We start from the raw sequence: 230,686 nt of genomic DNA on the forward strand, positions 1-230,686 counted from the left end.
TCCTGCTGATATAGCCGAAACCGATAGAGTAATAAAAGAATTATTCCCAGAAAATGAATCTTTAATGCGCTGGATGGATATGGCGCAAGAAAGAATTGCTTTTCAAGGCTTGCCTTCAAGAATTTGCTGGTTAGGACAAGGGGAAAGAGAAAAAGCTGGCTTGGCTTTCAATAAATTAGTGAAAGAAGGAAAAGTCAAAGCCCCAATCGTGATTGGAAGAGATCATTTGGATACGGGTTCTGTTGCATCTCCAAATAGAGAGACTGAGGCTATGTTGGATGGTTCTGATGCCGTGGCAGATTGGCCATTATTAAACGCTTTAGTGAACACTGCAGGCGGTGCCAGTTGGGTGTCTTTGCATCATGGTGGTGGAGTTGGCATGGGCTATTCCATTCATGCCGGAATGGTGATTGTGGCTGATGGTACGGAAGATGCAGAAAAGAGATTGAAACGAGTCTTACATAATGACCCAGGAATGGGAGTAATTCGTCATGCTGATGCTGGCTATGATATCGCTCAAGATACTGCCCGAAAGCATAAATTAGATATTAAAGAAAGATTGAAATAAATGATTTTAAATATCCCCCTTGCAGGTGTTTTCACCTGCAAGTATTAAAATTGAAATAAATGTTAATCCGGTCTGACGCATTGCGCGTCTGACCGGTAATTCTCAGAATGTTAATTCCCATCCCTCATTTCCCTTTGCCTCATAGGCATGGCATCAATAATCCTAAATAATTTTTCATTGGAGATAGTAGAGTTGCTTTTCAATTTCACCCCACCATCTTTGCCGATTAATAAGTTTTGAAGGGGCTGTTTTTCTTCAATATTCAACTCTTTTATGATTTGGTGGAAATCTAGCAGGTGATTTTTATTTGAATTCCAGATTTCAACCTTTTGGTTTTTGAGAATAATGACTTTCAAGTCTCGTTCATTATACCCCTCTTTGTTTCGGGTGATTTCAGCAAGCTGTTTATCTAATTGAGTAGATTTTTGATCAGCTGTGTAAATGATCAGCAATCTGTTTTTCCACTGGAAATCATCCAAGCTTGTAATTTGGGCTTGTGCGCAGCTCATATGAAAGATTAAGATTGTTAAAAGTAATATTTGTCTCATAGTATTGGTAACTAATGGAGATAGAGGATGTTTGAATAGCCTGGGTCTAAAGATAAGGTCGCTCCTACGGAGCTTTGGAGAGTGGTATGATTAGAATTACCATAAGGTCGTCCCTCTGGGACTTAATTTCTAATCAAAGATCGAGATTTAAAAATTGACGTGCTGTTCTAATAATATATGGAAACGACTTTAAGATTAAAGGAAATGACTTTTTAATCAGGTTTAGGTGAAATAGAAATCAATATTTATGCACCAAGAATGCTCTACCATAGCACCGTAGGTGTGATCTTATGGTAACTTTGAAGCGAAAATAAAAACCCAAGCTCCGTAGGAGCGACCTTATTCATATCTATTAATCAACAATTATCACCCCAAAGGCACAGCAGTAGTGTCTGTAATCTTCTTCATAACGAAAGAGCTTTGAATATTAGCCAGATTCTCATTGGTGGAGAGTTTATTGACAATAAAATCCTGAAAAGCATTCATATCTTTTACCAAAATCTTTAAATGGTAATCATATTGTCCTGCCAAGTGATAACATTCCGTAACTTCTGGAATCTGCGCTACATGTGCTTCGAACTGAGCCAGCTTATCTTTGGTGTGTTTTTCTAGTCTCAACATGCAGAGTGCCATTAATCCTTTACCGGTTTTATCTGCATCAATCAATGCAACATATTGCCCGATTACGCCCGTTTTCTCCAATCTTTTTACCCTTTCGTAAACAGGAGTAATGGTCAAATCAAGCTGTGCGGCTAACTCTTTATTGGTTATGCGTGCATTCTTTTGCAGGAGCTTTATGATGTGAATATCTGTTGAATCTAAACGAATAGTAGAATTATTTTCCATTTAAATAGATTTAGAGGCACATAAAAAGATTATCTGTCTTTAAAATTCAAAAATATAGTTTTATTTTCTTTAATATATAGTATCTAAGAATTATTTTCTAATTTTATAAAAAATAATAGAAATTATGAGCGAGCATTCTTTTTCACCTGAGAGTCTAATGATGTCTTTTGGCTATAAGCCCGAATTATCTGAAGGAGCTATTAAATGTCCTATTTTTCAGACTTCAACCTTCGCTTTTAAAAAGGCAGAAGATGGTAAAGCATTTTTTGAAGTAGCTTACGGTAAGCGAGAAAAATCTGATGAGGAGGAATTAGGTTTAATATACAGCCGTTTGAATAATCCTAACCTTCAAATCACCGAAGATAGATTATGTCTTTGGGATGGAGCACAAGATGCCGCTATTTTTGAAAGTGGAATGGGAGCTATTAGCAGTATGTTAATGGAATTCTTAAATCCTGGGGATGTTCTTTTACATTCTGTTCCAGTGTATGGTGGAACAGACCATTTTATTAATCATGTATTGCCAAAATGGGGAATTCAATCTGTAGGAGTTAATCCTTATCAGGATAAAGCTGAAGTGATGAAAGAACTTGAAGCTAGCGGAATGAAAGATAAAGTTCGTTTCATTTACTTGGAAACACCAGCCAATCCAACCAATGCTCTGGTAGATATTGGGATGTTCCGTGAGATTGCCAACGAATTACAAAAAGAAGAAGAGCCTATTTATATTGGTGTGGATAATACTTATATGGGACCTATTTGGCAACACCCATTAAAATTAGGAGCTGATTTAGTGATTTATTCTGCTACCAAATATATTGGAGGTCATAGTGATTTAGTAGCGGGTGCCTGTTTAGGATCTGCTGATTTAATTAAAAGAGTGAAAGGCTTTAGAACTTTCATGGGGAATATGGCTGGGCCACACACAGGATGGTTGTTAATGAGAAGTTTGGAAACACTTAAAGTCCGAATGGAGAAACAAGCTGCCAATGCTGAGGAGGTTGCTAATTTCTTAAATACACACCCTAAAGTAGAGAAAGTATATTATTTAGGAAATCTAAAACCTGAAGACGGGCGCCAATATGAAATCTTTAAAAAGCAATGTAGTTCTAATGGGGCTATGCTGGCATTCGACATTGAAGGTGGAGAGAAGGAAGCCTTTAAATTCCTTAATAGCACAAAGCTGATTAAATTAGCTGTAAGTTTAGGTAGCACGGAATCTTTAGCAGAGCATCCTGCGACCATGACGCATTCTGACGTTAATGAGGAGTTAAGAAATAAAATCAATATTACTTCAAGCCTAGTTAGAATTTCAGTAGGGGTGGAAGATGCCAAAGATTTGATTTGGGATATTGAGCAGGCTTTAGAGAAAGTTTGATTTATAAGAATCGAGAGTCTAGAATCTTGGTTCTAGACTCTTGATGTTTTACCTTTCACAATTACTAATGTCCTTTTTGTCAATTGAATATTGTCAACTGTCTATTAATCATAGATAGGAGTTCTATTATCAAAATTTCAGAATATTTTTTCATATAGTTTATTTTTTTAAAATAAACTCATACCTTTGCGCGCTCATTTAGGAGACGGCTAATATATTAGAATAATAAAAGCCAATTTTGAGCGCATGAAGCAATATTTTAAATTATTTGACCTTTCACAAAAAGTAGATTACAAAACTGAAGTCCTTTCGGGGGTGACAGTTGCAATGGCTTTAATTCCTGAGGCTGTTGCATTTGCATTCGTGGCTGGTTTGTCTCCTTTAACAGGTTTATATGCTGCTTTTGTAATGGGCTTGGTAACGGCTATTTTAGGCGGCCGGCCAGGGATGATATCAGGCGCTACTGGTGCAATTGCTGTAGTAATTGTTGCTTTAGCCCAAAAATACGGTATTGAATATGTCTTAGCAGCAGTAATCCTTTCTGGCTTAATTCAAGTAGCAGCTGGATTTTTGAAGTTAGGTAAATTTATGCGGCTTGTCCCACATCCTGTAATTTTTGGATTTGTGAATGGTTTAGCTGTCATTATTTTTACATCACAACTCGCTCAATTTAAAGATGCATCAGGCAATTGGTTAACAGGTGAACCACTATATATTTTATTAGCTTTGGTATTTGGTACAATGCTCATTGTTTGGGGCTTACCTAAAATTACTAAAGTAGTACCTTCATCTCTAGTAGCGATATTAACAGTTTTTGGTGTAGTCGTTTATTTTGGAATTGATACCCGAACAGTGGGTGATGTAGCTTCAATTAAAGGCGGATTTCCTCCGTTTCATATACCTAATATTCCTCTGAAATGGGAGACTTTAATGATTATCCTTCCTTACTCCGCTATTATGGCAGCAGTAGGGTTAATTGAGAGTCTATTGACTTTGAATATTATCGATGAGATTACAGAGACCAGAGGAAGAGGAAATAAAGAAGCAGTAGCTCAAGGAACAGCTAATATCCTTTCTGGCTTATTTTCTGGAATGGGTGGTTGTGCCATGTTGGGTCAGAGTTTAATTAATATTTCCAATGGAGCCAGAGCCAGATTATCAGGCATCGTAGCAGCGATTATGCTGTTGGTGTTTATCATGTTCGGTTCTTCCTATATTGAATTGGTCCCAATGGCAGCATTAACTGGTTTGATGATCATGGTGGCTATTGGAACCTTCGAATGGGCGAGCTTAAAAACACTTAATAAAATGCCAAAATCAGATATTTTGGTAATGGTATTGGTGACTTTGGTGACCATTATCCTTCATAATTTGGCTTTAGCAGTAATAGTGGGGGTGATCATTGCAGCATTAGTATTTGCATGGGATAATGCTAAGAGAATTCGGGCTAGAAAAAGCATTGATGATGAAGGCGTAAAGCATTATGAAATTTATGGGCCATTATTTTTCGGGTCAGTAGCTGCTTTCAATGATAAATTTGATGTGATGAATGATCCTGAGGAGGTTATTATTGATTTTCAAGAAAGTAGGGTAGTGGATATGTCAGCCATTGAGGCATTGAATAAAATTACTGAGCGATATATGAAGGTTGGGAAAAAAGTGCATTTGAAACATTTAAGTCCTGATTGCAGAAGATTGCTTAAAAATGCAGATAAAATTATTGATGTTAATGTAATAGAAGACCCTAGTTATAAATTGGTGGTCGATAAAGTTTAGTTTTTAGTTTTTCATAGTGAGTAGTTTTGGTTTAGGTTAGAAAGCCGGGAGTAGTGACCCGGCTTTTCTTTTTTTTAGAATTATTGATTACTTACTAACCTCTAAAGAAAATAATTACCAAATATTTATGAGCTTTAAGGATGGATGGAATAGTTTGTAATTTAGGTAAAAATGTATTTAAATCACAAGTGCGAAGTATTGCCCGGTTTTCAACAGCCCAAAAAAAAAGTAGAAGCTGCTGACTGCAACTCCTACCTTTATTAATCTAGGGTGGGAACTCTTATTGTGGTTGTACTACCGCATTTGCATCAAGTACCACAGCAGTTTGCGCTAAAGCACGCCCATTTATTGATGCACCAGTTTGGAATGTTATGCCCGTCATTGAAAGGATGATTCCTTCAAAATGTGAAGTTGTTCCTAAAGTTGCTTGACCAGCTACCTGCCAATAAATATTTTTGGCTTGAGCTCCTCCTGTTAAGATTATGTTTGTAGCTGAACTCATGGTTAAGTCTTGTGCGATTTGGAAGATCCAAACATCAGTAGAACTTCCAGATATGGTCACATTTGTTGGGATTGTAACCGTATTTGTCCATTTGTAGACACCTGTAGTCAAGGTTAATCCTCCTATATTTCCAGCACCTAGTTCTAAGAAATCGGTTTCTGACCTTCCGGCAGCATTATTATAAGCCGTAATCATATTTTCTACTGCCGTAGTAAGATTTATTGGAGTTGGGTCAGCCATATCTGAGGCAAATACTTCCCCAGTTACCTGAGCAGAAGTCGCATATCCAGTAAAATCAGTCAATGCTAAACCCGTAATGTAAGATGTAGCAGCAGGACTAAGGCCTAAATCACCTGTTATAGATGATGTCCCACTATTATTGATAGCTGTTTTCGATAGAATTACATAATTTCCTGATGCTCCAAGATCAATTCCTGAAATAGTAGATTCCGATCCGCTGGTAGTGAAAGACCATTCATAATTTTCTTCAATGTTTATGCCCTTTTGGCTTTTTGCAGTGGTAGAAATGGTAGCCGTAAATTCTCTTGCAGCACTAAAAGCTACTGAAGGAGTAAATGTTGCTTCTACTCCCGAATATACTACACTTCCACTTATATCTGTTGTTCCCTGCTCCACCGTGAAAGTCGCACTATTAATTGTGGACGGATCCATTGCTTCGCTAAATGTTATAGTGACATTATGATTACGAGCTACATCAATATCATTGTTTTCAGGCATAGTGGATAATACTGTAGGGATCACATCTTCACTAGGTGTAGGATCATCATCATTATTATCTTTATCCTTGCAACTTACCATTAGCATGAAAAGCATCATTGCTAAAATTGGCATTGTTTTAATTAATTTCATTTTCTTAAATTTAAAAAGTGTGTTATTTATTATTGTATTGGTTATGGATTAAAAAATATAACGAATGGAGAGTGCGCCACCATCACCCCAAAAGCCGGAGTACCCATAAAAGTTGAAAGAAGGCTTCCAGTCAATGTTAAGATTTAAAGGGATTTCTGAAAAATTGTATTCTAAGCCAAAAATTCCATCTAAACCAATAACAGTATAAGATCTATCTTCGCCCCATCTGGTATCATTACCATTATAGAATCCTATGTGTCCACCAAATCCAACGTACCAATTCAATCTGTCGGTATCAAACGCCCTTCCGTGCACTTCATAAAGACCAGTTAGTTCTAAACCTCTCCAACGACTGGAAATAATGCCTTCAACGGCTGCTTTTTGGGAAACGAAATGCTTTAGGGTTAGTCCGTTCGCAAATCCACCTCTGATCCCTATTGCTGTATTATAATCTTGTGCATGGGCATAGCCAAATGCTAAAAATGTTATTAGAATTGTAATACCAATTTTTTTCATCATGTTCATTTATATTTTACCTACTCTTAAGACTTTTCGGAATCGTCCCAACTTTTTATCCCTGTTTCAGTCAGGTTGCACCATTATTATCGTGATACAATATTAGATAGTTAGGCAGAGGAAAGTATTACATAAAAAACCAGGAGATTTACATAAATCACTGATGTAGCAGTTAAGATCTGCTGATGCTGTGTTTTGTCAGGGATTTGTGCTAGGGTGCGTGCTTAATATTGCTAAGATCAGATGTCAATTATACATCTTCTAAGTTTCCTTGACGCTTTTCTTTCAATTTTTTATAAAAGGAGGGGGTAAGACCAGTGATTTTTTTGAATTGATTAGAAAAGTGTGCAACACTACTGTAATGAAGCTTATAAGATATTTCAGAAGTATTCATTTCTTGATAAAGAATTAGCTCTTTTGCTTTTTCGATTTTATGAATGATAATGAACTGCTGTATGGTTATCCCTTTTACTTCAGAAAAGAGATTTGACAAGTAGGTATAATCATAACCAAGCTTTGCACTTAAATACTCAGAATAATTTACCTTAGGTTGGTCTTCTGAAAAATGAATCATTTCAACAATACAGGTCTTAATTTTCTCAACCAAGATGCTTTTTTTATTGTCGAGTAGTTCCAAGCCTGATTTAAGTAGATTTTGCTTAAGCAATACCCGTTGCTCTGTGGAGATATCCTCAAGTAACTCAACAGCCCCTAGTTCAACTACTAAGTGCTTAATTTCAAGTTTTTTAAGTTCTTCTTGCACCATTAACTTGCACCTTAAACTCACCATGTATTTGATATAGAGCTTCTCCTTAGCTATTGGAGACAAAAGTGCTATATGAATAGGGTTGAGCTGCATATTTATAAGTTAGGGTGTGGTTTTTATGCATGATGATTTATGGAAATTACATATACCAAAAGCATATTATGTTGAAAGAGCATCTTTAGTTATATTGGAAATGCTATTTTTTTCATACCGTAATTATCTTAAGATACGAAAATATACTGTTAAAAGCTATGATTTTAATTCTCACTTGTCAACTGGGAGTTAAATCTTGAAAGAATAAGTTATCACTTATAATTTTACTACCTTCATGAAATAAGTTTTTCAGCATAGATCGCAGCATAGATCGATGAATAGCGTTCCTTTTTAAGGAAAATTTCTTTGGCTAGAAAGCGTTTTTCGTTTTTGTAACATAAATATTTTAATATGTGTTTTTCAGCAGGTGCAAGTTTTACAGCAGGGGCGATTTTGACCTCAGTTGGTACGGTGTCTCTAATGAAAACTAAGAAGTCTTCTGAAATTCCATTTGCAAGCATTCCGCTTTTCTTTGGATTACAGCAAATTGCAGAAGGCTTTGTGTGGCTGTCATTGACTAATCCGGACTTTACTTTTATAGAAAGCATCTCTGCTCATGCTTTTATTTTCTTCGCTCAAGTGCTTTGGCCTGTCTGGGTACCTTTGTCAATCTACAAATTCGAAAAGAATATGGGGTTGAAAGCTACTGTAGGCAAATTATTAATCGGTATGGGAATGCTTGTTGCTGTAGTATTAGGATATTTTCTCTTTACGGTAGAAGTTCAAGCAGAGATATTAGGTGACCATATTTCATACAGCCAATCCTACATTCAGCAATTTGGCATAATAGGAGGGGTGTTCTATTTGGGTTCAACTGCTATTCCTCCTTTTATCACTTCTAATAAGAAGATGTGGGTTTTAGGAGCCTCAATACTTCTAGCTTATGTTTTAACAGAAATATTCTACGCCCAATATGTGGTTTCAGTATGGTGTTTTTTCGCTGCAATTTTAAGCGCAATGGTGCTATGGATTATTTTATCAAAAAAGCGCAATTAAGAAATAGTCCACTCATAAAGCAAATTTCAATTGATCGTAGGTTGTTAAACTAACGGTTCTTTTCAGGCTAGCAGGAAGTCCTTATTTCGGGCTTGAGTGGGAATAAGAAAGCAGTAGAATTGCAATAAACATCCAATTGCCACATCAATTAATAAACTTACAAATTGTGGCTGACTTTCCAAGTGCCGCCAAATTTTCCTGACTGATTAACCCTCATTCAGTCATAGCTAGTGTTACAGACTTTATTTATTCTTCTCTAAAAGTTCATTAGCCCAGTCATAATTTTCTATTGATGTCTTCATGAATTCAGGTGATTCCGTATCCACACTCTCGCCATCTGGGCTGATCCAGCGGATCATTCTGTTGTCCCAAAAATAGTATCTAGATTCCTCCATTGTTGTTTTGGTCTGATCGAAACCCGATTCTGTAGGTGGCATGTTATATCGAAATTCCTTGAGGAAAATAAAATAGATCTGTCCGTTCAGGTAATAGAATTCCGCCTCCGTCTTTCCCATGTGTCCATAGTACTTTGCTTCAATTAAACGAACTTCTTTTGAGTCCTTATATGCTATTATTACTCCTCCCTCGGATGAATTTTCAAAATCATCTTGTGTCTGCGTCTTGTAGATAGATTTATTGTCCTGAGTCTCCTGATAAAGTTTCTTAATCTCTGTTATTCCGTCAGTTTGACTGAAAGTAGTTAATGAGGTAAATAAAAATATGATTGTTAATAAAGTGTTTTTCATCGAGGATTGTCTGTAACGGCTCGAATATGCGTATTGCGGGATTTCAAGGCACTTTACTGTCAAACCGCTGTTTTGTTTATTAAATGCTTTAAAGTTCGAATTTACCAAAACTCCCCGCATTACGTATATTTATCGTTCTATGCCGTTTTTATTTCTACTTTTCATTACCCCAATAAGCAATACGATTACATATGCCCATAATATCCAAGCCCCCAGTACTATAGATTGTTCAATTGTCAATTTCGGAAAAACGAGGTGATGAAATTTCAAACAAGCAACATCGCAAAGCATTCCTGGAATTGTCATTAAGGTCGCACTTTCAAGTCGTTTATTTCCTATCAATTGAAATTTATTAAATACCCACATCGATAGCATAAACAAAATTGGAATTGTTCCTAAAAAGAAACCTGTCAAAAGAAGAGAATTTTCTATTATAAAGAAGGAGTGACCCCAAACCCTGAAGATTAAGGTTGCTATTAACCACACGGAAAACCCAAACAGCAAACTAAATTTTTGATAATTCATAATTTTCTATTTTTTATTTGAATACAAAAATCAGAAATCTCTTGAAGGTTTAAATTGACTTAAGTTAAGAAGTCTTTTGACCTAGCCGCTTTCTTATCCTACTCAAACTTTCTGCTTTAATGCCTATGTAACTGGCTAAATGATAGAGAGGGACTCTCTGAAGCAATTCAGGATGGTTTTCAAGCAAATTTCGGTATCGTAGTTCAGGATTAGAAATAATGTAAGAGGATAGAATCTCTTGATAGTTGGCTAATTCTTGTTCCAATGAAAGTCGAGCAAATTTTTCAAGTTTTGGGAATCTCATCAATAATGCTCTTTCAACATCATATGGTATTTCTGCTAAAACACAATCTTCAATACACTCTAAATTATGATTTGAAGGAATCTTTGTTGTAAAACTTCGCATTGAGGATATAAAAACAATTTTCAGTATAAAAAAATGTTGTTTTATCTTCCCCATCAAATAGGTAGTACATCCTCACACATCCTTTTAAGCTAAAATAGGATACCTTAGAAACATCCCCCTCTCTTAATAGAATATCTCCTGATTTGTAATTTCTAATATGAATTTGGGAAGAAATAGCTTGTATTTCCTCTTTGTTAAGTTGAATGAATTTTGATATGTATTCTATTAATTTATTAGTCGGCATTTTCTCTAATGGCATAGCGCCTATATAAACCCGTTTGTTACACTAGGCTATGAAATACTGAAAGTAGTAATTTATGCTTTCTCCACAAACGGATACACTTCATTAATTACAAAAGCTTAGAATAATTAGGCTCTAGAGTTTGCTAAAGCACTATCCTTGGTTGCCAGCTATGAAAAGCAAGCATAAATTACGGGCTATTTAGCAGTCAATTTGCTACAAGGTGGTGAGCAAATGGGTTTTAAGCAATGTTCTGCACTTTTTACTATTCTTCTATTTGCTGTCTGACCCAATCCATCATAGCTGTCTGCTTGAATTTGTACCAGTCGTCTATATAATTTAAGTACTGAATATGATGCTTAAAATTCTGAAATGGTTTTGGCTGAGATAATATGTATAACAGCTTCTCGGATATTGTCATGTCCTTTATTGAATGAGCAAAATTAACCATGATCTGATAGCTTTCCCTACTGTCCATTGGGTCAAATTTCACAAAAGCATCTCTGTCCTTTTTAATTAATGAAATTATATCTTTCCACTGGTCGGGATCAAAGAATGGGGATTCAGGGTCTGTGTGATGTTCTATTTTTCCTGTCTGCTTGTGGAAATAGCAAACTTGTCCCGCATCTAGGAGATCAGCTATTTCGGCTATATGTTTGTCCGATATCTTCATTTGCTCAAGGAAAGTGTAAAGAATGTGCCTTTAACTTTTGTAAAGCATGTCCCTTTAACTTAGCACGTCATTGTCCACAACGTTTTACAATATGAAACGGTTGGGTTTTCGGGCTACGTTCTTGTCCACCGATAAGAATGCTGAAGCGAGAACCAAACGCCCGTAAACCACTGAACCCCAAATGTTTTATATTATGTGTGTGTGCCTAGCATGGCACGAGTTGAAAGATACTCAGATTATCTTGAGGGTGCAAGTCCCTTGTATGCGAGCAGCGAAGCATACTAGCAAGTGGCAAAGCCTGCCCCGTACTTTAGTCGGGGGTCGGATGAAGTGATTCATTGACTGAAGGAAGCCAAACGGTCCGCTAGCTAGCGGATTTTGACGAACAGAAACTACATACGGAGGCTCAATAACCGTGGTTGAGCAAGCACACCATTGCAAAGGCCGTGCTGTTAGTGGTGTTGGGTAGATGTAGCAGAAATAGGGAGAAAGATAAGTGCCTTACCTAGGGAGGTCTCTAGATGTCTGGAACATTGAATAGAAGTCAGCAGAGGTCATAGTAGTTGATAGTAATGAGCAGGGATTGCTAAGACCATACCCCTGATGGTCTCATCCGCCAGCTGGCGGAAAGGACTGAACATTGAATGCTGTTTTAATTCGAATAGGAGTTCGCTATATGTGAATAGCCTATCCTTAAGCAAACAGCTTGTAACAGATTAACGCATATGATAGAACAAGTATTTAAGCGGAAAAACCTGCTCAAAGCGCACCGCCAAGTGGTGCGCAATAAAGGAGCATCAGGAGTGGACGGCATGTCAGTTCAGGAATTAACTTCACACATTGAGGTTAATAGGGACAGGATATTGACCGACATTCTGAACCATCGCTATGTACCACAAGCTATCAGAGGTGTTGAGATTCCCAAAAGCAATGGGAACGTAAGACTGTTGGGAGTTCCCACGGTAATAGACAGATGGTTGCAACAATCCGTTAGCCAAGTGTTGATGAGCAGGTATGAACTTGACTTTGAAGACCACAGCTACGGGTTTAGACCGGAGAAGAATATCCATAAGACAGTGACACAAGCCTTGAAGTCCATCAATGATGGCTATCAGGACATAGTGGACATAGACTTAAAGGGATTTTTCGATGAAGTAGACCACGCTGTACTACTGGAACTCCTGTACCAAAAGGTCAAATGCCGTATTACCTTGACGCTAATCCGCAAATGGCTTAGACCCCCGATATTAATTAAAGGGAAGCTAATTAGGCGCAAGAAAGGAATGCCACAAGGCTCGCCCCTTAGCCCATTATTATCCAATATTAGGTTGGATGTGCTGGACAAGGAATTGGTAAGAAAAGGATACAGATACGTCCGCTATGCAGATGATTTCAGTATTTACACGAAATCAAAAGTAGAAGCCAAGAGGATAGGGAATGAGGTTTGTTTGTTTTTACAAAGCAAGCTGAAACTGCCTATCAACAAGGAAAAAAGCGGGATCAGAAGACCGAGTAACTTTGAGTTGCTGGGTCACGGATTTGTACCCACTTACAAGAAAGAAGAAAAGGGTAAATACCAATTGGTGGCAAAGAAAAGCAGTTGGGGTTCGCTCAAGCGTAAACTCAAAGGAATAACCAAGAAAACCAGACCCTACAAGTTTGAAAAACGGCTCAAGAAACTGGCAGAAGTATGCAGGGGGTGGGTCAATAATTACCGACTCGTCAGCATACAGGTCAAGCTCAAAGCACTCGATGAGTGGCTACGGAACCGACTTCGATATTGTATATGGTCCGCCAGTTGGCGGAGAAAAAGCCAGAGAGGAAACGCAAAAACTTAATTCGATTAGGGGTGGATAAAGTCCATGCATATGCATGGAGCAGGACAAGAAAGGGAGGCTGGGCAATAGCCCAAAGCCCAATCTTGATAACCACTATCACTTTATCAAGACTTAGGAGAAAAGGGTATGAATCAATCCTTTCTTATTACTTAAGGACGCAAGTAGTCATTCAGTGAACCGCTGTATACGAGACCCGTATCCGCTAGCCAGCGGATGAGAGGCGCACCGTGGGCTTATGGCTCACGGCCGTCTACTCGATTGTGCGTTCGTATTTCTTTTCAAAACGTTTTATCAAATGTTTCTCCGTTAAATTTATAAACTCCATCATTCGCCATTCCAAAAAGTAAATTATCGCTATTGTCTTTATAGATAGTCCAAATCATTGATTTAGATAATCCGCTGTCAATGGTATAGTTTGTCAAAGTCTTACCGTCATATTTCCAAGCTCCTGAATCTCTATCACCAAACCAAATGTTCCCTTCTGAATCTTCTTCAATGGCAAAAACGGATTGTAATCCTGTATTTTTAGAAAGTTGTTCCGTTTTAATGTTTTCTTCAAACTCATTCATTGGAATTAGTTTTCCTTGTTCTTTTGAGAAATGAGTTATGAAATCTCCTTCTTTAAGTATTACACCTATTCCATTATTCCCAATCCAAATCCGCCCTTTTGAATCTGTCAAGACACTTCTGATATGTAAAAATTCATTGTCTTCAAGTTTCATATTTTTTTGGTCAAAAAGATTTGTTTTATTCCCATCGTAATTGAATAATGCAGAATAAGTTGCAATCCAAACTGTACCGTTTCTATCTTTTGAGATATCAGTAACACCATAAGATTTATTCGGATTATCATTTTTAGGTTTTGGGAAAATTAGATAATTCATATTTATTCCGTCAAAACGATTTATTCCATCTTCTTCTCCCGCATAAAACCATAAGTTTCCAGTTGTAGTGTTCCAGTCTGATTTTGGAGAATTAAACTCAGTTGCATAACTCGTGAATTTACCTTCATTATAGCTATTCACACCTCTTGCCGTTACAATCCAAATTATTCCGTTTTTATCTTCTTGAATTGAACGGATTTGATTGTCTTGTAAACCTTCATTAGTTGAAAAGTATTTAAATGTTTTCCCATCGTAATTGCATACTCCTTCATTATGACTTCCAAACCAATAATTGCCTTTACTGTCTTGAAAGATTGCACGTATTCCCGAAGTAAATTTTAAAGCGTCAGTTTGTGAGGTATTTACCAATTCTTGCTTAATTACTTCTTTTTCGGTTGATTTCTTTTCAACGCAAGAATAGTTCAATGTCAATATGAGTATTAGGTAAATCAATTCTTTTTTTCTGTTCATTTTGGTTTTTACTATATGACGCACAACGCTAAGTATATGAAGCGTAGCATCCCGCAGGGTGCTATGATTTCATATATAGTGTTATGTGCATTTTTTTCGATTTACTCTGTCCCAATCAAAGCTATTAATCCATCTGAAAGTGTTCCTCGCCAGTTAACGTAATTGTGCCCACCTTTAAATTCACGATAATCTACTTCATAGCCTTTTAATTCGAGAATATCCCGAAACTGTCTGTTCATTCCAAGCATTGATGCACCGGCATCATATAGTCCAATATCCATATAGAACTTGATTGGCAATCGTTTACTCTGTTTGTATAAATTAATTAGTTTTCCATTCTCTTCCGGGTAGATCCAATGGTTTTCATTTTCAGTTCCTTTTATCCAATAAGAACCTGATTGTGAAAGAACATTTCCTATTACATCTGAGTGTCTGAAGGCAATAAAACTAGACGCAAAACCTCCCCGACTTGAACCTGCTAAAACGACCTTGTCAGGATTGGGATGAATATTATATTCCGAACGTACCCAAGAAACAAGCTCTTTCGTAATAAAATCGCCAAATTTCTCGCTTACCAAATCTTTACTGCGTTTACCCATTGACCACACTAAAATGGTAACAGTAGGAGTGATTTTGTTCTCTGCTATAAGATTGTCAATTATAGTTGGTGTAGGTATTCTTGAACTTCGATTGGGTCTTGCTCCATATGATTCTCCATCAAAAACGATTAAAAGATTATGAGGTGTCTTCGAGTCATAATTTACAGGTGTATGGACAGTTATTCTCCGGTCTTCGTCTAAAATTTCGCTTTTGATTAAAGTTTGTAACAATGTTCCTTTAGTTACATTTTCCCGTTCATTAATATACTTCTGTATAGGTGCATTTGGCATTTCAACGGTTCCATCGTAAGCGTGTATGACATCTCTATATTCAATTTCGCCATTTGGACCTGCTTTATCTAAAATAAAATAATTGAAGCCATAATTGAAACGAGCATCTTTAGGAACTCTCTGCGTAACAAAATGTAGTTTTGTGCTTGGTAATTGCTGAAATCTCAATCCTAAAAAATCAGGCCCTCCACTTAACATTACATATTCTGTATTATGATTTGGCATACAAAAGTAAGTGACCAACATATTGTCATTGTCACCTTCAATTGGTTCAATTATATGCCTTTGGTGCTGGTTGGCTAGGAAGTTGTCAATAGCATTATTATCGGTAAGTGAAGTTTCCCACAGATTGTATAGCGTTTCTGTTGGGAGTTCTCTTTTTGTTATACGTTTAGTATTCTCTGGCAAGCTTATGATCTGATCAACTTTTAAAGCGTAATTACCTTTTTTAGCATCTTTATCGAGAGAATGAACTATAAATTTATATATGCCTGATTGATTGGCAGTAATGTCAATCGGTTCATCTCCGTCTTTTCCGTTTGGACTGTCAATTTGCTTTAAAAGTTCCCCATTAGGTTTATACACATCGATTACCAAGTCTATCCCTATCTGAATAACCTTTCCGGTGATTGCCATACCATTGTCTAATTGAACAGCATAAGTATGCTTTTCTTTGGCAGAAATGGTTCTGTTGATTACTTCTTCGACAATTAATTCTTTAACAACTTCTTCATTTTGCGCAAAAACCGTATTGCTAAGATTCAATATCAAAAATGTCAAGATTGACAGAGTACATTTTAAAAAAATCTTCATTAGTTTTATTTCTGTTTTGATTAGTTCGAATTGTCACTAACGCCTGTATAAAACCCGTTTGCTATACTAGGCTATGAAATACTGAAAGTAGTAATTTATGCTTTCTCCACAAACTGATACACTTCTTTAATTGCAAAAGCTTAGAATAATTAAGCACTATACTTGACCAAAGCACTATCTTTGGTTGCCAGCTATGAAAAGCAAGCATAAATTACGGGCTATTTACTGCTCAATCTCTTCAAGGTGGTGAGCAAATGGGTTTTTATATGATGTTACAGCACGTTTTTGTTATAAGAGAGAGTAGAGAGTTATTAAATAGTCTACTGCTGGGATTGTCGTAATAACTAGAACGCTAGCGGATCTCCTATATAAGAAATAAAAATAGAGTAGTACCAAAGCAAATGTTAGATAATAGAAGATCGCATAATTTGGGAAGTTTAGAAAGAACCCCTCTTTCACAAAAAATCCGGCTAGAAATATTATAGTAAAAGACCTAGAATCAGTTTTAATCTTACTTTTTACTAAAAGCCAGATTGTAATTGTTAGAGTTAAAATATAGAGAATTAATCCAGCTGACATTAGGTTTGGCAATTTCGGAATAGTTAGTCCAAATGATATAATTAGAATTCCACCAATATAATTTGAGGATTTTTCATCATTCCTATAAATCAAAAAGATGGTTCCAAGAATAGCTGTAATTTTACTTATGGTGATTATATCCATTTGGTTCTGACGATGTGCTGTAACGCCTGTATAAAACCCGTTTGCTATACTAGGTTATAAAATACTGAAAGTAGTAATTTATGCTTTCTCCGCAAACTGATACACTTCTTTAATTGCAAAAGCTCAGAATAATTAGGTACTATGCTTGCCCAACTTGCAATATCCTTGGTTGCCAGCTATGAAAAGCAAGCATAAATTACGGGCTATTTAGCAGTCAATTTGCTACAAGGTGGTGAGCAAATGGGTTTTATATCATGTTAGCGAGACTATGTAGTTTTCAGCCGTATCTCTTCGAGTTGAAATACTGTACCTTATTCTCTTGTCCATGGTTAATTGCTTGGTAGATGAAAAAAGGAATGGTCAATACTCCGATAAGTCCTGCTATTGCATAAATATATGATGTTTTGAAAAAATATGGCCATAAATAGGCAAATAGTCCAACGGTCCCGCCCAGAAAAATGAGAAGGCCAGCTATTGATAAAAATTTATTTTCTACTGCTTTGATTTCATTCATATTAAATGCTTTCTTCGTCCCGCAGTGTGAACAACTTAAATCAATCTTTTCTCCTCTTTTTCTTGCTAGCTCAAATCTGTCCGCAACATTTGCATGAAAAGATAAGTAAGCTTTACAATTTTCACATCTTGCTTGTAATTTCATTATTGACTGCTGTAATTCTCGCTAACAATTGAATATAGTCACCCCCTGGTGACTATATATCTATTATGTCTGGCAATCTAATGGATTTCTTATTTTTTTAAAAGCATTTACTGCAACATGTGTATAAATCTCTGTCGTATTGCTGTTATTGTGGCCTAATAAGGATTGAATGTAACGTAAATCTGTGCCAGCCTCTAATAAATGTGTCGCAAAGCTATGACGGAGCATATGGGGAGTAACGCGTTTTTTGATTCCTGCTCTTTGAGCCGTCTTCTTTACGATCTTTGAAACACTAGTGCTAGAATATTGCTGACCTTGAGCACCTTCAAATAAAAACACTTTTGGTCTGTAGGATTTAAAATAGGCCCTTAAGTCATCTAATATAGTATTTCCTAGAATTGATATACGATCTTTTTTCCCTTTTGCTTGCCTGATCAAAATCGACATTCTTCCACTGTCAATATCTGTTAGTTTTAAATTCAATAATTCACTCCTTCTTAGTCCTGCCGAATATAGTAAACTTACGATACATTTGTGCTTTAAATTATGACAGTTAGCTATCATTTGTAGTATCTCTTCCTTACTTAATACCTCTGGAAGCCGTTCTTCCTTCTGTGGTCTGGCAAAGTCGTAAAATCGATTCGGCATCTTTTCAACCACTTCATAGTAAAATTTAATGGCATTGATATGCATATTCACACTGCTATCGCTATACTTCTTATCAATTAAATTCTGAATGAATTTTTTGATTTCCTCTTCCCCTAATTCGGTCATTTTTTTCTTGCTGTAATAGTTGATAAAGCGTTCAAAACATGCTATATAACTCTTGACAGTACTACAGGCATATCGTCTTTGATTTAGTTCATTAAGATAATTCTCAGGACATCTTTTAACGTCAGGAGCAAGGGCTCTCTTTTTATAAGCTCGGATAACTAATGTAGGATCATCACTACCTTGCCAGCCCTTTTTGGAAAAATAGCGAAAATCGATCCATGCTACTCCTTTAAACCTTTCCAATAGCATGTAGTAATTTTCTTTGGTATTTTCTATACAAACCATTTGGGACTTTTTATGCCATTTAGGGTTAGGAAGGCTTTTCACCAATGCCTGTAAAACCTTGTCCGGATAAAATTTTATACCAATCATGCGCTTTCCGTCAATCTGTAAATGACGCAAGCTTACCATTTTATCAAGATTTTTCATATTCTTTTTTAATTACAAACACCGATAAAAATTTCGGTACTTGAAAATTTAATCATAGATTTAAACGTTTATTAAACGTTAAAATGTTTAGTTATGAAGGCTTGTCTAAATTGTGGTGAAGAAGTAATTGGCAGGGAAGGAAAGAAATTCTGTACGACTTATTGCAAATCAAATTACCATTACGAGAGGAGCAAACAGAAAGAAGATTCGATTTTTAGAGCTGTGGACAAACAGCTGAAACTCAATAGAAGAATCTTAAAGAATTATAATCGAGCGGGGAAGGCTACGGTAAGGGCAGAAGTGCTAGCCAACCATGGTTTCAATTCAAATTATTTCACCCACTATTGGAAGAGTAAGAAAGGGGATGTTTATCTTTTTTGCTATGAATATGGGTTTATATCATTCGCAGATATGAAAGGTACTAGAAAATATACATTAATTAAATGGCAGAGTCATATGAGTACAACGAACTGAATCCTTTGAAGGGTCAATTCATGCCTTCTCCCTACAAAAGATTCAAACACTCATCATCTCCTAAAACCTAGCCACTAATTTCCCAAACTGCTTACCATCCTTCATCTTTTCAAAAGCATCAATTATTTCATCAAAGGGGCGAATAGAATCAATAATAGGCTCAATTCTGTTTTTCTTCACATAGGTAATCATGGCTTTAAATTCATCATCATTCGCCATAGTGCTGCCTTGCAGTGTGATTTGGTTCCAGAACATGCGGTGCACATCAAGGTTATGTGGTTTGCCTTGTGTAGCGCCATAAAAAACAATTCTTCCAGCAGGCTTCATTAACTTAATAAGGTCATTTATGCCATCACCAGCAGCACTGTCGATTACTAAATCAAATCCACCTGATACTTCTTTCGCCTTTTTTACCCAGTCTGAATCTTTGTAATTAAAAGCATCCTTTGCTCCCAATTCGATGGATTTTGTTCTTTTTGTCTCATCACTTGAGGTCACATAAACGTTGGCTCCTTTTGCCATGGCAAATTGGAGGGCAAATTGCGCAACTCCGCCACCAACGCCTGATATTAATACGTTTTCTCTTTTTTGACATTTTCCGTGATGAAATAATGCTCTGTAAGCGGTCATTCCACCTAAGGGAAGGGCAGCCCCAGCTTCGGAACTTAAATGGGCAGGTTTCTCAGCTATTTTTTCAGCGTCAATGGTCACATATTCACAAAATAATCCATCGGTAGGTGTTCCTAAAATATGATACTTAGGCGATTGAACTTTAGGATTTTCGCCCCAATCTACATTAGGATTGATTAATACTTCTTTATCTTTCCAAACCTTATCCACTTGCGCACCTGTTTCTATAACAGTACCGCAAGCATCTGAACCTAAAATAGTCCCATGTCTGATCCCCGGATATTTTCCTTCTCTGATAAATTGGTCTCTGTGGTTTAGAGCGACAGCATTTATTTTCACCAAAACCTCATTTTCTTTAGGTTTTGGAATTTCTTTATCTATAAATTTTAATTGATTATTGTCTGCTATAATCAGTGCTTTCATATTTGTATTTTTCTTCTATTGGTTTTTTAGAAATCGTTTTTTTCCTTCATTATTCTATGCTATAAGCAGTAAAAAATTGCTATTTTACGTGTTTTTTGAGCCAATCCTTAATATAATCAAAATTCACCTCACCTCTGGAAACTAAAATCACTAATTGATATTTTTGATTTTGATCGGCATAAATATCTAAATTTTTATCCATTATGATAAGTCTAGCAAGGACATATCCAGTCCTTTTATTACCATCTGAAAAAGGGTGGTTTTTAACAATACTTTCAAGGATTGCAGCAGCCTTGTCAATTACCTCTGGGTATAACTCCTTACCGTCAAATGTCTGGTATGGGCGATTTAAAGCTGAGTTTAATAATTCTTTATCTCTAATACCTATTGAGCCACCAAATTTGTCAATTAATATGGCATGAATTTCAATAGCTTCTTTCTCAGAAATCATTTTGCCAATCTTTCTAAAAGCTCTTTATCTTCCTTCAAGATAGTTCTTAGGTTTTTAGATAATGTGATTGATGCAGCTGATTTATCTTGTACTGACTTTAAATAATCAAACACGTCCTGCAGAGCTTCCTCAGGAATTTTTTCTAACATTTCATTGATTGCTGTCTTTACTTCTTCTCTACTCATAAGGTAAATATACGAATTACTGGTAAAACTTGTTAGTAGCTTTGATTCACAGTACCTAGTAATATATCAAAACGGAGCCTCGTCTGAATCCTGTGGATTATCCTTTCCTGTTGCCTTGCTAGGTAAAGTAACGGCACTAGGAGCATCGTCAAATTCAGAAGGAACTCCCGCTTGAGAAGGGAAAGTAGTTCCATACCCTGGCACTCCGCTATCACTGCCTGGTGAGTCAAGATCTGAAAATTTGGTAAATCGACCGATAAATTTCAATGGTACGGTCTCTAATGAACCATTTCTGTGCTTAGCTATGATAACTTCACCCACATTGGAAGTTGGCATTCCGTTTTCATCTTCCGTTATGCCGTAATATTCCGGTCGATACAAGAACATTACCATATCGGCATCTTGCTCGATAGATCCTGATTCCCTCAAATCAGAAAGTTGTGGTCGTTTATCTCCGCCACGGGTTTCTACCGCACGACTTAACTGAGAAAGCGCAATTACTGGTACGTTTAATTCCTTGGCGATATTCTTTAAGGATCGGGAAATAGAAGCGATTTCTTGCTCACGGTTTCCTCCACCACCACCTGATTTGGAAGTATCTCCTGACATCAATTGTAAGTAGTCAATCACAACCAATTGAATATCATGTTGTTGTTTTAATCTTCTACATTTTGCTCTTAATTCCAAAATGGATAGGGCAGGAGTGTCATCTATAAAAATTGGGGCTTCGGTTAATGCAGCTGTTTTGTGCACTAACTGTTGCCATTCATAATCTTTTAAGTCACCTTTTTTAATTTTTTCCGAATCCAGTTCAGCTTCAGATGATATCAATCTGTTTACCAACTGCACAGAAGACATTTCTAAAGAGAAGATAGCAACGGGCTGTTTAAAGTCCACAGCGGCATTTCTTAGGGCTGAAACTATAAAAGCGGTTTTCCCCATACCTGGCCTTGCCGCAATAATCACCATATCTGATTTCTGCCAACCCGAAGTCACGCGGTCAAGTGCGGAGAATCCTGTAGGTACACCCGTTAATCCATCGGTATGATTTCTTCTTTCCTCCAATTCCACAAATGCTTGCTTCATTAAAGAGGACATATCCGCATAATTCTTTTTGATGTTGGAGTTGGTGACATCAAATAATTCCTGCTCGGTTTTGTCCAATAAATCGAAAACATCGGTGGTGTCTTCATAAGCATCTTCCTGAATTTCACGGGAAATTTTAATGAGCTGTCTTTTGATGGCTTGTTCAGCAATGATTCGGGCGTGATATTCAATATTGGCAGCTGAGTTTACTCTTGAAGTAAGGGAAGTGATATAGTAAGCTCCACCAATCAGGTCTAATTTTCCGTTTTTTCTCAGCTGATTAGTAACCGTCATTAAATCAACAGGTTCTGAATTGTTGAAAAGTTGAACGATCGCTTTGTAAATTTCTTCGTGAGCTTCTCTGTAGAAACTTTCGGGTTTTAAGATGTCTATAACATTGGTCAAAGCATCTTTTTCTAACATCAGAGCACCTAATACGACCTCTTCCAATTCAACCGCTTGAGGGGGCATTTTCCCCATATTATCGCTTATATCAAGCTTTTTGTTTTTCTGACCTATTCTTAATGCGGATGATTTCTTTGACTCCATATATTCCCCTGCTTAATTTGTATTTTCAAAAGCTAACAAAGCTAAATTATTATTTTCTTTAAATTGAGTGAAAACCGACCAAGTTTCCGACAACTTATCCACAGCTTATCAACATCTAAAAACTTAAGATAATTTGCCACAGCATAAACTTTATTCTATTTTTGGATAATCTAATATAAACTCAATGGATTTAAATCATATAAAACAAGTACATTTTATAGCGGTTGGGGGGAGCGTGATGCATAATCTAGCTTTAGCCCTTCAAAAAAGAAATATTAAAGTAACAGGTTCGGATGATGAAATTTATGAACCTGCCGCAGGAAAACTGAAAGCTGCCGGATTAAATCCTTCTATTGGATGGAATCCTGATCAGCTCCACAAAGATTTAGATGCGGTCATTTTAGGGATGCACGCTAAGGAAGATAATCCTGAGTTGAAGAAAGCACAGGAATTAGGCTTACGAATTTTCTCCTTCCCAGAATTTATTCGGGAGGTTTCTGCCAATAAGCAGAGAATTGTAATTGGAGGGAGTCATGGAAAAAGCTCAATTACAGCCATGATCATGCATGTATTAAAATCAGCCGGTAAGACATTTGATTATCTAGTTGGCGCTGAAATTGAAGGTTTTGATTTAACTGTTCAAATATCGGATGCAGCTATTATCATTATAGAAGGAGATGAGTATTTGTCCTCAAAATTAGATCCACAGCCTAAATTCTTGAAATATGATCATCATATTGGGGTGATTTCAGGCATCAAATGGGATCATAAAAACGTATTCCCCACTTTTGAAGATTATACTAAGCAATTTGATTTATTTGCAGATAAAACGCCTAAGGCTGGGTCTTTAATTTATTGCGAAGAAGATAATCTAGCCAATATAGTAGGTGCCAAAGAAAGAGAGGATGTTCGTAAAATCCCTTATGCTGCTCATGATGCTGAAATTAAGAATGGTATAACTTATCTGAAAACTAAAGAGCATGGAGAAGTGAAAATCAACGTTTTTGGTAAGCATAACCTTCAAAATATAAAAGCTGCTCAAGAAGTGTGTGATATTTTAGGTGTTCCTGCTGATAAATTCTATGCAGCCATCACTTCTTTTAAGGGAGCCAAGAATAGATTGGAATTATTAGCTGAAAATAATGATGTGAGGGTATATAAAGATTATGCCCACGCACCTTCTAAGTTAAAAGCTACTGTTAATGCTTTGCATCACCAATTCAAACATGGTGAAATTTGTATTGCTTATGAATTACACACTTTCAGCAGTTTGGATCGTGAATTTTTAAAAGAATATAAAGATACATTAAAGCATGCTGATGTAGCATTTGTTTACATTAATCCTGCTAATTTAAAAATTGAAGGGGATAATAAATTAACTGAAGCTGATCTTAAAGAAGCTTTTAATAAAGCAGATTTACAGTTTTTTGATGATGAAAATGAATTAAAAAAGGCATTGGATAACCAAAAAGGAAAGGTCTCCACTTTTGCATTTTTAAGTTCAGGGCATTTTGGAAACTTAAACCTTCAAGAAACCGCTCAAAATTTAGTTAAATAAAATATGTTTTTAAATCTCAAAAATCCATTGGTCATATTTGACCTGGAAACAACCGGAACCAATGTAGTCAACGACAGAATAGTAGAGTATTCTTTCGTGAAAGTGATGCCTGATGGTGATGTCATCAAAAATACCGAAAAAGTAAATCCTGAGAGACCTATTCCATTAGAGAGCAGTTTGATCCATGGTATTTACGATAAAGATGTGAAAGACAAACCTACTTTTAAAGCAATGGCTAAGGAGTTGTCATCTTTTTTACATGGATGTGACCTTGCAGGCTTCAATATTTTAAAATTTGATGTCCCTGTTTTGGTAGAAGAATTCTTAAGGGCGGATGTTGATTTTGATATTTCAAAGCGCAAGTTATTAGATGCTCAAAAGATTTTCCATATGATGGAAAAAAGAACCTTAACCGCTGCATATAAATTCTATTGTGGAAAAGAATTGGTGGATGCTCACTCTGCTGAAGCGGATACATTGGCAACACTTGAGGTGTTGGATGCACAGATCAAAAGGTACGAAGGTGAAAGTTTAATGGATTTAAAGGGTAAGGTACTAGGTACAATTGAAAATAATGTTGAAACCTTACATCAAATCACAAATGACAACATGGTAGATTTAGCAGGGCGATTTGTCTTTAATGATGACGGAATAGAGGTGTTTAATTTTGGTAAACACAAGGGGCAGGCAGTGGAAGATGTCTTGAAAAAAGAATCAGGCTACTACGACTGGATGATGAAAGGCGATTTCCCTATGGATACGAAAAGAAAGCTTACAGAGATAAAACTAAGAGGATTTCAAAGGTAGAAGTATTTTTAACATCATGAGTAGAAGCCCATTTCATTTAATTGATTTGGGCTTTTTTTACAACTTGTTATTTATTTTATTAAAAGTGAAGGCTTGTTATTTCCCTCAAAAGTGCGGACTAATTTGGACAATTGTAAGAAAAATAGCTTAAGAATTGATACATACACTACATTAACTATATTTTAAGAGTTCAGTCCGTTTTCTGCCATTATTTTTACATATTTTTAGGTGATGTAGCATTTTATAAATCACTATTGATTTGAAGGTAAGATATTTAGACCAAATAATTAATATTTTAGACAACCAAGACCTCAATTATGAGCTTTTGGAAAATTTATCTATTACCGATTTTCAAGATTATAGATGTTATTACTTATTGATAGAGAATCGTATTCTATATGTCATTACTGAAGGTGAGGCGGATGGAAAAAAAGCACAGCTATTCTTTAAAAATCTGCAGCAAGCAGCTCTGGTAAAGAAAGGGAAAAAATTGACTTTTATATTGGATGCTACGCAACTAAGTAATGTTCCTTCCTCTGCACGTGAAGAGATTCATTTTTTTGATTTATCATTTAGAAAATATTGGTCTCAAATTCTAATTATTTACCAAGGAGTTGCGAAAGTCATATTAGATATGTACGCCATTCATAAACCTGAGCATGTTATGGGGATTGAAAAAGTAGGAAAGCCAGAAATTGCTGTTGAATATGCTTTAAATGGACAGGAATCTCAGCAATTTTCAGGTGAATATTTAAATTCACTTAGTAAGGATGAGTTAGTCAAGATGGTTAAAAAGTTACAGGAAAAGGAATCTTTATTGACCTCAGACAGCAGTAATTCCTTAGCTGAAATCACCGATATACTGACTGATTTTACTTGGGAGAAGGAAAATACAGATTTGGTGGCCTTTGATAAGACGGATACCTTGAGTCCAGTTTATGGTCTGTTAAATAGCATTATATCTGATTTTAAAGAGTTAGATCAAGCTCACCAAGATTTAAAAATTGAATTCTATGACAAACTTCAATTTCAGGTCGGTGAAATTTTGCATCAAGAAGCTAGTTTAAGAGGTATATTTGATAGTCTCGATTCTATGGTTTGGATGGTGGATTCCCAGTTTAACTTTTTGGCTTTCAATAAGAAATTTCATAGTCATCTCAAGGCTCAATATGGAATAGTTCCGGAAGTAGGAATGAATATTTTGGAACAGGAAGAATTATCTGGTGAATTTGATAAAACCATCCATCGAATAAATATTGCATTAAAAGGCGAGGAAGAAAATTATCGAGATTTCTATAGTGAAGGTGGAAATATTGTTAAGGTAGTGGATTCTAAAATATTCCCCGTAGAGGTGCATAAAAATATTCAAGCAGTAGCTTGTCTCACAAATGATATAACTGAAAGCTTTGAAGCTTCTGAAAGAATAAAAAGCAATGAGCATATCATTGCTTCGGTTAATAAAAACATCTCTGAGGCAATTTATAGAAGTTCACATGATCGCGGATTAATTTTCGTAAATGAGGCTTTTGTGCAAATGTTTGGTTTTAGGTCTAAAGAAGAGCTATATAATCATTCTGAATTAAACAGTATTTATGCCAATCCAGATGACAGGGAGCGATTAGGGAAGTTGTTGATTAAAGAACAGGCTGTAACTAATGTGGAGGTAAAATTCCGTAAGAAAAATGGTGAAACTTTTACGGGTCTTATAAGCAGTATGGTTAGCGAGGATGAGGACGGGATTAAATATTTTGATGGCGCAATTCGAGATGTAAGTGCTATGAAAAGTGCTCAAGAGAAACTCAAAAGGCAAAATCGGGAATTAAAGAAATTGAATACAGAACTAGATAGTTTCGTTTATAGTGCTTCACATGATTTGAAGGCACCACTCAGCTCTGTTAAAGGTCTCATTAATCTAGCAAGAAAAGAAACTGACAAAGAGCAGTTAGATCACTATTTACATCTAGTAGATCAAAGTATCAATAAATTAGATGCTTTTATTAAAGATATAGTTGACTTATCACGTAATGCCAGACAGGAAGTACAAGCTGACTATATCAATTTTGATGAAATAGTACAAGAAACTTTTGATAACTATCAATACTTAGAAAATTTTGATAGAATTGATAAGAGAATTGAGATTGAATCAAAGGTCGAGTTTTATTCTGATAAAAGAAGACTGAAGGTTATTTTCAATAATATCATATCAAATGCTATTCGATATTTCAATCCTTTTGTGGACAATCCTTTTGTGAAAATCAGGATTATAACCGATGCTGAAAAAGCCTTAATACTAATTTCAGATAATGGATTAGGGATAGAAAATGAATATTTGGATAAAATCTTTGATATGTTCTTTAGGGCTTCAAATCTGGGGAAAGGCACTGGTATTGGACTTTACATTGTGAAAGAAACCATACAAAAAGTAAAAGGAGAAATTCAAGTAGATTCGGAAGTTGAGAAGGGTACAACTTTTACTGTGACACTTCCCAACTTAAAGAATTAATCTTTTGAGTTATCAACTTCAATTTCTTTTACCAATTCTTCATACCATTCTTTGCTGTAATTTCTAATTAAAGCATCTTTCAAGAATTTATATAGAGGTACACCCAATTTTTCACCAAAATCGCAAGCAGGATTGCAAATTTCCCACCTGTCATAATTTAAGGCATCATAGTCATCATATTTTGTGATCCGGACAGGATATAAATGACATGATATAGGCTTTAGGAAATCGATTTTTCCATCATTATGCGCTTGTTCAATGCCACATTTCAAAATTCCTTTTTCATCGTAAACCGCATAAGCACATTCTTTTTCGTTTATGGTGGTGGTACTAAAATCTCCTTCCCAATCTTCTATGTACTCTCCCTGCTCTTCTATAGCTTTAATACCTTCTGCTGATAAATAAGGCTTTACTTTTGGGTATATTTCCTTCATTATAGGGAGTTCCTCTTCTGTTAGAGGAGCACCCAAATCGCCTTCCACGCAACAAGCACCTTTGCATTTTTCAATGTTGCAAACAAAATTTTTATCTTTAATGTCATCAGTGATGACTGCATTGCCAACTAATATCATATTGCAAAATTAATTTTAAATGATGGAATTGCCTCATTAGAATTGAAATGATTTCTAATAAAGCCAATTTATGTTAAAAAGTTCCGCAGCTTATTGAGTAGGTAACAAAACATGAAATGTTGTGCCATTTCCAATGGAGCTTTCAACCGACACCTTTCCATTGTTTAATTCAACAAATTCTTTTACTAGCAAAAGACCAATTCCAGCACCATTTGCTGAAGAAGTCCCAATCAGCGTGTCTCTATTTACCTGGAATAATTGGGCTATTTTTTCTGGGGGCATTCCCACCCCTGAATCGCTAATGTTGAGTTCTACTTTATTGTCTTTTTGCTTTTTTGCAGAAATGGTAATTTGTCCTCCCCATGGTGTGAATTTAATGGCATTGGAAATGATATTTCTGAGGACAATTTGAATACTTTCTCTATCAGCATAAATGGTCGATTTTCCCGGTATTGAAATATCCAATATAATGCCTTTCGATTTTAATTGTGAATCGAATAACTTCTTTAAATTTTCAAATTCTTCATTAATATTGATCGAAGATTTTTTGATTTCCAAGCCTTGTAATTGACTTTTTGACCAAGCTAGTAAGTTATCTAAAAGATTGGATGAGCTGTTTAGATCGCTTTCTAGATTATTGGTTAGTTGCTTAAATTCTGTCTCGCTAATACCGCCTTTTTTATATAAACCTAAAATCCCTTTTAAAGAAACAATCGGACCCCGAAGATCATGGGAAATAATAGAAAAGAGTTTATTCTTAACTTTGTTCAGTTCATCAACTTTCTTGACTTCTAAATCTAATTCATTTTTATTGATAAAAGCTGTCATTTTTTGACGATCAAGTAGATAAGAAGCTAAAATTCCCACCATATAGATCACGAAAAGTTGTGAAATCTGTCTTTCTGCTATTGCTGAATAATTAATGTTTTCTATATAGAATATGTAACCTACAAAATTGATTGTATTCACCATTAAAGCATATCTAAAACGCATTCCCATAATGGTGGAGGTAATAAATATTAATACCATTAAAATATTGGATAGGAAAATATCAAAAGCTGGATCATCATTAAAATGATAGTGTAAAAAGAAAATAGAGGAAACAAAAAGGGCAATCAAAATCCCCATGTATTGAGTAAATTTGAAATTGTTCTTTTTAAATAGAAATGTTAACCCACCTAAAGTAATGAGAATGAGGGCCATTCCTCCACGAAAAGCAATGGATATAAAATCTGCTTTGTATCGAATGACATCTACGAAAATAAAGATAATACTTAGAGTCGTACCTAATACAATAACAAAACGTAGAGCATACAAATCATCTTTGAAGCTATTAAGATTAAATTTCTTCTCTGTCTTGGGGTTTTTGAACCACAGAAATAATGGATTGTATTTGTATAATTTGCTCAATGGGTAAATTTTATATCAATGTAATAAAATTATGTTAATTATTGGTAAAAAGAAATTATCCTAATAAGCATCCAAATTCCAACTCTAGACTTTTCGTATTCTCTATAGGATTAGTAGATTTATATCAATTTTCCAACCTATATTTGCAACAGCAAAATTTAATTTATGGATTTTCAAACTATTGCGACCTTAGGGGTCATTTTATTGGCAATAATTCTTTTTGTAACTGAAAAGCTATCCGTTGATTTAATTGCCTTGGTGATAATCTGTTCTTTGGTGATTACTGGGGTAATAAGTCCTATAGAAGGAATTCAAGGGTTTAGCAATACGGCTACTATCACAGTAGCTTTTATGTTTGTAATGAGCGCTGCCCTCTTGAAAACTGGTGCTTTGCAGTTTGTAGCTTATAAACTATCAGATATTTTCAAAAGAAATTTTAAATTAGGCTTGGTATTGATGATGCTGCTCATAGCAGTTATTTCAGCTTTTATTAATAACACGCCTGTTGTAGCAGTTTTTATTCCAGTTGTAGTTCAGATTGCGAAAAGTACGGGAAAGAGTCCGTCACAGCTTTTAATTCCTCTTTCTTTTGCCTCTATATTTGGAGGTACCTGTACTTATATAGGTACATCTACTAATGTACTAGTAAGTGGTATTGCTCAGGATTTCGGGTTTGAAGGGTTTGGTATGTTTCAATTACTACCTTTTGGCTTGATTTTAGTTTCTGTTGGTACACTTTATATGATGTTGATCGGAACTCGGCTCTTACCAAAAAACAGAAAAAATGAGGAGGACTTAGAGGAGAAATTCGGAATGAGAGAATATCTAACAGAAATTGAATTACAAGATAATACGGATTCAATAGGAAAGTCAATCATGCAAAGTGCTCTGGTAAAAGATTTGAAGATTGATATTTTGGAAATCAAGAGGGAGGGGACTCGCTACAATTTGCCCCAAGGTGATTTTATATTGCATGCCGGTGATATTTTGAAAGTTCGATGTAATTTATCGAACATCAAAGAGTTGAAAAGCAGGGCTAAGGTATTAGAAGGCTCTTCATTAAAAATGGCAGGAGATAATTTGAAAGGGACGGGCACATCTCTGGTTGAAATGGTTATCAGTGCTAATTCTGAATTTGATGGGAAAAGTTTGCAAGAAGTTGATTTTAGAAGACGTTACAGGGCTTCCCCTTTAGCTATACGTCATAGAGAGGAAGTTTTGCATGAGGATTTATATGATATAAAGCTTAAAGCTGGTGATGTATTATTGGCGGAAGTAAAATCTCACTATGTTAAGGAATTACGGAAAAAGGAGATGAGTCAAAATGCACCTTTTGCATTACTCTCTTCTGATATGGTTATCGACTTCAATAGAACGCAGTTTTTCATAGTGACCGGCATTCTATTAACTGTTATAGCATTGGCTACTTTTGGAGTATTGGACATTGTGATTTCTGTTATGGCCGGTGTTGTCGCATTGGTTTTGCTTAATATTCTAAATATGCGAGAAGTCTATAAAGCCATTAACTGGAAAATAGTGTTTTTGCTTGCTGGAGTTTTGAGTTTCGGAGTGGCTTTAAGCAACACGGGATTAGATCAAAAAATAGCAGGAGGGCTTTTAAATCAGCTAGGCGCATTTGGGCCTGTGGTGGTGCTGAGTGGTTTGTATTTAGCTACCTCATTTTTAACAGAGTTAATGTCCAATAATGCTACTGCAGCTTTGATGGCACCAATTGCGATAGCTATCAGTACACAGTTAGGCTTAGTACCTACACCCTTTCTGATGGCGGTTACTTTTGCTGCTTCTGCTAGTTTTATGACTCCCATTGGCTATCAAACCAACACTATGGTTTACACAGCTGGAAGCTATAAATTCACCGATTTCACAAGAGTTGGGGTGGGCTTAAATTTATTATTTTGGGTTTTGGCCACGATTTTCTTACCCATGATTTTCCCTTTTCAACCACTTTAAATAGTACCCTGCAACCAACAGTCTAAACCATCAGTGAACATGTGAAATAGAAGTCCGATAGCTATTAAACGACTCCTTTTTGGGAACAGTAGAAAGAAATAAACAAGAATTGCATAGTAAGAATGTAATGGATGAAAACCTATACTACATCTATCAGGATCGAAAATGGGACTAGCGAAAAGATGATCTAAATCAACTAACATTGTGCCTAGCAATACAAAATAGGTATTTTTCCAGGCTTTAGGCCTGTACAGATATGCAATCCCAACAGGGGCTATAAAATGAAGGCTGTAATGAATTAAAAATGGTATCATTTATATGTCTTCAGTTGCTTTTGGAAATGTCAAAATAAAGCGTGTTCCTTTCCCTTCCTCACTTTCAATTTCAATATTTGAATGATTAAATGTTAAGAATTGTTTTACTAATAACATACCTAAACCAGTTCCAATTTCTTTATCGGTTCCTTTTCGGGAGAATGATCGTTCGTTCAAATCACCTTTCAAACTAGATAATGTATACTTATCCATTCCTATGCCATTATCTTCTATGCTCAAAAAGACGGATTTGTCATCTTCTGAGTAGTTGATTTCGATACAGCCACCTTTTGGAGTGTATTTTATAGAATTATTCAACAGATTGTTGATAATAATATGGAGTTGTTCCTGATCTATATAAACAAAACTATTTGATGGATTATGCTGTAATTCAATGGCTTTTTCCTGTGCTATGTATTTTATGGAGTTTAAATTTTCATCTATTATTTTGTCGAGCTGAATTGATTTAGGATTGGTCTTGAAGCCATCCATTTGAGTATTTGCCCATTTTAACAGCCTATTGATTTGATGATTGACATTTCCCACTTCTGTTGTTAACCTGTCCATGAACTTTTCAGTATCAACCTCTGAAATGCTTTTTCTGATATCCAGTAATTGTTTGACTGAATTTATGGGTGATCTTAGGTCGTGAGAAAGTATGGAGAATAGACGATTTTTAGCATTGTTTAGTTGTTTTAAGTCTTCATTTTGCTTTTCAATCTGTATTTTCTTCTCAGCTAACTGTCTGTTTATAGTCCCCAGGTTCTGATTATACTTTTCCTTTTGTCTGATATGTCTTCTGTATAATAAGGCTAAAATGACAAGAAACAATACTAGCGAAGACAGCAAAGCGATAATTAATTGATTGCGATCCTTGTCAGATGATAATAGATCTTTCTGGATTTTTAATTGCTCATTTTCAGCTTTTGCCTGTTTTAATTCTGCCCAATTGATTTCACGGTTCATTTCTTCATTTAAAAGGCTGTCACTATAGGCTTTGTGAAGTTTGTGAAATTCTAGTGCTTTTTTGAATGAATTTGATCCTTCATAAGCTTTACTTAGTTTTTGTGCAGCTTCTGAAGCATCCCATTTTGCCCCGATATTTTCTGCTATTTGAAAGGATTTTAAACCATATTCAATGGCTTTATTATAATTCCCTTTTTTAATTTCTAATTCTGTTAATCCACTTAGATTATAGCTTTTCTCCCATTGATTGGGTTTGCTTTCATAAACTTTCAGTAAATAGTATTCAGCTGAATCCAGTTGATTTTTTTCAATGAATAACATCCCAATGCGGTTCATATCCATTAACGCATAAGTAGCCAGATTATTTCTATCAGAAATTTTATATGATTCCTTATAAGAGTTGAATGCTTCTTGCCATTTACCTAGTTCTTGATAACAAATGCCAATATTGAAAAGGTTTGTGGCAATATTCCTTTGATCACCAATTTTTCTGTTAATTTCGAGTGCCTTTTCAAATTCCTTTAGTGCTTCTTCGTAAAGTTCTCGCCCCAAATAGATCAACCCACTACCGTTCAACGCTCGGGCAATTCCGATTTCATTATGGAGCTCAGTCGATAAGCTATAAAGCTCTTCATAAGTGTTGCGTGATGCTAAGTAATCACTTTGGATATACTGAATAGCAGATTTTAAGAATAGTAATTCAGCCAAAAATACAGTTTTTTTCTTTTTTGATTCTTGGATTTTGTCTTCTATGAGAGATAATGCTGAATCAGGATAATTATAGCGTAGCTTACTTAGCTGATTTATGGTTCTTTCTTCCTCACTTGACAAATCTTGCGCTGCAGCTCGAAAGTTGGTACTAAATGAAAATAGAATAAATAGTAGATAAGTTACTTTCATTAAATGCGACTAATTAAATTATTAATATCACTAATTTACACTATATTTTTTATGCTACTATGGATTAGAAATTTTTTTGATTAAAGACTTATATATAGGGTTCGACTGCAATGTAAAAGGGCTGCCGATAATAATCAGTTTTCTTTTTGCTCTGGTAAGTGCCACATTTAGACGTCTGTAATCACGTAGAAAACCAATATCCTCTTTTAGGTTGGAGCGGACTAAACTAATGATGATCACTTCTTTTTCCCTTCCTTGAAAACCATCAATTGATTTTATTTCGACATGATAATCTTTTAAGTCCGACTTCAAACGGCTTACTTGTTGATCATAAGGTGAAATGATGCCAATATCCTCTGGAAACAGCCTAGAAGAGAGCAAGGCGTCAGTGATTTCTTTTGTTAAAGCAATTTCTGCTTTATTAAACCACGAATGACTATCTGCCAATTGTTCTTCAACTCCTTGCTCACAAGGTACAAATACTACAGCTGGTGATGATTGAACGACCTTTTCAAGGGCAGGATTTACATACGGAAACGGATCAAAACCAGGTAGGTCTGCTAAGCTATGTTTTGCAACAGAGGGATGTGCTTTTAATTTTTTTTGATAAAAGTTTTCATTGGAAAATCGCATAATTTCCTGATGCATTCTGTATTGAATAGTGAGGATATTACTTCTATTTGCTGGTAGTTCCTTTTGAAACCTTTCGAATAAACTGATACTTAAATCGCTTGCTTCACTTGACTTAACAGTAGGAGGTAGCTGTTGATGGTCACCTGCTAATACCCATTTTCTACCTTTTACCAATGGTATTAGAGCCTCCGGTTCTGTGGATTGAGTAGCCTCGTCTATACACACCACATCAAAAATAATGTCTTTTAAAAGCTCACTTCCAGCGGATGAATTAGTAGCGCAAATTACGGGACTTTGTTCTAGAATGCTTTCGATTGCACTGAGCTGTAGAGCTTGAGCTTGTTCATAATTCTTGTTTATTTGTTGTTGGATTTTGATCCACTTGGCCATCTTCCGAAGCTTCGCAGACTGTATTCCACGGTAGGGTTTCTTGCTGCTTGCGAGTTGTATTATTTTGTTATCGCTTAATCCTCTTCTGTTCTGTCCAGAAGCTGGAATGTATTCATTTTGTTCTTTCTTCAGTACTTGTATAGCATTCCAAATTCCATTTGCTTGTTGATAATCTGGATGGTCTTGGAGCTGAACATCCAAACTCAAATTGAGTAGATTTTCATCCATTCGGATCGGATTGCCAATCCTGGTAGAAGGGATTTCTAAATTTTGTAGCTTTTCCAGAATATTATCTACTGCTGTATTGGATGGCGCTGTAACTAGCACCTTTTTACCACCTTCAAATAATGATTTTATGAGGTAAGATAAGGTTGTGGTTTTGCCAGTTCCGGGAGGGCCATGTATTAGAAAAATATCATTTGTCACCAAAGCCTGATTGATTATTTCCTGCTGTTTGGAGTTAAGATTTTGCTGTTGGAAAGAGTGATTTTTAGTATTTTCATTTTCTTCAAATAAGTCAATATTAGATTTTATATATTCTTGCAAGATTGGAAGCCTTTTTAGATCTTCTATTGCATCTAGCATTCTTTGAAAAGTTATATCGTTTGAGTAAAGATCTAACCTTAAGTTACGGCCATAAACTAGGTAGGGTGGAGTCTTATTATAAGCAATAGTGATGCTTCTTTTTGTCTTGCTTACAACTGTAGCTTGCTCTTCTTTTCCACTGGGTTTATCTTTTGATATGATGACCACGTCTCCGTTGGAAATCTCATTGTCTGGAAGCCCAGATCCTCTAACTAATTTCACTAAATATACTCCTCCAATTCCAGTTCCGGAGTCCTTGCCAGAGAGGTTTAAGATCGCCCTACCTTTAGCCTCTCTTTGTGGAGCAGATAGCAACATAATTTCATTGAGGTGAAATTCCATTTCAGATTTTCTTTCTAGTTGGATTAAGCGCTCAAAGAAATTCTTGTATTGATCAATGTTAGTAAACCTGTTCATTTTATATCGGATATTCTTATTAATACAAACTTAAGTAAAAGATGATAGTTTTAAGAACTTATCCTGGTGAGTAGGGGAGATTAATAAAGTACAATTTGGATTTCCCTATGATTTTTCTGGCTCATCGATTTTTCTTTAGTTTTTATCGGTGAAAACGAGTTTTTTTCTTTTTCACATTTATTCCTCAATTGAATTTTATTTATAATCCGTAATTTTTACTGGATCTTTTGTGTTTTTCATAAAATGTGGAGCATTTCGTGTTGTTTTTCATTTGCAGAAGATTATTTGGTAACATTTTCGTTCCTAATGTATTACTTCGTTAAGTTGTTATATATTATTATAAATGAATTAGTAATGAGGTTGTAATAAAGTTATACTTTAGTTAATAATTGGTGTTATTAAGAGAGTCAAAAAGAAACTCAGAAGATTATTTTGTGAAATTGATGACTTGGAGCACGGCTTTGTTTGAGGTTGTTTGTATGATTTATTTCTTTTTGCAACATTTTATGTACAAGGTTGAAATTGTATTTAGCAATGTTTTGTTTTTACTGGATATGTATCAAATGAAGATTGATTATTATCACTTCTTATTAGTAGATCTTGGAAATGCAGTTTGTTGCCTTTAGTAATATTGGAATAATGTAATTTGAGTTTTTGGGTATCAAAGCCTTTTAATTTCTAAGTGTTGATTATTTTTACTATAATCGTTTTATGAAAAAGGTATTATTAGTAGCGGTGGTGTTAATAGTAGTGAGTTTAATGGCTTTCTATTTTTGGGCAAGTTCGAGTGTAGTTGAAAAGGAACATTATGATCAAGTTGTAACTTACAATAGTGAAGCTAAAAGTATTTCGGATACCTTATCAGTTCTGACTTATAATATTGGTTACTTGTCGGGCATGACCAACAACCGTCCAGTCGATAGAGAGGAGTCTTTATATTCTCAGAATTTAGCGAGAGCAATTGATCTTTTGAGTGATTATGATTTTGACTTTATGGGATTACAAGAAGTCGATTTTCAGTCTTCAAGAAGCTTTAATTATAACCAATTGGATAGTTTAGGTGTTCATTTAAATTTCCACCAGGGAGCATATTCTGTAAACTGGGATAAATCCTATGTTCCATTTCCTTATTTTCCAATTCGTAATCATTTTGGTAGAATGTATTCTGGTCAAGCTGTACTTAGTAAAATGCAATTATTGTCAAATGAATTAACTGTATTTGATAAACCAATTAATGCTCCTTTTTATTATAATGCTTTTTATATTGATAGGGTGATGCAAATTAATAAAATACAATTATATTCAGATACATTAATTGTAATGAATGTTCATTTGGAAGCCTTCGATAGGGAGACTAGAGAACTTCAAGCGGAAGAAGTATTGGTCGAATTCAATAAATGGTCAAAAAAGTATCCAGTAATTTTGATGGGTGATTTTAACAGTCGGCCACCCTTTGCCAGTGAAGTGTTGGAAGAAGAAAAAACCATCGAAATATTTTTGGAGGAACCGCTTATAGGTGAAGCCATATCGGAAGAAAGGTACCTTCAAAATGAATCTCAGTTTTTCACTTTTGATACAGCCGATCCTTATGAAAGATTAGATTATGTTTTTTATAATAAAAACAAGATTCGAAAAATTGAGTCTGATGTATTGCGAGAGGCCGAGGACATATCAGATCATCTTCCTGTTTGGATGACATTCACGATAATTGAGTGATTGTTTCTATCCCTTGATTTCCCACAACTATTTCATCTTATGTATCCTCTGATTTTGGTCTTATTCCATTTCTATTGTGGTTCAATTAAATGATCAGCTTTAGCTGTATATTTCATTAGTGACCTTAATTAAAATTTTGAGGAAGTCAGTGCTTATCTTTTCTTAAGCTTTGGTTGAAGGCTATTTTGACTGTGGTCGATTTCCAATTTGTTTTTTAATGTCGATTTCAATTTTTATTCTTAATTTCAGATTTCTATAATCCTATTTAAAACTATGAATCCAAAAATTCAAAAGCATTGGGCTCGCATGGAAGAGGGTAAAGCTTATTATGACGCACTCCTACAAGTATTCAATGATCAGCAATTAAATTTTCATCCTGATGAAGGAGCCTGGTCGATGCTGGATGTCATGCAACATCTTTTTACTTCAGAAAATATTAGTTTACAGTTTATGCAAAACTTCGACTTTAATAGGAAGAATGAAAAAGTAGGGCTTAAGTCTGAAGTCAAAACTATTTTGTTGGTGAATCGATTAAATTCTAAGAAAAAGTATAAGGCACCAAAGGTATTATCTGAAAAGAAAGATAGTTTGAATATAAGTCATGATGCACATGAATTTTCACATCAGTGGGAGAATTTACGAAGTGAAATGTTTAGCTTTTTAGATGAGTTCCCAGAAGATAAAATAGGTCATTTTATATTTGCTCATCCTGCAGTAGGAAAATTGAATATTTTGCAGACACTTCAGTTTTTTGTAGCACATATGAAACATCATCAATATCAAATTGAATCTATCAATCACCACAAAGACTTCCCTAAATAATGATCGTTTTGGTAGTGGATAGCTTATAGTTAATCGAAAATTAATTTTTTCTTTAAAATTCGCTCTCAAAAATTTCTTTGATTACATATATTGCTAAAAATTTAACTTAACCATAAACTATGATACCAGAATTGGAAAATTTGACTGAATCCGAAATTGACTTGCTAAAAAAAATCCCTGCCATGGTCACTATTTTGATTGCAGGTGCAGATGAAGAAATAAGTAAAAGTGAGTTAAAAGAAGCCATTAATCTAACAAAGATTAAACAAAGTAAAGCAAGAAAGGAATTACTTAGTTACTATCAAGATATAGCACCAGATTTCGAAAAAAGTTTAAATGAGCTTTTGAATTCTTACCCAAAAGATGCTGAAGTGAGAAGTAAGCAAGTAATAGAGGAAATCGAGAGGTTGAATGATATTTTGAAGAAAGTGGACAAAAACTGGGCTATTCAGTTCGTTGATTCAATGAAAGATATTGCGAAGAAAGTGGCAGAGGCTGCAGGTGGTGTTTTCGGTTATTTATCTATTGGATATGAAGAATCTAAACTAATTGACTTGAAAATGATAAAGGTGCCTAATTAAGTGGCACTTTTTTACTTTTTCCTAAAGTAGACTCTCGTAAGACTAATGAGGTCTCCATTACATGAGTTTCATGTTTCACAGGCTTATTTTCTCTAGTAAGTTGAATTTCTTTTACAACAAGTTCAACGGCTTTTCTACCCATTTCAAAGTCAGGTTGTGATACTGAGGAAAGGGGAGGGTCTACAATGGAAGACATTTTCCAGTCGCTAAATCCTATTACAGCGATATCGTCTGGAATTCGCAGACCTTTTTCTTTTATTGCCTTTATTGCACCTATTGCAGTTGGGTCAGTCGCACAGAATATAGCATCTGGAATTTCAGGCTCCGCTAGTAGTGCTAATGTTGTTAAATAACCTTCTTCCCTTGAAACCAGATTACATTTTTTAATAAGGTTCGGAACTAGAGGTAAATTATAATGCCTTAAAGCAGATTCGAAGCCTTTGCACCGCTCTCTGGTAGTATGAGGTTCTAAAGATCCCGTGATATGAGCTATTTTTTTCTTTCCTATACTGATCAGATGTTCAGTGGCATAGTAAGCTCCTTTATAGTCGTCACAAATAATTTTTGCTGAATCCATATCAGGATTCACCTTGTCTACCAGTACAACCGGAACATTGTGTTCTTGTAAATTTTTGAGGTGATCAACTTTAAAGGTGTTGTCTGAAAGCGAAATAATTAAGCCATCTATCATACTTTTTTGAAAGGTTTCAACTCCTTTAAGTTCTGACTCATAGGACTCGTTGCTTTGATAGAGCATAACACCATAGCCCAAATTTTCGGCTTCATCAATGATTCCACTTATAACATTGGAAAAAAAATGATGAACAATCTGTGGTATAATGACCCCGATAATGAATGATTGCTGGTTTTTAAAATTTATAGCAAATTGATTTCTTTGGTAATGTAATTTCTCTGCTAATTCGAAGACCCTCCTCTTTGTTTCCTCTCCTATATCTGCTTTGTTGTTCAGTGCTCTCGAAACTGAAGGTATACTAATACCTAGTTCTTCTGCAATATCTTTCAACCTAATATTATGTTTGCTCATAGTAATAGTATTTTATCTAAAAACCTCTGTTTTATTTAGAATTATTATAAATAATAGTTTATCTTGGTTACGTAAACGATTACGTAATATACTAAGTGTACTTTTTACACACAAAGCCTTGCAGAGATATTATGGAATTTTTACATTGATTTTAATTTATTAACAAAAACCAAATAAAATACAAATAGTTATGTGCTTGAAGGAATAAAAACATTTGTAGATTGAGAAAAATCAAAATTTAATTATGGAACTTTTAAACGGCTAAAATTCAAAAATTCATGAGACACTTTTTACTAATTATTGCAAGTGTATGCTGGTTTTCCCTGGGAAGCCTTTATGCACAGGACAGGACAGTGAGTGGAACTGTTACTGATTCAAAAACCGGGGAAGGACTTCCTGGAGTAAATGTATTAGTGGTGGGTACTTCAAACGGTGCAACCACTGATTTTGACGGGAACTATAAATTATCCGTCTCTGGCGATGTGAGATTAAAGTTTTCTTATATTGGCTATAAACCCCAAACAATTGAGGTTGGAAGTAGAAGCGTAATAGATGTTAAGTTGCAAGAAGATGTTGAACAGCTTTCTGAGGTTGTGGTTGTGGGTTATGGTCAGGTTGAAGCAAGAGATGCGACAGGCGCTGTTGAAAGAGTTTCAGCGAAAGACTTCAATGGCGGGGTCATTGCTTCACCTGAGCAACTAATTCAAGGTAAGTCTGCTGGGGTTCAAATCACCTCGGCAAGCGGTGAGCCTGGTGCTGGAGTTAACATTCGAATAAGAGGTACATCATCGGTAAGAAATGGAAATAATCCTTTATTTGTTGTGGACGGAATTCCTTTATCTGGTGGAGATGTAACAGCAGGTGGTTTAGATGTAGGTAGTGGTACATCATCACCTAGAAACCCTTTGAACTTCTTAAATCCGAATGATATTGAAAGCATAGATATTTTGAAAGATGCCTCTGCCACTGCAATTTATGGTGCTAGAGGTGCAAATGGTGTAGTTTTAATTACTACAAAAAGTGGTTCTGGAGCTGAAAATAATATTACTTACGGATCGTCTGTTAGTTTTGCAAATCCTGCAAGTAGATATGATTTGTTGACTGCTGATCAATATTTAGATGCTTTACCAGATTATGGTGCCAGTCCAAGTGAATTAGATTTTGGAGATGCAACTGATTGGCAAGATGAAATTACAAGAACTGCGATTTCTCATAAGCATGATTTATCTTATTCTAATGCTTACGAAACAGGTAACTATAGAGTATCGGCTGGTTATGAAAATCAGCAAGGTGTTATTGAAAAGTCTGCAATGGAGAGAATCAATGCAAGGCTGAATCTTCAGCAAAGATTTTTAAATGATAAACTTACATTTGGTGCTCAAGTAACATTATCAAGAATTAATGATATCGCACCTCCTATCACAAATAATGCTGGTTTCGAAGGAGACTTATTAGGAGCTGCATATATTGCTAACCCTACTTTGCCTGCGGATCCTGAAAATCAAATTGCCGGTTTAAGAAATCCGTTGTCAATGTTAGAGTACAATCTTGATGAGGCTCAAACTGATAGAGCTTTAATTAATCTTTCACTGGATTATGATATTACAAGTGATTTGAATTTTAGAATTAATACGGGATTTGATAATTCTAATTCTGTTAGAAACCAAGCAGTTTCACCTGAATTGAATATTGGTACTTCTTTTCAGCAAGGAAGAGCAGGTATAGCAACAGTTGAAACTAGTAGTAATCTGTTAGAAGCTTTATTAACATTTGATAAGAAATTAGGAGACGGTAATATTAATGTGTTAGCAGGTTATTCTTATCAGGAATTCAACAGAAGCGGAAATACTTTACAAGGTTTCGGTTTTAATACTGTTGATATGTATGAAATGATATCTGATTTAGAATCTGCTGGTAATTCAGTAAGAGGTGCGATTTCTGGTTCTTATCAGCAGTTTGGATATGATCCAGCAAATGAGCAGTTTTTTGTTAACAGATTAGCATCGGGTTCTGAAGATCTATCAGCAAGACCTAGTATACCTGTCAATGCTGTAGCAGAAGATATTTTTGCAAGTGTAGATGAATTGCAGTCTTATTTTGGTAGAATCAATTATAATTTGAAAGATAAGTATTTGTTTACGGCTACATTAAGAGCTGACGGTTCCACAAAATTCGGAGGAAATAATAAATATGGTATTTTTCCCTCAGCTGCATTAGCTTGGAGAATTTCTGATGAGTCATTTATTCCTGAATCAATCTATGATTTGAAATTAAGAGCAGGGTATGGTGTGACAGGAAATCAGGAAATTCCTCATAACCTTCACCAAAGAAGACAAGATTATGGTGATATAGGTTTTAATGATGGTGGTCAAATTATTAGACCTGGTTTATCAACTGTAGCTTTTGATAATGAAAATTTAAGATGGGAAGAAACAGCACAGACTAATATCGGTTTAGATTATGGCTTCCTAAATGGAAGACTAAGTGGTAGTTTAGATTTCTATAATAAAACTACTACTGATTTGTTAATTCAGGTCACTTCTGCTCAACCTGCTCCACAACCATTTACATGGTTTAATTTAGATGCCAATGTGGTGAACAGAGGAGTTGAATTTGCTTTAGATTATGTGATTCTTGATCAGGCAGATTTCGGCTGGAATTTTGGATTTAATGTATCATACAACAATAATATGGTTGAAGATTATGAGGGATCAATTGACACTGGTGAAATCTCAGGACAAGGTTTGACGGGAGCTTTTGCTCAACGTATCACTGGCGGACAGCCATTATTCGCCTACTACTTAAGAGATTTTGAAGGTTATAACGGTGAAGGCATTGCTCAATACAATGATGGTGACTTCCAACAGTTCTTGGGATTCAGCCCAATACCTAAATATAATCTTGGTATTAATACCACAGCTAGATATAAAAACTTTGATCTAAGTGTATACATGAATGGTCAGTATGGTCATTATATATATAATAACACAGCGAATGCATTTTTCACTGCAGGAGCTTTAGGTAATGGTAGAAATGTAACTACAGATGTTTTAACATCTGGAGAATCTCCTATAAACGCACCTGACGTTTCGACAAGATTCTTAGAATCTGGTGACTTTTTACGTTTACAAAACTTGGCGTTAGGTTATAACTTTAATTTAGCAGATAATTTGTTCATCAGCTCTTTGAGAGTATATGCTAATGCTCAGAATTTATTCGTAATCACTGATTACACAGGTTTAGATCCTGAAGTAAATGTTAATAAATCATTAAATGGAGTTCCATCTTTAGGTATTGATTATACATCATTCCCTAGGCCGCGAACTTATACAGTGGGCTTAAACGTTACATTCTAAAATTTAAAGTCATGAAGAATATAAAATTATTATTAATAGGTTTATCAGTAGTGGCATTTAGCTGTACTGATTTAGAGGTAGAGGAATTAGATTCCGTTGTCGTGGATTCACCTACAGGTGAATTCAGTGGAGTTGATCCAACTGCAAACTTGACAAATGCTTATGTGGCTACAGCCAATTCATTAGGTAGTCAAGATAATACGTATGCTTTAATGGAAGTATCTTCTGATGCTCAATTAGTACCTACTCGAGGTACTGACTGGGGAGATAATGGGGTTTGGAGAACATTACATCAGCATACATGGGATGCTACACACCAGTTTGTATTAAATGCATGGAATAATCAAAACTCTAATGTGTTTTCATTGAATCAGATTATAGCTCCTCAATCTGAAGCTAATCCTCAGCAGTTAGCTGAAGCTAAATTTTTGAGAGCTTTAAATGTGATGTTAATATTAGATTTATGGGGTCAAGTTCCATTTAGAGCAGCTGATGATGGTCCCGATGTATTGCCAGAAGTGTTAACTAGACAAGAAGCAGTAGATTTAATAGAAGAAGATTTAAGCAATACTACTATTGAAAATTTACCTGCTATTGGTCCCGGTAATGATGCTGAAATACTGAGAGCGTCTCAGGCATCTGCTCATTTTCTTAGAGCCAAATTCTATTTGAACAAGCATATATTTTTAGGAGCTCCTTCTGGTTCTGCTCCTGAGAATGCAGATATGGATAGAGTGATCGAAGCAGTTGATGCTGTAACCGCTGCAGGTTTTTCTCTTGAGGAAGATTTCTTTGAAATCTTTGATCCAGCTCCAGATAATGAGTCAGTTTTCACCTTAGAAAGAGATGCTGGAGGTAGAATTTGGAATGGTTTACACTACAATCATAATGAATTTCCTGGTAATGCTGGTGGTGGATGGAATGGATTCTGTACTACTGCTGAATTTTATGCCATGTTTGAAGGCCCTGAAAGCAATGATGAGGGTTCTGGTCAAGAGTTACGAAGAGGATACGTTCCTAATGATAGCTTAGGTTTCGGTTTCCTAGTAGGACAGCAATATGATTTTGACGGTAATCCTTTAACTACACGTAATGGTGATCCTTTAGCATTTAGTGCTGAATTACCTGGGCTAGCTGGAAATGGCGAGGCTACTGGTATTAGAATGCTGAAATATCATCCTGAAAACGGAGGTGCATTTCCAAGTCGTCAGATATTATTTAGATATGCTGACGCAGTATTAATGAAAGCTGAAGCTGAATTATGGAAAGGAAATTCTGGTGTTGCTCTTCAAATTGTAAATGATTTGCGAGAATTACGAGATGCTTCTCCTTTAACTAGTCTGGATGCTGAGGAAATGTTAGCTGAAAGAGGGAGAGAGCTTTATATTGAGTTCTGGAGAAGACAAGATCAAGTGAGGTTTGGAACTTTTACGGATACTTGGTCTTATAAAGATAACACTGAAGAGTTTAGAGTGTTATTTCCAATACCAAACTTAGCAATCAGCACAAACCCTAATTTGGAGCAAAATCCAGGTTATTAATTTAATTACTCTTTTAAAAAGAGGATAGTGGATTGTTTTCCATTATCCTTTTTTTATACATTTAAGGTTTTAAAAGCCTAAATTATCATGTCCATTAAAAGATTACTTTTTTACCTAAGCCTTATTTTTTTACCGCTTTTGGCCTGTGAAAGCAATCCTGCAAGTGAAAAGACTAAAAATTCAAGAACCACTACCTTTGAATTGCTTGATTCCACCCAAACGGGTATTACTTTTCGTAATCAAGTAGAAAATAAGGATAGATTCAATATATTTTCTTACCGTAATTTTTACAACGGGGGTGGAGTTGGCGTTATTGATGTCAATAATGACGGGCTTCAAGATATTGTTTTTACTGGTAACCAAGTCAATAATAAGCTATACCTTAATAAAGGTGATTTTCAATTTGAAGACATTTCAGAATCTGCCGGCATAAAAGGCTATGGCGGGTGGAGCACAGGAGTTAGTATTATTGACCTCAACCAGGATGGCTTCAAAGACATTTATATTAGTAATGCTGGTTATCAAGAAGGTAGTGAACCCGTAAATGAACTATTCATCAATAATGGAGATAATACCTTTACTGAAAAGGCAGCCGAATATGGATTAGATGAGCCGGGTTATACTACCCATGCAGCCTTTTTCGATTATGATGGCGATGGGGATTTGGATGTTTATATCCTGAATAACTCATTCATACCTGTAAACACGCTCAATAATAGCAATAAAAGAGATTTATATGCTGAAGATTGGGATGTAAAAGATTTTGTAAAAGGGGGGGGAGACAAATTGCTTCGAAATGATGAAGGAAAGTTTGTCGATGTCAGTAGAGAAGCTGGCATCTACGGTTCTTTAATTGGTTTTGGACTTGGTGTTACGGTTGGCGATATAAATGGAGATCATCTACAAGATATATACGTTTCCAATGACTTCTTTGAGAGAGATTATCTCTACATAAATCAAGGGGATGGAACATTTTCTGAGGACAGTAAAAAATGGATGGGTCATATGAGCTTGGCGTCCATGGGAGCTGATTTGGCTGATCTTAATAATGATGGTTATCCTGAAATTTTTACCACCGAAATGATCCCTGAAACTGATCAACTCATCAAACAGAAGCTACAGTTCGAAGACTATAATACTTATCAACTCAAGCTTAGAAGAGATTTTTATTATCAGTACATGCATAATGCCTTGCAATTGAATACTGGAAATGGAAGCTTCCATGAAATAGCTTGGTACGCTGGTGTGGCACAATCTGACTGGAGCTGGGGTGCTTTGATGTTTGATGCCGATATGGATGGCTATAATGACATATTCGTATGCAATGGAGTTTTTCAGGATGTTACAGATGCTGATTTTATGGATTTCTTTGCTAACGATGTGGTTCAGCGTATGGTGCTGACTGGTAAAAAAGATAAAATGGAAGATGTGCTGGCTAAAATGCCTAGCAATCCTCAGGCTAATAAAATGTTTGTCAACCAAGGAAATTTGCAGTTTAATAGCAAAGAAACGGAATTAGGACTTGGACAGGAAACCTTTTCAAATGGTGCAGCTTATGCTGATTTGAATAATGATGGGAGTCTAGATATTATAGTTAATAACCTCAATCATCCTTCTAGCATTTATAAAAGTAATGCTAAAACGGATAGTACCCATTTTTTAAAAATAGACTTGAAATTTGAAAAGCCAAATCGTGATGCCATTGGTGCGAAAGTGCAGTTATTTGCTGAAGGAAATCAGTTTTACAGACAAATGATGCCGAGCAGAGGTTTTCAATCTTCAGTAGATTACAATCTTCATTTTGGTTTAGGAAATATTACAAAAATTGATTCACTCAAAATCATTTGGCCTAATAAAATGATTAGTGTTGTTCAAAAACCAACAATTGATTCATTATTGACTATCAGTTATAAAAATATATCCAAAGACAATGGGAAATTTGAAACACCATTTCTGCAAGAAACGGATGGTCAATTCTTCAAGCAAGTTGAGAATAAATTTCAAAGACATGAGGAAGATAATCATGTGGATTATTATTATGAAGGATTAATAATGAGAATGCTTTCTAAAGAGGGACCTGCAATTGAAGTGCAAGATTTGAATAATGACGGGTTAGATGATGTTATTATGGGAGGAGCAAAAGGACAAAAAAGCAGGATTTATTATCAGCAATCAAATGGTCAATTTAAGGCAGTGTTATTAAATGACCTAGCAAACGAAGTAACGGCAATTCACATCTTTGACGCAAATGCTGACGGATTATTAGATGTTTATTTTGGTTACGGTGGAAATCACACAGCTATAAATTCGGCTGATTTTAATGATCAATTGTTTATGCAAACTGTGTCTGGCGATTTTGAGCAAAAGCCGAAGGCAATTCCCGAAACAGGTTTTAATACATCAGTTGCGATAAGCTTTGATTATGATGAAGATGGGGATTTGGATTTATTTGTAGGAAGCCGCTCGGTTCCACAAGAATATGGACAGAGCCCTAAGAGCTTTCTACTTGAAAATGATGGAAATGGCAACTTTAAAGACATGACCGTCAGAAGAGCAAAAGAATTGGATGGGTTGGGAATGGTTACTGATGCCAAAATTGCGGACATTGATCAGAATGGTACTCAAGAGTTAATAGTTTCAGGTGAATGGATGGGTATAGAGCTTTTTGAAATTGCGGATAAGCAGTTGAAAATTATGACGGATAATCCGCTTCAAGACTTAAAAGGTTGGTGGAATACATTGGAGGTTTCCGATTTAAATAATGATGGTTTGCCTGATCTGGTTTTAGGTAATAGAGGAGATAATTTTTATTTTAATGCCTCAGATGAAATGCCAGTTAAAATTTGGTTGGAGGATTTTGATGCCAATGGTGACATGGACAAAATTTTGACTAGAACAATAAATGGTCAAGATATGCCTATTCAGCAAAAAGGAGAAATGATAAGCCAGCTCCCAATTTTGAAAAAGCAGAATTTGAAATATAAAGATTATGGCACTAAATCTATTCGCGATCTATTTGGGGCAGAAAGAATTGAACAAGCTTCTCATAAGTCAGCCCACACATTTACAACTGCTGTTATGCTTAATCAGGGAAGCTGGAAGTTTCAAGAAGCAACTTTGCCAGTAGAGGCACAGTTTTCAGCAATTCATGCAATAGAAGTAATCGACATTAATCAGGATGGTATTCTAGATTTGATTTTAGCTGGAAACGAAAGTGATTTTAAACCGCAATATGGAAAACTAGATGCCAACGATGGTTTAGTTCTGTTTGGTGACGGGAAAGGTAGTTTTAAATTAGTAGACGAGCATAAGAGTTTGGGTTTAGAGGGTAATGTACGCTCTATTAACCCTATTAAAATCCAAAATCAAAAGCACCTGATATTCGGAGTCAATAATCAAAAAACCATTTTATTAGAACTCATAAAGTAAGAAATGAATATAAGTTTACCCAAAAAGAAGAGTTTGAATAGAAACATTTTATTTTTAGCACACAGCTTTGCGCTGGTCATATTTTTAAGTTTTTTCAGTGCCTGCTCCGATTCAAAAGAATCTTATTTTGAATTATTGGAAGCGGATAAAACTGGATTACATTTCAAGAATACACTGAAGCAAACGACTGACTTCTCGTTTTTTGATTATATGTATTTTTATAATGGAGGAGGAGTTGCAGCTGCCGATTTCAATAATGATGGATTAGTTGACTTATTCTTCACTTCCAATATGGGTGAAAATAAGCTCTTCTTAAATCAGGGAGATTTCAAATTTAAAGATATCAGTTTAGAAGCTGGTATAAAGGGAGAAGGATATTGGTCAACTGGAGCTTCTGTAGTAGATATCAATCAGGATGGTATGATGGATATTTATGTGAATGTAGTGGGTGACCATAAAGTGTTAAAGGGCTCTAATCAGCTTTTTATTTGCAAGAAAATTGAGGATGGGGTTCCAGTTTTTGAAGATGAAGCTATTGCTTATGACTTGGATCTTGCTGGCTTTGGTACGCACGCTGTCTTTGCAGATTTTGATAGAGATGGTGACCTCGATATGTTCCAGCTTAATCATAGCATTCACCAAAATGGTACCTTTGGAAAAAGAGAAAAATTTAAAGGAGAAAAAAGCAACATCTCAGGAGATCGATACTTTAGAAACGATAACGGTACGTTTGTCAATGCAACCACTGTGAGCGGCATAAATAGTTCTGTGATTGGTTATGGGCTTGGAGTTGTTGCTGGCGATGTAAATAATGACGGTTTTCCTGACATTTACGTAGGAAATGATTTTCATGAAAATGATTACCTCTATATCAATCAAAAAAATGGCACTTTCAAAGAAGTGTTAACAGATCAAATACAGCATACTAGCCGGTTTTCGATGGGTGTGGATATGTCGGATGTTAATAATGATGGTTTTAACGATATTATCTCTTTAGACATGCTGCCATATGACCCTCAGATATTAAAAAGCAGTTTGGGGGAAGATGCCTTTGATGTCTATCGCTTTAAAAAGGATTTTGGTTATAATGATCAGTTTGCTAGAAATAATCTACAGCTCAATAATAAGAACGGCACATTTAGCGAGATTGCACTTTATGCTGATGTATATGCTACAGATTGGTCTTGGGCACCGCTGTTTATGGATTTTGACAATGATGGTCAGAAAGACTTATTCATTTCCAACGGTATCCCTAGAAGGATGAATGATATTGACTATATGAATTTCATGAATTCTAATGAAGATCAAAGAATGAAAACTGAAATGGGAATGGTCGATAAAGAGGACTTAGAAATTGTAGAACGCATGCCTAAAATTAAGTTACCCAATCGTTTCTTTATCAATAATGAAGATCTAACATTTAATGATGTCAGTTCACAAATCAACAATCAAGTAGGCTCTTATTCCAATGGAGCAATTTATGTAGATTTAGATAATGATGGCGACTTGGATATAGTTGTAAATAATCTTGAAGACAAACCTTTTATTTACAAAAACACTAGCATTGAGGAAAATAAGAGTGGGAAATATATGCAGTTAGATTTAATTGGTTCTAAAAATAACCAAAATGCTATTGGAAGCAGGGTTGTGGTCGAGCTAAAAAATGATCAAATATTAAGTTTTGAGTACTTTCCAGTCAAGGGGTTTCAGAGTTCTGCTCTCGACAAATTTCATATTGCGATAGGAGATAGCAGTCAAGTCCAAAATATTAAATTAGTATGGCCTGATGGTAAAACCCAAAACCTGAATGGTCTGGAATTTAATAAAGTGCATAAAATTGAGTATAAAGATGGTTTAGCTTCTTTCGATTATACCTCTCTTCATCCAGATGGTTTTGCTTACAAAGCAGTTGAAATGCAAGATTCTATAGGATTGAAAGTAGTTCATGAGGAAAATCAATTTGTAGAATTTATCAGAGAACCTCTAATGCCTCACATGGTGTCATCGGAAGGACCTGCATTAGCAGTTGGGGATATTAATGGTGATGGGAAGGAAGATTTTTTTATTGGTTCTGCTAAACGTAAAAAAAGCCAAGTTTGGCAGCAAAATGAGGAGGGTAGATTTGAACTAACTGAACAAAAGTTAATTGAGAGCGATGATACTTTTGAGGATGTTAATGCTGTATTTTCTGATATAGACAATGATGGCGATCAGGATTTGATTATAGCGTCAGGTGGAAATGAATACAGAGGAGATTCTGAATATATTACCCAACGAATTTATTTAAATGATGGGAAAGGGAATTTTAATCAAAAATATATTTTTGAAAACAGTCATATGACTTCTTCTTCTGTGGCTGTAGCAGATTTTAATGGCGATGGATTCCATGATGTATTTTTTGGAGGAAGAGCAATTCCCTATGGCTATGGTTTAGCGCTGGGGTCAAAACTGTACCTTAATAATCAAGACGGAACTTTTCGATTGGCAAATGATGATTTCGCACCCTTTTTAAGCGATTTAGGTATGGTGACCGATGCAAGCGTTGTTGATGTTAATTCTGATCAAAGACCGGATATTATTTTGGCACTAGAGTGGGAGCCGATCCAAATTATGATGAATCAAGGGGATGGTTTTTCGCTGAAAGTTGTTGGAAATGAAAGAGGTTGGTGGAAGCATGTGAAATCCGGAGATTTCGATGGCGATGGAGACATGGATTTTATAGCTGGAAATACTGGAGAAAATTCTAGACTTAAACCAACGGAAGAAGAACCTGTTAATTTATATATCAAAGACTTTGATGATAATGGCCAAACTGATCCATTGCTCACCTATTTTTTAGATGGTCGTGAAATTCCCTTTGCTAATCATTCTGAAATTTTGAATCAATTGCCGATGCTTAAAAAGGAATGGAAATATGCTCAGGATTTTTCAAGAGCTAGTTTAAGCGAAATATTTGGAAAGGACAATTTGGAATCAGCCGTTAAGCTATCAGCAAATGATTTTACAAGTTATCTATATCGTAATAAGGGTGATGGAAGTTTCCAAGCTGAAGCCTTGCCAATGGAATTTCAAATCTCAACTTTAAATGCAGTAGAATTCATAGCAGGAAGTAATAGAGATTTGCTCGCAGCGGGAAACTTTTTTGAAAACAATATAGAAATGGGTAAATACGATGCTCAGTACGGAACTGTATTTAATGTTCAGGATTCTTCGGTAGAAATTCGAAATGTCAAAGGATTGAGATTAGATGGTCAAGTAAGAAATATTAAACCAATTTTAGTGAATGGACAGCACTTCATGCTTGTTGTGAGAAATGATGACAGTGTCAAATTAATAGCATTTGAAGCAATAAATAATTAATAAATGAGAAATACTGTATTATATTTTTTAGTTGTTATAGGGTTCTTTTTTTCTTGTACCCCCTCTAATTATGAGCCCACTAAAGTGAAGGCAGATGATTTGCATTCTTTGATGCAAAAAGTGACAGATGTAACGGTGCATGATATTTTTTCACCTCCAGTTGCCAGTAGGGTATACGTTTATCCTTCCATTGCCACCTATGAAATTTTAGCAGATCAAGATTCTTCCTTTCGTACGCTTGCAGGTCAACTTAATGGTTTAGCCCCAATCCCAACTCCTGAGAGTAAAGAAGTTAATTTCAAAATGGCTGCACTATACGCAAATTACCTTACTTCCAAAAAGTTGATTTTTTCTGAGGAGAAGATGGAAGAGTGGCTAGCCGATTGGAAAGCTGAATTGGTCAATAGAGGATTGACAGATGATGAATGGGAAGCGTCAGTGAACTATGCTACTAAAGTCCATCAGCATATCATGACTTGGGCAGATGAAGATAATTACAATGAAACAAGAACTATGTCCAGGCACCCGCTGAGTGACAAACCTCATCATTGGGAGCCTACTCCACCAGCCTACATGGCAGCTATAGAGCCACATTGGAATAAAATTAGGACTTTCGTTTTAGATAGTGCCAATCAATTTATTCCTAAGCCACCTTATGAGTATAGTCTTGAACAAGATAGCCCTTTTTACCAAGAAATGATGGAGGTTTATGAGGTAGTAAAAGGTGTGGATAAGGAAAAAAAGGAAATTGCCTCATTCTGGGACTGTAATCCTTATGTAATGAATATTACAGGACATGTGATGTTTGCTACAAAAAAAATAACCCCAGGAGGGCATTGGATGGGAATCGCTAAAATTGCTTCTGTTTTAGATGAAGCTGATTTAATGAAAAGTAGCTATGCTTATACAAAAACATCTATTGCCTTGGCTGATGGTTTTATTGCATGCTGGGATGAAAAATATCGCTCTAACCTGATTAGACCGGAAACCATAATTAATAGGAAAATTGATGATGACTGGACGCCAACTTTACAAACTCCACCATTTCCTGAATACACCAGTGGACATAGTGTTATCTCTACTGCAGCTGCTAATGCCTTAACCGATGTATATGGTGATAATTTTAGTTTTTTAGATAGTACAGAAGTCAAGTATGGGCTCCCCACCAGAGAATTCAAATCTTTTATGGAAGCTTCTCAGGAAGCCGCTATTAGTAGATTATATGGAGGGATTCATTACAGAAGAGCTATAGAAGAAGGAGTTTGGCAAGGTCAAAAAGTAGGAGAGTGGATAAGGGAAAATTTAGAATTCAGAAATAACAAGGTAATCGCAGAGAACTGAAATGAAAAAGCTATTTTTAAATTGCAGTACCTATTCCTTCATATGCTTATTTTTGCTAGCAACCTCTTGCTATGAAATAACTGAAGATAAAAAGATTCACAGCGAAAATCAACTAGAAGATTTTCAAGAGTTTTATGATTCTGAGTTGTTTAAAGATGTACAGCTATCCGGTGTTTTTGAAGATTCCAAGACATTCGTTGATTGTAAACCAAAGATTGGTTTAATGAAAATCCAAACAAGCTATAGGGCAGAAAAGAATAAAAAGGGGTTTGACCTAGAAGAATTTGTTTTACAGCATTTTGAGCTGCCCGAAAATCCTAAAACAGATTTTGAATCTGATGAAAAAAAAGATATGTACGAACATATCGAAAGCCTATGGCCAGTATTGACTAGACCAAAAGATACGATTCAAAGCACTTCTTTAATTCCCTTGCCATATCCTTATGTGGTGCCTGGTGGTCGTTTTCGGGAGATTTATTACTGGGATTCATATTTTACCATGCTTGGACTCAAAGCTTCGGGTAAAAATGACTTAGCCATTTCTATGATAGATAATTTTGCTTTCCTAATTGATCAACTGGGCTTTATCCCAAATGGAAATAGGGCTTACTATACAGGCAGAAGTCAACCACCTTTTTTTGCATTGATGGTGGATGAAATAACCTCCAATAATCGATCAAAATTTACTTCTTATCTGCCGCAAATGGTTAAGGAATATCAGTTTTGGATGCAGGGTAGTAAAAAATTAACGGAAGCTAATCCTGAAGTAAAAAGGGTCGTTTTATTGGAAGATAATATAGTTTTAAACCGATATTACGATGAATATGCCAAAGCAAGACCTGAATCATTTAAGGAAGATTTTGAGTTGGTAAAAGAGAATAACTTAGCGAAAGAAAAAGCTTATAGGAACCTTAGAGCTGGAGCTGAATCTGGATGGGATTATTCCAGTAGATGGTTTGAAAACCCCCAAGAAATGAAAACTATTCAGACCATTGACATCATTCCTATTGATTTGAATGTGCTCTTATATTTTCTTGAGATCAAAATTGCACAAGCTTATAACTGGAATGAACAATTAGATAGTGCAGACCTATTTTTAGAAAAAGCGGACCTGCGGAAAAATGCAATCAATAGTCTTCTTTGGGATGAAAAGCATCAGCGGTATGCTGATTTCAATTTTAAGAATAATCATCATACCAAGATATTGAGCATGGCAACGGCATATCCCCTTTTTGCAAAAATAGCTCCTAAAGACAAAGCTAGGATGGTTATTAAACAAATGGCTGACAGCCTTTTATTGGATGGTGGTTTTGTAAGTACTACTATTGAAAGTGGTCAACAATGGGATTTCCCTAATGCATGGGCACCATTGCAATGGATTGGAATTAAGGCTTTATTTAATTATGGTGAGCATGATCTGGGTTTGGATGTAATGGATAGATGGTTGAGCTTGAATGAAAAGATTTATGAGCAGACTGGCAAAATGATGGAAAAGTATAATGTTGCAGATACTAGTTTGCAAGCAGGGGGAGGAGAGTATCCATTACAAGATGGCTTTGGATGGACGAATGGTGTGGCGGTTGCAATGAAGAAAATACTTGATGAAAAGGAAGCTATGAAAGTTGACTGATTTTTTTTTACTGAATAGAGAAGTTCAAATTTTTTAAACTTTTGATATTTTAAACTATGAAATAAAGTATAAACTAAACTATTGAAGGATGAATGAAATTGGTTTAAGCCCAATTGATGGGGGAATTATCATTATTTACCTTGTCGGAATCATTTGGTATGGGATCAAGAAGGGTAAACAAAAAACTTCGGAAGATTATTTTTTAGCAGGTAGGAATATGATTTGGCCCATAGTGGGGATTTCACTTTTTGCTGCCAATATTGGAAGCAATACTTTGATTGGGCTCACTTCAGAAGCTTACAACACCAACCTTGCTGTTTATAATTATGAATGGATGGCAGCGGTTGTATTGGTCTTTTTTGCCATCTTTTTTCTTCCATTCTATTTACGTTCCAAGGTTTATACCATGCCAGAGTTTTTGGAAAGAAGGTATGATAGTCGCTCACGTTACTACTTTTCCACTATTACTATCATTGGAAATGTCATAATTGACACGGCCTCAGGTTTATATGCTGGTAATTTAATATTGAAAATCATTTTCCCAGAATTAGATTCAACCATCATTATTTTGATTTTAGCTGGTGCAGCTGCTGCTTATACCATTCCTGGAGGATTATCTTCAGTGGTGCACACAGAGGTAATTCAGGCTTTATTACTGTTTGCAAGCTCTATGGTTTTAACTTATTTCTGTTTTTCTGAGGTAGGTGGTTGGTCAGGTATGATGGCGGGTCTGGAAAGTCTGCAACCTCAAGGTAAAGGTCCTGATGAAATATTAAGTTTAGTCAGACCGTTAGAGAGTGAATACATGCCATGGACGGGTTTGTTATTTGGTGTCCCACTTTTGGGCTTTTATTTTTGGGCCAATAATCAGTTTATGGTACAGCGTGTTCTTAGTGCGAAAGATATAAATCATGGCCGCTGGGGCGCTATTTTTGCAGGATTACTAAAATTACCTGTTCTCTTTTTCATGGTGATTCCTGGTGTCATTGCAATTGTAATATTCTCTGGAATGGACATTAGTGCATTGAACTATCATATGAAAACCGAGGCAGGCGAGGTGCTCTGTACAGATTTAGCAGATTGTCCTAATATGACTTATCCCTTATTGATCTATAGTCTTTTACCGACTGGCTTGTTAGGGATTGTGATTGCAGGTCTTTTGGCAGCAATGTCTTCTAGCATAAGTGCTACCTTAAATTCGTCTTCTACCTTAATCACAATGGATTTTGTAAAAGCCATTAAGCCTGATATGACGAGCAAACAATTGGTTAGAACAGGACAAATTGCAACATTGGTTCTCGTATTATTGGCAGCCGCTTGGGCTCCACAAATCGATCGATTTGGTTCCCTTTTTGATTACTTGCAAATTATACTGGGGTTAATTGCACCACCGATTGTAGCCGTATTCGTAATGGGTTTATTCTGGAAAAGAGCAAATGGGCATGGTGCAATTGCTGGTCTTTCGGGAGGATTTATACTTGCCATATTTATCATTTTGTCAAGTGTATTTGATTGGGTACCAGCTTTAAACGAGATTCATTTTTTACATAAAGCACCGCTCTTAATGTTAGCGGTAATACTTATTCAAATGCTGGTTAGTTTAACGACCGCACCACCAGCAGAAGAAAAGGTAGACGATATGGTTTGGTCAATTAAAATATTCAGAGCCGAAACCAAAGAATTAGAAGGATTACCATGGTTCAAAAATTACCGAATCCTTTCCATTCTATTGTTAGTAGTGACAGCGGTAATTGTAATCTGGTTCTGGTAAGATGAAATTCGTAATTCATAATTGATCATTCGTAATTCAAAAATTCTTAATTAAAATGACTTGGTGGAAAGAAGCGATAGTATATCAAATATATCCTAGAAGTTTTAAAGACAGCAATGGAGACGGGGTAGGAGATTTACCTGGAATTATCAGTAAATTAGACTATATTCAGTCTATTGGGGTAGATGTGATTTGGCTCTGTCCCATTTATCAATCCCCAAATGATGATAATGGCTATGATGTAAGTGATTATCGTCAAATCATGACAGATTTTGGAAATATGTCAGATTTCGATCTCCTTTTAGAGGGCATTCATCAAAGAGGAATGAAATTGATTATGGATATAGTGCCTAATCATACTTCCGATGAGCACAGGTGGTTTAAAGCTTCCTCTGAAAGTGAAGATAATCCGTATCGGGACTATTATATCTGGCGAAAAGGAGAGAAGGATAAGTTACCGAATAATTGGCCTTCCTTCTTCTCAGGTAATGCTTGGGATTATGACGAAAAGACCCAATCGCACTATCTTCATTTATTCTCCAAAAAACAGCCTGATCTGAACTGGGAAAACCCAAAAGTGCGACAAGAAATTTATGATATCATGCATTTTTGGTTTAAAAAAGGCATAGATGGATTTAGAATGGATGTTGTCAGTTTGATTTCCAAACTCCCAGGACTTCCTGATACTGATAGCAATATTTTTACTGAAATCATTTCAAAATATTATGCCAATGGCCCTAAGGTGCATGAATATTTAAGAGAAATGAATCAGGAAGTTCTACAACATTACGATTGTATGACCGTGGGGGAAGGCCCTGGAATCACTTTAGATAACGCACTGGATTATGTGGGAGAGGATAGAAACGAACTCCATATGGTTTTCCATTTTGGTCATATGTACATAGATAATGGGCCAGGTGGAAAGTATGATCCCATTCCGTACAATTTAGTGGATATGAAAAAAGTATTCAATGCATGGGATAAAAAACTGACTGGAAAAGGCTGGGGAAGTATCTTTTTGGGTAATCATGATTTCCCACGTATTGTGTCTCGATTCGGCAATGATGGTCTCTATTGGCAAGAATCAGCAAAACTGCTTTCTACTTTATTACTTAGTATGCGAGGAACGCCCTACATATTTCAAGGAGATGAAATAGGCATGACCAATGTTGCTTATGAGTCCATTGAAGAATATCGGGATATAGAGACTTTAAACAGTTGGAAAGATGCCATGCAAAAAGGTGTTGATTCTGAGAGTTTTATGAGGCTTGTTCATCAGCAAAGTAGAGATAATGCTCGAACTCCATTTCAATGGAATAATGCTAATAATGGAGGCTTCTCGGAAGGACAAGCTTGGTTACGACCCAATGATAATTTTGAGAGAATTAATGTAGAAAAGCAGGAAAATGAAAAGCATTCCGTTTTAAACTACTACCGAAAAATGGTGAAGTACAGAAAAGATAATCCAACTTTAGTTTATGGAGATTATGAATGTTTTCAAATTGAACATCCCGAGCTCTTTTTATTTAAACGGTCGGATGATCAAAGGACTTATTGGGTTTTACTTAATTTCTCAGAACATCATCATGATGTAGAATTTGAAATACCTGAGAATGTATGTTTGGAAATGAACAATTACCCTGAACCTAATGCAAGCAGAAGATTAAGACCTTGGGAGGCAAAAATCATGCAAGAGAGATAGGATTGCTTCAATCTTTTAGCACTACAACGCACCGCTCACCAAATCCCATTTTTTTATTTCAAAAAATCCCTCTAATTTCCGCTAATGGAAAACGATTCAGATTTGGAAAATAATAATCCGCCCGTATTAGGCAAGTGGAAGAATTTCTACTGGTTATTGATTATCGTACTAGTCAGCTTGATAGGTATTTTTTACGCCATAACCCAATATTTTAAATGAGCGCTTTAGATTGGATTGTCCTTTTCGGAACACTGATAATGATTGTAAGCTATGGTGTCTATAAAACCAGAGGCAGTAAAAACATTGAATCCTATTTGAAAGGAGATAACAGCATGAAATGGTGGACTATTGGTCTGTCCATCATGGCTACCCAAGCCAGTGCTATCACATTTTTGTCCACACCAGGTCAGGCTTACGAAAGTGGAATGGGTTTTATACAGTTTTATTTTGGTTTGCCCATAGCTATGATTATCCTGAGTGTCTGGGTTTTACCGATCTATTATAAATTAAAAGTTTATACGGCTTATGAATACTTGGAATCTCGTTTTGATTTAAAAACACGGATTTTGGGAGCATTTCTATTTCTTATTCAAAGAGGATTGGCTGCAGGAATCACTATTTATGCTCCCGCTATAATTCTTTCTTCTATTTTAGGCTGGCCATTGGTTTATACTACAGTTATTATTGGCTCTTTGGTTATTATTTATACGGTGAGTGGAGGTACCAAAGCAGTAAGTCAAACCCAAAAGCATCAGATGATTATCATGATGGGAGGGATGATAATTGCTGGGCTTTTTGTAGTGAAACTGCTTCCAGAGGATATAGGAATAGTGGAGGCAACAAAGTTAGCGGGGCATTTAGGTAAATTAGAATTGATTAATACAGAAGTTGATCTCGAAAACCGCTATACTTTATGGACAGGTCTCTTGGGAGGATTATTTGTGGCTTTATCTTATTTTGGTACCGACCAATCACAAGTAGCTCGATATTTATCTGGAAAGTCCCTAACAGAAAGTCGCTTGGGTTTAATGTTTAATGGACTTCTGAAAATACCCATGCAGTTTATTATCCTGTTTATTGGAGCTTTAGTTTTTGTTTTTTATCAATTTAATCAAGCGCCTGTCTTTTTCAATGAGGCAGCTAAGGATGAAGTTTATTTGAATGATGAACAAAAAGAAAAGTATCAAGCAGTAGAACAGCAATATTCTGATTTGTTTGAAGAAAAGAGGAAGCAAGTTCATTTATTATCCACTGCTGAAGGAGAAGAAGTGGAGGACTTAAAGCAAAAGATTTCAAGCATTCACGATCAAGAGGATCAATTAAGGGATGAAGCAAAAGGGATAATTAAAGCTACAAATGAGGATCTAGAAACCACTGATACTGATTATGTTTTCATCACTTTTGTAATGGAAAACTTGCCTAAAGGAATTATAGGGCTATTGTTAGCGGTGATTTTTTCTGCAGCCATGTCTTCAACTGCTTCAGAATTAAATGCCTTGGCTTCCACTAGTATCATTGACATTTATAAGCGAAATATTTATCAAAAAGGAAGTGAAAAACATTATCTAATAGCATCTAAGCTATTCACTCTTTTCTGGGGGCTGGTAGCCGTATTTTTCGCCACCTTTGCGGGCTTACTAGATAATCTCATTCAAGCTGTAAATATTTTAGGATCAATATTTTATGGTACCATACTTGGTATTTTCTTATCAGGGTTTTTCATCAAATATATAAAAGGAAATGCAGTATTTATTGGAGCTTTAGTCGCCCAGATAGTGGTATTGTATTTTTATTTTTTCAGCGATATGGCTTACCTCTGGTTTAACTTGTTAGGTTGCGGAATTGTGATTTTAACAGGATTACTGTTTCAGTATGTTAAAAACAAAAAGTAAGTAGGACCTAAGTAATAGCAATGTTGTTATAAGCAGAATCATCTTCAAATATTTCTAATTGAAACATGAAATGGGTAGATCATGGTGTAATATGGCTCTAATTATACATAACTAGAAGTCATTAAACTAATCAGAAACCTATTCAATCGAATTTATAATTATTATCAGTTTAACCATCTAATATTTCAATATATTTGGAGGTTTCCCTTGGTAGTTGTATTTTTCTAATCTATATGAAGTTGTACGGTAAAATAGTTTTATGCTTTTTGTTTATATTTTTGAGTGTCAAGTTGATAGCTCAAGATCCTGAATTAGCCAAAATCTATCTGGAGCAAGCAGATCAGGTATATGCAGAAGCAAAGGATGCGATTGAGATCGCAAAAGATATTTATATCCAGGCTGCTGAGGCGGACACCATGAATATTAGGGCAAATTATATGGCTGGTGTGCTATATTTAGAAACCGTAAACAGAGATTATTCCACTAAATATTTTGAACGAGTAAAAAGATTAGATCCTAAATACCGGTTTAATATCGATTATTTGTTAGGGAGAGGGTATCAATATGGTTTAGAATTTGAAAAAGCATTAAAATACTTTTTAGCCTACAAAGACAAACTGAGATCTGACAGGAGTTACAGGGGGCGTGATAAAACCTCAGTTTATGAAGTAAATGATAGAATTGAGGAATGCCAAAATGCAAAGGAGATTATTGGTATGCCTTCTTCATACACTATTGAAAATGTAAGTGAAAATGTTAATTCCACCTGGCCTGATTATGCCCCAGTTTTAAATGAAGATGAAACAGTAATGATATTTACTTCCAGAAGGCAAGAGGGCAATACTAACGAAAATGTTGACAATGACAATTTTTATTTTGAGGACATTTATATCTCGAAAAGACAAGGAGTGACTTGGAGTAAAGCAAAAAATATCGGTCAAAATATAAATACCTTATACCACGATTCTAATTTGTTCTTAAGTAGTGATGGAAAGACATTGTATATTTATTCTGATGAGGGGAATGGTGATATATTTTATAGTACTGAGAATGAGCAGGAAGAATGGACTAAACCAGTTCCATTGGAAGGCAGAATAAATTCACAAGGATTTGCAGAGCAATCAATTTGGGTGTCAGATGATAATGAATTTATGATGTTTGCCTCGAATAGGCCAGGAGGCTATGGCGGCTTTGATATCTATGGATGCTATATAGAGGACGGCCAATGGAAAAGACCCTTTAACATGGGGCCAGAAATTAATACCAGAGCTGATGAAGATGGACCTTATATGGCAAAAGATGGGGTTACACTATATTTCAGTAGTAAAGGACATAAAGGTTTTGGAGGCTTTGATGTTTTTACAACTACCTACAATGGTAAAACTGAAAAATGGAATAAACCTGAGAATTTGGGCTATCCTGTTAATACGGTAGATGATGAGGTGTATTTCCATCCAACAGCAGATGGTGAAAGAGGGTATTTGGCATCTGTTAGAGAAGAAGGTTTAGGTTTTACGGATATTTATATGGTAACGCATGTAGGCAACTTGGAAAAAACTGCAAAAGATAGAATTTCTAAGTTAAAAGAAAGAGATAATGATTTCATAACTGATGAGCAATTAGAGGTTAAAAGATTAATAGACTCAGTTCTCAACATTTCTGCCTATCAGGTTTATTTTGAGGTTAATTCCAGTGAGATAGATGAAAGTCATGATCAAAAGTTAATTGAAATGGCTAATTTCCTGAAATCTCATCAAAATCTTGGTGTGCAAATTTCTGCATTCGCATCGTCAGATGGTAATCCTAAATATAATTATGAGCTTTCCAATAGAAGAGCTCAATCTGTATTGAAGTTTTTTAAAGAAAATGGAATTGAGTCTGACCGCTTAGCAGCAAGAGGGTTTGGTATTTTAAAGGGCAGTGAGGATAAATCTAGAAAGGCGGAGGTGAAAATTTTAGATCTTTCAAGATTTGAAGAATAAAAGCCAGTTATGAGATTATCACAACCGGCTTCAATGATTTTTTACAAAGAGTCAATTAAATCCTGATTTCTTTTTACGTATCCGAAATCTCCTGAACTATTTTGTTTTGCTAACTCAATTGATTTTTCTGCTACTTTTTTAGCTTCCTTCTTATTACCCATTTTAGCTAAAATTTGAGCTTTTAGATGAAGGTTCCAAAACTGAGCACTATTATTTCCTTCAGCCAAATAGGAGTCAATCCATTTCAAGGCTTGATTTAAATCTCTGTCATTAGTATAGTAGTAATTTGCAGCAGTAATCAAGTTTCTTGGATTCACTTTGGTGTGTTGCTCAATTTGCGCCATTACCAAGTCATCATAACTTACTTCGAAAGGAACTTTTAAGCTTACATTTTCCCATCGGAAATGGATGTTAGCTTTTTTATTGTCAGCATTGATATCTGAGATTTGATAAGTTAAGGTTTCTACAGTTTCATCTAATTTTTCAACTTCTTGAATTATAGACAATACTTCTTTAGACTCATCATAATTCCCAACATTTCCACCTAATGAAAGGTCACTGTACAACTTGAATTCCCACTCATTTTCGCCTGGCGTCATGAATATTAAATATTCACCTGGTTCCACTTTAGTGCCTGCTATAACTGCTTCTGTATTGATGTTTAGTACAGTTCCACTATTAGCACCAGCTCTCCATAAAACTCCGTAAGGTTGTAAATAATCATTTCCTTCTCCAAAAATTTGACGACCTTTTACGCTGGGTCTAAAGTAGCTGATTGCAACATCAGTTAATCCTACTGTAGTCTCAACTTTAGCCTTCGGTGAAGGCTGAGGTATTTCAATTTGAGCTTTTAGCTCAAGCGTACCTATTAATAAAATAGATAAACCAAAAAGTAAAATTGATTTTTTCATAATGATTTGTGTTTTAGTTTAATTAAATTGCTATTTAGCCAACTAAAACTACTTTTCTTAATGAAAGTTGCAAAAAAAAGGTTAGAGAGGTCATTATTTTTAAATTCAAATGTTGTAGAACTAGCTCAACGCTTATTAGGTAAGCTAATTTGTACTAATATTAATGGTGTGTATTGCGAAGCGATAATAACAGAAACAGAGGCATATTCTGGTGAGAATGATAAGGCATGTCATGCGCACATGGGTAGGTTTACAAACAGAACAGCAACAATGTATGAAGAGGGAGGAACTGCCTATATTTATTTATGTTATGGAATCCATCATCTTTTTAATGTGGTATCCAACGTCAAAGGTAAAGCAGATGCAGTGTTGATACGTTCCGTTGAGCCTGTAGAGGGTATTGAGAAAATGCTTGAACGAAGAAATTCAAAATCTAATCGACCAAAAATCTATGCAGGACCCGGTAAATTATGTCAGGCATTAGGTATAGATAAATCCTTAAATGGGGTTGATTTAGTGAATAGTAATGTAATTTATTTAGCTGATAGTGATATTGATGCCGCAGAGATTATTAAAACTACTCGAATAGGGATAGATTATGCTGAAGAAGATGCCTTATTGCCCTGGAGGTTTTATTTTTCAGGAAATAAATATGTTAGTAAGTATAAATAATATTTATTTTTTTTAAATTGAACATAAAATAAAGTTTGTTATGGATAAATTTTTGTGCCCTATAGATTTTTCAACCTATTCTTTAAATGCCCTTGAATATGCGGCTAGAATATTGCAGGTTAGAAAGGGAAGCATGACGCTTATCCATATCTTTTCTGAGAAAGAATTTTTACATGCTTTGGATGGCGAAAAATCCGATTTCAATGATTTAAAGGATCATGCCAAAGAAAAGCTTTACAATTTGGCTGATGAGATTGAAAAGGAGTATGGCTTTGAATGTGATGTTGTACTATCAATTGGAGATGTAAACAATTCTATTAGTAAATATGCCAATGAAAATGATTACGATCTAATTGTGATGGGAACACAAGGGAATGGATATAGCAGACGAACAATTATTGGTAGTCGTACTATTAGAACAGTTGAAAACAGCGTTACACCAGTTTTAACTGTTCCATTAGAAGCTGAGTTCAAAGGGTGGAATTCTGTCGTTTACGCATCTGATTATTCAGAAAAGGATAAAATTATCATGCAAAAATTGGTGAGCTTTATTTATAGTTTCCGAAGCAGAATCCGCTTTGTACATGTTAGCCACTCCAAAAACAAAATGAATGAAAAGAGCTATCAGGAGTTTAAGGAAGAGTTATCTAGTTTTTTAGGATACGAAAAAATAAGTTATTATTTAAAGGAGTATAAAAAGGATATCAGTAGTGGTATAGAAGAATTCGTACTTGAGCAAAATGGTGATTTGCTAGTACTCCTGAAAAGAAAAAGAAACTTTTTGGAAAAGCTCATTGGCAATAGTGTGTCTACAGAAGTTTCGTATTTAAGTACCCATCCGTTATTGATTTATCATGAAAAATCATAAACTAAATACAATTGAATTCAGAGCTCATATAGCCATTTAAATTTGGATGTAATAATTGCCAAGTTATTGAAACATTTTTATATTTGGTTTTGAGATTTTAACATTTTCTGCTTAACTTCTTTTTTCATTTATATTTCAGAATTAGGACTGTAACTGTTTGATAAACAATTGCTAAAGATTGGTTTAATGTTTGTTGTTTTATTAGTTAATATATTTAATTGTAGTAGATTAGTACTTTGAAAAGTTAATACAGTTGTTTTTTTGTTTAATCTGATGAAGATAAGAGGTAATATTTTTATAGATTGATAATTGTAATGTTTTATGATTTACAATAACTTGTAAGTGCTTAATTATTAAATAATGAGAGTTATATTATTTGTATTCATATCATTTTTTCTAACACTAGAAGGTGTTTCTCAAGACAAGCCAGTTCTTATAGATTCACTTGAAAGCATTTATGATGATATTTCACCGGTCATAAGTCCAGATGGTATCACTATATATTTTACGAAAAAGAATCATCCTGAAAATAAAGGAGGGGAAAGAGATCTTGGCGATATTTGGTACGCTGAGTCACAAAATGGTGTTTGGAATTCCGCTAAGCGATTGCCAGGGCCTGTAAACAACACCAACTTTAATGCAGTCATTGGCATCACCCCAGATGGAAATATTATGTATGTTGTGGGGAATTATAAAAGCCCCAGAAAGGGAGGAGTGTCTTATTCAAGAAAGATTGGAGAGAACTGGAGCGAACCTCAGCCAATTGATATACCATACTTTAAGAATAAATCAGATCATTTATCCGGCAGCCTGAGCAAGGATGGTAAAATCATGGTTTTAAGTCTGGAAAGTTTTGGCACCAGAGGTAATGAGGATATTTATTATACATTCAGGAAATCCATCGATGAATGGACTGAACTAAGGAATTTAGGAGTAGATATAAACACTGAAGCACAAGAACTAACTCCGTATTTAGCTAAAGACAACAAAACTTTATTTTTCAGTTCAAACGGAAGAGGTGGAAAAGGAAGTAGGGATGTTTTTTATAGTAAAAGACAGGATGCTACATGGACAACTTGGTCAAAAGTTAAAAATTTAGAAAATGTTAATACGGAAGGAGCGGATTGGTATTTTAGGTTAATAGAAGAAACTGATAAGGCTCTTTTAGTGAATACAGTTAACAGTATTGGGTTGGGTAATATCTTAATGACCAAAACTCCAAATGAAGTGGATATAGAGCCTGAAATTGAAAAAAGCATGACCGCTTCATCACAATCTGTTTTGCCGTTTAAAAATAATAGTAACACATCTAAGACTAGAGAAAAAATAAAAGTCAAATTTGAAGTAGTCGATGGTTTTAGCGGAAATACATTAACACCCCAGTTGCTTATTAAAGGAGTAAATGAAATGAGCAAAAGTTCTTATTCCGAAATTGTAATGGGAAAAACATCATCTTATCAGACTAAGCTTTTCAAAGACTCCATCTATACTATTGATATTTCAGTTGAGGGTTATTTAGATGATAAGCAAACCATTAAAACAGACAGTATTGAAGATAATTCAACTGTGAAGCTGGAGCTGTTGAGTTTGAAAGAGGGGACTACTATTCAATTAAAGAGTGTGTTGTTTAAAAGAGGGACATCTGAAATTAAAGATGGTTCTTTTGAAGAACTAGATCGAGTGTATACTATGCTAAAGAAAAATCCAACTGTTGAAATTGAATTAGCTGGCCATACAGACAATACTGGAAGTGCTAAATTAAACATTGAACTATCACAAAAGCGATCAGATAAAATTAAAGAATATTTGGTAGAAAAAGGCATAAATCCCAAACGATTGCAAAGTAAGGGATATGGAGGAGCACGCCCTATAGCTAGTAATAAATCTGAAGCTACACGAAAACTGAACCGCAGAGTAGAATTCACAATTATTAAAATTTAATATTAATTAATGCTTACAGAGGAGCTTAGCTTGAGGGAAAGAAAGGCAGCAAAATTGAAGATGTTGATTTTGAGTCTTGCTAAAGAAATGCTTTTGAAAAAGAATTTTAATGATATTCATGTAATTGATATTTGTAAGGAAGCTAATATTTCTAAAGTAACCTTTTTTCGATATTTCCCCCAGAAGGAAGATTTGTTACTTTATTTTATGCGTGTTTGGTCTTTTGAGATAAGTGTAAGCTTGCTGAAACAAGACCTGAATGGAATAAAAGCCGTAAAATATATTTATGATCGATATGGAGATTTATGTGAAAGATATGATTCCATGATTCTGCATTTAATAAAATATCATGCGGCTTCGTCTAAAGTATTAAAGCCTATAAGCATTAAGAAAGCCGAAAAGTACCTTCTATTTCCTAATTTCGAAGATATTAAACAGATGGAAGTCTTGGCTTTTGATAAATTATTAGAGAAGTATTTGTTGGAAGCCATTTTTCAAACTGAGATAACCAAGAGTTCTAATGTCAATGATATGGTAGGGATGCTACTGACCAATACTTATGGTTCGATTTTAGTAGCGAAAATGAAGCAATTACCTGTAAAAGCCCTGCTCAAGAAAAATATCAATGCAATTCTGGAAACTTTCTGAATATTAAATTTTCCTGACGGTCTACTCACCATTTTTCATTATTTTTACCACAAATAATTTAATATGAAGATTACAGAATTTTTAAAACATAACTATCGCCATTTTAATGCTGCTGCACTTATTGATGCTGCAGATGCTTACAAAAGTCATGTAGAATCTGGCAAAAAGATGTTAGTATCACTAGCTGGTGCGATGTCTACTGCAGAGCTTGGTATTTCCTTTGCTGAAATGATCCGACAAGATAAGGTGCAGATCATAAGTTGTACTGGAGCCAATCTTGAAGAAGATTTAATGAATTTGGTAGCGCATAGTCATTATGAAAGAGTGCCTAACTACAGAGATCTAACACCACAGCAAGAATGGGATTTGTTAGAAAAGGGACTGAATAGAGTAACAGATACTTGTATTCCAGAAGAAGAAGCTTTCAGAAGATTGCAACAGCATATTTTTGAAATCTGGAAAGAAGCTGAAGAAAATGGAGAACGATATTTTCCGCATGAATTCATGTATAAATTAATTAGGTCAGGTGTATTAGAGCAATACTACGAGATTGACCCTAAAAACAGTTGGATGTTGGCTGCTGCAGAGAAGAACTTGCCAATTATAGTTCCAGGCTGGGAGGACAGTACAATGGGGAATATTTTCGCCAGCTATTGCGTAAAAGGAGAGTTAAAACCATCCACCATGAAGTCAGGAATTGAATATATGACTTTCTTAGCTGATTGGTATAAAAATAACGCAGGTACTGAGGGTGTAGGTTTTTTCCAAATAGGAGGGGGTATAGCTGGAGATTTCCCAATCTGTGTGGTTCCAATGCTATATCAAGATTTAGAATATACTGACGTTCCCTTTTGGAGCTATTTCTGTCAAATTTCCGACTCTACTACTAGTTATGGTTCTTATTCAGGGGCAGTACCTAATGAGAAAATTACTTGGGGTAAATTAGATATTGATACTCCTAAATTTATTGTAGAATCAGATGCCACTATTGTTGCACCATTGATTTTTGCGATTGTTTTAGGGCAGTAGTAATTTAAGTAAGCTGGGTAGTATAATCCGGCTTACTTATATACAAATTCATTTCTTTTTCAGTACCAGCACTATTTTGTTAAAATCAGCAGCGGCATTTATGACTTTTTGGAAAGCTTCAAATTCTTCTTTTGGATAATGTATCTTTTCATAAAATTCATCAATTTGAATGATTAATTGATTTTGATTTATTTCATAAGTTGACTTAAATTTAAATATTTCGTTGCCTTCAATGTTTTTCACCACTTCATCTATATTTAAATCTTCTAAGTTTTGAGGTTCGTATTGAGGGGGGAGGTTGATCGTGATTTTTCTATCATATTTCCTATTAAATTCATTTACAACCTTTAATTTTCGATCTTCTTCCTGATAAAGTTCAGATTGTGGGCCAATCAATTCTCCTACTTTCAATAGTAAAGTAGGGCCAGCTTTATCTAAAAATGCTTTAGAAGTAAAAGTACTTGAAATTTCCAGGGGAGTTGTCCAATTTGTATAATCAAACTCAGATTCTTGAAATTCCATTGTTTGAATATCAGCATCAGTTGTCATGAATTTTACCAAATTTTTCAATAATTCTTCTTTTTGTTTTTCTTCAATAATTGGTAATATTGATTTAATAAAAGAAGATTGATATCCCGTGAATTTTCTTTTTAAATTTATCTTGTTACCCGATAGGTCTTCTTGAAAATCAACTACAACTTCCATATCGTCCCTATTTAAATCGGCTGACGGGGCTTCAATATACCGTGTTTCAACCACAGGGATGACATAATCTCTGATCTTAGTTTCCTTAATAAATATTGCATTCGTAGCAGTGTGTTGAGCAGGTACCATGTCAAGCCTCACTGACATATCGTGAGGGGTTAAATATTTGTTGCTCTTGGGTAAATATATTAGATAATCAGATAGGTAATTATAAGTTTCAAAGTCTAAATCTATTTCCATAACTGACCTATCAGGAGTTACCACTAGCTCATACTGCAAATTGAATTCATTAAGTAGAGCTACAGTAAGCCTACTAAGACCTAATTTGTTACTGAATTTATTTTTAATGATAAAATCCAATTTACTTGATTCTGGTCCGGCATTTTCTTCGTAGAAGTAATTTTTCTTTAGATAATCTTCAATATATGCAGCTTTTTCATATTCACTTGATGTAGTTGGCATATTCAACTTCTTAAGTAGCTTACGAACAGCTTTTTCTTCTGATTTCTCTCTTTCTGTAATTGCTGAGTAGGTGTTTTTACCAATTTTTTCCCATGTATATATTTTGGATCCATCACCATATGTATTAAATGCTAGTATGAACTCTACTCTCATTCTTTCTGAATTATAATTTGAAAATGGCTCATTTGTTAATTCAGGAATATTTTTGGCTGTGATATTGTACTTATTGTAATCTTCAGTATTGGTAACCTCAATTTCGGGAAGCCCATTATAGCTCTTTACATCGTAGCGTAGATTAGCAGGACATGATAATGTAAACTGAAATTTATTTGTAGGATTATTAAATTGGGCATATTCCCTTCCAAAGTTTAAAGGCTTCATTTTTCGAGTATGAAAAAATTCTATTTCATCACCCACTTCAGCTCCTTCAATTGCAAATATTTTATATCCTTTCCCTCCATCCTTGTCTTCAACTTCCTTAATTTCATTTTTGTCTAATTCAACTGTTTTTCCATCAGGGCCTAATGTTCTAGCCTTTACATCCATTATTTCAATAGTATTTTCCAAAGGAATGTATATTCTATTATTTGATGAAACTGCTTTATCATTGTTGACTTTAACTATAGAATGCTCGGTACTATATAACACAAGCTTTTGATCTTCATAAACAAATTGGTATTGATGCTTATTTAAGATACTAATTTCGCTATTGCTTTGATTTTTATTTAGTTTTTCTGGATTCCTTTTGTCTTCCCAATTATAAGGTTGGTATTGCTGAGAAAAGCCAACACTTGCAATAGAAAAGATGATTAGTATAAATATGTGTCTCATTCTTTGATTATTATAAGTATAAAGTTGTTAAAAATGGATAGGACATCTTACCGAGCTATTTTTTTAGAATAATAATTTCGCTAAAGGCTTCGCTTAATTTATTGATCGCATTATTCCAGTTTTCAAATTGATCGGGTTGCATTAATAAATAGTCTAAATAGTATTCTGATGATAGTATTACTTCATCGTCTTTTTGTGTATAATTAATACTAAAACCAAATAAGTCTCCTTCAAAAGCATGATCTTGAGGTAAATATGTTACTTTGTAATCCTCTGGTATCGTAAATCTATTTACATTTCTTTGAATAAATTTATATTCATTTTCTATTGACTGCGTTCTATCTTCATCAATTTGATCATTATTAAAAGGCTTTTCAAGATTCAGGTTTAGGTAAATTTCATCACCAACTTCCTGGTAATAGTTCTGTACAGAGAAAGAGTAATCTATTAAAAGTGGAAGGTCTAAATCTTTCAACTGTTTAATATTATAATCTTCTAATTGAAATTTATTGCTGCCTTTGGATAGAAATCTTTTAAGATAGTCTTCTTTATCTTGTTCACTTGTAACATCAAGTTTATAATTATTAAAAACTCTTGCGAAACCAGATAAACTAACTTTTCCACTGCCTTCAAGTACTCCGTTTTTCAAGCTGAAACGTATACTGTCAGTTATTAAACTAACTTGTTTATCGATTTCTGGCACTTTTTTTATTTCATAGTTATCTCCCAATGAGATCAAAACTTCTTTGCCTTGAATCATAGATGATGGAATTTCAAAGGGAGAAAATTGTGCTGTAGCGTCAAGGTAATAGTAGTTATTATCATGAATATATGTTGCGATCATATGATTATCTACCGAAGGCGTAGCAAAATCAGAATAGTTATAAGGTATATCTCTGGTTCCTACCCAAGTGAAGTAGGCCTCAATTCCAGCATGGTGTAGCATATTTACCACTAAACTTGCCATATCTTTACAATCACCATAGCGTTTACTGCATACATAAGCTCCGTTGTGAGGAATAAAGCCTCTCATGCCATCTTCAAAAGCTATATATTTAATGTTTTGCTGTACCCAATAAAAAATTGCTTTAGCTTGTTCTTTTTCATCATCAATATCCTTGATTATGGAGTTCGTTAATTTGTCTATTTCTGCACTATAGTTAGTTTTTAAGCCTTCAATAAAGCCTCTATACCATTTATGAAGATCTTCTGGACCCGATAGGAGGTTTACTGTTTTATTTTTATCATTATCATAACTGTTGATTCTTAAATTTATATGAGGAATAAAGTATTTAACATCAGGGGTGTTATTTTCTATTTTGTATTTACTAATATTTTTTACATTGTATGTGTATTTTATTTTATTTCTACTTTCTTCCTTTGAAATCTTTAAATCATGACCTTCAGTATTTCTGAGATCAAATTCAACGTCAATTTGCTTGTCAACTTCAATAGTATAAGTGGCATTCACGATGGGTAAATAACTTTGAAAATAAAACCCAGGAGCAAAGCGAGGTTCGCTTAAGGTTCTAGTATATTCCAAAATAGTTTTGGATCCCGATTGAATTCCTGGAAATATAAAGTTCAATACCTTGGTGTCATCATAAAATACAGAAGAGTTTTTATCGAATGATTCTTTAAATTCGTCCACCTTAAATGTTTTAGTCCTGTTTTTGTATGGGACTTCCGTGAAAGCCTCAATATCATTTATGGTTTCAAATGAATTGGTATATATCTTATTAGTTGTATATTGATTAGAATAGGCGCCTAGGTGAATTATTTCTTCGTAATTCTTTGCTTTAATAACTGGCTTGCCTTTTTCCATTATAATTTCCAAATCAAGTGCTATCTTATTAAAAACAGCTTGCTCATTGGGATATGATTTCTTCAATTTATTCGTCAGGGAATTTAAATCTTGTCCTTGTGAATTGAAAACATGAAATAAAATCAGAATCAAAAACCCACAAATTTTATGATGGGTGCGTTTAGTATATGGTTCCATCTCTGTAATAGGTCTTGTTAATAATTTCTCCTGTTTCATTGTATTCTATTCGCCAACCATTTCTTTCTCCACCTAAGTATTCAATCTCTTCTTTTATGTTGCCGTTTTGATAATATTCTATGACTTTTCCTTCCACATAGTCATTTTCAAATCTCACTGTACGTTTTATGCTACCATCTTTGTAGTAGTTTTTATCCGTTCCTTTGGCAATGCCATTTTCTATTAATTCTTCACTTTTTAACTGCCCAGAAGGATAAAATCGTAGTTTTTTGCCACTAAAATATCCGTTTTCATAAGTTTGGACAACCGCTAACTGCCCGTTTTGATAATAGGTGATGATTTCACCAGTTCCATCGAAAGAATTTGTTTTATATTCACCTTCTTTGTTAAAACCTGAGAAAGAAATGATACCTGATTTATCGTATTCCTTAATTAAGTACTTCTCTCCATCTACTGTGTAAAATGAACATTTACCAATTTTTTCACCATCTACATAATTGCAGACGGATTGCAATTGACCAGATTCGTAAAAATCTTTAGAATAGCCATTTATTTTGTCATTTTTATATACCCCCTCAGACTCTAATGTCCCGTCCTCATAATACCAATACCATTTACCTTCTTGTAAGCCGTGATTATACATACCCTTTACTTCAATATTTCCGTTTGGATAATAAACCACATATTCCCCATTTAGCTTTCCATTTTTAATAGGGCTATGAATATATTTTTGTCCAGAAGGGTAATAAGATACAATATCTTTGGTGTTTTCTCCACAGCTAATTTCAGTTTCATAATAGGTTTTTCCATCATGATATTTCAAAATATATTCACCATTCCCAAATTCAAATGTATTGGTGTGAAATTTATTCCCTAAAGTGTCATACTGATTTATTTCCAAGAGATATCCATTTTTATATTTAAATCTTTTAGTGATTCTTTCTTTGTTGTCATAGTGATTTTCATATCCATTAGGTTCTCCACTAAGGAAATATATATCATTAGCCAAAGAACCATCTTTATCATAGAACTTCCATAATTGCTGTTGTTGGTCATCTATTATCCATCCTTCATTTTTAATATTTCCATTATCATAATAATTAATGTTATAACCGTTTTCGATTCCATTTTCGAAGTCGCTTTTTCTTGAAATACTTCCGTTTTCATGAAAGACTATAAATTCTCCCTCCAAGAGCCCATTACTATATGTGCCTTCGCTATTTTTTTGCCCGTTCTGATAGTAATTAATAAACTTATCTTCAAGCTCCCCATTTTTATAAGTCCCTTCTTGATATTTTGCTCCAGTTGGGTAATATGCTATATATTCAAAGCTTCCTTTTTTATCGAAAGCTTCATTTATTAATTCTCCTTTTGTATTAAAATTTTTATATCCTACAAACTTATCATCATTATAATATGATTCTTGCATTAAAACACCTTCGGAAGAGTATGTTTTATTTATATAGTCATAATCATTGTTGTTATAGACTTCTTCAGTGTCAAGTTTTCCGCTTTCGTGAAAAAATTTCCAATGCCCTATTTTTTCTCCTTCCTTATATAGACCTTCAAAAGAAAGCTTTCCATTTTCATAATAGCCTTTCCATAAACTATCATATTTGTCATTTTTGTAAGTCCCTACGGTTTTCAATTGGCCGCTCTGGTAATAAGCATGGAATGGACCCTCAGCTAAATTATTTTTATATTTCACACTATTTTGTACTGTACCATCATAGTAGTAGGATACATAGTCCTTTGTTAGCTTGTTATCCAAGTAATTATAGGTTGCAACACTATCGCCTATTTTATTAAAGTAAATACCTTGTCCTTGTTTCTCTCCATTCTTGATGCTCCATGTTTCTTTTAATGCTCCACATGAGTAGTATGTTTCAATTTTACCATGGGGCTCACTGTTTTTATAGAAGACTTTAGAAGAAATTATTCCAGTTTCGTCATAAAAAGTTATTTCCCCTTCTATACTATCCTGGCTATAATTTTCAATTTTTTCAAGAATTCCGTTGTCGTAATAGTACAACCATTCGCCCTGTTTTTGTCCTTTATTATTAAACTCTCCTTCAATTTTTACTTCACCGTTAGGATGGTAAAAAACCCAATCATCTAAATACAAGTCATCTTCATATTTTCCTATAGCAAAAAGCTGATTGCTGTCATAAAACCAAAATGGGTACTCTTCAGATTTACCATCACGTTTAACATGATTTATTTCTCTAAATTCCTTTAGGTAATTATTTGTAAAGTCATAAAATGATGACAATTCCTTTTCGTTTTTCTTTATCCATTTGCTAACATCTTTGTTGTTTGTTGATGATAAAATGAAATGGATAAAAGAATTTTCCATTTCTTCTTTCTGATAAGATGTATAAAGAGGGACATAGAAATTCATCCAAAAGTTATTCGTATTTTCTTTATAAGAAAGGGATTCTAGTATTAGTTCCATTTGCTGAGCTACTGGTGCCCTTAGCACGATGTCCGTTTTAAATTTATCGTCAGTGGCAGCATTGCTATTGATAATGAGCTCTAATTCTGTAAATACAGTTTCGGAACCCCCATCGATTGATCCTTGAAATTCAAGTGAATTTTTAAATAAATCATTCAGAATTACCAAGGCCTGATTGTTTGATGGATTTAAGGCTATTCCCATTGAGTAGCTCAATGCTGCTCTGGTTTTGAATCCTTTTAAAGTCATTAAATTCCCCAAAAGTATATGAATGCTACTATGAAAAGGGTTTATTTTTAAACCTTGCTTAAATACAGTCTCTGCTTCATCATACATTTCAGCCTTCATGTAAATCTTACCCAAATTGAAATAAAGAGATATTTGATAAGGATATTTTTCTAAAGCTGTTTCAATTTCTTTAATTGCTTTTTCTTTCTTACCTAACCCTAGGTAAGCGGTTCCTAATTGATTATAAAACACTAACCTGTAAGGGTTAGTAGAGTTCTTATATTCTTCTCCTATAGTTATAGCCTTTTCAAATTGATCAGTTTTATTATAAGCAAAAATCAGTTCTGATAGCATTTTAACATAGTTTGTATCGCTTTCAGATATTTTTAAATATAACGGTATGGCTTCTTCGTATTTACCCTCATTAGAAAGCGTATTTGCTTCGGTTAATAATTCTTGTGAATTAATCAAAGGGGTGGGGCTGTTTTGGGCTGATAATGCAAAATTTACTAAAAATAGAATGCTAATAAGAAGGTATTTCATAAAACATAATTGTGTTGAACTTACAATAAAAATATATTATGAATTATAAAACAAATAAATCACTTGTTAAATATATTTTTTGAATGAAAAGCTTTTTCCTTGATATGAGAATATAGTTGGAATAGATTTTATTGTCTAGAAAATTGATGATAGTAGGTCATCAGTATTTCAATATAAACTCCTGCAAATTATCCGAACGTTCCAATTCAAGCTTCTTTCGCAGCCTGTAGCGTGCGATTTCTACGCCTCGAACTGAAATGTTCAATAAGTTGGCTATTTCTTTAGTGCTAAGGTTCATTCGTAAATACGCACTTAGTTTCATTTCTTGGGGGCTTAGGTCAGGATAGTCTTTTTGCCATCTTTTGATGAAATCACCATGCACTTGGTCAAAATGAATGGAGAAATGTTCCCAATCTTCATCTGCTGAAATGTTTTTATCAATATTGTGAATTACCCTGCTAATTTCATGTTTTACCTCTTGATTTTTACTCCGTTTGGAAATGTTATTCAAGTTTGTTTTTATACTGTTTATAAAGCTATTTTTATTAATCAAATGCATAGTTGAGGTAGCTAATTCCTTGTTTTTTAGTTTAATTTCCGATTTTAGCTTCTCGTTTTTCAAGTGTTCCAATTTTTGTTCAGAGGTTTTTAATTCACTGTCAATTCTTGTAATTTCTTTTTCTTTCTCTTCCGTTATAATTTCGGTTTTCTTTTTGTATCGTAATTCGAAAATCAGGAAGACTAAGACTGAAGTAACCAATGCAAGAAAAACATAAAGTCCATACGCCCATGGTGTGCGATACCAAGGCGGCAAAATGGTGAATTCGTAAGTAGCCACATTGCTCAATTGCCCATGGATATTTTTCGCTCTAACATGGAACACATAATCTCCCTCAGGTAAATTAGTATATTCCTTTGCAGTTCTAATTGACCAATCACTGTAACCATCTTCATTATTTTCAAGCCAATATTGATACTCGTTTTGAAATTGACCATTCATATATGGAGCACTATATTCAATTCGTACAGAGTTATCTCTAAACGGGATTTTTATATTCTTATTAACCTGCTCAAACGTGACATTTTGTCCATCCATTTGTCTTCCGTAGGTAATGATAGAGTCTTCTTTTGAATTGGATATGCTGATTTTAGTGAATATTACACTGTAATTTATTTCTTGTAATTTTTGGACAGAGTTATCAAAATGGATAAAGCCTTCTTTAGCCGCAAACAATACCTTATTGGCTTCTAAAGTTATAATGTTGTGTAAATCATCATTTAAAACATTTCTTAGTTGATTGAAAACAGCCGTATGTTTTTTATAATTGCCGTTAGTACTTTTTTCTAACACTCCCGTTTCATTAGTACTAACAAAATAGATGTTTCCTAGTGCATCCTCTGCAAAACTGACTATTTGTACGCTTTCAGGGAAATGATCGGATAAGAATGAAGATCTAATAAAGCGGTCTTTCTTTTTATCATATTCATAAATTCCGCTTTCTGTCGAAAAAATAAGTTGGCTATTTAACCTCCAGACATTAATCAGTACTTTAGAAGGTAACCCCTTTGTTTTTCCATAATATTCTGATTGAACAGACTTTAAATCTTCGGATAAGTTGATTTTATAAACACCTTTATAGCCATGAGTCATCCAAATATTACCTTCTTCATCTTCCTCCATCACTCTAGAGGATTCTTCAAAACCATCTAATTTCCATAGAAACACCAGTCCTCTTTCAGTTTTTTCAAAAAGTGACAAACCTTTATAGTTTCCTTGTAGTACATATTTTGGATGCTTTCTTAAATCAAGTAGCGTCCAGGTTCCAGATATGTTGGCAAGTTTTTGAGCTTCTCCATTTTTAATGTCGAAAGTCCCAGAATGATGACCCATTACAATGGAGTTATGCAAGTGTTTGATATTATAAACTTGACCTGTTGTGTTTTCCACTTTTTGAAAGGTGGAGTTTTTATGTTGAATATTTTTGAAATACAATCCATTATTCGTTCCTAGATAAAGTGTGTCTCTTAATAAGAGTGCATCATATCCAGTTCCTGGTAGCCCAGTTTGTTCATTAACATGTTCAAAAGGGGAATTCAAGGCCACTGACGAGATACCATTGTTATGCCCAAGCCATAAATTACCTTGAATATCTTCATATAAGGAGAGGACTGTTCTATTTTCAATACCTCTTCCTTTATTGAGCTGCATTTTAATATTTCCTTTTGTGTCTAAGAGAAATAGCCCTTCATTTTGAGTCCCAATAGCAATTTTCCCACTTTTTAACCTGATCATTTGATTGATATTGGAGTTTTGAAAAGTGGACTGATTTTGCTGGTTCCAAGTGCTAATGGTATTGCCAGTCTTTAAAAACACTCCGCTTTTTAGTGTGCTGATTAACAATTGATTATTACTAATTTCTAGAATCCCGCTAATGGTCATGTTTTTAAAGAAACCACCAAGATCTGCTGGTTTTACTCTTCCATTTTCCATGACGGATAAACCTTTTCCTGCCTGGTTAAGGTAAAGTTGATGATTTACCAAGAAAAAGTTATCAGGATCGGTTTCAGGATCAACTATATTTAACAATTTTCCTGATTTATTGAAAACAAATATGTCATCGAAAGTGCAAAATAGGAGTTGATCATTTTTTTTAAAAACCCTCCATGCTTCATCAAAGTTTCTTTTATCTCCCGGAATACTGTCAGCTAAACTAACAAAGGTCAGTTTGCCTAAATTATTTGGAATATAGTAGCCAAAATCACCTTGAGCTGCGATATAGATTTTGCCATCAGTGTCAACAAATACATCTCTACATTTAGTCCCGCTTTCTAAAGAATACTTATTCCAATTGGTGCCGTCAAATTCCAATAATCCAAAATTATTAGCTACATATAGTAGTCCATTTTGGCTTTGAGTGATTTTCCAATTTTGTATTCCCCCATGATAATCTTGACTAGAATAATATTTGTAAAATGGATAACCAATGAATTGCCCATAACTATAGTTCGCTACTAGAAATAGACCAATAATTATGAATAGTATCTTAAACCTCTCTTTCATTTCCTTGATGTTAATTGGTTACAATTTAGTGAAATATGATAAGATTGTAGTATTTGGGGTGAAAATAGTGTAGAAAAAAACCAGCTATCTGTAGTGGTTAAAAAGATGCTCTATTTTATTTTTAGACTATTTTCCAGTTTGATTTGATGTGGTTTTGAGCAATTGATTTTTAGCTGATGATGTATTTATGATGTATGTCTATAATTTGTATACTTTTATAAATAATGGTCATTTGACTACGTGTTCTAACTAAAACACTTTTTGGAAACAAATTGAAACTAAATTAAACAATTATGAAGCATTATTTACTGATAGCAGTGTTATTACTCACTAGCTATTTTTCCTATGCGCAGGAAAGAACAGTGTCAGGAAAGGTTACTGATGAATCAAATAATAGTATGCCAGGTGTTAACATTATGGTAATGGGTTCATCAGCTGGAACTACAACTGATATCGATGGTAACTTTAAGTTGAGTGTTGATCCTGAAGCAACCCTAAGATTCAGTTTTATTGGATACAGCACTGTTGAGGTGCCAGTGAATGGAAGATCTGTAATTGATGTGCAGATGAGTCCAGATTTGCAGTCTTTAAACGAAGTTGTTGTGGTTGGATATGGAAGCACTTCAAAAAAGGAATTGACTGGAGCAACTGCACAGGTGGATGGTGACAAGATTGAAGAACGTAATGTGCCAAGAGTCGATCAGGCTCTCCAAGGTCAGTTAGCCGGTGTTAATGTATCAACGAATTCAGGTGCTCCTGGTGGTTCTTCTAATATAAATATTAGAGGTATTTCCACCAACGGTAATAGTTCACCGCTTATAGTAGTTGATGGTATTATTTATGAAGCAGACGGACTGAATGCTTTGAATCCAAATGATATTGAATCCATTAATGTTTTGAAAGATGGTACTGCAGGTATCTATGGGGTAAGAGCAGCAAACGGTGTGATTATCATTGAGACTAAGAAAGGGAAGAAAAATGCAAAACCAACTTTAAATCTAAGCGGCTATTATGGTGTTCAGAGAACTGCAAAAAAATTAGATTTATTGAATGCAACTGAATATGCTACACTAAAGAATGAAGCATTTGTTGCAGGCAACCAAACGCCTCCCTTTAATAATACAAACTTAGGAGAGGGTACAGATTGGCAAGATTTAGTCTTTAGAGATGCCCCAATCCAGAATTATAATATTAGTGTTAGTGGTGGTACAGAAAAGACTACATATAATATAGGGGGTTCTTACTTTGGCCAAGAAGGCATAGTTGGCGGCAGTAAAGCCTTTTTCGAAAGATATAATGGTAGGTTGAATTTTACTACTGAGATTCTACCGAAATTGAAACTTACAAATGTTTTACTTTATACTAACGAATATAGTAAGGCCATTCCTCAAGGTGGAATTGGATCAGTTCTTTACAATGCTACAAATGCTTATCCAACGGAACCGCTTAGAACTGACGGGAGATATTCTTACTTAATAAATGTTGCAGATATTATTAATCCTGTGGCGCAAATTGAAAATACTTACAACAATTCCAGAGTTAATAAAATTGTAGGTAAACAAGAATTGACTTATGATATCCTTGATAATTTGTCAGCTAGCGGTAGAGTGGCCTATACCTATTCGTTAGTTGATTATAAGCAATTTAACCCACTCGTTTTTTATGGAAGTGGAAAAAACCAAAACAGTGCGTTAAATGCAGATTTAGATCCACAAACGACTTTAATTGGTGAAGAAGTTGGTGGATTACTTCTTGAAAGAGGTGCGAATGTAACAGAAGCAAGAACTACTTACCTTGATTATCTTTTCGAAGGATTTGTAAATTACGAGAATACTTTTGCAGACCTACATAATGTAAAATCAACAGTTGGTGTGTCATTTAACGAGACTTCTTTTCAATCGTTAAGTGGTACTGCTTTTAATATCCCAAATAATTCACTCGATCTGGCTGATATTTCTACAAATCAAGCAGTTAGTGGTTATTTGAATCAAGTATCTTCAGCTCAGAATGTTGATCGATTGAGTTCAATTTTCTTAAGAGGAGAGTACGATTTCGGCAAGCGATATTTATTTTCTGGTGTGATTAGAAGAGATGGGTCAACTAGGTTCGGTCCAAATAACAGATTTGGATATTTTGGATCACTTTCTGGTGCATGGGTTATATCTGATGAAAGCTTTTATAATGTTGATGCTATTGAATTTGCAAAATTAAGAGTAAGTCATGGTTGGTCAGGAAATGACAGAATTGCTTCTTATGTATACAGAGCAAATTTAGGTGGAGAAGCGCAATATGTGTTTGACAATACCATAGTTAATGGTGTGGCAATCGGAATCGCACCAAATCCAAGTTTGCAATGGGAGTCAACGCAGCAAACCAACATTGGATTAGATTTGTCTCTATTTAATAGTGTAGATATTGGAGCAAACTACTTCCTTAAAAATACAGAGAATTTATTGATTCAAGCGCAAGCTTCAGCAATTTTAGGTACTTATGGTGCCGGAAGTGCTCCCCCCTTTGTAAATGCAGGAACTGTACAAAATCAAGGGATTGAATTTGACTTGAATTATGAGTTCAAACCATTGGATGACTTTAGCATCAATGTTAATTATAACTTCACTTATCTAAGAAATGAAGTTACTCAATTACCAGCAGGTACAGATTTTATTCCTGGAGTTCAATTTGGTGTTGGTGGTAATACAGCAACTAGATTTGAAGAAGGATTTCCAATTGGATATTTTATAGGATTAGAAACAGATGGTGTTTGGCAAACTGCAGAGGAAATTGCGTCAAGTTCAGTTCAGCAGCCAGGTGCTCAGCCAGGAGACTTAAAATATGTCGATCAAAATGGTGACGGTGTAATAAGCTTTGGTGATGATTCAGATAGAACCATGATAGGTTCTCCAAATCCTGATTTTATCATGGGATTGAACATTAATGCAAAATATAAAGGCTTTGATTTAACAGCTAGTGTGACCTCCATAATTGGAAATGAGATTATAAGAAATTATGAGAGACAACAGCCATATGCCAATCAACTGGCTTACAATATAAATAGATGGACAGGTCCAGGTTCTACAAACGAATATCCACGATTGACTACTGGCCAAACCAGAAATAATGAATTTTCGGATTTCTATGTAGAAGATGGTTCATTTGCTAGGGTCAGAAATATTCAAGTTGGCTATAATTTACCTAAGAACCTTTGCGAAAGTTTGAATATGACCAGCATGCGAATCTATATCGGTTCAATTAATCCATTTACATTAACAAAATATATGGGATTTGACCCGGATATTAGTTCTGCTAATCCATTAGCTAGGGGAGTTGACTATGGTCAATATCCGCAAGCAAAATCATTGATGGGTGGTTTTAATATTAAATTTTAAATATAGATATCATGAGAATATATAATAAAGTATTTAGTTTTTTTATACTGCTAGTGGGCAGTATAGTTTTAAATTCTTGCGATGATAAGCTCGATTTAGAGCCTTTGTACTCGCAAGATGCAGATTCTTATTTCAGCACTCCAGCTGACTATGAAAGAGCATTAGTTGGAGCATATGATTTGATGCAAACATCATATTTGAATCTTTGGATTGGTGAAATTGCTTCTGATAATGCAATTGCCGGTGGTGAAAGTGTTAACGATACACAAGGGTTGCATGAGATAGAAGCTATGAATCACAATGCAGTTAATAATGAATTGAGAAGTGTTTTTCAGTTTAATTATGCAGGAATTACCAGAACAAACTATTTGTTTATAAATAAGGATAATATAGATTTTCCTGGAAAAGAGGTTTTATTTGGTGAAGCACATTTCTTAAGAGCTTACTATTACTTTCAATTGGTTAAGTATTTTGGAGATGTCCCATTAATAGTAGATAAGTTTTTAGGTGCTGATGAGGTTACAACTATAGGTAGAACTCCATCGGCAGAAGTTTATGCTCAAATAGAGGCAGATCTTATAGCAGCTTCTGAAGTGTTAGATTGGACTGTTGAAGTGGAAGGCAAGGTAACCAAAGGTGCTGCACTAGCACTATTAGGTAGAGTTTATCTTTATCAAGATAAATTTGAAGAAGCTTCTCAGGTTTTAGAACAAGTGATTAATGAAGGGCCATACAGCCTAATCACAACTACTTCAAGTGAAGAGTATACTGATCTTTTCAGTGTAAATCAGGAAGGTAATTCTGAGTCTGTATTTGAAATTCAATATTCAGGTCAAGAAGGTGGATCATACGGATGTTTGGTTTGTCTTGAAGGTTTTGCAGCTGTTGGTTTCCAAGGCATACGTCAATACGAAGGACCTGTTTACGGTGATGGAAATAGTTATAATCTACCTACACAGGATTTGTATGAAGCCTATGCATTAGGAGACATAAGAAGAAACGGTACTGTTTTAAATTTAGATGAATTTATTAGTGAACAACCTAATGCTGCTGAGATTTCTTATGCAGTAGGAGGCGGAGGCCACACTGGTTTCTACAACAATAAATATATCAAAAGACAAGATGAATTAGGGTTGCCTGACAATGATTTAACAAGTCCAGTTAACTACAGATTGATAAGGCTCCCTGATGTTTACTTGATGGCAGCGGAAGCTTTTAATAGAAAAAATGGTCCAGATGATGCAAAAGCATTAGGTTACCTTAATGATGTTAGAGAAAGAGTAGGAATGCCTGAAGTTAATTTTTCTGGTGAGCAGTTAACTGAAGCTATTTGGGCTGAAAGAAGATTGGAACTTTCAGGTGAAGGTTTTAGGTTTTGGGACTTAGTGAGGACAGGTAGAGCAGCTCAAGAAATTGATGGGTTTACAGCTGGTAAAAATGAGTTATTTCCAATTCCTCAAATTGAGATCGACTTAGCAGGTGGAAACTGGAATCAAAACCCTAATTATTAAAACGAATCTAATTTAACAATTATGAAAAAGTATATTTTCAATTTATTCATACTCTCATTACTTTTTGCTTTTACAGCATGTAATGAGGAGTTTGTGCTAGAAGAAGCACCTGATGCTGGAGAAGCTTCTTTCGATGTGAATCCTTCATCAAAAGGTGAGAATTATGTGATTTTGAGCAATAGCTCGGATGGTTTTATTAAGAAGTGGGATTTTGGCAATGGTGCTAGTGCAGAAGGGGACGAGGTAGAAGCTTATTTTCCTTTCGAAGGTGAATATGAGGTAACGCTTACGGTCTATGCTGCTGGTGGTTCTGTAAGTTCATCCGAAACAGTAGCGATTAGTAATACTGACCCGAATATCTGTAATGTAGAGTTTTTGGAGTTACTAACAGGTGGCTGTGATCAGCCAGAAGGTAAGACTTGGGTAATTGATGCAGAACGTGCTGGTCATTTTGGAGTTGGACCTCCAAACGCAGCTGGGCCAGATTACTATGCTGCAGGAGCCAATGAGAAAGCAGGAGGCGGAATGTACAATGATGAGTACACTTTTATTTTAAATCAGTATCAATATGTTCAAGAAACGAATGGCGATATTTATTTAAATCCTGCTCAAGCAAGTAATTTCCCAGGTGCCTTTGAACCTGAAGTGGGAGATAGAAAAGCTCCATATGATGCACCGGAAAATATTAATTTTGCAATCTCTGAGAACGCTGAGGGTCAGCCGGTCATCAGTTTTAACAATAATGGATTTATAGGTTATAACACTGGGGTAAATACTTATACAATTCTTTCTATTTCAGAAAATGAAATGTTTGTTCGCTTCAATGATGCTGCAACTCCCGATTTATCGTGGTTTCATCGTTTAATTAGAAAAGGATTTGCTCCAATTGAAGCTGGCTTTACAGTTGAAACTACAGAGCTTACGGCTTCCTTTACAAATACAAGTCTGAATGCTGAAACTTATTCATGGGAGTTTGGTGACGGAACTACTAGTAGTGAAGAAAGTCCGATTCATACTTATGCTGAAGAAGGTACTTATAGTGTTACATTAGAGGTCAGCGGTCCTGGTCAATCAGCTTCTGTTACGCAAGAAGTTTCGGTCTCAGCTGCTCCAAAAGTGCTTCCTTTTACTTTTGAGGAAAATAACACGCAATTTGGAACATTTGGTGGTACAGTTTTCAACGTAATTGATAATCCAGATGCGTCAGGAGCTAATACTTCTGCAAGAGTAGGTGAATTTCAAAAAGGTACTGAATTTTCATTTGCAGGATTAGCATTGTTGTTGGATGAGCCAGTTGATTTTTCTGAGAATACTACTTTGTCTATGAAAATATGGTCTCCAGTTGCTACAAATGCAATCTTAAAGTTAGAAGCTGCAGGTGACGCAGGTACTTTCACTGAGCAGAACGTAAGTATCCCAGTTGCTAATGAGTGGGTTGAACTTACTTTTGATTTCACTGGAGCTCAAAGTAATCTTCAAAATTTAGTTATTTTCGCAGATACTGATAATAACAATGGCGGTACATTCTATATAGATGATATAGGCTTTGCTACTGAGTCTGCTGATGAAATCTCTTTAGATCTTCTAACAGGGGAGAATGAAAAGGCATGGGTTCTAAAACCAGCAGCAGGTGCTTTTGGAGTTGGACCAGCGAAGGGCAGCGATGAGTTTTTCCCTAATGGTGCCGATATTTCGGGTGATAGACCATGCTTATTTAATGATGAATTCATTTTCAAAACAGGAGGTCAATATGAATATAATGCCAATGGTGACATTTACGGTGAAGCTTATATGGGAATAGCTGAAGGTTGTACTGATGATACGGCATTGGATGGAACTGATGCCGAGGCATGGGGACCTGGAACACATTCCTTTTCTTTAACTCCTGCTACTGACACTGATCCCGCTTTTATCACAGTTAGGGGTACAGGTGCTTTTATAGCTTTACCAAAAGCTTATAACGGAGGTGAATATGGTGCAGCACCACCAGATATGGACAAGCCAGTTACCTATGAGGTTATCGATTACTTTAAGAATGCCTCTGGTGAAGAACTTAGCTTGGCAATTGATGTTTCTGGCGATGGTAGTGTCTACTGGAACTTTGTTTTAGTCCCAGCGGAATAATATTAGGATAAAGAGTGGGAGATAATACTAACTTCCGCTCTTTATTTTGTAATCTTTACATAAATTTTCTTTAATTATTTCTTTTACGCTTATGCTTTTCAGAGTTCAAGTCCTAATTCTTTCATTATTTTCAATCGCTTGCACTAGTGCAGATTCTGAAATTGTGCCACTGCCGCCAAGTGATTTAAATGTGGAAGTTGTCATTAATGAATCAAATTCCAATACGATAAAGGTTTCAGCATCTGCTGAAAACGCTAACTATTATACTTTTTCATTTGGTGATGGTTCTGATAAATTGCGAGATGATGATGGTGAAGTTACCTATTCATACGCAGAGTCAGGGGACTATACTATAGAAGTTAATGCACATACTACAGCAGAAGTCTTTATTTCAAGCTCTCAGGAGGTAACTATTACAATTCAACAAAACTCTGATATTGATGATGAAGGCTATGTTTCACCTATGGAATACGAAGGCTATAATTTAGTTTGGCAAGATGAATTTGAAGCTGACCAACTTTCCGATGACTATACATTTGAAATCGGTACAGGTAGTAACGGATGGGGAAATAATGAATCGCAGTACTACAGAGAAGAAAATACACGTCTAGAAGAAGGTTATTTAGTCATTCAGGCAAAAAAAGAAAATTTTCAAGGGCAAGAATATACTTCGTCAAGAATTATAACAGAAGGTATAAAAGAATTTAAGTATGGTAGATTCGATATCAGAGCAAGAATGCCATATGGTCAAGGAATATGGCCAGCTATCTGGATGTTAGGTTCCAATTTCAGACAAGTTGGATGGCCACATTGCGGTGAAATTGATATTATGGAAATGATTGGAGGCCAAGGAAGGGAAGCTACCGTGCATGGTACAGTTCATTGGCAAAGTAATGAAGGTTATGCCAATTTTGGTCATAGTAAAAATCTATCTGATGGCACCTTAGCAGATAAATTCCATGTGTTTTCCATAATTTGGGATGAAAATTCCATTCAATGGTTGATTGATAATGAGCCCTATGGTTCAATTGATACTACGCCTGCTCATTTAGATGAATTTAGAGAAGAGTTTTTCTTTATTTTTAATGTAGCCGTAGGAGGTAACTGGCCAGGCTATCCTGATGCCAATACAGAGTTTCCACAAGAAATGTGGATAGATTATGTAAGAGTATTTCAACAACCATAAATAGTATATTCGCCTACAACCATAAAACTATAAATAGACATGCATAATAATCTATTGAAATTAATAGGGGTAGCTGTTGCTGCAGTATTTGTAATTTCTTGTGCTGATCCTGCTAAAAACAATAGCTCGCAAAATGTTATTAATACTAAGGTCGATTCACTTCTTTCTTTAATGACCTTAGAAGAAAAAATTGGACAATTAAACCAATATAGCCTGGGAAGTGAATTTACTGGGCCAGGAAATAAAAAAGGTCAAGATAGTATTCGCTATCAACAATTAATTTCTGGGCAAGTAGGGTCTGTACTCAATTTATTGGGAGCAGAAAATACTCGCAAAATGCAAGAATTAGTAGTCGAAAACTCAAGATTAGGCATACCACTTCTTTTTGCATATGACGTTATTCATGGGTATCAAACCATGTTTCCAGTTCCTCTGGCAGAAAGTGCTTCCTGGAATTTAGACCTAATGCAGAAAACCGCTCAGGCAGCAGCTGCAGAAGCTGCAGCATCTGGTTTACACTGGACCTTTGCTCCAATGATAGACGTTACCGTTGATGCCCGATGGGGTAGGGTAATGGAAGGAGCCGGTGAAGATCCGTTTTTACATGCTGAAATTGCAAAAGCAAGGATTCGTGGTTTTCAAGGTGAAGATTTAGCTCATAACAAAACAATTGCAGCTACTGCAAAACACTTTGCTGGATATGGTTATGCTGAAAGCGGGAAAGATTATAATTCTGTTAATATCAATCAGTATATCCTTCATAATCACATTCTGCCACCTTTTAAAGCAGCTACTGAGGTTAATGTAGCCAGCTTTATGAATTCGTTTAATGATATAAATGCAGTTCCTGCAACCGCTAACCAGTATTTGTTGCAAGATATTCTTCGCAAAAAATGGAATTATGATGGAGTTGTGGTTTCTGACTGGAATTCTATCGGGGAATTAGTTAATCATGGCGTGAGTCCTGATTTGAAAGATGCGGCTAAAAAAGCAATTACTGCTGGTAGTGAAATAGATATGGAAGGGACAGCCTATATTCAACATCTTGCTAAGTTGGTCAACGATGGGGTAATTCAAGAAACTTTAATTGATGATGCTGTTCGAAATGTGTTGGAGTTAAAGTTCAAATTAGGCCTCTTTGACGATCCTTATAAATATTCTGATTTAGAAAGAGAAAATGAAATTGTAGGTAATAAGCAACATCACGCTTTAGCAGAAGAAATTGCTAAAGAATCAATTGTGCTCTTGAAAAACGATAATGAATTGCTACCCTTGGTAGAGACTAAAAATATTGCGGTTATTGGACCATTAGCCAAAGATAAGGATACTCCTTTAGGAAATTGGAGAGCTCAGGCAGTCGAAAACTCTGCTATTTCATTATTTGAGGGTTTAGAAAATACTTTACCGAAAACTACTTCATTAAGATATGCAGAAGGGGTTAAGCTATCCATTGGACCTAATAACTTCTTTCAGGAGCAAGTGATCAATGAAGATGATCGCTCTGGATTTGAAGAAGCAAAGCAATTGGCTAAAAATTCAGATTTGGTGATTATGGCATTGGGTGAAACTGCCTATATGTCTGGAGAGGGTAGAAGCCGCGCAGCTATCACATTACCAGGATTACAAAAAGAATTGCTTAAAGAGATTCATGCAATTAATCCAAATATTGTTTTGGTTTTGATGAATGGTAGACCTTTGGATTTGAGTTGGGAAGATGAAAATATTCCTGCAATAGTGGAAGCTTGGCACTTAGGACAAAGAGCCGGAACGGCCATAGCTGAAACTTTGACTGGAAAAAATAATCCCTCAGGGAAATTAACTATGAGTTTCCCTCGTCAGGTCGGACAAGTTCCTATTTACTATAATCATAAGGTTACTGGCAGACCATCGACTGCTCCTGGTCAAGTGTTTTATGCTCACCATACTGATGTTGACAATTCTCCACTTTACCCTTTCGGATATGGTTTGAGCTATTCTACTTTTGAATATGGAGAAATAGAATTATCCAAAAGCTCTCTGTCAGAAGATGAGAGTATTACTGTTTCAGTAAATGTGAAGAATACGAGTAATCGTGATGGGCGAGAGGTGGTTCAACTTTATATACAAGATTTAGTTGCGGATGAAACCCCTATGGTAAAGTCTTTAAAAGCCTTTCAAAAAGTAATGATTAACGCGGGGGAATCAGTAAAAGTGGAATTTTCAATAAATCCACAAATGCTATCCTATTATAAGTCAAATGGAGATTTATCTCTAGAGAAGGGTGATTTTAGGGTGTTTATTGGTGGTAATTCATCAGTTGAAGAACATAAAGAATTTAAATTAAAATGAAGAAATTATATGTAATAGGGCTTTTGCTGTTGTTCAGCCAATGTAATCAAAAAGAAGATTATTTAATTTGGTCTGATGAATTTGATGGAACCGGTTTACCTGATTCGAAAAACTGGAATATTTCTGAGGGTGATGGTTGCCCCGAATTATGCGGCTTTGGGAATAACGAAAAACAGTTTTATACCAAGAATTTGGAAAACCTCAGGTTAGAAGATGGAAAGTTAGTTATCAATGCATTAAAAGATGCGGAAAATGGGTATACATCAGCTAAACTAACAACAAAAGATATATTGGATTGGAAATATGGCTACGTTGAAGTGAGAGCGAAATTACCTGAAGGAAAGGGCTCATGGCCAGCAATTTGGATGCTTCCTACTTTGAAGGGCAACATGGAGTGGCCAAGAGATGGTGAAATTGATATTATGGAATATGTTGGATATAATCCGGGGACGGTTTATGGTACAATTCATACTGAGAGCTATAATCATATCAAAGGGACAGAGAAGTCTGATTCTGTTAAAATTCCGGATGCGCATGAGAAGTTCCATACCTATGCTATTCATTGGACAGAGCAAAAAATTGAATGGCTGGTAGATGATATTCCTTATCATGCAGTATATAAAAATGGAGATGGAAAAGATGGATGGCCATTTGACAATGAATTTCATTTAATCTTAAACCTGGCAGTTGGTGGTAATTGGGGTGGAAAGTACGGAATTGATGATAAAAGTTTCCCCCAAGAATTTGTAATTGATTATGTGAGGTTATATTCTCAAAAACCAGATTTAGCAAAATAATTTATTAGTCATAATCAAAAATATTAACCACCTATAAAATTTACTGTTAAATGATGTTTTAACATCAATATTTTTTGGTAATATAGCTTTTCACTTAAAAATACTATTGGAAATGTCGAAAAAAGGACTTTTAATCTTGATAGCTGCAGTAGCCGCCTTAGGTGGATTATTGTTTGGTTATGATACTGGCGTAATTAATGGAGCACAATTCTATTTCAGTAAATACTTTGAATTAGATGCTTGGATGAAAGGCTGGGTTGTAGGGAGTGCATTAATTGGGTGTCTGGTAGGTGCTCTTTCCGCAGGCTATATTACAACTAAAGTTGGTAGAAAAGCAGCATTAATCATGTCAGCTCTCCTATTTACAGTTTCGGCCTTAGGCTCAGGTCTCCCGGCATTTATGCAGCAGTCTGTAACGTTGCTTGTGGTTTTTAGGATAATTGGAGGCTTAGGTATTGGTTTAGCCTCAATGGCAGCACCTACTTACATTGCTGAGATTTCACCAAAGGATAAAAGAGGAATCCTAGTTACATTTTACCAGTTAGCTGTTGTTACTGGTTTTTTTGTGGTTTTTTTAGCTACTTATTATATTGGAGAAGGAAATACCCCGCAAGAGAACATTGACACTGGCTGGAGATGGATGTTTTGGTCTGAATTAATACCTTGTTCTATATTCTTAATCCTTACTTTTTTTATTCCAAGAAGTCCAAGATGGTTGGTTTTATCAGGCAAAGAAGAAGAAGCTTTAAAAGTTTTGAATACTCTGCATGAAAAAGAGGAGGCTCAAAAAGAAATTGATGAAATAAAATTTTCGCTTCAAAAAGAACGAAAAACACAATTAAAAGGAGCTTCGGTTTTACAAAAATCTGTTATCCCAATAATTGTAATTGGTTCAATATTGTCCTTGCTACAGCAATTTACAGGTATTAATGCAGTATTATATTATGGAGGCGATATATTTGAAAAGGCTTTAGGTTTTACTCAGGAAGATGTTTTAGCACAACAAATCATGCTTGGTGCCGTCAATTTTGTCTTTACTTTTTTAGCTATGTTCACGGTAGATAAATTGGGTAGAAAGCCTCTAATTTATATCGGAGCTGTTGGAATGATTTTAGGGTTTGCCTTATTAGGAGGTTCATTATATTTAGATGCAGTTGGTTTGGTTTCATTGATTGGTATATTATTATTTATCGGTGCCTTTGCCATGAGTATGGGGCCTGTTACTTGGGTACTACTCTCTGAAATGTTTCCTAATAAAATAAGAAGTGCTGCTATGTCAATTGCAGTTGCTGTACAGTGGGCAGGTAATTTTCTCGTGTCGCAGTCATTTCCAATTATAGTTGAAAGTGATGCAAATGCTAGAGGCACAGGATTTTGGAATGGCTCTTTACCTTATGTGATTTTTATTGCATTTATAATATTCTTAATCTTCTTTACTAAAAAATACATTATTGAAACTAAGGGTAAGAGTTTAGAGCAATTAGAAGGAATTTGGGCAGAGAAGTACGGTGAGATAGAGTCATAATTTTTTTTCATAATTAGTTTGTTTAGACCCGGATTTGATTTTCCGGGTTTTTTTATGGAAAAAATATTTTGAATTAATTGAATATTTAAGGTATTAATAGTCTTAGCCATTTCAAGTTGAAATTGAGCCTATAGATGTGGAAAATAGCAATTATGGCTTTCTATAGATTATCTTGATTTTTTGTACTTTACAAATACTTGATTTTTATTAATATCTTTCACCAACCTTTTTGTGTTTTTCGGTGTCGTTAATGACGAGACGCTAAAAATATAAATATGAGAAGATTTTTTACCACATTTTTCTTGCTAACTGGGGTTGCATGCAGTTTAGTGATAAGTGAGAACTATTTTAAGAATCAGAACCAGCAGTTTTCTGCTAAAAACAATAATACAGAAATAGATAAATCCATTGATTTAACCGAAGCTGATATTTATGATTCTAAACGTAATTCTGTTCGCGTTAGCTTAACTAATTAATATTTACCATTCTATTCGAAATAGATCACTTGCCTTAGTATATTTGTAACTAAATAAAAGGCATGTTTTATTACTTATCAAAATTGATCCTCTGGCTAGGAGGATGGAAGGTATCAGCAAAAATTCCAGAGCATACAAAAAAAGCAGTCATGATAGCTGCTCCACACACTTCTAATTGGGATTTAGTTTGGGCTAGAGCTGCATTCTATATCCTTAAAATTCCTGTGCGCTACACTGTTAAGAAAGAACTCCTAGTAGGTCCTTTAAAATGGATTTTGAATGGTTTCGGTGCCATTGGAATTGATCGAACTCACAAAAAAGGCAAAAAGCAATCTATGACTGAAGCCATGATTCAACTTTTCGATGAAAGAGATGAATTGGTCATTTTAGTTACTCCTGAAGGTACTAGAAGTTATCAACCAGAATGGAAATCAGGCTTTTATCGTATCGCTGAAGGAGCAGGGGTTCCTATTCTTTGTGGGTATTTAGATTATGAAAATAAAATAGCAGGGATTGGTCCAAGTTTTGAAGCCAAAGGCGATATGATGGAAAATATTGAAAAGATAAAAGATTTCTATAGACCTATTAAAGGGAAATTTCCTGCAAACGGTATTCGCTAATCCTTGTTCTCTTTGAAATCTAAGGCAGCTGAATTTAAGCAATATCTAAGACCAGTTGGTTTAGGACCATCTTCGAATACATGTCCTAAATGACCGCCACAACTTGCGCACACTACCTCTGTTCTTACCATGCCTAATGAACGATCTTTTACTTCTAAAACATTTTCATCATGTAGTGGCTTATAAAAACTAGGCCAGCCCGTCCCGCTTTCATATTTAGTTTCAGAGCTGAATAATTCTGTTTTGCATCCATTACAGACAAATACCCCATCTTTTTTGAAGTCATTGTATTTTCCTGTGAAAGCTCGTTCAGTACCAGCTTCTCTTAATACTTTAAACTCCAGCGGACTAAGAATTTCTTTCCATTCAGCTTCTGTTTTTTTTACTTCAAAAGTACGATCTTTAAGACTTTTTTTATTCTCAGAACTGCTATTTTGCTGTGCGCAAGATTGAAAGCTAAATGCTAATATCAATCCTAATACGCCTGTAAATCTCCCTATTTTGTACCCCTTCATATTTGTGATTTTTGATATGTCGTTGCTTGTTATACTGTTTTAAACTAAATAGGTTTTGTACTTTTTCGTATTATGGCTTCGCATATTCAAACTTATTTAACTTCAAAGGTTTTAAATATTCATACAGACCTGAAATTGCTACAGTGCCAGCTTCAGTTAGACTAATTGTACCATCAGCGGAAATAAGTTTGTCATCTAAATATGCATTTAATACTTTTCCTACAATTAGTAAGGTGTCATTTGCTTTAACTAAATGTTCCTCTTCGAATTGTAAACCTATTTTTATTTTTGATTCTTTAACAAATGGTGCTGTGAATTTATTCAAATATTCTTCCTCAAAGCCACAAGCTTTAAATTCAGATACGTTCTTTGCATACTTTGCGGATGTTTGATGTGCCTTTTCTATAAAACGCTCATGAACATGATTTATCGTATAAAATCCAGTTTCCTTAATGTTCTGATAAGTATGCCTTTCAACAGTGGTCGGTCTTAAAATAAATCCTAAATAAGGAGGATTAGCGCCTATATGAACCACGGAGTTGAATATAGCTAAATTCGTATTTCCAGATTTATCTCTAGTTCCAATTAGATTGGCACTTTTAAAACCAGAAATGGTATTGAAGAGATTAGCCTGATATCGGCTTTCCATTTTTTCAATCGATTCAGAATTTATGTGCAGCATATCTATTTTTTTATGGAGTTATAGACCATTTTCTAATCTTTTTGTTTGTCGTATCTGAAAATAAAATTGCATTCCTTTTCTCATATTGCATTTCGGCTGTAAATTGACAATTATGATTTCTTTCCAAAATATTGAAAAGTCTTTTGACCAACAGCTAGTACTTAAAAAGATTAATCTAGAAATCCAGAAGGGAGAATTGATGGTGCTTCTGGGGGCAAGCGGAAGTGGTAAAACGACAATGCTGAGAATGATCAATGCGTTGGAAAAGCCCGATTCGGGCTCAATAGAGATTTCGAATCAGAATATTGGTCTGCATAATATACTTGATTTAAGAAAGCAAATCGGCTACGTCATTCAGAAAGTTGGCTTGTTTCCGCATTATTCAGTATATGACAATGTAGCCACTATACTAAGATTGAAAGCTGAAGATGAAAAATCAATTAAACAAAAAGTTCATCAGTGGTTGGGTAAAATTGGAATGCCTGCTTCCATTTACGGAAATAAATATCCAGCCGAATTAAGTGGGGGAGAAGCACAAAGAATTGGATTGGCTCGTGCCCTTGTGGCAAAACCTAAAATGATTTTGTTAGATGAGCCTTTTAGTGCTTTAGATCCAATATCTAGAGTAATAATCAGGAATAAGTTTCGAAAAATCCAAAGAGAAGAAAAGCTAACAGCTGTGATGGTAACGCATGATGTTTTGGAGGCAGTTAGTATGGCTGATAGGATTTGTTTATTAGCCAATGGTGAAATCCAACAAGTGGGTACACCTCAGGAAATCATTTTTCATCCAAAGAATGATTGGGTAGCTAAATTTATCAAAGGAGATCAGTTTCAAGCCTCTTTAGCTTCGGTTTCACTAAATGAAATTCAAAAATATATTAAAGGTCAATTTTTTCTAGAAGACAATAGCGATAATTCAGTATTGGATTTTCTGCAATATTCAGATAGCAAATTTCATTCAATTGTTTTGGATGCATTCTATAATTGGAAGGAGGACAAAGGATGATGTCATTTCTTGATTTCCTAGTTAAAAATAAGGCGGAGGTCTTCAAACAATTATTGGAGCATATTGAGCTTACTTTGGTTTCGTTATGCATTGCGGTTTTGTTAGGAATTACAATCGGTATTTTAATTGCTATTTATCAAAAATCAACTAAAACGGTTCTCTCCTTCGTCAATACCATACAGACTATCCCTAGTTTAGCGCTTTTAGGCTTTCTCTTGCCTTTCTTTGGTATCGGGGTAGTTCCGGCAATTATTGCGCTTTTCCTTTACGCCTTGCTTCCTATAGTGCGAAACACCTATACGGGGATAATTGAAGTAGATGCTGCTGTAAGAGAATCAGCGATCGCCATGGGAATGAAACGCTCTCAAGTTTTATTTAAAGTAGAGTTACCATTGGCTTTGCCGTATATTATGGCCGGAATTAGAACGGCATCTGTGATAAATGTTGGAGTGGCTACTTTAAGTGCTTTTATAGCAGCAGGTGGTTTAGGTAAATTCATCCTTCAAGGCATTCAGTTAAATAATACCAATATGATTTTAGCTGGAGCTATACCAGCTTCATTATTAGCTTTGTTTTTTGATGCAATTTTAGGAAGGATTCAAAAGAGTAGTTTGAAAATTATTCGCTGGTTTTCTTTTATAGTTTTTGGTGGGATGTTGGTGTATCTGTTGATCTCTGGATTTCAAAAACTCAATTTTTCTTCGGATAAAAGAGAGCTTTTGGGCGGATTTCCATCTGAATTTGTTTTTAGAGAAGATGGCTTGAAAGGTTTATTCAAAGCCTATGATTTTGAAATAGATTATGTGGAAATGGAAATTGGCTTAATGTACCAGGCTTTGGCCAATGAGGAAGTAGATGTCATTAGCGGCTTTTCTACTGATGGCAGAATTAAAGCTTATAATCTAAAAACCTTGAAAGATAATCGTAATTATTTCCCTCCTTATGAAGCGGCACCTGTTGCCAGACAAGCTGTTTTAGATAGATTTCCTGAAATAAGAAATAGTCTGTCTCTACTTGAAAATCAAATCAGCAATGCAGAAATGACTGCAATGAATTATAGAGTAGACGAGGAAAAGAAGCAGCCTGAAGAAGTTGCTCTTGAATTTTTAAATAATAAAGGTTTCTTGGCAAAGAATAAGAAATCTGAAAGTAAGAATGGAACCATTAAAATAGGAAGTAAAGCATTTACTGAAAATTACATTTTAGCGCACATATTTAAAATGGTAATAGAGCAAAATACTCGATTGAATGTGGAATTGAAATTAGGTTTTGGTGGCACAAAACTTTTGATGGATGCCATGAAGAATGATGAAATTGATATCTATCCAGAATATACAGGAACTGCTTTATTATTGCTGTTGGAAACTAATGAGAAGGAGAGAGGAGTTTTGTTTTCAAATCCAGACAAAGTATATAATTTTGTTAACAAAGAATCACAAAAGCAATTCGGTTTTGAATGGTTGCCTGCATTAGGCTTTAATAATACTTTTGCAATTTTGATACGAAAAGAGCAAGCGGAAGAACTTGATTTGGATAGTGTTGAGGATTTAGCAGAGTTTACACAGGAAGAATAAAGGCTAAGTTTGTAGATGATGGTCGGTGTGCCACCGACCATGGATCAGACTGCGAATTATCCCCCGGTCGGTGACACACCGACCGGAAGCAGTTTACTGACATCAATCAGCCTCAATCACCTTCTTTTTAGAAGCTGAAAGTGCTAAAAGTGGCACTTTGGTATGGAATATCAAAGATTTGCTTTCGCTCTTGCTAAATAGGCTTTCAAATAACCCTTTCTTTCTTGGTAAAACCACTAAAAGGTCAATTTTATTCTTTTCTGCAAATTCATCTATACCTTCCTCTACATTTTTATTGACCATAAAATGGTACTGATGCGGAAGTCCTTTCAAATGCAGTTCAAGATTTTTAGCTTCCTCAGATTTTTCCCTGTCCAACATCGGCTCCGTACTCACATGAATCAAATGAATTTCGGAAGCATATGCTTGTCGAATGGCTTTAACAGGGCTAAGTAACTCTGCCATAATACCTTTGTAATCACTTGATAATGCAATGCTCTTAATATCTTCATATTTAGCATCTTCAGGTATGACCAGAACGGGAGCTAGTTCAGCTTTAATAACTCTATGAGCATTTGTTCCTAAAATCACTTCATCAACTCCACTTGCGCCTTTGGTTCCCATAATGATTAAATCAACATCATTTTCTAGGCAATATTCTTCAACCGCATCCTTTACATAATTCTCCGTTTTTATGGTTTCATATTCAAACTCTTTTAGCAGTGGTAATCTGCTTTCAAGTTTATCAAACTCTGAATTGATATACTTTTTAATATCATCTTCACTTTCTCCTACATCATATGCTAAGTTGAAGTCAGCATAGGCTAAGGGCACAGTGTAAGCATTCAAAATTGTAATTTCTGCTTGTGGATTGATCTGTTTTGCAAACTTTAGAGCATATTCCAAAGCGTTCATTGCGCAATCGGAAAAATCAGTCGGAACTAATATGTGCTTAATCATGGCTTCTAATTTTTTAAAGTTCAAAATTCAATAATCAGATTACTTTGCTTCTCTTTTGTAATCTTTATTTTAAAATTAGAAATATCTGAAATGAAATACACTGACTTTGATTACCTCTAATCCTGACATTTGTCAGTGTTTTTAATTAGGACGAGAATAGGGCTCAATAGTTGAGGGTAAATATTTTAAGCAGGAATTTTATTCCCCCTTCTTTCTGTCTTTCGTAACCTCATTTTTCTGGCTAATCTTAACAGTAAGATTGCAAGAAAATAGCTTCCGATAGCAATTGGAATGGTAAGTGCTAAGTTTCCTAAAGCGAATTGCTTGAAAAATAACAGAATTTGTCGAATAGTTTCATTCTGTACTTCCACATCAGGTAAACTATTGGAAATTCTACTTCCAATTCTATAGCTTAACCAATATATGGGGATAATAGTAATAGCATTCCACACCAACATAGAGAGCAAAACCGCCATTTTATTGAGCTGTTTGAAAATTGTCATAAAGCCAACACCAATTGCAGTGCTAAAACCTGGCGTAGGTAAAAGTGCTATTAAAGTACCAAATGAATAACTTAATGCAATGGATACATCAGATTTGTCAGAAGTGAGTACAGCAATCGTGTATCGCTTGAGTTTAAATATGAATTTATCTTTGTAGTAGCGCAGTTTTCTACCCGCCCACCTTTTTAACTTTGTTGTAGCCATCTTTTTGTAAAACTTCTATAATTTTTTCTCGAAAATCTCCTTGAATAAGAATTTCGCCATCTTTCACACTGCCACCAACACCACATTTTGATTTCAACTTTTTGCCTAAGTCTTTTAAATCATTTTCAGTTCCAACAAAACCACTAATTAGACTTACTTTCTTGCCAGCTCTGGCTTTCTTATCTAATTGCACTTTTAAATTTTGCTCCGAAGGCGGCAATGTTTCTTGTTCTTCTTGACTTTCATAATCATATTCAAAATCATCAGAAGTTGAATAAACAATCCCTTCTCTGTGCTTTTTGTTTTTCTTGCTCATGACAGTTTCTTCTATACTATATATACGTTTTCAGTGACTGATGTGCCGGATTTTATTAAGATATTATTAGATTTTGAAATCAAAATTAAGAAAGCTTAAAGTCCTTTCAAATTCAGATGAAATATTTGCTTTAATATGAACAACATCATGGCTAACAGGATGTTTAAATATGACTTCTTTGGCATGTAAGAGCATGCTGTCCATAGCCCATTTTTCCTTGAATAATTTGTTCTGCTTATTGCAACCATGGGGACGATCTGCAATAATCGGATGATGAATATGTGCCAAATGCTTTCTGATTTGATGCATCCTTCCTGTTTCTGGTCTTACTTCAACTAATGAATACCGGGATGTTTCAAATTTACCTAAAGGAACTGGAATTTCGGTCTTTGCTAAGGTTTTATAATGGGTTACAGATTCTTGTAATTGACCGCTTTCCTTCCTCAAGGCGTAATCGATAGTGCCTTCGGAATCTGTGAAACCTCTTACAATTGCTAAATAGGTTTTCTCAATCTGCTGGTCTCTGAAAAGAGCGGTGGTTTTTGAATTATTTTCTTCATCCAAAGCAAAGAGTAAAACCCCAGACGTTTTTCGGTCTATTCTATGTACTGGATAAACTCGCTGGCCCAATTGATCTCTTAGCAATTGCAAAGCGAAGACATCCGTTTCAGTAGCAATCTTAGTTCGATGCACCAACAATCCATGAGGTTTATTGATAGCCACTAAATAGTCGTCTTGGTATATTATTTCTAAGGGGGTGATGCTCACAGGTATTCTATATATCTAAATAGTACTAATTTTCAATCTCTTTTCTTTGTTCTCTGTACCTATAACTCTGTTTTAAGTACTTAATACTTACAACTTAATACTCACCACCCTCTACTCAGTACCCACTACCCATTACCCACTACTCATTACTCATTACTCATTTCTCCCGAATACTTCTTCCACCATCCATTTTCACTTTCATCACCTAATCTGAACCATTTTCCTTGTGGAATACTCAACAATGGAATCTCTTTTTCCACAGCTTGATTTTCAAGATCTAAAATGGGTTCATACCAACTATGCAAAGCTAAATCAAATGTGCCCCAATGAATAGGGAAGATCTTTTTAGCTCTCATTTGTTGAAAGGCTTCAATGGCTTCTATTGGATCCATATGGATGTCATGCCAAGCATCATTATAAGCCCCAATTGGCATTATGGCTAAATCAAATGGACCCAGTTTTTCATCTATTTCTCCAAAACCATCAAATATTCCAGTATCTCCGCCAAAATAAATGTTTTCACCCTCCATTTCTATTACCCAAGAAGCCCAAAAAGTATTGTTTTGACTAAATAATCTTCCGCTAAAGTGACGAGCGGGTGTGGCGGTTATAGATATACCATTTTCAGTATGAGTATCCCACCAGCTAAATTCCTTAATCTTTTCAGTTGGAACTCCCCAATATTCCAAGCTTGCTTTTACACCAGTAGGTACATAAAAGTATTTAGTCTTGGCCGTTATTTTTTTGATCGTTTCATAATCCAAATGATCGTAATGATCATGTGAAATCACAACAGCTTCCAATTCAGGAAGATCTTCAGCCGAAATAGGAGGGGCGCTGAATCTTTCAGGTCCCATGAAAGTAAAGGGGGAAGCACGCTCGCCCAACATGGGGTCAGCCAAAACATATTTGCCGTTTTTGTAAAATAGTACTGCAGCATGTCCTAGCCAATTGACTTGCAGAGTGCTATCGTTTTCCTGTTTATTATTTTCAGTAAATACATAGTCACTAGTAGGATTCGTTTCTACATCTCTTTTAAAATAATTCCGAAGAATACGAGGAACTTGAGTGAACTCTGCACTTTTTGTGGGCACCACATTAACAAACTTTCCTTTATTATAATAAGGAGATGATGCCATTTCCTTGGAGTTGGGAGCTTTACCGACAGACGGAACAAAATATTTTACCATATAATAGCCTAATAAGAAAAAGGCTACTACAATGAGTAAGCCTTTTAATATTTTAATTAAAATTTTCATTATTTCCTTAAACTGAAATATGAATATAAAGTTCCTTCAAAATTAAGCCGTAACCTTACCGTACAATTCTTCGCGCTGAGCCTGAATTCTATCATCGTCCATATATTGGTCGTAAGTTTTCAAACTGTCGATATTGCCATTTGGCGTAAGCTCTAAAATTCTATTAGCAACTGTGTTCGTAAACTCATGATCATGAGAAGTGAAAATCACAGTACCAGGGAAATCTTTCAAGCCATTGTTAAATGCCTGAATAGATTCCAAATCCAAGTGGTTTGTAGGTTCGTCCAACATCAACAAGTTTCCACCTGTCAACATCATTTTGGAAACCATACATCTAACCTTTTCTCCTCCTGATAAAACATTCACTGATTTGAAGGTTTCCTCTCCAGTGAAAAGCATTTTACCTAAGAATCCACGGATGTAAACCTCATCTTTTTCATCTGAATAATTCCTTAACCAATCGATAAGGTTTTCATTACCTTGGAAAAACTCATCATTATGGTTAGGTAAATAGGAGGTAGTGATAGTCTGACCAAATTTGAAACTTCCTGAGTCAGCTTGCATATTGCCGTTTAAGATTTCAAATAGGGCAGTAGTAGCCAAACTATTCTTACTCAAAACGGATATCTTATCGCCTTTATTAACGAATAAATCCAAATCCTTAATCAAGACTTTATCCTCAACTGCTTTGTTGAGTTTCTCAATCTGTAAGATTTGGTCACCCGCTTCTCTATTTTGATTAAAGATAATAGCAGGATATCTACGAGTGGAAGGCTTGATATCTTCTACATTGATTTTATCCAATAATTTTCTTCTACTAGTAGCTTGCTTTGATTTCGATGCATTCGCACTGAATCGGGCAATAAATTCTTGCAATTCTTTCTTTTTCTCTTCTGCTTTTTTGTTGGCAGATGATTTTTGACTTAAAGCCAATTGACTAGACTCATACCAGAATGAATAGTTTCCAGAGAACATATTGATTTGACTGAAATCAATGTCCACAATGTGCGTACAAACAGTATCCAAGAAGTGTCTATCGTGAGAAACTACGATAACGGTATTTTTGAATTCCAAAAGGAAATCCTCTAACCAAGCGATGGTATAAATATCTAAATCGTTGGTAGGCTCATCCAGAATCAATACATCAGGGTTACCGAATAAAGCTTGCGCCAAAAGGACACGAACTCTATAATTACCATCTACATCTTTCAATAATTTATAATGATGTTCTTCTTCAATGCCTAAACCGCTCAAAAGTGCTGCAGCATCAGATTCAGCATTCCAGCCGTCCATCTCTGCAAACTCTTCTTCTAATTCCGATACTTTAATACCGTCTTCTTCAGAAAAATCAGGCTTGCTATACAATTCTTCTTTAGCTTTGATGTTGTTCCACAATTTATCGTGACCCATCATCACGGTGTTCAAAACAGAATGCTCATTAAACTCATTATGGTTCTGCTTTAGCACAGCCATTCTTTTGCCTGCATCAAGGCTTACATTACCTTTGGTAGGGTTTATTTCACCTGAAAGGATTTTCAGGAAAGTGGATTTCCCTGCTCCGTTGGCGCCAATTACGCCATAGCAATTTCCTTGCGTGAATTTGATGTTTACTTCATCAAATAAGACTCTTTTTCCGAATTGGAGGGTTAAATTACTGGTATTAATCATAGCATTTTTTCAATCAGAGCGCAAAGGTACGGATATTCATTGAGAGTGGTGAACTTTAAGGTGGAGATATTTGCTAAAAATACATTATTTTACACTTAAAGGGATTTTGGTGAATTGCAATACAATAATTTCATTAATATTTTATTTTCAAAGATTTGGAAATTCACTTCTAATTCTCATATACCATTCTTCAACTTCAAACTCCCCTCTGACCAAACCCACACCCATCAGCTTTTTTTTATACTAAACACTAATTCAGGGAATTAAAAGTCCCCTTTGGGGATTTAGGGGCTTTTCCTTGTACCAGAATCGAATATTTGGTAAAATGCATGAAATTTCAACTTAGCTTACGCTTTAATTAATGGAGGAAAATCAAGAACAACTTGCAGGACAATGGCACTCATTTTTGCAAGAGTATTTTCAGCAACTTATTCAGCAGAAAAAATCTTTCTTAAAAGCTCATATTGAGTTTGTTAAGGATCAAAAACCTGTGCAAACTGATGAAGTCAATTTTAAGGCAGATGATGAATATAAGCAGGCAGTTTTTGAATTTATTAAAAATACATTTGCAGATCGACCTAAAATTGAAGAGGTAGATTTTGATGAGTTACACGCTAATTTAATAACCGAATTTCAGAATTTACTCTCTTCTGTACCCGATATAATTGTAAAGGAGCAAAAACCAGATCGGTTTAGTATACAAAAAGAAGATAGTTTTGGTTTAAAACTAAGAAAACCTTTTAAGATTTTCTTTTTTGGAGTAAGTAAAATACCTTTTCACTTTATCAACCTGTTTAGAAAGAATAGAAAGCCTTTAAAATATTGGAAGCATCAGATCAAATCTAAAGCTTTATTTGAACGACATTTTTTCAACGGGTTTCAGGATACTTTTAATGAGCTCAATCAAAATATCTTAAAAGAATTCACAGCTTCTTTGGTTAGACTTCGAGATTTTGAAGATTTACCAACGGATAAAAATCATACCAGCTTTGAAGAATCTGAGTTAGGTTATAGCGAAGTTTTTGTAAAAACTATAAAAACAAAAATTAATGATGAATACCTTCGTTTATGTAAAGCTTATGAAGTTGAATATCATTTGGTAGGTACTATTGAATTCAAAGAAAAATTGTTGAAATCTAAGCGACTAGTAAAGGATTATCAACAGTTTAAGAAGCAGTTTGCTAAAAAGCAACATCAATGGCAAAATACAATTCATGCGCTTTTTGAAGACTGGCGTTCTGAGCTTGAGCTTTCTGCTTTACAGTCCTTCTTGCAGAAAAGTGTTGATGATTTGAATAAGAATGTAGGGGAGTGGAATGATAAATTGCAGCATAATTTTATTAGTCCTATAAAATCATTCCTGGCAGAGGCCCAAGCTACATTTGATAATGATAAGAATCAGGAAGAAGATATATCAAAAAAAATTACTCAGGTAAAATATATTACAAATAAGCAATTAGACAAAGGTCTGATTCAGAAGATGCAGGAGAGCCTTTCTAAAAATACAATTCTAAATCAGATGGATAGGCTGGAACATTTGATCGGAGAGCGTATCGAAAAGCTGGGCAATGCTTATGTGGTAACCAAATCAAATCAATTTGATAATCCGCTTGAAGATCAAGAGCTTTCTTCTATTTCTAATTATGAATTGTTGTCGTTTGAGCTTAAACCAAAATTAAATGATGAACTAGAGACTTTAAAAAGTACTATTTTCCAAAAAATGGGAAACTTGCTGATTAAGGTGGGGGATATAGATGAAATTGTCAATTATGTTTTGAGTTCGGCCTCTAACTCATTGGGGTCGGAGGCAAATGAAAATCAAGCGCGCACCATCATAGTCGATGGGTTTGAAAGAGCTGAGAATACAGCTGAAGAGGTTGATATGCAAATGCAGGAAGTGATTGAAAATGCACAGTCTGAGCTCAAAAAAATGAATGATGAACTGATTCAGGAATTACAGAAGCTAAAAGAAAACGAGAATGTTTCTGCTTTAAAAATCCGAATCAGTAAGGCAAAAGCCATTCACAAATCTGAAGCCTTAACCCAACAAGTACTAGATTTTCTCAAGCACTATTTTCAAATCGTTAAAAAGTTCATGCTGGTTTATTATCAAAAGGCATGGGAACTTAAAGAAGAACTCTCAAAACGTTTTCTGTCGGCAACCATTGAAAATGAACCCAATAGAGCAGTTTCTGACTTTTTGAATGAATCCAATCAAGTGATTGAAGGATTGCCTGTCATTTATAAAAGGCTTTATGCCATTGAGCCATTAACCGATATGGTACTTTTTGAAGGCAGGGAAAAAGAAATTGAGAAGCTATCAAAAGCTTATACAGCTTGGACAGATGGCAAATACGCATCGGTTTTAATTACAGCTGAAAAATGGAGTGGAATGACCTCCCTGATTAATTATGCTGTTAAAAACATAAAATTCAATAATGTGCCTTTACGGATCGAATTGAAATTCAATGATCCTAATCCAAAGGTATTGTTTGAAAGTTTCTCAAAATTATTGGAAACAGAATTAGGCGATAAAGAATCTGTTATTGACTATCTAAATACAGGCAAGAAGCGAATTATTATAGTTGAAAATCTTCAAAAGCTGTTTTTAAGGGAGATGCACGGGCAGCGTTCTTTAGTCGAGTTTGTGGACATCATGACGGCTACCCAGAGAAATGTCTTTTGGATTGGCTCCATGTCTGTTTATACATTTGAATACCTGGAGAGGTCATTGAAAATGAGTGCATTTTTTAGTTACCATATCCCACTTGAGCCATTGAGTAATGATGAAATAAGCAAGCTAATTATTAAAAGAAATCGTATTAGTGGTTTTAAAATAAAGTTTGAAGCTTTAGATAAGGATGTTCATGATAAAAAGTTTAAAAAGCTAAATGATAAGGAAAGACAGCAATTTCTGAAAGAGCGCTTTTTCAAGGATTTGAATAATTTCGCCAAAAGTAATATCAGCATGGCATTGATGTTTTGGCTTTTGTCTACCAAAAAAGTAGATGATCAATCCATCATCATCAAGAATTTCAAGAAGCCTGATTTGAGCTTTTTATCATCATTAAAGAGTGATAGAGTGTTTGTTTTGCAGGCTTTAATTATGCACGATGGGTTAAAATTGGAGCAAGTTGCCACTGTTTTATCCTTCAGTGTAACCAAATCAAAATTCTTATTGATAGAGTTATTGGAAGATGGTGTTTTGATTGTAAAAGAATCACAATATCTGGTTAACCCGATTATTTATAGAAATACTGTTCAACTCCTTAAATCAAGAAATTTATTATGATACTCGGGCATATAAAATGGATACTGTTTTTTACGCTAGGACTTTTGTTCACGTTTCAAGTTGATGCACAAGATAGCCTTGTCAATAAAAAGGAGTCTTTAGTAGGGGTGAAATCAACTACCAAATCCCTTCCAAAAAAGCAACAAGAAGACACGCTTAAAAAGGTTCTGCCAATTGCTGACTCTCTTGAGGTTTTAAAAGATAGCTCAAAAGAGAATAATACAACTAAAAAGGATATAGAAGCGGATACTGTGGTTGTTAAGACTGAAAATAGTGGCGCGAGCCAAGGTTTTGAGGATAGCAAAATTAAAGAATTATCAAATCTGATATCCAGTGGGAATATTTTTTATACTGTTGTTTTCCTGCTCTTTGGCTTTGTTTTTATAAAAGTGGTCACTTTTATTTTGAATGCATTAGCCGAGCGAAGCACGAAGTATCGGATTGCTTTTAAAGGTTCTATCCCTATTGTGAAGATTGTGGGCTGGGTAATAGTGGTTATACTAATCATTGTGGTGATTTACCAACCTTCAGTAGCCTCTATGCTTGCCGTATCTGCCTCAATAGGAGTAGCCATTGGGTTTGCCTCACAAGATATTTTAAAGAATATATTCGGGGGAATTGTCATTTTATTGGATAGACCATTTGTTTCCGGTGATAAAATTGAGGTAGATAAATATTATGGAGAAGTTGTGGAAATTGGGTTACGCTCCACACGCATAGTCACACCGGATGATTCTTTGGTTTCGGTACCAAATGCGGTGATGATGAATAGTTCATTGTCTAATTCAAATGCTGGTGAACCGAATTGTCAGGTGGTGGCTGAAATCTATTTGCCACTTACAATAGATACTATCAAAACGAGGGAAATAGCCACCCAAGCGGCAACAGTTTCCAAATACATATATTTAGGAAAACCTATAACAGTACTGTTCCTAAATGAGGTCAATAATACCAATTCTTATTATAAAATGAGAGTGAAAGCATACGTGATGGATATCCGTGATGAATTCCGTTTTAAAAGTGATATGACAGAATTAATAATCACTGAACTGGTTAAAGAGGGAATATTGAAAGGTAAGTTTTGATTAAAATCTAGCAGAGTCTGGAGTAACCTTCACTAGCAAGATCCTAGCAGGAGAGTGTTTTTTCTATCGCTAGCGTCCCGCTAGTGAAGGTTACTCACGCCTCTGGCGTTCTATAAATTACTTTTTTAGCATAGTAGATACGCTAACTCATGGACAAATGTCATGATGCTATTTTTAACAATCTGCTTCTTTATATAGCCTTCTTACTTTTTTCAATACTTAAATCATGAATTTTTTCTGAGATCCTTCTTTAATATCTATGCTATTCTTGCTAGTTAATGGCCCCATCGGGGCCTACATATGGTAACTGAAGACTTTCGATCAATCGAAAGCTCCGTAGGAGCGACCTTATCGGCTACAATCTCTTATTAAAACTCAAATAATTGGCTATGGTTGAATTCTTTTAATGCTCATACACTAATTAGTACATTTTAATTTTTAAAGCTTTTCGCCAATTTATCGAATAATAAGGTCGTTCCTCCGGAACTTTGTAGTGCTTAAGTTGCAACAGTTACCATAAGGTCCTTCCACTGGAACTTAATTCGCTTAATTAATTTCCATTAGCTAGATTCTAGCAGAAGATACATAATCACCAAAAAATCATATTTTTTAAATGATTATCGGCTATATTCGTAATATTATCATGAAAAAATCGCCTTAAAAAGTATTTTATTTAATTAATTTGCACAAAAAACTAATCATGCTTAAAACTCTACCGTTCCTTTTATTTTTATTAGCTACTCAAATAAGCTGGGCACAGCAAGACGTTCCGAAAAGTTTGGGGTCTACAGTAAACTCATCCTATCAGGAAACTAAACCAGTCATATCACCAGATGGAAACACTTTGTTTTTTGCCAGACAGAACTATCCAGAAAATTATGCTGGTTCCAATGACCCTCAGGATATTTATGTATCGGAAAAGCGAAATGGGGCATGGTCTCAGGCTCGAAATATTGGAGAACCCTTGAATGATAAATATCCTAATGGTGTAAGCTCGGTCACGCCAGATGGTAACACAATGCTCATTTTGAATGCTTATAATGAGTATGGCGATGTTCTAGACGGTGCATCTATTTCCCACAGAAAAGGAGGCCGTTGGCAATATCCGCAGATGATTAACATTCAGGAGTTTTACAATTTGAATGATTACATAGACTATTATTTAGCCAATAACGAAAGAACACTATTGCTCGCAATTGAAACAGAAGAAAGCTTTGGTGATCAGGATTTATATGTGAGTTTTAGAATAGACGAAAGAAATTGGTCTAAACCAGTAAACCTGGGTAGGCAAATAAATTCTGCAGCTCCCGAATTTTCCCCTTTTTTAGCAGCAGATAATAAGACATTATTTTTTGCTTCTTATGGACATAATGGCTACGGTGATGCCGATATTTTCTACTCAAAAAGATTGGATGACAGCTGGCAAAATTGGTCGAAGCCTGAGAACTTAGGCACAGACGTGAATACAAAAGAATTTGAAGCTTACTACACCATTGATGCATCAGGGGAAAATGCTTATTTCGTAACCACCAAAGGCAGTATTGCCGGCTCAAAAGATATTTACGAGATGACTTTGCCCTATAAATTCCGACCAGATCCTGTTTTATTGCTGAATGGAGAAGTAGTGGATTTAGCAAGCGGAAATAGGGTAGAGGCGGAAATTGAATTTGTAAACACCAATAATTACGATAAAAATGAAGCGGTCATTTCCAATACTGAAAATGGATTCTCTCATATTTTGGAGAAAGGCGCATTATATCAATACTTGCCCGTGAAAAGAGGCTATGTAGGGATTTTACAATTTCAAGATTTAACCAGGCTAAGCGAATATCTCGAAAAAGAACAAAAGCTTGCCATGCTTCCTATTGCGGTGGGTTCTGAAATCCCTGTACATCATATTACTTTCGTAAATAATGCCGATATTTTCCGTTCAGATGCCTATTATGAACTGGATCGATTTGCTTCTTTACTGCAAAGCAATCCGCAAATGCAAGTAGAGATTATTGGGCATACAGCTCAATTGCCACTGGAAGCGGAAAATGACAGATTATCCTACAACAGAGCCAAAGCCGTAGCGGACTATTTTGAAAAGAAAAATGTGCATCCAGACCGATTAAGAATTAAAGGAGCAGGGCAGAAGCTAGCTTTTTCTTCGAATATGGACGTTGCACTTAAAAATGGTATTGAATTAGAAGATCGGATCACCATCAAAATCATTAGCATGAATTGGGAGAAACCTAAGCCAAAAGATACGGATGAAGATGGAATAATTGACATAGAAGACGATTGTCCTACTTTAGCAGGGGTGGCGGATAATAATGGTTGCCCGGAAATAACGGAAGAAACCAAAGAGGTATTAAAGGAAGCTTTGGAAGGAATTGAGTTTGAGTTAGCTTCTGATGTAATCAGAGCGCAATCTTTGCCTATTTTGGATAAAGTGGTTACGGTAATGCAAGAAAATCCTGATTATAAATTAAAGATTTCAGGACATACGGATAACCAAGGCGATGATGATGCTAATTTATTATTGTCGCATAAAAGGGCACAAGCCACTAAAAAATATTTAATGGATCAAGGTATTGCCATTCTTAGGTTAGATGCCGTGGGCTATGGCGAAATGCAACCTATCGAAAGCAATGATACTGCTGAAGGAAGAGCGAAGAATAGAAGGGTGGAATTTGAGATTGTTTTTGATTAATGCTCCGATGAGAAAGCTGCTACATATCTTGTAGACATACAAGACTAGCTTTTTGTCTCTAGTTAAAGCCACCTATGACAAGATTTTATAGGTGGCTTTAAATTGAAATGAAGTTAAAAATATTAGGTTTCTTTATTCTTAGTTGAAAAAGCTCAAGAGCTGATTCCATAAATCAGGGTGTGCTTTCCAAATATACAGTCCATAGAAGGTCAAAAGCACTACGATCAAAATGCACATCATGAATACATTAAGATAAGTTCTCCAGCTTAAACTACGGTCACCTTTGCTGCTGATGATGAGTTTATCAATGTAAGTGGGGGGAGAATAGTCAGCAGTCAATAGTTTAACTTTATCTCGGCTTTCGCTTTTGATATGCTCCCAATCTTCATTTGTAAGAGCGTATTGATTATTGAAACGATCCCTTTTATCACCTTGATAGGCTAAAATCTCGTCTGGATTGCTATGAGTAGGCAAAACATTCATAATGCCGTAGAAGTACGCATATTCATCCTTAGGAAGGTAAAATTCGGTTAAATGAAAAAGATTACTTTTCTCAAGTGAATTTGGCGGAAAGTCGGGGATAGCTTTTTCTTCAAGGAATTGAAGGAGAGTATCCTTCTTAAATCTTTTGGTTGTAGATTTTAAGTGGATATCCAGATGATGGAAACTGGCCCAGGCTTCACCCGAGCCATCCGTGATGGGTAAAATTCGCGGAGCAGATCGGTATTCATAAATGCTGACAAATTCACTTTTTCTATTTGCTGTTCTGACATTAGTTCCGATATGAAGCTGATGGAAGTCCACCGGGATTTCTTCTAAAAAGCTTTTCTTATGATCTGAGTTGGAAACTTTCGCCACAAGCTCCACAAATCCAGGGCGGGCAGCGGCTATAGTCGATTTATTGGTGACCTTGCGCTGCTGTAGTTTTCGAATTTCTCGAATGATTTCCGACACAATTAACAGCAAGAATGTAACTACAATACTGAACCCCAATGCTACCTCCCAGGGCAAAAAGAAATAGGGCGGAACAATGATGACAAGCAATACAAGACAGCCCACTGGACTAGATGAAGTCTTTTTCATTTTTATAGTAGGAAGATGATGGTATACACAAGTTAGGGGATTTTTTGTAAAACCATGGACATTGGATGCAACACATTCAATTATAAATAAATATGATGCCGTATACTATTATTTGAATGAAAGATCATTCATTCTTTTTGACCCAAAGCGTATAGCCAATTTTTAAGCCCAAAGTTAAATGGGTGACAATGGATTCTCCTTCAAATAAATCAGGCTGTGGAAGCCATTCTACCCAAACTTCAGCGCCCTCTACAGGATTGACCACATCAGTATAGGAGATTGTTCTTTTTGCAAAACCAATACCTCCATAAAAATCAAAATGTAGGCGATCTAATGCAATAAAATTAACGCCTCCTTTAAGATGAGCACCTGTTTTGCGTTTGCTAAAACTTGCGCTTTCATAAGAGATGCCAACATAAGGATCTTCTTGTTGATACCTTCCTGATCCGAAATTGTCTCGCACATTAATATGGAAAAATTCCATAGCGGCATACATAAAATACTCCTTACCTCTATGGAAAAGGTATTTGATTTCAGGCCTCAGTTCGTAATATGCATAATCCTTTCCCCACTTTAAACCATCAATTCTTTTTCTATTGAGTGCATAATTACCATAGCCGAAATCAAAACTATAAGCCCATTTATTCTGAGCAATATATTCCAACCCAACTCTGTGCCGAGGATTATAGGCCAAAAGCGATACTGGCATTACTTTAAAATTTAAGGTATTGTCAATAGTAGGATTCTCTTGCGAAAAGCTATTATTAACCAATAGAATGGATAAAATGATAATAAAAAGGGTCTGCTTCATTTAAGTTGATAGTTTTTGTAAGAGATAGACACTGATTTTGGGTGGAAAGGATGGAAGGGGGATAAATTATTTATGAGAGTTGGTTAATAGCCAAACAAAAAATTATTGCTAAAGGAAAGTCAATTTTATTGTAATTCTAAAGGTTGTTTGATCTTGGAGTATCATAATACTTTACATTTGTATAATTCGAAATGTGGCCAAACTTAAAATTTAAACATTGTTTATAATTATTCTAATGATTTTAGTTGATATATTCACATCAAAAATATTTTATGGCAAAGTTTGTAACAGATGATAACCTCAACAGTGCTATTTCAAATTTAATTGAAGAAGCTAAAGAGACGTTTATTATTATCTCCCCCTTTATAAAGTTGCATGACCGACTACGAAAAAGACTTAATGAAAAATCTAAAGATTACAATTTCATCTTAACTATTGTATTTGGAAAAAATGAAAAGGATTTAAGCAAGAGTTTAAGTATTGAAGATTTAGATTTCTTTAAGTCCTTTCCGAATGTTGAAATTCGGTATGAACCTAAACTTCATGCTAAATATTATGCAAATGAAACTTCTTCAATTTTGAGTTCCATGAACCTTTATGATTACTCTCAAAATAACAATATTGAGTTTGGTATTGTTATGAAATCAGGTAGGTTTTCTGCTGAAGATATTGATTATGATTCTTGGAATTACTTTGACAAAGTGATTGAAAATAGCGAATTGCTTTATGAAAAAATACCTGACACTAAATCAAATACGTTTGGTTTATCCAAAAGCTATAGTGGATCAAGTATTAAAGTTGATTTACTCGATCAGTATTTTAAATCTCCGAAAGAAAATACTAATAAAGTAGGCTATTGTATAAGAACTGGTGAGCAAATACCATTTAACATAAAGCATCCTTTTTCAGAAAAGGCTTTTAAATCATGGTCAAAATATAGTGACCCAAATTATAATGAAAAATATTGTCATTTTTCAGGAGAGAATTCTAATGGTCAAACTTCCTTTTCACGACCTGTATTGCAAAAGTATTGGAAAGAAGCAATATCTGGTTAAAGTGATATATGATATAGTAGATTAGCAATTACATTTTTGTTACATTCAGGTTCATTTTTTACACAAAATATTTTTGTTAATATGTATTTAAAATACACTCTACTTCTCAGGTAATTTTAAAACTTCTATCATTTCTCTAAAATCAGTACCGTTATTTTCATACTCATTTAAGTTGGGTTGGTAGTTTTTAATCAAGTAAATAATCTCTTCATCTCTTATTTCTTCAATATTGAGGTTAATCGAATTCTTTGTCTTGTGGGTTCATATTAATACAGATTTTTAAAACTTCATTAGTTAAATTGTGGTTAGCAATAAAACATAGAAGAATTAAGTGACGATATAAATTAAAATTATAATTAAAATTTCCATCTAAAATATCGTTACTTTGTAGTACAATGAGCCAGTTTGATTACATAAAGGAAATAGCACGCTTTGGTCTGGAAAATGATCAGGAAAGCCTTATGTCTAAATTGAATGAATTAATCGAGCATTCAAAAAAGACCAAAAAGGTTAATTTTGCAATCCAACTGCAGTCTATTCTAAAAGAATCACTTGCCAAGCAAAAGACTAGTGGTTTAACAAAATTTGGCTCAGATGCATATCACCAGCGAATTGAAGATAAAGAACTTAGTGATATAATTCTTGAAAAATTAACTTCTGATTACAGTCTGGATAATCTAGTAGCGGAGGACAAAATTATTGAGCAACTTCATTTTTTTCTTAAAGAACATACTTCAATCAAGCTTTTACAGCAATTTGATTTACCTGTTTCGAATAAAGTCCTGCTTCATGGCCCATCTGGTTGTGGAAAAACATTAGCTTCATATGTGATAGCTGGTGAGCTAAAAAAATTAATGTACGTGGTTAATTTGGGAGCAATAGTTTCGTCCAAGTTAGGAGATACAAGTAAGAATTTAGCAAAATTATTCAGACGAGCAGCCTCTGAAGAATGCATCATTTTTATTGATGAATTTGACTCAATTGGTAAACTAAGAGATTACAATCAGGATCATGGTGAAATGAAAAGAGTAGTAAATACCATTCTGCAGCTTTTTGATTACCTACCCCAAAAAAGCATTGTAATTGCAGCTACTAATCAGAAAGACATGATAGATGAAGCTTTATTAAGAAGGTTTGACCTCAATATTGCTTTCCCTCTTCCCGACACTGATAAGATCAAGGATCTAATAAACTTGACCTTAAAAAGTGGACAATTCCAATTCGACAAACCTAGGTCTGTAAATGCTATCGTTAAAAAAGCCGTTGGCCTATCTTATTATAGTATTCAGAAAACATTAATCACGGCAATTAAGAGAAGTATTTTTGAACAGGATCGCGAAAACAACAAGCCAATTGCTACGCTTATAAATACAAAGCTCTGGAGTGACTTGGTTGATGATGAGAAAATTGCTTTAAATAAATAAAATCAATTACAATTCTAAATCACCCTCTGCCTCAACATCTAAAGTACTAATATTTTCGAGCTCATTGATAGCAACCATCTCATCGTACAATTTATTTCTCTCTTTGCCGTTTTTCAAGGTCTCTTCCACGGTAACCACAATAGAAAAAGGATGCTCAGTATTTTTGTATTGATCGGCTTCAATCAATTGATCATTTATTTGGCAGTGGATTGCCAACTTTAATCGGCAATCTTCATCTTCTAAATTTTTCTTATCTATCAGAAAGCTAATTTTTTGAGTATTGGAAGCAGGAATTGGTTTAGATACATACCTATTATTTTGAGACCAAGACAAAGTAGTTTTTAATTTTGATTCTATCTCATCATTTGTTTTCAAAATATCCTCAGCAGCATGGTTTTTAAAAACTGAAAATGCCATTTGCAAAGGACAGTAGGCTCCTTGGATATCTTTTACAGGATTAAAACTAAAACACAATGTTGCAGTTACTTTCAAAATACCTCTTGTCTTTCCTAAGTCTTCATCAATATAGCCTTCTGGAAAATTTAATGGATAAACTTTTAATTCCTTTTCTTTAATACTATCCTCCAGTATTATGGTGATAGCATTTTCATTTGAATATAAACTCATTTCATCATCAATAAGACCATGACCAGCTGCTTTTGGAATTAACTTTTCATTGCTGGCCTTTATTTGCTTTTTATTTGCACCATTAATGATTAATGCTTTTAAAGTTTGAGCCTTTAATGAGGGATATTCTCTCTGCAACCTAGCTGCCATATTAGCTACAAGCGGAGTAGCAAAACTTGTCCCTAATTGATTGTAAAATCCTTCTGCTGGATTAGCTGACAATAATTCTAATGTAGCGTTTACATCACTTACAATGAAACCTGTAATTTGCTCATAATCTCCTCCTGCCGCAATAACATCAGGACGAAATAAATTCTTATTATCTTTAACAAACTTTTTTGTCCTACTTTTCAAAGCACTTTTCAGGTCAATATGACTGCTTCTACTATACAGTGCTGGCCATTCTCTACCGCTTGAAATTCCCTGGAATGTTCCTCCTCTTAAATTATCTCCAGTCGCCCCCACAATTAGGTTATTCATGCTTTCTGCTGGACTTGACAGGAATGTATTTTCTTCTTCGAAATAGTTGAAATTATAACCTCTATTTTGGTCACTATTAGCAGCAGCATTATTATTTCCTGTGCATATACACAAAAGACAATCATGCTCATGGCTAAATTTATCTAACTCATAAGCATAAGTAGAGTGTGGCTCATTTAATTTCTTAGCTTGTTCAAAACAAGTCACTAAAACAAAAATTTTAATTTCAGGATAGGCTTCTTTTGCCTTGTGCAGAAGGTCTAAAACCCCAAAAATAGATATGAAGCCCTGATTTTCGCTTAAAATTTTAATAGACAGCAAGCGAGCATCAGCTTCAATTTCTCCTCTAAAGTCAACTTCGTAAGGCTTTTTCCCCAAAGCAGCTAAAGCTGCAACAGCAGTACCATGATTAGCACTGTCTTCAAAGGGGCTTTCTGTAGTTAAATTAAAGTTTTTGTCATCAATAATAATTGAATTCAAAGGGGTTGCATTACTAATTCCTGTGTCTAAAATACCAACTACTGGTAAATCACTCTTTGCTGTAACAGTAAAGCCATATTCCCTTTTTGGTATATTAAGTTCACCTGGACCAATTCTGGTTGCCAAAGCAGAAGTGATGCTGTAAATAATATCAAAATTATCTGCTATTTCTGTAGCAGTTTGATCATCTAAATCATAGACCTCTAAGACATTACTATCCTCATTAAAATCATAGCTAATTTCTCTTTCGTTCAGATATTCCAACAGGCTTTCAAATATTTGACCTTCCGTTTCAGTACCTAGCGGAAATTGAAAAAAATCAAGTAACATGATTTTCCCAGCTTCATCAAATCTAGCAATATCCGAGGTAGTCAAAAGCTTAAATTCATCTATGAAAGTAATCCTATTGTCAAACTCAATGGTGGCATCCTGCTTTTCTTCTCTTTCTATAAAGCTTTCAATTTGACTAAAAAAGTATTGAAATTTCTCCTGATCAATGACTGCAAATAGTCCCGTTTTATTAAAATTGGTAAACTTTACATATTCTAAACCATAGTTATCATACCATGCTTTATTATATTTCTTGATTTCAAACTGATCTTGAAAATGGATTTCTATGTATTCTATATAGGCAGGTACTTCAAGTTTATCATTTCTCTGGGCTTCTCTTTCTTTTCTTGCTATTTGGTAGCCTTTCAAAGACCTCTGAAAAGCGTCAGCCATGGGCTGGTAATTTTTTTCTTCCTCTTCATCACTATTGCCACCGCCATAATTAAATTTATGTGTGACAACAGGGTCTGCTTGTTTTTTAATATTAAGGGATAGATGGGGTTTTTTGGTCATGATTGTAAATTTTATAGAATTACTGTATGCTCTCTAATTCAACTAATTGGCGATATACTATTAACCCTAATTCGCTTAATTCAATATCAAACCATTCATTGACGTCATCTCTTGAAATTATTTTTATAAGTTCAAAGTCAATGAAAAAGTCTAATTTCTCACTTTCTCTTGCATTAAACCCCTCTTTTTTTAAAGATTTCCTTGCTATTTCAAGGAAGGTTTTTTCCTTGCCATCTTCAATAATTTTCTGTACTACTTTTTGTGTTTTATTGATTCCAGGATCTTTAGATAACTTTTCTGTTTCTTTATTAGCATCTTTATTTTTACCAATAAAAACTCCTTTGTCGTCATCTGTTTTGCTCTTAGCAAGCTTTTCTTCTAATGCCTCCAATTCATCTTCTACTCTTATCCTTGCTTCCTTTTCTTTTTCAAATCGTATTTGAATAGCCTCTAATCTTTTTTCAAGATTTTCATGTACTGATTTTTTAACAATTGATTTTGAATCTGTTATTTGATATATCCAAGGGCTTAGTCTTTTTTCAAATAAATTAACAATCAATCTTGATAGATTCATTAAGATGTATGTAGTAATCAAAACTGCAAACGTCCACAGTATATTGATTGATAAATCCACCAAGAATTCATGATTTTCGTAGTATGACTCTATGAATTTTATTTTTTCTTTTAGTGAATATTCATCATCAAAATTGAATAAACTGTAAATCAAGTCCCAATTTCTAATAAGCCATACAGCTAAATAAGTCCCCAAGAAGGGATTCGATATTCGCTCTTTGAAATTATCTTTAAACGATATAAATGTATCTTTTATCATTTTAGCTTATTTTATACCCCCTTCCACTATCTTAATCTCCTCTTCCGTCAACCCATACAATTCATAAACCATCTGGTCTATGTCTTGCTCTAAAGAGGTGGTGTCAGCTGTAGGGTTCTGCTCTTTTAAATCAATGATTTTTGATACTACAGTTTCGATATCTACACTAATGATATCAATTATAGGAAAATTCTTAAAATAACGATAACTAGGCTCATAAAAATCACCCCTAAGCTTTGGAAGGATTGATTGAAATAGAAAATAGGAAAGTTTACTATTTAAAATCCCTAAGAAGGTTAAACTAAACTTAGTGATAATAAAACATTTTTGGTTCGTGTAAAAATCTAATTTATCTAATGTGAATTCTGGTCGTTTACAAATGTTGGGATATATGATTTTATATTTTTCAAATTCCTCATAATAATCTACTGCATCTTGAATTTCATACCATTTATACGAACCTGTCTTTCTTCCATGCCACGATCCTTCGTGATTTTTAGGCTTTGGTTCTAATTGATTACGAAACTGTTCTAAATATCTTAAAATAGCAGGGTAATTTTTTATATCAATTCCTCTCCTAGAAAATATTAGATATTTATTTGTTTCTGGTTTTTGATATCGTTTGATATCTCTACCGGCTAAAAATGGCTTAATTATCTCTTCACTTTTAGGATCCTCTGCAATCAGATTATCTCTAATAGCCGCATCAATCACAAAAGCTTCATTTAGTCCAGTTTTTATTCCATAATATACCTGTTCATCTACATATTCTCCAAGTGGTTTGCCTTTTGTTCTGAGTTTTACCATTAATTTTTGAACTTTACTGTCAGAAAGTGTCCAGCCTTGACTTGAAAGTTCCTCAGTTAATACTTCTATTTTATTTTTTTCGGCATATTCAACTAAGTTAGTATCAAACTTTAGAGTGCTGACATTAAGCGCTTCAAAAGCTCTCACTGCATCAGATTTTTTTAGTTCAATAATTAATGGATAGGTAGTCGCTTCTTGAAAAACAGCTAAGTCTCCAAAATCTAGCAATCTTTCAATTTGATATTTTTGTAGAAATCCTCGTAGCTTCTTACCATAGCTTGCACGCATCCATTTATTTGGAATAATAAAGGTAAATGCACCATTTTTTTGTAGTAGCCTTAAAGCTTGTTCAACAAAATAAACATAAAGGTCAGCAGTTCCAGTAAACGTTGAATAAGTTGAAGATAAGTAGGGTTTTATCCCTGATAGTTCTTCTTGTCTAATGTAAGGCGGATTCCCAATCACCACATCAAACCCAATAAAACTCCCTTCATCATCCAAAACTTCAGGAAACTCAAATCGCCATTCAAAAGCATTTTCATAAATCGCATTGCTTTTAATTTCCTCTATAGCAGTTTCCAGCTTATTGATATCCGTTTCTAGTTTATCAATCTGCTTTTTGCGCTTTTTCTGCTCAGTTTTGGAGACTTCAAACAAACCTTGTTGCATAGTGAGGTTATATAATTCACCAGCTAATTTGGCTTTACGCTTTATTTTGGGGTCATTTTTATTAATCTCTGTGCGGAAATCGCTTTTAATATCATTGATCAAGCGCTCCATGTCCCGCTTCTCATCCTTGCTTACTGCATTGCGGTAACTATCTACGGCATTTCGGTAAGTGCTGATATTCCACTTGCTTTTCTTTAAAGCCTTGCTTAAATCTTCATCTAATCCAAAACGGCTAATCAGTGAGTTGCCTGTTTTAATGTTAATGTCAATATTAGGTAGGGTTTCCAATTCCCTTATTTCATAATCAGCATCACAAACGAGAGAGGAGTTTTGCACCCTGTCAGCACGCTTATAATACGCACTTTTCAACAACTCTATCCAAAGCCGTAATCGGCATATTTTCACCGAATTGGGGTTAATATCTACCCCGAACAAGCATTTTTCAATCAGTTCCTGTTTTTCATGGAACAGGGCTTCCTGCATTCGTTGGCTATTGTCATGGGTAGGCTGGTAGGTAAACAGCCTATCCTCCAAATCAGTAATAATCAGTTCATCATTTTCTATGCTAATTTGATAATCACTAAGCGGTCCACCATTTCTATCACAAAGTATGCTCAATTCATGTTTAATGGCTATCAATTCGTTTAAAGCCGATACCAAGAAATGCCCAGAACCCACAGCAGGATCACAGATTTTCAATTCGTTTATCAATTGATTGGCTTGCGTTCGCACGGCTTTTCTACCCAAATTACCCTGCTTTATTTCCTCATGCAAGTCTTCTTTTAGCTCACCAAAATCTTTGCATTTCCAGTCGTAATGAGTGTTGAATTTCTCCACCACCGCTCTTCTGATGGTTTCTCGGCACATATACATCGTGATAAAACCAGGAGTAAAGAATGAGCCGTCTTTATAGCCATTAATCTTTTCAAATATCAAACCTAATACAGAGGCATTGATCAGTTTTTTATTTTCCTCCTGTATTTCTTCTGAACCTTCACTGCTAAAATCATAGGATTCCAGAAAAGCGAAGAGATATTCCAGAATAGGTAGTTCTCCTGTTCTTTTTTTGCCACTACTGTCTTTCAGTACTGTGCTACGGTAAATGGGTATAGTTTCCGTAGCATCAAGCGTATCAATGTGTAATGCACGGTTTTCTAGTTCATTGGCTTCAAAAAGGCTGGAATTCAGATAAGGTACTTTAGCAAAAGCTTCTTGAAAAGAGGGTTTTCTTTTATCGGTGGGTACGGCCAGTACGTTGAAAAATAAATCTGCTAGTTTATTGAAATTGCCTATCCGTTTCAAACTCAGAAAGGAATAGCTTTTATCTCCTTGGTTGTAGTCAAGTAATTGCGCTTCCAATAGCTTTAAGAATAGAATACGGTTTAGCCACGTAATCACCAACTGTAATCCCACGTTGAACAAACGCTCCTCCGTGTTTTTACCGTACTGTTGTGGATTGTCTAGCCGGTGCAACTCTCCACGGCTTTCCAGTTTAGAGATTACCGATTCCAGTAGCGTACCATAAATTCTTTCTTTCTCAGGTCTTCGTTGTATAAGTTTCTTTCCCTTTTCCTGAAATTCCTCCAATCCCATGAGGTAGAGTAATTCATTATAAAAGCCTTTATCTAAGGAATTGCTATCATTAGCAAAAGGCAGTTTAAGCAAATGCTCAGGAGAAAGCAGTTTGTAAAGAACAATCAACTTGCTATCATGCTCTTTACTACTTTTCAGTGCCTTATCGTAGTCATTAATATTGAAATAAGTAAAGCTGATTTCATTTTCTACTGCTTCTATAGCTGGTTTCGCTATTTCTTTATAGAAATGCTCCGTATTGGTAGCGGAAAGCGTACCCGCTTCAAATTCCTTAAATTTACTGACCAGTTTTTTATCCCGTGCAAAAAGGGTGTCGAATAGGTGCGCATCAAATATGAACCATTCGTGTATGTTCGTAATCACTAAATGGCGCACCTCCGTATTGTCTTGCGTAATCCGTTCTCTAAGGAAATACAATACCAATTCCTGCATGGCTTTAGTGTTGATTCTATCCTTTAGAGGCATTTCTGTTTTGTTGGTAGGGCTTTTGGCTTCAATAATCACCCCTACAGAACTCTTAGTGTTCTTACCATTATGAATGACCTGATCGTTACGGCCTTTCGTATTGATGTAGTAATCGGGTGCGTAATAGGTGTTCTTTAAAAAATCGGCTATAATATTCTTATGAAATTCCTCTGATTCCCCCTCTTTAATCTGCTCCAAAAGCGAAGAAAGCTGCTGTTTAAAGCTGTCAATCTGTGAACGATTGGGTTTAACTTTCAGAAAAGCCTTATTCAGGGATTTACGGGGAGTCAGAATGTTATAAGTCATAAGCGTATAAAATGGGTACTAAGGTTCAATCAACCTTTAAATTAAGGGAATTTGTTGGGAATTAGGAGTAAGTTTAGATAAGAAATTCATATTTATAAAATTCAAGGTCTATTTAGATTGCAAATGTAGTACAGTACAATAGGTTATTTGTCTATAGATATCTAAAATCCGAATCAAGAATATTCGGATGAAAATTGTGTGCTTGCCTGTTACTGGTGCAATAATGCCAAAACCGATGAGTTTACAGCAAAAGAATTCAAGCCGATAGGAGAGGCGATCGGCAAGGTTTTGAGTAGTAGATTACCAAAAAATTGAAAATGCTAAAAAATATTCCCTATTCGAATATGGAATATTCTTTAAATGATAGCACTAACCGAAATGTCGGACATTTTTCATGTCAGACATTCTTGTTTTTTCTGGCGGATTAATGTCCGACTTTTGCAAAGTCTGACATAAGCACAGAATTCTCTTTGAGCGATAAAGGATGACTAAGTACTCATACTGCGTAGGATTAACGAAAACAGAAAATTTATTTTTCATCAACTAAAGAACTGATATTCAACCTTATCTTTATTTGTAGCCTGATTTTATGCAAAATTTTTCAAATTATTTTACCCGAAGGTTTTGCAATTAAAAATTATGCGCCTACATTTGCATCACCTTATCGGAAAGACGGTAAGCAAAACACATTTTGGTCTGGTAGTTCAGTTGGTTAGAAAGTCCCGACTTCATCGGGAAGGTCGCCAGTTTGAGTCTCGTCCAGACAATAATAAAAACGAGACATAATTGACATTTTGGTCTGGTAGTTCAGTTGGTTAGAATGCCTGCCTGTCACGCAGGAGGTCGCGAGTTCGAGTCTCGTCCAGACCGCTTTTAAGCCCTTAGATTAACTTCTAAGGGCTTTTTTTATGTGTGGTTTTTAAAGGTTAATTGAATATAGAGATAATTAATTCGAGTATCACATAGGCATTCTTTACAATATTTTTAGGCCTCAGCATTCACTGTAGTTCTAAAAAATAACCTTGGGTATTTTCCTTTGTGTTCTCATGTTACTTTTGTGGTTAAAATTTAGTGTTGTTAACCTCTACGCTTTAAAGCTCACTTTTGAACTAGGCTTTTTTTGTTTGCACTCTTTTCAGTTAGTTTCCCTCAATTGTTATTATCTTTGTTCTTTTGGAAAGATGATGGGAAATTGATTAAATTTAATGAAGCTTCCAGAATAAATATTAATTTTACATTTATTAAAAATACTAAAATAATGCTTTTGGAATTCGAACAACCTATAGTTGAATTAGAAAATAAATTGGCGGGGATGAAAACATTGGCTGAAGAAAGCGATGTGGACATATCTGATGCCATCAAAAAACTTGAAGATAAAATTGTGTCCTTAAAGAAAGAGACTTTTCAAAATTTAACCCGATGGCAAAGAGTTCAGTTGTCTCGTCATCCTGACAGACCCTATACACTAGACTATATTTACGAAATCACAGACGACTTTGTGGAATTGCATGGTGATAGATCAGTAAAGGATGATAAAGCCATGGTGGGTGGTTTCGGTACTGTTGACAATCAGACTTTTATGTTTATTGGTCAGCAAAAGGGTAGAAATACCAAGCAACGTCAAATGCGGAATTTCGGGATGGCAAATCCTGAGGGCTATAGAAAAGCCTTAAGGCTCATGAAAATGGCCGAAAAGTTTAATAAACCTATCGTGACTTTCATTGATACGCCAGGTGCATTTCCAGGGCTTGAAGCAGAAGAAAGAGGGCAGGGGGAAGCTATTGCCAGAAACCTGAAGGAAATGTTTATGTTGAAGGTGCCTGTGATCTGTATCATCATAGGTGAAGGTGCATCAGGTGGTGCTTTAGGTATTGCCATAGGAGACAAAGTGTTGATGTTGGAAAATACCTGGTATAGCGTTATCTCTCCTGAATCTTGCTCTTCTATTTTATGGAGAAGCTGGGATTATAAGGAACAAGCAGCCGAAGCTTTGAAATTAACGGCTCCAGATATGTTAAAAAACAAATTGATAGACGGTATCATACCAGAACCACTGGGAGGAGCACACACTAATTTGAAAATGGTGGCTGAAGAAGTGAAAAAAACCATTTTGAAAAATTTTAAAGCATTGGATAAAAAATCAGTTGAGAAAAGAATAGAAGAAAGAATGGATAAATTTAGTGCCATGGGCGCAGTTAAATAATAACTAAACACCATTCATGATAATGGCTTTTAAGAATGTATAATTTAGCATTTTTAAAAGCCATTTTTTTTATACCTTGAATTTAAAATGAAAAAAGAAGATTTATGAATTTACATATTATAGAAACCGGATTTTTTAAATTGGATGGTGGTGCCATGTTTGGGGTAGTGCCCAAATCCCTATGGTCGCGAACTAATCCAGCTGACGAAAATAATATGTGCACCTGGGCCATGCGGTGTATGGCCATTGAGGATGGTGATCAACTCATATTGATTGACAATGGAATAGGAGATAAGCAGAGTGAAAAATTCTTCAGCCACTTCTATTTACATGGTGATGCCAGCCTTGATGGTTCATTGAAGAAAGCAGGTTTTTCAAAAAATGATGTAACGGATATGTTTCTGACCCATTTGCATTTCGATCATTGCGGAGGCGGAGTAAAATGGCAAGATGATGAGCATACCAAACTTGATATAGAATTTAAAAATGCCAAGTATTGGAGTAACCAAGATCATTGGAAATGGGCAACCGAGCCCAATGCAAGGGAAAAAGCCAGTTTTCTAAAGGAAAACATTATGCCTATGCAGGAAAGTGGTCATTTACACTTTGCCGATAAAGGCAAGCCTTCTCCTTTCTCTCAATTTGATATTTTATATGCAGATGGCCATACGGACAAGCAAATGGTACCTAAAATAAAGTATAAAGGCAAAACCATTGTATTTGCTGCGGATTTATTGCCCTCTGTAGGGCATATCCCTTTGCCTTATGTAATGGGCTATGATACACGACCATTATTAACCCTAAACGAAAAAGAGAAATTTTTGAAAGAAGCAGCTGATAATGAGTATATCATCTTTTTAGAACATGATGCTCACAATGAATGCTGTACAGTGAAGCATACTGAAAAAGGAGTGCGCCTAGATCAAACGTTCAAGTTGTCGGAAGTTTTATAAAAACAAGTGCGCAAATCCAAATATGCTTATTCTTTTTGTTGAGTTGAAATTTGAAGCCAGCCAGTTCAGCGCTGGCTTTTATTTTTTTATGGATAGTACTTCATTTCCACTAAAGTAAGTATAAGAATCAATCCGAAATTCTGGGGAGATGAGGGATTTAGAATCTTATCTGTACTTTGGAGTTGTCGCTTTTAACAAAGTACATCATCCTATGTTATGGCTTCCTTTCCTAGAAAAATAAAATACTTCAAGTAAAGCAAGAATACAAAATAGGATTCGATATGATACAAGGCTTAACTTCTTTCCTACCATTAAGCTAACCCTAAGATTAAATAATACTATAAGCTAGATGTCCGTTTTTTACAATAATCTATGATTAATTATATTTAGATTAACGGATTGAAAATTTTTTAAGATGAAATGAGCCAATTTCCCCTGATTTTTTGTATGTCATAGTAAGAAAAAACCAATTTCAGTTTAAATAAATTATAAACTAACTACTACTTAAAACCATGATTAAACAACTACTTTATTCAATCACACTGTGTTCAATTGTTTTGTTTGTTTCTTGTAAATCACAAGAAGTAACCTTTAGAAAAGTATATGAGAAGGAGATGCCTGAGAGTGCTTCAGCTACAGCAAGTATCAAAACTGACGGAAGTTATATTTTTGGACTTGAAGAACAACCTACTGGCTTTGGTTCACCTAGTGCTTTCACAATTGACGGAGCAAGTGGAGAAACAAAATGGGTCAAAAAGCAAAAAGAATTGTCGCCTACAAAAGGACAATATGAAAGATCATTCTGGTCTTGGCCCAACAACGTACTGCTGGTATTTACCAATACGGGTTTCAACAATAATCCCGGCTTATCTGGTCTGGATATCACTACTGGTGAAGTTTTATTTTCTATAGAAGCAGAAGGCTATGGTGGTGACTGGGAACAACGTGTTATAAATTTGCATTCTGCCGGAATATTTTGCTTGTCAACCGATGCTGGACTTTATGCTTTTGATATGAGGAGCGGAAAGGAAGTATGGTCAAGACCGGAATTTACGGGTGGACTATGGGATAAGGAGTATGGCTCCGATATGAGTTTCCAATATTTTGATGAAACGGGGCAATTTTTCTTTGCTCACAATGAAGATTTGTATGCTATCAACCCAAAAACTGGTCAGAATATATGGGAAATAAAAGGCGCAGATATCGGGTCGCTCGACAATGCAGATATCTTCTTAGAAGAGGGGCTTGCTTTATTTTTTGGACCAGAGAATGAAAGTTTAGGGAAAGACATTGCTGAATCGGTGATACGTGATACTCAAGCTGGAAATACCATATTGAATGCTGCAGAAAGCGGTTTGGTAAAAGATGATATCATTTTTGTAGATCTCAAGAATGGTAGTGTGATGAATAGAAGTGAATTTTATACGAATGGAAATGACACGCGTCTAATCCATGAAGATAAAGTGATTGTGTCTGGCATTACGCTTAATGTCTTCGATAGAAATACTGGAGAGCGGATATGGCAAAATATTGATTCTGATCGATTCGAGACAGAATTAGGCTTGAAAGCGCTAGGCGTTCTGACGGGGGTTGATTTAACCATTGGCAATCAAGAGAAAATGGCCAATATCATTGCCGACAATAATATCTATTCTTTTTATCCAGAGGTACTTGAAAACTCTCTGAAAAAAGATGAAATCTCACTTCGTAAATATGTTTTAGATACTGGTGAAGAACTATGGAAGACTGATATCAAGAAAGTAAACGTAAAATATGTTTTAGGAGCGGAAGGTGTATTATTTGTGATCGGTTCTACAGACGGTTTTATCCCAAAACCAATCATAATGGCTTATGATGCTAGAGACGGGAAGAAACTCTATGAAATAGATGATATAAAAGCCTCTAGTATTTCAGATGTATTGGCAACGGATGGTCGGATCTATGTTCGTTCCTATCCTTGGCAACTTCAGGCTTTCGATTTAAGAATGGGAAAAGAAATACCCCTAACTGTGCCGGCTAGAAACCCATATGATATCCGTCTTTATAACAATGATTTGCTAGTGACTTATGGTGCAGGTACCAATAAGACCTTTTTTATGGCACACAACCCAGCTGATTTTTCCGTGAAGAACAGAATGGAATTGCCTAAGTCATTTAAGAATTATGACTATAGAGGCAATACATTCTTCATGTATGACCTCGATACCGATGAAGGCTCACGAGGCATTATAGCAATTGATTTAGAGAAATGGATTATGAAAGGCTATTTATTAAATAAACAGTCGGGTTCTTTTACCACCACTTCCGGAGGGCAAACGGAAAATCAGGTTTATAAAGATTACCATCTGTTCTTAATGCCAGACGGAAAATATATCTATGAACTAGATGAAGATATGGTTAGGAAATTTGTGGTAGAGTAGGAGCTTATAATTAATGCACAATTTGATTAATGCTCTCGGAGTATATTCTAAGGGGATGTGAATAGCATTCCCTTTTTTCTTGCGGCTTTATAACGACAAACATCATTTAAACCTTATAAATGTGATTCATATTTTCTGATCCAGATCATTTAGTACACTTTTATAGCTTTATCTTGTTTTATGTAGGGTCTGATTAAAAAGTCTGAGGTGCGTCAGATACAATCGGACGAAGTGAAGATGTTTAACTCATTCCTCAATCTTCGGCCGTGCAGTAGATGGCGTGCCTGAGGCTAAAGCACTAGAAAATCCAATTTTGATTTTCTAGTGCAAAAGTAGTGAGTGTTTTCCACAAAAAGTCTTGCACCTACTTAAAAACTATTTCACAATACTCCTCTCGAAAATACTCTTTTCAATTTATTTTTTAAGTTTGCTGTTTTTAAGCAAACCCTATGTAACATGATACCCAAATAAGTGTTAATAGAGTTAGTCAATGTGAAATGGTTTAATTCATCAACTCTAATGGATAAAACCAGGCTGAATATTGTATTTAACCTTCAATGAAGACGGGTTCAGTACATCTTTTATAACTATAGTTTAGATTAAATATGAAAATAGGATTGGCACTTTCCGGGGGTGGAGCACGAGGTTTTGCTCATTTGGGTATAGCTCAGTACATGTATGAGCAAAATATTCGTCCTGATATGATAGCAGGTACAAGCGCAGGTGCCATTGCAGGTGCATTTTTGGCAGCTGGATATGAACCTAAAAGAACCATGGAGATTATTTCCGACATCAATTTCCTGAAATTTTTCAGACCTGCCATGTCATGGTCGGGCTTGGTGAATCTGGAGAAAATATCAGATCTTCTTTTAGAGTACTTTCCTGATAATTCATTTAAGAGCTTCAAGATTCCGCTTATTATCTCTACCACAAATTTTACCAAAGGGGAAAATGTCAATTTTGAATCAGGTGAATTAATAAAGCCGCTTTTGGCTTCTGCCAGTATCCCTATTATTTTCAAACCAATTCTTATTGGAGAAGACTCATTTGTAGACGGAGGCGTTACCAATAACCTTCCTGCAAATGTTTTAAAACCTCATGTTGATTTCACTATTGGCGTTAATTGTAATCCTGTAGGTACGTCCAATCCCAATGCTGGAATGAAAGATATGATGGAGCGGACGATGTTGATGATCATCAATTATCAAACAAAAGACCAGGCTAAATTATGTGATATCTTTATTGAACCGCAGGACCTCACTCAATACAAGGTTTTCACACTTTCGAAAGCTAAGGAGATATATGAAATAGGGTACGAAAGTGCTAAAGAGACTTTTTCTAACTTAGCTGAAGATCATCCATTAAAGGAGCTTTCTAAAGCTGTTTGAATTAATTGAAATAAGTTGTTTGCACCATATTTGATTCACTCGTAAAGTGTGTAAAGACTGTCATTCCGTTGAAGAAAGGAATCTAGCCTAAAACATTAAGTAGAAATGAGAACCTCTCCAAAGCTCTTATTTATCTTCAATCCTCATACCATTTAACCGTTTTCTTTTCCGCTGGTATAGAATCAATTCGTTTATTAGTTATAAAGTGATTTTCTTAACTACCAAATTAAACTTAATACAAAATATGAGAAAATTATCAACTTGGTCATTATTACTATTTATTGGTATTATGGCAGCTTGCCAACCAAGCGAAAAGACAGACGATAAGGCGGAATTGTCTATCGATTTTGAGAAGTATGTACTGCCAAATGGATTGGAAGTGGTGCTACATGAAGATAAGTCGGACCCGATTGCTGCTGTGGCAATTCAAATGCATGTAGGTTCAAGCCGAGAAAAACCGGGTAGAACTGGTTTTGCACACTTTTTTGAGCATATGTTGTTCCAGAAATCAGAAAATGTAGAAGAAGGAGCCTTCTTTAAAAACATCAATGATTTAGGTGGTACTTTCAATGGCGGAACCTGGACAGATGGTACCGTGTATTATGAAGTAGTTCCTAAAGATGCTTTGGAAAGAATTCTATGGATGGAAGCTGACAGAATGGGATTTTTCATTAATGCAGTTACTAAAAAAGATTTAGAGGATGAAAAGCCTGTTGTGCAAAATGAGAAAAGACAAAGAGTAGATAACCAGCCTTATGGTCATAGAAGTTATGTGATCAAAAAAGCTTTGTATCCTGAAGGTCATCCATACAATTGGGAAGTAATCGGTGAATTAGAAGATTTACAAGCTGCTACTTTAGACGATGTAAAGGAATTTTACAACAACTGGTATGGCCCTAATAATGCAACTATTGTTGTTGCAGGTGATTATGACAAAGAGCAAGTGAAAGCTTGGATCGAAAAATACTTTGGAGAAATTGAGTCTAGAGGTAATGACGAGGTGATGTCACCAAAGCCAGTAACCTTAGAAGAAACAAAGAAGCTGTATCATGAAGATGATTATGCTAAAGTGCCTGATTTAAGATTGGTTTTCCCTACAGTTGAGCAGTATCACCCAGATTCTTGGGCTTTATCGGCTTTAGGAGAAATTTTAAGTCAAGGGAAAAGAGCTGTTTTATACAAAAAATTAGTAGAAGAAACAGAATATGCGCCAAGCGTATTTGCCTACAATAGCTCAAGCGAATTAGCAGGTGAATTTAATATTGGTATTAGAGCAAAAGACGGAGTGGATTTAGATTCTGTTTATGTAGCTGTTCAGGAAGCAATGGACGAATTTGAAAAAGAAGGCTTTTCAGAGAAAGACTTACAGAGAATTAAAGCCAGACAAGAAACGAGCTTCTACAATGGTATTTCAAGTATTTTAGGTAAAGCTTTCCAATTAAGTAGCTACAACGAATTCAAAGGAAACCCTGGTTACATCACAGAAGACATCAACAATATTTTAGCTGTTGAAAAAGAGGATGTAATGCGTGTTTATAATGAATACATAAAAGACAAACCAGCCGTTATTACAAGTTTTGTACCGCAAGGTCAATTGGAATTAATTGTGGATGGTTCTGAAAGAGCAACTGTTAAAATTGAAGAGGTAAAGCCAATGGAAGAAGCAACCATGGCAGATGCTGATCAGGATGCTGAGTATACCAAAACGCCAAGTGAAATTGATAGAAGCAAGGAACCAGCTTTGGGCGATATGCCTTTAATTACGCCTCCTACTATTTATGAAACCAAGTTAGCGAATGGAATGGAGATTTTAGGTATTCAGAATGATGAATTGCCTTTAGTGAATTTCAGTATCAGATTAAAAGGCGGTGGATTATTGGATGATCCTAATAAGCCAGGTATAGCAAATCTAGTAACTGACATTATGCAGGAGGGTACTAAAACCAAAACTCCTGAGGAATTGGAAGATGCTATTGGGCAGATAGGTGCTAACATTGGCATGTACACTGGCAATGAAGAAATCGTAATTTATGGAAACTGTTTGGCTCGTTATTTTGATGAGACAGTTGCCCTAATAGAAGAAATGATATTAGAGCCTCGTTGGGATGTAGATGAGTTTGATAGATTACAAAAATCTCAAATCAACAGCATTAAACAACGAAATGCAAACCCTAATGCAATCGCCTCTATCGTAGCTAATAAAATCACTTATGGTGAGAATCATATTTTCGCTAAACCATTGAGTGGAACATTAGAATCTGTAGAGTCTATATCTATTGACGATTTGAAAGGCTATTATGAGAAAAACTTCTCTCCAAGTGTTGCGGCAATGCAAATTGCAGGAAGCGTTACACAAGAGCAAGTGAAAAAAGCACTTTCAGGTTTGAGCGAGAAATGGGAATCAAAAGAAGTTTCTTTTCCTGAGTATGAAATGAAAGGTGTTGACGAAGAAGGAAAAATCTATTTTGCTAATTTCGCTAACGCAAAGCAATCTGTTATCAGAATGCAAAGATTGGCAGTAGAAAGAAGCAATCCTGATTATTATCCATTGAGTGTTGCAAATTATGGTTTAGGTGGCAATTCAGGTGGTAAACTTTTCCAAGTTTTAAGAGAAGAAAAAGGTTATACCTACGGAGCTTATTCTAATATTAGTTCTAGCACACAGAAAGCGCCATTTGCAGCTTATTCTAGTGTTAAAACAAATACTACGCCTCAATCAGTTGCTACTTTTAAAGAAGTAATAGAAGATTATAAGCAAAATTATGATTCAGCTGAATTAGAAAAAGCAAGAACTGCTTTAATCAGAAAAGAGGCTAGAGAATATGAAACTTTAGGTCAAAAGCTGAATGTTTTACAGCAAATATCTTCTTACGGATTGCCAAAAGATTTCATTAAACAAAATCAAGAGGAGCTTAAAGCCTACACCGTGGAGGATATGAAGAAAATCATGGATCAGTATATGAATGTTGATCAAATGAATTATATCATTGTGGGTGATGCGGAAACGCAATTAGAAGGTGTGAAAGCTTTGAATATCAAGCAAGTTGTTAAAGTTGATGAGGATGGAAATCCTGTCGATAACAAAATTGAATCAATGTAAATTGGAAGTTAAATTGATTATGTAAAGGCTGGGATGATTCATTCCAGCCTTTTTTTTGTTTGTTATATATTCACTGATGCTGTACATATTTTAATCAAAGATTAAAATGATAAGATCCCTGCCTTCGCAGGGGTGACGTTCTGTGGTTCTGAAGTGCTTAGGTGCAAGGCTATCAGTTAATATTTCTATTATAGTGAAGTAGTCAACATAAACCCTAACATTTGAATTGAAGCTGCTTCATTTTTGCTACTATATCAGCTCGAAGCGTCATCGTAAGTTAGCACTTGCAATTGAATAGGTTGAAAATCAATTTAATGTAGTGATTTAATGCGTTACAGGTGTTCAAGCAAATCACAGCTGTTCCTTTCTACTTCTCCAAAACCCTCACTAATCTTTCCCATGATTCATTCCTAGCTTTGATATTGGCTTCTGGTCCTTCTGGATCATCCCCAGAACGCATATAAGCATGTCCTGCACCATCATAAATTCTTAAATCATAGATGGCACCATATTCATCCATAGCTTCTTTTGAGGCTTTAATTGTAGCATTTACTCTCTGGTCATTGCCTCCATAAAAACCATATACAGGTGCTTCTATTTCTGCATAGTCAAGGGCTTCTTGAGGACCGGTACCATAAAAAACCAATACTTCGCTTAATTCAGGGTTATTAGTTGCATAGCGAAATGATTGAGAACCGCCCCAGCAAAATCCAACCACTGCAACTTCTCCATTTCCAGCAGGCAATTTCTCCAAATAATTGAAGGAATTATTTAGATAAGTCGTTACCAAACTACTTTCTAGTTTATAGATTGCATTTCTCGCATCATCTGATGAAGGGAATTCAGAGGTTTGGGAATATTCATCACTAAAATCTGACAACATATCAGGTGCAAGTGCGATAAAGCCTTTTTCAGCTAATTGATCGGCAAAACTTCTGACCCAGTCCGTTAGTCCTCGGTTTTCATGAATGACAATTACTGTTTTGGCTTTTTCCGAAACTTCGGGATAAACAATAAAAGCTTTTAATGTTTTATCGCCAGCTGAAATATCAACCCATTCATGATGGCGAGGGGAGGTTTCTAATCTATTGGATACCTGATCCTGAGCAAATGAAGGTGCGGATATAATAAAAAGGAGAAATAATATACGAGTGAATTGATATAAATTTTTCATGATTATTGCTTTAATGGTGATCTTAATTTAACTATAAAAAAAAATTATAATTGAATTATTGAATTAATATTTACTGAAAGTAGATCAAACAAAAACACCAATCCGATATAACTTAAGAAATTATTGTACACAGCATTGAATTAGGAAATAACATTCTATGTCATTTTACCTCCTTTTATCTAAATCATCTATGATTTTTCATCAAATAGTAGCTATTTCCCTTTTGAAAGAATAAAAACTCAATATCATCAGATATTTTTAGGTTTCATTATATAAATTTGAGTTTAGACAATCAATTTTTAGTTCCTTTCGTTACAATCTTCAATATTATTAAACCAGATAAAATGATAGTAAGAAAAATTTTTATTGCCTTAATTATTTTAAGTAGTGTGGCTTGTGTAACACAGAAAAAGTATGATGAACTCTTAGCTGAGAAGGTTAAACTTGATGCTGAGAAAATGAAGCTAGAAGATAAAGTAGCATTAAAAAATAATACGATTGAATCACTTGAAGCACAATTGGCAGAAGAACAGGAAACTTTGGAACAAGTTCGAAAAGCATATCAAGATTCTCAAAGTAGTCTAGATTCACTACAACAGCAATACAAAACGCTAAATGATTATTATGATAAATTGATGAGCAGTAGTGGGAAGCTCAATAAAGATTTAGCCAATAAAGAAAAGCAATTGCTACAAATGGAAGCGGATTTGGAGATTTCCAAACAAAGAAATGATGAATTGGCTGCTAATTTGGCCGAACGTGAAGAGCGAGTAGCTGAACTTGAAAAAGTGTTAGCAGATAAAGAAGCAGCAGTTAATGCCCTAAAGCAGAAGGTGAGTGAAGCACTATTGAACTTTAAGGAAAATGACTTGACCGTTGAAGTGAAAAACGGGAAAGTGTATGTATCATTAGCCGAGCAATTGTTATTTAATTCTGGAAGTACAGTTGTTGATACGAAGGGTGTGGAAGCTTTAAAGAAGTTAGCACAAGTTTTGAAAGATAATCAAGATGTGAACATTGTGGTAGAAGGTCATACCGATGATGTGCCAATTTCTGGAAACAATAAATATTTAAAAGATAACTGGGATTTAAGTGTGTTAAGAGCTACTTCTATCGTTAGGATTTTGACTAATAATGGCGCTTCCCCAGAAAGGGTGACTGCAGCGGGAAAAGGAGAGTTTGCACCAAAATCCAGTAATGATAGTGCAGAGGGGAGAAGAGAAAACAGAAGAACTGAAATTATCTTGACTCCTAAATTGGATGAGTTATTTCAGATATTGGAAACGAATTAGTTATAAGTCTGGAGTTAGAAGTGGGAAGTTGTATGCCACTTCTAACTTCAAACTTCCCCCTTTGGGGGAGTAAGGGGGGTTTACTCTAAAATCGTCACTTTCTCCATCACATCTCCCTGGCGGATATCGTCAATAATATCCAAGCCCTCATACACTTTTCCAAAGGCAGTATGTTTTCCATCTAAGTGCTGAGTGTTTTGTCTGCTGTGGCAGATGAAGAATTGAGAACCACCAGTGTTTTTACCTGCATGTGCCATAGATAAAACGCCTCTTTCGTGGTATTGCTTTTCGCCATCCGTTTCGCAATCAATTGAGTAGCCTGGGCCGCCTGCTCCAGTTCCATCTGGACAACCGCCCTGCACTACAAAATCGGGAATAACTCTATGAAAAGTTAATCCATCATAAAATCCTTTTTTAGCTAAATCGTGAAAGTTTTTCACAGTATTAGGCGTGGCATCATCGTAAAACTCTATTTTTAATGTGCCTTTGTTGGTTACTATTTCTGCTTTGCTCATTTATTTAAATTTATATTTATACTATTGTTGTAAGTTGTAGGTTCTAAGTATTAAGTAATTGATTATCAGACTATTAATTTAAACATACAATGCTGCACTACTTATTACCGAAATACTTATTACCGAAATACTTATTACTTAAAACTTAATACTATTCTTATATACTATTTCTCTGCCATACTAACTGTTGAGTGTCTGCCATTTCATCAATGATATTTGCAGCTTTCAACGTATAAACTACATTTTTTAACATCTTATTACTGACCCATCCATCTGTTGCCCATTCAGTAGCATGATACCATTTGGCAGCATCTTCTTTCTTAATCTCAAATCTTTTGCTCACAATATCAACGGCATCTTCATTTTCCATAAACATGGCTGAGGTTCTTTGGATTTGTCGTAGGACGCGTGATATATCTTTAGGTCTTTCGCTGATAATTTCATTATGAGCAGCTAAAACAAAACAAGGCCAAGGTGTTACATATTCACCAATCCTTTTCAATTCACCTCTTTCTACATAGGGCTTGGTGGTGTATTTTTCCCAATAGAAAACATCTGTCTCTTGTTTTTGAAGTGATGCTAATGCCCCTTTAAGATTTTTAATAATGTTAAATTGGGATTCATCTATTTTCTTGTCATTGTTTAGCGCATCTACTATGGGCATCAAGTGTGATCCTGAACCAATTCTGCTTATGGCAAACTGCTTATCATAGATTTCCTTATGGTCTTTAATCGGATTCTCAGTACCGCTATGAATCCCCCAAATTAAAGGACTTTTAACATAACCACTAATGATTTTGGCAGGTACACCTTGCAAAATCCCACTAACAATTCCTTCGGTTAAAATAGCGCAAATATCTACTTCATTATTGATGAGCGCTTCTCGCATTTCACCAGTTCCGCCTTCAAATGTTTTCCATTCGATCTTCAGGCCTTCATTTTCAATTGCACCTGATTCAATTGCTAGGTGAATAGGGGTGTTGTAATGCTCCGGTACGCCACCGATTCTTATCGTTTTACTCACAATGTCATTCTTTTTTTGAGTGTACAAACATACAATCTTTCTGTTTTGAAATAATGAAAAATCTAAGCTTTTGTTTAAAATTATCATCTAAAATGACTTTTCTATTACACTTTTTAAAGTGATTTTCCGTTCTTCGCAGGATAAATAGCTAGCATGCCGAAAAAGAAGAAGAAAAAGACACTTAAACATCGAATCATTAAATTCTTATCCATTTGTACTGGAGCAGGATTATTATTTATCCTATTGTTTTTCTATAGCATTAAAGCAGGATTGTTTGGCAGTTTACCTGATGATAAAGTACTTAATAACATCAAAAATGCTCAGGCAACTGAAATATTAGATGAAAACGATGAGAATATTGGGTTTTTATATCGTAGCTATAGATCAAATGTCGGCTATAATGAATTGCCACAGCACTTAATTGATGCTTTAGTGGCTACTGAGGATGTTCGTTTTTTTGAGCATTCAGGTATTGATTATAGAAGTCTGGTCAGGGTTATAGTTAAAACAGTTATTCTACAGGATCGGTCTGCAGGAGGAGGCAGCACGCTTTCACAACAGTTGGCAAAGAACTTATTTCCAAGAGAATATTCCCATAGAATTGAAATTATTGTCATCAAGATTAAGGAAGCTATAATTGCCAAGCGTCTGGAAGAGATCTATTCAAAAGAAGAACTGCTAACCTTATATCTTAATACTGTTAGTTTTCCAGACAATACTTTTGGAATTGAAGCCGCTTCACAGACTTTTTTTAATAAGCCAGTTAAAGCGTTAAGCTTGGAAGAATCGGCCATATTGGTTGGGAGTTTGAAAGCCACCTATACTTACAATCCTCGAATTTTTCCAGAGAATAGCTTTGAGAGAAGAAATGTAGTGCTTTCTCAAATGGAGAAATATGACAAATTAAGTGAGGAAGAATATCAAAAAGCTGTTGCTAAAGAAATCAAGCTTGATTATCGCCCAGTAAAGGCGGATCAAGGAATTGCACCTTATTTCCGAGAACAAGTTAGAAAAGAATTAGTGAAATGGGCTGATGATTATAAAAAAGCAAATGGAGAATCTGTAGATATTTATGGAGATGGATTAAAGATTCATACTACGCTGAATGCAAGAATGCAACGCTATGCTGAGTCAGCAATGAAGAAGCATATGCAGGATTTGCAAAAAGCATTTGAAAATAATTGGGGCAATCTTGCACCCTGGAAAAAGAAGGAAGTTTATGAACAATACATTAAACGTTCTTATCACTATAAGGCCCTAAAGAATCAAGGAAAACCGGATGCAGAGATTGTTAAAATCTTAAATGAAAAGAAAGAAATGCAAGTTTTCGACTGGTCGGGTAGCGATGTACAGACCATGAGCGTAATTGACAGTATTCAGCATTCCCTAAAAACCTTGCAATCTGGATTTGTAGCCATGGATCCAAAATCTGGAGCTATTAAAACATGGATAGGTGGAATTGATTTTGAGTACTTTAAATATGATCATGTAAAACAGAGTAAAAGACAAGTCGGTTCTACATTTAAGCCATTGGTTTATATGACGGCTTTGAATAATGGTGTGGAGCCTTGTGATTATTTCCCTGCCAGAGCGGTTTCTTATGAGAATCTGGAAGGGTGGAAGCCTACTAATAGTGATGATGAGGATTATACGCATATTAATGTCAGCATGCAGGAAGCTTTGAGGAAATCCATGAATACAGTTTCTGTTAAGATTTTGGAAGAAACGGGTATTCCATCGGTTATCAATTTAGCAAAAGCAGTAGGAATCAAATCAGATCTTCCCGAAGTGGCTTCTTTGGCTTTAGGTACTGCAGAACTCAGTATGCTAGAATTGGCAACTGCTTACTCTTCTTTCTTAAATGAAGGAAAAGCATCAGATCCATTTTTTATAGAGAAAATTACTGATGCATCCGGAAAAGTTTTAGCAGAATTTAAACCTGAAAATGAATATGAAAAAGCTTTTTCAGATCTCAATCAGGAAATGATTCTAAGTATGATGCAAGAAGTTGTTAATTCTGGAACAGCGTCTAGGTTAAGATGGAGATATAACTTAAAAAATGATATTGCAGGGAAGACGGGCACTACTCAGAACAATAGGGATGGCTGGTTTGTAGGCTTATTACCTAATCTGGTTACCATAAGTTGGACCGGTTCAGATAATGGCAGTATTGGCTTTAGAAGCACCTCCATAGGGCAGGGAGCCAATTCAGCCTTGCCAATATTTGGCTTATGGATGCAACAAGTAAATGCTGATCAAAGTTTAAATCAATATAGCAAAAGTCAATTCAGTCCTTTGTCTGACAAAGCAGAGAGATTAATGGATTGTCCTCCAATTAAAGAAGATGGATTTTTCAAAAAGCTATTTACCAATCCTGATAAAGAGAAAAGCAAGGATTTTGATAAAGATGGAAAGGAAAAGAAGGGGCTATTTAAACGAATTAAAAAGCTTTTTAATAAAGATGGGTAATATGTCAATGTCATTTTGTTACGGTATTATTTCTTATCCATTTCCTATCTGTTCGTCATCGTAAGTTAGCTGTCCCACACTGAAAGTCAGGAGGTAGGGATCTATTCATTTTAACCAAAGGTTAAAATATTAAGAATGAGTCTTTGATTTAAAATTGAATTTAAATCTGCTTTAAGAAATTTTTAGATTGTAGATTACTGAAACGAAGTTTCAATACACTAGATCCCTTACTTCAAAGGGAATGACGGCATGAGCCATGATTGTAGATGCCAATTGATTGCTCCGCCACCTACCTACTAACGGCTAATTATTTCTTTGAGAATCTTAGTGAAATTCTTTGCGTCTTTTGTGGTTACAAAAAATAGCCTTTGGCTATCTTCAGTTTAAAACCTTATCCCTGCAAATGAAATATCATCAGTTTGTTCCTGATCACCTTTCCAATCCAATATTGTTTTCTCTAATTTTGCTTTTTGCTGGTCCAGCGGCAATATTTTAATTTCATCTAGTAGTTTTCTTAGCCTTTTACGCATGAATTTTTTGTCCTTATTGCCTCCAAACTGATCTACATAGCCATCTGAAAACATATAAATTTGGGTGTCTTTGCTCAAATCTATTGTTGTGTTCTTTGCTTGTTTACGCTCAGTTTCAGTAAAACCACCAATAGAAAACCGTTCTCCCTTATAAGTTTTCCAATCATTTTGCTGGTAAACTAAAATGTCCATGCTTGCTCCAGAGAAAGTAAGCTTTTGATTTTTTGTGTCAAAACACAGCAATGCAATATCTAAACCATCACTTGAAGAGTTTTCCTTGTACTGAAGGCTATTCAATACGGCTTCATCTAACCTACTGATGATTTTGGCACAATCATTTTCATTTTGTTGAATGACTATGCTGTTGAGTAAATCGTTTGCCATGACAGTCATAAAGGCGCCTGGAATCCCATGTCCCGTGCAATCTGCAAAAGCGAAAAATATTTTATCTTTTTTGCGTGTAAACCAATAAAAATCACCACTCACTATAGATTTGGGGATATACAGCATAAAAAATTCATGAAAAACAGATTTTATTTTAGTTAAATCTGGAAGTATGGCTTTTTGAATGTGCTGGGCATACCATATACTTTTCATAATTTCTGAGGTAGCTTCTTCTAATGCTTGTTTTTGCTCTAGTATGCTGTCTCTTTGCGCTTCTATTTCATCTCTATTTTCCTTTATTTCTGATTTTTGAAAGTTTATTTCTTGATTCTTTTGCTCAAGCAAGCGATGAGATTTATTCTGAAGTTGGTATCTGTTGTAACTAACAAAAGCAACTATTGCTAGCAACAGCCCTAAGGCCGTAAGAAAATAATTAGAGTTTTTTCTTCTAATCAATTGTAGATTAGTGATTTCAGCCTTGTTAGTAAGGAGTTGGATTTCTTTTTCCTTGGATTGAATCTCAAAATTCTTTTCTAATTGAGATACCTTGCTGTTTAAATCCTGATTGAAAATAGAATCATTTAGGGATTTAAATTTTTTATAGGCCCTTAGTGATTTTTCAAATTGCTTATTGTGCTCATAAATTTTCGATAATCCCTTGTAGGATTCTTTCAATACCTCCAAAGCTTCCACTTCCTGGGCTGATTGAATGGCTTTATTGAAATAATTTTGTGCGTTTTTAAAATTTTTGTTAGCAAGATAACTTTCTGCTAAACTCTTGATTATGTAGGTTTTGTCATAATGGTTTTCGCCTTTAGGAACTGCCAATAAGGCTTTTTCAGTAAAGTAAATTGCAGAATCTTTATCTCCATAATCTTTATGGTAGATACCAAGATTATGTAATGAATTATAGATGCCCACTACATTATTCAGTTGTTTATCAATTTCATAGCATTGTCGGAAGTATTGAACTGCTTTTTGAGGCATCTCCCTTTTCATGTAGAGCAATCCTAAATTGCTCATCGTATTTGAGATACCTAAGGAATCATTAGATGAGTTTTTGATTTTTAAGGATTCTTCATAATAATAGGTAGACTTATCTAATCTCCCAATTTCATCATAAATAATCCCCACATTATTCATCGCTCTCGAAAGGGACTGGGGATTGTGCAGTCCTTTCTCAATTTCAAGTACTTTCAAAAAGTATTCAAGGGTTTTATCATATGCACCTAATCCATAATATGCTATGCCAAGGTTGTTTAATAATTGAATTTCAGAATATTTGTCTTTGGTGTTTCTTGCTAATTCTAATCCTTGCAGACCATAAAAAATTGCTTGAGATGGTTCTGAAGTACTATAACTATAAAGTAATTCTTTGTAAATGTTTATGCGGGTACTATCCTCGATTTCTTTAGATAATAAGTTCTGCAGACTATCGGATTTTTCATTTCCCAATAATGGAAAGCAGCATATAAGAAATAGAAAAATAAATGTTGTTACTCGCATTCAGTAAGTTTTGTAATAAAAAAAGTCAATTTATTATAATATAATCACCAAAACAATATTAGGCTTTCAATACTTTTGCTTTCATAATTATATTAGATTTATGAGTTAATTTACCCGATGAAATCTATTTCGCTGGATACCAATTCCTGAGTCTAACTTCGATTCCACTATTTTTCTCATTCACTAATGATTTGAATTGTTCAACATCAGCTAAACCTCCCTGACCTCTAAAATGGAAAGGATAAACTATGGTAGGTTTGAATTCCAATACGGCATCAGACGCTTGTTCAATTGACATAGTATAGGGTAAGTTCATGCAAATAAAGGCAACATCTACATTTTGCAATGCTCTCATTTCTGGTATGTCTTCTGTATCTCCTGAAATGTAAATTAGCTTATCTGCAATCTTCAACAAGTATCCGTTGCCTCTTCCTTTGGTGTGCCTTGAATCTTCTGATTCGGGTAAATTGTACATAGGTAAAGCTGAAATTTCAATTCCTTTAAAAGATGTGCTTTTGTTATTGTTGAGTATTTCAATGGCGCTATTTTCTATTTCTTCCATTTTCTTTGCAACAGCTTCTGGTACGATGAAATGCGAATTGGAAGTATTTAGAGCTTGTAATGTTTCCTGATTAAGATGGTCGCCATGGATATCCGTGATTAAGATTAAATCCGCATCATTTAAGTTTTGAAATCCATCTGCACCACCATATGGATCAACATATATTGTGAGACCTTCGTATTCCATAGCTAATGTGCCATGAACAATTGGGTGGATTTTAATATCGCCCTTGTTGGTGGGAATAATATCCTGAGCAAATAGGTTTGTGCTAAACAGTGCAAATACAAATAGGAATAGATTTTTCATAAGTTTTTTCTTTTAGGAACAATTTATTTCGTCTAATGTTGAACCAGTCATCACATTTTACATTTAAATCATAATGCGTTCATTTTTGGCGCAATCATAGCAATAGCAATTAACTTTATCTTTTAATAGACCTGATTTTAGAATGGATTTATTAAGAAGAGCACGAACACTTTCCTGGATGCCTTCCGTTATGCTAGGGTGGGGATGTACGCACTCTGCCAATTCTTCAATCCCTTTATTCATACTAATAAGCAATGCTACTGCTTGAATGGCTGCTGAAGCTTGTTCACCAACAACTCTCATACCCAATATTCTCATCTCCTCGTCATTGGTTACCAATAGCTTAATGAAACCTTGTGTGTTTCTTTTTGCCACAGCTCTTGCAATAGTAGAGTAATCTGTTGTGACTACCTTGTAATTCAATCCTTTTTCTTGAGCAGTCTTTTCATTATAGCCGACACCCGCAACTTCTGGATTTAAAAACATGATGGTACTAATGTTTTCGTAAACGAGCTTCTTTTTGGGCGTTCCGAATATTTTCTCTACTGCATACCTCCCTTCCAATTCACCCACATTAACTAGATTAATATCAGCGGTAATATCGCCCACTGCATATATATTTTTAACTGATGTTTTAGTGTCATCATCTTCTACACCTCTTTTGCCCATTTTAACAGGCACAGCATCTTTCCATAGGTTTTCATAATTGGGCACTCTGCCAACTGAAACCAAAGCTTTATCTACTTCAAAAGTTTCTTGATGCCCATCAGAGAAATCTAATTTATAGACTACCTTCCCATTTTTTCTTTCCATTTGAGATAAGGAAGAATTTCTGTGGATATGTACTCCTTGAGCTTCTAAATTCTTTTCTATAACTGCTACAACATCAGGATCTTCAAATGGGAGAATGCTATCGCCTTTATCAATTAAATTCACTTTAGTTTGTCCAAATCCTGAAAATATAGTGGCGTATTCGCAACCGATCACTCCAGCACCGACAATAACCATGCTTTTAGGGAAATCATCCATTAGTTCAATGCCATCACTGGTCAGGATATACTTTTCATCAATTGGAATATTGGGCAGGTACCTAGGTCTACTTCCAGTTGCTATAATGATATTTTCTGTTTCAAATGCCAGGCGTTCATTTGCCGTTTCTACCTCCACAATATGTTCACTGATAATAGAAGCATTCCCTTGGATGAAATCAATGTACGAAGAGTATTTTGGATTTTTCTGTAATTCAAACAAATGGTCTTTTAGTAAATCAACTCTTTCTTTTACAGCGTTTCTCACCTCAGATTGTATTTCCTTCCATAATGCTTTTGGAGGTTCCATATGATATCGATCTAAGTTTTTTCGGAAAGCTAACATGTCTCTTGAAAGCTCCCAGAGGGTTTTAGAGGATAAAGCGCCATTGGTTATGCCTGCTCCACCCATGACATTTTTTTCAACTAGTAAAGTTTTCTTTTTTAAATCTACCGCTCGCATGGCGGCCGCATAACCAGAAGGTCCAGCTCCAATGATTATCAACTCATATTGATCCATAAACAGATTTTATTTATGTAGCAATATAAAAAGTTTAAAGGAAAAAATGGTGTTTTATAAAGGATTATGGAATGTCAATGCAATTTATAATTGCATTGACTGAAGGCTCAAAAATGATTTTGAAAAGGTACCTCTGTAATGATATGGACTTAAAACTATGCTCTAATTCCTTTTAACATTTTTGAATATTAATTTTAATTAGTCATAGTGTGAGTTATTTTGTTTCTTTTGCCACAGGCAGTGATAACCAACAGATACAGTGCAGACACCCACAAACAAAAACTGCCATGAGAACTAAATCCCATGGCAGTATATATTTAACTTAACTGAAAAAGCTTTAATTAAACCTTAGATAAATTAGGCTTGGGCGCTCCGGCCATAATTTCATCGTTTGCGAAATCTTCAAATTTTTTGAAGTTTTCATTGAATTCACCAGCTAACTTATTAGCCATCTCATAATAGCCTTTGTCATTTTTCCAAGTTTCTCTTGGGCTCAACACCTCAGAAGGAACATCAGGGCATGTAGCAGGTATTGCACAACCAAAAATAGAATGATTTCTATAACCTACTTCATCCAAACCACCATTTAAGGCTGCTGTGATCATAGCTCTGGTATATTTTAATTTCATTCTTGAGCCAACGCCATAAGGGCCGCCAGACCAACCAGTGTTGATTAACCATACCGTTACTTGCTGTTCATCCATTTTCTTTCCTAGCATTTCCGCATATTGTGTAGGGTGCAAAGGAAGGAAAGGTGCTCCGAAACAAGCACTAAAAACAGTTTGTGGTTCGGTTACACCAGCTTCAGTACCTGCTACTTTTGCAGTGTAACCTGAAATGAAGTGGTACATGGCTTGTCCTTTTGAAAGCTTAGATATAGGAGGTAAAACTCCATAAGCATCACAAGTCAAGAAGAATATGTTTTTAGGAATTCCACCAATTGAAGGTGAAACCGCATTATCAATATGATGAATAGGGTAGGCCGTTCTTGTATTTTGAGTAACCTCAGTATTTTCGTAGTCGACTGTTCTCGTCCCAGGATGAAAACGAGTATTTTCAACAATGGCACCAAATTTAATTGCCTTGTATATTTGTGGTTCTTTCTCTTCCGTTAAATCAATGGTTTTAGCGTAACAGCCACCTTCAAAGTTGAATACACCATTTTCAGTCCATCCATGTTCATCATCCCCAATTAATCCTCTGTTTTCATCCGCAGAAAGAGTGGTTTTACCTGTTCCTGATAAACCGAAGAAAATAGCGGTGTCACCATCTGCTTTTTCGCTCATATTAGCTGAACAGTGCATTGAAAGCACATTGTGTTCAGTGGGTAACGTATAGTTTAATACTGAGAAAATGCCTTTTTTCATTTCACCAGCATACCCAGTGCCACCTATTAGAATAATGTTTTTTGAGAAATTAACAATTGCAAAATTTTTCTGTCTAGTACCATCTACTTCTGGGTCAGCTTCAAATTCTGGGGCATTAATAATAGTGAAGGTTGGTTCGAAAGTTTCGAGCTTATATTTCTCTGGTCTTAAGAACATATTATAGCAGAAGAGATTATGCCATGCCTGAGTGTTTACTACTCTTAAATTTAAACGATAAGTTTTGTCAGCACCAGCATAAGCATCTCTAACATAAACCTTTTTGTTCTCTAGGAATTTGAGCATTTTTTCATGAAGCGCATCAAATTTTTCTGGATCAAATGGGATGTTGATATCTCCCCACCAAACGGTATCTTTTGTTTTGTCGTCTTTGACAATGAATTTATCCTTGGGAGAACGACCAGTAAATTTACCTGTATCGCACATCAAAGCACCCGTATCAGTAAGGACGCCTTCATTGTTAGTTAGGGCATGTTCAGTTAGTTCAGCAGGGCTGAGGTTCCAATAAGCTTCAGCTACATTTTTTAAACCCAGGCTTTCTAAACCGGATTTAGCGGATTTTAATCCAAATTCCTTCATATTTTTATATTTTCGCTAGGTATAACTTGGTTTGGCTGGCAAAGTTAAAGAATTTACTTTGCTTAAAAAGTAATTTTTTAATCAATTACAAATGTTTAGATAGTGTATAAAATACACTTTCTATCGAAAATAAAGCTGATTTTCACTTCTGATTTGTTTTAATGAAATGCCCGTATTAGATTTAGCATTTCGTTTTTTAAAATAAAGTTAACTTATAGATAATATGAATTCCGAAAAAACTTTTTTTGGTCACCCAAGAGGTTTAGCCACCTTGTTTTTCACAGAATTTTGGGAACGTTTTAGCTATTATGGAATGCGCGCCTTGTTGGTGCTATTTCTGGTTGATTCAATTGAAACAGGAGGCTTTGGTTTAGATGATAAATCAGCAAATGCTATTTATGGTTTATATACCATGTTTGTTTACTTACTTGCTTTGCCTGGCGGTTGGCTAGCAGATCGTTTTTTTGGGTTACAAAAAGCAGTCTGGTATGGTGGTATTATTATTGCCTGCGGTCATTTTTCGATGGCAATACCAACAGAGGAGTTCTTTTTTATAGGATTAATCTTAATTGTAATTGGTACAGGATTATTAAAACCCAATATTAGTAGTATTGTTGGAGGACTTTATAAGGATGATGAACCGGCCAGACGAGATGCCGGTTTTTCTATTTTTTACATGGGGATTAATCTAGGAGCAGTCATTGCGCCATTGATCACTGGTTATTTAGGAGAAAGCATTAATTGGCATTTAGGTTTTGCAGCTGCTGGTGTTGGAATGCTGTTAGGAGTGATTCAATATAGAGTATCATCAAAATCATTAGGTAGTATAGGAGCTCAACCTGAGGGATTTGACCCTGCAAATGAGCAGCAAATAGGCTTCAGGAAAAAAGTGAAGTTGGGGTTATTTGGATTTTTAGCTTTACTTATACTACTTGTCCTATTGACTACTTTTGGCTTCTTAAACATTGATGTGGTGAGCGTTGCCAATGTTGCGTTTTATGTAGTTGCAGCTGTGTTGGTCTTGTTTTTTGCAGCAATTTTTTTATTCGGAGGACTAAATAAAGATGAAAAGAAAAAAATATGGGCCATTGCTATTTTATTAGTCTTCTCGGCTATTTTCTGGTCAGGTTTTGAACAAGCAGGTTCTTCCTTGAATTTATTTGCTGAAAGATATACAGATCGATTTATTGGCAGTTGGGAGATGCCAGCTTCATTCTTACAGAGTATTAATCCGACCTTTATAATTATATTATCTCCTGTTTTTGGTTGGTTTTGGATACAATTGGCAAAAAGAAATCTTAATCCAAGCATTCCTTTAAAATTTGCTTTTGGACTTATCTTCTTAGGTTTAGGCTTTGCTACTATGATAATTGCCTCATATATGCTAATATCAGCAGATAAAGTATTGCCAACTTGGTTATTAATTACTTATTTCCTACATACTACTGGTGAATTGTTTTTAAGTCCAGTTGGTTTGAGCGCAGTAACTAAATTAGCGCCAAAGCGATTGGTAGGGCAAATGATGGGAGCGTGGTTTATGTCTGTTGCATTTGGTAATTTAATTGCGGGCTTGGTAGCAGGGGAATTCGATAAGAATGCGATAGCAGAAAATCCGAGCTTACTGCCTGAAATATTTCAATTCATTACTATCTTTATTGTTGGTGCAGGTATAATAGCTTTAATCTTTACGCCATTAATTAGAAAATTAACAGGGAATGTGCATTAAATAAAATGAGTATATCATTTTATTATTATATTTTTTCAAATAATAATTGTAATTTGACCGATAATACTTTATTTCCATTTGGTTAGAATGTTAGATACCTTAAACAAATTTAAGAACCTCACAGACAGCGAAGAATTATTGCTGGCTTATCAGGGTAATATTACTGATAGCCTGACCAATAATTTATTAGCCTTAGCTGAAAACAAATTAGCTATGGTTGAATATAATTCGCGTATAAAAAAGAAGGTATTTAACATTCTAGTGGAAGTACTTCAAAACATTTACCATAATCAGGAAGAGATAAAAGGATCGAAAGAAACCTTTCAAGAGATAATGGTGATGGTAGTGAAGAATAGTACTTCTTACGAAGTTATTTCTGGTAATTTTATAAAACAAAAGAATACAGACCACCTTAAAAAGCGCATTGAGGAAATCAACCAGCTTACGAACGATGAACTTAGAGCTAAGTATAGAAGTAAGTTAGATGAGGGCGTATTTACCGAAACAGGAAGAGCAGGCCTCGGAATTATGGATATGGTGAGGAAGTCTGGCCAACCTTTACAGTTCGGCTTTAAATCAATAAATGATGAATATGCTTATTTCAGTTTGCAAGTGAATATAAAATATTAAGAAAAAACACTATGGAATCTTATTACTTAGAGGCAACACCTAAGACACCTAAACTTGATTTCAATCCGGATGCAGAAACGTTTTTGATATCAGGTAGGTCAATCCCAGAGAATTCTATCGAGTTTTATAAGCCATTGCTCGATTGGTTAGATAAATATGTTAGTAATCCTTTAGATTCAACTATTTTTGAGATTAAATTGGAGTACTTCAATACGAGCTCCTCAAAATGCTTAGTTGAGATTTTCCGAAAACTAGAGAAAATTCATGAAAATGGAAGCAAAGTTTCCGTGGAATGGTATTTTGATGAAGAAGATGAAGATATGGAAGAATCAGGTGAGGATTTTAAAGAGATCATTAAAATCCCATTTAACATGAAAGAAATAAAAGAGGATTAATAGTATATGGCAAAAAACTTTACCCAGTCCGATGTATTTCAAGCAGAGATTGATTTCTTAAATGAAGTACGTGCCTTGGCGGAGGATGATGATATTCCGGCTGAAAAGGTAAAGGAGAACTATAAATTATTATGTGATAAATATGATCGCTTAATTGGAGAAGCAAAGCTATTAACCTCTGTCAGTGATCGCTTGCATGCTAAACTAAATGAAGCAAACGAAAAACTGAAAAAGCAATCAGACGAGATCAATAAAATCAATGATGATCTGAAGGTGAATAATCAACTACTGCAAGACACAATTGATCAATTAGTAAAAGCTAAAGTTGGAAGAAAAGCATCCTCAATTGTACTTTTGATAGCCATTATTTTATTCATTATCTCTGAGGGAGTGCTTGAGCCTTTAGTTGAGGAACGGGTAGGGAATACGTCTGTAGGCTTTCTTTTTAAATTGGGAATCGCAGTATTGTTGAAGCCGATTGATGTTCTAGTAGAACGATATATGATGAGAAGAGCTTTAAAACAGAGGAATTAAGCTTAAAAAGTAGGACAAGGAATGAATTTCTTTTTTCTTTTTTTCTTTAGCGTTGCTTCGAAATCAAATATAATGGAGATTTCATGTGCTCCACCTGAAGCGCCACCCAATTCTGATAATGTAAAATCATAGCTGTATCCAGCTTGAAATTCATTAAAAATCAAGCCAAACATAAATACCAAAGCATCCCTGTCATATAATTCTCTATTTGGATCAGTTTTACCAAAAGGGATGCCTCTATACCATAGTCCTGCTGAAATTGGGTCGTAATGCCAATTGAATCCAATATCTAACTGGTCGTTAATCCCCTGTTTTTTGTAAACAAATGAAGGAGCAATGCTAGAAGTATTAGCACCATCTACAGGTCCTCTGTACAAAGGAATCCGAACACCTCCATGAAAGCTTATTTTCATATTTAGTGGATTGGAATCCCCCAACAAAGACATTTCTGGCTCTGTGATATGATGCAATGCAAAACCGCCCCATAATGCTTTGCTATAAACCAGCATGCCACCCGAGAAATCGAAATATCGGATATTTTGTATATTTCCTAATTCAGAATCAAAAGATACATTCCGATTGTCCAATAATTGATCACCCAAGGTTAATCCATTTTGATTTAGTCCAGTAAAATTATAGGCGAATTGAACCCCAGTACTAATCACAAGATTTCTATTGATTGCAGCTCTGTAAGAGTATAAAAAGCTGGCATTCGTATTTCCTAGATTCCCAGAGCCTGCAACATCTCGTGTAAGCATTAGGCCAAACCCACTATTTAAATGATCTAGGTTATAATCGTATGATAACGCATGGGTTTGGTAAGCCCTTGGTAAGCTCGGCCATTGAATACGAGTGTTTAATGCAAAGCGATGCATCTTTCCTAAGCCGGTAAATGCAGGATTAAGATATAAAGGGGCTTCATGATACTGCGAAAATTGAAAATCTTGAGAATGAGCATTGAATACATTCACAGATGGTATCAGGCAGATCAATAAAATGCAATGTAAAAAATATGCTTTGAAAAATTTATATATCATTCATTTACCCGTTTAAAGATCAAAATCAGAGTGGTTGAAATCACCTAATCAAGGTAATATCACCAATTTTAGTTTCCCTTCTTCCATTTTCATAGACTAATTCTAGTCGATAAACATAGACACCCTGAGGCATCAGTACTCCATTATAATAACCATCCCATCCAACAGTTCTATCATTACTTTCAAATAATAACTCACCCCATCTATTGTAGATCTTCATATTGAATTGAGAAACACCTTCAACTTTTGGTAAAAAGAAATCATTTTGTAGTGGATTAGAACTTGCAGTTCCCGGACCCGCTCTACTCGGTGTAAAGGCATTTGGAACATCTGAAGCTCCTCCTAAGAGGACTTTCACCTGAGAGCTTAAAGTCATGGAATCGGTGCAGCCTGTTTCTGAATTTATGGCAATTAAAGTAATGTCATAAACTCCGCTGTCAGGATAAGCATGGATTGGTTCCTCCTCAAAAGTTTCGTTACCATCTCCAAATTTCCAGATAAATTCATCTGCTCCTTCACTTAAATTGACAAATCTGACCTCTTCTCCAGTAAAAACTTGCCTGTATTCATCAGGTATAGTAAAAGATGCAGTTGGTGTTGCATTGACCACTATGAATTCTTCCTTAACCATTTGTGTGCGTTGTCCTGTTATATTTGAGGCCGACAGGGTAACTGTGTAGGTTCCTGGGTTTCTGTAGACATGCGTAGGGTTTTCAACAGCTGCTACTCTTTGCCCATCCCCAAATTCCCATTGATATGTGGAAGGATCGGCAAATTGTGTTAGGTTTTCAAATTCCACAACTAAGGGTAAACAGCCTTCTGTTGGATTTGCATCAAAATCTACAATAGGAGGGATTGCCCCAATAGTAATGGTAGTTTGATAAGAATCTGTGCATTGTCCATTGGTAGCTGTCATTCTGATAACAAATGTACCAAATGTGCCATACTCATGTGGTGCTGGATCAATTTCTGATGAAGTAGTGCCATCTCCAAAGTCCCATTCATATTCCCATTCGTTTTTATTGGTGGTAGTATTGTTGAGGTTTACAGTACTTTCTGGGAGAACCATTTCTTCTGGAGTAGCCTCAAAACTAGCTTCCAACTCAGGATAAACTTCTTTTAATGCACTTCCACTTACTGGGCCAGTACAATTATCAGGAGAATTACTATCCACCACAGAGACTAATGTGTAAGTAGTTGTGGTCGTAGGGAAAACGGGTTCAAAATGCCTGTTAAAAGCAGTAGTAAATGTGAAGTTTTGGTTTCCATCTGTATAAGTAATAGTCCATGGACCAACACCTGATTGATCAAAAATCAACTCTGTTTCTTCACCATAGCATGTAACATCATCTCCTGATAATTCAGAAGTAGGTAAACTATTGACATTGATGGTTACTGGACCACCTAAACTGTTTCCAAAGCAACCTCTACTATCTGTAAGTTCAATTACCCGATAAACAGTAGATACTTCAGGTGTTTGGTTAATGGATTCACCGTCTTGAATGTTATTGTATTCAATTGTGTCCTGATTAGCCCTAACCACTACATTAAATGGGCCATCTCCTGTGAAATAAAAATTAAGCGGACTAGAATCACCTCGGCAAATGGTATTATTGCCCTCAATTTCGACTTGAGGTCTATCAAAAGCAGTGATGGTAGCAGATCCATTTACATCACCCGAACAATTAGGCGTATTGGAATCTATAACATCAACTAAGGTATAATTTTTGGTACCTGGAGCAGCACTAATCGTAACTGTTTCTGTATGAATATCCGCATTGCTGTCAAAAGCTCCATCAGGGGTGACATTTGGAATAGTGAAAATATTTTCACCATCGGTATAGCGAACGTTCCAAGGCGGAGTACCAGTTAAATTAATTTCTAATTCCGTTGGCGTATTCACACAAACATTATTTTGATTTCCAGAGATCGTTGCGGTAGGCTTTGAATTGACTTTAATGGTGGCAGTGCCCGAAACATCACCAGAACAAACGGGTGTATTTCCATCTGAAACACTGACTAAACTATAGGTAGTGGAATCAGTTGGACTGATTGGTTCTATCGTAACCGGATTATTACTGTTGATTGTGAAGTTTGAATTTCCATCAGTATAAACTACTTCCCAAGGACCGATTCCTGTTAAATTAAAGAATAGATTTGCATTATTACCCTCACAAATAGTAGTAGATCCGGACAAGGATGCAGTTGGTTTAATATTTACTGAGACAAAAGCGGATCCTGAAATACTAGAAGGATTACAATTAGGATACTCTCTGTCTTCAACACTTAACAAGAAGTAATTAGTAGAATTGGTAGGACTTACATATTCAATATGTCCATTTGATATATTGAATAAAGTATCATTAGTCATACCATTATTGTATACTACATCAAAATTTTGACTACCGGGACCTGTCAAGTTAAAAACAAGGCTAGTGGAATCTCCAGGGCAAATAACATTTGAACCATTGAGACTTAAATTCCCAGTAGGGCCAGCTAATATATTTACTGGTAGGATAGAAGGGGAGCCAAGACAACCATTGCTATCTATTTCTACTACTTGCATATTTCCAGAGAAACTATTGAAATTAGCAGTTATGGAATCTCCGTTTGTGCTAGAATAGCTAATAAAGGCACCTGAAGGTAATGTCCATTGGTAATTAGAACCAACACTTGATTCGACTTTAAATGGGATTTGTTGAGAAAATGCACAAACCTCATCTGCCCCTATGATGGTGGGACTGGTGAATTCAGGGAATATTGTGATTTCTTGGATATCAGAAGTGTCAGAACAACCACCAACTGAAGAAACAGCAATATGTCTTACTTCAAAAATAATCACATCACTAGTTGTATTATTAAAAGTCTCTGAAACAGAACCATTAGTTGGTATTGGGGTCGTATCAAAATTATCCCACGGATTACCAGAATCTTTTATTCTTCTTTCGTAAATATGATTACCTGATAAACCTGTTCCAATGGAGGTAGATGTAAAATTAACCAGTAGCGGTGAGCAACCTTCTGTTTTATCTTTAAAGAAACTGGCATCAACTTTTGGGTTTAAAGTTACGGTTTTACTCACGGACTCTGAACACCCATATTCCGTCTCAATTGATAAAGTGACAGTGTAAGTTGTAACATTATTAAAATCGCCTGTAAATGAATGGTTAACTATACTGTCTTCTTCAGTAAATAACGATTTCCCATCTCCCCAATTCCATTTTAATTCATAATTTGCTAAAATGTTATTGTTTGTAATCTCAAACTCAAAATTATAATCTTCTTGGCAAGCTGGATTTGGAGATATTATGTCAAAATCTATAAGCGGCTCTTGAAATACCGTAATATTAATTGTCGAGTCTGCAGTACATCCAGATAGGGATTCTGCAGTAAGTTTAATAGCATATTCTATATATGGATCAGTTGTATTTGTTAAAATAGGTAAGACTTCACCATTTAAGTGCCCTCCACTGCCTAATACCGGAGTTGAACTAGCGAAAGTAGTACCATTAGTAATATCAGTTATTTCATATGATAGATAGAAGTCATTACCTGATGGTAAACTACTGGTTTCATTAATAATTCTCACTTCTAAAGGAGCGCAGTTTTCTGAATCATTTGTCAATAAATCGAATCTAACTTCAGGAGTTTCATTAATTCCCAATGAAATAGGAGGGTCAGAAGCTACATCGCAAGTGCTCGGTAAAAGTGCGTTTAATCTAATTTCATAGTTGGCCGAATCTGTAAAAGTGTACTCAAAAATATCAGTTGGATCAGAATCCCTAAACTCTTCATTTCCTGTCAAACTATTTCCTTCAATTATAGTGGAATCGTTTATATCTAGATTTTTTATGATTAATTCCCATTCAGTTCCAGCAGGGACATCTGCTGGATTTGTATTATTTACAAATCCATAAATTGCAGGTGCACAGAATTCATTGCCAACAGTATCCAATACAATATTAATATCATCTTTTGGTAGTATAGTATCATTAAAAGGGGCTGATAAATCACTTTGACAATTGAAAGGATTTTCAGTTTGTAATCTAACTTCAACATTTACATTAGGATTGCCAATATCTGGTCTAGCATAGCTTACCCAGAATTCAACTCCTTCATTTTGGGTTGAAAGCGTGTCACCTACAGTTTGTACTTGCCAATCATATTCTAATAAACCTGGCTGTACTGCTTCAAAATAGTAAGTAACTGAATCGCAGGTTACAACTGTATCAACTGGATTGAAATCTGACGTAGGTTTAGGAAGTACACGGACGGTTCTCTGGGAATTATTTACACATACACCATCGACATAGGGCTGCAATACAATAGTGTAGTTAATAGCTGCTATACTGGTATAATCATTGTTGAATTCAAAAGAAAACTTATCATAATCAGGATCACCAAATATTGTGGTATCACCTCCCAAAAGAGTGGAACCATCATATACTTCCCAAATCAATGAATCCCCTGAATTTGTGATTAATAGATTATCCGTAGCATTATCAATTTGAAAGAAAAATTCAGTTGGAGAGCAATATTCATTTAAAGGATCATAAGCATCTGCAGGATCAAAAGTTCCTAATGTGGGAGGTTGGTCATATACGTCAAAGCCTGATGCGCTCCCAGGTAGCACAGTTACGGTTATAGGAGCACTTATTGCATTACAACCATTATCACCATTAGCTACTAATTCTATTGTGTAAATTGCATTTGATCCGGTGTTGTTAAAGAATATATTAGGTGATATCGATTCGTCTAACTCGCCAGGAGCTCCAATTTCACGGAAAACTGTTGTTCCTAAACTATCAATTTGTAATTCATAGTCTACAGGATCGACTGAGACATCATTTAATGATTCATTCGTCATATTTGTGAAGGTCAATAATGTACCAGGACAAATGGGATCACCATTATATGCGTCACCTGCTGAATTACCTTCATAGTCATTAGTATAGGTGGCTTCTAAATCGGATTCGGGATTATAGAGTACATTAACTGTTTGAACTATCACGTCACTTTCACATCCCTTATCGGTGATAATTCTTAATGCAACATCATAAGAACCTGCATTCCCAAGATTTTGAATTGGTTCTTCACCTGTTGCATCGATGTCAAATGTCACACCATCATAATCGAAATCCCACTGATAGGTATCTATTGCATCACTATTTACTATAATTGGAATTTCAGAATCAGCAGCATCAAAATCTGTATCCTCTCCCTCACAAACTGTTGTAAAGTCAAAATCCGCAACTGGTTTATCATATATAAAAATATCTAATTCATCATCTGTCGAACATCCTGTGGAAGCGTCATCAATGACTAATGTTACCCGATAGTGTCCTGGATCAGCCAAGGCTAATGGGTTGCCAGGGTAGTCAAATTGAGGAATTCCACCACCTCCATCGTTTTGAGAATCAATATTTCCTGGAGTAGGACTGATTTCATCAATCTCCCATGAAGTTGTTAATGAAGAAGTTTTATCGATTGATTCGTCCGTTAAAACGATTTCTAGTGGTAGGCCGAGATCTTCGCAATATTCGATTGGATTATTGTCAGTAGTCATTCCGGCACCTATATCATAGCCAATCAATGCCTGTGGTGTTTCTATGATTTCAACGTCAAATGATGTTTCAAGGACACAACCTCCAATTGATCCTCTGTCAGCTCTCATGTTAACTGTATATGTTCCTGGTGTAGGAAAACTCTCGCTTACATTTGCACCATTGGTTTCAAAAACTCCATCATTATTAAAATCCCAACTATAGGCATCCCCCACTTCATTGTCAGGGTTGGTAGGATCTTGACGGAAGTCAATGTCTTCATTTATACAGAAAGTCAATGAATTACCTTCTGCTGCTTCCCATATTCCACCAGAAGAGGGATCAAAAATCTCTGGATCTGGGTCTGGTGAATCTACAATTACTATTCTCCCTTGCACTGATCTTGGTGCGTATCCTCCAGCTCTTGGGTTGCAAGGACCCCATATATCTAACCTTACAAAAAAGTCTTCTCCTACCAAAGCATCATCAGGTACAACTATATCAAGGCTTTGGTAGTTGTTATCCCCATCTTGCACAGGCTCAGGATAAGTGACTATGATGTTTGGGTCATAGTTGTTTGGATTAGTTATGTTGACGCCTGCTGGATCTATGACAATGTCGTCTATTGTATTTGCATCGTTTTCAGTCCCATAAACTATTCGAACCTCTCTATCATCATCATTTAATGTAACATTATTGACAACAGGGTCGGGTTCAATAACACAATTAAAGTCTGTGGCATCTAGGAAATTTAAAGTGACCTGTGTTCCGGCACAGACTTGGTATTCGTCTTCTTCAATTATTACTTCTCCTGGTTCAGTATCATCTGGTTCCCAATAGTTTACTGGTCTGTCGATTTGAAGTGAGATATTGTTACAGGCAACTCCATCAATGTATAGGGTAGCAATAGGTTGATAAAAACAGAGCCCGTCAGTTTCATTTTCATAAGTATAGAATGCATTATTATCAGCATTGTAAATAGAAAATGTCCTCCCATTCGGACTATTGATGATTCTTATTTCTTCATCAGCTGGGAAATAATCTGCCTCATATCTTGTATTATCTCCGTTTCCCCAATCAACGTCAACTTCAATATTTTCTCCTCCGAATACTAAAGGGTCATCGTTTAAATCAACAGCACTCAAGGTAAAATACCAATCTAATTCCACTGGGGCGCAGTTTGTGCCTAATCCAGCAGCTCCAGTAAATCTATTTGCTTGAGCACCACCTGATCCTGATTTTACACCTGCACATGTAATTTGCCCAACACTTTCATTTATATAAAGAAAGTTGAATAGCATTACCAATGCAGTAAAAATGATAGGTTTGATATAGCTATTCTTCTGAAACATTATACAAACATATAGATATTAGTTGGTGCGAAAAATATATTCATTAGTCGAACAATACATTTGTTTTATCGAAATATAACTAAAAAAAAGATAAATAAAAATTATAATAATTATAAGTACAAGGAAAAACACTGATAGAAACCTTTTATTTTAATTTTCTATATATGTTAAACTTACAATTGGAATTAAAACTGCTGAATATAGACCTGTATAATGTATATTAAAAAAATATAGTTTGTTGGTTAAATAATTATATTTTGATCATTAATATTGAAATAGTACCTCTCAGAAAATTAATTGCATAGCTGATTAAAGGTAGCCTTAGAATTATAAATGGTTTTTGCATACGTCTTACGATATTCCATTATATTTGCGGCATGAAAAACATTACCTTTGCTTTACTTCTTTCCCTGCTACTTTCTGCTTGCTTGCCTGATGAGCCTACATTTGAAGATTTCAGAAGGGCAGAGGTTCAGAGGCTTTTATCCAATCAGGAAGTGAAGAGATGGAGGTTGGAGGATAGATTGCTGTTCAATGAGGAAGTGGTCTTTGATTCTTGTGAAGTTTCAAGACAAATCATCTTTAATTTCACTTCTGCTGGCAACGATAAAGATTCTCTTTTCTATATCAACCCGGCCGATACTTGTGGTAATTCTACTGATACATTAAAAGGATTTTGGTATGTGCCCAAAACTATAAAAGCGGAAATCCCAATTGATACAGTAGTTTTTGTTTGGAAAGGTACTGATACAGCTTTTTTTCAACTGAGAGATTTAAATCCCAAAGACTTTAGTATCAGTACTTATTTTAAGCAAGACAGTCTTAGTGAAAGCTTCACTCATTTCCCGCTTCCTCCCGTTGAGGAAGAAGAGGAAGAAGAAAATGATGATCAATAGTGGCTTCTATTTATTAGATTTTTAAGTACATCTGAAAATGATAATTCGTGAATGCATTTAACTATATTTTCTTCATTTTCTATCCCTTCAGGCAACCATTTTTCGGCTGTAATTCCTAAATAGGCTAAATCCATATCAGCATATTCGGTTTCAAGATTCGTCTCTTTTATTTCCTCTAAGAAATTTAAAAAGTCAGCTATAGGATTTAAAATCTCGTCATAATGAAGCTGGATAGCTCTTATTATTGCTTTTCTTTTCTCCGCTGAATCGGGTTCTTCGTCCAATTCTTCACTTTTTAACCTAATGTTACCAATGCTTAGATCCTGGCTGACGATAAATTCATCTTCATCAAAATCCCATCGCACATTTCTACGATTTTTAAGCAAAGGCATCAAATCTTTCGGATTAAGTGGTGCTGCTAAAAATATTTTTCCCATTCCGGCTCTAGCATCCATATTGGCCACGGTCAACCAGCTTTCATCTGCCAACTCATCTTTATGACCGATTGCTGCTATGCTTCCATTCGATAATTGAAACTGCGCATTATTACCTCTTTTGGCTGATGCAATTCTATCAGGATAAGCCATAGCCAATAAAAAGCCAATGGAATAAGGATCAACTTCTTTATTGTCCTCGTCAATTTTGAACAATACTCTGTAAGCTTGAGCTATTTTCTCAATTTTTTTAAAATTTCTACCCAGTCTTTTTTCTCCTCTTAGAATTCTCAACAATTGAATTCTCTCACTTATGTCTGCTCCAGCTTTCTTATATAAAGGATCTTTTTCTTCTAACAATGATGCTAGGTCAATGGCTAGGGATAGATTTTCTGTTGACTTCACCAACATATGAGCAAGTCTTGGATGGCAAGGTAATTGATGCATTTGCTTACCTGTTTCAGTAATGCTTTTATTATCATCTAATGCTTCTAACTGAATCAACAGATTTTCAGCATAAATAAGTTTATCTAGTGGAGGAGGTGTGAGCCAAAAGAGCCGTTTACTTTCATGAATATTTCTGGCTGCTAAGTCCAATTTGAGGCTTGCTAAATCTGCATGAAGAATTTCTGCTAAACGATGGCTTGATTTATTATTTTGCTCAATTTCAGTCCACATCCTGTAGCATTTTCCTGGTGCTAATCTCCCAGCTCTACCTGCTCTTTGTGTTGCTTCGTCTTGTGAAATTGCTTGTGTTTTTAAGCTGTTTAATGCAGTGTTAGGATCAAAAATGGAGTTTTTCTTTAGCCCGGTATCAATAACCACTTTGATTCCTTCAATTGTTAAACTGGTTTCTGCAATGGAAGTAGCTAATACAATTTTGCGTTTTCCTTGTGGGTGAGGTTGAATGGCCGCCCATTGTTTGTGCCATGCCAGTTGGCCAAAAAGCGGATAAATCTCTGCTTTAACTTTTGATTTTCTTAGCAAATCCTGAACTGCCAAGATTTCACCTTGTCCAGGAAGGAACACTAAAATATCACCTTTATCATCTTTTAGCGCTTTTTTTACTTGCTCAGCAGTCAATTCAGCAATTAACCTTTGGTCTAAGTTCCCTGCATATTCGATATCAACTGGGTATTGCCTCCCTTTGCTGGCGATCACTTTTGCCTTTAATTCTGTTGCTAAAAGTTGCTGATTTAGTGTAGCTGACATAATCAATAGCTTTAAATCAGGTCTTGAATTTTGCTGAGTGTAGCGAGCTAATGCCAAAGCCACATCAGCGTGAATACTGCGCTCATGAAATTCATCAAAAATAACTATAGCAACTTCCTTTAATTCGGGATCACTATCCATCATTTTATTAAGAATACCTTCTGTGACCACTTCTATTTGCGTGTTTTCTGATATTCTTGTTTCGAACCTGATTCTGTAGCCAATTGTATTTCCCACTTCTTCGCCAATCAACTGGGACATCCTTTGGGCTATCGATTTAGCAGCCAATCGTCTTGGTTCTAACATGATGATTTTTTGCCGTTTGCTATTAAAAAGCTCTAAAAGTGCGAGCGGGATAATAGTACTTTTCCCGGCTCCGGCCTCAGCATTAAGGATAAGGTTTTGCTCTTCCTTGATTTTTTGAAGTACTTCAGGAAGAATGTCGACTATTGGCAAATTAATTTGAGATAAATCTATTTTAGGCATGTTGCAAGCTTAATTGACAAAAGATTGGATTCTATAAACGTAATAATTTGCTAAAATTTATGTGAGATTAACACTGAAGGTATTTAATGTTTGCTAAAAATGCATAAATAATGTTAGGCTCTAAAAATCTTCGATTTCACAAAATCCCAAAATTCTTTTCGCTCTTCTGCTGATGTTAATAATGATTTTAGTGTACTGCCAAAGCTAGCGTCCTTATTTGGTTGATGGCTAGGTTTAATATTTGGTAAGGGCGCAGGCTCTTGTTTGGGTTGAGGAGCAACATCTGATTTTGTCTCAGTAGATTTTTTCATTCCAAAATTCTTCGGGTCTAGCTTTTCTGCATCTTTGTAATGCTGCTCCGCTTTTTTATGATTACCCATTTTACCCAAAACTAACCCTAAATTATTATGGGAAATGGCATCTTCTGGATCTAATTCCAGTGCTTTTTGGTAATCTTGTTTAGCCCCTTCAAGATCATTCATGTGATCTTTTATAAAAGCTCTACTGGCATATCTAAAGGGATTTTTTGGTTCCATTTCTACAGCTTTATTGAAATCAGCCATGGCATTTTCTTGCTGTTTTGCCATGTAATAAACCAGTCCTCTTTCTGCAAATAGCTCTGCACTCTCAGGTTTTAATTTTATTGCTTTACTCATATCCGATTGCGCAGCCTGATAGTCTTTAATTTTAAAATAAGCTTTTCCACGTTGATAGAAAGCTACCGGATTTTGATTGTTTTGTGTGATATATTGAGAATATAGATGAATTCCTTGTTTAAAATCGCCCTTTTGGCAATAAGAGGAAGCGGTTTCTAATAGTATATTGAGTTCTTGCATTATTTTTACCTTTTCTTAAGATGTGACAAAATTACTAACTATTTCTCGGCATCTCTGTTACATTTTTCAAAAAGACTAGCGCTTTTAGTTTTTGGTTTAGGCTTTGACATTTAAAACTTATATTTTTGAAATTTAATAAACCCAATATAAAATGATTCAAGCATGGATGCGAGGTGTGTTATTAATTGCCTCAGTTTATAATGTTGCATGGTCGGTTTTTCTTTTCTGGAGTCCCGATAGTTATATTAAATGGATGACTGAAGGTGCTCAATCTGAAAATGGGTGGGTGTTTTATCAGGCAGTCGGGATATTGCTTGTAGCCATAATGCTGTTTATGGGCTTTTTAAAGCCGCTGAAATTTAGGTGGCTGATCTTGATTTCCTTCCTCGCTAAATTATTGGGAGGAATAGCAGTCTATTTATTAATTATGGAATCTCAGTTCACTAAGAAGTTTACCTTCCATTTACTTATGAATGATTTGGTATGGCTACTTCCATTACTTTCAATTGTAATGGCGGCATTTAAATCAGATAAAAGCCGTTAAACTATTTGTGTTTGTTTTGCCCATACATTTTTATTAAATCGAGCTAAAATTTTATCAAAAATGAAATATAACTTAACTATTTTTCTATTTTTTACTTTTGTTTCTTTTTCAATTGCTCAGGTAAAAGAGCCTGTTCCGGCTTCAGAAATTTTACACCAAATGGAAAAGTTGCAGAATACTACTAGAGTTTTATATGTGGCTGCGCATCCTGATGATGAAAATACTCGGTTTATAGCTTATGTTGAAAATGGAAAAAAGTTTGAGGCTGCTTATTTATCGCTCACACGAGGGGACGGTGGTCAAAATGTTATTGGACCTGAATTGCGAGAAGGATTAGGTTTAATAAGGACACAAGAGTTGCTTGCAGCGAGAGAAATAGATGGTGGACAACAATTTTTTACAAGGGCCAATGATTTTGGATACTCCAAAAACCCTAGTGAAACTTTTAATAAATGGGGAAAAGAAGAAGTGCTTTCAGATGCGATTTGGACGATTCGAAATTTTCAACCGGACATAATTGTAACAAGGTTTAATAAAACACCAGGTATAACTCACGGGCATCATACAGCTTCGGCTATTTTAGCGCATGAGGCTTTTAAGATGGCCGGTGATAAAACTGCTTTTCCAGAGCAATTAGAATTTACTAATATTTGGCAGCCGAAGAAAATTTATTGGAATACATCTTCATGGTTTTTTCGAAGGAATGAAGATTTTGATAAGTCACAATATGTAACCGAAAATGCTGGTGGCTATTCACCTCTTTTAGGGATTTCTTATACTGAAATGGCCGCGTTGAGCAGAAGCAGGCATAAATCACAAGCATTTGGTACCGCTGGTAGCAGAGGGGATGAGATTGAATATTTTGAATTTTGGGATGGTCCAGAAAATGCAAAAGAAATCTTTAATGGTGTAGATCACTCTTGGTCTAAGTTTAAAAATGGTAAAACCATTCAAAAGGCAATTGATAAGCTAGTAGATGATTTTGAACCTAAAAAACCCGAGGCTTCTATAGATCAGCTTTTTGTGATTAAGCAGTTAATCGAAAAACTTGATGACTCTGCGGTTAAGAATGATAAATTAAAGGCGATTGAAGATTTAATACTGAACTGCGCAGGTTTCTATCATTTGTTCTACCACGATCATCCATACATATCTCCTGGCGATCAAATTAATTTAAATATGGAGTTAGTCAATCGTTCCGATGCTGATCTAAAGGTGATAGGTGCTAGCATAAATGCTATAGGAGAAGATTTAGATATTGCAGGTGAATTGAGCAATAACGATGTGAAATTACAGAGTTTTGCCATCAAGATTCCAGAAGATTTCCCTTACTCTAATCCATATTGGTTAGATGATCCTTCTGCTAATGGACTTTATAAGGTAGAAAATCAGAAATTAATAGGAAAAGCAGAAAATGACCCAGCTATTATTGCAGAAATTAATTTGAGCATTAATGGAAATAAGTTTTCATTTAGCAGTCCATTGAAATATAAGTCTTCTGATAGGATTAGCGGTGAGATTATTCAACCATTATATGTTATTCCCCCACTTTCTATAGAATTTGGTGAAGAAGTTTCAATTTTCACTAATACTGGACAAGAAAAGGAGATTTCTATCAAAGTGAAAGCACTTAAAGATAACATCTCAGGATTGTTGGAATTGGATTTACCAGCAGGCTGGAAAGCAGAAACGGATCAACTAGATTTGTCCTTTGAGAATTTAGTAAGAAATTCAACGAAGGAATTTAAAATTAACCTGACCTCAGGTGGGGAAGAGGGTAAATACGATTTAAGAGCCTTTGCACGAATAGATGAGAAATCTGTTGGTAAGAGTGTTCAAGAAATACAATATGATCATATCCCAAATCAAATTATAATTCGCAATGCCAGTCAAAAATTAGTTCTAGCTGACGTAAAAACTAAGGGTAAAAAAATTGCTTATATAGAAGGAGCAGGCGATGCTGTTGATGAAGCTCTAGTAGCAATGGGGTATCAAGTTGATTTTATAAATATAGAAAGTATTAGTATTGAAGAATTGAAACAGTATGATGCGGTTGTTGCTGGTATTAGAGCTTATAATGTTAATAGTGCCCTTCAAGTACATTATGGTAAAATGAATGATTATATGAATTCAGGGGGAGTTTATATGGTTCAATATAATACCACCTATAGTTTACCAGATACGGACTTTTGGCCGTACCCACTAGATTTATCAAGAGATAGAATAACTGTAGAGCAGGCAAGTATGGAATTTATAAATCCAGATCATTCAGCTTTAAATTATCCCAATAAGATTACTGCAGAAGATTTTGAGGGTTGGGTTCAAGAAAGGGGACTTTACTTTCCTGATAAATGGGATAAAAACTATGTACCTATTTTAGCAGGGAACGATCCTGATGAAACCACTAAAAAAGGGGCTTTATTAATTGCCGATTATGGAAAAGGAAAATTTGTCTATACTGGCTTAAGTTTTTTTAGAGAGCTGCCAGCCGGTGTTCCTGGAGCCTACCGCCTGTTGGCAAATTTATTAGCGCGAAATTCCAATCAGTAAATTGTAATCCGACCCTTTATCAAAAAATTCAGATAGTTGGTCGATTAAATGTTTAAACACGGAAACAAAAAGCATACTTTCGTGTTTAATGTTATAACAATACTTATGAAAGTAATGTTTATCTAACATATTTTGATCTTAAAAGAATAATAAAATGAAATTAGAAGAAGAAATTAAGCAGTCGAAGTTTGAAACCGAGAGGCAAAAGGCGATTTTAAATGTTATTTATACTGCTAATTGGATTGGGTCGGTGCAGCATAAAATTTTTAAAAGGCATAAGTTAACTTCCCCCCAATATAATGTATTGAGAATCTTAAGAGGTCAATTTCCTGATCCCTTAACCGTTTCCTCGATTCAGGAGCGGATGTTGGATAAAATGTCAAATGCTTCCCGCTTAGTTGATAAATTAGTAGAAAAAGGCTGGGCTGAACGTTCAACCTGCATGTATGATAGAAGGCAAGTTGATGTAGTAATCACTACAGCAGGTCAGAAACTATTAAAAGAAATTGAGCCAGAGCTTCTAAGTTTTCACAATGAAGATGTGGTCTTAACAGAAGAAGATGCTGCTGCAGTTAATAATGCATTAGATAAGATAAGAGGATAATTTTTTTTATATTGGGTTGGTTTTAATCAATTAAAATTAAAATGAACCTTATCGCAAACATCGGAAGATTTCTTTATTCCATTCCTATGGTAATATTCGGGGTATTTCATTTTGTAAATACAAGGACTTTACAAAATGTGGTACCCTCTTTTATTCCAGGACAAACCTTCTGGGTTTATTTAACAGGGGCTGCTTTGATTGCAGCAGGAATTAGTATTTTAATAAAAAAACAAGTTCAATTGATATCAAATCTTCTTGCACTCATGTTGCTGGTTTTTGCACTATTTGTGCATTTTCCTATGGCTTTAGAAGGAGATCAATTAGCCTCTAGTTCTTTGTTAAAGGATATTGCACTAGCTGGAGGAGCATTAATTTTAGGTAATTATTTTAAAAGTAACTAAACTGAGTTCATGAAAATCTTCAAAAAAATATTGATTGGATTGTTAATTAGTATTCTAAGTTTAGTTATTATTTATTTCGTAGGTCCTAAAATAGGAACCCCAGTTTTTTCAAATACATTGCCCGAAATCCCTGCTGATATTCTTACGATTGAGAGCTGGCTAAAAGAAAAAGAAAATAAGCATAAGGATATTAAGCCCAATAATCAAGCCCAGATAATTTGGCATGACACAAAATTTAATACTACTGAATATGTTGTCGTATATCTTCACGGTTTTGGGGCTAGTCAGCAAGAAGGTCATCCAGTTCATAAGCATTTGGCAGATAGTTTAAAAGCTAATATGTTTTTAGCTAGACAGCAAGGCCACGGTTTATCTTCAAAGGTAGCTTTTAAGGGTATAACTGCTGATTCCTACATGGCATCCGCCACTGAGGCTCTTGCTATTGGCCAGCAGTTAGGTGAAAAAGTTATTGTAATAGGCACTTCTACAGGTGCAGCACAAGCCATTTGGTTGGCAGCTAAATTTCCTAGTTTAATTGATGCCTTGATTTTGTACTCACCATATATTGCTTTGAAAGATCCTTCCATTGAGAAACTAGTGTTAGGCCCATGGGGAGAGTCTTTAACCAATATTGTGATGGGTGGGGATATAAACCATGAAAATAGACCTGATTCAATTGCTGCCTACTGGTCTGAATATTATCACTTGGATGCATATTTCTCACTATTTAGCATGATAAAAGAAAGTATGAAACCAGCTGTTTTTAAGGAAGTAAAGTGTCCGGTATTTATGGCGTATTACTATAAGGATGAAGATAATCAAGATGAAGTAGTTTCTGTTTCAGCTATGAATACTATGTTTGAGCAATTGGGAACGGAAAATAAAAAATCAATAGCATTTCCAAATACTGGCAACCATGTTATTGCTTCGAGTTTACGTTCAAAAGACTGGATAGGGGTACGGGACAGTAGCTGGGCCTTTATGAAGGAGGAAGTTATTGAGTCAAAGTGATTTTTGCTGAGTATTACAACTGTTGACTTCAAAGTGGTGTCTATTAACTGACTATATTTTAAGATGTTAAGGACATGAAAAAGACTATCAAGCTTCCGTTATTTTATTTTATGCTTTTTTCGAGCATCACATTTTTGAGCAGTTGTGAGGATCAATGCGAAAAAGAAAGTGTTTATTATCTATACCAGCCTATATTTGAGACAGTAGAAGTAATTAGAGAATCAGTTGAGGTTAATGAACCAAGACCGATCAATAATTTAGGTAAAATCTATTTTAAAGACGGATATCTATACCTAAATGAAATAGAGAAGGGGATTCATGTAATAGACAATCGAGATCCTTCCAATCCACAGAAAATAGCATTCATCAATATACCTGGAAATTTTAGTTTAGCTGCAAAAGATCATGTTCTTTATGCTAATAGTTATATGGATTTATTGAGCTTTGATATTAGTAATCCGAACAATATCCGTGAAATTGATCGATTGGAAGAGGTATTCATGAATTACAACTATTATGCATCTTCTTTTTACCAAAATGAAAGACAGGTTGTGGTAGATTGGAAGTTTGTTGAGGAGAGGACTATTACAGAGGTAGATTGCAGTAATGCCTATGGATATGATGGAAGGGTGATAGATGGCTTGTATGCATTTTCAGATGTATCTGCAGCGAGAGTTTCAGGAAATGCAGCTAGTTCGGGTGCTGGAACTGGTGGCTCAATGGCCACATTCACTATTTATGATAATTACTTATATGGAATAGATAATGACAATGTAATTCTTGCCAATATTTCTAATGTTGAAATGCCCGCACTGCATAGTAAAATAAGAGTTGGGTGGGGAATAGAAACTCTTTTTCCTTATGGGGATAAGTTATTTATAGGAGCTAATGATGGCATGTACATTTATGATAATGCTGAACCTTCCAATCCTGAATTGATAAGTAAATATCAACATATCAACAGTTGTGATCCCGTTGTTGTACAAGGTAATTATGCTTTTGTTACTTTAAGATCTGGTACTCAATGCCAAGGTTTTTCTAATCAGCTAGAAGTGGTTGATATTTCTAATTTACAATCCCCAACACTTGTGAAAGAGTACCCAATGTACAATCCACACGGTTTAGGAATTGATGGTAATACTTTGTTCATTTGCGATGGACAAGCCGGATTAAAAATATACGATGCGGAGAACGTGAATCAAATATCAAATAATCTTATCAAACAATACCGTAATATCAATCCTATTGATGTTATTCCGTTGGGGAACGTGTTAATGATGATTAGTGAGCAAGGGCTACATCAGTATGATTATTCAAATTTAGAGGAAATTAAGTTGATTAGCAGTATTTTGATCGAAGAGCCTGATGCAGAGAACTAAAGTTCTATTTATATTTATTTCAATACTTACCATTTTAGTGTGCTTTGATAGTTATGCTCAATTTGATAAGGCAGACTCCTTAACGGATATCAGCCGCGGCATGTCACTTCATAAGCGAATTTCTGTTAGTGTTTCAGCAGGAAAAAGAACAAATGATCTTTCTTTAAAACCGGGTTTACAATTCTTGACATATGCCAATTGGAAAAAGATTGACTTCGGTGTAGGGGTAAATTATGAAGATGAAGACTTCTTTAATCTAATTCCGGCTTATGTTCATATAGCGTATAATCCAATTCCTGATGAAAATCATGCCAAAATATTTATTCAATCTGGTTTAGCATTTAATGTACCAGCCTCGATTGAATATGATTATGGAAAACCTGGATTTATGTGTAGTGGGGGTATTGAGCAAGAATTTGTTTTGTTTAAAAAATTGTCCTCTGTTTTTCAAATAAGCTACAGATTTCAACAGACCTCAACCGTGAGGGAATGGACATCAAGTCAAGCTGGTCAAGATTATATCAATTCGGAAGTAATAAAGCATTCCATGCACAGGATACTGGTGGTTTATGGTATTAATTTTTAAGGAATATATTTTTGCATCAGCATAGTTCATGTATTCCCTAGAGGTTATCACAATCTTTTTTAATATTTTAAGTAATTGATAATCAGTGTTCGATGTCAATTTTGATTATGATTTAATTTTACAATCCATATAATTTAATTCTTTAGCATAATTCTTGTTTATTTGCAGTTTAGATAGCAAGAAAAATAAATTTTAGCATTTCAATTCAGTTTCATTTGAATGAAAAAAATAGATAAATTAATATTAAGGTCATTTATTGGTCCTTTTTTGATCACCTTCTTTGTAGTTGTATTTATACTGTTAACCCAGTACATGCTTAAGTACTTTGATGATTTTGTGGGCAAAGACTTGGGTTTTAGTGTGTTTGCCGAATTAATAGCCTATTTCAGTATTAATATGACGCCCATTGCTTTTCCGCTAGCCGTATTGCTGTCATCACTCATGACATTTGGGAATCTTGGGGAGCATTTCGAATTAACCGCTATTAAAAGTGCCGGTATATCTTTAGTAAGGGTGCTCCGCCCACTTTTTGTATTTGTGGTTTGCTTAAGTGCTGTTGTATATTATTCTAATAATTTCATTGTTCCCAAAGCTAATTTAGAAGCTTACAGCCTACTGTATGATATTAAGCAGAAAAAACCATCTATAGATATAAAGGAAGGTGCTTTTTATGGCGGTATACCAGGTTATAGCATAAAAGCAAATAAAAAATATGATGATGATAAATCTTTAGGTGATCTAATCATCTATAATCATTCGGATCGTAAGGGAAACACAGAAATTATCCTAGCAGATTCTGCTTTGATGTATACGATTTTAGGTGATAAATATTTGGTGATGGAGCTTTTTGATGGTAAAAGTTATACTGAAGAAGAAGCAAATAAACCACAGGAGCCTTCAAATTACGTCAGAAATATATTTAAGCATAATAAAGTAGTATTCAGCTTAGCATCCTTTGAGATGGAAAGAACTGACAAGGAACTGTTTTCATCTAACAGGCTAATGAAAAATGAAAATGAATTGCGCAATGATGTTGATTCAATGCGTAATGACATAATCGATTCAAAACAAACAATTTATCGATATACACCTAGGTTTTTCAATCTGCATATGGATGATACTGAAGAGGTAAAACCACCATCAGTGGTTTACTTGGAAAAAATGAAAGCAGATACTGCCAGCATTTCAAAGCTTGATTCCAGTAAAGAAGAAAGTGAAGTTCTTGCTCAGAAAAACGAAGAGGCAGTTAAAGAGAAAAATCTAAAAACTAGTAAGGCAATTAAAACTCCTGATCAATTATCTAAATATGATGATCAGCGTACTTTAAAGAATACTCCTAAAAAATTGGATAGGGAAAGTATTGTCGAGTATGACCAAAATTTAATTGATAGAGCTGACAGCGCTTTTAACAGCATAACTAGGAGAACACCTTCAAATCTAGTAGACAAACCTAGATTTGCTAAAAACAGATTGAAAGGAGAAAATAGAAGAATAGAGAATCGGAAATTTGAAATCAATGTATATTCGATTGAAGCTAATTCGAAATTGTCGCAGGCTGTTGCTTGTATAGTAATGTTTTTGATTGGAGCTCCATTAGGAGCAATTATCAAAAAAGGTGGGTTAGGATTTCCAGTAATTGTTTCGATTCTTTTCTTTATAGTTTCCTATGTTATTAATACCACTGGAATAAAATTAGGAAGGGCAGGAGATATTAGTAATTTCTGGGCAGTTTGGGCTTCTAATTTTGTTTTACTTCCCTTTGGCTTGTTTTTTCTGAGACAAGCTAGAAATGATTCCAGATTATTTGAGACTGATTATTATGCAGTTAAGATAGCTAAAATTTTTAAGTTCTTTAGAAAGGAAAAATAAACAGTTTTTTTGTTCACAAAAATTTATCCGTATATTTGCGCCTTAAAATAATTTAATAAACGCTAACTATGTATTTAGACACAGAAAAGAAAAAAGAGCTGTTCAAAAATCATGGTCGGTCAAAAGCAGAAAATGATACAGGTTCGGCAGAATCTCAAATTGCGCTTTTCACCTTCCGAATCAATCATTTAACGCAGCATCTAAAAGTAAACAAAAAAGATCACTCATCTAGAACTGGTCTTTTGAAACTTGTAGGTAAAAGAAGAAGATTGTTAGATTATCTTCATGATAATGAAATTGACAGATACAGAGCAATTATTGCTGAATTAGGATTAAGAAAGTAAAATACTTTTCATTATAAAAGGGAATCTTCTGGGTTCCCTTTTTCCATTATAATCACCTCATTACAAATACCACATCTTTTATAGGACGTGTATAGCAAATGCGGAAAAATTAACAACAAGACGAGAAAACAGTAAAAAATTTATTTATGGCTATACCAAATGCAATCAAAAAAACTTTCAACCTACCTGATGGAAGAGAAATTAGCATAGAAACAGGAAAATTAGCAAAACAAGCAGACGGATCAGTAGAAGTAAGAATGGGGGATACCATTTTGCTTGCTACAGTTGTTTCTAACAAAGAAGCTAGAGAAGGAGTTGATTTCCTTCCAATGTCGGTAGATTACCAAGAAAAATTTGCTTCATCAGGAAAAATACCTGGTGGATTTTTGAAAAGAGAAGGGAAACTTTCTGATTATGAGGTATTAACTTCCCGATTAGTGGATAGAGCTTTACGTCCTCTATTCCCATCTGATTATCATGCTGAAACGCAAGTGATGATTCAGTTATTTTCATTAGAAGAAAATGATTTACCAGATGCCTTAGCTGCTTTAGCAGCATCTGCAGCACTTACTGCATCGGATATCCCTTTTGCTGGGCCTATTTCTGAAGTTAGAGTGGGACGTGTAAATGGTGAAATGATCATTAACCCAAATTCAAAGCAGCTAGAAGAATCTGATATTGATATGATTGTGGCGGCCACCATCGATAATATCATGATGGTTGAAGGTGAATTAAAAGAAATTTCTGAGCAGGAAATGGTTGAAGCGATTAATTTCGCTCACGAATCAATTAAGTTACAATGCCAAGCGCAGTTAGATTTAGCAAAAGATGCTGGCAAAACTGAAAAGCGTGAGTATAATCACGAAGAAGAACCAGATGCCGAATTGGAAAAAGAAATTTTTGATAAGTACTATCAGCAGTTCTTTGATATTGCAGCTAAAGGATTAGCAGATAAAGCTGAAAGAGCACGTTTATTTTCAGAAATTAAAGATGGCTACATCGATTCTTTGCCAGAAGATACTGAAATTAGCCTATCATTAGCCAAAAGTTATTTAAGTGCTGCTCAGAAAAAAGCAGTTCGAAATGCTACTTTGGAAACGCGTAGCAGACTTGATGGTCGAAAACTTGATGAGATCAGACCAATTTGGAGTGAGATCGATTATTTACCATCAGCACATGGTTCTGCGGTCTTTACAAGAGGGGAAACGCAATCCTTGACTACTGTTACCTTGGGTACTAAACTTGATGAGCAGATGGTAGATGGTGCAGTTCACTCTGGATACAACAAATTTATTTTACATTATAACTTCCCTGCTTTCTCAACTGGAGAAGCAAGACCCAATAGAGGTCCAGGAAGAAGAGAAGTTGGACATGGTAATTTGGCTTTAAGAGCTTTAAAGCAGATTTTACCTACTCCTGATGAATTACCATATACTATCCGTGTAGTATCTGATATCTTAGAGTCAAATGGTTCGTCTTCCATGGCTACCGTTTGTGCAGGTTCATTAGCTTTAATGGATGCTGGTATTCCAATTAAAGCCCCAGTTTCAGGTATTGCAATGGGATTAATCTCAGATCCAGAGACTGGTAAATATGCTATTCTTTCTGATATCTTAGGAGATGAAGATCATATTGGTGATATGGACTTCAAAGTTACGGGTACTGAAAAAGGTATCACAGCTTGTCAAATGGATATTAAAGTTGATGGTCTTTCTTCTGAATTGATGATGGAAGCATTGAATCAAGCTAAGGCTGGTCGTGACCATATCAGAAATGAGATGTCGAAAACCATTGCTGCTCCTAGAGAAGATTATAAACCAAATGCTCCTAGAGTTGTTAATATCGAAATTGATAGAGAAATGATCGGTGCGGTAATCGGCCCTGGTGGTAAAGTAGTTCAGGAGATTCAAAAAACTACTGGTGCTACTGTCGTGATTGAAGAAACTGAAAAAGGCGGTAAAATCAATGTTTTTGCTGTAAATAAAGAATCTTTGGATCAAGCAGTAAAATGGATCAAAGGAATTGTAGCTAAGCCAGAGGTTGGTGAAGTTTATGACGGAATCGTTAAAGCTATACAGCCTTACGGTGCATTTGTTGAAATTATGCCTGGTAAGGATGGTCTATTACATATCTCTGAAATCAAACATGAGAAAATCGATAACTTGGAAGGTATTTTAGAGATAGGAGAAGAGGTTAAAGTGAAGTTGATCGATATTGATAAAAAGACTGGAAAGTTAAGATTATCAAGGAAGGTATTATTGCCTAAACCTGAAAAAGAAGAGAAATAATTTCATTTTTACTGAAATATTCACATTTTTGATGTAGAGAAGGAACTGTTTGGTTCCTTCTCTATGTTAAGAGTTCGTTTAAATTTAAACCTAATAATAATTAATGAGACAGCTCAAGATTAGCAAGCAAATCACCAATCGGGAGAGTCAATCCCTCGATAAATATTTACAAGAAATAGGTAAAGTAGATTTGTTGACTCCGGATGAAGAAGTAGATCTAGCCGTTCGGATCAAACAAGGTGATCAACTTGCACTTGAAAAATTGACTAAAGCCAATTTGCGTTTCGTAGTGTCTGTGGCCAAACAATATCAGAATCAAGGTTTATCCTTAGGAGACTTGATTAATGAAGGAAACTTAGGTTTGATCAAGGCAGCACAAAGATTTGACGAAACAAGGGGTTTTAAATTCATTTCTTATGCAGTATGGTGGATCAGACAGTCCATATTGCAAGCATTGGCGGAACAATCACGTATTGTACGTCTTCCATTGAACAGAGTAGGGTCTTTGAATAAGATATCTAAAACCTTCTCTACATTGGAGCAAAAGTTTGAAAGAGAACCATCTCCGGATGAGTTAGCTGAAGTTTTAGAGGTTACTTCTAATGAAGTGGTAGATACCATGAAAATCTCTGGCCGTCACGTATCAATGGATGCGCCTTTCGTTCAAGGTGAAGAAAATAGTTTATTGGACGTATTGGAAAATGATGGTGAAGAGTCTCCTGACGATGAATTAATGAATGATTCATTAAGAAGAGAGGTACAAAGAGCATTGTCTACTTTAACTCAAAGAGAAGCTGATGTCATCACGCTTTACTTTGGATTAAATGGTGAGCATTCAATGACCCTTGAAGAGATAGGAGAGAAGTTCAATTTAACAAGAGAAAGAGTGCGTCAAATTAAGGAAAAAGCCATCAGAAGGCTTAGACATACTTCCAGAAGTAAAGCATTAAAGCCTTACTTAGGATAAGATTTGCGTAACAAATGATACATAAAAAGGTCTTGAAGAAGACCTTTTTTTATTTAATTAATTAAATTCACATCTGTTTTAGCAGAAGACCGTAACATTATTTAAGAAATTATTGAGCGTTATGACAGAAGAAAAAGTAAATGTTTTAATTATAGGTTCAGGACCAGCAGGTTATACAGCAGCTATTTATGCAGCCAGGGCTGGTTTGAATCCAGTAATGTACCAAGGCGGACAGCCTGGTGGTCAATTGACCATTACCAATGATGTTGAAAATTATCCCGGCTATCCTGATGGAATTAACGGGCCGCAGATGATGGTTGATTTCCAAAAGCAAGCGGAGAGATTCGGAACAGACGTGAGATTCGGTTTGGCAACCAAAGTGGATTTTAGTGGATATCCGCATAAAGTGATTATTGATGATAAGCATGAAATAACAGCTAATGCAGTAATTATTTCTACAGGAGCATCTGCTAAATGGTTAGGACTTGAGTCAGAGCAAAGATTAAATGGAATGGGCGTTTCTGCTTGTGCCGTTTGTGATGGTTTCTTTTACAAAGGACAAGACGTTGTTGTAGTAGGAGCAGGAGATACTGCAGCAGAAGAAGCTACCTACTTATCCAATATTTGTAATAAAGTAACCATGATTGTAAGAAGAGACGAAATGAGAGCTTCTAAGATCATGCAAAGACGTGTAGAAAAGGCGAAAAATATAGAGATCTTGTGGAATACCGAAACTGAAGAAGTTTTAGGTAAAGATGAAGTTGAAGGTGTTAGAGTGGTAAATAATGTAACGGGTGAGAAAACAGAAATAAAAGCAACTGGTTTCTTTGTAGCAATTGGTCATAAACCAAATACAGAAATTTTTAAAGATTTCTTGGAACTAAATGATGCGGGATATATCATCACTAAACCAGGAAGTACTAAGACGAAAGTAGAAGGTGTTTTTGCTTCGGGAGATGCTCAGGACTTCATTTATCGTCAAGCCGTAACAGCCGCAGGAACTGGCTGCATGGCTGCTCTAGATGCTGAAAGATTTTTGGCTGAAAAAGAAGATGAATTAGAAGAACAAGAGGAAGTAGCTGAAAAAGCTTAAGAAGTATTTGAATGTCTTAAAGGTAGATGTTATTTATAAACTTTAACATTTGAACTATGTTAAAAGGTTGTAAGTAAAGAATCTTTTACTTTTAAGACATTCTTTTTTTAATTAAATTTTAATGTTTATACATCTTATGTAATTGTAATTAGATAAGATTTTTACCTCTATATAATATGAAATTAAATATTTTAGCTTTTGCAGCTCATCCTGATGATATTGAATTGTCTTGTGCCGGTACATTGGCCAAGCATGCTGAAATGGGAGAGAATGTGGGGATAATCGATCTGACGGAAGGAGAGATGGGGACTCGCGGAACTCCTAAGATAAGGCTGGAGGAAGCTGCAGCTAGTGCAGATGTTCTAGGGTTGAAAATTCGTGAAAACCTTGGTTTTGAGGATGCTTTTTTTAAAAATGACTTACCACATCAAAAAGAAATAGTGAAGAAAATCAGGCAGTATCAGCCGGATATTATATTGGCAAATGCTGTTTCTGATAGGCATCCAGACCATGCAAGAGCATCTGAATTAATTTCTGAATCAGTGTTTTTAGCTGGTTTAAAGAAATTTGAGACTGTTGATGATAATGGTAAAGCTCAAACAGCCTATAGGCCTAGTAAAGTATATCACTATATACAAAGTTTGCCTATTATCCCCGATTTTGTAGTGGATGTGAGTGATCAATGGCAAAAAAAGATGAAATCTATTAAAGCTTTTGATTCTCAGTTTTACAAGCAAGATTCAAATGAGCCTGAAACCTATATTTCAAGTCCGAGATTTATGAAAATGATTGAAGCCAGAGCAATGGAATTTGGACAAATCATAGGGGTGGATTATGCAGAGGGCTTTACGGTAGAGAGGTATTTGGGAGTGAAGGATTTGAATGGTTTGATTTAATTAAGAATTAAGAATTTTTGAATTACGAATTTTCTGTGCTGCGGTTTGACGGTTGGCACCGTCTCATGGCTAATGGAGCAGTTCCAGAGTTATCCTTCAGAGGGAATGGAAAGCATAGTTGGAATATTGTATTTCCCTGATGTAAATACAAATAACCTACTAAGCAAGAAAGGAGCGTCATCCATGCGCAGGCAGGTATCTTGTTCTCTTGAAACAAAGTTTAAATTATCGAATTAAAAAAAGAGTGATTAGTTAATTCAATCATCAAGATGTATTTCCTATAATTTGGGTATTTTAATCAAAGATTAAAATCAATAGATTCCTGTCTGCACAGTAATGACGCACGGATCTACCCGCAAAAGGATATCTTAATATATTAAAAACACTGTTTCAATTATCTATCAGCTCTCAGAATCCAATTCCCGATAAATCTCAAGCAATTCCAAAGCAGTTTTTTCTTTGCTTTTATGCAAATCCACCTCTTTCAATAATTCACTGGACTGATTGACTAATTCCTTTTCAGGAAAGTAATTATCCCTTAAATAATGAACCAATTTGAGCATTTTAAAGCCATTGAACCATTCAAAAAAGCGTTCTTTAAAATGTTGTTTATTCTTAGATTTAGAATTGATTTTTTCCAACTCGTTCAATAATTTAGTTTCTTTTAAAAACTCGATTACTACAGGTGGAATATTTTCAATGAAGTTATCATCTTCAATTTTTTCTAAAAACTTCTTAATCAGTATAAAGCTTGCAAAATCGTAACTTAGGTTTAAGTCTTTAGATTGATTCTGATGTTCCTGCATTGCTCTGCCGGTTCCAAAAGGCACTCTGTCGGATATCCTAGCTGAGGGAATCACTTTTGTGTTAGTGATAGTATGGAAATTACCCAAAGGAATAATTTTGTGAAGAAAATAAAAATCTTCACCCGCCTTTCTTTGATTCATTCCTCCTTGTTTTTGATAAACCGAAGAACGCACAGCCATGCTGGAACCAATGGTATGAAATGCAAATGGATATCCTGTAAATTTTAATGCTTGGATGTAATACCTTAAATGTAGCTCATATAAAATGATAGCTTCATTTAAAGCACCATTATCTAAATTTAATGGGTGTTCATAGTGAATGGAAGCACCATTAGTTTTTGGATTATTTAAAAAATGGCTTTCTATTTCTTTAAGGTAATTGGGCTGACATTGGCTATCTGCATCAAAACAGAGTATTACTCCATCTTGATTAATGGAATTTAATCTAAAAGCAGCTTCATCCATTCCTATTTTTCTGGCTAAACCCACTCCAGCCTTTTTAGCTGGCAAATCAAAAGCCTTAATGATATGAAAAGTTAATTCAGAAGGATTCTTTTGGATAAAACCTTCAATTTCTTCTATTGTTTTTTGGCTTTGCTCTTTTATGAATTGATCAGCATTTTCAGGATGATTTATTACGAAAATTATTTCAACGGGGTGTTGTGTCTTTTCACATGCAGCCAATGATTTTAAAGTTGGTAATACATTTTCTTCTTTATAAATGGGGATTACTACACTTACAAAAGTGCTGCTTTTAATAGGTTCTTTTATAGAACGATTTGGGTAAGCATATCGCTCGAAATAAATATTAGACATCAAGGAGCCAATCTTTCAATCATCCAATTATTAGTTTTTGAAAAAGTATATCGAATTCTATCATGTAACCTGCTCGGCCTGCCTTGCCAGAACTCAATCATATTGGGTTTTACAGCATATCCACCCCAATGAGGTGGTCGATCTACTTCTTTATCTTTAAATTTTAATTCAATTTCTTCTAACCTTTCTTCCAACACTTTCCTGCTTTGGATCACTTCACTTTGTGGAGAAACCCATGCACCTATTTGGCTTGCTCTTGGGCGACTTTCAAAATACGCATCGCTTGTGGCTTCATCTACTTTTCTTACCTTCCCCTCAATCCGCACTTGTCTTTCAAGCTCAGGCCAAAAGAAATTCAAAGAAACCAAAGGAGAATTTGCCATTTGCTGACCCTTAGAACTATTATAGTTAGTATAAAACACAAACTCTTCATTCTCCACGCCCTTTAACAGTACTATTCTGGAAGAAGGCTTATTCCCATCTATAGTAGATACGGTCATGGCGTTAGGCTCCATTATTTCCGCATTAATGGCCATATCAAACCAGCTTAAAAACTGATCAACTGGGTTTGCATCTACTTCTGAAGCTTTTAGGCTTAGTGCAGAGTATTCTTTTCTGATATCGGCTATGGATTGTTGCATATTTTTTTTGAGATTTCTCTTTAAATTATTAGCGGCTTAAGGATTTTAAATTTATTATTGTTTCAAATTGTTTCCAATTATTGGATGATAAATAGTAAAATTATTTTCTAAATGAAGTTAAGGATTGATTTAAAAGCTGAAAGTAGTCAAGAATGGATTGAAACCGTTATGGCTGACTTCGATAGTTTTTTACAAGATCATGCGAATTGTGAACGCAAAGCTTCTGGAATGGCTATGAGTTTTGTAGCTAAATTTCCTGATAGGTTGGAAATTATTCCTGAGCTAATTGATACTGCTGTTGAGGAATTAGAGCATTTTCGTGATGTTTATGCTATTATGCAATCCAAAGGAATAACACTTCCTCATAAAATTGAAAAAGATTATTATGTGGATGATTTGATTAAAACTTGCCGTTCAGGAAGGGAAGAACGATTTATGGACCGTTTGCTGTTAGCTTCTTTGGTTGAAACTAGAGGAGCGGAACGTTTTAGAATGGTTTATGAAGCATTGCCTGAGGGGGATTTACGTAAATTTTACCATAGATTATGGGCTTCTGAAGCCAAGCATGGAGAGATTTTTGTTGATATGGCCCTTCATTATTTTGATAAAAAGGAAGTATATAATAGATTAGATGAAATGAGCGCAGCAGAAGCAGAAATTCTTAAAGCTTTGCCGCTAAAACCTGCTCTTCACTAAATGGAGTTTTTTGAATTTAAAAATATCGAACAGCCTCAAAAAGGAGATTTATTACTCTCTGAACCTTTCCTGCCTGATCAAAATTTTGACAGGACTGTAATCTTGTTATGTGAACATAATGAAGAAGGTTCTTTTGGTTTCGTATTAAATAAATTATCCATTTTAAAAGTAGATGAAGTGTTACAACAAATCGGTAGTTTTGAAGCAGAGTTGTTTGTAGGCGGACCAGTACAGCAGAATACTTTACATTTTATTCATAATATAGATGAGTTGAAAGAAGGTGGTCAGAAAATCACGAATGGATTATACTGGGGAGGTGATTTTGAAATATTACAAGATTTGATGCAAAAAGGAGCACTCGATAAAGAAAAATCGCGCTTTTTTGTGGGGTACAGTGGATGGTCAGAAAATCAATTGCAAGAAGAAATTGATCACAATAGCTGGATCATTGCTCGTGGAGTACATCCTTCGTATATTTTTAATAGCCCCCCGGAAACACTTTGGAAAAGTATTTTGGAAAAAATGGGAGGCAGATTTAAGATTTATGCCAATTACCCATCTGACCCTAATCTGAATTGATTGAAACTTTTCACAATTTTTAATTAATATTGTACCGTATTAGAGAAAGTAAAATTATTATGATAGACGAAAAAGGTACTTCTGAAAATCCACAGGAAAATAATTCCGAATTGGATAAGGAGAAGGAAAATGTGGAATCCACATCAGAAAATCAAATAGAAGGCTCAGCAACTGTGGAAAAAGAAGAGTCAGCTGAAAATCAAGTGGAAGAACTCAACTCTGAACAAAAAGAAAGCGAGCCTAAGGAAGAAGTTTCATCTGAAGATCAAGAAACTAAGTCTTCTAATGATGAATCTGTGCAAGAAGAGGAACATGAAGGTGAGCACGAAGATGAGCACGAAGAACTTCCTGATTATGCTGAGTTCAGCAAAGAGCAGTTAGTGGAAGCCATTAAAGAAATATCTAAAAGTGATAATTTCAAAAAAGCTGATCGAATCATAAATGAGTTAAAGCCTGTTTATGATGAAATTTATGAAGCTGAAAAAAAGGAAGCTTTAGATAAATTTCTGGCTGATGGTGGAGAAGAAGCTGATTTTGCCATGAAACATGATGAGTTGAATGAGCGATTTGAGGCAAATTATCAACTATATAGAGACAGAAGAAAGAAGCACTACAGGGAGCTCGAACATCAAAAAGATGAGAACCTTAAGACTAAAATAGATATATTGGATAGATTACGTGATTTGGTAGATGGCGAAGAGACCATCACGAGTCTGAATGTAATCAAAGACATTCAAAAAGAATGGAAATCAGTTGGGCCGGTTCCTGGTAATCAATCCAAAACCCTTTGGGCAAATTATAATGCACTCTTAGATCGATATTATGACCAGAGAAGCATTTTATTTGAATTAAAGGAATTAGATAGGAAGAAGAATCTGGAGGCTAAGACAGAACTTTGTGTAAAAGCTGAGGAATTGGCTCAGTCAGAGGATGTGCCTTATGCAATCAAACATTTAAATGATTTACATGAAGAATATAAACATATAGGGCCTGTACCTAAAGAAGAACAGGAACCTTTATGGCAACGATTCAAAGCGGCTTCCGATGCTATTTATGATAAGCGCAAAGAGTTTGTTAAGAATTTAAAAGAAATTCAAACAGAGAACCTTGAAAAGAAGGAACAGATCATAGAAAAGCTTAAACCATTCTTGGAATTCGACTCTGACAGAATAAAGGAGTGGAATTCTAAAACAAAAGAGATTTTAGCCATTCAAAAGGAATGGGAAGCGACTGGACAGGTTCCAAAGGAGAATGCGAAAGAAATCAACAAGAATTTCTGGGGTAATTTCAAGCAGTTCTTTGCCAATAAACATGAATTCTTCAAGCGTTTGGATAGTATGCGTGAAGAGAATTTAAAGAAGAAACAGGAGTTTGTAGAGAAGGCAAAAGAGTTATGCGAAAGCACGGACTGGAATAAAACTGCAGATCAATTAAAAGGATTACAACGTCAGTGGAAAGAAGTTGGTCCGGTTCCTGAGAAATTCAGAGAGAGCATTTACAAGGAATTTAAGGCAGCTTGTGATAAGTTTTTTGAAAATAAAAGAGCAGGCTCTAAAGATGCTCAAAAAGAATTTGAGGAAAACCTAAAAGCCAAGGAGGATATTATTGCTCAAATCAACGGTTTAGAAGCAGGTGATTTAGATCAATTGGAGGCTTATGAGCAAGCTTATGGGAAAATAGGATTTGTTCCTAAAGAAGCTATCCAAAAAGTAAAAGAAGACTTTTCAAATGCTGTTCAGGCTTTCGTTGAAAAATCAGAAGATGTACTGACAGATGAACAAAAGGAAAAGGTCAAGTTAATGGCTCAAATAACCAAAATAATGTCAGGGCCAAATTCTGACAGGAAACTTAATCAGAAGGAAAACTCTTTAAGGAAAAAGATTGGTGATTTGCAAAATGATATTGTGACTTGGAAAAATAACATGGAGTTTTTTGCTTCTTCTAAGACAGCTGATAAATTGAAAAAAGATTTTGAAGAAAAAATTGAGGACGCAGAAAAGGAAATCTCTCTGTTAAAGAAGCAGTTACGAATAGTCCGCTCAATAGATTGAAAAATTCTTTAATATTTTTCTGAAAATGGGTTTGGATTAATAAAAACAGCCTTTATATTTGCATCCGCATTCAGGGATAACAAAAGGTTAAAAACTGAAAAAAGCAATTAGAATCCGTTCTAAAATTACTTTAAGCCTCCTTAGCTCAGATGGTAGAGCAACTGACTTGTAATCAGTAGGTCGTTGGTTCGATCCCGACAGGAGGCTCTTGATTATCAGCCATTTACGTTTAAATAATGTAAATGGCTTTTTTATGTGCAGTTTTTTTGCACAGAAATTACAATTACAATATGCTCCAAGAAGGAAAAAATTTATATCACCAGAATCCTAAAGATGCCTTTGTGGCATTGGGGAATTATGGTTTTTTTAAATTTTACTTCCTTTTAATTTATCTGTTAATTCTAAGTTTTTCATCGCGCGTTGAGGGTTCTACTCAAAATCTTAGCGAAGGTCGTGACCATCCATTTTATTACCAACCATCATTTGATTTTTCTGATTCAGAAAAATACCTAGCTCCTGAATTTTCAGAAAAAGGAGGCTTTGATAATGATATCGATGCTTCACTCAATCCTCAAATTTATGAGGCATGTTTAACTGGATCAAATCAATTCAATTACATTTCGGTTGATTGGTCTATCAGAGAAGTAAATGAAGAGCAATCAAATGCCAAACAATTTAATTTAGATACATTTCCTGAATTTAAGATTACGAGTAAATCACTTGTGAAAGATAATTTTGATGCTGTTAAGTTTCTCAATGTTTTTAATAAAGCTCAAGAATTAGGATATTTCTCAAGTATTTCTGCAGAACTATTCATAAAATTTATATTACAAGACTTCAGAGACGAAACTATAGTATTTAATAAATTGAATGGAAAGGACTCACAGTTCTTCTTTCCATTCTTGATTTTGCTTGAGGAATGCGAATTACTATGTATAAAAACTTTAAGTAAAATCAATTCCAACGGCTTTCTAAGGACTTCTGGTGGTGGAATCAAACGAACGAATGATATGGCAACTAAAGTTAGGGATTGTGTTAAAAAGCATAATCTTGCTTCGTCTGCATCATTTAAGTTACTTGCTGATTTTATAATTGACGAATTTGAATTACAAAATAGGTTCAGTTCTGAATCAGTTTTAAATAAATTAATTCGCTTTACATAAAAACATATCATTTTTACATTACCGGAGCGATATATGCCTTCCATCTTTAAAATGCATTGACTCTCAATATTACTAATTACATCTAATTTTGATAGATTTTCTTTTATTTGAGTTCATTTTGATCATTATCAAATCTTATTGACCGCAATTTCACCGCATTCTTAATTATTGCTATAATATATTTTTTAGACCCCGTAAAATTGCACTCTCACAAAATCAACAAATAAAATGTTAGAGCTTAATTTTAAAGAAGATATTCTCCAAAAGGTAATTGAAAATGCAGTTAAAAAAGTGATCAAAGAAAATGGAAAGGCACCAACTAGCGAATGGGTCTGTAGCACAGAAGCAATGGAAATTTTAGGTATTAAGAAGACCAAACTTGCGGATTTAAGAACAAAAAACAAAGTAGAATATTCAAAAGTAAGTGGAAAGAATATTCTTTATTCTCGAGCTTCTTTGCTTAAGTATATCGAAGAAAAGGTGGTGAAGTATTAAAGAAATGAATTAGAGTTTATTTATTATTCTATTTAGCTCCAAAGCATAATATGGATTGGTAACACCACTTTTTAATTAGTCAGCAATTTAATTTAAAGAATAATCTATGATAGGGGATACTAAGAAAAAATCATGTGATTTTCTTGGTTTCCCCTATCATGTTGCAGTTTTACTTAATCATTTAATGGAAAAGCTTTATTTTTTTCTAAAAATTAGCTAGAGAAAAATAGATTCACTTAAATAAGCAGTGTAATGAGCAAGAACATAAATTGTATTCAATTTACTTTTAAGATATATTTCAAATTATATCTATTTGTTCTTTTTAAAAATTCTATTCATTTCCTTGATCCCCTCTAAAGGAAGTTCTTCCCCCACAATCGCATCAACTACACCATCCAGTATATCTAAATATCTTGAAACCTCAATTAAAACCACTAGGGAAACCTTACCACTTGATTCTAAGCGGACTATTGTCCCTCTATCATAGCCGGTTTGAAAGGACAGTTCCTCCTGCGTAATACCCTTGAATTTTCTTCTGTCTTTAAGTGCTTTGCCAATTCTTTGAAGAATTTCTGTATTTGAATAGAGTTTGTATGCCTTTGACATAATTATTTTTGTTGTATATATACAACAAATTAACGATAATCAGGTAAAATGTTCTATTTATACAACATTAGATTATCATGTCACCACCACAACTTTAAAAACACTTTTGGAAAAACTTCAAGACCTTTCATTACCGTTTCTTCTTCCTCTTTATTCCAATCATGGATTCCTCCGTCTCTTTCAATCAGTTTCATAGTTTCTAAAAGAGTGTCAACATCTTTAACTTGTTCCTTATCTCTGTCTAATCTTTCATTCGCTAGTTCCTGGTATCTTTCCAACCGGGGAATAATAAAACTGGCAATGGTATGATCCAGTCCCCAAGTTTCACTGTCATCAAACCCTCTCTCCATTCTTTGCTTTATGAACTTCTCCTCCCTTTCATCATCTTTTTCTGTAAGGGAAAAACAGACGTTGGGGATGTTGAGGTATTTTATGTCGATAGTTTCATTTTTCATAGTGTTCTGAAGTTAGCTTTTTAATAATTGGATAGAATGCGAATTTACTGATCCAAATCTTCTTTACTAGCTAAAATTTTGCCACTTATGAATTTTCTCTTCTCGTCAATCTTATAATTTTTAATGATTTCTAAACGTTTTAGATTTTCAAATAAGACAAAGCTTTCACTTGAATAATGGATTTTAGGAACTTTATTTTTCTGTCCTAACTTTACTAGCTGTTTATTGTATATTACGTTTGATAACTTTGATAAAAAGCTTAATACCCTTTCTAAGTCTTCTTCTACTATCTCTTTCAAATATTTACCTAACAATTTGGCTAGAGTTAATTCATTTAATTTAGGAGCTATTTTAATGACTAGATTTTCCAACAAATTCAGTTTTATACCAAAAATTACTTTCTCCCTAGATAAAACATCTGCAATAAGAGTTTCGTTGTCGGTAATATTTCTGTCTCCAAAATTTTTAATTACAATTCGTGACAAGAGGTTATCTGACAATTCACTTTTTAAGATTTTGTTTAAATCATTAGAACTTAATTGAATTTTTCTATTTTCGTCAACTAAAATTGAAGAATTTCTAATCAGGTAATCTACATATAGCTCTGAATCTTTTCCTTTAAAAAAGTCAATTAAAGTTTCAGTAATTGGTAGCAAATTATTTTGTATTAAAACTATTAATGCACTCTTGCTAACAGCCTCTATATTATCTTCAATGTTATTTTTTATATAACTTCCTAATTCAGTATCATTTTTTAAATCCTTTAAATAAGTATTAATTTCTTCGGTTGTGTTTTTATTGAAAATATATTTAATAAATATATCAAAATAGGTATTTAAATAATTTTGAATTTCTGACACCTCAATAGATAAATTTTTCTTTACATTATCTAAGAAAAGGTAATTTTCCAGCTCTTCATTATCAGAAAATTTCTCTTGATAAACACAAAGGTTAATCCATTGTGGCTCTAACAGATTTCTTCTTAATAAGATTGGCCATAAATTGTGGTTATCTACATCTTCTATATGCTCTATTAGAGATTTGATATTAGCATCTGCTAAAAATTTTTGTGCAGCAGGTTCTTTTAATCTGTTGATTAAATTAACATATTCAGAATGAGTTTCATTAATCGAATATTCGGAATGAATTAAGACTTCAGAAGCATAAATATCAATGTTATTATTTACATTTTGGCTTAAATAATTTAAGATATCTTGACTTTCAAAATATGACAAAGGCTTTTTAAGATATTTATGAAATTCATCATTGCCTAAATCGTAAAACTTAAAATGTGCTTCAATATTTTTGTAATTAAGTTCATATCTGAAATTCTCAATTATATATTTGACAAGTTTTTTCTTTTTGGCGATTTCTTTATCTATCGAAAAGTTTTTAATCTTTATTTCAAGTTCCCTTATATTTTCATAAACGAATGAGTCTTCTGGTACATTTTCTCCAAATAATGCAGTGTCTGTATTTAAAATATGTTGTAGCTCATTTTTGAAATCTTCAGGTAACTTTTCAGTATAATTTGGATGCAAGTTTAGTAGCAGATTCCTAGAAGTACTAATCACATTTTTTGATGAATATGGCTCTAAAAGTTTATACGACTTAGTGTTAGAGAGAATGAAAAAAAAGTGTTTAATTTTTTTCTCTGCTTTTTCAAGTAAAATTTTATAAAACTCTATATGATATTCAAGATGAGTATCAGTGAAATTTTTAAAAGCCTTAATCTTATTTTGAATATCTTCTTTTTCATCACCCTTATATTCGAAAAGCCTAAGAATTAAATCAGGTATAAGTATTTTTGAGCTACTGAAATCTTGTTCCTGCAATTCTAAAGCTATTTTTAGATAGTCAATATCATGATCGGTTTGTTTGAATATGCCTGATTTAATTTGATTTAGGCAAAGCAATTCCTTTTGATTTAAAGAAAATGGTTCGATTATAAATAGATAGTCATGGAAATCTGATTCTATATATCCTCTATGAAGAAAGAATTGTAATAAATATTTACTTTCCCAATCCTCTAACTCTGGAGGGATATTTTGGCAGTAATTTTTAACGCTATAGTTTATTGTTTCTTTTAACTGTGCTTCTACTGATATTTTATCTTGTGATATTTTTTTCTTTGCCTCTTCACTAGAGTCATTAATAATTTTTATCTTTTGAAGATATTCTTGATAAAGATTTCTAGGCTCTGTTATTTCTTCTGGTTGATTATTTACCCGATATCCATTTAGAGTGTTATTCTGAAATATACTTTTGAAATTATCCAAATTACCAACGGTATTAAGAGTATTTATTCTTCTATAGCTTGTCCGACCTTCTTTATCTTCTAGAAGCACTTCAATATTTGTAGAAAAAAGATTTGATATTTTGATTGCTGAGGCTAATAATGCTGGGAGAAGAAGTGACTCTTCAATTTTTGGCATTTTTTCAATTTCTCGTTGTTGTATTTCTATTTCTTCCTTTCTTCTTCTTAGTTCTAATTCCTTGTTCTTTTTACCGTTAATAAAATTAATAAATATAAGTTCAAGTTGATTCCCATTTTGTCTGATGTCCTCAAATTCATCTGGATAAAGATTTTTAAATATTACCAATGAAAATAATTGCTGCGGTTTAATCAAGACCTTAGTTTCTTCTTCCTTTTTGAAATAAGATTTATGTTTTTGTTGGAATAATTCAAAATATATAACGTATTCATTCCAAATATTATAGAGAGTTCGATAATCATCTATATAACTAGCGACATCTTTAATAAAATTATCTGGTAGGTTGATATTACTTTGATTTTGACTAGAGAAATCATTATTCCATTCCAATAATCTCTCCTTGGAATTTTTATAACCAACAGCAGGGAGTACGGGAATTATGAAATCAAAAAACTTAGTTCGATTTTTGTAATTTGTTCCAAAGATGTCATCCTTAATGAGAAAGAGAAATGCTATTTTTTTGGACTTAATTGATCGATTTATTATCTTATTTATTTCTCTAAGATGAGTAAGAATCGCTAAAGCTACTGTTTTATTTCGGTCAATATCTTCAAAAACAATGATCTGATTTTCCGTACTTTCAAAAAAATAGATTATCTCATCTAAATATTTAGCTAAAATAGAATCTTCTCTATTTTTAACTGACTCAAACTCACTATTGGCAAACCCAAATTTGGTAATCCTTAAGTTAATTATTAGTGGAATTATAGCTTTTATAATTTCAAAACCTTTAAAAACTAAGACTATGATAGCAAATAAAGTCAATAAGTGCGTTACACCTTTCGAAATCCAATCTGTTGAATTAAAAAACTCAGGAATAAGCAACCATAGAATAGCCATGAGCAAAAGCATTATTGTTTTTGCCCATGATGTAGTATCTATTTTCTGTATCCTTTTGAACCTAGAGAAAGGGATATTCTTTGGTTTTTCTGAAAAGAATAGTTGCTTTAAAATATTGGATTCAATCTTATCCCTGATCTGGCGATTTTTTATATTTCTATGGGAATTAGTATCTGAACCATGGTGCTCTTCAGAGGTATTCTCATCAAATGATGAAAAGGAGATGTATTTTAATTTGTAGTTTGGAAATTTGCAGCTAAAACCTTTCAAAATACTCGATTTACCTGAACCATACGGACCTGATATAGCAATATTTTCTATATTCTCGTCTTCAATTGCCCAAAGTAAAGTTTCTATTTGTACCTCTCTGTCTTCAGCTGGTCTTGGTGCTAAATGGTAAAGATTTTTGGTAAAAGTATTATCAAAGCTGTCATTTTCCATTGTTTTACTTTTTAGATCATTTAAGTATATCCATCACCTATCCAATTCTTTCTGTATCACTCTAAAACTCTCCAATCCAGCCTCAATATTCTCAATTATCTCGCTTGCTAAAACATCCGGATCAGGGAGGTTATCTAGGTCTGCCAGGCTTTTGTCTTTTAGCCAAAATATATCGAGATTGGTTTTATCACGAGCAATGATTTCTTCATAGGAATATTTTCTCCATCTTCCATCAGGGGTTTCTTCCGACCAGGTTTCTTTTCTATCATTCCGATTGGAGGGATTATAACAATTGATGAAATCTTGCAAGTCCTCCAACTTCATGGTGTTCTTCTTTAAGGTATGATGCACATTGGTTCTATAATCATAAATCCAAACATCTTGTGTCCAGGCTTCTTTGGATGCTGGTTTATTATCAAAGAACAGCACATTGGCTTTTACTCCATGCGCATAGAAAATACCAGTCGGCAACCTTAAAATGGTATGGAGCTCCGTGGTTTTCATCAACTCTTTCCTAACTGTTTCACCTGAACCTCCTTCAAAAAGTACATTATCAGGTAAAACAACTGCTGCTTCTCCATTTATCTTTAATAAAGATCGGATGTGCTGCAAAAAGTTTAACTGCTTATTACTAGAGGTCGCCCAAAAATCTTGTCTGTTGTAGCTTAACTCTTGTTTTTCCTGCTCACCTTCTTCATTGGTGATAGTCATGCTGCTTTTCTTACCGAAAGGTGGATTAGCCAAAACATAATCTACACGATTTCCTTCATCTGCTATTAATGCATCATTAGGAGAAATAAAGGTTTCTCCATCAATTTCACCAATGTTATGCAGAAACATATTCATCAGGCATAGCCTACGAGTACCAGCGACTATTTCATTACCTGAAAATGTACTGTTCTTTAGAAAAGCTTTTTGCTCTTTGTTTAGCTCATGGTTTTTGATAATATAATCATAAGCCGCCAGGAAAAACCCGCCTGTACCACAGCTTGGGTCATGTATGCTTTTCATCGGCTCTGGTGCTACACAAGCCACCATGGCTTGAATTAAAGAACGAGGCGTAAAATACTGACCGGCTCCACTTTTGGTATCCGAAGCATTTTTCTCTAATAAGCCTTCGTAAATATCTCCTTTTACATCTGCACCTACCATAGTCCATTGCTCTTTTCCGATCATATCAATTACTCGAAGCAATTTAGAAGGGTCTTGAATTTTATTTTGTGATTTGGTGAAAATCTGTCCTAAAATTCCCTTTTCAGTGCCTAAAGAACGCAACATTTGGCTGTAATAAGCTTCCAACTCAGCACCACGTTTTTTGCTTAGTGTTTCCCAATTACAGTAATCACCATCTTCAATTTCATGGCCCTCCGTATCCTTAATTCGAGGAAAATCCATCTTTTTATTATAAGGCGGACGGGTGAGTTCATCTGCCATTTTAAGAAAAAGCAGGTAGGTTATTTGCTCCAAATAATCACCATAGCCTACGCCATCATCACGCAATACATTGGCAAAATTCCATACTTTTGATATTAGAGATGATTCGGTCATGATTGATTTAATTTTTTAATGAATACTTTAAATGTTGTTGGTCTCATTAGTACTTGATCATGTAATTCATCTACAATAAAGAAGTCTGCTGAATTAGTTTCGTAATCATAATTATATAATCTGTAAATGTAATATGATTCATGATTTTGCTCAGCAAATTCCCTTTCATTTATGGTATAATCAAATGGTGTTAAGTTTTTGCCGGATGTCGTCTTTACTTCAATATATTTGGGGTTACGCTTCTCATCAAAAGAAAGCACATCATACCCTTTACCATCTTCTACAATTTCTACTTGGTTGGCTAAGTCAAAATAGCCAATATTTTTTAAACGCTGGATTTCGTATTGCCTTACAAGTGCTTCACCAGCATCTCCGATTTCCTTCTTGTCTATTGATTTCTTTATGAAATCGATCTCGACTCCCTTGAAACTGGGGTTGTATTCAGGTACCGTATCGAGTCCATTTTCCGGGGGATCCTGAGGTCTTAGATAATTGGAGAACACCTCTTCAGGTTGTGAGTTACCCCAAGCTAATTCGATAAGTTTATCATAAACATGAAGATGTTCCGAAATAAAAGATGCTGTCAAGTCTAATAAGGAATTCCAGTCATAACTATGTATATCGGAAGATGGAATGGATTTCCAACGGATTTCTTTTGGGATGTTTTTCTTTACTATTTCCTTTTGCGCATTGTTCAAATGAGAATTCTTTTCGAAATAGAAGTCCAGTTTGTATACTAATTCATTTGTTTCACTATCAGCTCCTACTGTAAAAAAGATATCTTTATTGTCATCCCCTTTTCTATATATTCTTGCCCAAGTATAATGTTTGAAACGAGCCACCCTAATTTTGCCATCATCACTGTCTTTCCAACCCTTTGTACTCCACATTCTCCAATTGAAAGTGTCAATACCTGGTATTCTCTTTGTGAGATGATTTGACCAATATTTTGTTTTGGTTCCCAAGGAATTCATTATATAGTTTTTGGCAGCTACGTGTTCTTGTTGATCTTTATTATATACCTTCCCGCTCCAGTGTGCGAGGAACTCAATCTCTTCTGCTTTAAAGAAAGCCAATTCATGTTTTTCATGGTGCAATTCTAATATAGCAAAAGCGCTATAATTCTCTGGCTTTCTCCAAAAACGTTTGCATTCATCAATTTGAGTAAAGCCATAAAGCTGCTTGCTTAATTTTGAAGCCTTTCCAATTTCTAATTCTTCGCATAAATTATAAAAACCATAGCCATGATCATTCTTTGTCTTGTAGATAGCAATTGAGCTAATCAAAGGTCTGCCTTGTTCATATTCAAAAGCAGAAATCTCACCAAGGGTTTTGCTTAGGATTTGACGCTGTGATTCCAGGCCTAAGTCCAAGCCAAGTAGTAGGCCAATTGCCTCATAATAAATCGGCTCACCTTTGACGCACTGATCAATTAAAAACTTTCTAACCTCTTGATTCATAAACTATTTAATTATTTTCTTCAATTTATCAGTTATAAAATACCCTCCTGTTTGCGCTGCTGATCCTTTAAACTCGATAAAACCTATATCTTTCAATTGTTCGATATATCTTTCCAAAGTTCTAACACTACCCAGATCTGTAATATTTTTATAATCAGGTATTCTTTTACCTTCATCTTTAATAATAGCAGCTAATAGTATAGTAAGTTGACGTATAGTTCTTGTAGTAGCTCCGTCAATAGCTCCGTCAATAGCTCCGTCAATCCTTATATTTATATTATCATCTCCTGCTCCGACAAGACCACCGTCAGTAGCTCCGCCAAGTTTTATATTAAGAGGGAAAGAAAGCTTTACACTTGTTTCTGTAGTAGTCCATTTAGGAGGTTTAAGACCAGCAGTTTTACAAGCATCCATAATCTTAATAGTTCCTCTTCCAATCTTCTCTATATAACCTCTTAAAAATGCCATATGGGCAATATCAGGATTGACAGGGAGGGATAAATGACTTTTCTTTAACTCGGCTGCCTTCAACGGAGACTTACCTGAATTGAAGACTTCAATTTTGTCGCTATAAATGATGACTGACATTGATGCCGATGGTAAACTATAATCACGGTGAACCAATGCATTCATCACCCCTTCTCTGAGGGCAGACATGGGTACTACATAGTCATCCTGACGTTCCCATTCCTTCTCGCTGAATTTTCTAGTTGTGTGCAAGTGCTTCTCAAAGAAATCTTGTGCAGACAGAATGTTCTTGAACAGATTTCCATCTAAAAGCTTATCATCGACAAACTCACCAGCAGTCTTCCCTTTTTCTAGAAAGGCTACTCGAACACGTGCTTGGGGAATAAAAAGAGCTGGATTCTTGGCAAAAAGTACCACAGCGGCATTGGTGAAATGTCCATTCTGAAAAAGTCCAAAATGGGTAAGAAAATCAATTGGGTTTCTATTATTTTCATCAAGTTTACTTTCATTGATGGATCGATCAACAGTCTTTTGAATTTCCTGAAGGTCCAAATCTTCTAACTCTACACCCAAAGCTGGTTGACGTTCCCAATGAAATTCATTTTTTTGACGATTATGGATGAGATTTGAAATCTCTTGTGAAGTTGCTTTGACAGTACTTTGTCTTCTACGGAAATAGATATTTCCATCAAAAATATATGGTTGCTTAGAGCCTGCCCACACTTTTACCAAAATTACTTGCTTATTGCCTACCTGTTCTAAAGACACCATAACAGGAGCCTCTGGAATTATGGCTGAATTCAAGTAATCAGTAAGTTCTTTCTCCCATTTTTCCGCATCGCTAATCCCGACTATTTTTTTGTCATCGGAAACACCAATAAGAACCTGACCACCTTCATGGTTGAGGAAGGCACAAATGATTTTGCCTATGGAATCTTTTTGAACAACTAATTTAAACTCTAGTTGATCGCCTTCTTCTTGTTTAAGAAGACTTTTTATGAGTTGTTCGCTATTCATATCCTTGATTCATTTGATTTACAATTCCCTGAATCCGGTCCACGTTAGAAAACTGGGTTTCAAGACATCTTAGTATATCGCCAATCCGATAAAATTCGTCAACCCAATGGCCAACCCTGTCAGCCAATGGCAAATTATTCATTATTGCTTCATTGTATAAATTAATCACCCGTATATCATCCAATATATTAGTACTTCGGTAATTAAAACTTGAATTGATATTTCCATTGCTATCGAACATGTATTGTTTGAGCAACTGCCGCGCAACTGTAATATCTCTGTGCGCGATAAACCATCTTGGTTTCCTTAATTCTATGGAACTTCTAATTTCTTGATGTGTAATTGAAATATCACCTTCTATAACAGCTCCATATCTAGACCGAATTATTCCAAAAAATACATCACAATTTCGAACAGCTTCAAGACAGTTCTGAGGATTTGACATGCCAGGATTAAGCGGAATTGTACGAATGTGAGAATTCCAGACTTCATATCCATATCCCGTCAAAGTTCCACAAATTTGTTCAATTTGGTCTTGAAAGCCATAAACTGTAGAAGCTACCATTATTTTAAGTTTTTCATTCGGCATTGCTTAAATTTTTGGTTTTTACTTTTTCTCCAACATGAATCCTCTCCAACAACTTCTCAGCTGGCTCCCAATCAGCATCTTGCTTGCAAGCTTCCAATTCTTTTTCGGTTAATAATTCGCCTGAAAAAGCTCTTTTTAATATGCTTTGCCTTAATGCTTCTGATTTTTCTAAACTTTCATTGATGCTTTCAGCTAATTTATTGGAAACCGAAAGCCTAGATTCAATTTCAGATACAATTTGCCTTTGTTCTCTAACCGAAGGAAAAACAACTGGAGATTGCCTGATTGTGCCCATTGACAAAGAAGGTTGAGCAACGGCTTTGGCTGTTGCCATCATCAAATTTTTACCAAAATTTGAACGAAAAAATAGTTCTAGAAAACGTGGCTCTACATTTAAATAAGGTCGGGCCATACCAATATTTGGACCCAGAAAGTAATTTTGATCTTTGGGAACTAAGGCAACATTTCCAGTTCCGGCACCTACAAAAACAATTATCAATTCCCCTCCTAGCAATTTTGATCTTTTAAGAAAACTTACATCTTCTGACTTAACCTTAGAATAATTAGTTCTTTTAAATCCATTTAACCCAGCATTTTCAGCCTTAATGACTGGTAAATCACCATTTTCTGAGTAAGAAACGTATTTAGTGTATTCAAACCCAGCTAACTTAGTAATAAATGCAATGACTCCTAACTGAGTCCAAATCCAGCTTTTAGGGATATTCCATTTTTTATTTTCATGATCTGAATTTGGAGGTTCAGGGACATCAAGTTTTTTTGGCTTACTTGGTTTTTTATACTGTTTCCTCTTACTATTCCACTCGACTAGATCTTGTTGCCATTCTTTGATTTGATTTTCATACAACTTATTCCTACCAAATGTAATTTGATTTGATAAATCTTCTGCTGATGGTAGTTCAGTCTGCTTTTTACGCCATTCTTTTGTTAATTCCCCTTCAAAAGCCTTTTTGAGAACAGCTTGCCTGTAAACTTCTAGTTTTTCTTTAGCAGATTTCAGATTGGCTATTCCATTATCTAATTCACTAAAGAGTTGCTCTATTTTGGATACTAAGGATTTTTGTTCAGGTAAGGGAGCAAAAGGTATCTTTTGCGATTTAAGTATGTTTCCAGATATTGCTTTAAATGTGGTTCCTGTACCTTGGTCATCAAGTGCTCTTTCAATAAATTTTAAATAGAACCATAAATAATTGTTTCCAAAAGGATATGTGATTGCAGCTAGACCTCTTCCTATAGCGCAATCAATATTTGTCTTATTTGTGGCCCCTACAGGAGCTCTTACACTAATCAAAATGTCATTTACTTTTGCTGTCTTTTTAGGAGCAGTACACCATTTTTTTACAACTGGATATAATTCAGTAAATTCTGCTTTACCTTGAAAAAATGGCATTCCTTCTCCTTTATCATTATATGTTGATGAAGGAGGGGATTGCCCCATGTTAATATTACAAATTTTTCCAAGCTCTATTTCAATCCAATCCTCTCTCATCAATAATTCTCTGCTATAATTGGCATTTCATCCCAGGTTCTTCCTTCCAACTCTCTACCTGTTTTCTTTTTATTTGTGCCGCCCCACTGTTTAAAAAAGAAAGCCACATTAGCTTTTTTGCATTGATCTTTAATATCAGTAACCCAATCAGTATCCATTGGCCGGGGTTTTCTTCCGCTTTCACCGCCTACAATTACCCAATCAATTTTCTCTAAATTCATATTGGGTAAAGGGCCAATTAAGGGTTCGCATGATAGAAATTTAACTCGGGCATTAGTATCTCTTAATAAGTCAATTCTATCCATTACTCTTTCATCCTCTACAGAAATACCCATCCAAATATTATGGCTCCAATCTAACCAGCCTTCACTGTCATAATATTTCAGTATTTCAGGTCGTTTGGTAAGCAGTTGAAAGACATGTTGAGGATTTTCTTTCATTACCTTAAATACTTTCTGTATAAAATCGACTGGAACATCAGGGTGAAATAAGTCACTCATTGAATTCACAAAAACCACTCTTGGCTTTTTCCATGAATAAGGCTTTTTTAGTTCCTCTTCATGAATTTTAATATCAAATCCATTTTGATATTTTTCAATACCCATGGCTTTAAGTCTTTTGCTCATTACTTCTGCATAGCAAAATTTACAACCTGCTGAGACCTTATCACAACCTGTAGTTGGATTCCAAGTCATTTCTGTCCATTCTATACTTGATTGTGCCATTGTTATTTATTCACTTTATATGAGATAATTCTTTTGAATTTATGATTAAAGACATACTTGTAATTTATTCCGGGTGTTTTACCTTCATAATCAATCTTTTTTTCCTTCTTTAGTGCTTTTAAAAGATCATTAGCATGTCGATAAAAGTTACCTGAATTATAGGTGTATAGCAATGCTTCTTCATTATTAGTAATTGATTTATTTAATAGTTTTTCCTCAAGATCGTTTTTAAATCCTTCAATTTTAGTCATTTTTTGATCATCAAACATTGACATTTGACTTTTCTTTAGGTCATTATCGATATCATAATTTGCTTCACCATTTAACTCGTTTTTTTTCCATGATATTTCCAAAAATTTATCAACAGCACGATAATGAGAGGCCCCAAAAATTATCCCATAAACATTGGCCCCTTTTTTAATAGAGAAGGGAAACATTAGCAGTTCGGAATCTTCTTTGAGTTGTGATTTAAGTTTTTGTAAAATTAATCTATGAATTTGCGATTGCTTCGTCTTTTTTATCTCTTCCGGATCTAAATCTAAAATTCGTTTGAATTCTTCAGTTTCACCAAGCCATTTAAAATAGGAAGAGGAAACGAAATATAAAAAATCAGTAGTTTTTGAATTTTCTAATTCCGTCAACAGTTCCTTAGAAATAAATTTGACGCCATTTTGATCTAGAAAAACCAACGAAGGATTATCATTAATTTGAGGTAGTAATTTGAAAAATAAGGTTGAAGCATCTTCATTATAATATTTTATCTCTAAGAAATATTTGAACTTAGGATGAGATTTTACAAAACCATTGCAATTTTCTTTTAGCGCTTCAAATTTTTCTTGATTCTTTTTCTTTGGTTCAAACTCGTTTAAGTGTAGGGTTATTTTTGTGCCGTTTTGGAAAATATTGGCCAAATAATCGTAAATGTTTCTTAAAATCCTGATCGGGGTACCCGGTACTTGATTACAATCATATCCAGGTCCAGAGAATAGATCAAAAATATGAATATTTTTATCACCTTTCATAATAAAAGTTGGTAGCCAGACCTTTGTGTAATCTTCAAATATTTCCAATTTTGCCATCGTGCCTTTATCGAACGGCTTTAAGTGTAAATCTTTGTATCCCATTATGCTGTTAGGTTTTGATTGAGTTCTATAATTACATTATCCGTTTCCTCACCAAATAATGCCCACATTTTCCCTCTGCCTCCTTTGGCATCAAAGGGTGTATAGTCCAAATCATCGACTTCTACATGGAAACTATTGGCAATATGGTCTTTCATCATGCGCAACCATTCCATTTGGTCAGGAGTAAATTTATTGTGCTTTCCAGCATTTTGTTTAAATACCCAATCCTGAAAGTTTTTATCTACTGTTTTATGATAGGGGGTGAGTTCATTATCAATTCCACTTACTTTTCTGATCAAGGAAACTAAGGCAACCAATTCATTTTTAGGGCTGTTTTCTTTTATATTTTCCAATTGGTTGTAAGCTTCCCAAACATAATGAGGAGCAAGTAATGGCTTTTCTCTTTTGAGCTTTTCCATCAGCTCTTTTATCATATGATAACTAAGGGCTCTTCGGTTATATGCTTGATCGTAAAAAATACTTAAAGCTGTAATTTCGTCTTTATGTGCCTCAATATAAGCGGAGAATTCCTTTACCACATCTTTGGCTTTATCCGTAGTAAAACTATCCCATTCCGCACTGATGACCTTATCCTGATTGATGGTGTCAATTACCTGATCATGCACTTTGCGTACATTTTCTATGTATTCATTTAACTCACCTGTAAATACTTTGGTTGCTTCATTACGCTTTTGCTCCATCGCCTTATTGAGTGCTTTTCCAATTTCATCAGGTGATGAACCGGCATATCCTTTTTGAGTATCTTCTTCAATTTGAGATGCTGTATCAGGGTCATAAGCTTCTAGTAGTTCTTTGCTGATTGTATTTAGGGCCTTCCCATTGGTAAGCTTTAAGAGTTCAGTTTTTTCCCTTTCGGTAAGTTGTTTATCTAATCTTATCAAACGATTTGCAAGAGAAGTAAATAAATCCTCATCCTGAGCACCCATTGCCACGGCACCCAATAAATCTTTAAGCGGAGTTCCTGGCTTACGCTCTAGTGGTCTACTATCAGTTTTCTTTGATTTAGTAGCACCCACTGCATCTACAATTACAAAGTGGGTTTTGGTATGTTTAGCAGTACGGGTTACTTTTTGCAAATCATCAAAATTAATGGTGCGCGTACCCCGACCTTTCATCTGCTCAAAATAATTGATGCTTTTCACATCCCGCATAAAGAGCAGAACTTCCAGTGGTTTTACATCCGTTCCGGTAGCAATCATATCCACGGTAACCGCAATTCGTGGTGCCCATGAATTACGAAAGCGATTCAATACCGATTTTGGATCTTCTTCAATTTTATAAGTTAGTTTTTTACAAAAATCATTTCCCTCTCCAAATTCTTCTCTTACCATATTAATGATATCATCCGCATGACTATCTGTTTTTGCAAAAATCAATGTTTTAGGTACTTCAAACTCACCTTTTTCATCAAATCGGTCTGGAAAAATAGTCGGGAGGGCCTTTTTAAAAGCCTGTATTATTGTCCTAATTTGATTAGGATTTACAACATCTTTATCCAGTTTGTTGGGAGTATATTCAAAGTCTTCATCCAATCGTTCCCAGCGTTGCTTTCTGCTTTGCTTATCTCGTTTTTCGATAAACTGCTCTGTTTTGGCTTCAATTTTACTTCCCTTCTTGCTGATTTCGGTTTCTATGGTAAATACATCATAAGGAACATTTACTCCATCTGAAACAGAATCTTCATAGGTGTATTCACTCACCACATTTTGATTGAAAAAACCAAAAGTCCGCTTATCTGGTGTGGCCGTTAAGCCAATTAAAAAAGCATCGAAATAATCGAGCACTTGTTTCCATAAATTGTAAATAGAGCGATGGGCTTCATCTATGATGATAAAATCAAATTGCTCAATGGGGTTTTTACTAGTGTATTCTACAGGAAGAGGTTCTTTCTTCTGCCAATTCCAGCCTTTTTCATTAGGATTCTCTTTTTCAACCTCTTCATCCAATTCTTGCCCTTTCAATATGGAGTAGAGTCTTTGAATGGTCGATATGCAAACCTGACTATCTGTAGCAATATAACTTGAGCTTAGTCTTTGAACATTATAAAGCTCAGTAAATTTCCGGTTATCGTCAACGGGCTGATACTTTAAAAACTCTTGTTCGGCTTGCTCTCCAAGGTTTTTGGTATCCACCAGGAATAAAATTCTTTTTGCATCCACATGCTTTAATAATCTGTAAGCAAAAGTGCAAGCAGTAAAGGTCTTTCCTGCACCTGTAGCCATTTGGATTAAAGCTTTTGGGCGGTTTTCCTTAAATGAATTTTCAAGGTTATTAATGGCTTTAATTTGAGCTGGTCTTAAGCCAGTTTCAGGCAAAGTTGGCATTTTTCTAAGCCTTGCCCTTAATGTTTCACTTTTGTCAAACCAATCGAGTAAAGTTTGCGGCTGATGGAAGTGAAAAACAGGTCTTGACCTTGGTTTGGGATCACGGTAATCAGTAAATCGAGTAATTACCCCCGTACTTTCATAAACAAAAGGAAGTGGTTCTTTATTCAGGTTATATTTTAAAGAGGCATTAGCATATTGTGTAGATTGGTCTTCTACCACGGTGAGCTTTTCACCTGACTCTTCTCTTTTAGCTTCAATTACTCCAACTGGCTTGCGATTGACAAATAGCACATAATCAGCTGGACCAATGTCGGTTTGATATTCCCTAACGGCTATTCCTAATCCTGCCGATAAGTTTACTTTGGATTTATCTTGCACCAACCACCCAGCATCCATCAGCATTTGATCAATGCGGTCTCTAGCAATTTGCTCAGGGTTTTGGTTGGCTGTTGCAGTCATTTATGGATTAAATTAATATAATAATGACTTAAATTAAGGCAAAAATTCTTAGAATCACATAATATGACCGTATTATTCGATGAATTTTAAGGAATTAATATGCTTTCTGAAATACATGATATATTATTTAGAAACATTAAGCGATTAATGGAATATCCAAAATCAGACTCTATGAGTTTTTGCAATCGTAAAAGTTTTACATTAACACAACTTGTGAATACAAATAACACGCATCTCAAAAGTATTTGGTTCGAGCAGAAAAGCTAATAATTTAAAAGGAAATTATTGAGAGATTTTTTTGAAATATCATTAAATCAAAATAGTGGCAGATACAACAATTAGATCAGGTTCCAAAAGGTTTAAATTTTTTATAGTGCAGAATATATTTTCTGTAGCTGAATGATTCAAGATTTTTTCTCTATACGCTTATTGTAACTTCATTAAATTATAAGAAATAAGGGCTTTCTAGTACTAAATCTAATCACTTTTAACATCGTAAAAAGTATTACTTATCCACAACTTGCGAATACAAATAACGAGCATCAAAACAGCACTCAATTTTGAGCAGAAAAACAAACCTAAAAATGAAAAATTAAAAGACGTTTGGAAAGAGAAGCTTAAAAAAATTGGAGTGACTATCCAATTAGAAAAGAGTACCTAAGTGTAGAAAACATACTCTGGTTAAATGATGAAAGGTTTGATAAATCATAGTCTAAAAGGGGGTGGAAAGACCCTTTTGCAAAGAGAAAACTTAGGAAGGGTGCTTGAAAAATAAGGGTAGCGAAAAGGCCCTAGAAAGGTAGGCTTTTAGGGTGTCGATTTAGGTGAATGGCTAACCCTAGCTTAAGGTGGTGATACTATGCTTTAAGCCAACCCTAATAAAAATTAAATAAATAATGCTTGAACAACCTCTGTAAAGGTCAAAATGGTAAAAGACCAGTTTTAAAAGGTTCGTCCATTATTTATAATAGAGAGTAGATTCTCTGTGGCTGAAAGATTCAAGCTTTTAATTATTTCTTCTTTTGGTAAGGTTATTAATACAGATTAAATCTACTTTTTATTAATACTAAATCTAATCACTTTTGACGTCATAAAAGTTTTACTTATCCACAACTTGCGAATACAAATAACAAGCATTAAGGCAGCACTCAAAATCGAGTAAAAAATAGCCTACTAAATCAAAAATGAAAAGGGATAGGAGGGTAGAATCATAACCAGTACATACCCTCTAATCGTAAAAGGGTAGATGTGTCTAAAAAAAGATACTACCTTAAGAATATAAGCTTTGAATTACCCTAGCCTTAAGGGATAGAATGACCCTTGACCAACCCTAATAAAACACCCTTAAAATTCACTTTAACAGTAAGGGTCGGTACCTTAAAAGGGGTAAGGGTTAAGACCCTTAAATTGCTTAGGTAATAGTCCCTTCCAAGGGTAAGGGAATAGGGTCTCGAAATGGTAGGGTCTTAGGGTATTAATTTAGAGTAAAAAGGGTAGGGTATAAGGATAGTTAAAGACCCTTTAATAAAAGGGTAGATTTATTCCCAATCGGTATAGGTAAATATCCAGAACTTTTTAAGTTTTAGATACTTTAAATAATTCGCTGCTCACAGAATTTTGATTCTTTTATCAAGTTCAATATCATTCCTGATTTGTTTAGCTATTTTTTCATAGCTTCCTCTCTTAACATAATTGTCATGTGATGAAATAACCATTATTCTTTTGTGGTATCTTGAACCTTTACAATTTATCTGAACTTGAAAATTAGATCTGACATCAGTTGGCTCAGTTAAGGGTATGAGTACTCCTTCAGAAAGCTCAGTGACTTCCTTTTGGATTTCATGTTTTTTATTGTGAGGTGGTTTTTCTCTCTTATTTCGAGTGGTAGCTAATTTTATACCGGTCTGCATTTCGTAGCATGGCTTAAACTGGCAAGTCAATTTTTTATTACTTTTAATTTTGTTGCATACCTCAAAGGCTCTAATAAATGATACACATCCGCATACTGAATGTTTAAGCGCCAAATATGATTGATTATCAATAAAATTATGGCTGTGACTTACTATTTTGAAATCATTTCTATCTTCAAATAGATATTTTATATTCTTGAAGGACTTATCTCTCAACTTATTGTCAGTTTTCAAATGTATCTGCGGTAATTCAGGTGCTTTTGTATTGTTGCCTAAACGCAGCTGATCATTGTGTTTTTGAGCCAATATTTTCGATTCTACATATTCTTGATAGTTTGAAATTTGATTCTTGTCATAATTATTTACAAGAATGATTTTTTTCATTGTATTGGTTTTCGGTTGAGCTGTATCTATATTACGATGTGGTCTTCTATTCCTGATTGTTTTTGCCTTCTGTTTTATTTTGCCTTCAAGTCTCCTAAAATGCCAGTTAAGCTTTTCAATTTTAAAACCTGTCAAAGAAATAATAATAGTTTTTTCTTCATTTTCTGCTTTACAGATTAATAATTTTATTTCTGACTTTTTTAGTTTGGTGTGATAATCAACTGGCTTTTCTATTGTGCAAGACATAGATTCAAGGATCTTGTTGATATTCAGAATTTTGTATCCATTTTTCATGCAATGATTTTGCAATTCTGATAGCTTGTTCTGAATATTACAAATGAAACAGACATGAGAGCTGGTTCTATTCTGTTCTTTATCCAAATAGAGTTTCGATTCGCTTATTTTAAAGACATGATTTCTTTTACATTTTAGTAGTAAGAATGTAGAATGATGACTATTAAGGTTAATAAGCCTTTTTACAAATTTGAAATTGTTTCCATAGACCATCTGAACCTTTTCTTTGCATCTTTTTAATACTCTGTCATTCGAGGAGAAATAGTCAAGAATTTCACTCTCGTTTATGGTAGGCGGAGGACAATTATGGGTTTCATGAAAAAGTTTATTAACGAAGGAAAATGCTTTTTCATGACTTTCCTTTTCTGAGAGACTATATAATCGTCCTTCTCTACTTTTAAACGCGTTCAGTCTAATTAATTCTATGCCTGAATTTTTGGTGAATGCATCCTTTAGATTATCATGAATTTTTCTTTCATTAAATTTTTCAATTGCCTGGTTCCTATCCAATTCATAAGAAGGTTCCTTGTGTTGAATACCATCTACCTCTACTAACTTATTGAGATCTGGAAAAAAGTAATCAAAGGAAAGTTTACCATCTTTGATTCCTGTAAGTCCATCAAATGATTTTTCCGATTCAAAACTCAATCCATACTTTAGGGAGAAGAATCCAATTAAATTTGATAACCATGACTCGCGAGGGCTTGAAGAATACTTAAGTCCAATGTTTTTCCTGAATTTATCATAGGTTGTATTAATCAAAAGATCCTTTTTATTTATTGAAGTACTTAACAAGGTTTTAACTCTAATTGGAACATGACGTCTATTTTTATTTGCTTTTTTTCGGAATAAAATTGAGATATCCTTTTCATCGGTCAAGAGCTCGAAGAGGTTTCCATGTGTGCCAAATCTATCTTTGCTTTCTACATAGGTTTTAATGTGATCGAAAGTCATGTGATTGCAATTGGAGGGGTCGCATTTACTACAAGGTGTTATGGACTTATAATCTCTTCCGTAGCGAGCTAAATCATAAGTCTTTACTGGCTTTTCAATCTTTCCATGCTCCTCACAAATTAGATAAACCTTCTGTTTCACATCAATAAATTCATCTAGGTTTTTGATCTGCGATTTTTTTAAGTCAAGATGCATGTTGGTAGGCAATAAGGATTGACAATAATTGCCCGTGTATTTTTTGATCATAACTATTTTAGTTGGTGAAAAAATATTTAATGTTCGTTTATTTTAGATTTACTTTTAAGCGTATTTCTCACTAATTTTAAAGTAATCAGAGTTTTCTATATCTTGCATTTTCCTAGCATGTCAAAACCCAAGTGTAGAGATAACGCTATTAAATAATTAAATGTTGCATATATTCTACAAATAAAATAAATTATGTCCATTCGGGAAAGAATTTTGTTATACTTAGATTTTAAAAATCAAAGTATAAGGTCATATGAGAAAATTAATGGCTTTGGTAATGGAAGCATAGGTAAGTATCTGAAAGGTGAGCAAAAGACTATGGGCTTAGATAAATTAGAAAAGATGCTCATTATTGATTCATATTTAAGTGCAGAATGGTTATTAAGGGGAGAAGGGGAGATGTTTATTAAGGAAGACTTAAAAGTAATAAGTGATAAGCCTATTGATTTTACACTATCTTTTACGCTAGTTGATGGTAAAATATCAGTAAGAAATCTTAAGCGAGAAATTGATAATTTGAAATCCATACTAGACAAGCATAATTTAAGTTAATCTCTTAATTTTAGTATACTCTTCCCATTTCAGACATTAAATTCTACCTACGAAGTTTTTTGTCGTATTTGATAATCAAAATAAACAAATAGAGTTCATTAAAATTATTATAACATTATTTAATTATTTTATTGTGAAATTAAATTTAGTAGTTTAAAATTGAGTATCTTATCTAAGTCAATGACTTTGTAAGGTTTTGGTTGAAATATAGCCGTCAGGTGGGGATCTGGCGGCTTTTTTTTGCTTTTTAAATTCTACACCACTCAACATTGCGAGATTTTGGATAACAAGATTTGACCTGAAAATTAAAATTAATGCTTGTAAAAACCATTATTAAACTATATTAATACGTTAAAGATGGTAAATACCAACAAAAAATATATTTTTTTATTTGTTTTAATTGTTGGTATAAGCTAACTTTAATACTACTAAAGGTAATTAATGATGGTAAAAACCAACAATAACTTAATTCAAATGTCTGATTCGGCCTTAATTGGTCAAATCGGCATCTTTATTAAGGGTAAAAGAACCGATAAAAATCTTACTCAGGCTCAATTAGCTCAAGCATCTGGGCTCAATCGATGGACAATCAGTCAAATCGAAAATGGTGAGTCTATCAATATATCCAGTTTGATTCAAATCTTAAGGGCTTTAGATTCACTGTACGTTTTAAGTGAGTTTGAATATAAGGAAGTGATAAGCCCTCTGGAATATGCGAAATTAAAAAAGAAGCAAAAACAAAGGGTTCGAAATCAGTCAAGGAAAACACCTGATAATGAGGATTTAGGATGGTAGATGTGGCAGAAGTGAAAATATGGGGAGAATTAGCAGGCGCAGTTCGTTGGGATAATGATCAGCAGTTAGCTTATTTTCAATATGATCCTGACTTTATTGAGAGAGGATGGGATTTATCTCCACTTAAAATGCCCATTTCCAATGGCTCTAGAATTTACAGTTTTCCAGAGCTAAGAAAGGGGAGAGGTGAATTAGAAGATACTTTCAAAGGATTACCAGGTATGTTAGCGGATGCCTTGCCTGACAAATATGGTAATAGATTGATTAATATTTGGTTAGCGCAAAATGGCAGGGCAGAGAATAGTATGAATCCTGTTGAAAAACTTTGTTTTATTGGGAAACGGGGAATAGGAGCACTTGAATTCGAACCTGCTAGTATTTCTAGCGGTACCAAAAGTTTCTCCTTAGAAATCGATAGTCTAGTAGAAGTGGCCAAAAGAATGTTGAGTCAAAGGGAGCAATTTTCAACTAATTTAAATAAGGAAGATGAAAAAAGCATTCACGAGATTTTAAAAATCGGGACTTCTGCTGCCGGTGCAAGACCGAAGGCAGTAATAGCCTATAACCCAAAAACAAAAAAAGTCCGCTCAGGACAAGGTAATGTAACCAAATCTTTTCAGCATTGGTTGATCAAATTAGATGGAGTAAGCGGTGAACAATTTGGTGAAACTTCTGGCTGGGGTAGAGTGGAATTTGCTTATTATTTGATGGCGAAGGATTGCGATATTGAGATTTCTGAATGCAAATTATTGGAAGAGAACGGTAGAGCTCACTTTATGACTAAAAGATTCGATCGTGATGAAAATACCAAGCATCATGTCCAATCGCTTTGTGGACTACAACACTATGATTTTAATGACATGGATGGCTATAGTTATGAGCAGGTATTTCAAACCATGCGACTGTTGAGATTAAGTTATCCGGAAGCAGAGGAGATGTTTCGAAGGATGGTTTTTAATGTGTTGGCCACAAACTATGATGATCATACCAAGAACTTTTCTTTTATCCTGAAAAAAGATGAAAATTGGAGATTAGCTCCGGCTTATGATTTATGCTTTTCTTTTGCACCTAACAATCATTGGGTAAGTAAACAAACACTTAGTGTCAATGGAAAAAGATTGAACATTGAAAAAGAAGATCTTATGACCATAGCGAAGGATAATAATATAAAAAAAGGTGAGAAAATCATCGCTCAAGTGAATGAGGTGGTTAAATCATGGAGTAGATATGCCAATGAAGCTAAAGTCAGTAGTGAACTGACCAAAAGGATTGAAGAGAATTTGAATACGCTTTTGGACTTACATAAGTTTTCTTAGATAATTCTCAAATCCAAAGCTTTTTTTATTGAAAAATTAGTATATGTCAATTAATACCAATATTAATACATTTTTTATTGATTGAGTATCCTTTTATAATCTATCTGAAAACAATTGAGTTTTTATTTTCATAAATGATATTTATATTTTTAGTTTTATCGAAAAATTTATGTTTTCTATCGAATATATAAACAAATTTTAAATTTATAGTTAATTGTATTATTTGGGGAATACTATTTCCTTATAGTGTTTTATGCTCATTTGTATGGAAACATTAGTAGATAAATAAGGCGGTCAGCATTAGAAATAATGAATTAACGAAAAGTATTTTTAAAATAATTCCATTAAACTTGCAGCTTAGTTTTCAAAAAAGTTACATGAAATACCTTATTTACCTGATAATCTTAACTTTTTTAGGGTTAAACATTTATTTGTTTATTGATTCATTTTACACAAAAGAAATTGCTTTTGTAGATACTATACGAGTGGTAAAAGAATATGAAGGAACGCGCATTGTTCAAAAGGAATTGGATTCGAAATTTAGTGACGAGAAAGCAATATTGTCAGAATTAAACAAACGAATTCTTGATTTACAAAATAAAGAATCTAGTTTAAACAATGAAGATACTGAATTATTGAAAAAGCTCAAAAAGGCATTTCAAGTACAAAGACAAGCCTACCAAGAAAAGATTGCCGAACGGCAGGATATATTAATGTCAGGTACAATTAACCAGATAAACTCCTATGTCAAAAAATACGCTATTCAAAACAATATCAAGCTTGTACTAGGTAGTAATTATACAGGCAATATAATTTATGGTAACGAATCCATTGAAATTACAGATGAAGTAATCAAATATTTAAATCATAATTATTCTAAGAGTAATGCAGAATAAAATAGGATTCTATTTAATTTCATTTTTTATTATTCTTTTTACTAATTGCAGTAGTGATGATTTAAAGAATCCAATACAATTTAAATCATTGAATGGTTTAAATATTAAGCTGAATCTTTTGAATCCTGAATTTATAGCGAAAAGAGAACTGGGAAAAGATGCGTATAATGAGCCAACACTTCTCGATAGTTTAATTAATGTCTATAAAGAATCAATAAATTTACAAGTAGAATTATCTGCTAATGATAGTCAAGGAATTGAACTTAATAGGTTAACAGAAAACTATTGTTATCAGAACTTTTATTTAAAAATAGATGGTCAATCTTTTAATCCAATATTAGTATTAATTGAAGATCAACAGATGATATCTGGTAAGTTAATAATTCACATGATATTCAGTCAACCACCTGCACAGATTGTTGATAATTCCACAAATTTTAAAATTCAATTTGATGATTTGCTATTTGAAACTGGCATCAATCAATTTCAATATTCAACTAAACTCATAAACTACAATAAATAATTGCTAAATGAAGATATTTAGAACATCTTTCTCCAAAAAGTTAATGATGTGTTTTGTAATCAACTTTATGTTTACAACATGTTTCCCTTTTGGGGTATTTGCATTAACCTCTGGTACAAATTCACCTGAATTTAGTTCTTTTACTCCCGTTTCAAGTAATAATATGGTTAATACTTTTACTGGTGACTTTAATTATAATATCCCTGTGATTGAGATACCAGGCCCGCATGGAGGTGGTTACGCTATGTCCTTAAGTTATAATGGATCAGTTATTTCTGGTGAAAAAGAATCTTCTTGGGTTGGTTTTGGTTGGACATTGAATCCTGGTGCAATTACTAGAAATACAAGAGGGTTTCCTGATGAGTATAATGGAAATGAAATAAAATATTATAATAAAAATAGACCAAGCTGGACTGCAACTTCTTCCAATTTTGTTGGCCTAGAATTATTCTCTAATGATACACCTTTAGGAATAAGTGCAGGTAAAACTAATAGATTTAATAATTATACAGGTTATTATAAAATAACAAATATTGGGCTAAACTGGAAAGGAATAGGTTTAAATGTTAGTTTAAGTCCAAATGGCACTACATTTTCACCCACTTTATCTCCTTTACAATTAATTTCATCAAATAATTCTGAAAGAGAAGATGATAGGAAGACTTTAGAAAGTGCGGAAAAGGACGGGATTGATACTAAGTTTAATAAAGATTATTTTAAACCTGAAAATCTTGTTAAAAGTGCAGTTACCAATTATCAAATCAGTTTATATAATGAGGCAGTAAAACCCACCTTCATTTCAGAATCAAAAGGTTTTGCAGCAAATTGGTCCTTTGGTTTGCAAGTAACTCCTGGTCCTGTTCCAATTGGCATTCAAACTGGAATATCAGGTAATTTTAATTTGAGATATAATAAGATACTTAATAATGCAAATGCATATGGTTATCTAAATACCCCTAATTCCTCTGATGAAAATGTTATGATGGATTATTATGTTGAAAAAGGCTCAATGTTTAAAGAAAGAGATATTTTTATCGGAATGCCTTTTAATAACCATGATATATTTAGTGTTGCTGGAGAAGGGTTGCAAGGTGGATTTAGAGCATATTTGAATTCGACTGGTAGCTATGGCCCAAATCATATAACTAATTCATTTGGTGTAGGGCAAGCAGGTTTTGAAGTTGCGTTAGGAATGGAGATCGGAGCTGGGTTAAGAATTGGCTTAGGTTATCATCAAACAAAAATAGATTCATGGGAATATACCTCTGGATCTAAAGGAAATTTTTCAAATGATGCTGTATTTAGATTTGAAGGAGATATGGCAGATGAAATGAATTTGAAGAGTCTTAAAAATGATGCAAAAGTTAGTAGTGATGCTGAATACACCCCTCTCGTTACACCTGTAAATATACCAATCTTCATGAAAAGGAATATAAATGGTAAAGGCGGGGTAGGATTAGAACCTATTTCAAGCTCATCTCATATTTCAGAGAAATACGGAAGTTCAGGACTGGATGGATTTGATATTTATAACAAATCAGGAGTTCGATATCAATACAATAAACCATTGAGAGTTCGAAATGAGTCATCTATTTCAATTGATGTAAATGAAGATGATTATATTCAAAATCGATATTTAGCCTTCAAAGAATTAAAGCTCAAGAACAGTGGAAATGGAGATTATACTGCTTCAGTTGAGGACCTTCAAACAAGTCATCACCGAATTTTTACTGGTCAAATAGACAACAATACATATTCCAAAAGTTATCTGTTAACAGAGATTCTATCTCCAAACTATGTTGATGTAACTAATAATGGGGTTTCACACGATGATTTTGGCGGTTGGACAAAATTTACATATAGAGACATTTATGGTCCTTCAAATGATAGTTGGTATAGATACAGAGCTCCGTATAATGGATTGCTATATAATCAAAATTCAATTTCAGATACTAAAGATGATATAGGAAGTGTTACAACTGGTGAAAAAGAGGTTTCATATCTTGGAAGAGTTGAGACTAAAACACACGTAGCTTTTTTTGTAACCAACAAATCAGATTTTTCTGAAAACACTTTAAATGAAAGGCAAAATGAATTCCTTACGGGGTCAAATATTGAAAGAAAGGATGGATTGAGTGCACCGAAACTATCAAGTACTGATGATCCTGCAGCAGCAAATGGAAATGTACATGGTGATGAAGATTTAGAATACCTGGAAAAAATTGTACTTTTTTCAAGAAATAACAATGGTGAACTTTCTTCTAATCCGATTAAAGTTGTAAGATTTGAATATGATTATAGCTTAGTTCCAAATGTACCTAATAATTCTAGTAGTAATTTCGATTATATGAATTCAACTAATTCTGTAAATAGCAATACGGGTAAATTAACTTTGAGAAAAATGTGGTTTGAACATGGGGGAGTTATTCCTGCCAAAATTAGTCCATATGAATTTGGATATAATTATCCAAAGTCAAGTGATTTAAAAAAAGGAGGAGAGTATTTTGAGGCGTATGATCACTTAACTGAGAATTACCAAAATCCTAAGTACCAGCCATATTCTTTGGATTCATGGGGGAATACAATGATTAATGGAGAGAAAAGGAAAGAAAATCAAATTCCTTGGATAGATCAAGGTGCATACTATGAAGATGAGTTGATTGAGTTTGATCCTGCAGCTTATCATTTAAAAACGATAAAATTGCCATCAGGAGCAACTTTCCATATACAATATGAACAAAAGGATTATAAGTTTGTCCAAGATGAGCAAGCAATGGTAATGGCAAATATTGAGGGATCAAAAAATACAGGTCTTGCTAATTTTAATTCCTATGAATCAAACCCTTCTTATATAATTGATGCTAAAGATTTAGGCATAAATCCTGAAAATCTAGATGAATTGTATTATGCAAAAGATATGATAAATCAGCATTTTAATTCGACTTCAGGGGAAGAAGTAAAAAATAAAATATATTTTAAATTTTTATATGCATTGGTGGGTAATAACCCCTCCTTGGATAATTGTAAATCTGACTACGTTACGGGCTATTCAAATTTTGATAATGCTGAAATTGTCGAAATTGATGGCGAAAATAAAATTCAAATAACCTTATCTGGTGAAGGTACAAATAATGGAGAAAGAGCATTGGTGCCAAGAGAGGCTGGTTATGAATTTGCTGTAAATCAAAGACAAGGTAAGTTGAATTCTTCTGATTGTATTGATCCTTTTCTTGAAGCAAAATATGACGAAGTAATAACAGAATCAGTTTATGATTATTCTGGTGATTTCACTCCTTTTTTGACATTTACTGTCGGAGTTTCCTTATTAAAGGATTTAGCTTTTTCCTCATTCTATAATCAAAATGGTTCTTATGGAAATATTGCGGGTAACCTTAAAAGAGCTGATGTCTGTGCTTCAATGAATAATGAACTTTCATTTCTTAAACTCCCTATGTTCAAAGCCAAAAAGGGAGGTGGAGTCCGTGTTAAAAGGTTGCTAATGTCAGGCTCGAGCCTTGAAGAGGGGGACGATTACATTTATGGAAAAGAATATTTTTATGAACTTGAGGATGGTACATCTAGTGGTGTTGCTACTAACGAACCTCCTGGCAATAGAGAAGAAAATCCATTGGTTAATTTTATGCCCAGAGAAAATCAAAAATGGTTGAATAGATTAATTTCAGGTGAAGACCGAGAGCAATCAGAAGGACCATTAGGTGAAAGTATCTTGCCAGCTGCTACTGTAGGTCATAGTAGAGTTATTGAACAAAATATTCATACTGGAAAAACAGGTACTGGTCATACTATTCATGAGTTTTTTACTGCAAAAGACGCTCCAGTAACTAAGACTTATAGCCGAAGGGATTTGTCTAAATATGATTTTAGTGGAAAGGCAACTGAAAGAACAAATCTAAATAAACCGGAAGAGGATAGATTTAATATTAACATGGGAGTTGTAAATTTTGGAATAGATAAAATTTGGGCAACTCAAGGTTTTAGGTTTATCCAAAATTCAATACATGGGACTACTAAAAAAATTAGTCAATATGCTTCAAAATATATATCAGGGATTCCAAGTGAGGTTATTGTAAGCTACAAAGAGTATGATTATTATGAGGTAGGAGAAAAAGTAGAAATGTGGGGTTTTGATAATACAGGTAAGTTAAAAGTTGAAAGGAAAAGTCCGGGAAAGACAATTGATTTTACTCAGGAGTCAAGGAGAGTGAAAGATTTTAGTCTTGATTTATCTATTGAATTAGATATTGGTGTGGGAGCTGTACCAGTACCTACAATCTTTGTAAGTTTATTCCCTTCTTTAACTCAATTAAATAGTATGGTTGCTAATCATTCTAATACTAAAGTTATTAGTTATCCAACCGTATTAAAAAAAGTATCTTCTTTCTCTGAGGGGGTATATGCTGAACAAGAATTTCTTGCATTTAATAAACAAACGGGTAGTCCTGTTTTAACTAAGTTTAATGACAGTTACACAAAAGGGGATATTATAAAAGATAATATATTTGAGCTAAATATTCCAGCTTCATGGGTATATGAGGGAATGGGGGCCAAAAGTGAGAATGAATCCTCTTCTAATCAGTTAAATGCAACAACAGCTAAATATTTAGTATACAATACTAAACCTGATGCTGAATGGTTTAATAATCCGGTTAATTTAATTGAAACTAGTATAAATACTTTTTCAAATGACTGGACAAGTTCTTGGGATGATCAAAAAGTAAAAGAGCGATATAATTTGTCAGACAATTCAGACTTGATTTCTAAATTAAACGGTATTTGGCGAAATGAATCAAGTTATATATATAAATCAGAGAGCGTTAATGGTACAGAAGATACTAATCAACAAGGGATGTTTGATATTTCCCAACCCTTTTCATGGGATAACCTTGATGAGCTAGGGGCTAGTTGGATAAAAACAAATGAAATTCAATTATATTCTCCTCATGGTGATGTTCTTGAAGATAAAAATGTTCTGGATATTTCAAGTGCTGCTTTTTATTCTGCAGAATTGACTGTAAATGCCCCTGTGATGGTTACACAAAATGCAACTTACGATAATATTTACTTTAATAGTTATGAATCATCAGGAAATGATAGAGCAAATAAATCCCACAGTGGTTATCAGTCTAAAGTATTAAGTTCAGCGGATGATTTATCTGATGGTCAGATTATAATTGATAATCAAATAATGCAGGAAGGAGCATTAGCATTTTTCTGGTTAAATAAAAAGGATAATAATTTATTGATGGAAATTGAAGGCACTAGCATTGCACCAACATTGAAGACTCAAGTAGGTAATTGGTACCTTTATAAGACTTCTATTGATAAAAATGTCTTTACCAATTCAACAATAGGCAATCCAATTACTATCAATGTAAATAGTTCAGAAAGCGGAGAGATATTAGTTGATGATTTTAAATTCCAACCGATGGAATCGTCATCGACTTGTTTTGTTTTTGATCTTGATAATTTCAGATTGTTAACCAAGTTTGATAATCAGCATTTTGGAATGTATTATCAATATGATCAGAAAGGAAAGCTTATTCGAAAAATTATTGAAACGGAAAGAGGAAAAAAATCATTACAAGAAACTTTTTATAATACCCCAAGAACTGAAAGAGCTGGTGAATAGAATTCTAAAAAATATATTTTTTATACTTATTCTAAGTTTAGTTTCTAGTCAAACTATTGCTCAGAATTATGAAGCTTGCAAAAATACTCTAATTGATGCTATAAGTAATCTCAATTTAATAGAGAAGCCTTCAGGAAATCGAGTTTACGAATTATCAATGACTGTTATAAATATAAGTAAGAATAATCAATATGATATTCCTCAGGAATTAGCTTCGACAACTTATATAAATAGAGATTCTAGAGTTTTTAAATCTGAAAAGATTTCTTTATTTCAAAATGAAAAAGAATCATTTGCTGTGGTACATCCATCAGAAGCAATTTTTTGGACTGATATGGTAGAGGATACAAATCGATATGAAAGAATTGACGAATTGTCAAATTTAAAAATCGAATATTTTAAAAAAACTGAGGTCATTGGTTGTGTTGAATTCAATAAAGATAACATTAATTTCAAGTCAATTACTGTAATACCTGTAAAAGATTCTGCTAATGTTATTTCAACTTACACTTTCTTAATTAGCTCTGATAAAAAAAGCTTGAAAAAATTAACAGTCAAATTTAAGGATGAACATATTCTTGACCAGCAGGAATTTATAATTAACAATCTTGATTTTAATTCAGATTTCAGAATGCCTGAAATACGTGATTTAATATTTGATCGCAATACAAATAATTTATTAAATAAGTACAATAGCTATAAGCTTATAGACAATAGAGAAAAATGAATTTGAACAAATTAAAATTTGGTGTAATTACAAGTTTTTTGATTATTGTATTAAGCAATTCAATTGCTTTTTCTCAAGATACCTGTGATGTCTTTAAACTTGATAATCCTCAAAACCTTAGTACAAATGAAGGTACTCAGTGGCTGGAATTACCATCTAATTTTAGCTTAGATGTGCGTTATCAAAAAGCTGAAGTATATTTTGACATGAAGGTTGAAGATTTAGAAGATATAGCTGAAAGTGTGGTTGAATTTCGTTTAACAGCTTTCAATGAGTCTCAAGAGGTTCCAAATATTTTTCAAAACTCTTCATATAAACTTACTATTGATAATGATAAAAGAGAAAATAGACTCAGATTAGATATAATTGATTTTGTTATTGATAACAGTTTGCCTTTTAACAGAATTTCTGTAGAAGTAATTAATTTCTCAGGTCAAAATGTACAATTTCTGACCAATTATAATTTTAAATTAGGCTTTGACGTAACCGATGCAAAAACTCAAATTAAGAATCTGAAAATTAAGCAAGAAACACAAGAAGTTGAATTTTCATGGGAGGATACATTTCCCGTAAATAACTATCAAATAGAAGTTGTAAAACTTGAAAACAAATTTCAAAATTTTGCTGTAAAGGAAACTTCAGTAAAAACTATTGTTGAATGGAAAAATGCATTGATTTTCAACATATCTGCGGATGTTCAGGATGATAATGGATCCATTACTAAGACGACTTCTTTTTCTCTCGGACAAGGTACAGGTTTTTATGTTTTTAGAGTTAGACCTATTGGTAATTTTCATGGAGGCGGAGTTGTAAATGAAAATAATTTTGGTTTATGGACGGAAGGACCTGAAAATGAGACTATTGTTGAGCTTGATCTTGAAAGTGATGAATATCCATCCTTACCATATTTTTATTTTCAGGATGTTGATGAAAATAAAAATTGGATTTACTCCAGAACATTTACTGAAGGAGGAAAAATACGAGAAAATATTGTATATGCTAATTCTTTGCTACAACCAAGACAGCAAACTACCTATATTCCATCACAGAACATTAGTATCATTACTCATACCATTTTAGATAATACAGGTAGGCCTACCTTAGTTACATTGCCTACACCTGTTGAAGGCAAAAGATTATCTTATGCAGAGAATTTTGCTTTGTCTAATGAAACTAATGATTTATATAGTGCAATAGATTTTGATGAAGATGGGAATTTTGAAGACCCTGCTAAAATGAAGGGAATTAGCTATTATGATGGAAGTAATTCATTAATTCCTGATGCAGAAGGATTCCCTTATACTAGAACTTTGTATTATAATGACGGAACAGGAAGAGTAAAAGAACAATCAGGAGTAGGAGAAACTTTTAAAGCTGGGAGTGGGAAAACAACCAGGTATTATTATTCAACTGCTTCAGAGTCCGAATTGATAGCAATGTTTGGTAAAGAAGCTCCTAATAATGAATCTGTATCTAAGATAATTACTGTTGATCCAAATAATGTAGTTTCAATAAGTTATAAAAACATGGAAGGTAATGTAATTGCAACTGCAATGACTTTTCTAGAAAATCAAAATGATTCAGATAATATGTCAATTCCAGATAGTGAGTCAATAAATACTATGCAGGTAGTTGATAAAATTACTTCTAATTCAAGAATTGAAAATGGCTTTACCAGTAGTAAGAAAGTAACTATTTCAAACGATGGTACTAGTTTTAATTTGTCTTATAAAATCAGATGTGAGCAGTTAGAATCACTATGTTATTCAAATAATATTGATTGTAATTATGTAGTAGATTTTAAAATCTATAAAGTTGATGATTTTACAAATGAGTTAATAAATGAATATACAAATGTTGAGTTAAGTAATTGTCAAGTAATTGAAGGTGAAGACGAACAGTTTAAAATCACCGAAAATCCAATTGATATGGTGTTAAATTCTGGAACCTATGTTATTCAAAAAGTACTTAAGCCTACCAATATTGAAAGTAGTGTTAGTTCTAATGGGGAACAAATTAATAATCAAATAGCCCCGATTACTGAAATGATTTCGGGATGGCTTGAAGGAGTTGAAACACCAAATATGTTACAAAATTATTTTAACAGTTTAGAGAATCTTAAAAATGCTATAAATAATCAAGATTTGGAAAATTTTACAAATCAAAATAGTGTAGATTTTCCAGTAGATATTCCATCTGAATTCTTTAGTTCAATTTATAATACATATTACAATGAAGAACAAGAAGTATATTTCAGAGACCTATATTATATGGAATTGGTTAGGGCTAACAATGGAAACGTTGTGGGAATAAATTTTGTAACACCGTGTTGTTCTGAAATGTCTATACCTGTGAATTGGACTCCTCCTTTTGATTGTAATATTGATGATAAGGATAATAATGGAGTAGTTGATTATGATGAAACTCCTGATTTTGAACAATATGCTTTTGACCTTTTAAGTGATGTGATTGATGAAGAAACTATGTATAGTGATTATATGACTGGTTGGGAAAGAGGAGTTTTAAACAAGATGATTCATCATATGTTGATTGATGAGTATGAAGGTACAAATACAACTGCTAGTGATATTGAAAATGGATTATTACCAAATAGAGTACAATATACTTGTGAAGAGCTATTTGACTGTTGGGAAGGGGCTATTTTAAATTTGAAGAATCAATTTGTAAATGATATAAATAATGGAGGTGAAGGAGGGGTAAATATATCAGAAGAATTTGATGACCAATATGAAAATGATGAATCTGATGATAAGTATGGTAAAGATCACGATTCCCATTTTGACGATAATTATAAACCTACAGGAATTCTAAAAGGCTTAAAAAAATGGGTTGTAAAAAGAAAAATATCAAAAGTGTTAAGAGAAGAACAATCTGGAACAGATGGTAATGTAACACCAGAACCACCTTCAATGCATTTGATAAAAACCTTTCTTGATTGTACTGGATTAAAATTTGCAAAAGTTAATACAGTTGTAGATGCAAAGCCTATTTCTCAAGATATTTTAAGTGGCTTTGCTTATATCAATGATGCTCCTGATAATGCACCAATCTCATTGTCTTTTAATACTGTTACGCAACTAGATTATTTTACAACGAGTAATTACCAACAAAACGGGAAATTAAAGTATGTTCCGTTATCTGACTGGACTCCGGAATCTTTGAACGGAAAGAGATTATTCAAATACATAAAGAATCCTGTTTTTGCATTTAAATATTTTGAATATGAGAATTACGGAGAATATCAAGACCTAGAACAGCAAACTTGTTTTGTTGATCCAAATGATTGTTTTCAAATGGAAGATGGTAAAATCAAGTTAGACGCAAATAATAATCCTGTTATCATTCCCTGTTGTGAAGGAGATAATTGTTATACAGATAGCGATTATCCTGCAACCAATGCAAGTAAATCAATAGTTAATAATTTCTGTGGGGTAGGAAGAGTTAAATGTGAATCTTATTATGATGAATGGACCTCTGAACAGCTATTTACCTTTTACAAAATGTATTTAGGATACAATCCTACAGAGATTGAGCTTGAGGAAGATTTTGATGTGACTTGTGAAGATTTTGTAAATGAAAATGAGTGGTATGAGTTGATTAATTTGAGTGAAAATTTACCTCTTTTAGTTAATGGGAATACTTATTCGAATTATGATCAAACTACTAAATCTTATTTTGCTCCTTTAACATTCGATAAGGATGGTCAAACATTGACGACTTTTAGCATGGTTGAAAAAGAGATGAGTTCATTTATTTCACAATGTGAAAGTGGTTGTGAAAGTAAAAGAAGTGAGATTAGAAAGAAAATATATGATGTTTTGAATGAAAAATGTTATGTAATTGGTGAATGCAGAACGGAAGATGAAAACACTTCTCATATTGTTCCAGAGTCAGATATAGATTTAATGGTAGATGCTGTGGTGGAACAATGTTTGACTCAATGTAACTTGACAACTTTTTCTTGTGATACATGGAATTGTCGTGATATAAATACCCCATATACAGAAACTGGCGTAACTACAAATAGTTCTACTATGGAATTTGGAATGGGCGGTCATCCTGACCCATCTACAGTTAGTAAGGATGATAATGTAAGCAGTTATTACGTCAATGTTGATTTTGATGGTGATGGGAATAATGATGCTAGAAGATATACCGTACCAGAAGATGGTGGCAATTTTTCTTGGTTTGAATATACGCTTTTAAAACAAGTGGAAGAATGGGAATTGAAATTGGACTTACCTACAAAATGTGCTGATGATACTGACGAATCTGTAGCAGTTTCAAATAATACTTTCGTTCCAAAAGAATCCTATGAGGTAAATAAACAAGGACTGGATGTAGTCAATAGTGTTATTTTTACTGAACCAATAATTTCCCCTACAATTAATATTGAAATAAACGCAGGACAAGAATGAGAATATTTTTAATTATAATTTTTTTAGGTTGTAGTTATATCTCTTCCGCACAGGTCAATCTGTATAATTTAAAGGTAACTGAGGTTATTAATAATGAAGGAGATGTAGAAGATTTAGGAATTGAGTTTATGGTGTCAGATGTAAACCAAATCAATTCAGTTGTTATTACACTAAATCTTGATGGAGAAAAGGTGGATGATTATATTTTTATAAAAAATGTAATTGATAATAATTTGGTATTGGTTAGGGATGAGAATACATCATTTTTTGATGGACATCAAATAACCATATTGTTAGTGGGGAAGAATGAAATTCTCCCTACATACGATAAACTCCAATTATCTGCTGTTACAATTGATGGTAAACAAAGTAATACTCTGACATTTAGATTAACTGAATAATACCCTTTATCAATTATGATCCGTAAAAAAGGACTTTTCTTACTATTTTTCATTTTTTTTATTCAAGTAGTTAAGGGTCAGGACGTGGAGATCACCACATTCACGCCCACCACTGTGCAAGTTTGTGAAGGGCAGAGTCCTTTTACAATCCGCATAGAGAACAAGGGCACCGAGGCAGTGGGGTCATTTCAGATAGACCCTGGTCTTCCTGCCGGACTTTCTTATGTAATGGGAAGCGTTACGGGGGATTTGGGGTTTGTTTCCACTTCCACCTCCAACTCACCATTATTTGCATTGGGCGATGGCGAGGTACTGGCAGGGGAGAGCACCGTAGAGTTCAGCTTTCAAGCCACAGCGGATTGCAACTTATTAAGTTATATAGAGGACAATTTTGATAACCCATCGGAAGGATTTGTGAACAACAATGCCTCGGCCACCTACACCATGGCGGAGACCGATTATCAGGTGGAAGAATTCGAGGGATCTGATTCCTACAACGTGAGCGCGCCTGACCTGGAGATAGGTGTACCAGAGGAATACATTAACCTTACCACTCATTTTAAGCTCACCCCGATCAACCGGATCATAGAAATTAACAACGAGGGCTTTGGTGGCACCAGGCGCGTGGACTTTGGGATCAACTATACCGGTGATGTGACAGTATTGGGGCTGTACATCATCAACGCGAACAACGAGAAGGTACAGGCGGTGGAAAGAAATGAGGAATTATCAACCCCCGAACTTGCGGTCTATTCCCTTGACGTGGAAGAGCTGAGTTATTTTGACAGTAATGGAGACGGAATGTACAGCAGGGGTGAACGAATCCGCCTAATGGACGAGGTGCAGTTGGTGAATTGCAACGGGTCGATCAGGACGGACTATCAGGCAAGGTGGGGCTGTGGGCCGAACTATTGCAATGAAGGTGACCAAGAGGCTAACTTCAGTACATACATCACTGTACCACAGGGAAGTCCTGGATTTGTGAAGAAAAATGAAGTTGTTAAGGATGCGGATATATGCAATCCCAATGATGAAATGATTTTTGAATTTGGTATCTTTAATGAGGGTATTGGCAATGAGATAAAAGCTCTGGACATAACAAAGGATATTCGGTTTACTACGACAATAAATGAATCAATAAGTACTATAGCGGAATTTAATTTAATAACTGAATCAGGTACAATTGTAGATTTATCACCTTATATTAACGATGGTTCATTTACAAAAATACTAAACAAAGCCCCGGCACAGTACACTTATCAAATTAATTTTAGGGATTTTTTCACTTCGGATCCAGACGGTCCCGGTGGGTTTGACGATTTAGATTCTGACGGTTTTTATGATGATGTGGCGGTAGGCAGCGGAGTATATCTACAGATTATACTTTCGGATAATAGCATGCCAAGTGATTATCAAAACTGTAATAAGGGGAGGATATTGAGCAATAAGATTTCAAGTCGAATGTATTATTTCAATCATTGTAATCAAAGTAAGTATACTGATTTTAATTTAAGGTATAGTAATGGAAATAATCAGGGAGAGTCTGCAAGTGGAACTGGTTATTATGCAGATAATCAGACTGGTAATATTGAATTTTATTATAGGACAAATTTTAATGGATATATAGCTGGGTTTAATACTTCTAACGGAGGCTATCAGGCCGATTTCACATTACCGGAGGGCTTCTTAGTAGAAAGAATATATTGGATGCCCAACACCAATAGAAGCTATATTCAAGATATTGCCCCGGAAGATTATGTAATAAACGGAAACAAGGTCACTGTTCTGCCAAGTAATGATTATAGATCTCATATAACCTATGGAATTGATTTAAGGTACAATTGTAGTGATGGCACAGAGTACTTTTCAGATGCTGAAGACATTCTTTTTGATTATTATTATGTTATCGATGCCAACTGCCCAGAGGAGCGGATGCAAATTGCCTGTAATTCTTATACAGTATCTTATACCTGTGGGACATGTAGCCCTCTTGAAACTTCAGATTTTTCATTGACACGAAAAACCCTCGGTTACGTAAATAGAAATATTAACTATGAAGATATTTTAATTGGTACAGCTCAACAAATTGACCCAGAAGACCCAAAATATAATTTAAAGGCAGGTCTGCCAGGAGATGAAGTAGCCATAAGTATCAATGCCGATATTAATGCTTCCATGACCGCTGATTATTTTAAAGTGCAGTTCGAACATGCTGATATATTTGATGGTTTGCCTGCTCTGGAAAACTTTAATAATAGCCAGCTTAAAATTGCGGGAGAAATCATTGATATTTCTGATCTAGAGCCAGAGATCAATACTGTAGATGGTCGGATAAGCTATGAATTTTTAATACCAACAAGCTATTTCTCGGATCAAGGCAATAATTTTGAAACTGAAACCATAATAGCATTTAACACCAATTCATCTTTAGCTTTCCTAGATAACACAGCTGGAAATTATAGTTTAGAAGGATTGCAGGGACGTTTAATTGCCGGGGAAGATTCAGGCATTGAGTTTAGCTGTAATTACAAGCCAGAAAATTTTTCTTATATAAAACCCTATTTCAGGGATCATGGTGTCGGTTCTTATTATGTATGTAGTACCGATAACTTTAGGATTACCCGTTTAGCAGGTGCAAGGTTTACTGAATCAAGTTTAGTTTTTCCTGGAGAACACAGGCCTACCGAATTTATTCAATCCATAGATGTACAGATTCCTTTTGGCTTTAAAAGGGACGAGTCTGTCCCTTTTACCTTTCAGGGCAGGATCGTTCCTGAGTCCAATATCACAAAAATTGATAAGCATCACCTTGTTGTAAATTTCACTGATGATTATCCGGTATCCTTTTTTAATCGGGAAAGTTATTTGACAGGAAAAATAATTGAAGACTGTGGGGATATTAACGAAATTGAGCTTAATCTAGGTAGGTATAAAACATTTAATATTGAATCAAAAGTCACCTACCTATCCAAGCTGTATCTAAATGATCAATCAAAGTTTGAAGATAATTTATTTACGAATCATTCTTCGATATATTACATGAAGAACGCCAATCTTGAGTTGACTGCGAACAAGACGCAGGAGGCCTACAGCCGTCAGGTAAGCTGGCCGGTTCAGTTGTGCGACAACAGCTACCATAGCCGGTACTACATGTCGAACGTGTACAGTTCGGTGGAGTTGCGCGAGGGTGACAACAGCACGATATTGACGGGTGCGACTGACAACGAGGGCAATGCGTTGGAGGTGGAGTTTTACGGGCCTGTCTATGATGGGAGCTTTGGTGAGCTTGCGGGCCGTGGCAAATATATGATGGTAAAGCTGTCGGACATCGACAACAACGAGTGTCAATATTATACAGTAGAGGCTGGCTACCGCAACTGCGAGGACGATGTGACGCGCAAGCTGGACCTTTACGGGAGCTGGAGCTGCGATGGATACCCGGAGGTCAGCGGGCACACTGGGAGCATCAAGGACCTTCCCCAGGACTGCGAGATCCCAATCCAGGAAGAGGAGTTGGAGATAAGGTACAAGACGGCTAACCTTCAGTGGCAGGTGGAAAAGCTGGGCCCCACGGAGACAGAGCTTTGCGAGGGCGTTCCGTTCCGTGCGACCCTGTTGAGCTCGAAGTATGCCGATATGTTCGATTTAAAGTTCAGCATCAACCTTCCGAAAGGGATGCGCCTTGACGAAAGCCAGCCGGCCAGTTTTACCCATGCACTGAACGGGGAGAGCCCCGTGGCCATACCTGCCGCAGCGATCAGCACTGTAACACTTCCGGACGGCAATACCGGCATAGAGTGGGATTTGAGCAAGATGCTCCCTACCTCGGGCAACGGTTTCAGCGGTTTCCTGCCGGGCTACCGAGACTTCCCCAACAACAGCGTGACGCTTGATTTTCAGGTAGTGGACGGCTGTGATGCGGATCCGGGGGAGGCGATAAAATTTGCGGTAGAGGGCTATACCAACTGCCAGGACTACATACAGTTAAAGGACCAGCGCAAGATCAAGCTCAGGGAAATGCCCCTGGACGAGCTGTTCATGAGCCTGTCAGCGGATGCCTTCACGGTATGCAACGGCAGCACGCAACTGGACCTGACGGTGGAGAACCGTGGCAGCGGCCCCACCTCACCGAACCGTTTGGAGGTAAAGCTCCCGCCCGGCCTGAGCTATAACGGTCACAGCGGAGGCTTTGGCTCGGTGCAAAAACGCAGCGAGGAAGGGCAGGAAGTATTGAGATGGGACCTTTCGGCAGGTTTTCTATCGGCCTCCGAGACGAAGACGCTGACGATGGACGTATCGCTGGGCGACCTCTTGGTATCGGGGACGAGCCTGTATTTTGAGGCGCGGACTACGATGAACGGACAGGCGACCTGTGTGACCAATGACGAAGTGTGCCCGATAGTGGCGACCACGGGCCAGGGCGACTATACGATGAACATAGACCTTTCCTACCCACAGGCAAGCATCAGTACCACCACCACCTTTCCGGTCTGTCCGGGCTCCAGCATATCGCTAGAGGCAGAAGTGGAAAACCAGAAGCCGGGCGTTTACCGCTATGAGTGGCTCCGTGGCGGGGAGATGTTTGCCTCAACGAGCCAGCCGACCCTGACGACCTCCCTGAACGGCAGTAAACTGGGCGAATACAGCGTAAGGGTAATAGACCCCTCGTCCTGCGGGGCCCTGAGCGGCAACAGCCTGACCTTTACAGGAGAGGACCTCTTCGACCTGCCAAGTTTCACGGCAAAGGCCATTCCGACCAGCTGTCAGGGGGCAGAAGATGGCAGCATCGGCTTTACGGTGACCTCAACGGCCATCGGCCAGGCGCCCTTTGGCTATGAGCTTAGAAAAGGCAACGAGCTGTACCGTACGGGGACAGAAGTACAGGACGGGGAGGCACAGGCGATAAGCGACCTTCCCCAGGGACGGTATTACCTGAGCATTTTGGATGCGAACGGCTGTACCGCACCCAGAAAACGGATAGATGTCCTCAACGGTGGGCCTGTTACCGCCATATCGTGCCTAAGCGACATACCTTGCGGGCTGACAACGGGCGACCCCTACGAACTCAACTTTAATTTCCGGGTAAACAGGAGGCGCCTGACATTGGAGGGGGCCATGGAGCTTACAAATTACGGGATCCGCATCGAGGACGATCTTGGCCAAGAGATATACAGCTCTGCCACGGACGCCTATGCCTACAATGATGCGCATGTCTTTAGCGGACAGGCCAGCTATACGGGCAACGACCAATTATATATATACATAGAAGAGAACGGCATAGACTGCGGGACCGATCCGGCTCCGCTCCAATTGAAGGAGGCCCGCCCACAAATAAGCCTGAACGAGGCAGGAGGGATCTACCAGAAGTGCTATGACGAACAAAAAATAGACATAGGAGCGGGCATAAGTGGGATCACCAATTGTACTTCCACCGCACAACTTGCCAGCTATAGCCTCTACAGCGTGGACAAAAGAACGGGGGAAGAAACCCTTGTATCCGCCCAGAGCGGGGAGCAGGCCCTTTTCGAGGACGTTGCGGTAGGCCATTATATAATGCGGAGCAGTATATCGGAAGGCCCTTATGTATTGTGTGCCATAGAAGAGCGCAACATAGAAGTAAGGAGCTCCACCCTTGAGGTAAGCCTGGAGAGCGATGCGGAAACTTGTCTGGGAGACGAGGACGGTCGTGCCGTGGCGAAAGTATCGGGCGGGCAGGCCCCTTACCGCTATTATTGGTACGACAGTTCGGACGAACTGATATCCAGGGAATCCTCGGCCGATGGGCTGTCCCCTGGCGATTACTATTTGAAAGTAAAGGACAACCGTCAGTGCGTGGACTATGAAGAGACAATAGATTTTACCATAGCAGGGGGCGAAGAGCTGTCTGTACCGGCAATAGAGGCACCGGACGAGGCTTCCCTTGACTGTGAGATCGCGGCCAGCCTTGAGAATACCACTGCGGGGGAGACCTATACCTTTGAGTGGGTACAGCTGCAGGTGATCAAAAAGATGGAGTTCAGCAACGGCTCCATCCAGATAGTAGAGGAAACAAAGGAGAACCTGGTGGGTACCCAAAAAGCGGTAAGCGAGGGCGGGCTGGTCAGCGTGACCAACACCCTGAGCGAGGTCAAATCGGGGCACGAGTATATTGTTCGTGTGCGCAACAGTGCGGGCTGCGAGAACGAGTCCGCGCCCACCTTGGTGGAACAGCCTTCCGTGCCGCGCAGCTATGAACTTTCCTTTAGCTGGCAGACCTATGCAAGCGAGACGGAAGAAGAGGAGCAAGAAGAAATAAGCGATAACCTGCAGGCCTCGGTAGCGGCCTCCAACCTACAGCAGGAGATACGTCAGGCCGGCACAGAATGCGTGGCCAGGATGACGGGCATGCAGCGTTCGGCCGTGGAGTCGTTCTGCCTTTCCAAGGACCATGTGCATGACGAGGTGAGCATGAGGTATACAGACGGGGCCTATCATTATACGCTTTACTATTATGACCGCTCGGGCAACCTGGTCAAAACGGTTCCACCGAAAGGGGTGAACCTATTGGACGGCAGCGCAGCGGAAAGTGCCGATCAATTGCCGGCCCACGAACTGGTGACTAGCTATTCCTACAACAGTTTGGGACAGCTCGTCCACCAAGAAAGCCCGGACGGGGGCGAGACCGATTTTATCTACAATAATGAAGGGCAGCTGCGTTTTTCACAGAACGCCCGCCAGGCAGCGGACGGTACTTTTTCCTATAGTAAATACGACCGTTTGGGCCGTATCATAGAAGTAGGGCGTGCCACCCTACAGGGGGACTACAACAGTTGGGCGGCACTAAAGGCCGATCAATCCTCATTGGCGGCAGACCCGGCTTTCCCTGGTGCGGGCTATGGACTGGAAGAACAAACACAGACCTACTACGGGGGCGATCCCCAGCTAAGCTACCGGGGAGAAGTGCAGGAGAACCTGATCAACCGGGTGAGCTATGTGGCGCACCATCAGGCCGGCCAGGTCAGCAGTACCTACTACAGTTATGACGCCCACGGCAACGTGAAATGGATGGTGCAGGACATCCCGGGCATGGGCAGGAAAACGATGGCCTATGAATATGACCTGGTGAGCGGCAATGTAAAAGAAGTGGCCTACAATGCAGGGCGCCCGGACGCCTTCTACCATGCCTATGAATATGATGCCGACAACCGGATAACGGCCGTGAAGACCTCCAAAGATGGCGTGTTGTGGGATACCGATGGGCGCTATGAATATTATGACCACGGCCCCTTGAAACGCAGCGTGCTGGGCGAGGACAAGGTACAGGGACTGGATTATGTATATACCCTGCAGGGATGGCTGAAATCGGTAAACAACCCCGGGCTGAGCACTGCGGCCGATCCTGGGCATGACGGCAACAACCAGGTAGGGCGTGACGTGTTCGGCATGACGCTGAACTATTTTAGCGGGGATTACCAGAACGACAATTATGCGGCCAATGCGACCTCGCTGGCAATAGCCGATGGAAAAGACCTCTACAACGGCAATATAGCGGCTTGGAGCCTGAACACGGCCCGTCCGGACGGGGACATGCTGGACTATGAGCACCGCATTGGTTATAATTATAGCTATGATAAGCTCAACCGACTAAAGGGCAGTCAGATGAGCAAGTGGGAAAGCGACAGCTGGACTGCTACTCAGGACTATGCGACAAGCTATAGCTATGATGCCAACGGCAATATCATGAGCCTGGAACGGGACGGGTTTGCCGCGGAAGGGCAATCTTCCGCCATGGACAGGCTGACCTATCACTATGGAGCGGGTAATAACCAGTTGCAGTACGTGAGCGATGCCATAGCCGATGAAGATTGGGACATGGACGTGGACAACCAGGGCAGCGGCAACTACAGCTATGACGAGATAGGCAACCTGATAGCCGATGAATCGGAGGGCATCACCTCCATAGAATGGACGACCTACGGAAAAGTATCTCGTATCTTGAAAGAGGACGGCAGCGAGGTGTCCTTCCTCTATGACGGCAGCGGCAACCGTATCCGTAAGGACGTGACCGGCCCATCGGGCGCACCGGAAAGCACTTATTATGTGCGGGATGCCAGCGGCAACGTGATGGCCACCTACCGCGAAAGGGAAGAGGCCATAGAGGGCGGCCATGACGAAGTGCTCCGCTTGGACGAGCAGTTTATCTATGGCAGCGACCGGATAGGGCTTCGCAAGGGCAACGGCCTAGCCATGAGGCGCATCAGGAACCTGGACGGGCTGGCCCCTTACCAGCTAGGAGTTGATGAACTGTACACAGCGGGAGGTAACCACTATCATGTGGGCGTATCGACTGGCAGCAGGGGCGTGAGCCTTGCCCAATTGGGAGAAGGGAATGAAGGGCTCGGTGCGGTCAATGCACTGGGCGGGGCGACCGGTTTTGGGTTGATGGGCACGGTAACCAACAGCTCGGGGGACCTGCAGTTCAGCCTTGCGGTGGCCGATGAAATGAACAGCAGCGAGCATGTGGCCTTGCTCACCGATGCGGACGGCAACCTGATGCCATCGGGCGGAAGCCTTGACATCCTCTCGGAAGGCCAGGCGGTGGGCTTTAGAAGACCGGGCACAGATGAGGAGTACCTGCTGATAGCACCCAATACAACGGGCGGTTGGTATTACCATATAATAGACATGGCAGCAGCAGGCAACGGAACGGAAACAGAGCCGAAAGGCGATGTGGCCTCGGCCAATAATGTACTGCTGGAAGGGGATTATCTCGCGGCACTGGCGATCGTGAGCGATAGCCGTCAACCGGCAGAAGAACAGTTCTACGGCTATACCCTGGAGCTGCAGGGCGGCAATGCCAACCAGGCACGGGTGAAAGGCTTTAAGCTGGGAGCCGACCTGAGTTTGGTGACCACCTACGAAGGCCCTTGGAAAAGCATCAACAGCGGGCTGGAAAGTTACCTGCAGCTGAGCCCTGATGGCAACCTCTTGGCGGTCATGAGCCATCAAGGAACAACGGACCAGGTCAATCAACTGGCAGAGGGCGGGCTGGCCTGGGATCTCTACCAGCTGGAGAGCGAAAACCCGGAGGACCGGCCGATGAACTTTGTCAAGCGCATTGAGAATGTCCTTCCGCAAAGAGGGCTGAGCCTTCAGTTCGGAGACCACAACGATGCCCTTTACTATACGCAGGCAAGCCTTACGGACGGCCACCGACTGCACCGCCTGCAGCTCTCGACCGGGCAGCAGTACAGCTATGCGGAAAGCCTTGGCGATGAGGCGCGCCTGTTGGGCAACAGCTCGGGGCAGCTATGGGTGGCAGAGAAGGGCAATGACGGGCTTTATGCCGTAGAGGGCGATGTGCTCACCGAGGACGCTTACCTCTTGCCGGAAGGGACGCTGACGGGCGAGGTACCGGCCGGCAGGCTGCACAGGTTGGAGAAGCCGCACGAGGACCCGATCTATTTTGAGCGCATGCTGGGGCTGAAGCAGTACGAGCTCAAGGACCATCTGGGCAACGTAAGGGCCGTGGTGAGCGACCGCCTGAAGAAAGCGGACGGCAGCTACGCGGCCGAGGTGGCTTCGGTGAGCGACTACTACGCCTTCGGGATGAGCATGCCGGGAAGGGGTTTTAATGGTGCGGACTACCGCTATGGCTTCAACGGTAAGGAAAAGGACCAGAAGGGGGAGTTCGGCAGCATGACAACCTACGATTACGGCTTCAGGATTTACAACCCGGGGATTGCAAAGTTCCTGAGTGTCGATCCTTTGACGAAAAGTTACCCGATGTTGACGCCTTATCAGTTTGCGAGTAATAGGCCAATTGATGGGATTGATTTAGATGGGTTGGAGTATTTTAGACCATTTATTTTGAGACCTTTAACTTTGTCAAGAATTGCGACTGTACAAGCTAAAGAAAAGAAATTCATTGAGGATGGTATTTCTCCAATGGATGCTAGGATAAGAGCTGAATTAGAAACATCTCTTGAGGAGATAGCAGTTTTAGCATCACCAATCTTAACATTGTTTGTAGCAGAAGAAATAATTGAAGAGTTAGCGGGTGTCCCACTTTTTCCAGGAATTGAAGACCTTGCTCAAAAAGCAATTGTGAGAACATTTAATGGAAATGTGAAATTAAGAAAAGTTTTTGAAGGGGCTGACGATTTTAATATGGTTTATGCAAATGATGTTAATATAGGAACCGCCTCCTTGACTGAAGGTGGTTCTGTATTAGAACTTGATATAACAGTTCCAGAATCAATGAGGGGACAAGGTGTTCTGAAATCAGTTGTAGAAGAGTCAGTTAATAAATGGGACCCTAGTTTAATAAAGGGTACTTGGAAGTCAGATTATAATGGTAGCCCTTCGACAAACTACGAAGTTTATAAAAAATATAGAAATGAAGATAAAATGTCTATGGAAGAAGCGGCATTAAATACTCCAACTGGAAGAGCAGCACAAGAAGCAGGATTTGGAGGAAAGCCAATAGTGGAAGAAACAAAGAATACAATTAACGTTACCTTCACACCAAGTTCAAATTAAGAAGATGAAATTATTATTATTTTATGGACCACCTTCCATTAATCTAATTGAAAAGGTAAGGAATATTATAAGTTATAATACAATTATAATAAATACAGTTGATTTACTAAGAGAACAGTTAATTATTGAAAAAGAGCTTTCTCAACAGATAATTGAGGGCAAAACTATACCCAATTCAAAAATAATTGAATTACTATGGGGAGCAATTAAAATTAAGAGTAAAAAAAATATAGAAAACTGTTTAGTATTTGGATTTCCATTGAACATAGAGCAATTGAAGTCTTGCAAATATTTATATTCGGTATCCAATATTGATGATATATATTTGTTTTTTTTAGTCAAAATGTATCTAAGATTAAAAATGATATAAATATTGATTTAATAAAGAAATATGTTAAAGATTATAAAATAAACCTAATAGAGTGTGATGGTGATAGCACACTATTGAAAATTAAAGAAATTATAAATTCATGATAAATATATTTTTTTTACATTATAGAAACACTATGGTCATAAATAATGATATCAAATCTACGGTTGGAACTACCAGCTTGTTGATGGAATTAAACACAAGCCATTTTACTATAAAAGGCATAAGGGGCTGAAGCAGTACGAGCTCAAGGACCACCTGGGCAACGTAAGGGCCGTGGTGACTGACCGCCTCAAGGCAACGGACGGCAGCTACACGGCAGAAGTGGCCTCGGTGACCGACTACTACGCCTTCGGGATGGCCATGCCGGGAAGGAGCTTTAACGGCAGTGATTACCGCTACGGCTTTAATGGCAAGGAAAAGGACCAGGAAGGGGAGTTCGGCAGCATGACGACCTACGATTTCGACTTTAGGATCTACAACCCGGGGATTGCAAAGTTCTTGAGTGTTGGCCCGTTGACGAAGTCTTATCCTATGCTGGCGCCTTATCAGTTTTCGAGTAATGTACCAACAGGAGCAATTGATTTAGATGGGCTAGACATTATATATAAAGAATTAGAAAATTTCAACAAAACAATTGATATAATTGACGAAAATATTGAAAAATTAAATGATTGATTTATATTTCTTTAGAACTAAATTTAAAATAAGCAGAAAAAGGAAACCGACTGAATTTAGACATTATTTAAAATCTAATGTTTTAAGAACTAAAGATTTTGGTTTGTTTGGTATAAGAAAACCTAAAACAAAATTTGAATTTGAGGGAATTATAGAAGGTGATAAATTTATGATAAGAAGAATTCTCAAAAATGGTGCTAATTCATTTATACCGATCATAGAAGGAAAAATAACTGAAAATGAAAACAGTGTAAAAATTGAAATGGAAGCAAAATTTCATAGATTCGTACATGTTTTTTTATTATTTTTCTTATGCTTTAATTTATTAATATTTATTCTTCTATTCGTTTCAGGTAACTTTTTTAATTTAATAACTGTGATTAGTCTTTTATTGATATTTGGTTCTATAATATTACCTGCAATAGCATTGAAATATGAGATAAGGAAGTTAATTTCTTTCATTTCAAGATATTAAAATACCTCTAATAGAAAATTGTAGTTTATGGCCGTTTTTATAAATACACTTATTCTTAATTGATAGACTATAGAAGTTTTTGATGCAAAGTGATAAGAATACGCATGAAGCATGGGTGGCCATGCCGGGTAGGAGCTTTAACAGCGGGGACTATAGGTACGGCTTCAACGTAAAGGAAAAGGATGACTGCTTATGATTATGGAGCAAGGATTTACAATCCAGCAATTGGAAGATTTCTTTCATTAGATCCAGCTCTGAGAAAGTATTCCTAATTTAGTCCGTATGCAGTATTTGGGACAGGAGTTGGATTAACATTTTTTAATGGATTATCTACAAATCTAAGTGTCGCTAGTCCAATGATTGACAAAAACTTAGGCTCAAAAAATGCATTTGTGAATTTCGGATTTGACATACCAATAGTTGAATATATTTCAGCTTTGACAAAAAGAAAATAAAGGCAATGTTGTATAAGCGCAATAATAATCTTTAGTAACATTATGAGAGACATCGCACATATCTTAGAATCAGAATTTAGGAAAAACAATCTTCAAGAACGAATATTTGACAATAAATTCCGAAGAAGATGGTTAAATCCTTTCATTACTCTGTGGATGATATCTCTCCTCCCATCCTTTTTAATTCCGATTTTAGATAAAAATTCATTTATCTTACTAATTTATACTTTGATATGGTTTCTTTTTGGATTGATATTTTTCTATTTAAAAATCAACCCTCATGCAAAGAACAAATTACCAGAAATCAGTAATCATCAGGTGCAGCCGAACAATAAATTCTTCAGACATTGGGCTAATGAATCCTATGAAGAGTACCAACTCAAAAAATCATATGAAGTTATAAAGAAAACTACTTTATCATCAGATAGCCAACTAAACACTGATTTGCTACAAGAATATTCAGAATACTTTGATAAAAAAGCTGGCCAAAAAATACTAACGGAAATGGCGAAATATATTGGAGGACTCATTCTTCTTTTTTTAATTCCTTTTTGGAATCAATTTTTGGCTGCACTATACAGACTTGAGAATGGTGAAAAGATTCTGGAAGCATCTAATCTTGGATTCAAAATTCTATTAATTATTATAGTGATTATCCTAGCAATTCTCCCAATTAGACTGCTATTTGACCAAGTAGAAGAATCAAAAGATGAGAGATACAGAAGGATATCAAAAAAACTAATTACAATACGGTGGAATTTATTAATAGAAAATAGCGCCAAAAATCATTCTGAATAAAATATGGTTCAGAGGTCAACGAAACTGATTTTGTTGAAATGCCTTATAAACTTGAAACATTTGTACTTTAAAATTAGTCATTCCACAAAATAATAAGCTTTTCATGCCCTGACAGACACCTGACTCACTTTTTACCATACTTTCGCCCGGCTGGCTTGGCAAGATGAGATCTCATAGCCTGAAATACTGCCCTAAAAAATAAAAAGAGCTAAAATTTTCCCCTATATAGATTTGATTTATAAAAGCTCGTAAAGTTTGGTATAGAGCTGGATTTCAAATGACACTCTCAAAACCTACCTACTTTTCGACCGACTCCTGCATTTTTAGGATGTGTTTTATAAAACATCCATTATATTTGTCAATCAAGGTCATCGGAAACCAAAACCTGTTTATATTCAATCTTTCTTTTTTTGGTTAATGTGTACATTATTGCGGATATGAATTCACTTTTTATTCTCATGATAATTGCAACTTCTTAGCTTAAAATCTTAATTAGAAACTATGTAACAAAATAAATATAAAGATTGATTAAGCTTTAGATTCCATTAAAACTGCAATTTCATTTACCACCTCTAATAATCCTATCGGTAAAATGATCAAGCTGACTTGCTTTTAATTTATCCAGATAAACTTGTGTGGTTTTAATGGAAGTATGCGCCAGCATTTGACTGATAGCAGAAACTGATAGTCCCATGTTATTTGCAATTGTTGCAAAAGAGTGTCGAGCAACATATGAGGTCAAGCTTTCTTGAATACCAACTAGCTTAGCTAATTTTTTCAATTTTTTATTATAATTTCCTAAAGCGTGCTGGTATTGATCTCTTTTATCAGCTTCATTTTCTTTAGTAAGAACAGGAAGTATATAATCTGAATCTGGATTATGTGTTTTATAGTAGTCGACAATTTCTTGTACCTGTGGAGATAGTTTAATATCTAAAGGTTGATTCGTTTTGGTGCGGAAAAACTTTAATCGACCATTCTTAATGAATTTCTTTTCTAAGTATACTAGATCTATGAATGGTCTGCCTTGTAAATAGAAACTAAGTAGGAAATAGTTTCTTACGTGAAATAATGGATTGGATGGTTCTAAATCCAACTCAATTATTTTTTCTAAATATTTAAAATCTATAGCTCTTTTTGCGGTAGGAGTGGTTCTGATTTGGTAGTTTTTAAAAGGATATTGTTGCTCATCCATAATTCCATCTTTTATGGCTCTGTTACAAATAACCCTGATACTTCTCATGTAAACAGCTAAACTATTTAATGAAGTAGTGCCTCGTGACAAATAGAATGTATCGAATTTCTTAAGAAACTCATAATTTAGTTCTCTGAAGGAAAAATCCTTGTTCTCAGTGAATATTTTCAACTCCCTTATTAAATCATCGAAAGTTCTTGCATAACCTTTTCTTCCTGTATTTTTAAGATCCTCAATCCATTCTGTGGTATAAGCATAAAATTGCACATCTTTTTTGTCTCTAGTAATGGCTTTTTTAACATCCTGAATTGACATACTTTCCAAACGTCCTAAGCTCTCAAGTCGAAGGATTTCATTTGAAAAATCACTAAGCTTGCTCACCAAAAAATTATTGAATGCGCTGGTACTGCTAAATTGAGGGCATCCCTTTTTGACTTTCTTATTGGTGAAATCCCAATACTTATCATCAATGTCATGCTTAGAACTAATACTAGTATTCTTATCATAATGATTGAGTCTAAAAATAATAGGATAGAAGCCGTTTTTCTTAGGTCTTCTCTTATCTAAAGTTACTGATACGCTAGTTTT

The 230,686-nt window shown here is 35.3% G+C and carries 156 protein-coding genes and 3 tRNA genes (2 of these 159 cut by a window edge); 91 read left to right on the top strand and 68 right to left on the bottom strand.

Annotated features, from left to right (window positions below):
• Positions 1-568, top strand: partial view of a urocanate hydratase gene (gene hutU, locus FTRAC_RS00490; RefSeq protein WP_013452259.1) — the final stretch only. The gene continues 1,106 nt to the left of window position 1, outside the view; the window shows 568 of its 1,674 coding nt (coding positions 1,107-1,674); its start codon lies beyond the left edge, outside the window; the stop codon is at positions 566-568.
• A 110-nt stretch (positions 569-678) separates the two neighbouring features.
• Here hutU and FTRAC_RS00495 read toward each other — a convergent pair whose 3' ends face one another.
• Both FTRAC_RS00495 and FTRAC_RS00500 read right to left on the bottom strand, forming a co-directional pair.
• Complete coding sequence (locus FTRAC_RS00495) at positions 679-1,077, bottom strand: DUF4174 domain-containing protein (protein WP_013452260.1); 399 nt, start codon at positions 1,075-1,077, stop codon at positions 679-681.
• A 405-nt stretch (positions 1,078-1,482) separates the two neighbouring features.
• Positions 1,483-1,962 (bottom strand): Lrp/AsnC family transcriptional regulator, encoded by a 480-nt coding sequence (locus tag FTRAC_RS00500; RefSeq protein WP_013452261.1) that lies wholly within the window; start codon positions 1,960-1,962, stop codon positions 1,483-1,485.
• Positions 1,963-2,086: 124 nt separating this feature from the next.
• Between FTRAC_RS00500 and FTRAC_RS00505 the strand changes: the two genes are divergently transcribed.
• Positions 2,087-3,340: a cystathionine gamma-synthase family protein gene (locus FTRAC_RS00505; protein WP_013452262.1), complete on the top strand. Its 1,254-nt coding sequence runs from the start codon at positions 2,087-2,089 to the stop codon at positions 3,338-3,340.
• A gap of 246 nt (positions 3,341-3,586) precedes the next feature.
• Entirely contained in the window at positions 3,587-5,116 is a 1,530-nt protein-coding gene (locus tag FTRAC_RS00510; protein ID WP_013452263.1) for a SulP family inorganic anion transporter, read from the top strand.
• 280 nt (positions 5,117-5,396) lie between these two features.
• Here the strand turns inward: FTRAC_RS00510 and FTRAC_RS00515 are convergent, their stop codons facing one another.
• From FTRAC_RS00515 to FTRAC_RS00525, 3 genes are all read right to left on the bottom strand, one after another.
• Entirely contained in the window at positions 5,397-6,488 is a 1,092-nt protein-coding gene (locus FTRAC_RS00515; protein WP_013452264.1) for an ice-binding family protein, read from the bottom strand.
• 48 nt (positions 6,489-6,536) lie between these two features.
• Positions 6,537-7,007 (bottom strand): hypothetical protein, encoded by a 471-nt coding sequence (locus FTRAC_RS00520; RefSeq protein ID WP_245546005.1) that lies wholly within the window; start codon positions 7,005-7,007, stop codon positions 6,537-6,539.
• Positions 7,008-7,254: 247 nt separating this feature from the next.
• Positions 7,255-7,863, bottom strand: a complete 609-nt coding sequence (locus FTRAC_RS00525) for a helix-turn-helix domain-containing protein (RefSeq protein WP_013452266.1) — start codon at positions 7,861-7,863, stop codon at positions 7,255-7,257.
• A 351-nt stretch (positions 7,864-8,214) separates the two neighbouring features.
• On the opposite strand from FTRAC_RS00525, the gene FTRAC_RS00535 reads away from it, so the two are divergent.
• The gene (locus FTRAC_RS00535) at positions 8,215-8,859 is read left to right on the top strand and encodes a DUF6629 family protein (protein WP_013452267.1); all 645 of its coding nucleotides are present in this window, start codon (positions 8,215-8,217) and stop codon (positions 8,857-8,859) included.
• 242 nt (positions 8,860-9,101) lie between these two features.
• Here FTRAC_RS00535 and FTRAC_RS00540 read toward each other — a convergent pair whose 3' ends face one another.
• The 5 genes from FTRAC_RS00540 to FTRAC_RS00555 all read right to left on the bottom strand — a co-directional run bounded on the left by FTRAC_RS00540 (position 9,102) and on the right by FTRAC_RS00555 (position 11,450).
• Entirely contained in the window at positions 9,102-9,605 is a 504-nt protein-coding gene (locus FTRAC_RS00540) for a hypothetical protein (RefSeq protein WP_041649361.1), read from the bottom strand.
• Positions 9,606-9,734: 129 nt separating this feature from the next.
• Positions 9,735-10,130, bottom strand: coding sequence for a DUF5367 domain-containing protein (locus FTRAC_RS00545; protein WP_013452269.1), 396 nt, complete (start codon positions 10,128-10,130; stop codon positions 9,735-9,737).
• A 64-nt stretch (positions 10,131-10,194) separates the two neighbouring features.
• Positions 10,195-10,536, bottom strand: coding sequence for a Crp/Fnr family transcriptional regulator (locus FTRAC_RS19865; protein ID WP_221405913.1), 342 nt, complete (start codon positions 10,534-10,536; stop codon positions 10,195-10,197).
• Entirely contained in the window at positions 10,499-10,795 is a 297-nt protein-coding gene (locus FTRAC_RS19870; protein ID WP_221405914.1) for a Crp/Fnr family transcriptional regulator, read from the bottom strand. The genes FTRAC_RS19865 and FTRAC_RS19870 overlap by 38 nt, the downstream gene beginning before the upstream one ends.
• 247 nt (positions 10,796-11,042) lie before the next feature.
• On the bottom strand, positions 11,043-11,450 hold the full coding sequence (locus tag FTRAC_RS00555; RefSeq protein ID WP_013452270.1) for a UPF0158 family protein: 408 nt from the start codon (positions 11,448-11,450) through the stop codon (positions 11,043-11,045).
• 725 nt (positions 11,451-12,175) lie between these two features.
• On the opposite strand from FTRAC_RS00555, the gene ltrA reads away from it, so the two are divergent.
• Positions 12,176-13,288, top strand: coding sequence for a group II intron reverse transcriptase/maturase (gene ltrA, locus FTRAC_RS00560; RefSeq protein ID WP_245546007.1), 1,113 nt, complete (start codon positions 12,176-12,178; stop codon positions 13,286-13,288).
• Positions 13,289-13,566: 278 nt separating this feature from the next.
• Here ltrA and FTRAC_RS00565 read toward each other — a convergent pair whose 3' ends face one another.
• From FTRAC_RS00565 to xerA, 4 genes are all read right to left on the bottom strand, one after another.
• Positions 13,567-14,643 (bottom strand): ligand-binding sensor domain-containing protein, encoded by a 1,077-nt coding sequence (locus FTRAC_RS00565; RefSeq protein ID WP_013452271.1) that lies wholly within the window; start codon positions 14,641-14,643, stop codon positions 13,567-13,569.
• Positions 14,644-14,744: 101 nt separating this feature from the next.
• A complete protein-coding gene (locus tag FTRAC_RS00570; RefSeq protein ID WP_245546009.1) occupies positions 14,745-16,304 on the bottom strand; it encodes an alpha/beta hydrolase in 1,560 nt (519 codons plus the stop codon).
• Between the two features lie 1,042 nt (positions 16,305-17,346).
• The gene (locus FTRAC_RS00580; protein WP_013452274.1) at positions 17,347-17,727 is read right to left on the bottom strand and encodes a hypothetical protein; all 381 of its coding nucleotides are present in this window, start codon (positions 17,725-17,727) and stop codon (positions 17,347-17,349) included.
• Between the two features lie 63 nt (positions 17,728-17,790).
• Entirely contained in the window at positions 17,791-18,930 is a 1,140-nt protein-coding gene (gene xerA / locus FTRAC_RS00585) for a site-specific tyrosine recombinase/integron integrase (protein WP_013452275.1), read from the bottom strand.
• Between the two features lie 93 nt (positions 18,931-19,023).
• Here xerA and FTRAC_RS00590 point away from each other — a divergent pair, with 93 nt between their 5' ends.
• Positions 19,024-19,404 carry a hypothetical protein gene (locus tag FTRAC_RS00590; RefSeq protein WP_013452276.1) on the top strand — a complete coding sequence of 127 codons (381 nt, stop codon included), beginning with the start codon at positions 19,024-19,026 and terminating at the stop codon, positions 19,402-19,404.
• A gap of 60 nt (positions 19,405-19,464) precedes the next feature.
• Here the strand turns inward: FTRAC_RS00590 and FTRAC_RS00595 are convergent, their stop codons facing one another.
• From FTRAC_RS00595 to dnaB, 4 genes are all read right to left on the bottom strand, one after another.
• Positions 19,465-20,457: a quinone oxidoreductase family protein gene (locus FTRAC_RS00595; protein ID WP_013452277.1), complete on the bottom strand. Its 993-nt coding sequence runs from the start codon at positions 20,455-20,457 to the stop codon at positions 19,465-19,467.
• A 79-nt stretch (positions 20,458-20,536) separates the two neighbouring features.
• Positions 20,537-20,908 carry a type II toxin-antitoxin system death-on-curing family toxin gene (locus FTRAC_RS00600; RefSeq protein ID WP_013452278.1) on the bottom strand — a complete coding sequence of 124 codons (372 nt, stop codon included), beginning with the start codon at positions 20,906-20,908 and terminating at the stop codon, positions 20,537-20,539.
• Complete coding sequence (locus FTRAC_RS00605) at positions 20,905-21,093, bottom strand: hypothetical protein (RefSeq protein ID WP_013452279.1); 189 nt, start codon at positions 21,091-21,093, stop codon at positions 20,905-20,907. Before FTRAC_RS00605 ends, FTRAC_RS00600 begins: the two co-directional genes overlap by 4 nt.
• Before the next feature lie 66 nt (positions 21,094-21,159).
• Positions 21,160-22,728 carry a replicative DNA helicase gene (dnaB, locus tag FTRAC_RS00610; protein WP_013452280.1) on the bottom strand — a complete coding sequence of 523 codons (1,569 nt, stop codon included), beginning with the start codon at positions 22,726-22,728 and terminating at the stop codon, positions 21,160-21,162.
• 184 nt (positions 22,729-22,912) lie between these two features.
• Between dnaB and FTRAC_RS00615 the strand changes: the two genes are divergently transcribed.
• The 3 genes from FTRAC_RS00615 to FTRAC_RS19030 all read left to right on the top strand — a co-directional run bounded on the left by FTRAC_RS00615 (position 22,913) and on the right by FTRAC_RS19030 (position 27,596).
• The gene (locus FTRAC_RS00615) at positions 22,913-24,286 is read left to right on the top strand and encodes a UDP-N-acetylmuramate--L-alanine ligase (RefSeq protein WP_013452281.1); all 1,374 of its coding nucleotides are present in this window, start codon (positions 22,913-22,915) and stop codon (positions 24,284-24,286) included.
• A 3-nt stretch (positions 24,287-24,289) separates the two neighbouring features.
• On the top strand, positions 24,290-25,093 hold the full coding sequence (locus FTRAC_RS00620; protein WP_013452282.1) for a 3'-5' exonuclease: 804 nt from the start codon (positions 24,290-24,292) through the stop codon (positions 25,091-25,093).
• Between the two features lie 259 nt (positions 25,094-25,352).
• Positions 25,353-27,596 (top strand): PAS domain-containing sensor histidine kinase, encoded by a 2,244-nt coding sequence (locus FTRAC_RS19030; RefSeq protein WP_013452283.1) that lies wholly within the window; start codon positions 25,353-25,355, stop codon positions 27,594-27,596.
• Here FTRAC_RS19030 and FTRAC_RS00630 read toward each other — a convergent pair.
• A complete protein-coding gene (locus FTRAC_RS00630; RefSeq protein ID WP_013452284.1) occupies positions 27,593-28,168 on the bottom strand; it encodes a DUF3109 family protein in 576 nt (191 codons plus the stop codon). The two genes, FTRAC_RS19030 and FTRAC_RS00630, sit on opposite strands and share 4 nt — an antisense overlap.
• A gap of 90 nt (positions 28,169-28,258) precedes the next feature.
• Positions 28,259-29,578, bottom strand: coding sequence for a sensor histidine kinase (locus tag FTRAC_RS19035; protein WP_013452285.1), 1,320 nt, complete (start codon positions 29,576-29,578; stop codon positions 28,259-28,261).
• Between the two features lie 165 nt (positions 29,579-29,743).
• On the opposite strand from FTRAC_RS19035, the gene FTRAC_RS00640 reads away from it, so the two are divergent.
• Positions 29,744-31,549: an SLC13 family permease gene (locus FTRAC_RS00640; RefSeq protein WP_013452286.1), complete on the top strand. Its 1,806-nt coding sequence runs from the start codon at positions 29,744-29,746 to the stop codon at positions 31,547-31,549.
• Here FTRAC_RS00640 and FTRAC_RS00645 read toward each other — a convergent pair.
• Genes FTRAC_RS00645 through FTRAC_RS00655 form a run of 3 tightly spaced genes read right to left on the bottom strand, consistent with a single transcriptional unit; the run spans position 31,546 to position 35,754 of the window.
• On the bottom strand, positions 31,546-31,863 hold the full coding sequence (locus FTRAC_RS00645) for a DUF6122 family protein (protein ID WP_013452287.1): 318 nt from the start codon (positions 31,861-31,863) through the stop codon (positions 31,546-31,548). The two genes, FTRAC_RS00640 and FTRAC_RS00645, sit on opposite strands and share 4 nt — an antisense overlap.
• On the bottom strand, positions 31,864-33,729 hold the full coding sequence (locus FTRAC_RS00650; RefSeq protein WP_013452288.1) for a tetratricopeptide repeat-containing sensor histidine kinase: 1,866 nt from the start codon (positions 33,727-33,729) through the stop codon (positions 31,864-31,866).
• Positions 33,730-33,786: 57 nt separating this feature from the next.
• Complete coding sequence (locus FTRAC_RS00655; RefSeq protein WP_013452289.1) at positions 33,787-35,754, bottom strand: IGHMBP2 family helicase; 1,968 nt, start codon at positions 35,752-35,754, stop codon at positions 33,787-33,789.
• Between the two features lie 711 nt (positions 35,755-36,465).
• Between FTRAC_RS00655 and FTRAC_RS00665 the strand changes: the two genes are divergently transcribed.
• The 3 genes from FTRAC_RS00665 to FTRAC_RS00675 all read left to right on the top strand — a co-directional run bounded on the left by FTRAC_RS00665 (position 36,466) and on the right by FTRAC_RS00675 (position 38,873).
• Positions 36,466-37,470 carry an endonuclease/exonuclease/phosphatase family protein gene (locus tag FTRAC_RS00665; protein WP_013452290.1) on the top strand — a complete coding sequence of 335 codons (1,005 nt, stop codon included), beginning with the start codon at positions 36,466-36,468 and terminating at the stop codon, positions 37,468-37,470.
• A gap of 273 nt (positions 37,471-37,743) precedes the next feature.
• Complete coding sequence (locus FTRAC_RS00670; protein ID WP_013452291.1) at positions 37,744-38,292, top strand: DinB family protein; 549 nt, start codon at positions 37,744-37,746, stop codon at positions 38,290-38,292.
• A gap of 119 nt (positions 38,293-38,411) precedes the next feature.
• Positions 38,412-38,873: a hypothetical protein gene (locus FTRAC_RS00675; RefSeq protein WP_013452292.1), complete on the top strand. Its 462-nt coding sequence runs from the start codon at positions 38,412-38,414 to the stop codon at positions 38,871-38,873.
• On the opposite strand, the gene FTRAC_RS00680 is transcribed toward FTRAC_RS00675, so the two are convergent.
• The gene (locus FTRAC_RS00680; RefSeq protein WP_013452293.1) at positions 38,866-39,918 is read right to left on the bottom strand and encodes a LacI family DNA-binding transcriptional regulator; all 1,053 of its coding nucleotides are present in this window, start codon (positions 39,916-39,918) and stop codon (positions 38,866-38,868) included. The genes FTRAC_RS00675 and FTRAC_RS00680 overlap by 8 nt on opposite strands.
• A 278-nt stretch (positions 39,919-40,196) precedes the next feature.
• Here FTRAC_RS00680 and FTRAC_RS00685 point away from each other — a divergent pair, with 278 nt between their 5' ends.
• The 10 genes from FTRAC_RS00685 (at position 40,197) to FTRAC_RS00730 (ending at position 61,922) form a co-directional block, all read left to right on the top strand.
• Positions 40,197-43,274 carry a SusC/RagA family TonB-linked outer membrane protein gene (locus FTRAC_RS00685; protein WP_013452294.1) on the top strand — a complete coding sequence of 1,026 codons (3,078 nt, stop codon included), beginning with the start codon at positions 40,197-40,199 and terminating at the stop codon, positions 43,272-43,274.
• Positions 43,275-43,285: 11 nt separating this feature from the next.
• The gene (locus tag FTRAC_RS00690; protein WP_013452295.1) at positions 43,286-44,815 is read left to right on the top strand and encodes a RagB/SusD family nutrient uptake outer membrane protein; all 1,530 of its coding nucleotides are present in this window, start codon (positions 43,286-43,288) and stop codon (positions 44,813-44,815) included.
• An 87-nt stretch (positions 44,816-44,902) separates the two neighbouring features.
• Positions 44,903-48,244, top strand: a complete 3,342-nt coding sequence (locus FTRAC_RS00695) for a VCBS repeat-containing protein (protein WP_013452296.1) — start codon at positions 44,903-44,905, stop codon at positions 48,242-48,244.
• Between the two features lie 3 nt (positions 48,245-48,247).
• The gene (locus tag FTRAC_RS00700; protein ID WP_013452297.1) at positions 48,248-51,604 is read left to right on the top strand and encodes a VCBS repeat-containing protein; all 3,357 of its coding nucleotides are present in this window, start codon (positions 48,248-48,250) and stop codon (positions 51,602-51,604) included.
• A gap of 3 nt (positions 51,605-51,607) precedes the next feature.
• A complete protein-coding gene (locus tag FTRAC_RS00705) occupies positions 51,608-52,945 on the top strand; it encodes a vanadium-dependent haloperoxidase (RefSeq protein ID WP_013452298.1) in 1,338 nt (445 codons plus the stop codon).
• A gap of 1 nt (position 52,946) precedes the next feature.
• On the top strand, positions 52,947-54,575 hold the full coding sequence (gene treF / locus FTRAC_RS00710) for an alpha,alpha-trehalase TreF (protein WP_013452299.1): 1,629 nt from the start codon (positions 52,947-52,949) through the stop codon (positions 54,573-54,575).
• Between the two features lie 88 nt (positions 54,576-54,663).
• The gene (locus FTRAC_RS00715) at positions 54,664-56,346 is read left to right on the top strand and encodes a sodium:solute symporter (protein ID WP_013452300.1); all 1,683 of its coding nucleotides are present in this window, start codon (positions 54,664-54,666) and stop codon (positions 56,344-56,346) included.
• A 55-nt stretch (positions 56,347-56,401) separates the two neighbouring features.
• The gene (locus FTRAC_RS00720; protein ID WP_013452301.1) at positions 56,402-58,048 is read left to right on the top strand and encodes an alpha-glucosidase; all 1,647 of its coding nucleotides are present in this window, start codon (positions 56,402-56,404) and stop codon (positions 58,046-58,048) included.
• 215 nt (positions 58,049-58,263) lie between these two features.
• Positions 58,264-59,940 carry a sodium:solute symporter gene (locus FTRAC_RS00725; RefSeq protein WP_013452303.1) on the top strand — a complete coding sequence of 559 codons (1,677 nt, stop codon included), beginning with the start codon at positions 58,264-58,266 and terminating at the stop codon, positions 59,938-59,940.
• Between the two features lie 233 nt (positions 59,941-60,173).
• A complete protein-coding gene (locus FTRAC_RS00730; RefSeq protein WP_049783979.1) occupies positions 60,174-61,922 on the top strand; it encodes an OmpA family protein in 1,749 nt (582 codons plus the stop codon).
• Positions 61,923-61,963: 41 nt separating this feature from the next.
• On the opposite strand, the gene FTRAC_RS00735 is transcribed toward FTRAC_RS00730, so the two are convergent.
• Positions 61,964-62,833 carry a DUF2911 domain-containing protein gene (locus FTRAC_RS00735; RefSeq protein ID WP_013452305.1) on the bottom strand — a complete coding sequence of 290 codons (870 nt, stop codon included), beginning with the start codon at positions 62,831-62,833 and terminating at the stop codon, positions 61,964-61,966.
• A gap of 60 nt (positions 62,834-62,893) precedes the next feature.
• Between FTRAC_RS00735 and FTRAC_RS00740 the strand changes: the two genes are divergently transcribed.
• The 5 genes from FTRAC_RS00740 (at position 62,894) to FTRAC_RS00760 (ending at position 67,991) form a co-directional block, all read left to right on the top strand.
• Complete coding sequence (locus FTRAC_RS00740; RefSeq protein ID WP_013452306.1) at positions 62,894-63,505, top strand: DNA-3-methyladenine glycosylase; 612 nt, start codon at positions 62,894-62,896, stop codon at positions 63,503-63,505.
• A 40-nt stretch (positions 63,506-63,545) separates the two neighbouring features.
• Positions 63,546-64,373, top strand: coding sequence for a universal stress protein (locus FTRAC_RS00745; RefSeq protein ID WP_013452307.1), 828 nt, complete (start codon positions 63,546-63,548; stop codon positions 64,371-64,373).
• A 360-nt stretch (positions 64,374-64,733) separates the two neighbouring features.
• Positions 64,734-66,314 carry an OmpA family protein gene (locus FTRAC_RS00750; RefSeq protein ID WP_013452308.1) on the top strand — a complete coding sequence of 527 codons (1,581 nt, stop codon included), beginning with the start codon at positions 64,734-64,736 and terminating at the stop codon, positions 66,312-66,314.
• Positions 66,315-66,323: 9 nt separating this feature from the next.
• Positions 66,324-66,962 carry a TetR/AcrR family transcriptional regulator gene (locus tag FTRAC_RS19040; RefSeq protein ID WP_013452309.1) on the top strand — a complete coding sequence of 213 codons (639 nt, stop codon included), beginning with the start codon at positions 66,324-66,326 and terminating at the stop codon, positions 66,960-66,962.
• Between the two features lie 63 nt (positions 66,963-67,025).
• Positions 67,026-67,991: a deoxyhypusine synthase family protein gene (locus FTRAC_RS00760; protein ID WP_013452310.1), complete on the top strand. Its 966-nt coding sequence runs from the start codon at positions 67,026-67,028 to the stop codon at positions 67,989-67,991.
• A gap of 48 nt (positions 67,992-68,039) precedes the next feature.
• Here FTRAC_RS00760 and FTRAC_RS00765 read toward each other — a convergent pair whose 3' ends face one another.
• The 4 genes from FTRAC_RS00765 to FTRAC_RS00780 form a co-directional block, all read right to left on the bottom strand.
• Entirely contained in the window at positions 68,040-69,989 is a 1,950-nt protein-coding gene (locus FTRAC_RS00765) for a DUF3857 domain-containing protein (protein ID WP_013452311.1), read from the bottom strand.
• Between the two features lie 55 nt (positions 69,990-70,044).
• On the bottom strand, positions 70,045-72,030 hold the full coding sequence (locus FTRAC_RS00770) for a transglutaminase domain-containing protein (protein WP_041649368.1): 1,986 nt from the start codon (positions 72,028-72,030) through the stop codon (positions 70,045-70,047).
• Positions 71,975-75,217, bottom strand: coding sequence for a toxin-antitoxin system YwqK family antitoxin (locus tag FTRAC_RS00775; RefSeq protein WP_013452313.1), 3,243 nt, complete (start codon positions 75,215-75,217; stop codon positions 71,975-71,977). Before FTRAC_RS00775 ends, FTRAC_RS00770 begins: the two co-directional genes overlap by 56 nt.
• Before the next feature lie 160 nt (positions 75,218-75,377).
• Positions 75,378-78,278, bottom strand: coding sequence for a helix-turn-helix and ligand-binding sensor domain-containing protein (locus FTRAC_RS00780; protein WP_013452314.1), 2,901 nt, complete (start codon positions 78,276-78,278; stop codon positions 75,378-75,380).
• Between the two features lie 293 nt (positions 78,279-78,571).
• On the opposite strand from FTRAC_RS00780, the gene FTRAC_RS00785 reads away from it, so the two are divergent.
• The 9 genes from FTRAC_RS00785 (at position 78,572) to FTRAC_RS00825 (ending at position 92,231) form a co-directional block, all read left to right on the top strand.
• On the top strand, positions 78,572-81,664 hold the full coding sequence (locus tag FTRAC_RS00785; RefSeq protein ID WP_013452315.1) for a SusC/RagA family TonB-linked outer membrane protein: 3,093 nt from the start codon (positions 78,572-78,574) through the stop codon (positions 81,662-81,664).
• 11 nt (positions 81,665-81,675) lie between these two features.
• A complete protein-coding gene (locus FTRAC_RS00790; RefSeq protein WP_013452316.1) occupies positions 81,676-83,175 on the top strand; it encodes a RagB/SusD family nutrient uptake outer membrane protein in 1,500 nt (499 codons plus the stop codon).
• A gap of 21 nt (positions 83,176-83,196) precedes the next feature.
• Positions 83,197-85,299, top strand: a complete 2,103-nt coding sequence (locus tag FTRAC_RS20125) for a PKD domain-containing protein (protein WP_013452317.1) — start codon at positions 83,197-83,199, stop codon at positions 85,297-85,299.
• Positions 85,300-85,390: 91 nt separating this feature from the next.
• On the top strand, positions 85,391-86,485 hold the full coding sequence (locus tag FTRAC_RS00800; RefSeq protein WP_013452318.1) for a family 16 glycosylhydrolase: 1,095 nt from the start codon (positions 85,391-85,393) through the stop codon (positions 86,483-86,485).
• Positions 86,486-86,524: 39 nt separating this feature from the next.
• Entirely contained in the window at positions 86,525-88,813 is a 2,289-nt protein-coding gene (gene bglX, locus FTRAC_RS00805; protein WP_013452319.1) for a beta-glucosidase BglX, read from the top strand.
• Complete coding sequence (locus FTRAC_RS00810) at positions 88,810-89,610, top strand: glycoside hydrolase family 16 protein (RefSeq protein ID WP_013452320.1); 801 nt, start codon at positions 88,810-88,812, stop codon at positions 89,608-89,610. The genes bglX and FTRAC_RS00810 overlap by 4 nt, the downstream gene beginning before the upstream one ends.
• A 112-nt stretch (positions 89,611-89,722) precedes the next feature.
• The gene (locus FTRAC_RS00815; RefSeq protein WP_013452321.1) at positions 89,723-91,135 is read left to right on the top strand and encodes a sugar porter family MFS transporter; all 1,413 of its coding nucleotides are present in this window, start codon (positions 89,723-89,725) and stop codon (positions 91,133-91,135) included.
• Between the two features lie 275 nt (positions 91,136-91,410).
• Positions 91,411-91,611 (top strand): hypothetical protein, encoded by a 201-nt coding sequence (locus FTRAC_RS00820; RefSeq protein WP_013452322.1) that lies wholly within the window; start codon positions 91,411-91,413, stop codon positions 91,609-91,611.
• 62 nt (positions 91,612-91,673) lie between these two features.
• Entirely contained in the window at positions 91,674-92,231 is a 558-nt protein-coding gene (locus FTRAC_RS00825; protein ID WP_013452323.1) for a 1-acyl-sn-glycerol-3-phosphate acyltransferase, read from the top strand.
• Here the strand turns inward: FTRAC_RS00825 and msrB are convergent.
• Positions 92,228-92,746: a peptide-methionine (R)-S-oxide reductase MsrB gene (gene msrB, locus FTRAC_RS00830; protein ID WP_013452324.1), complete on the bottom strand. Its 519-nt coding sequence runs from the start codon at positions 92,744-92,746 to the stop codon at positions 92,228-92,230. The two genes, FTRAC_RS00825 and msrB, sit on opposite strands and share 4 nt — an antisense overlap.
• Positions 92,747-92,816: 70 nt before the next feature.
• Positions 92,817-93,428 (bottom strand): flavin reductase family protein, encoded by a 612-nt coding sequence (locus FTRAC_RS00835; RefSeq protein WP_013452325.1) that lies wholly within the window; start codon positions 93,426-93,428, stop codon positions 92,817-92,819.
• Positions 93,429-93,540: 112 nt separating this feature from the next.
• On the opposite strand from FTRAC_RS00835, the gene FTRAC_RS00840 reads away from it, so the two are divergent.
• Together FTRAC_RS00840 and FTRAC_RS00845 are read left to right on the top strand one after the other, a co-directional pair.
• On the top strand, positions 93,541-94,437 hold the full coding sequence (locus FTRAC_RS00840; RefSeq protein WP_013452326.1) for an ATP-binding cassette domain-containing protein: 897 nt from the start codon (positions 93,541-93,543) through the stop codon (positions 94,435-94,437).
• Entirely contained in the window at positions 94,434-96,011 is a 1,578-nt protein-coding gene (locus FTRAC_RS00845) for a glycine betaine ABC transporter substrate-binding protein (protein ID WP_013452327.1), read from the top strand. The genes FTRAC_RS00840 and FTRAC_RS00845 overlap by 4 nt, the downstream gene beginning before the upstream one ends.
• Before the next feature lie 102 nt (positions 96,012-96,113).
• Here FTRAC_RS00845 and FTRAC_RS00850 read toward each other — a convergent pair whose 3' ends face one another.
• From FTRAC_RS00850 to FTRAC_RS00875, 6 genes are all read right to left on the bottom strand, one after another.
• A complete protein-coding gene (locus tag FTRAC_RS00850) occupies positions 96,114-96,971 on the bottom strand; it encodes a universal stress protein (protein WP_013452328.1) in 858 nt (285 codons plus the stop codon).
• Between the two features lie 185 nt (positions 96,972-97,156).
• The gene (locus FTRAC_RS00855; protein ID WP_013452329.1) at positions 97,157-97,678 is read right to left on the bottom strand and encodes a DUF2062 domain-containing protein; all 522 of its coding nucleotides are present in this window, start codon (positions 97,676-97,678) and stop codon (positions 97,157-97,159) included.
• The gene (locus FTRAC_RS00860; protein WP_013452330.1) at positions 97,644-97,994 is read right to left on the bottom strand and encodes a translation initiation factor; all 351 of its coding nucleotides are present in this window, start codon (positions 97,992-97,994) and stop codon (positions 97,644-97,646) included. The genes FTRAC_RS00855 and FTRAC_RS00860 overlap by 35 nt, the downstream gene beginning before the upstream one ends.
• Positions 97,995-98,060: 66 nt before the next feature.
• Positions 98,061-98,762, bottom strand: a complete 702-nt coding sequence (locus FTRAC_RS00865; protein WP_013452331.1) for a pseudouridine synthase — start codon at positions 98,760-98,762, stop codon at positions 98,061-98,063.
• Between the two features lie 146 nt (positions 98,763-98,908).
• Positions 98,909-100,021, bottom strand: a complete 1,113-nt coding sequence (locus FTRAC_RS00870; RefSeq protein ID WP_013452332.1) for an MBL fold metallo-hydrolase — start codon at positions 100,019-100,021, stop codon at positions 98,909-98,911.
• A gap of 42 nt (positions 100,022-100,063) precedes the next feature.
• Entirely contained in the window at positions 100,064-101,689 is a 1,626-nt protein-coding gene (locus tag FTRAC_RS00875; protein WP_013452333.1) for an ABC-F family ATP-binding cassette domain-containing protein, read from the bottom strand.
• Positions 101,690-102,050: 361 nt separating this feature from the next.
• On the opposite strand from FTRAC_RS00875, the gene FTRAC_RS00880 reads away from it, so the two are divergent.
• The 3 genes from FTRAC_RS00880 (at position 102,051) to FTRAC_RS00890 (ending at position 108,764) form a co-directional block, all read left to right on the top strand.
• Positions 102,051-104,981, top strand: coding sequence for a hypothetical protein (locus FTRAC_RS00880; protein WP_013452334.1), 2,931 nt, complete (start codon positions 102,051-102,053; stop codon positions 104,979-104,981).
• The gene (locus FTRAC_RS00885; protein ID WP_013452335.1) at positions 104,978-106,066 is read left to right on the top strand and encodes a mechanosensitive ion channel family protein; all 1,089 of its coding nucleotides are present in this window, start codon (positions 104,978-104,980) and stop codon (positions 106,064-106,066) included. Before FTRAC_RS00880 ends, FTRAC_RS00885 begins: the two co-directional genes overlap by 4 nt.
• A 700-nt stretch (positions 106,067-106,766) precedes the next feature.
• Positions 106,767-108,764 (top strand): OmpA family protein, encoded by a 1,998-nt coding sequence (locus FTRAC_RS00890; RefSeq protein WP_013452336.1) that lies wholly within the window; start codon positions 106,767-106,769, stop codon positions 108,762-108,764.
• Positions 108,765-108,902: 138 nt separating this feature from the next.
• On the opposite strand, the gene FTRAC_RS00895 is transcribed toward FTRAC_RS00890, so the two are convergent.
• On the bottom strand, positions 108,903-109,847 hold the full coding sequence (locus FTRAC_RS00895) for a hypothetical protein (protein WP_013452337.1): 945 nt from the start codon (positions 109,845-109,847) through the stop codon (positions 108,903-108,905).
• 124 nt (positions 109,848-109,971) lie between these two features.
• Positions 109,972-110,658 (bottom strand): hypothetical protein, encoded by a 687-nt coding sequence (locus FTRAC_RS00900; protein WP_013452338.1) that lies wholly within the window; start codon positions 110,656-110,658, stop codon positions 109,972-109,974.
• 272 nt (positions 110,659-110,930) lie between these two features.
• Between FTRAC_RS00900 and FTRAC_RS00905 the strand changes: the two genes are divergently transcribed.
• Positions 110,931-111,713, top strand: coding sequence for a phospholipase D family protein (locus FTRAC_RS00905; RefSeq protein ID WP_013452339.1), 783 nt, complete (start codon positions 110,931-110,933; stop codon positions 111,711-111,713).
• 395 nt (positions 111,714-112,108) lie between these two features.
• Complete coding sequence (locus tag FTRAC_RS00910; protein WP_013452340.1) at positions 112,109-113,137, top strand: AAA family ATPase; 1,029 nt, start codon at positions 112,109-112,111, stop codon at positions 113,135-113,137.
• A gap of 6 nt (positions 113,138-113,143) precedes the next feature.
• On the opposite strand, the gene FTRAC_RS00915 is transcribed toward FTRAC_RS00910, so the two are convergent.
• From FTRAC_RS00915 to FTRAC_RS00925, 3 genes are read right to left on the bottom strand one after another with little or no spacing between them, the layout of a single operon-like run.
• Entirely contained in the window at positions 113,144-115,567 is a 2,424-nt protein-coding gene (locus FTRAC_RS00915; RefSeq protein WP_013452341.1) for a S8 family peptidase, read from the bottom strand.
• Between the two features lie 19 nt (positions 115,568-115,586).
• Complete coding sequence (locus FTRAC_RS00920) at positions 115,587-116,399, bottom strand: hypothetical protein (protein ID WP_013452342.1); 813 nt, start codon at positions 116,397-116,399, stop codon at positions 115,587-115,589.
• 6 nt (positions 116,400-116,405) lie between these two features.
• Positions 116,406-120,239: a class I SAM-dependent DNA methyltransferase gene (locus FTRAC_RS00925; RefSeq protein WP_013452343.1), complete on the bottom strand. Its 3,834-nt coding sequence runs from the start codon at positions 120,237-120,239 to the stop codon at positions 116,406-116,408.
• Between the two features lie 692 nt (positions 120,240-120,931).
• Between FTRAC_RS00925 and FTRAC_RS00930 the strand changes: the two genes are divergently transcribed.
• The 7 genes from FTRAC_RS00930 to FTRAC_RS00960 all read left to right on the top strand — a co-directional run bounded on the left by FTRAC_RS00930 (position 120,932) and on the right by FTRAC_RS00960 (position 130,303).
• A tRNA-Glu gene (locus tag FTRAC_RS00930) sits at positions 120,932-121,006 on the top strand.
• 29 nt (positions 121,007-121,035) lie between these two features.
• Positions 121,036-121,109, top strand: a tRNA-Asp gene (locus FTRAC_RS00935).
• A 388-nt stretch (positions 121,110-121,497) separates the two neighbouring features.
• The gene (locus tag FTRAC_RS00940; protein WP_013452344.1) at positions 121,498-122,442 is read left to right on the top strand and encodes an acetyl-CoA carboxylase carboxyltransferase subunit alpha; all 945 of its coding nucleotides are present in this window, start codon (positions 121,498-121,500) and stop codon (positions 122,440-122,442) included.
• A 104-nt stretch (positions 122,443-122,546) separates the two neighbouring features.
• Positions 122,547-123,395 carry an MBL fold metallo-hydrolase gene (locus FTRAC_RS00945; protein WP_013452345.1) on the top strand — a complete coding sequence of 283 codons (849 nt, stop codon included), beginning with the start codon at positions 122,547-122,549 and terminating at the stop codon, positions 123,393-123,395.
• Between the two features lie 512 nt (positions 123,396-123,907).
• Positions 123,908-125,815 carry an outer membrane protein assembly factor BamB family protein gene (locus FTRAC_RS00950; protein ID WP_013452346.1) on the top strand — a complete coding sequence of 636 codons (1,908 nt, stop codon included), beginning with the start codon at positions 123,908-123,910 and terminating at the stop codon, positions 125,813-125,815.
• Positions 125,816-126,420: 605 nt separating this feature from the next.
• Complete coding sequence (locus FTRAC_RS00955; protein WP_013452347.1) at positions 126,421-127,203, top strand: patatin-like phospholipase family protein; 783 nt, start codon at positions 126,421-126,423, stop codon at positions 127,201-127,203.
• 244 nt (positions 127,204-127,447) lie between these two features.
• Positions 127,448-130,303, top strand: a complete 2,856-nt coding sequence (locus tag FTRAC_RS00960) for a M16 family metallopeptidase (protein WP_013452348.1) — start codon at positions 127,448-127,450, stop codon at positions 130,301-130,303.
• Positions 130,304-130,670: 367 nt separating this feature from the next.
• On the opposite strand, the gene FTRAC_RS00965 is transcribed toward FTRAC_RS00960, so the two are convergent.
• Positions 130,671-131,477, bottom strand: a complete 807-nt coding sequence (locus FTRAC_RS00965; RefSeq protein WP_013452349.1) for a dienelactone hydrolase family protein — start codon at positions 131,475-131,477, stop codon at positions 130,671-130,673.
• Between the two features lie 344 nt (positions 131,478-131,821).
• Here FTRAC_RS00965 and FTRAC_RS00970 point away from each other — a divergent pair, with 344 nt between their 5' ends.
• Positions 131,822-132,769: an OmpA/MotB family protein gene (locus tag FTRAC_RS00970; RefSeq protein WP_013452350.1), complete on the top strand. Its 948-nt coding sequence runs from the start codon at positions 131,822-131,824 to the stop codon at positions 132,767-132,769.
• A gap of 80 nt (positions 132,770-132,849) precedes the next feature.
• On the opposite strand, the gene FTRAC_RS00975 is transcribed toward FTRAC_RS00970, so the two are convergent.
• A complete protein-coding gene (locus FTRAC_RS00975) occupies positions 132,850-133,284 on the bottom strand; it encodes a peptidylprolyl isomerase (RefSeq protein WP_013452351.1) in 435 nt (144 codons plus the stop codon).
• Between the two features lie 157 nt (positions 133,285-133,441).
• The gene (locus FTRAC_RS00980; protein WP_221405915.1) at positions 133,442-134,308 is read right to left on the bottom strand and encodes a substrate-binding domain-containing protein; all 867 of its coding nucleotides are present in this window, start codon (positions 134,306-134,308) and stop codon (positions 133,442-133,444) included.
• A gap of 153 nt (positions 134,309-134,461) precedes the next feature.
• On the opposite strand from FTRAC_RS00980, the gene FTRAC_RS00985 reads away from it, so the two are divergent.
• Positions 134,462-136,777: a transglycosylase domain-containing protein gene (locus FTRAC_RS00985; protein WP_013452353.1), complete on the top strand. Its 2,316-nt coding sequence runs from the start codon at positions 134,462-134,464 to the stop codon at positions 136,775-136,777.
• A 383-nt stretch (positions 136,778-137,160) separates the two neighbouring features.
• Here the strand turns inward: FTRAC_RS00985 and FTRAC_RS00990 are convergent, their stop codons facing one another.
• The 4 genes from FTRAC_RS00990 to pckA all read right to left on the bottom strand — a co-directional run bounded on the left by FTRAC_RS00990 (position 137,161) and on the right by pckA (position 143,577).
• Entirely contained in the window at positions 137,161-139,197 is a 2,037-nt protein-coding gene (locus FTRAC_RS00990; protein WP_013452354.1) for a tetratricopeptide repeat protein, read from the bottom strand.
• A gap of 124 nt (positions 139,198-139,321) precedes the next feature.
• Complete coding sequence (locus FTRAC_RS00995) at positions 139,322-140,065, bottom strand: MBL fold metallo-hydrolase (protein WP_013452355.1); 744 nt, start codon at positions 140,063-140,065, stop codon at positions 139,322-139,324.
• A 63-nt stretch (positions 140,066-140,128) separates the two neighbouring features.
• Complete coding sequence (locus tag FTRAC_RS01000) at positions 140,129-141,613, bottom strand: dihydrolipoyl dehydrogenase family protein (protein WP_013452356.1); 1,485 nt, start codon at positions 141,611-141,613, stop codon at positions 140,129-140,131.
• Between the two features lie 341 nt (positions 141,614-141,954).
• A complete protein-coding gene (gene pckA / locus FTRAC_RS01005) occupies positions 141,955-143,577 on the bottom strand; it encodes a phosphoenolpyruvate carboxykinase (ATP) (protein ID WP_013452357.1) in 1,623 nt (540 codons plus the stop codon).
• 223 nt (positions 143,578-143,800) lie between these two features.
• Here pckA and FTRAC_RS01010 point away from each other — a divergent pair, with 223 nt between their 5' ends.
• From FTRAC_RS01010 to FTRAC_RS01025, 4 genes are all read left to right on the top strand, one after another.
• Positions 143,801-145,303, top strand: coding sequence for a peptide MFS transporter (locus FTRAC_RS01010; RefSeq protein WP_013452358.1), 1,503 nt, complete (start codon positions 143,801-143,803; stop codon positions 145,301-145,303).
• A gap of 87 nt (positions 145,304-145,390) precedes the next feature.
• Positions 145,391-145,933, top strand: a complete 543-nt coding sequence (locus FTRAC_RS01015) for a SiaB family protein kinase (protein ID WP_013452359.1) — start codon at positions 145,391-145,393, stop codon at positions 145,931-145,933.
• 11 nt (positions 145,934-145,944) lie between these two features.
• Positions 145,945-146,328, top strand: a complete 384-nt coding sequence (locus FTRAC_RS01020; protein ID WP_013452360.1) for a DUF1987 domain-containing protein — start codon at positions 145,945-145,947, stop codon at positions 146,326-146,328.
• Positions 146,329-146,334: 6 nt separating this feature from the next.
• Positions 146,335-146,862, top strand: coding sequence for a hypothetical protein (locus FTRAC_RS01025; RefSeq protein ID WP_013452361.1), 528 nt, complete (start codon positions 146,335-146,337; stop codon positions 146,860-146,862).
• Positions 146,863-146,864: 2 nt separating this feature from the next.
• Here the strand turns inward: FTRAC_RS01025 and FTRAC_RS01030 are convergent, their stop codons facing one another.
• Entirely contained in the window at positions 146,865-147,899 is a 1,035-nt protein-coding gene (locus FTRAC_RS01030; RefSeq protein WP_013452362.1) for a PorP/SprF family type IX secretion system membrane protein, read from the bottom strand.
• Positions 147,900-147,939: 40 nt separating this feature from the next.
• Positions 147,940-154,794, bottom strand: coding sequence for a PKD domain-containing protein (locus FTRAC_RS01035; protein WP_013452363.1), 6,855 nt, complete (start codon positions 154,792-154,794; stop codon positions 147,940-147,942).
• 377 nt (positions 154,795-155,171) lie between these two features.
• Between FTRAC_RS01035 and FTRAC_RS01040 the strand changes: the two genes are divergently transcribed.
• Positions 155,172-155,690, top strand: a complete 519-nt coding sequence (locus FTRAC_RS01040) for a hypothetical protein (protein WP_013452364.1) — start codon at positions 155,172-155,174, stop codon at positions 155,688-155,690.
• Here the strand turns inward: FTRAC_RS01040 and hrpB are convergent.
• Positions 155,684-157,822 (bottom strand): ATP-dependent helicase HrpB, encoded by a 2,139-nt coding sequence (gene hrpB / locus FTRAC_RS01045; protein ID WP_013452365.1) that lies wholly within the window; start codon positions 157,820-157,822, stop codon positions 155,684-155,686. The genes FTRAC_RS01040 and hrpB overlap by 7 nt on opposite strands.
• Before the next feature lie 113 nt (positions 157,823-157,935).
• Complete coding sequence (locus FTRAC_RS01050; protein WP_013452366.1) at positions 157,936-158,658, bottom strand: tetratricopeptide repeat protein; 723 nt, start codon at positions 158,656-158,658, stop codon at positions 157,936-157,938.
• Positions 158,659-158,809: 151 nt separating this feature from the next.
• Between FTRAC_RS01050 and FTRAC_RS01055 the strand changes: the two genes are divergently transcribed.
• The 13 genes from FTRAC_RS01055 to bshB1 all read left to right on the top strand — a co-directional run bounded on the left by FTRAC_RS01055 (position 158,810) and on the right by bshB1 (position 173,190).
• On the top strand, positions 158,810-159,202 hold the full coding sequence (locus FTRAC_RS01055; RefSeq protein WP_013452367.1) for a hypothetical protein: 393 nt from the start codon (positions 158,810-158,812) through the stop codon (positions 159,200-159,202).
• 60 nt (positions 159,203-159,262) lie between these two features.
• Entirely contained in the window at positions 159,263-161,752 is a 2,490-nt protein-coding gene (locus tag FTRAC_RS01060) for a PIG-L family deacetylase (protein ID WP_013452368.1), read from the top strand.
• Positions 161,753-161,906: 154 nt separating this feature from the next.
• Complete coding sequence (locus tag FTRAC_RS01065; RefSeq protein ID WP_013452370.1) at positions 161,907-162,356, top strand: MarR family winged helix-turn-helix transcriptional regulator; 450 nt, start codon at positions 161,907-161,909, stop codon at positions 162,354-162,356.
• Positions 162,357-162,397: 41 nt separating this feature from the next.
• Positions 162,398-162,757, top strand: a complete 360-nt coding sequence (locus FTRAC_RS01070) for a DoxX family protein (RefSeq protein ID WP_013452371.1) — start codon at positions 162,398-162,400, stop codon at positions 162,755-162,757.
• A gap of 9 nt (positions 162,758-162,766) precedes the next feature.
• Complete coding sequence (locus FTRAC_RS01075; protein WP_013452372.1) at positions 162,767-163,768, top strand: alpha/beta hydrolase; 1,002 nt, start codon at positions 162,767-162,769, stop codon at positions 163,766-163,768.
• Between the two features lie 74 nt (positions 163,769-163,842).
• Positions 163,843-165,147: an LVIVD repeat-containing protein gene (locus FTRAC_RS01080; protein WP_013452373.1), complete on the top strand. Its 1,305-nt coding sequence runs from the start codon at positions 163,843-163,845 to the stop codon at positions 165,145-165,147.
• On the top strand, positions 165,134-165,733 hold the full coding sequence (locus FTRAC_RS01085; protein WP_013452374.1) for a hypothetical protein: 600 nt from the start codon (positions 165,134-165,136) through the stop codon (positions 165,731-165,733). Before FTRAC_RS01080 ends, FTRAC_RS01085 begins: the two co-directional genes overlap by 14 nt.
• Before the next feature lie 219 nt (positions 165,734-165,952).
• The gene (locus FTRAC_RS01090; protein ID WP_013452375.1) at positions 165,953-167,602 is read left to right on the top strand and encodes an LptF/LptG family permease; all 1,650 of its coding nucleotides are present in this window, start codon (positions 165,953-165,955) and stop codon (positions 167,600-167,602) included.
• Positions 167,603-167,670: 68 nt separating this feature from the next.
• On the top strand, positions 167,671-167,946 hold the full coding sequence (gene rpsO, locus FTRAC_RS01095) for a 30S ribosomal protein S15 (RefSeq protein ID WP_013452376.1): 276 nt from the start codon (positions 167,671-167,673) through the stop codon (positions 167,944-167,946).
• Positions 167,947-168,092: 146 nt separating this feature from the next.
• The gene (gene pnp, locus FTRAC_RS01100; protein WP_013452377.1) at positions 168,093-170,234 is read left to right on the top strand and encodes a polyribonucleotide nucleotidyltransferase; all 2,142 of its coding nucleotides are present in this window, start codon (positions 168,093-168,095) and stop codon (positions 170,232-170,234) included.
• Positions 170,235-170,337: 103 nt separating this feature from the next.
• Positions 170,338-171,201 carry a sigma-70 family RNA polymerase sigma factor gene (locus tag FTRAC_RS01105; RefSeq protein ID WP_013452378.1) on the top strand — a complete coding sequence of 288 codons (864 nt, stop codon included), beginning with the start codon at positions 170,338-170,340 and terminating at the stop codon, positions 171,199-171,201.
• A 121-nt stretch (positions 171,202-171,322) separates the two neighbouring features.
• Positions 171,323-172,294 (top strand): thioredoxin-disulfide reductase, encoded by a 972-nt coding sequence (gene trxB, locus FTRAC_RS01110; protein WP_013452379.1) that lies wholly within the window; start codon positions 171,323-171,325, stop codon positions 172,292-172,294.
• A gap of 176 nt (positions 172,295-172,470) precedes the next feature.
• Positions 172,471-173,190 carry a bacillithiol biosynthesis deacetylase BshB1 gene (gene bshB1, locus FTRAC_RS01115; protein ID WP_013452380.1) on the top strand — a complete coding sequence of 240 codons (720 nt, stop codon included), beginning with the start codon at positions 172,471-172,473 and terminating at the stop codon, positions 173,188-173,190.
• Positions 173,191-173,591: 401 nt separating this feature from the next.
• On the opposite strand, the gene FTRAC_RS01120 is transcribed toward bshB1, so the two are convergent.
• Both FTRAC_RS01120 and pdxH read right to left on the bottom strand, forming a co-directional pair.
• Positions 173,592-174,812, bottom strand: coding sequence for a glycosyltransferase (locus tag FTRAC_RS01120; RefSeq protein WP_013452381.1), 1,221 nt, complete (start codon positions 174,810-174,812; stop codon positions 173,592-173,594).
• Positions 174,812-175,453, bottom strand: coding sequence for a pyridoxamine 5'-phosphate oxidase (pdxH, locus tag FTRAC_RS01125; protein ID WP_013452382.1), 642 nt, complete (start codon positions 175,451-175,453; stop codon positions 174,812-174,814). The genes FTRAC_RS01120 and pdxH overlap by 1 nt, the downstream gene beginning before the upstream one ends.
• Before the next feature lie 111 nt (positions 175,454-175,564).
• Between pdxH and miaE the strand changes: the two genes are divergently transcribed.
• The 6 genes from miaE to FTRAC_RS01155 all read left to right on the top strand — a co-directional run bounded on the left by miaE (position 175,565) and on the right by FTRAC_RS01155 (position 180,437).
• Positions 175,565-176,149, top strand: a complete 585-nt coding sequence (gene miaE, locus FTRAC_RS01130) for a tRNA-(ms[2]io[6]A)-hydroxylase (RefSeq protein WP_013452383.1) — start codon at positions 175,565-175,567, stop codon at positions 176,147-176,149.
• On the top strand, positions 176,150-176,728 hold the full coding sequence (locus FTRAC_RS01135) for a YqgE/AlgH family protein (RefSeq protein ID WP_013452384.1): 579 nt from the start codon (positions 176,150-176,152) through the stop codon (positions 176,726-176,728).
• 59 nt (positions 176,729-176,787) lie between these two features.
• The gene (locus FTRAC_RS01140; protein WP_013452385.1) at positions 176,788-178,779 is read left to right on the top strand and encodes a DUF349 domain-containing protein; all 1,992 of its coding nucleotides are present in this window, start codon (positions 176,788-176,790) and stop codon (positions 178,777-178,779) included.
• A 134-nt stretch (positions 178,780-178,913) separates the two neighbouring features.
• Positions 178,914-178,986, top strand: a tRNA-Thr gene (locus tag FTRAC_RS01145).
• Between the two features lie 35 nt (positions 178,987-179,021).
• Entirely contained in the window at positions 179,022-179,942 is a 921-nt protein-coding gene (locus tag FTRAC_RS01150) for a hypothetical protein (protein ID WP_013452386.1), read from the top strand.
• A gap of 228 nt (positions 179,943-180,170) precedes the next feature.
• Entirely contained in the window at positions 180,171-180,437 is a 267-nt protein-coding gene (locus FTRAC_RS01155) for a helix-turn-helix domain-containing protein (protein WP_013452387.1), read from the top strand.
• Positions 180,438-180,746: 309 nt separating this feature from the next.
• Here FTRAC_RS01155 and FTRAC_RS01160 read toward each other — a convergent pair whose 3' ends face one another.
• The 12 genes from FTRAC_RS01160 to FTRAC_RS01215 form a co-directional block, all read right to left on the bottom strand.
• The gene (locus tag FTRAC_RS01160) at positions 180,747-181,043 is read right to left on the bottom strand and encodes a helix-turn-helix domain-containing protein (protein WP_013452388.1); all 297 of its coding nucleotides are present in this window, start codon (positions 181,041-181,043) and stop codon (positions 180,747-180,749) included.
• Between the two features lie 80 nt (positions 181,044-181,123).
• Positions 181,124-181,498, bottom strand: a complete 375-nt coding sequence (locus FTRAC_RS01165; RefSeq protein ID WP_013452389.1) for a hypothetical protein — start codon at positions 181,496-181,498, stop codon at positions 181,124-181,126.
• 44 nt (positions 181,499-181,542) lie between these two features.
• The gene (locus FTRAC_RS01170) at positions 181,543-185,274 is read right to left on the bottom strand and encodes a YobI family P-loop NTPase (RefSeq protein WP_013452390.1); all 3,732 of its coding nucleotides are present in this window, start codon (positions 185,272-185,274) and stop codon (positions 181,543-181,545) included.
• Between the two features lie 33 nt (positions 185,275-185,307).
• Positions 185,308-186,822, bottom strand: coding sequence for a class I SAM-dependent DNA methyltransferase (locus tag FTRAC_RS01175; protein WP_013452391.1), 1,515 nt, complete (start codon positions 186,820-186,822; stop codon positions 185,308-185,310).
• Positions 186,819-188,282 (bottom strand): DUF3883 domain-containing protein, encoded by a 1,464-nt coding sequence (locus FTRAC_RS01180; protein WP_013452392.1) that lies wholly within the window; start codon positions 188,280-188,282, stop codon positions 186,819-186,821. Before FTRAC_RS01180 ends, FTRAC_RS01175 begins: the two co-directional genes overlap by 4 nt.
• Positions 188,283-188,285: 3 nt before the next feature.
• A complete protein-coding gene (locus tag FTRAC_RS01185; protein WP_013452393.1) occupies positions 188,286-189,767 on the bottom strand; it encodes an RNA-binding domain-containing protein in 1,482 nt (493 codons plus the stop codon).
• Positions 189,760-190,356, bottom strand: a complete 597-nt coding sequence (locus FTRAC_RS01190) for a DUF4062 domain-containing protein (protein ID WP_013452394.1) — start codon at positions 190,354-190,356, stop codon at positions 189,760-189,762. Before FTRAC_RS01190 ends, FTRAC_RS01185 begins: the two co-directional genes overlap by 8 nt.
• Positions 190,346-191,863, bottom strand: coding sequence for a restriction endonuclease subunit S (locus FTRAC_RS01195; protein ID WP_013452395.1), 1,518 nt, complete (start codon positions 191,861-191,863; stop codon positions 190,346-190,348). Before FTRAC_RS01195 ends, FTRAC_RS01190 begins: the two co-directional genes overlap by 11 nt.
• Positions 191,863-192,588, bottom strand: coding sequence for a DUF5131 family protein (locus FTRAC_RS01200; protein ID WP_013452396.1), 726 nt, complete (start codon positions 192,586-192,588; stop codon positions 191,863-191,865). Before FTRAC_RS01200 ends, FTRAC_RS01195 begins: the two co-directional genes overlap by 1 nt.
• A gap of 2 nt (positions 192,589-192,590) precedes the next feature.
• Positions 192,591-193,712 carry a three-Cys-motif partner protein TcmP gene (tcmP, locus tag FTRAC_RS01205; RefSeq protein WP_013452397.1) on the bottom strand — a complete coding sequence of 374 codons (1,122 nt, stop codon included), beginning with the start codon at positions 193,710-193,712 and terminating at the stop codon, positions 192,591-192,593.
• A complete protein-coding gene (locus FTRAC_RS01210; RefSeq protein WP_013452398.1) occupies positions 193,712-196,519 on the bottom strand; it encodes a type I restriction endonuclease subunit R in 2,808 nt (935 codons plus the stop codon). Before FTRAC_RS01210 ends, tcmP begins: the two co-directional genes overlap by 1 nt.
• Positions 196,520-198,126: 1,607 nt before the next feature.
• A complete protein-coding gene (locus FTRAC_RS01215; RefSeq protein ID WP_013452399.1) occupies positions 198,127-200,307 on the bottom strand; it encodes a hypothetical protein in 2,181 nt (726 codons plus the stop codon).
• Positions 200,308-200,499: 192 nt separating this feature from the next.
• Between FTRAC_RS01215 and FTRAC_RS01220 the strand changes: the two genes are divergently transcribed.
• The 14 genes from FTRAC_RS01220 (at position 200,500) to FTRAC_RS01290 (ending at position 228,903) form a co-directional block, all read left to right on the top strand.
• Positions 200,500-200,859 (top strand): apurinic/apyrimidinic endonuclease family protein, encoded by a 360-nt coding sequence (locus FTRAC_RS01220; RefSeq protein ID WP_013452400.1) that lies wholly within the window; start codon positions 200,500-200,502, stop codon positions 200,857-200,859.
• Between the two features lie 441 nt (positions 200,860-201,300).
• Complete coding sequence (locus tag FTRAC_RS01225; protein WP_148230022.1) at positions 201,301-201,654, top strand: helix-turn-helix domain-containing protein; 354 nt, start codon at positions 201,301-201,303, stop codon at positions 201,652-201,654.
• The gene (locus tag FTRAC_RS01230) at positions 201,648-202,970 is read left to right on the top strand and encodes a type II toxin-antitoxin system HipA family toxin (protein WP_013452403.1); all 1,323 of its coding nucleotides are present in this window, start codon (positions 201,648-201,650) and stop codon (positions 202,968-202,970) included. The genes FTRAC_RS01225 and FTRAC_RS01230 overlap by 7 nt, the downstream gene beginning before the upstream one ends.
• Positions 202,971-203,347: 377 nt before the next feature.
• Positions 203,348-203,866 (top strand): OmpH family outer membrane protein, encoded by a 519-nt coding sequence (locus FTRAC_RS01235; protein ID WP_013452404.1) that lies wholly within the window; start codon positions 203,348-203,350, stop codon positions 203,864-203,866.
• A complete protein-coding gene (locus FTRAC_RS01240; RefSeq protein WP_013452405.1) occupies positions 203,856-204,389 on the top strand; it encodes a hypothetical protein in 534 nt (177 codons plus the stop codon). Before FTRAC_RS01235 ends, FTRAC_RS01240 begins: the two co-directional genes overlap by 11 nt.
• Positions 204,390-204,396: 7 nt before the next feature.
• A complete protein-coding gene (locus FTRAC_RS01245) occupies positions 204,397-210,039 on the top strand; it encodes a hypothetical protein (protein WP_013452406.1) in 5,643 nt (1,880 codons plus the stop codon).
• Positions 209,963-210,766: a hypothetical protein gene (locus tag FTRAC_RS01250; RefSeq protein WP_148230023.1), complete on the top strand. Its 804-nt coding sequence runs from the start codon at positions 209,963-209,965 to the stop codon at positions 210,764-210,766. The genes FTRAC_RS01245 and FTRAC_RS01250 overlap by 77 nt, the downstream gene beginning before the upstream one ends.
• On the top strand, positions 210,763-215,205 hold the full coding sequence (locus FTRAC_RS01255) for a DUF6443 domain-containing protein (RefSeq protein ID WP_013452408.1): 4,443 nt from the start codon (positions 210,763-210,765) through the stop codon (positions 215,203-215,205). Before FTRAC_RS01250 ends, FTRAC_RS01255 begins: the two co-directional genes overlap by 4 nt.
• Positions 215,202-215,606 (top strand): hypothetical protein, encoded by a 405-nt coding sequence (locus FTRAC_RS01260; RefSeq protein WP_013452409.1) that lies wholly within the window; start codon positions 215,202-215,204, stop codon positions 215,604-215,606. Before FTRAC_RS01255 ends, FTRAC_RS01260 begins: the two co-directional genes overlap by 4 nt.
• Positions 215,607-215,621: 15 nt before the next feature.
• Entirely contained in the window at positions 215,622-226,127 is a 10,506-nt protein-coding gene (locus FTRAC_RS01265) for an RHS repeat-associated core domain-containing protein (protein WP_013452410.1), read from the top strand.
• A 4-nt stretch (positions 226,128-226,131) separates the two neighbouring features.
• On the top strand, positions 226,132-226,497 hold the full coding sequence (locus tag FTRAC_RS01270; protein WP_013452411.1) for a nucleoside-triphosphate--adenylate kinase: 366 nt from the start codon (positions 226,132-226,134) through the stop codon (positions 226,495-226,497).
• Between the two features lie 279 nt (positions 226,498-226,776).
• Complete coding sequence (locus tag FTRAC_RS01275) at positions 226,777-227,175, top strand: RHS repeat-associated core domain-containing protein (protein WP_148230024.1); 399 nt, start codon at positions 226,777-226,779, stop codon at positions 227,173-227,175.
• Positions 227,168-227,650, top strand: coding sequence for a hypothetical protein (locus FTRAC_RS01280; protein WP_013452413.1), 483 nt, complete (start codon positions 227,168-227,170; stop codon positions 227,648-227,650). Before FTRAC_RS01275 ends, FTRAC_RS01280 begins: the two co-directional genes overlap by 8 nt.
• A 497-nt stretch (positions 227,651-228,147) precedes the next feature.
• Entirely contained in the window at positions 228,148-228,903 is a 756-nt protein-coding gene (locus FTRAC_RS01290) for a hypothetical protein (protein WP_013452414.1), read from the top strand.
• A 559-nt stretch (positions 228,904-229,462) separates the two neighbouring features.
• Here the strand turns inward: FTRAC_RS01290 and FTRAC_RS01295 are convergent.
• Positions 229,463-230,686, bottom strand: partial view of a site-specific integrase gene (locus FTRAC_RS01295; protein ID WP_013452415.1) — the 3' portion only. 6 nt of this gene lie beyond the right edge of the window; 1,224 of the gene's 1,230 nt are visible here — the last part of the coding sequence; its start codon lies off the right edge, out of view — the gene reads right to left on this strand; the stop codon is at positions 229,463-229,465.

It is taken from the genome of Marivirga tractuosa DSM 4126 (genome assembly GCF_000183425.1).
In the GTDB taxonomy this organism is placed as follows: Bacteria; Bacteroidota; Bacteroidia; order Cytophagales; family Cyclobacteriaceae; genus Marivirga; species Marivirga tractuosa.

What these genes read in the sequence shown, in the direction of transcription:
- FTRAC_RS00495 (WP_013452260.1), bottom strand. Translation starts at nt 1,077, where the DNA reads ATGAGCTGCGCACAAGCCCAAATTACAAGCTTGGATGATTTCCAGTGG.
- FTRAC_RS00500 (WP_013452261.1), bottom strand. Translation starts at nt 1,962, where the DNA reads ATGGAAAATAATTCTACTATTCGTTTAGATTCAACAGATATTCACATC.
- FTRAC_RS00505 (WP_013452262.1), top strand. Translation starts at nt 2,087, where the DNA reads ATGAGCGAGCATTCTTTTTCACCTGAGAGTCTAATGATGTCTTTTGGC.
- FTRAC_RS00510 (WP_013452263.1), top strand. Translation starts at nt 3,587, where the DNA reads ATGAAGCAATATTTTAAATTATTTGACCTTTCACAAAAAGTAGATTAC.
- FTRAC_RS00515 (WP_013452264.1), bottom strand. Translation starts at nt 6,488, where the DNA reads ATGAAATTAATTAAAACAATGCCAATTTTAGCAATGATGCTTTTCATG.
- FTRAC_RS00520 (WP_245546005.1), bottom strand. Translation starts at nt 7,007, where the DNA reads ATGATGAAAAAAATTGGTATTACAATTCTAATAACATTTTTAGCATTT.
- FTRAC_RS00525 (WP_013452266.1), bottom strand. Translation starts at nt 7,863, where the DNA reads ATGCAGCTCAACCCTATTCATATAGCACTTTTGTCTCCAATAGCTAAG.
- FTRAC_RS00535 (WP_013452267.1), top strand. Translation starts at nt 8,215, where the DNA reads ATGTGTTTTTCAGCAGGTGCAAGTTTTACAGCAGGGGCGATTTTGACC.
- FTRAC_RS00540 (WP_041649361.1), bottom strand. Translation starts at nt 9,605, where the DNA reads ATGAAAAACACTTTATTAACAATCATATTTTTATTTACCTCATTAACT.
- FTRAC_RS00545 (WP_013452269.1), bottom strand. Translation starts at nt 10,130, where the DNA reads ATGAATTATCAAAAATTTAGTTTGCTGTTTGGGTTTTCCGTGTGGTTA.
- FTRAC_RS19865 (WP_221405913.1), bottom strand. Translation starts at nt 10,536, where the DNA reads ATGCGAAGTTTTACAACAAAGATTCCTTCAAATCATAATTTAGAGTGT.
- FTRAC_RS19870 (WP_221405914.1), bottom strand. Translation starts at nt 10,795, where the DNA reads ATGCCATTAGAGAAAATGCCGACTAATAAATTAATAGAATACATATCA.
- FTRAC_RS00555 (WP_013452270.1), bottom strand. Translation starts at nt 11,450, where the DNA reads ATGAAGATATCGGACAAACATATAGCCGAAATAGCTGATCTCCTAGAT.
- ltrA (WP_245546007.1), top strand. Translation starts at nt 12,176, where the DNA reads ATGATAGAACAAGTATTTAAGCGGAAAAACCTGCTCAAAGCGCACCGC.
- FTRAC_RS00565 (WP_013452271.1), bottom strand. Translation starts at nt 14,643, where the DNA reads ATGAACAGAAAAAAAGAATTGATTTACCTAATACTCATATTGACATTG.
- FTRAC_RS00580 (WP_013452274.1), bottom strand. Translation starts at nt 17,727, where the DNA reads ATGAAATTACAAGCAAGATGTGAAAATTGTAAAGCTTACTTATCTTTT.
- xerA (WP_013452275.1), bottom strand. Translation starts at nt 18,930, where the DNA reads ATGAAAAATCTTGATAAAATGGTAAGCTTGCGTCATTTACAGATTGAC.
- FTRAC_RS00590 (WP_013452276.1), top strand. Translation starts at nt 19,024, where the DNA reads ATGAAGGCTTGTCTAAATTGTGGTGAAGAAGTAATTGGCAGGGAAGGA.
- FTRAC_RS00595 (WP_013452277.1), bottom strand. Translation starts at nt 20,457, where the DNA reads ATGAAAGCACTGATTATAGCAGACAATAATCAATTAAAATTTATAGAT.
- FTRAC_RS00600 (WP_013452278.1), bottom strand. Translation starts at nt 20,908, where the DNA reads ATGATTTCTGAGAAAGAAGCTATTGAAATTCATGCCATATTAATTGAC.
- FTRAC_RS00605 (WP_013452279.1), bottom strand. Translation starts at nt 21,093, where the DNA reads ATGAGTAGAGAAGAAGTAAAGACAGCAATCAATGAAATGTTAGAAAAA.
- dnaB (WP_013452280.1), bottom strand. Translation starts at nt 22,728, where the DNA reads ATGGAGTCAAAGAAATCATCCGCATTAAGAATAGGTCAGAAAAACAAA.
- FTRAC_RS00615 (WP_013452281.1), top strand. Translation starts at nt 22,913, where the DNA reads ATGGATTTAAATCATATAAAACAAGTACATTTTATAGCGGTTGGGGGG.
- FTRAC_RS00620 (WP_013452282.1), top strand. Translation starts at nt 24,290, where the DNA reads ATGTTTTTAAATCTCAAAAATCCATTGGTCATATTTGACCTGGAAACA.
- FTRAC_RS00630 (WP_013452284.1), bottom strand. Translation starts at nt 28,168, where the DNA reads ATGATATTAGTTGGCAATGCAGTCATCACTGATGACATTAAAGATAAA.
- FTRAC_RS00640 (WP_013452286.1), top strand. Translation starts at nt 29,744, where the DNA reads ATGGATTTTCAAACTATTGCGACCTTAGGGGTCATTTTATTGGCAATA.
- FTRAC_RS00645 (WP_013452287.1), bottom strand. Translation starts at nt 31,863, where the DNA reads ATGATACCATTTTTAATTCATTACAGCCTTCATTTTATAGCCCCTGTT.
- FTRAC_RS00650 (WP_013452288.1), bottom strand. Translation starts at nt 33,729, where the DNA reads ATGAAAGTAACTTATCTACTATTTATTCTATTTTCATTTAGTACCAAC.
- FTRAC_RS00655 (WP_013452289.1), bottom strand. Translation starts at nt 35,754, where the DNA reads ATGAACAGGTTTACTAACATTGATCAATACAAGAATTTCTTTGAGCGC.
- FTRAC_RS00665 (WP_013452290.1), top strand. Translation starts at nt 36,466, where the DNA reads ATGAAAAAGGTATTATTAGTAGCGGTGGTGTTAATAGTAGTGAGTTTA.
- FTRAC_RS00670 (WP_013452291.1), top strand. Translation starts at nt 37,744, where the DNA reads ATGAATCCAAAAATTCAAAAGCATTGGGCTCGCATGGAAGAGGGTAAA.
- FTRAC_RS00675 (WP_013452292.1), top strand. Translation starts at nt 38,412, where the DNA reads ATGATACCAGAATTGGAAAATTTGACTGAATCCGAAATTGACTTGCTA.
- FTRAC_RS00680 (WP_013452293.1), bottom strand. Translation starts at nt 39,918, where the DNA reads ATGAGCAAACATAATATTAGGTTGAAAGATATTGCAGAAGAACTAGGT.
- FTRAC_RS00685 (WP_013452294.1), top strand. Translation starts at nt 40,197, where the DNA reads ATGAGACACTTTTTACTAATTATTGCAAGTGTATGCTGGTTTTCCCTG.
- FTRAC_RS00690 (WP_013452295.1), top strand. Translation starts at nt 43,286, where the DNA reads ATGAAGAATATAAAATTATTATTAATAGGTTTATCAGTAGTGGCATTT.
- FTRAC_RS00695 (WP_013452296.1), top strand. Translation starts at nt 44,903, where the DNA reads ATGTCCATTAAAAGATTACTTTTTTACCTAAGCCTTATTTTTTTACCG.
- FTRAC_RS00700 (WP_013452297.1), top strand. Translation starts at nt 48,248, where the DNA reads ATGAATATAAGTTTACCCAAAAAGAAGAGTTTGAATAGAAACATTTTA.
- FTRAC_RS00705 (WP_013452298.1), top strand. Translation starts at nt 51,608, where the DNA reads ATGAGAAATACTGTATTATATTTTTTAGTTGTTATAGGGTTCTTTTTT.
- treF (WP_013452299.1), top strand. Translation starts at nt 52,947, where the DNA reads ATGAAAAAGCTATTTTTAAATTGCAGTACCTATTCCTTCATATGCTTA.
- FTRAC_RS00715 (WP_013452300.1), top strand. Translation starts at nt 54,664, where the DNA reads ATGAATGAAATTGGTTTAAGCCCAATTGATGGGGGAATTATCATTATT.
- FTRAC_RS00720 (WP_013452301.1), top strand. Translation starts at nt 56,402, where the DNA reads ATGACTTGGTGGAAAGAAGCGATAGTATATCAAATATATCCTAGAAGT.
- FTRAC_RS00725 (WP_013452303.1), top strand. Translation starts at nt 58,264, where the DNA reads ATGAGCGCTTTAGATTGGATTGTCCTTTTCGGAACACTGATAATGATT.
- FTRAC_RS00730 (WP_049783979.1), top strand. Translation starts at nt 60,174, where the DNA reads ATGAAGTTGTACGGTAAAATAGTTTTATGCTTTTTGTTTATATTTTTG.
- FTRAC_RS00735 (WP_013452305.1), bottom strand. Translation starts at nt 62,833, where the DNA reads ATGAAAAAATCAATTTTACTTTTTGGTTTATCTATTTTATTAATAGGT.
- FTRAC_RS00740 (WP_013452306.1), top strand. Translation starts at nt 62,894, where the DNA reads ATGAAAGTTGCAAAAAAAAGGTTAGAGAGGTCATTATTTTTAAATTCA.
- FTRAC_RS00745 (WP_013452307.1), top strand. Translation starts at nt 63,546, where the DNA reads ATGGATAAATTTTTGTGCCCTATAGATTTTTCAACCTATTCTTTAAAT.
- FTRAC_RS00750 (WP_013452308.1), top strand. Translation starts at nt 64,734, where the DNA reads ATGAGAGTTATATTATTTGTATTCATATCATTTTTTCTAACACTAGAA.
- FTRAC_RS19040 (WP_013452309.1), top strand. Translation starts at nt 66,324, where the DNA reads ATGCTTACAGAGGAGCTTAGCTTGAGGGAAAGAAAGGCAGCAAAATTG.
- FTRAC_RS00760 (WP_013452310.1), top strand. Translation starts at nt 67,026, where the DNA reads ATGAAGATTACAGAATTTTTAAAACATAACTATCGCCATTTTAATGCT.
- FTRAC_RS00765 (WP_013452311.1), bottom strand. Translation starts at nt 69,989, where the DNA reads ATGAGACACATATTTATACTAATCATCTTTTCTATTGCAAGTGTTGGC.
- FTRAC_RS00770 (WP_041649368.1), bottom strand. Translation starts at nt 72,030, where the DNA reads ATGAAACAGGAGAAATTATTAACAAGACCTATTACAGAGATGGAACCA.
- FTRAC_RS00775 (WP_013452313.1), bottom strand. Translation starts at nt 75,217, where the DNA reads ATGAAATACCTTCTTATTAGCATTCTATTTTTAGTAAATTTTGCATTA.
- FTRAC_RS00780 (WP_013452314.1), bottom strand. Translation starts at nt 78,278, where the DNA reads ATGAAAGAGAGGTTTAAGATACTATTCATAATTATTGGTCTATTTCTA.
- FTRAC_RS00785 (WP_013452315.1), top strand. Translation starts at nt 78,572, where the DNA reads ATGAAGCATTATTTACTGATAGCAGTGTTATTACTCACTAGCTATTTT.
- FTRAC_RS00790 (WP_013452316.1), top strand. Translation starts at nt 81,676, where the DNA reads ATGAGAATATATAATAAAGTATTTAGTTTTTTTATACTGCTAGTGGGC.
- FTRAC_RS20125 (WP_013452317.1), top strand. Translation starts at nt 83,197, where the DNA reads ATGAAAAAGTATATTTTCAATTTATTCATACTCTCATTACTTTTTGCT.
- FTRAC_RS00800 (WP_013452318.1), top strand. Translation starts at nt 85,391, where the DNA reads ATGCTTTTCAGAGTTCAAGTCCTAATTCTTTCATTATTTTCAATCGCT.
- bglX (WP_013452319.1), top strand. Translation starts at nt 86,525, where the DNA reads ATGCATAATAATCTATTGAAATTAATAGGGGTAGCTGTTGCTGCAGTA.
- FTRAC_RS00810 (WP_013452320.1), top strand. Translation starts at nt 88,810, where the DNA reads ATGAAGAAATTATATGTAATAGGGCTTTTGCTGTTGTTCAGCCAATGT.
- FTRAC_RS00815 (WP_013452321.1), top strand. Translation starts at nt 89,723, where the DNA reads ATGTCGAAAAAAGGACTTTTAATCTTGATAGCTGCAGTAGCCGCCTTA.
- FTRAC_RS00820 (WP_013452322.1), top strand. Translation starts at nt 91,411, where the DNA reads ATGAGAAGATTTTTTACCACATTTTTCTTGCTAACTGGGGTTGCATGC.
- FTRAC_RS00825 (WP_013452323.1), top strand. Translation starts at nt 91,674, where the DNA reads ATGTTTTATTACTTATCAAAATTGATCCTCTGGCTAGGAGGATGGAAG.
- msrB (WP_013452324.1), bottom strand. Translation starts at nt 92,746, where the DNA reads ATGAAGGGGTACAAAATAGGGAGATTTACAGGCGTATTAGGATTGATA.
- FTRAC_RS00835 (WP_013452325.1), bottom strand. Translation starts at nt 93,428, where the DNA reads ATGCTGCACATAAATTCTGAATCGATTGAAAAAATGGAAAGCCGATAT.
- FTRAC_RS00840 (WP_013452326.1), top strand. Translation starts at nt 93,541, where the DNA reads ATGATTTCTTTCCAAAATATTGAAAAGTCTTTTGACCAACAGCTAGTA.
- FTRAC_RS00845 (WP_013452327.1), top strand. Translation starts at nt 94,434, where the DNA reads ATGATGTCATTTCTTGATTTCCTAGTTAAAAATAAGGCGGAGGTCTTC.
- FTRAC_RS00850 (WP_013452328.1), bottom strand. Translation starts at nt 96,971, where the DNA reads ATGATTAAGCACATATTAGTTCCGACTGATTTTTCCGATTGCGCAATG.
- FTRAC_RS00855 (WP_013452329.1), bottom strand. Translation starts at nt 97,678, where the DNA reads ATGGCTACAACAAAGTTAAAAAGGTGGGCGGGTAGAAAACTGCGCTAC.
- FTRAC_RS00860 (WP_013452330.1), bottom strand. Translation starts at nt 97,994, where the DNA reads ATGAGCAAGAAAAACAAAAAGCACAGAGAAGGGATTGTTTATTCAACT.
- FTRAC_RS00870 (WP_013452332.1), bottom strand. Translation starts at nt 100,021, where the DNA reads ATGAAAATTTTAATTAAAATATTAAAAGGCTTACTCATTGTAGTAGCC.
- FTRAC_RS00875 (WP_013452333.1), bottom strand. Translation starts at nt 101,689, where the DNA reads ATGATTAATACCAGTAATTTAACCCTCCAATTCGGAAAAAGAGTCTTA.
- FTRAC_RS00880 (WP_013452334.1), top strand. Translation starts at nt 102,051, where the DNA reads ATGGAGGAAAATCAAGAACAACTTGCAGGACAATGGCACTCATTTTTG.
- FTRAC_RS00885 (WP_013452335.1), top strand. Translation starts at nt 104,978, where the DNA reads ATGATACTCGGGCATATAAAATGGATACTGTTTTTTACGCTAGGACTT.
- FTRAC_RS00890 (WP_013452336.1), top strand. Translation starts at nt 106,767, where the DNA reads ATGCTTAAAACTCTACCGTTCCTTTTATTTTTATTAGCTACTCAAATA.
- FTRAC_RS00895 (WP_013452337.1), bottom strand. Translation starts at nt 109,847, where the DNA reads ATGAAAAAGACTTCATCTAGTCCAGTGGGCTGTCTTGTATTGCTTGTC.
- FTRAC_RS00900 (WP_013452338.1), bottom strand. Translation starts at nt 110,658, where the DNA reads ATGAAGCAGACCCTTTTTATTATCATTTTATCCATTCTATTGGTTAAT.
- FTRAC_RS00905 (WP_013452339.1), top strand. Translation starts at nt 110,931, where the DNA reads ATGGCAAAGTTTGTAACAGATGATAACCTCAACAGTGCTATTTCAAAT.
- FTRAC_RS00910 (WP_013452340.1), top strand. Translation starts at nt 112,109, where the DNA reads ATGAGCCAGTTTGATTACATAAAGGAAATAGCACGCTTTGGTCTGGAA.
- FTRAC_RS00915 (WP_013452341.1), bottom strand. Translation starts at nt 115,567, where the DNA reads ATGACCAAAAAACCCCATCTATCCCTTAATATTAAAAAACAAGCAGAC.
- FTRAC_RS00920 (WP_013452342.1), bottom strand. Translation starts at nt 116,399, where the DNA reads ATGATAAAAGATACATTTATATCGTTTAAAGATAATTTCAAAGAGCGA.
- FTRAC_RS00925 (WP_013452343.1), bottom strand. Translation starts at nt 120,239, where the DNA reads ATGACTTATAACATTCTGACTCCCCGTAAATCCCTGAATAAGGCTTTT.
- FTRAC_RS00940 (WP_013452344.1), top strand. Translation starts at nt 121,498, where the DNA reads ATGCTTTTGGAATTCGAACAACCTATAGTTGAATTAGAAAATAAATTG.
- FTRAC_RS00945 (WP_013452345.1), top strand. Translation starts at nt 122,547, where the DNA reads ATGAATTTACATATTATAGAAACCGGATTTTTTAAATTGGATGGTGGT.
- FTRAC_RS00950 (WP_013452346.1), top strand. Translation starts at nt 123,908, where the DNA reads ATGATTAAACAACTACTTTATTCAATCACACTGTGTTCAATTGTTTTG.
- FTRAC_RS00955 (WP_013452347.1), top strand. Translation starts at nt 126,421, where the DNA reads ATGAAAATAGGATTGGCACTTTCCGGGGGTGGAGCACGAGGTTTTGCT.
- FTRAC_RS00960 (WP_013452348.1), top strand. Translation starts at nt 127,448, where the DNA reads ATGAGAAAATTATCAACTTGGTCATTATTACTATTTATTGGTATTATG.
- FTRAC_RS00965 (WP_013452349.1), bottom strand. Translation starts at nt 131,477, where the DNA reads ATGAAAAATTTATATCAATTCACTCGTATATTATTTCTCCTTTTTATT.
- FTRAC_RS00970 (WP_013452350.1), top strand. Translation starts at nt 131,822, where the DNA reads ATGATAGTAAGAAAAATTTTTATTGCCTTAATTATTTTAAGTAGTGTG.
- FTRAC_RS00975 (WP_013452351.1), bottom strand. Translation starts at nt 133,284, where the DNA reads ATGAGCAAAGCAGAAATAGTAACCAACAAAGGCACATTAAAAATAGAG.
- FTRAC_RS00985 (WP_013452353.1), top strand. Translation starts at nt 134,462, where the DNA reads ATGCCGAAAAAGAAGAAGAAAAAGACACTTAAACATCGAATCATTAAA.
- FTRAC_RS00990 (WP_013452354.1), bottom strand. Translation starts at nt 139,197, where the DNA reads ATGCGAGTAACAACATTTATTTTTCTATTTCTTATATGCTGCTTTCCA.
- FTRAC_RS00995 (WP_013452355.1), bottom strand. Translation starts at nt 140,065, where the DNA reads ATGAAAAATCTATTCCTATTTGTATTTGCACTGTTTAGCACAAACCTA.
- FTRAC_RS01000 (WP_013452356.1), bottom strand. Translation starts at nt 141,613, where the DNA reads ATGGATCAATATGAGTTGATAATCATTGGAGCTGGACCTTCTGGTTAT.
- pckA (WP_013452357.1), bottom strand. Translation starts at nt 143,577, where the DNA reads ATGAAGGAATTTGGATTAAAATCCGCTAAATCCGGTTTAGAAAGCCTG.
- FTRAC_RS01010 (WP_013452358.1), top strand. Translation starts at nt 143,801, where the DNA reads ATGAATTCCGAAAAAACTTTTTTTGGTCACCCAAGAGGTTTAGCCACC.
- FTRAC_RS01015 (WP_013452359.1), top strand. Translation starts at nt 145,391, where the DNA reads ATGTTAGATACCTTAAACAAATTTAAGAACCTCACAGACAGCGAAGAA.
- FTRAC_RS01020 (WP_013452360.1), top strand. Translation starts at nt 145,945, where the DNA reads ATGGAATCTTATTACTTAGAGGCAACACCTAAGACACCTAAACTTGAT.
- FTRAC_RS01025 (WP_013452361.1), top strand. Translation starts at nt 146,335, where the DNA reads ATGGCAAAAAACTTTACCCAGTCCGATGTATTTCAAGCAGAGATTGAT.
- FTRAC_RS01030 (WP_013452362.1), bottom strand. Translation starts at nt 147,899, where the DNA reads ATGATATATAAATTTTTCAAAGCATATTTTTTACATTGCATTTTATTG.
- FTRAC_RS01035 (WP_013452363.1), bottom strand. Translation starts at nt 154,794, where the DNA reads ATGTTTCAGAAGAATAGCTATATCAAACCTATCATTTTTACTGCATTG.
- FTRAC_RS01040 (WP_013452364.1), top strand. Translation starts at nt 155,172, where the DNA reads ATGAAAAACATTACCTTTGCTTTACTTCTTTCCCTGCTACTTTCTGCT.
- hrpB (WP_013452365.1), bottom strand. Translation starts at nt 157,822, where the DNA reads ATGCCTAAAATAGATTTATCTCAAATTAATTTGCCAATAGTCGACATT.
- FTRAC_RS01050 (WP_013452366.1), bottom strand. Translation starts at nt 158,658, where the DNA reads ATGCAAGAACTCAATATACTATTAGAAACCGCTTCCTCTTATTGCCAA.
- FTRAC_RS01055 (WP_013452367.1), top strand. Translation starts at nt 158,810, where the DNA reads ATGATTCAAGCATGGATGCGAGGTGTGTTATTAATTGCCTCAGTTTAT.
- FTRAC_RS01060 (WP_013452368.1), top strand. Translation starts at nt 159,263, where the DNA reads ATGAAATATAACTTAACTATTTTTCTATTTTTTACTTTTGTTTCTTTT.
- FTRAC_RS01065 (WP_013452370.1), top strand. Translation starts at nt 161,907, where the DNA reads ATGAAATTAGAAGAAGAAATTAAGCAGTCGAAGTTTGAAACCGAGAGG.
- FTRAC_RS01070 (WP_013452371.1), top strand. Translation starts at nt 162,398, where the DNA reads ATGAACCTTATCGCAAACATCGGAAGATTTCTTTATTCCATTCCTATG.
- FTRAC_RS01075 (WP_013452372.1), top strand. Translation starts at nt 162,767, where the DNA reads ATGAAAATCTTCAAAAAAATATTGATTGGATTGTTAATTAGTATTCTA.
- FTRAC_RS01080 (WP_013452373.1), top strand. Translation starts at nt 163,843, where the DNA reads ATGAAAAAGACTATCAAGCTTCCGTTATTTTATTTTATGCTTTTTTCG.
- FTRAC_RS01085 (WP_013452374.1), top strand. Translation starts at nt 165,134, where the DNA reads ATGCAGAGAACTAAAGTTCTATTTATATTTATTTCAATACTTACCATT.
- FTRAC_RS01090 (WP_013452375.1), top strand. Translation starts at nt 165,953, where the DNA reads ATGAAAAAAATAGATAAATTAATATTAAGGTCATTTATTGGTCCTTTT.
- rpsO (WP_013452376.1), top strand. Translation starts at nt 167,671, where the DNA reads ATGTATTTAGACACAGAAAAGAAAAAAGAGCTGTTCAAAAATCATGGT.
- pnp (WP_013452377.1), top strand. Translation starts at nt 168,093, where the DNA reads ATGGCTATACCAAATGCAATCAAAAAAACTTTCAACCTACCTGATGGA.
- FTRAC_RS01105 (WP_013452378.1), top strand. Translation starts at nt 170,338, where the DNA reads ATGAGACAGCTCAAGATTAGCAAGCAAATCACCAATCGGGAGAGTCAA.
- trxB (WP_013452379.1), top strand. Translation starts at nt 171,323, where the DNA reads ATGACAGAAGAAAAAGTAAATGTTTTAATTATAGGTTCAGGACCAGCA.
- bshB1 (WP_013452380.1), top strand. Translation starts at nt 172,471, where the DNA reads ATGAAATTAAATATTTTAGCTTTTGCAGCTCATCCTGATGATATTGAA.
- FTRAC_RS01120 (WP_013452381.1), bottom strand. Translation starts at nt 174,812, where the DNA reads ATGTCTAATATTTATTTCGAGCGATATGCTTACCCAAATCGTTCTATA.
- pdxH (WP_013452382.1), bottom strand. Translation starts at nt 175,453, where the DNA reads ATGCAACAATCCATAGCCGATATCAGAAAAGAATACTCTGCACTAAGC.
- miaE (WP_013452383.1), top strand. Translation starts at nt 175,565, where the DNA reads ATGAAGTTAAGGATTGATTTAAAAGCTGAAAGTAGTCAAGAATGGATT.
- FTRAC_RS01135 (WP_013452384.1), top strand. Translation starts at nt 176,150, where the DNA reads ATGGAGTTTTTTGAATTTAAAAATATCGAACAGCCTCAAAAAGGAGAT.
- FTRAC_RS01140 (WP_013452385.1), top strand. Translation starts at nt 176,788, where the DNA reads ATGATAGACGAAAAAGGTACTTCTGAAAATCCACAGGAAAATAATTCC.
- FTRAC_RS01150 (WP_013452386.1), top strand. Translation starts at nt 179,022, where the DNA reads ATGGCTTTTTTATGTGCAGTTTTTTTGCACAGAAATTACAATTACAAT.
- FTRAC_RS01155 (WP_013452387.1), top strand. Translation starts at nt 180,171, where the DNA reads ATGTTAGAGCTTAATTTTAAAGAAGATATTCTCCAAAAGGTAATTGAA.
- FTRAC_RS01160 (WP_013452388.1), bottom strand. Translation starts at nt 181,043, where the DNA reads ATGTCAAAGGCATACAAACTCTATTCAAATACAGAAATTCTTCAAAGA.
- FTRAC_RS01165 (WP_013452389.1), bottom strand. Translation starts at nt 181,498, where the DNA reads ATGAAAAATGAAACTATCGACATAAAATACCTCAACATCCCCAACGTC.
- FTRAC_RS01170 (WP_013452390.1), bottom strand. Translation starts at nt 185,274, where the DNA reads ATGGAAAATGACAGCTTTGATAATACTTTTACCAAAAATCTTTACCAT.
- FTRAC_RS01175 (WP_013452391.1), bottom strand. Translation starts at nt 186,822, where the DNA reads ATGACCGAATCATCTCTAATATCAAAAGTATGGAATTTTGCCAATGTA.
- FTRAC_RS01180 (WP_013452392.1), bottom strand. Translation starts at nt 188,282, where the DNA reads ATGAATCAAGAGGTTAGAAAGTTTTTAATTGATCAGTGCGTCAAAGGT.
- FTRAC_RS01185 (WP_013452393.1), bottom strand. Translation starts at nt 189,767, where the DNA reads ATGAATAGCGAACAACTCATAAAAAGTCTTCTTAAACAAGAAGAAGGC.
- FTRAC_RS01190 (WP_013452394.1), bottom strand. Translation starts at nt 190,356, where the DNA reads ATGCCGAATGAAAAACTTAAAATAATGGTAGCTTCTACAGTTTATGGC.
- FTRAC_RS01195 (WP_013452395.1), bottom strand. Translation starts at nt 191,863, where the DNA reads ATGAGAGAGGATTGGATTGAAATAGAGCTTGGAAAAATTTGTAATATT.
- FTRAC_RS01200 (WP_013452396.1), bottom strand. Translation starts at nt 192,588, where the DNA reads ATGGCACAATCAAGTATAGAATGGACAGAAATGACTTGGAATCCAACT.
- tcmP (WP_013452397.1), bottom strand. Translation starts at nt 193,712, where the DNA reads ATGGGATACAAAGATTTACACTTAAAGCCGTTCGATAAAGGCACGATG.
- FTRAC_RS01210 (WP_013452398.1), bottom strand. Translation starts at nt 196,519, where the DNA reads ATGACTGCAACAGCCAACCAAAACCCTGAGCAAATTGCTAGAGACCGC.
- FTRAC_RS01215 (WP_013452399.1), bottom strand. Translation starts at nt 200,307, where the DNA reads ATGATCAAAAAATACACGGGCAATTATTGTCAATCCTTATTGCCTACC.
- FTRAC_RS01220 (WP_013452400.1), top strand. Translation starts at nt 200,500, where the DNA reads ATGTCCATTCGGGAAAGAATTTTGTTATACTTAGATTTTAAAAATCAA.
- FTRAC_RS01225 (WP_148230022.1), top strand. Translation starts at nt 201,301, where the DNA reads ATGATGGTAAAAACCAACAATAACTTAATTCAAATGTCTGATTCGGCC.
- FTRAC_RS01230 (WP_013452403.1), top strand. Translation starts at nt 201,648, where the DNA reads ATGGTAGATGTGGCAGAAGTGAAAATATGGGGAGAATTAGCAGGCGCA.
- FTRAC_RS01235 (WP_013452404.1), top strand. Translation starts at nt 203,348, where the DNA reads ATGAAATACCTTATTTACCTGATAATCTTAACTTTTTTAGGGTTAAAC.
- FTRAC_RS01240 (WP_013452405.1), top strand. Translation starts at nt 203,856, where the DNA reads ATGCAGAATAAAATAGGATTCTATTTAATTTCATTTTTTATTATTCTT.
- FTRAC_RS01245 (WP_013452406.1), top strand. Translation starts at nt 204,397, where the DNA reads ATGAAGATATTTAGAACATCTTTCTCCAAAAAGTTAATGATGTGTTTT.
- FTRAC_RS01255 (WP_013452408.1), top strand. Translation starts at nt 210,763, where the DNA reads ATGAATTTGAACAAATTAAAATTTGGTGTAATTACAAGTTTTTTGATT.
- FTRAC_RS01260 (WP_013452409.1), top strand. Translation starts at nt 215,202, where the DNA reads ATGAGAATATTTTTAATTATAATTTTTTTAGGTTGTAGTTATATCTCT.
- FTRAC_RS01265 (WP_013452410.1), top strand. Translation starts at nt 215,622, where the DNA reads ATGATCCGTAAAAAAGGACTTTTCTTACTATTTTTCATTTTTTTTATT.
- FTRAC_RS01270 (WP_013452411.1), top strand. Translation starts at nt 226,132, where the DNA reads ATGAAATTATTATTATTTTATGGACCACCTTCCATTAATCTAATTGAA.
- FTRAC_RS01280 (WP_013452413.1), top strand. Translation starts at nt 227,168, where the DNA reads ATGATTGATTTATATTTCTTTAGAACTAAATTTAAAATAAGCAGAAAA.
- FTRAC_RS01290 (WP_013452414.1), top strand. Translation starts at nt 228,148, where the DNA reads ATGAGAGACATCGCACATATCTTAGAATCAGAATTTAGGAAAAACAAT.